The following is a 230,686-nucleotide window of genomic DNA, read 5'->3' on the forward strand; positions in this document are numbered from 1 at the left end:
TCTGGATCTGATTGTCAAATCTGACCAAAATACCCTGAATATTTCTGTTTCAGATACGGGGGTGGGCATAACTGAAGATCAAATCGCCGGGATCCTCAAGGGAGACAGCCATACTACCGCAGGGACAGGTGGGGAAAAAGGATATGGATTCGGCCTTTCACTTGTAAAACACCTGATTGAAAAACTCAACGGGCGATTGGAAATTCTCTCACAGATTGGCCAGGGAACTACTTTTAAAGTAGAGCTCCCTTTGAGTAATTTATAATTTATTATCTTTAGCGTATCACTCTAATGTAATGAATCATGCGCTTAAAATTTCATTTGCCCTTTATACTGCTATTTTTCTCTTTCCAATTCCTGCAGGCTCAGGATCAGAATATGAGTTCTGATGAATTGTTTGCCAGGGCCCGTAGCGCGGCATTTGATCAAAAGGACTACCCCAAGGCAATTTCGCTCAGTAAGCAGGCGCTTACAAAAAGCCCCGATTATGCGGATATCAGGATATTTCTTGGCAGAGTTTATACCTGGAGCAAACAACCCGATAGTGCCAGGCAGGCCTTTAGTCTGGTTTTAAATAAACAACCCGATAATGCGGATGCCTCACTGGCTTTTGCCAGCCTTGAATTTTGGGAAGGCAATTCTGAAAAGGCACTGGAATATGTAAACTCCGGGTTAAAGCATCATAGCGATGCCAGTAATCTGTTGCTGCTGAAGGCGAAGGTCTTAAATGACCTGAAAAGATGGCCTGAAGCCAATATTGAGATAGAGAAGGTAATCAAGGCCGATCCAAACATGACCGAAGCCAGAACACTTGCGGCCAGGATAAGTGAGAATTCCTCAAAAAACAAAATCGGGGTCAACTACGACTTTATCTATTTCGACAAACAATTTGATGATCCCTGGCACCTGGTAAGTGTGGACTATAGTCGTCAGACCAGTCTGGGCTCGATCATCGGCCGTATCAATTACGCCAACCGGTTCAAAAACAATGGGGTTCAGTTCGAGATTGATGCCTACCCCCGCATTTCCAATACCTTTCAGGCTTACATCAGCGGAGGATATTCCAATAATGTCGGGGTATTTCCCCGTTACAGGGCAGGATTTTCACTGTACGCCAATTTACCTGCCAGTTTTGAAGCAGAGGCCGGATTCAGGTACCTTACTTTTGGTGAATCTACCTGGATCTATACCGCCTCTGTTGGCAAATATTACAAAAGCTTCTGGTTCAATTTGCGGACTTTTCTCACCCCCTCAAATGATGAGGTTTCCCAGTCATTTGCCTTAACGAGCAGGTATTATTATGGCGGTGCGGATGATTACTTCAGTTTACGGCTGGGTACCGGCCTTTCTCCTGATGATCCGCAAAACAATGTGCTGATTGGCAGCACAAATTATAAGCTCAGGTCAAACAACATCACCCTGGGTTACAGACGCGCGTTCAAGTCCCTGAATATCCTGATTGTTAACCTGGGATTTGACAATCAGGAATATAAATTGGATACCAGGGGAACACAGATTGACCTTGGGCTTGGATACATCAGACGCTTTTAATGATGTCAAAAGGAAGAAAAACACTGATCCTGCTGGCTGTTATTGCCGCAATTCCCTTGCTGATGTGGCTGCTCTGGCTGTGCACACCTAAAACAAAAATGGTGGCCGCAATAATCGATAAAACGGTTCTGACTACCCAGGGCCAGGAACACATTTCCTTAACCTGGATACTGAATCACCAGAAATTTACCAAAACCAGTACCAAGCCATATCAGATTGCAAATGACTATTTCGGTTTTTTCCCTCTGGAAAAGGAGAACTTCCGCTTAAAGGGGCTGGAGCGATTTAATCCCGATCAACTCAGACAGCTGAGTGAGGATGCGGACATGGTATATTTTACAGATACCTATGGTATTTACAAAAATGAATGGTATAGCCAAAAAAACAATACTGAGCGCTCGGGCATGATTTACGGAGGTATGAGCAGCCAGGACATTGAACTGCTTAGGTTGATGAAAGCCAAGGGCAAACTGATCATTACTGAATTCAACAGCATTGGAAGTCCTACTCACCTGGATACCCGCCTGAGGTTCGAAAAGCTGTTTGGCATCCGCTGGACAGGCTGGACCGGACGCTTTTTTGAAAACCTTGACAGTGCAAAAAACAAGGAACTGCCAAAATGGTTAATCCGCAATTACAAAAGGGACAACAACAATCAGTGGCCATTCACAAAAGCAGGGGTTGCCTTTGTAAACGATAAAGATCAGGTAGTTATTCTCCAGGACAGCACTGAACTGGATGATCCCATACCCCACATTACCAGCAGTGCATACGGGCAGCAGAATTTTGGTCTGCCTGGCAAAATTAAGTATACGTTTTGGTTTGATGTGATCCAGCCCGATCTTGAGATCAATACCCAGGTTGCCAGCTTTACCCTGGATGTAAATGCGAAAGGCCGTGACCTCCTGGCCGCCCATCAGCTGCCGCGGGTTTTTCCGGCTGTTATCATGCATAAGGATGAAGATTACCGATTTTATTACTTCTCTGGTGATTTCTGCGACAACCCCATCACGATGGCTACCTCCTATTTTAAAGGCATCAGTTTGTTTAAATGGATGTTCTATAACACCAGCGATCCAATGGAACGTGCCAGTTTTTTCTGGAACTTTTACCGGCCCATGGTCAGCAGAATACTTAAGGAAGAAAAAAAGTTCAAAAAGTAATTAATGTCCAACTGGACTGTACCTGTTTAACACCGAATCCGGTAAAATGCCCGCGCGGCTGCCAATACCGGCATTTCTGCGTTTAAAATGATCAAAGGCATTCTTTAACTGTTTGTACATCGGCTGATCCTCTACCGGCTCCTCCTGCAGATCCGGACCCATCTTGTAAAGTGAGCTTCCATTGAGGTGGTACTCGCCCATGATGAAGTCGATAATATCCGTTTTGGTCTGGATAAGGGGATACTGATGAACGTTCCGGAAGTATCTTACCGTATCCAGGCCCTCTCCCATCCAGCTTGCCTGGGCCGGCACCTTAAGCTGATAACCGGCTTTAAGGAAGTTCAGCAAACTTGGGGCGATATCAAAATGTGTTGAAACGGATTCAAACTGCGCGCTGCGCTTTAATAACGGTGAATAAATGATTAGCGGGACATGATACCTGTCAATTTTGTTGCTCATAGGAATTTCGGGCATCCTGTGATCACCGGTAATGATAAAGATTGTATTTGCAAAATCTTTACGTTTTTTGTATCCCTGAAGAAAACCCCTGAGTGCATCGTCAGTATACATAATGGAAGAATATTGTAGCTTGTAATTCCTGTAGGTGTCTTTTTTGGGGTTCTCAAAACCAAGCTCATCCATCCGCTGTTCAAACTTTTTAACATATTCTGGCTGATCGTTGACCAGAAAAGGATTATGACTTGCTACAGTGAGGATCACACTGAGTTCCGGAGATTTTGATTCCCCATCTGCCCTGGTGGCAAAATAATGTCTGAAAAGCTCTTTGTCATTGTAGCCCCATGTGAATCCATTGGCAGCGGGCAGTTTCACATACCCTGGGGGAAAGGATTGAATGTCTCTGAGCTCATCAACATGATTCTTCTTTAAAAACAGAGACATGTTATCGAAAGCCGCATCGCCCCCATAATAAAACGAAGTAGTATAGCCGTTAAATTTTAGCAGGCTGTATAATGAGGCATGTGGCGGCATTTTATCTCCAAGTTCCAGAAAACCATTTTTCGAAAATGGCAGCGATCCCATTAAAGAGGGCAGCACAGCAAAGGTCCGCCCCCCTTCACTTAGGAAATTCTTCCAATACAAACTTTTGCCGGCCAGCGAATCCAGAAAGGGTGTAAAATTGCCCAGATAGGCCCCTTCATTAGTGAATGCCCTGCCTAGTCCCTCTACCAAAATGATGACAATATTGGGTCTGCTCGGAGAGAAATTAAAAAAGGGACCCAGCACATCCTGATCACCCACCTGGTGCAGGAAAGGGAATTCAGACCCCCCGGTATATTTAAACGATGTGCCGGCGGTCTTTATATCCTCATAATCCCCGATATAAGCATCTGCATAAATATCGGATTCCTCATCCGGCGGATAAAAATGCCGGTAAGAACTTACAAAAAAATAATCGATTTTATTGAGCCCCAGATTGTTGGCAAAATCAGATTGAAACATCCGTCCGTGCATCAGTTGCATGGCTCCGGTAACTAAAAAAAACAAGGATAATGCAGGGAACATCACTCCGGCCCATAAAGGTAGCTTTATTTTACCGGGCAGGAATTTTAAAGTCACCAGCACTAATGCCACCAGCAGGATAAAACTCACAACCAGCTGAATGCTTAGGCCTGAGGAGGCACCAACGGTCTGTTTGATGTCCGCAATTGTGTATCCATACAGATCTGCACCAAGAGGAACTAGTGCGGTGTTGAAGTATTGAACCAGGCCAATCTGAATGATGATCATCAGCAAAATAAAAATTTTGAACAGCACTTTTGATAACTTTGGGTACATCAGGGCAACCAGGGCAAAAATGATATATTCCAAAAAAAGCCATTTAAACCAAAATACCACATCTGCTACTAACGCCCAAAAAAGAAATACAGCTAAGCTTTGCGGAAATTCATGGCTAAAGCCATTTAACAAAACCTCAAAAAACCGTATCACAAACAGGGCAGCAAGCCAGACCAGAGCCAGCTGTATAAAAACCAATGTTGCTGTTTTCAGACGGTTGATCATTCTTTAATTAATTTGTTTTTTTTGTAAAACCCTGCCTGGTCATTTCGCCCCAGGAATTCTTCTTTCTCAGTAAGTCAATATTTCCCTTAATGGCCGACCATACGACAAAGGGATGAAAAATAAATGGCTCTAAAAATGCCGTAACGATTAACATCAGCAGATCTTTACTGCTTTTATACTGGTTATAGGTAAGTACTTCCATTAAGATAGCAAATACCGAGTATAGAAATCCGAAGCTGAATATAAACAGCAGTAGGCCAATAAAAAAGGACCAGTGGATCAAGCCCAGTAATACGAAGATCACAAAACTCAGCAGCCCGAGAAATTCCACGATCGGTGCTAAAAACTCAAAAAAGAACCAGTAGGGATAACTGATCATTCCCAGTCGCCCGTATTTGGGGTTAAAGAACATTACCTTATGGAGCTGCAGGGTCTCTATGGTCCCTCTTGTCCAGCGGTTTCTTTGCCTGCCAAGAATTTTAAAAGATGCCGGTGCCTCGGTCCAGCAAAGCGGATCAGGAATAAAACTTACCTTATAAGGTATTTTTTGCTCTTCCATATACCTGCGCATCCTTACCACAAGCTCCATATCCTCCCCAACCGTATTGTGGTTATATCCGCCGCATTTGATGACGATATCCCTATCAAACGCCCCGAAGGCACCTGAAATGAGTAGCAAGCCGTTTAACCGACTCCAGGCCATCCTGCCTAATAAAAAGGCCCTGATGTATTCCAGGGTTTGTACCCGGGGAAGAAACTGTTTGGGCAGGTTAACCTTTACCAGTCTCCCGTTTTCGACAATACAGCTGTTGGCGATCCGGATTACTCCACCGGTGGCGATCACCCTGATCCTGGAGTCCTCCAGGAAAGGTTTTGCCAGCTTCAGCAAGGCATCCTGCTCCAGGATACAATCCACGTCAATACAAACGATATAATCATTTTGGGAGATGTTGACTCCCACATTAAGGGCATCTGCCTTTCCTCCGTTTTGCTTATCTACAATGATCAGCTTCTTGTAAACCGCCTTTCTGCTTTTGTAAACACCTAGCACGTCTTTGGTGGGAATCCTTTTGTTTACAAAAAAATCCGTTTTATAAAGGTCATAGGCACTGATTAACTTCGACAGAGAATCATCTTTACTCCCGTCGTTAATGATAATTACCTCCAAATTGTTGTAATTGATAGACAACAAAGACCGTACATTCTCAATGATATTAGCACCTTCATTATAGGCCGGTGCAAGAATACTGATGCTTGGAGCCTGTGTCGAGCTAGCCAGCACCCGGTAGTCTGTAAAACTGTTTTTACGCAGATAAGTGCGGATTTCACCGATTGAATAAACGCCAATGAACATATAGCAGGAAAGGAGCAGTACGGAATAGAGTAGCAGTCCGTAAGTAAATAAATCAAGCACTATCGTTTGCCAGCTCATATTCTGATTTCACTTTTAACCTGAGTAATTATTTCGTTCAACGGATAGGACTGTGATTGCGGCTCGGCCATCAATAAGTCCATACCAGATTGACTGAGGTTTGCTATTGCCCGGACAACCGACAGTTTCATTTCAAAATCGTCTGTAGTTAAAAGGCTTTTTAATCTGGGCAGGTCAGCGTCATCACCGATTTTCTTTACAGCTTTCAAAATGGCGAGCTGGTTGTTATATTCTTCGGACTGGAACCTGTCCAATAACTTTTTCGATGTGTCTTCATTGAAAATCTCCGTCAGGGTATATATCGCCTGGATCCTTACCCTGGATTCGGGGTGCTCAAGGCAAGCGGCAATCTCCTGGTAAAGTTCAAAATGATGGTAGTTACGGGCAAGCTTCAACGCGAATACGACAACACTGGAATTCTCAGATTTAAGCCATTTGTCAATTCCGGTAAGTTTTACATGTTGGATAACAGACAACTCCCTTAGTAGTTTCATTTGCTGCCATTCGGAGATCTGGTAAGAGACAATATCCAGAAAACGAAGTCCTTCAAATCCGAAAAGGTTAAGCACTGCAAGCTGAGCCTCTGCCCGGACGAGTTCGTTTTTATTATTTGTAAATCTGTATACTTTAGTAAGATACTCCTTCAGCTCCATGGTGCCAATCTGCTGGATACCAACTGCCACCAGGTGCCATTTACCGGTTTCGATGAGCTTAATGGCATGGGTATCCAGATGAAGCTGCAGGTAGAGTTTTTTGATATTTTGTCCGGCCTGGCCGGACATATTTTTCTTTGCCGCAGTAATCTTCTTGGTCAGCTGGGTTCTAAACCTCCGATTCTCCAGATTCACCCTCAGGCGAGGAGTAACTGGTATCGGTTGTTTAGCGCTACTGTCGTTTTCATGAAAAAAGATTGCCTTTCTGAGCAGTAAATCAATCATACTGTCCCATTTGGCGTATTTTTTTCTCCATTTTTTCCTGATCAGCAGATAAACGGTCATGAAAAAAATCAGAAATATAGCCACCCCGAAAAAGAATAATAAAAGCGCCTGGAAAAATATCATCTGGAATGAACAAGCGTAAACCTCTTTATCCGAACAGACAACTCATTGGGACTAAAAGGCTTGGTAATAAAGTCGTCGGCACCCAGGCGGAATGCTTCAAGAACGATATCCTCCTGCCCCATAGCAGAAAGCATAATAATGGGCGTCTGATGTTTCTCTCTCAGTGCCGCCACGACCTCTAAGCCCGAAAGATAAGGCATCATAATATCTGTAATTACCAGTTCGGGCAGGAATTGATCTATTTTTTCTAAAGCTTCCCTACCATCTCTGGCAAGGATGAGCTGATGGCCATCTTTTTTTAAACGGAATTCTAAAGTCCTGAGCATAAGCTCATCGTCTTCAGCAATTAAAATCTTCATATATTAGCAGTAAGGGATAGTTAACTAATAATTTTAAAGCGCGTTATACTGCCTCTAAGTTAAGTCTTTTAGCAAAAAAAAGGCAAAAATGTTTTGGAAAATGATTAGAAGTACAGTACAATATTTTTCATCTGGTCAGTATTCGTCCGAATGGAATAAGATCAATCATAGTCCACTTTTAGAATATAATAATCGATATGGCTCGTAACATGTAATCTCCGCTCACTAACGGAGACGCCCCATGATTACGCACAATAAATAGAAAAAAATTATCTAAAGAATTTCCAGACCTTTAATTCTTTTAAAATGCTTTTTATTAAGTGTCAGAATAGGCAGTTCATAAACTAGGCAAGTAGCCGCAATAAAAATGTCTCTAAATTCAATCATTTTATTGGCTTTTCTTAATTCATGATAAATCTTAGCAGCCTTAATAGAAACAGAATCTGTAGATGGTAAAACTTCTAAATCTTCAGTTAAGAGCACAATATCATTTTCTTTTTCTTTAGTAGTAGCCCCCATATACAGCTCATACAATGAAACAGAAGAAATAATAGCTCCCTATTTTCGGGAATCAGATAAAGGGATGTCCTAAGTTTATCTTTTGCCCTAAGATGTTCAATAAAGATCCCTATATCAATTACCATTGCAGGGGACTCAGGTTTTCAAAAGATTTTCTACTGTCTTCGAAAGGCTTCAAATCTTCGGCGGCCCAAGTTGATACTTTAAGCAATTTTTTCCTGTAAGCAGACTCCTTAGTTTGACTATTTTCCTGAATGGTTACACCTAAACCTTTAAGTATTTGTTTTACCAAAGTACTTTTTTTGTCGGGAATATTTATAATTAGTGTTTCCATATAACAAATATACTGAACATTTGGCATTGATCCTTTTGTTCTTTGTTCGCAAATCGCGAACAAAGAACAAAATAAAGACAGCAACGGCAAAACAAAAAATCCCATAATCAGCGATTACAGGATTTCAGTATTCTAAATTTTTACTATGCGGACCGGACGGAATTTGAACCCAACCGTTAAATGGTCTATAAACAATATTTTCAGAGTAAAAAGACGAAAACTCACCTAATTACTCCCCGAATTCTTAATTTAAAATAGCTGCAAATGCTATGATGCTAATATAACAAAATTAACATCAAGATCATATTGGAGTGATAAATTTACCTGGGCGATTAGTCACTCAAAAGCCGCTTCAATAGCTTGCCGGTTGGCAGCAAACTGGCCGCATTAGCGGTTGCCAGGTGTTGTCAAAATCGTCTAGACTGAAGTATTTATCTAAAAATCAGATTTGTAATTCTAGATTGCTTATTAAATTATCAAGCAAGACAAAGCAGATAATCAAAAAAGTTCAGGAGCTTTAAAAAAAATTCCGTTATTTTAATGCCATATGGAAGAAATCATTGGTAAGATAAATGACTTAGTTTGGAGCAACGCACTTATTTTGCTTTGTATGGGCGCTGGCATTTATTTCTCGGTCATCACACGCTTTGTTCAGTTACGATACATCAAAGAAATGATTGCTCTTCTGTTTCGCGGGGAGAGCTCAGCCAAAGGCGTCAGCTCATTTCAAGCCTTTGCTATCGCCATTTCAGGCCGGATAGGTACCGGAAATATCGCTGGTGTTGCCACTGCCATTGCCATGGGAGGCCCCGGAGCTGTATTCTGGATGTGGCTCATTGCCTTTCTGGGCAGTGCTTCTGCCTTTATAGAAGCTACCTTAGGACAAATCTACAAACAAGTTAACAACGGACAATACCGCGGTGGACCAGCCTTTTACATCGAGAAAGGATTGGGCATGAAATGGTATGCCATCATATTTGCCATAGCTACAATACTCAGCACAGCACTTTTTTTACCCGGCGTACAGAGCAATAGTATTGCACTGAGCATGAATAATGCTTTTCAAATTCCTGTGGCGTACACAGGTGTGGCAGTTGCCACCTTGCTTGCACTGATCATTTTTGGTGGTGTAAAGCGGATTGGAAAAGTAGCGGAAATCGTTGTCCCATTTATGGCAGGCGCCTATATCCTGATGGCCATTATCATCATGATCATGCACGTCCATCAGATCCCGGCAGTGCTGCTGCTAATCGTCAAATCAGCCTTTAAACTAGAACCCGCATTCGCTGGTGTATTTGGCATGGCAGTAGCCTGGGGAGTGAAACGCGGAATTTATTCCAACGAGGCTGGTCAGGGGACAGCACCACACGCGGCTGCCGCTGCCGAGGTTAGTCATCCGGTAAAACAAGGACTTGTGCAAGCATTTTCTGTATACGTAGATACCTTATTTGTATGTACCGCAACTGCTTTTATGATCCTGTTTACCGGCCAGTATAATGTGATCGATCCTGAAGGCGGCTTTATTGTAGAAAACCTGCCTGGGGCAAAGATTGGTGCCGAATATACCCAATATGCCGTTAACTCGCATTTTCCAGCCTTGGGAGCCGGCTTTGTTGCTATTTCTCTATTATTCTTTGCTTTCACCACGATTATGGCCTATTATTATATTGCAGAAACCAATCTCAGCTACCTTGATAAAAAAGATAACAAATGGGCAATATGGACCTTGCGTTTATTGATCCTGTTCGCTACTTTTTACGGGTCGATAAAAACAGCTGAAGCTGCCTGGACCCTGGGAGATATTGGTGTAGGTGTAATGGCCTGGTTGAATGTCATTGCGATCTTGCTGCTCCGTAAGCCAGCACTAAAGGCTTTCAAAGATTACCAGCAGCAACGCAAAGCAGGAAAAGACCCTGTATTTGACGCTAAAGCTCTAGGTATTGAAAACACCCAGGAATGGTAAGAATCGATTTTAGTTCATTCAGTAACACTATTAAAGACCCCCCATGATATGATACAAAAGTCACCTATAGACAAGATTATTGCCCCAGTAAGCCGTTTTATTCATTTGGAGTATACCAGTGGCATTGTCTTACTGATTAGTGTGATCATTGCCATTGTCTGGGCAAATTCTGCCTATCATGATTTTTACGAACATCTCTGGCACATCAATTTTTCTATTGGGTTTGATGATTTCATCCTGAGTCACCCCCTGCACATTTGGATCAATGATGGCCTGATGGCCATATTCTTCTTTGTGATCGGATTGGAACTCAAAAGAGAGTTTATGGAGGGCGAACTTTCCTCGCTCAGCAAAGCAGCATTACCGATGTCTGCTGCCCTCGGCGGGATGATCGTTCCTGCATTGATTTATTACACCATCAATAAAGGTACCGAAGCGGATCATGGCTGGGGAATTCCTATGGCAACAGACATTGCATTCGCCCTGGCCTTACTTTCTATGGCTAGCAAACATATTCCCACTTCCGTAAAAGTCTTTCTATCGGCACTGGCTGTAGCTGACGATCTCGGTGCTGTACTGGTCATTGCGTTTTTTTATACCGAGCAAATCCATTACCTCCCATTGATTATTGCAGGCTGTTTTCTCGCCTTATTGATTATCGGCAACCTGATGGGAATTCGCGACAACACCTTTTATCTAGTCATAGGTTTCGGCGTCTGGGTAGGCTTCTTGTTGTCCGGTGTTCATGCAACCATCGCAGGGGTGCTTGTCGCATTTACCATACCCGCTGTGACCAAGATCAATGAGCAGATTTATTCTGACAATCTGCGTAAACTCTCTTATGATTTTGAGACGGATATTCCTGAAAAAGGCGCGTTAATTACCGATAAGCAAAATAAGACCCTTCAAGAGGTAAGGGCCTTAAGTATGGCCGCAGAAACGCCCCTGCAGACCATCGAGCATAGTTTGCACCCCTGGGTTGCCTTTGGAATCATGCCACTATTTGCCCTATCTAATGCCGGCATAGTCATTGGATCTGATTTTTTCAGTTCTATCATCAATCCAGTTTCGATCGGTGTAGCAGGCGGTTTACTGATTGGGAAATTCGTAGGCATCTTACTATTCTGCTGGATCATGATCAAACTCGGATGGGCTACACTACCGGAACAAGCAACTTGGAAACACCTTATTGGCGTAGCGTTGCTTGCAGGAATTGGCTTCACCATGTCACTCTTCATCAGTGGGCTGGCCTTTAAAAATCCTGATTTTATGGATCAGGCAAAATACGGGATCCTGGTTGCTTCATTAGTAGCAGGAATCCTTGGAACCTTAGTATTAAAAAAAGTATCCAAATCTTCCTGACCCGTAATTTACACCGACCATCTTCATCCTAAGATGAAGCTGCAACTTGTGGATTGACCAAAAGTGTTTGCGTAGGATAGGCGAATTCAATTCCCCGCTGTTCGAACGCCTCGAAAATATCAAGGTAAGCTGCCTGCTGGTTATCCATATATACCGTATAATCAGGGTCCAGCACATAATAAACCACCTCAAAATTCAGGCTAAAATCTCCATATCCTGAGAAATGTGCACGATCAAACTCAAGCTTTGATCTCTTACCAATAATTTCTTTTATCAGCACCGGAATTTGTGACAACTGTTCATGGCTAGTCTGGTACGTGACACCAAGAGAAAATACAATTCTCCGCTTCTGCATGCGTTTAAAATTATGCAATCTGGAATTAGTCAGGTCCGTATTAGAACATATCAACTGTTCCCCGCTTAATGTCCGTATCCGGGTCGTCTTGATGCCGATATATTCAATCACTCCATTTTTGTCCCCAACCACCACAAAATCGCCAATTTCAAACGGGCGGTCAAAAAAGATTACAAAATAGCTAAATAGGTCCCCTAAAACCGCTTGCGCAGCTAGGGCAATGGCGATACCACCTACCCCTAAACCTGCAATCAGGGTGGTAACATTATAGCCCAGATTATCCATCAGAAAAATAATCCCCAGGATCCAGATGATCACATTGGCAATAACAATTAATCCCCCCGCTTGCTTCTCCTTACTCTCACTGTTTTCCTCTCGCTGAATGAAAGAATACACAAATTTCCGAAAAGCAGAGCTAATAATCCTGAGTATAAAATAGCTAATAGCTACCAGATATGCTACATGAATGACCTTTTCTACTTTATCAGCAAAATTCAGGAAAGAGAATGCAAAATAAAAGGAAGTGATGTAAAGGAGGGGAATGATAGAATTTTCTACGATCGCAATTAAAAAATTATCCCAGGTTGTATTGGTATTCAGGGCCCAGACTTTGACCTTTTTGACCACAAAAAACTTAAGAAGCTTTATGATCAGAAAAAGACCTACGGCCATTCCTAAGGTTAGTATCCATTGATAAATCGTATTCCCCCAAAAGGAATGATCAAGAAAATTATTGGTGTCGATGAAGTTTGGATTTTTCATAATAAAGAGAACAGGACCTCCAAAAATGGAAATCAGGTAAAGTCATTAACAGCTCCTTTAGGCTGAGATAAGGGATAAACCCAATTAGAAAAAGGATCATCAATAGCTTACAGATAGAACTCTAAAAGTTCAGATAGCCTCAGGCAATGATCCTGATGAATTACCTCAAAAATACAAAAAAATAAGCATTGCACCAAAGCCATTGGGATTACGGCAACAGCAGTCTCAGCGAATCCGCCTTCAGCCGGCTACTGAGCCATGCAGACAACTTTAGTCTTTCGGCAGAGGTAAGTGGCTTTGAAAAATCAGCCACTACCATTGTCAACGTGTCGCTTGTAGGCTTATCCAACCGCTGGGTCACAACGTTTGTTGCTGTATAATTCCGCATCTCGGGATACAATACTTTAAGCTCCGACCGAATGTCGGGTAATGGCTTTTCCAACGGTGAAACCTGAGGGCTGACCACTTTTGCTGAGGAATCCTTTTTAAACACGTCTTCCAGAATACTGGCTTTAATCTGTGAGAAGTCAATTTCCTGCTTTGCGTTCAGACCCTGACGAATCCGCAGTGTGGTATTCTTCAACTTATAATCGATCAATTTCCTGCGGATCGTATCTATTTTGCTTTGTGAAAGTTCATAACCAATCAGCAGTAAATCAATTTCATTTCCCTTTGAGCTATTGTACTTTAGAGACTTACTAACCACCTGGGTATTCTTAAATTGGAACTGTTCGCTAATATACCGCTGTGCATTGTTCTCAAAAATACTCTTATCCACAATACCATAAGCCAGATATATACTTGGCAATACGGCGACAGAAACAATGATCATAATATATCGGCTGACTTTCTTTTCCGTTTCCAGGTTGTCAAAATGTTTCTTGCCAAATCGCAAGTAACGAACAATCAGAAACGTACTGATACAAATAAAAACACTATTAATGAAATACAGATAGATGGCACCCAGAAAATAATAGAAATTCCCCGAAGCCAGGCCAAAGCCCGCAGTACATAAGGGCGGCATCAGTGCCGTAGCAATGGCAACCCCAGGGATCACATTGCTTTTTTCTTTTCTCGTTCCTGCCACGATTCCGGCCAGTCCGCCAAAAAAAGCAATAAATACATCCCAGATCGAAGGTGTAGTCCTGGCCAGCAATTCACTTTGAGCATCGTGCAAAGGCGTTACCCAAAAATATAATGTAGAAACCGCTATACTAATTATAGTGGCAATCAACAAATTGCGAAGCCCCTTTTTTACCAACTCAAAATCATTCGTCCCCACCCCCAAACCAATCCCCATAATCGGCCCCATTAACGGGGAAATCAGCATTGCCCCTATCACGACAGCTGTTGAATTGACATTGAGTCCAATAGAAGCAATCAAAATGGCAAAGATCAATGTCCAGAGATTCGCCCCGATAAAATCGGAATTCTTTTTAATCGAGAGCACCACATCATCTTCATCCGCCTTATCCAGATGCAGATCGAAGCGTCTGGCAATAGAAAGCTTAACTAGCCGGAACAGTCTGCCTGTCCTTTTTTGTTGGGGTTCCGTCAAAATAAATGCGTTTTATGAAGTACCAAAAACCTAGCAAAAGCCAGTCCATTTTATTAATTCTGCTAAATTACCCTATTCTAGCATACCAAAAATTCAACTCAACCATGAATCTGCAGAAATCGCCTGTCAGCATCAACTACGCGAAGTCACTCTGCTTCTCCCTCCTTTTTTATGGTTTTTTAGCCATAAATAATGTGTTACCACTCGTTCAGGACTAAAGGGGCGCTGTATAATTTCACAAAGACCAGATTCTATTACGTTTCGTCTGACATCCTCGGTTAGCAGGACTGTCATTCCAACAAACGGAACTTTCTGGTAAGCATCCAATAACCGTATGGCACTTATGAGATTTTCTTTCTTATTGATAGAAAAAGGAATATCTACCAAAATAAGGTTATACTGTTTCTCCGAAATCATCGCTAAAGCAGTTTTACGGCTAGGGGTGAATTCCAATTGTACTCTGGATTTATTTAGGTTTACCCCGATGATATATTGATGGATCGGATCAGGCTCTATCACCAGAATTGAAAACAAGAATAACTTACGGGACATTCCAGTATGCCCTTTATCTTGTTTTCTTATTATTGACTTAATTGGAGAAATGTTCATGATGCCAATTTATGTTTTACAACAAAACCTGCAGATCAGATTAGTTACAATTTATACAGGAAATCGCACGATCTGCCAATTAGGAGATTTCCGAATTACTTATTGTTTTCTTGGCTGTCATGCCCATTCTTTCCTCTTCTTCCAGTTCCTTCATATACTGCACCTTTAAGTGATCATACATTGAATGTTTATCAATTAACACAGAAACCAGGCTAGCAACCATACCCGCCAAAATGAGATGAAAGATCACATTATTCCTGTTTGTCATTTCAAGTACAAGAATCGCAGAAGTAAATGGAGATCGGGTCACGCCCGTTAAAAACCCGACCATCCCCGAAAGGATCAACAGATTGGTATTTGTCTCCGAAAGGGCTAGCCATCCGGAAACGGCCGACCCTACACCAGCACCGGCAGATAAGGCAGGGGCAAATATTCCTCCGGAGGCACCCGTAGTAAACGACAGCATCGGTCCAATGACTCTTAGCAATGGGGTGTACCACGCCGAATATTTATCTGGCCCAAAAAGTACTTTTTCCATCAAATTCTTACCGGAGCCCAATACTTCATAATCCATGAAAACGGCGATAAGTGCTAGCATCAAAGCGCATCCGGTAATGTAGAGAACATGCTGCCGGGCAAGTTTTAATCGTGACTTCCACCTCAAAACCATCAAAATAAGTTTAGACATTCCACTACCCAAAAGGCCAGAAATCACCGCAACCAGAACTACACCTAAAAAAATAAGCCCGGAAAGACGGCCTATTTTGGGATAACCCAGATAAAGATAAGGTCCAAGAATCCCCTGGGCAGTTAAACCGGCAATAATGACTGAAGAAAAAATAGCGGTCTTAAAATAACTAAAATGAGTTTTGGTCAACTCTTCTATGGCAAAAACAATTCCCCCTAAAGGAGTATTAAAAGCTGCAGCCAGTCCAGCTGCAGCCCCAGTAATAATCATATTACTTTTGGCCACTTTCGGCCACCATTCCGGCAAGGTTTGATTGATCTTTCTAAAAATAGAAGCAGCAATCTGAATGGTAGGGCCTTCCCTTCCAATGGCTCCTCCACCTATAGCCAATACCAGACTTGAAACCACTTTAACCAACGCAATCCTTAAACTTAACAACTGATTAACCCTACGGTCTGTTACCGGGCTCGAAATAGAGATAGCAGCCATTACCTGGGGAATGCCACTTCCTTTGGAATACGGCGCAAAACGGACGACTAGCCACCAGGCAAAGAGAAAACAAAGCGGTGTAAGTAAAAAAAGTAACCAAACCGACTGATGGTAAATATATTTTGTTAACTCCTCCGCCAACAAAAAAAGCTTTGTATATACCACCGCAATCAATCCCGTAATAATGGAAGCAATCCAGAAGGGAATTGCCTGTAACATGTTATGTTTAAGTTTTTCGTTCTTGATGCGGTCAAACGATCGTTTTAAATTGATTCTCAGTTTATTGACAAAGGCATTTAAAAAGGAATAACTCATAGAATTATAAAAGTAACGTTTTAAATTAACTGAGACAAATGAGGTCTTTGAATAAGTATCGCACATGAAAGCAATGGTTAAACAACTGGATAGATAAGGAATTTAAAGTCCTCTAACCGCTTTTAGAGGACACCCTTTTATCAAAAAAGCTAAAGAATTACGTAACAAATAAATAGCTAATGATCCCAAAGCGCAGGAAAATTATATTTTTACCCAATAACCAATTGGCATATGAAAATAAAAATAGGCTTAATGGGTTTTGGAAAAACGGGAAAAGCCGTAGCGGCAGTAATCCTGCAAAACCAGGAATTCTCACTCGAATGGGTCCTAAGGAGAACTACCATACTGGAAAACAGATCTGTACCTGAATTTCTTGGCCTGGAAAGTGAAGAGCCGGGACTCATTTATTCAACCGAACATATTGGCATCGATGAATTGCTGGATAAGCATCCAGTAGATATTATAGTAGACTTTTCCGCCCAGGATGGAATTTATGTATATGGAGAAAGTGCGGTTAAGCGCCAAATAAAAATCATTTCCGCCATTTCTCACTATACCCAAAAAGAACTCGATCTGCTCACCATACTATCACAAACAGCAACCGTATTCTGGTCTCCAAATATTACTCTGGGCGTAAACTATCTGCTGTTTTCCGCTAAATTCTTACAAAAGATAGCACCGGGAGTCGATATTGAAATCATTGAAGAACATTTCAAACAAAAAGAGGGGATTTCCGGCACAGCAGTAAAAATTGCGCATGCGCTTGATCTGGATGTCAACAGCATCAATTCGGTAAGGGCTGGTGGGATTGTTGGCAAACATGAGCTTATATTTGGATTCCCCTATCAAACCGTAAGACTAATTCATGAATCTATTTCAAGAGAAGCTTTCGGAAATGGCGCTATATTCATTGCAAAAAATCTGACCAACTTAGGTAAAGGCCTGTATAATTTCGAGGACATTCTCAGGCCATATTTTAGGCTATAACCTAGACTTTAATTCCTAGCGAATTCATTCCCGGGAGGTCATCATTTTAAAAATTATCAAATCCCATTGGCAGCATTAAGGCATTTCTGTTTTCAGCATTTCTTACGTCTTCCATTTATCATCTCGATATTATCTAAAAGCATTTAGTGGAATAAAACAGGCAGACAAGCCTTCAACATCCTGATAACATTGCCCGATCATCCGCCCGAATTCCACGAGAGCAAATTAAATCACAACCCAGCAAACTCTCGGATATTTATACAAGTAACAACGATGCTGGGAATTAGATATTCATAATTTCTTCAAAAGAAGATCCAGTCAGATGACCCTTGGTCACTTCTAAAACATGAATGTCTTGCCCAGATCGGCTAAAAGTGGCCTGGTAATTGAGACTGTTCTCTAGAAGAAACCAGGGGATAAATGACGGTTTCTCGAAACCAAACCAAGTAAAAGATTAGCTATTTTAAGACTGGAAGATCCAACCCAGAGTTTCCCAGTAAATGATTTTAACAGCGAAGATTTCTAACCAACGGCTATGTATATTTTGACCAAGCAAACCGATTTTAATGAACTCGATCCAAATACCTATTACTGGACAGATGGCAAAACTGTCTTCTTCAGGTCTAATGAAATAGAAAACGCAGACATCGATTCTTTCCGATTTTATACTGGTCCTTTCGCAAAAGACAAGGCGCATTGTTACCTTGGAAATGAAGTATTGGAAGACGCGGATCCAGAGTCCTTCGAAGGCATCAATCTGTCTTTCGCCAAAGACAGAAACCTAGTATGGTCTGCTTCTGGCAAACTAGATCCGGTAGATCCTACAACTTTTGAAGTCTGTGATTCCGGGAAATTTGTACTACCCTTGCCATCAGAAATGCAAAAGCAACGCTCCCCTCAGGAACTTAAACTTGCTTACGGATATGCCAAAGACAAAGACAGGGTATATTATTTTAGTGTTCGCGATGGATTCAGCATCATTCATGCGGCTGATCCCTCCTCCTTTGTCTCCTTGAACGACGGCTACTTTGGTTATGATGACTACCATGTATTCTGTCAGGCTGCAGAGATTGCCGGAGCAGATCCAAGACACTGGCAAAGATATGGATCCGGAATTTTCTATTCCCGGGGGCTGGAACAGGTATACTATCTTCACAGAAAACTCCAGCGTGCTGATATCGAAACTTTTGAGGTCGTCTATCCCCAAAACAATGCCAAAAGAATCCTGCGTTTAGCTCAGGATCAATACCGTCATTACTGGAATGGCATGGAAATTACAACGGAAGAGTTTGAAGCGCTTAGAAGTTCCCAGCAATCAAAATAATGAATTAGTAAAAACGCATATTAAATCTTAATTCAATATTATATACTTTTAAGGGCAACAACACCTCCCATGAATACAAGCAAACTAGCAAAGAAAACAACGAAACAAGCAATCCTATTTTTTTTTGTATTCAAAGAATGGGAAATAAATTCGTTATAGATTTTTTCACTTTTCCCGTTTTTAATGAAATTTCTATGGAATACAAAAAATAAGGCCGCACTGTATCCAAATCCATAAATTCTTAAAGTATTTAGTGGTAAAGGCGAAAAAAAGAAATGCTCTAAAACAGCATACAATAAAGCGGTAATAAAAAAGACCGTTGCCACCACCACCATTATGCTTCCAAACCAAGAAGTCGAACCCTCACCCTTTTTTTTATAATGGTGAAGAAATGCGAAATAATAAAATCTAACTAACATCGCTTATCCATCTGGTTAAGGTTAAATCTACGGATTATAAAACTACTTGGCTAAACAAACGGTTATCAAATATTGTTATCTAACCAAATTATAATTAGCGTGAATCATACTTATACCATCTCAGAAGAGGGCGATAACCTCATTGAGAATCAAATTAAAAAGAGCCTTGAATCTTTAATTGTTACCAGTATCATCTTTACAATAATATGTGGTGTTCATTTTTATTCTAGCCTCCCGTATTTACACGCCAGACCATTTTAACCGCATAAGCACCCAAACAGCGAGAAGCCGGATAAATTGTCAAGGACGGGCAGCGGGTTGCACCAGAGCCGCGGGCTGCCCGTCCTTGACGTTTTATTCCGGTGAGGGCTACCTTTGCGAATGTGGTGAAGATGGAATGCCAAGTAAGTGCACACCCGCAATTAAATGGACAAACCCTGATTGCGATCCCGTCTTTTACCGAGGTTTTAGTCCTTATCAATTTGCACCCTGTTTTCCCTGACCAGTTCTGGTAGCAAAATAAAAAAGCATCCCTGACTACCCTGAGTACTGGCAGTCGCAGACTCCTTCTCTGCAAGGAGGGTCAGTTCCTGTTCTGTCAGCACCACACGATTTACCTTCTTCATCTTATTGCGATGACCAAAAAAGGGATCATACGCAATCCAGCAATTGGCCAGACAAATGCGTATGACCTTGCCCAGATTCTTCAGGTGTTTCACCGCTGCATTGTTGGCGCAGCTACACTCCGTTCTTAAGTAGAAATAGAGGAATTTTAACTATTGTGCAGGAAATTTTTAATGCCAATAAGAAATGATCTAAAGAATCTCCAAACCCTTTATTCTTTTAAAATGCTTCTTATTAAGCGTAAGGATAGGTAATTCATATACTAGGCAAGTAGCGGCAATAAAAATGTCTCTAAATTCAATCATTTTATTGCTTTTTCTTAGTTCATGATAAATCTGGGCAGCCTTAATAGAAACAGAATCTGTGAATGATAATATTTGTAGATCTTCTGTTAATAGTTGTATATCGTTTTCCTTTTCACTAGTAGTTGCTCCCATATATAACTCATATAAAGAAACAGAGGAGATAAATAGTTCTGTATTTTCTGGAATCAGATAAAGGGACGTTTTAAGCTTATCTTTTGCTCTTAGATGTTCAATAAAGATACCTGTATCAATTACCATTGTTGCGGACTCAGATTTTCAAAAGATTTTCTACTGTCTTCGAAATTCTTCAAATCCTCGGCTGCCCACGTTGATACTTTAAGTAATTTTTTTCTGTAAGCAGATTCTTTAGTTAGGCTATTTTCCTGAATGGTTACGCCTAAACCTTTAAGTATTTGTTTAACCAAAGTACTTTTTTTATCGGGAATATTTATAGTTAGGGTTTCCATATAGCAAATATACTGAACATTTATATAAATCAAACTGAATAAGACACAAAAAAATACCTGTAATCTTAATGACTACAGGTATTCTAAATTTTACTAAGCGGACCGGACGGGACTCGAACCCGCGACCTCCGCCGTGACAGGGCGGCATTCTAACCAGCTGAACTACCGGTCCGTTTTCCCTATTTTCGTTTCGTTGTTTCGTTTCGGGATTGCAAATATAGCGCCTTTATTTAACTTTGCAACATTTATTTTAAAATAGTTATAACTCCTTAATTCTCTGAGAATTATTTTTTAGATCACAGATCCTTCTTTCATTTTCTCTGCATTCTCAGCAAATTGTAAAGCATCAATTAGCTCCTGAACACCGCCATCCATCACTCCACTTAGGTTATAAAGCGTTAAGCCGATGCGGTGATCCGTCACCCTTCCCTGCGGATAGTTGTACGTTCTGATCTTCGCTGAGCGGTCACCAGTCGAAACCATAGTCTTACGTCTGGCAGCAATATCACCGTTCTTCTTCTGCAACTCAATATCGTATAACTTACTACGAAGCATCTCCATTGCAATAACTCTATTACCCAACTGAGAACGCTCCTGCTGACAAACTACGACAATACCAGAAGGTCTATGCGTTAACTGAACCTTAGTTTCAACCTTATTTACGTTCTGTCCACCTGCACCACCAGATCTGGAGGTTTGCAAATCAATATCTGCTGGATTAATGTAAAGATCTATCTCCTCAGCTTCAGGCAAGACAGCTACTGAGGCTGCAGAGGTATGAACACGTCCCTGAGTTTCTGTATCCGGTACACGTTGAACCCTGTGTACTCCAGACTCATACTTTAACTGTCCATAAACATCTTCCCCGCTTACTTTCAAGATCACCTCTTTGTATCCACCAGCAGTACCTTCGGTTACATCTACTGTTTCTACCTTCCATCCCTTTTGTTCAAAGAAACGGCTATACATTCTATATAAGTCGCCGGCAAACAAAGCAGCTTCATCACCGCCAGTACCACCTCTAATCTCAAACACGGCATTCTTTGCATCCTCAGGGTCAACAGGAATAAGCATCAAGCGAACTTTCTCTTCTAATTCTTCCTGTTGTACAAGTAACAAATCAAGCTCTTCTTTAGCCATCTCACGCATCTCAGGATCTTTCTCGGTACTCAAGATCGCTTTATTTGCGTCAATGTTGCTCATTACATTCTTGTAGATTTTATACTCTTCTACAATTTTACCTAAATCTTTATACTCCTTATTTAAAGCTGCAAAACGCTTCATATCCTGCATGGTATCAGGATTACTTAACTGCTCCTCAACATCTTCCCAACGCAGTTTAATTGCTTCTAATTTCTCTAACATATTCTTTTATTTCAGAAACTTTATAATTGTACCGCTAGCAACAAATAACACAACCTGTTTGTTAACAGCATCTTTTATCCAGATAACGATTTTTTATTCGGGCAGCAAAAATACGGCTTTTTCAGTTAACGACACTATAAATTTTATTAAGATCAGCACGTTACAGAAAATACTCTATTCTTTTTCAAAATATTTAAGACTCAACGCATCGCCCTCAAAAACAGCATATGAATTATAGTTAATCCATTCGCCCAGGTTCACATACTTTGTCCCAGCACCCAAATCTAAATCTAAAGGTAAGTGCCGATGTCCAAAAACAAAAAAATCATAATGCTGTTTTACCATTTGCTCTTTAGCATATATGGCCAGCCATTCATTTTCAATGCCTTCAAAAACTTCCACTTTACTACTGGCTGCCCTGCTGCTTCTAGACCAACCGTTTGCTATTCCCATTCCAATTCTTGGCGGAACCATTGAAAAGAGCCAGCGACACACCGGACTTCTAAAGATTTTTCGCAACATCTTATATTTTCGGTCGCCAGGTCCTAATCCGTCACCATGATGTAAAAAGAACCTTTTCCCATTTCTTTCAATTACAAGTTCGTCACTTATAATTTCAATCCCCATTTCCTTTGTGAAATAGTCGTTAACCCACATATCATGGTTGCCCTTAAAAAAATAGACCTTAATCCCTGCGTCTGTCATAGCAGCCAGTTTCCCCTGCAGGCGAATAAACCCTTTAGGTACGACAGTACTATATTCAAACCAGAAATCAAAAACATCTCCCATCAGGAAAAGTTCGCTACATGTGGGCTCAATGGCGTTTAACCAACGAAGAATGCGATCTTCCCGCTTACGACTTTCAATAAAATCCGGAGAGCCTAAATGAAAATCAGAGGCAAAGTATATGTTCTTATTCATCAATAAAACAAAGATAAGTAAAATATTAGCTCAGTTTGTTGTCATAAGTTCTACGGAGTATCTAGATTATTTATAAATAGCATCGATATTATAACAAAAGTTTGTAAATTCGCACAAATTTTAAACACATGATTTCTACTGATATAGCCATAATTGGCGCCGGACCCGTAGGTTTATTTGCAATTTTTGAAGCAGGACTATTAAAAATGCGCTGCCATTTAATTGATTATTTACCGCAGGTGGGTGGTCAATTGTCTGAAATATATCCTAAAAAACCTATATACGACATCCCGGGCTACCCAACAGTATTGGCTCAGGAGCTTATAGATAACCTAATGGAGCAGGGAAAACCTTTCCATCCTGGTTTCACTTTAGGCGAGCGTATAGAAGGCTTAGAGAAACGTGGAGAAGGTGATTTTGTGCTTACTACAAACATGGGAACGATTATAGAATCTAAAGTTGTGGTAATTGCAGGAGGTTTAGGTTGCTTTGAGCCTCGTAAACCAGCTGTATCTGGTTTAGAACAATTCGAAAACGGAAGAGGTGTTAACTACATGATTCTTGATCCGGAGCAATACCGCGGTCAGAAAATGGTGATTGCAGGTGGTGGTGACTCTGCCCTTGACTGGACTATATTTTTAGCCGACATCGTAGATGAATTAACTTTGGTGCACCGCAGCGAAAGCTTCCGTGGCGCACCAGATTCAGTAAACAAAGTAATGGCATTAGCCGAAAGCGGTCGTATTAACCTTGTTTTAAACAGCAATCTAAACTCAGTATCTGGAAACGGAAAACTGGAAACCGTGGAGCTTATTCACAATAAGAGCCTTGAAACTACCGCAGTAGCTGCAGATCATTTAATTCCTTTATTCGGTTTAAGCCCTAAATTAGGCCCAATTGAGCAATGGAACTTAAATATCAACAAAAGTGCTATAGAAGTTAATACCGACGATTATTCAACAAACGTACCCGGCATTTATGCTATTGGCGATATCAATACTTACACTAACAAATTAAAACTGATCCTTTGTGGATTCCACGAAGCTGCTTTAATGAGCCATAGTGCATACCAATACATGAACCCAGGTGTTAAATACACCATGAAATACACCACTGTAAACGGCGTATCAGAATTTTAAACATGGAAGACAATAACATTACCCTACACGTACAAAACCCTGATGGCAGCTTAACTACTCTTGAAGCCCCTGTAGATATGGGATTAAGCTTAATGGAGTACCTTAAAGCCTGCGAATATGATATTCTTGCAACCTGCGGTGGCATGGCCTTATGTGCTACCTGCTGTGTAGATGTACTTGAAGGAGAAGAAAAGCTGAATGAAATGACTGATGACGAGTATGCAATGCTTGATACTTTACCGGACGTACTTCCAAACTCAAGACTTGCCTGCCAGCTTCAACTAAACCCTGCTATGGATGGTTTAGTTGTTAAGCTACATCATGCTGAATAAAAAAGGTCTTTAGTTTTCTGCTGTTGTTATTGCCGCAATCGTTTTGGTGGGGCTGCCTATAGTTTTATATTCACCCTCACCTTTTAATATAGCTAACATTTTAGTAGAACTACCTAATAGCGCTTTAGCTGCCTGAAGCTCTTTATCGTATTGGAATGCCTGAATAACCTTACCCTTCTCATAATAATAACGACTCACAATCTGCGTCTCTAAAACACGTTTTATTTCGGCTTTATAAGTGATAAGATCGGTTTTCTTAGCCCCAAGCATCTTATCCTTTAAATCATCCAGATCCGCCTTAACAACGCCCAATTTATTCTCTTTTTCGGCCTCGTCTCGCAAATCAGACAACAAGCGTTCAGTGCGCGAGGCATACGAGTAATCTTTACCATCTAATGAGGCTACAAATTGACTGTAATCGTTATCTGTCAATTGAAAGTTAGCAGCAGGAGCAATAGTTTTATTCTTCTTTTTATAGTCATTAGCATAATCAAAAAACAGATTCTTGCTCATAATAGACATGGTAATGGGGCTTGGTCTGCTCGAGTTCACTACCACATCAGGATAAACTCCGTTTCCATCGTAAACGCTCCTGCCCGCTGTGGTATTAAACTTATGAGATAGCGAATCTGCAAACTTCAGTGTTTTTCCATTTGAATCTTTATGCGCATAATCAAGGGCCTGAATGCAGCGGCCAGATGGCGTATAATACTTAGCCACCGTAACCTTCACCAGGCTATTATAAGGCAAATTAAAGGTCTGTTGCACCAATCCCTTACCAAAGCTTCGCTGGCCGACAATAATCGCTCTGTCGAGATCCTGCAATGATCCTGCAACAATCTCTGATGCCGAGGCTGAAGAACCCCCCACAAGCACTACCAATGGCATATTCAACAGCAAAGGCTCAGTCATGGTTTTATAAACAATGGTTTTTTGCGGATTCCTGCCCTTTTGTGTTACAACCAACACATCTCTATTTACAAAGAGGTTAACTATCTTAACTGCTTCCTGTAAAATACCTCCGCCATTATATCTTAAATCAAGGATCATTCCCCTTGGCTGCTGTTTATTTAATGCAATTGCAGCATCCTTTACCTCCTGAGCAGAATTTTCAAGAAACTTATCTAAACGGATGTAAGCAATATTATCTTCGGTCATACCCGAATAGGGCACATTAGGTTGCTTAATCTCATCACGCACCAACTTCTTAGTGATCACAGAACCGTCTCTGATAATCAACATATCAACTGCAGATCCCTTTGGACCACGCAACAACTGACTTATCTGATTCCGATCTTTCCCCTTTACCTCATTGCCATTTATCTTCACCAGCTGATCTCCAGGCTTTACATCCTGTTTATCTGCGGGATATCCTTCAACCACTTCATTTACAAACAACTTACCTTCAATAGAAACAGTGCTTGCACCAATACCGCCGTATTGTGTGCTCACATATTTTAATTTATAATCTTCAATTTCAGATTCCGGGATGTATTCAGTGTAAGGATCGAGATTCTCCAACATAGCATCAATGCTATTTCGCATCAGATCAGACGGATTGGTCTCCTCCACATAGTTGATGTTAATCTCTTTATACAGGGAAGCGAAAATGTCCAGATTTTTAGAAACCTGAAACAAGTCTTCTTTAAAAGACCATGTTAAAGAAGCGAAAGCTATAAGTGCAAAAACGGCAGCTAGTTTATATTGTTTCATCGTTCACCAATCTGTTTAATGGTAAACTTACAAATAAAATCACGTCAAAAAAATCCAATATTGGTTTTTAAATACAATTCAAAGCGTGGGAGTGCCTCCCATAAAGAAATAAAAGAAAGTTAAAGCCTGTTCCCGTCAGGATCAGCCAGGGCCTTTTTTATGGTAAATTCAACATATTCTCTGTCTCTTTTAACCAAATCCATAAGCTGCCCGACAAGTTGATCTTCTTGTCCCGGAGCAAAAGAAAGATTTACTTGCGCCAAATCACGATATTTTCTTAAAAATTTAATTTTAACCTTTTGCCAGGTTTCAGGAGTAAGAGTAAAACTTGCCATAAATAAATACTTTAGCGCAAAAGTATGAAAATAAGAGATATCTAAGCAATAAAAAATCCCCGGTCATACAACCGGGGACTAACCAGAGATTACATTATTGGATTTTTAAAGTCAGTGTAGCTTTTTTAGTGAGGGTATTCTTATTAACTACCTCTACTTCCATAACCACAGAAGTTCCTTTTGCTAAATCACCAGGAACCTGATAGCCAAGCAATAAGGAATCTGTCCGGCTAACTGTAGAATACGCTTTTTGATAAGGAGTTGTCGAAACAAGCGCCTGAGCATTGGCACCTACAGTTGATCTTAAATTGATTTTATCAATTTGATCATCAGACCAATATCTCAGGTCCAGCTGTACGCTAGCTCCTGCCGCTACATTGGTGGTTTGCGGAGACTTAACCGTAAATCCTGCCACAACAGGCACCTTTCCAATAATCGTGATGTTATCTTTTAGCCATTGGTCCGGATCATTCTTCTTGCATGCCGAAAACACTATCATGGCAGTAAGAGCAGCTATAAAGAGTTTTGATATTTTATTTTTCATATTCTTCAATATTAATTAAACAACCATAATTTCACAGCTTGATTGGCCACCTGAGGAACATTCGGATTTCTCCCCGGCTCATTATCCGCATATTTTGCACGCTGCACGTAGCTTGTGCCCAACAAATTTTTAAATGGCGGAACTAAACCAGGATATATGGTATTACTATATTGATATCTCCTCATATCTGTCCATGTTTCCATTTGCAGGAATAGCGCAATGTACTTTTGCAACATTACATCCGTAAGCGTTAAATTCGCAGCACCTTTACTGATCAGCGGATCATTAACGTATTTATTAATATCATCTGTTCCTACCCCTAACTTCTGCATGTTACCTTTAATTCCGTTTAAATATGCAGTATATGCTCCCTCTTTGTTGGTAGCAAATAATGCTTCGGCTCTAATAAACTGAACCTCGGCATATGTCAATATAGGCACAGGCGAGGTTCTTGCTCCATAAAAGGTTTTTTCAGTGATATCGCTATTAGCCAAATTAGCCCCTTGCTGAGTACTCAAGGCACCAACTGGTCTGCCGATATAGGTGGCTGCGCCAGCATTATCAAACAGCTTCGGCAACCTTGGATCAATAACCGCATTAAAATACCCCGTTCCATTCATTAAATTAACCATAAAATAAGAAGGGCGGTGTTGCTTTGAGGCAATAGCAGGCTGACCAAGGTTGGTATACCAAGGGCTGGGCTTATCCTGAGTATATTTTACCTGCAAATCGGCTGCTCCGGTAACATCATCAATAGCCAGGGCTGCATCATCAGCCGCTTTAAGCGCATTAGACGGGTCTTTAGTTGATAAATTGATATAATACCTGGCTCTTGCACCATATGCTGCCTTTTTCCAGCTGGCAATTACACCCTTAAAAGCCAGATCAGTAGCACCAACCTGTAATGCTGTATTTGTTGGAACTGGTTTATTTAAATCGGCTATTGCTCCGTCTAAAAGCTCTTTTAATGATACGGTGTATATATCTTGTTGTTTATCATACGTGGGGCTAGGAACCGAAGGTCCTTTAAAAGCCTCTTTGTATGGCAAATCGCCCCATAGATCTGTACACTGCATTAAATTTAAAGCAAGCAATAGCTTTCCAATGCCGGCATATTGAGGAGCCCCAGATACTTCTGACCTTTGGATAAGGTCCTTTAAATTAGGCATTGCATCCCTATAGGCAGATTCCCATATGTTATCAAAACCATACGGATTATACGAATCTATATTTGCTTCGTATGCATTAAATCCGGCAAGGTATTGCGGATAGGCATTACCATATTGGCCCGCATTAAAAAACGAAGTTGCCGTAAATTGAATTGTTGAGGCCAGCAAGCCCGAAATGGTTGCCTGCCCTGGCGTCAACCTCGATGGATCATCATTAATGTCCAGCTGTTTCTTACATGCTCCAAATATTACAGAAGCAGTGAGTAGTGCAACAAAAATTTTAAAACTTATATTTTTCATAACCGAATCTTAGAAATTAACATTTAAACCAAGAAATATACTTCTGGTAGTTGGCACGCCAGTACCTACATATCCAACAGAATTTGAACCTGCTCCATAAGCACTTGCTTCAGGATCAAACCCAATAAAAGGAGTGCTTAACCACAGGTTATTTGCCGTTGCAGAAATTGATGCCGACTTAATAAAACTTTTGTTCAGCCAGCTTTTTGGCAATTCGTATGACAAAGACACGTTCTGCAGCCTAATCCAGGAAGCATCCTGGAATCCATTGTTCTCAGGCGCCAGTTTATAAGGGAAACTGTTCGCATAAAAAAGCTGATCGATAACCACTTGCTTATCATTTGGCGCATATATTGGAGCCTCTGGTGTTCCTATGTTTTTCACTCCTTTAAATATTACCTGTGTGTCTCTGATTTGCGTTTCGGCACCTATACCAGTAGAAAATCTTTGTGTTTTAGGAATATCAAAAACATCACCACCTCTTCTAAAATTAAACATAAATGAGAAGGTTATTCCTTTATACGCTAAAGTACTTCCTAAACCGCCAGTCCAGTCCGGATAAGCATTACCAATCAGGTAATTATTAGACAACGGCTGAGGAATAATCGGATATCCATCAGTACCAATAACCAGCTGTCCGTTATACTCACTATTCTGATCTGTAACACGGGTATATGGCCATCCGTACCAATCGCCTGGTCTTCCACCAGTTTTTATAATTTGTTTAACCCAGGGACTCTCTGGGTTGAACTGGATTTCATTTACTCCCGGAGGCATAGAAAGTACCCTTCCTTTTGTGCGCGACCAGTTAGCGTTTACATCCCACTTAAAGTCGTCACTTTTAACAACGGTTGCCGTTAACAAAAACTCTAAAGATTTATTTCTAATTTTTCCCGCATTGGTTACAAAAATATCGTAGCCTGATGCATAACTAATAGGAACAGGTACAATCTGATCAATACTATTCAGAATTGCATAGTTTGCATCTAAAGTTAATCGGCTTTTAAAGAAATGAAACTCACCCCCTACCTCTAACCCTTTTGTTCTTTCAGGGCGTAAAGATTCAGAACCAATTTTAATATCACGTCTTACACCACTCACACCATCAAATGCGGCCAATGTAGAGTAATACTCACCTATCTGATAAGGATCAGCGTCTTTACCTACCTCTGCATATGAAAGCCTTAATTTACCGAAGTTAAATATGTCGTTCTGTTGCAAACCCAAAGTCTCCGTAAATACATACGATAAACTGGTTGATGGATAAAAGAATGAGCGATTACTCTGCGGTAAGGTCGATGACCAGTCATTTCTTCCTGTTACACTTAAGAAAACAGTATTGTCGTAACTCACATTTAAATCACCAAAGATACCTATGATATTCTTTTTACCCGGATAAGTTAAAGTAGTGTATACGTTATAGTTATTAATACTCTCTACATTAGGAACAACCGCCTGAGCGCCATTAAGAGATAGGTTAGTCCTGTTAATATGGGTATATGAATGACCTAATAAGAAATTCACAAACCATTTCTCGCCAAACTGCTTGCTTGCCCTGGCATAGAAATTAGAGTTAACTTCGCTATAGCTAATCCTTTGCTCGGTCATAGATCCCAGTGTACTGATTAACAAGCCTTTTTCATTATAAATCTGTCTGAAATCGGTATAGTTGTCAATACCGGCTTTGTAGTTAAAGGTTAACCAGTCGTTTGCTTTAAACTCAGCTCCCAAATTTCCTATTACCCTGTTTACGTTATCCTTTAAAAAAGCATTTTCAGTAAAATAGAATGGATTTTGAATAGAGGCATTATATGTTTTTTCAGTTCCATCCGGATTTAGGTAATCTGCAGGGTCAACTGTATTGGTATGGCGCATCAAATAAAATATCGTACCCGAGGTGATACCAGTACGAGGATTTTTACCGCCAGAATTAATATAATTTGCAGATCCTTCAAATTTGAATTTTTCTGAGGCCTTTAATGTTCCCGAAAGTCTAATGGATGTTTTTCCATAATCAGAATTTGGCACAACTCCCTTTTGTTCTGAGTTCGAAATTGAAGTAAAATAAGTCGCATTATCATTTCCTCCGCTAAAAGTAAAGGAGTTCTGTGTTTGATGTCCCGTTTTAAAGAACACATCGTAAGGGTTATAAACAGGGACACCGCTTTCAATTTTAGGTCCCCAGCTGTTTACACTAGGCACATATGCTCCTCCGTTGCCATTACCATAGGTTGTTTGTATCGGAGGTGTTTTTGTGACCTGGTCAAAACTAACAGAACTTTTAAAACTAAAGCTGGGTTTACCAGACTTACCCGATTTAGTGGTAATGATGATGGCACCATTGGCAGCCCTTAAACCATACAATACAGAGGCAGCGGGGCCCTTAAGGATGGTCATTGTTTCAATATCCTCGGGATTTATATCGCCGGCACGGTTGGGATTTTGAAAGTTATCACTGTTTATACCAATTAAATCAGTACTGTTGGAAATGGGAATACCATCAACAACAAACAAGGGCTGATTATCGGCCGAAGGGTTCAAAGAGTTAATCCCCCTGATCTGAACTCTAGTGCCTGAACCTGCAGCACCACCTGCGCTTGTAATTTGAACGCCAGATGCTTTTCCTTTTAATGCATTTAGTACGTTAGACTGGTTGGTATTTGTAATATCCGCAGCGTCAATACCCTGAGTTGCATACCCTAAGGATCTTTTTTGTTGTTTAATACCCAGGGCGGTAACCACAACTTCGCTTAGTGCTTTTGAGTCTGGAGCCATAGCCACATCCAGTGTTGTGGTGTTGCCCACTGTTTTTTCCTGCGTGACCATACTCACATAAGAAAAAACCAGCACATCATTTGTGTTGGCTTTAATGCTGTACCCCCCGTTATTATCGGTTTGAACAACAGCAGACGTTCCTTTAATTTTTACGGAAACGCCAGGGATGGAAGATCCATCCTCAGTTGAGGTGACTTTACCTGTAATCGTTTTTTGCTGGGCAAATGTTTGGGAAATTAGCAAAAAACCAACTGTAATAAACAGAAGTAGTTTTTTTTTCATGAACGATAGTTTGGTTAATAAATTTTAGTTCTCGTTTGGCTATTTGCGGGGAAATACGGTTTTTCAAAACACGCAATTACACGCAAAAAATCAAAACCCTAGTAAATATCATAAATGTTTTTCACTTATTTACAAAATAAACAACTATTTCATTCTTGTTACACAAACCAATATTGCACAAACCTGCATAAACCCGCATTAAATTATTATTTGTTTTTTATTTACTTTAGCCAAAAATTAAACCGATGCTGAAAAAAGAAAGACATGATTTTGTGATGAAGCAAATCAATTTGCACAATCGCGTTCTTACCTCAGACCTTGTTCAGTTGTTGAATGTTTCTGAGGATACCATCAGGCGCGACCTCCAGGAATTGTCAGATAACAATAAGCTGTTCAAGGTTCACGGCGGCGCCCTGTCAAAATCTTATCAATCTTCGTTTGACGACAGTTCAGTATATGCTAAAGACGCAAAGATTAGCATTGCCAAAAAGGCCATCTCCCTGATAAAAGACGGAATGGTTATTTTAACCGGTGGTGGAACAACTATCATTGAAGTAGCCAAGCTCCTTCCAGAAAATCTGCATGCTACGTTTTTTACCATCAGTCCTTTTGTGGCCATAGAACTCGCCAAGTATGCAAGAGTTGAAGTAATTCTCATTGGAGGGTTATTCTCTAAGAATTCCCAGGTAACTTATGGTGGCCATGTCATCAATCAGCTTTCAGAAATCAATGCCGATCTTTGTCTTCTAGGCACTAGTGCCATACACCCTCAGGATGGACTGACGGATACCGACTGGGAAATTAACCAACTTAAAAAAGCCATGTTCAGTTCTTCAAAGCGAGCCGCAATTTTATGTATTTCAGAAAAACTGGACACCTCCCTGAGGTTAAAGGTCGCTTCATTGGAGAATATAGATTACCTCATCACTGAACTTGATTCCGGAGCACCGGAGCTCGATTCCTATAGGGTAAAAACCTTACAGATACTTTAATCTCAGAGCCTACAAAGAAAGCATACGCTAAACATAATCATTTTGAGCATTTTTATAATGGAGATCGCCTTTTGTCAAAAAAAATTGCGGTATCCAGGTTTCTGGATGCCGCAATTTTATCAACCCCTGTTAAGTTAAAACGTCGGATCTGTCGGGGTATTCGGATTATTATCCCTTTCGGTAAACGGATATGGGAAAAAGTTTCTTTTCCTGTCTGCATTTGGTAAACTAAACCTGCGCATATCCTCTAACTTCAGCCCTGACAAATACAATTCAATACTGCGGTGTTTATAGATCAATGGCAAAATCTGCGTCTGGGTCATTGGGCCGGCAATCGGAGGCAATGCTGCACCAACCCCAAAAGGATCACTGGCAGGTGTTTTTGTAACCACTTTATTCAATTCAGCCAAAGCATTCACCAGGTCTGGAACTTGTTGGCGGGCATAAACCTCCGCCTTGATCAGTATGATCTCACCTGGCAGATAAACCGGAATAGCAGTAGTACTCGTTAAGCCAAAGCCAGCTAAACGAGCGGTTGGTGCTGTAGCGTTAGGTACGGTATAAAATGCGAGTCGCTTATCTGCTGCATCTGGCGTATAGACGCCTGTTAATCCTAGATTTGCATTTGTTGGCTGGAATACGTTATTGGTGGAGGTTGCTATCTCAAATATGGGATTTAAGGTCTGAGCGTCAAAATTGAAAGTCGATTTCTTAGTCAGGTCAACATTGTTCGCTGCAACCAGAGCCAATGGGTAATTTCCGGCAAAAAGTGCATACCTCGCCTTTAGCGCATTTAGTGAATTCGGGATATCAATCCCTGCTGGCACTTTACTCATAAAATCCGTGCTGATGCCATTAGCCGAAATTACAGAAAGAGCATTATCTATTACCGTTATCGCCTTATTAAAGCCCTCTGTCCGGGTTACGAATGTAACATTCTGTCCAATTCCAGAGGGTACATTTTCCCAATATTGCGACAAATTACCTAACGCCAATGCTTTAAATATACTGGCATATGCGATAAGTCCGGAGGCATAATTCTTATCGCCTAAATTTGCGGCGTTGTTAATTACATTATCAGCATCATAAATGATCTTGTTACTGTATGTCCAAAGGTTTGTTAGGATGTTATTTGTTCCATCTACACTATTGCCGCCGGTAAACAGCTGTAATTCGGGTATATTCCCTGAATTCATCAGTATAATTTCATTAGTTACAAATCCAACACTAGACACTGAATTGAAATATACTCCGAGACGACCTACTGTATAGACCCTTTGCAGGCCGACACTTACCCCCGTTAATCCCTTGGCCGTTGTCAATACATCATCAGCATTTGCTCCTGCCGGGTTTCTATACTCTTTTTTACAAGAAGATATTATAATCAGAACCATTAAGGCACATGTTACTTTATTTATATAATTTTTCATCAGAATATGTTTTTGTCCTTAATTAAATTAAAATTTAGCTCGTACACCTAAACTGAAAGTTCTGGGAATCGGCACAGCGCCAAAATCAATATTTCGCAGAATTGTCGATTGTCCTCCCGAATTTAATTCAGGATCATATCCCTTGTAATTATCCCAGGAAATCAGGTTCCTTCCACTTAGATTGATCGTCAGATCCTGCACAAACTTTACCTTGCCCACATTATAGCTTAAAGATATCTCCCTTAGCTTCACATAAGAACCATCATCTATCCTCCATTCTTCTGTAGCGTATACTCCCGCTACATAGCCTCTTGGTAAAAGGCCCAGTTGTTCCTGCTCGGCAACCTTTCCATTACCCACGCCCTGACGTGTGCGCCAATCGGCATTCCATACGTCAGCACCCCGTGAAGCATCCAGCTGAATGTGTAGCCCAAGCTTTTTATAAGCAAAATCATTTACAAAGGATGCGGTAAAATCCGGATTCGGATCTCCGACTACTTTACGTAGAGTAGTTCCGGTAGGTAACCCATTTGCATCTCTTTGAGGGGTAAATGTTGTTGTAGAATTTTGAATACCACGCTCGAGCTGTGGAATTCCAGCAGCATTAGTTAACAGGCTTCCATCGGATTTTCGGGCAAAGAAAGTACCGTAGAATACACCGGTAGGTTGTCCGTCAATGATAGCAACCGGAGCACCTGGATTTGTTGAGATCAGCTGCAAAGCTCCCGTGCCTTCTGCCTTATTTCTATTTCTGTTAAAGATAAAGGAAGTATTCCATTTAAAATCCTTTCCCGCCACAGGCATGCCTGTTAGCATCACCTCTATACCTTTGTTTTTGAGTGTGCCATTGTTCTGCAATAAACTCGTGAAGCCCGTTGTGGGAGCAATAACAACGGGAAGCAAAAGGTCAGAAACTTTTTTAGTGTACCAGTTAAACACCAGGCCAAGTCTGTTTTTAAAGAAGGAAAGATCTGTACCTACTTCTATTTCTGTTTGTCTTTCAGGAGATATCGCCACATTAGCCAATTGGATTTTGGACGCAAGAGCTGTTTTACCTAAATAAGAAGAAGATAAATACTCATTAAAACGTGCATAAGGGAGAATCCCGGTTAAATTACCTGACTCACCATAAGCGGCTCTTACCTTAAAAGTATCCCACCAGTCAGAAACCCCAAGGCCACCCCAATACTCGGCAGATGAAAGCACATAACTTACGTTACCTTTTAAATAGGCTTTAGTTCTATTGCTTTCACCGAAAACAGTCGATTGATCAACCCGAATAGCACCAGTTAAAAACAGGTGGTCTTTGTACTTAAAGTTCTGTTGAAGATATGCTCCACTGATAGCCTGTTGCAATCGATCGTCGTTGCCTGGTAGAATGGTACTTGCTCCGTTCACACTTTCCACGAATGGCGCAAGCCCCCTTCCATTTGATAGCAAATAGTTGTTTTTTTCATATTGATAAGAACCCCCCAGTTGCGTAGTTGACAATAGCAAATCACTTAATTTTGCATCATAAGTAAAGTTCAACTCATGGTTGAACAACGTAGATGTTGCATTGGCTGCGCTCGCGTAACCATTCAGACTAGGATCCAGCGTAGGTCCACCTCCATAAAAACCAGTACTTACATTATACGCAAAAGGTGGAATAAAGGTCGTTCCGTTTTGTATGGTATTATCTACCCCAATTGTATAATCAACAGTGAGGTTCTTAACAGGATTCAATACCAACTTTGCATTTGCAATTACACGGTTAACTGTTTGACGTTGCTTAATGTCTTCAATTACCGATACCGGATTTACTCTTCCCCGCTCGCCTACTGCTTTTAAATTACCAAGCGCATCTCTGGTAAATAAATCGTGAAAGTTCCCGATAATGGTTACTGAGTTCATCGGTGAGAAAAATGAGTTGCCATCCGGTTTTTCGTTTGCATCACTGTGAATGTAATTGAATCCTGCGCTAACTTTTGCCCAGTCATTAATTTTCTGATCCAGATTTGCCCTCATATTATATCTTTTGAAGTCAGTATTTTTAATAATTCCCTGATTAGAAAAATAACCTACAGAGGTATAAAACTTGGTGTTATCGCTGCCCCCAGCAAGAGAAACTGTATTATCAGTACCAATAGCCGATTGAAAAATATAATCCTGATAATTATATCGTGTTACTGGTGTAGTATTTGTCAGCAATGCGGGGGGTGTACCCACCGTTTGAATCACGTCTTGTGTAAATGAGTCCACAGACCCGCCAAATTTAACCGGAGATTGATTGACTTCTACTTGTTTACGCAAATGACTGGTAGTAAAACTTGACGATAGGGTCACAACAGTTTTGCCGCTCACTCCCCTTTTTGTAAATATTTGGATAACCCCCGCATTTGCTCTTGAACCATAAATGGCAGCGGCTGCTGCCCCATTTAAGACTTCGATACGTTCGATATCATTAGGATTGATATCAACCATTCTGTTCTGACCAATTGCCCCGACAAAATTACCGTTGCCACCGACACCGCTGCCACCGCCATCATAGTTGGCCGAGGTATTGGTCACACGAGCGGTGGAATTATTTACAATAACCCCATCAACGATGTAAAGCGGGTCAGATCCGGAGCTGATAGAACTCACCCCTCTTAACCTAACCGACATCCCTCCTGCCGGATCGCCGGAATTCTGGCTGATCTGCGCTCCCGGAGTTTTGCCCTGCAAGGAAGAGAGCACATTTCCACTTGGAGATTTTAACAAATCATCCCCCTTCACTGAACTTACGTAACTGCCCATTTGCTTTCGTGTGGTACCCTGCGAGGTTCCGGTAACGATCACCTCGTCCAAACCAATATTGTCTGCAGTAAGCTCTCCATTAACAACTACCTGAGTGCTGGCACCCAGTTGCACCGTTTTGGTCTGGGTTTTAAAACCAATGGAAGAAAACACCACCTGATATGTCCCTGCATTTAAACTTGCAGGCAGGCTAAATTTTCCATCTCCATTAGTTGCGACCGCAAAATTTGTATTTTGCACTTTAACCACTACCCCGGGTATGCCTGCATCTGAAGGACCTTCTGTAACACGCCCGCTTAAAGTGTATTGTTTAGTCTGTGCATTTACAGTATTTGCAAGCATCAGAAATAAAAACGGCACCCATAAAACAAGCCTGTTTACTGGATGCCCAATAGCGTAAAGTATTCTCATATATTAAGGTTTAATTACCTAAATATACCTTTTAAGCAAACATAATCAAAAGGGTAGGCAGATCTTACCCATTGTTGTGGAAGGAACTCCCTCACGGCTGCCAAAATTTACAGAACCGCCCACTAGAGTTTCATTGGCCAGCAAAGCGAACAACACTGCTTCCTTAGCATCCGGATTTATTTGTAGGTCTGCTGTTGTATAAAACCTGGCATTGGGCAATCCGTCTTTAAGTTGCTTTACAAGCAATGGGTTATGCATACCACCCCCACTCATATATATTGATGGTTTTTTATTGTCGCCAAAGCACTTTTCAATGGCATGAACGATAACCTGAGCAGTAAAGCTGCATAAAGTTGCCATTACATCTTCATTATTAAGGCTACTTGTTTTTGATCGCTCCTGTGCAGCCTTTAAATACTTCAGATTAAACAATTCTGGTCCGGTTGTTTTGGGGAACTGCGCAGTTAAAAAATCTGACTGCATTAATTCCTTAAGCAATGCAGCACTTACCACACCCGCTGTAGCTATCGAACCATTTTGATCAAAATATAGTCCTTCGTAATGATTCTGAACAAATTGGTCCATTAAGGTATTCCCAGGGCCAACATCTGTAGAAAACACCTTCACCGCATCATTATCCGCTGGCAAATAAGTAAAATTGGCTATCCCTCCTATATTTAGCATCACCCGATCCTCGCCCTTTTCAGAAAACAGCAGATAATCGCCGTATACGGCAAGGGGTGCGCCTTCACCACCAGCGGCAATATGCTTTTGCCTAAAATCACATATGGTAACGATGCCTGTTTTTACGGCAATGTGATCCCCATCTCCTATTTGCAGCGTGCCATTCGGATAATTAGACAACTTATGCAAAGAAGCCGGCGCATGAAAAATGGTTTGCCCATGACTTGCGATTGCATCAACATCCTCAGGATTTAATCCCCATGATTTAATAGCCTGCAAAATCATCTCTGCATGGATCATTCCTATTTTTTCGTTCATTAAGCAAACCATTTGCAGGTCTGCATCTTTTCTGGAAAATATAGCTTTAACCTCTGCTTTGAAAGCATTAGAATAAGGAACCGTTTTAAAATTCTTAACCTTAACCTTAGTTGCGGCTCCATTTCCGCTAATACTGCAAAGGGCAATATCCAATCCATCAAGCGAAGTACCCGACATTAATCCGATTATTAATCTTTCTTTTTTCTCAATGGCATGAAAAAATCTGGTCCAGTTAGCATTCATAGTTAGAATTTTGTATCCGCAAGATATTAAATCCTCACATGATTCACACTCCATTCACAATTTCTTCACAAAAAGGCACCTGTTTGTGGGTTTGCGATGAACAAGCTCCGAGCAATCCTCGAAGAAACGCCAAATCAAATAAAAAAATATTTCAGGCTTGCTATTTTCAAAAACACCGTTTACTCAACATCTCAAACGATTGTGTAAAATACAATCCGTAATAGCAACCCGTTAACGACCTGAATTTAGCCTTTTTACCAAATTAAAATTCTTGTTATACTCAATAGAGTCGCTATATTTACTGCTCCGTACAAACTTTAAGAACAAAAATAAATGGCAAGATTAAATCTTCTGGAAGAAACGCGTTTTGAAAAATTACCCGTTTCTGTCTTTGAAAACCCTAAAGCCGCATCACTCAGCGTGGCTAAACGTATCGGGGATCTGATTAAAGAAAAACAAAAGAATAACACTCAGGCTGTTTTAGGTTTAGCTACTGGAGCTACACCTATTGCAGTGTATGCAGAATTAGTAAGAATGCATAAAGAAGAGGGTTTAAGCTTTAAAAACGTGATCACGTTTAACCTGGATGAGTATTATCCAATGCAGCCAGACGCTGCTCAAAGCTATGTTTCTTTTATGAACGAGCATTTGTTTGATCACATCGACATCGACAAAAACAATGTTAACATCCCTGATGGGACATTGAGTCTAGAAGAGATTCCTGCTTTTTGCCTTGCCTATGAAAAAAAGATTGGAGATCTGGGAGGATTAGACATCCAGATATTGGGTATTGGACGTACCGGTCACATTGGTTTCAATGAGCCGGGTTCTGCACCAAATTCTGGTACTCGTTTGGTAACCCTTGATGACCTTACAAGACGTGATGCTGCAAGAGATTTTGGTGGTAAATCTTTTGTACCTACAAAAGCAATTACCATGGGTATTGGCACCATATTCAAAGCCCGCGAAATTATTTTGATGGCATGGAACAGAAAAAAAGCTTCCATCATTAAAAAAGCTGTTGAAGGCGAAATTTCAAGTGATGTTCCTGCTACTTACCTACAGCTTTCTGAGCATGTTGAGTTCATTTTGGATCAGGACGCAGCTTCTTTACTAACCCGTTTTGATACGCCTTGGTTGGTAAAAGATTGCGTTTGGGATGAAAAACTAACCAGAAAAGCAGTAATCTGGCTGGCAAATCATTTAGGCAAACCTGTTCTTAAACTTACCGAAGATGACTACAATAACAATGGTATGGCTCAGTTGGCCATCGACAGAGGCCCTGTTTACAACATCAACATAGACATCTTTAACAAACTACAACATACCATTACCGGATGGCCAGGTGGTAAGCCTAATGCTGACGACTCGCAAAGACCGGAAAGAGCTGAACCTGCTAAAAAACGTTCAATTATTTTCTCTCCGCACCCTGATGATGACGTGATTTCAATGGGCGGTACCTTTATCCGTTTAGTAGATCAGAAACATGATGTACACGTAGCTTACCAAACTTCAGGCAATACTGCCGTATGGGATGATGATGCACTTCGTTTTGTTGAATTTAGCATAGACTTTTCTGAAAAAATGGGTCTTGGTAAAGACGAGTTAAAAGGATTGTACAACAACATGCGCGATTTTATGGAGAAAAAACAACCAAATCAGGTTGATACTCCAGAAATTCAAACGGTAAAAGGCTTGATCAGAAAAGGAGAGGCTATTGCAGGTGCACGTTACTGCGGGCTTGAAGATGACCATATCCATTTTATGGCGCTTCCTTTTTACGAAAGCGGAAAAAACAATAAAAACCCTGTTACCGATCTGGATGTTCAATTAACAATGGACCTTTTACAAAAGGTTAAACCAGAACAAGTATTTGCTGCCGGCGATTTTGAAGATCCACATGGAACCCATATTGTTTGTTTCAATATCATTTTAGAAGCATTAAAGCGTTTAGCAAAAACTGAAAGCTGGGTTAAAGATTGCTGGTTATGGATGTACCGTGGTGCATGGCAGGAATTTGAAACTCATGAAATTGAAATGGCTGTTCCGCTTAGTCCACAAGAAGTGGAAAGAAAAAAATTCGCCATTTTCAAACATCAGTCGCAAAAAGACAGAGCTGTTTTTCCTGGTGATGATGCCAGAGAATTCTGGAGAAGAGCTGAGGACAGAAACAGAGAAACTGCCCAGGCTTATGACAATTTAGGGCTAGCAAACTACGAGGCGATGGAGGCCTTTGTACGCTATAAATTTTAATTATATTTATAATCGCTATTGTGTTTAGGCAATAGCGATTATTTTGTAATTAATTCCCCATTCATGACTTCTATATCAGCCACTACTAACACTCCGGCAAGATTATTATCCCTTGATTTTTTTAGAGGCGCCACGGTAGCTGCCATGATACTTGTAAATAATCCCGGAGATTGGGGCAATATTTACGCTCCTCTTGAACACGCAGAATGGAATGGCTGCACTCCTACAGATCTAATTTTCCCTTTCTTTCTATTCATTGTAGGTGTTTCCATTGCATACGCGATGGGAAGCAAAAAAACAGACCCTGCAACACATCGCAAAACCATTTTAAAAGCACTTAAAAGAGCGCTAATCTTATTTGGCCTGGGATTATTCCTATCCTTATTCCCCAAGGTGTTTATTGATCCCATAGGTGCCTTTCAGCATGTGCGCATTCCCGGGGTACTCCAGCGGATTGCAGTAGTATTCTTTATTTCATCTATTATATTTCTTAAAAACTCCGAAAAAAACATCTTCAGGATATTAATTGCGTTATTGGCTGTATACTGGGCATTAATGACATTTGTACCTGTTCCCGGTGTTGGGTATGCTAATCTTGAAAAGGAGACTAATCTTGGTGCGTGGATAGACAGAAGCATACTAACTGAGGCCCATTTATGGAAATCGGCCAAGACCTGGGATCCCGAAGGCATCTTTAGTACCATTCCGGCAATTGCAACAGGCTTATTCGGAATCCTGGTTGGCGTTTACCTAAAACGTAAAGATGTTGATGCTGCTTCTAAAATAGCCTGGTTATTTACTACAGGTTGTGCGGCTGTAGCTTTAGGCTTGCTATGGGATTTACAATTTCCAATTAATAAATCGCTATGGACTAGTTCTTTTGTTTTGTACACTGGCGGTTTAGCAACCGTGATACTTGCACTTAGTTATTGGGTAATAGATGTTCACCAGTACAATCGTTTTACCAAGCCTTTTGTGGTGTATGGGGTAAATGCAATTACTGTATTTTTCTTATCGGGCTTAATACCAAGAATATTAGGCATGATCCATGTAAAAAACAGCGCCGGCACTGAAATAACCTTACAGGCCTGGCTTTATTCAGGTTTCTCATCTTATTTTTCTCCAATTAATGCATCACTGGCCTGGGCAGTTACCTTCATATTATTCTGGCTGATAATTCTTTGGGCGATGTATAATAAAAAAATTATTATAAAAGTTTAAATTTAGCTCATTAACTATTTTTCATGAAAAGAACAATCAACACTCTCGTATGTGGGCTTGCCGCTTTTGTGGCATTTAATACCCCCGCACTTGCGCAAAAAAAACCTTCAGCTGTAAAAAAGACGGTATCAGTAGCTGCAAAAAAAAACAATGATACTTTGATCCCCAACGACCCTAATGTTAAAATTGGGAAACTGGCGAATGGTTTAACTTACTACATCAGAAAGAATGTAGAACCTAAAAACAGGGCTGAATTATATTTGGCAACCCGAATAGGTTCGTTAATGGAAGAAGATGATCAGCAAGGATTAGCCCATTTTACGGAGCACATGGCCTTTAATGGCACAAAAGATTTCCCTAAAAACGACATTATCAATTACCTTCAAAAAGCTGGTGTTCGTTTTGGTGCCGATTTAAATGCTTACACAGGCTTTGAGCAAACGGTTTATCAATTACCTATTCCAACGGACAGCGCTCTGGTATTTAAAACAGGATTTAAGATCCTTGCCAACTGGGCAGGAAAAGTGGTTATGAATGGTGAAGAGATTGATAAAGAACGTGGTGTGATCATAGAAGAAGATCGCCAGCGCGGAAAAAATGCTCAGGAACGTATGAGCAAACAATTGCTTCCACTATTACTAAAAGGCTCCCGTTATGAAAACCGCCTTCCTATTGGAAAGATTGATATTTTAAAATCATTTTCTCACGACAGAATCAGAAGCTTTTACAAGGATTGGTACAGGCCAAATTTACAAGCTGTGATAGCTGTTGGTGATTTTGATGTAAATGAAGTTGAGCAGTTAATTAAGGCCAACTTCTCTGACCTAACTAATCCTGCAAATCCTAGGCCTCGCTTAAATTATGATTTGCCCGACAACAAAGAACCGCTTGTTAAAATAATTACAGATCCTGAGCAGCCTTATGATGTTGCCATCATCATGTATAAATTACGTGGAAATGTAACAAAAACAACTGCGGATTTTAAAAAGAGAATCATGTATTCCATGGTGAACAGCATGCTGGGTGCAAGATTTGAAGAGATTCTGCAAAAAGAGAATGCTCCTTTTATTTTTGGACAGAGCTCATTCGGACCATATCAAGGCGGCATGGTTTCGGGTATTAATGCTTTCCAAACTGTAGTTGCAGCTAAGTCGGGCGAGCAGTTGGAAAAAGCTTTTACTGGCGCACTTGCTGAAAATGAGCGGATGAGCAAATTCGGGTTTGTTCAATCGGAATTGGACGTTGCTAAGAAAAACATTCTTGCAGGCAATGAAAAACAATACAAGGAAAAGGATAAGACAGCATCCTCAAACTTTGTACAGCAGTACCTGAATAACTTCCTAAAAGGAAGCACCATTCCTTCTATTGACTATACTTACGCCGAAACCCAAAAAGCAGTTGCTAATATTACCCTTGAGGAGATAAATGCGTTGGTAAAAACGCTTACACCAAAAGAGAATCAGATTATTGTTGTTCAAGCTCCTGAAAAGGATAAGGCTATTCTGCCAACAGAGGCGCAATTGGTTGCCGCCATAAAAAATGCTGGTGCCGGTATTACCGCTTATGTAGACAACTCATTAAACAAGCCGCTGCTAGAGAAAAAACCTACTGCGGGTAAGGTTGTTAGCGAAAGGAAGATTGATGCCGTAGGCGTTACCGAACTAACATTGAGCAACGGAATTAAAGTGCTTTTAAAACCAACCGACTTTAAAAATGACCAGGTCATCTTCAGTTCATTCTCTAAAGGAGGAATGTCTGTGGTTAATGATGAGGATCTTGAATCGGCACAAATGGTAAGTCTGATTGCCCAAAGCGGGGTTGGCGAGTTTAATCCAACGCAATTATCAAAGTTGCTAGCCGGCAACACTGGCCGCGCTGGTGCCTATGTAGACGATCTCTATCAGGGCTTTAGCGGAAGTTCCTCTCCAAAAGATATTGAAACAGCTTTTCAAATGATTTATGCCTACGCTACCAATCCAAGAAAAGATCCTGAGATATTTAACAAGAACATCTCTGATTATAAAGTAGTATTGGGCAATAAAAATGCAAACCCTAACAGTGTTTTCAGTGATACCGTTCAGGCTGTATTATCGTCGTACAACAAGCGTGCTATGCCCACCAATCTACAAGATCTGGATAAAGTTTCGCTAGACAAGGCTTTTGACTTTTATAAGGATCGCTTTGCTGATGCCAGTGAACAAACGTTCATCATTGTGGGTGCATTTGACGTTAACACCATCAAGCCCTTTATTGAAACCTATATTGCCAGCTTACCTGCTCTGAATAAAAAACAGGATTTTATTGATCGCGGAGTTAGGGCACCTAAGGGTAAGATCAGTAAAACCGTTTATAAAGGTCTGGAAGATAAGGCCGCTGTTGAGCTATACATCCATGGAGATTATACCTTTAATGCAGACAACAACATTCAGTTAGATGCGCTAAAAGGTGCTTTAGAAATAAAGATATTAGAGCGTTTACGCGAAAAAGAAAGTGGTGTTTATAGCCCGCAGGTTGGCTTAAGTCTGGAAAAGTATTCTGCGGGGCATTATTACTTCAATATTTCATTTAGCTGTGCTCCTGCCAATGTAGAAAAGCTCATTGCTGCAGCACTTGATGAAGTAAACAAGATTAAAACTAACGGCGCTTCTGTAGATGATATAACCAAATTCAAATCAGAAGAACAGCGTCAGTTTGAGCTTAATTTGCGTAACAACAATTATTGGTTAAGTTACCTTAGCAGCCGTTTAAAAAACGGAGAAAATTTAGACCAGCTATTGGGTGAAAAGCAGAGATTAAATAGTGTTTCCGTCGAAAGCACAAAAACTACTGCTCAGAAATATTTAAATGAGGATAATTATATCCGCTTAGTTTTGTTACCGCAACAAAAATAGAGCTGATCATTGAAATAAAGAAGGGGGCGGCCGCCATCTCGACGATAGGAGAGATCTCTTGCCCCCCTTCTTTATTATATTACTAATTTGGCGCCAGGGCTTCTTTTGCCTGTATACCTACCGGTCCGCTAGGTTCACTTTCATTCTTTAACCGATCCAGTGCTGTAACCAGGTAATTATATCTTTTACCACTGTCTACATCAGTATCTATATAGGAAGTAAATTCTTCAAAACTTATTTTAAGAATATTTCTGGCATTTAATATCCCTATTTTCTCACCTTCTTCAAAACGGTAAATCACATATCCGGAGGCAGTTTCTCCATCTTCGGCCGGAAGAGGCTTTTCCCATTTTAGGTGCACACCATCATTCAAAGCATCTGCAATAAGTTGTTGTGGCTGGTTAGGCATTACATCATCAAGCCACGGCATTTGAGGTGGAAGTGCCGGATATTTATAAAAATCGTTTCTTAAGGAATCTCCAAATGCACGTGCTACCGTAGAGAATGACTTGGAACTAAAGTATACACTACCCTGTACCCGATTATTTTTTCTGATATACCTGATCTGATCAGGCATCTGCTTAGGTAACCGCCACGCGGCCTCCATTCTTTGGTTCACCAGGTAAGCCGCTTGTCCTATGTAAAGATGCCTGCCATAGGTATTGTTACTCCACCAGTCTACTAATGTAGCAAATGGTGCCACTCGGCGAGTAAAACTAAAATATATCTGAGGGTTAATGTAATCTACCCAACCTTCTTTAACCCATTTTCTGGAATCGGCAAAAAGCTCTGCATAATTAGACAATCCGCTGGTTTCAGACCCAAGTGTGTCTTCAGACTTGTTTCTCCAGATCCCGAATGGACTAACGCCGAATTTAACATACTTTTTGTAGTAATGAATGCTGTCATTCAATTGCTTAATAAGTACATCAACGTTGTTTCTTCTCCAATCATTTATATCTGTAAAACCATTAGCATATTTACGAAATGTTGCGGCATCATTTATCCGCTGCCCTTCAACTTTATATGGATAAAAGTAATCGTCGAAATGTATTCCATCCACATCGTATCCTTTTACAACATCCAGGATAACCTGCACAATGTATTCTCTAACCTCTGGTATTCCAGGATCAAATTGTTTTTTACCTGCATAAGTAAAGAAAAGCTCAGGTCGTTTTCTAGTCATATGACTTTCATGAACCACTGCATTAGGGCTCATTGTGGCTCTGTAAGGATTAAACCATGCATGAAGCTCCATCCCTCTTGAATGTGCTTCTTTAATGGCAAAGGCTAATGGATCATAACCTGGGCTTGGTGCAATACCTTGCCTACCCATTAACCATTGACTCCAGGGTTCTCTTGGGCTTGCATAAAATGCATCTGCAGCGGGCCTAACCTGGAGCAATATCGCATTCATACCATTCTCTTTGTGCTTCTCCAGGATACCTATAAGCTCCTGCTTTTGCTGGTCCACACTAAGACCGGGTTTAGACGGCCAGTCTATATTAGCAACGGTTGCTACCCAAACCCCTCTAAACTCTCTTTTTGGAGCAATTTTTGATGTGTCTTGCGCAAAAAGGGATAATGGTTGCACTATGGTTAATAATAGTGCATAAAAAGTGAGTTTAAACATCCTTTCTAATTTGTGATAGTATAAAATTTAGTTTCATTTGTTGTGGTCAGAATACAGTTCAGTTCCCTAATCCTAGCAAGTAAACGATTTTTTTCAAAGTCTCATACAAATAGAATGTTTTTTTTACCAATTGTTATATTTTTATTTATGTTCGCGCCTCAACCTAATTTAGTTAAGAATTGAAGTAATGTCAGATAAGAGTGATCCAGTAAATAAAGGCGACCGCAATAAAATCTACTTTTTAGTTGTTGTTATTGTTGCTTTATTAGGCACCAACGCCTACCTTTTTATCAAAGATAAAAAGGAAAATGAACGATTTGTTACCGTTAGCACAGAGAAAGATCGTTTAAGACTGGAGGTTGAGAAAATTGAAATTGAACTTGACAAGGTAAACGCTTTGAATCTTACTTTAAGTGAAAAATTAATTAAGGAACAGGAACTTGCCCGTGGAAAGATTGCTGAGCTTAAAGCAGCACTCCAAAATGGTGAGCTTACCCAGGAACAGCTTGTTGCAGCTCAAAAAGAAGTTCGTGAACTTCGGGAATTTGTGAAAGTCTATAATGAAGATATCCTTCGTTTAAAAAAAGAAAATTCCCTTCTTAAAAGCGAGAGAGATAGTCTGAAGGCTTCGGTCAATGTTGCCAGCGAGAAGGCCAATGAACTGGAAAAAAGAAATCAGGAACTCAGCGCAAAAGTCAAAACCAGTGCCGCTTTAAAGGCAGCGAATGTGCATATTATTGCCTACAGGGTAAAAAGCAGTGGTAAAAACATTGAGGTAACAAAGGCCAGTTCAGCAAAGAAATTAAGCGTAAAGTTTGACATTGCACCTAATCCGCTTGCTCAAAAAGATTATCATAAAATCTATCTTCGGGTATTTGATCCGGTAGGCAACCTTATCGCAAATGAGAACAACATGTTTCAGGCCGATGGACAAGAGATGCAGTTCAGTTCATCCACCTCTATCTCCTACAATGACGACAACACCAGTTTTAACATGGATTGGATTAATCCTAATGAGTTTATAAAAGGAGAATATTCGATCATTCTATATGCAGATGGCTACACAATGGGCCGGGCAGAAATTATTTTAAGATAAAGGGAAACTCAGATAAAAAGTAGTCCCCACCTCACCAAACGATTTAAATTCCACCGTTCCACCCGCATTCTCTACAGCTTGTTTGACAAAAGCTAATCCTAAGCCTGTCCCCGACGATTTTGTTGTGAAATTAGGCACAAATATTTTATCCTGTAAAGAAGAATCAATACCCTTTCCATTATCCTCTACCTCAATAAATACACGTTCCTGGTTATTGGAGATATTTACCTTTATAATACATACCGCATTAATATCAGCAGCCTCAATTGCATTTTTAAATAAGTTGTTAAAGGTACGCAGTACCTGATCTTTGTCACCAAGCACAACAACCTCTGTATTAGTATTATTAAGGATATAAATTTCCACATCCTGAGTATTTCTAAAAACGTCTCTGGCCTGTCCAATTATAGGTAACAACTGAAGCTTCTCAAGTTTTGTATCAGGCATTTTAGCAAAATTAGAGAACTCTGATGCGATGGTGGATAGACTGTCGATCTGCTCAATGAATGATTTGCTAAATCTTTCAAATTTATTTTGAAAATTAGGATCTTTTTCTTTCCACGATTTTTCGAGCAGTTGCACGCCAAGTTTTAAAGGTGTAAGTGGGTTCTTAATCTCATGGGCTACCTGTTTTGCCATTTCACGCCACGCACTTTCCCTTTCTGAGCGTGCAAGCTTAACGGCACTTTCTTCAAGCGCAGCAATCATCTTGTTGTATTCTTTTATCAGTGATCCAATTTCATCATGACGAGACCAACCGATAGGCTGATTCTTTTGCCCCAGTTTTGTCTTTTTAATGCTATCCTGAATAAATGTTAGCGGACTGGTAATTTGATTGGCCAGAAACACCGCAAGTATCCCTATTGCCACAAATACCAAGGCGTATATATTAATCAATGTGTTAATGAACACACCAATCCTGGTTTGATAGTCTGCTTCATTCGCATAATAAGGCATACCAATATAGGCTATGGTTTGATTCTGAGCATTTCTGATAGGCGCGTATGCTGCTGAGTAGGTAAAATTACTTATCCTCTCGGAGGGGTTAATATAATCCGACCCTTGTAATTGATTTAAATGGAGAAATGCCTTTGACGCCATTCTTCTACTCATAATACCAAGATCATACATTTTTGGCGTCGAGGTAAATATCAAAAATCCATTGATATCAAAAAGATTTAAATAGGCAGCATTTATGTCAGCAAACTGGTTGAATTCGTTTACTGCTCTATCTGTGGGAGCAGGCACCCCTGTTGCTAAAATCAGTTTTTCATAAGATTGCTGCACTTTTCTCACCTTCTCTTTGATGAAATCCTGTTGCTGCCTCCTGTATTCATTACGTATATAGAAATAGGTAATCCAACCAACAATAAGTAAGGTTGCTACTACCGACAAAACAATAGAAAATTGAATCCTGGTTTTGTAAAGAATTTTGTTTGCATTAATCATTAACGAACGGTTAATGTTAAACCAGCCGCTCCAGCTCTCATCAATATTTTTAAGTAACCAAATTAGCGTGTATAATGTTATGGAGAACAGTATGAACACAAGAAAGAAGAAAGATAATGTAGCAAGCTGTATGATAAACGATACATCTTCTTTGCTGATTACAATTAATTTTGAAGGTGTAGGATAATAAATCAGGTGCGAATAATTGAGGCTATCTTTAAAAAAAACCACAGTATTATTGCGTGTGGCAAACCCATCGCTCGAAAGCTTATAGGTATAATTACCCGATTGCCCCTCCAATCTGCCGTCTTTATAAAGTGCAATGGAGTATTTACTATAATTATCTTCGTTTTTAATGGACCTATCCATTAAAATTTCGGGTAGCTGACCTTTGTAATTATAAAGCTGGGATTTTAACTCAATAACCAGGGTTCCCAATATTTGATTTTCTTCATAGATCGGGATAATTCCAAAATAATTTTGATACCCAAAAGTATCATTCAAACGATAAAAATAATTTGATTCAGGAACTTTTACCGAACCGGCCTTTACCAGTTTTTTAAAATAACTAAGTGGTATTGCCTGTATTCCGGTAGCCGATGAATCAAGATGATTATACGCGTATAAATTGTATTCAAACCTTGGCAGATAGCGCTCTATGTATTCTTTCTCGACGCTTTTCTTGAGTTCTATTGGGCTGTTAGCATCCGGATCTTTAAAATAATTGAGTACAACCTTATTAGCCAGAATTGTTCTCTCGAGGTTTTCTATGGAACTAACAACTGTAAAATCATCTGAAGAGACCAGCTTCTGCGCCATGGCGAACCTGTTTACATGCTCCTTCTCGTCGATGAACCTTAAATATTTAACCGAAGAAATGAAAGCAAGGCAGAAGAATAACAACGCAAAAACCGCTATTGAAAATTTGTTATTCCTGATATAAAAATTCCACGAAATAATAAAAATAAATAGTGCATATGCTATGAAAAAGATACTAAACCCCGTGCCTAACTTATAAATAAGACAGGCAAAAAAGGCAGCCAGAAAAAGAATGACTCTTTCCCTATTGGTCACATTTAATTGCAGCGTCTGCTGCATGAAAATACTTGCAACAAGGTAAATATTAAACCAGACAAGACACAAAACAATAATACTAACCCAACTTACCCCATCAAGATTTATAATATTGGTGATGTCAAAATTTATTTTTGAATTAATGATTAACCCAAGGAACACCTTATCAAATAAAAATGCTAGTGCCCCAAAAATGAGCAACAGTATAAAGTGAAAGGACAGCCCTCCCAATTTACTTCGTGTTAGCCACCCTGGGAGCTTATACTTATCGTTATAGGTAAAAACAAACAATACCACCCAGGTAATCGCCATTACGTTAAGCAAGAAATCTCCAAGAGAAGGAAGAAAAAAGCTTTCAGCATATATTTTGGGGCTAAATATGGGCAAATTAAACTGCCTGTTAAACCATCCGTATTCTAAATCCGTAACCCTTATTGTTACAAAGAAAAGCAAGATCAGAACCGTCGCCGACACTAAATTGCCTCTTTTGGCTAACCAGCCACAAAAAGAATTAAAGAACAAGCAGAAGCTAAAAAGCCCCACTATCCACAGCCAAAGTTCTATGGTACCATAAATACTTCTGGAATAGGCTGACTTAAGTTTAACTTCGAATATGATTTTACCATCCAGATTACTGATACCCTGTACTTCAGGATCGATAAATGTGGCCAGGGAAAGAGAATTATTATTAGACAGGTAACGTGAAAAGTCATTCTCAAGATATTGATTCTGGATACTGAATTGATTTTTAACTTCTATCAAAAAGATCAGGGTATAATTACCCGTTGTTTTCTTAATAACTTCAAACCAACCATTTGCAAATTGAGAAAAAGACGATCCCTCTTTAATCACTTCCGGATCAGGAGGAACCAACGAATTATAACTCCAAAACTTAAGCTTATTATCCTGATAGGTAAGAATATTGATACCCTTATCGCGATATTTATTAATGAAATTTAATCCATATTGATCATTTAGATGATACTGCTTAGCCTTTTCAACCTGAGCAGCATCATTTAAAAAATCGTATACAAGTTTTTCATTTATGGAGAGATTCTTCTGAAGCTTTCCGGCTTCGTGGGCCAATAATTCCTTTTTTGTTATTGAATGCTTTAGCGATAATGCTGTAACAATACAGCAAGCACCTAATATCAATAAAAGAAATCTGATTTTACCCCCGATACTCACACTTAAATGTTATTTTAATAAAGGCAATATTACCTGGCTTAGATTGTAGTTGCAGAACTTGTTGGCATTGCTCTATTCACCTTTTTTACCAGGCCTTGTAATACATTTCCCGGGCCAACTTCTACAAATTCAGTTGCGCCATCGGCAATCATGCGCTCTATGGTCTGTGTCCACTTCACGGCACCTGTTAATTGGGTAATTAAATTTGACTTAATTTTTTGAGGATCTGTATTTGGTGTAGGGTCCACATTCTGATAAATAGGACACACCGGAGGCAATATGGTCACATTCTCAATAGCCTCTTTTAATTCTATTCTTGCAGGTTCCATCAATGGAGAGTGAAATGCACCACCTACATTCAGCTTTAGTGCACGCTTTGCCCCTGCTTCGGTTAGCTTCTGGCAAGCGATGTCTACACCTTCAATACTTCCGGAGATCACAATCTGTCCGGGGCAGTTGTAATTTGCAGCGACCACTACTTCATCAATATCATTGCAAATATTTTCAACTACCTCATCTGCTAAACCAAGTATGGCGGCCATAGTTGATGGTTGAAGTTCGCACGCTTTTTGCATTGCATTTGCCCGTGCAATAACCAGTTTCAAACCATCCTCAAATGATAAGGCCGATGCGGCAACAAGCGCCGAGAATTCGCCCAGCGAGTGTCCGGCAACCATATCTGGTTTAAATCCTTCGCCTAATGTTTTGGCTAAAATAACAGAATGTAAAAATATTGCAGGCTGTGTTACTTTAGTTTCCTTAAGCTCTTCGTCCGAACCAGAGAACATTATATCACTGATGCGGAACCCTATAATTTCATTTGCCTTTTCGAATAATGTTTTGGCCTGCTCATTTTCGTATAGTTCTTTTCCCATACCTGAAAATTGGGCACCTTGACCTGGAAATACATATGCTTTCATAAATACGTTGGTTCTTTTTTAATGTAAGTTGGCTGTTATTAATCTTAAGAATTCAGCTCTTGTTTTATCTTTTGCGAATTCCCCTGTAAACGCCGATGTGGTGGTAACAGAATTTTGTTTTTGTATTCCTCTCATTGCCATGCATAAGTGCTTGCACTCTATCACAACTGCAACTCCAGCGGGCTGAAGGGTTTCCTGAATACAATCTCTAATCTCGTTTGTTAATCGTTCCTGAACCTGTAATCGTCTGGCAAAAGCATCAACAATACGCGGTATTTTACTTAAACCAACAATATGTCCGTTAGGAATGTAAGCAACGTGTGCTTTACCAAAAAAAGGAAGCATGTGATGCTCACACATAGAAAAAACCTCTATATCTTTCACTACAACCATTTGACTATAGTCTTCCTTAAACATGGCTCCACGTAGTATCTCGGCCGGATTAAGGTCATAACCATGTGTTAAATACTGAAGGGCTTTAGCCACACGTTCAGGAGTTTTAATTAACCCTTCTCGTTCCGGATTTTCACCTAACTGACCTAAGATATCTTTATAATGATTCGCTACCGAGGTGATTTTTTCTTCGTTATAACGGTCAATTTTTATATACCCGTCCTCTGTCTCATCTAAATGATCTGTATGATTCATATCTGTGATTATTAACCGAAATACTCAACAAAATTATTCTCGGTTTCGTAAATTTTTATGCAATGCAATTGAGCTCCTGATTCGGCAATAAGCGCATATAATTCATCCCATATTGCTATCGCTAAATTCTCTGTTGAGGCAAGTTTTCCTTTCATAAAATCAACATCAAGATTTAGATTTTTATGATCAATCTTATCAACTACCTGGGTATTTGTAATGTCCTTTAACCATTTTAAGTCGACCAAAAACCCTGTTTCAGGATTGATCTCTCCCTTAACCGTTACATACAGCTGGTAATTATGTCCATGCCAGTTTGGATTAGCACATTTTCCATAAACTTCCGTATTTTTATCTTCAGTCCAGTCTGGCCTCGAAAGTTTATGCGCTGCGTTAAATGATGCTTTTCTTGTGATATATATCATTATAAAAGGTTATTGTTTGTAATTAACAAACAAATATACGCAGAAAGCTTAAAGTAGAAAGGTTTAACACTAACTTAGATGTTTATGAAGATTCTGCTAGTTGCCGCCACAAGGCCAGAAATCGGGTTATTAACCGAGCATTTTAAGCTTCCTGAAAAAGATTTTATGCAAACTCCCGAATTTGACATTCTAATTACGGGGGTGGGGATGACAGCAACAGCATTTGCTTTAGGCCAGCATCTATTATCAGCTAAATACAACCTTGTTTTAAACCTGGGCATCGCCGGATGCTTTGATCGCTCAATCCCCTTGGGTTCTGTACTAAATATAACTGTAGATGAATTTGCAGAGCTTGGAGCCGAAAACAAGGAACATTTTATCAGTATTGAGGAACTTGGATTCGGTAAAAGCAGCTATTCTGCATACAACAACCTGCTAAGCGAGTCGGTAACAAAGCTGAAAAAAGTAAAAGGGATAACCGTTAATCGCGTTCATGGAAATGAAGTAAGCATTTCGGCTGTTAAAACCCGCTTAAATCCCGTAACAGAAAGTATGGAGGGAGCTGCTGTATTATATGGATGTGAAAAAGCCGGCATCCCATGTCTGCAGATCCGCAGCATTTCCAATTATGTTGAGCCAAGAAACAAAGCCGCCTGGAATATCGGTCTTGCCATAAAAAACCTAAACGAGTGGACACTTGGATTTTTGACAAATACATAACTATTCAACTTTTCATACTCCTTATCTTTAGGCCATGAAACTAAGTCTTGGCTTTTCTCCGTGTCCAAATGATACATTTATTTTTGATGCCCTCATACACCATAAAATTGATACTGAAGGTTTAGACTTTGAAGTATTTTTCGACGATGTAGAGACCCTAAACCAAAAAGCTTTCAGAGGCGAGTTAGACATTACCAAGCTAAGTTTTCATGCTTTTGCCCATGTGTACAAGCAGTATGCACTATTGGACGCAGGAAGTGCCCTTGGATTTGGTGTAGGCCCTCTGCTGATCTGTAAAAATGAAAACCTTATTCATAACCCAGAGGATTTAACAGCAGATCTTAAAGTTGGGATTCCCGGAAAGTATACCACAGCAAATTTTCTATTGGGGATCGCCTTTCCCCATTTAGTAGACAAACAGGAAATGATTTTCTCTGAAATTGAGTCCGCTTTAATTAATAACAAGATTGATGTTGGCCTAATCATCCATGAGAATCGTTTTACATATTCTGACAAAGGACTTCATAAGATTGTTGACCTTGGAAGCTACTGGGAGCAATTAACAGGGTGCGCCATCCCGCTTGGGGGAATTGTAATTAACAGAAATCTTGACAGAGAAATACAGGAAAAAGTAAACAGACTATTGCGAAAGTCCGTTGAATTTGCTTTTGCTAACCCTAAATCAGGCATAGATTTCATTAAAGAGCATGCTCAGGAAATGAGTGAAGAGGTAATGTATAAGCACATTGAATTATATGTAAACAAATACTCTATTGATCTCGGTATTGAAGGAAGAAAAGCAATAGATGTACTGTTTAAACTGGCCATTGAAAAGGGATTAATTCAGCCTATTGAGCATGATTTATATTTAATCCCCTAAGCTCCCAATTAGTTACAAGGCCCGTCAGGTATTTCTTTAGTTATTTTAAGCACTTTGGTTACTACCATTGTAGAATCAAAATCTGCTGAGACAATTAAACTGTCAGATTTAATTAAGTGACATTCTACTTCAATATAAACGGGTTCGTATGGTTTTTCGAAGTTGAAGTTGCTATAAGCCAGTTCCAGTGTTTTTGCGCTATCTGCTACCCAATACTCCCGACCCTCATCACAGTCTGTAAATGACTTTATTTCGGGGCCATAGCTATACAATCCTTTCATTACTCTCGTAGTTCCTGCTGTCTCTTCAGCATCCTTCCTGTTACAGGCCATAATTACTCCTGTAAGCAACACTAATAAAACTACTGAATTCTTATTAAATCGATTCATATGTTAGAGATCTTGATTTAAGTGGTTTATCTTCTTCACACTTAAGTTAGATGACAAAGCTGATGCCACAAAAGAAAACACACTTACAGTTAAAAACACCAACAGAAAATCCTTCCATTTAAATGCCACTGGATACGCATTGGTGATCACCAAATTATCTTGTGACATTTTAATAAGTCCGAATTTTTGTTGTAATAAACAGAAGAGAAATCCAACTACCAAACCAACGATACAGCCGGTCATGGTAATCATCATTCCTTCAAATAGAAATATTCGTTTAATCAATTTTTTTCCAGCCCCCAAGCTGCTTAATACGGCTATATCTTTCAGTTTATCTATAACCAACATGGTTAAAGAACCGATTATATTAAAAATAGCGATAATTAAAATAAAAGTAAGAATAATATAAACTGCCCATTTCTCGCTCCCCAGGATGTTATAAAGCACTTTATTTTGCTGTATTCTGTCCTTCACTTCAAAATGCTTGCCTATATTTTCTTCAATATTCTTTTTAAAAGCATCTGCATTAATTCCAGGTTTCAGGTTGATCTCAATAGAAGTAATTTTTTGAGGCTCTCCCAATAAATTCCGGGCAAATTTTAAAGGAACAATAGCTACATTATCAAAATCCTGCTGAACTTCAAAAACTCCCGCCACTGGAATTGATAATACCGTAAAATCATCCGCCGGATTAATGGAACTCGTTTTACTCCCTTTTTTTGGAGAAAATATCTGCAATGGATTAAAGGGATCTGTAGTATTTACCATCAGGTAAGTTTGAATTGCCGACCCGATTACAGCATAATTGCCACTACTATTTTCAAGCAAAAACTTACCTTCAATAGTAATGCTGTCCAAACTTTTATTTTTCAGATAATCCGGGCTAACCCCTTTTATTAAACCAACGGACTGCTTATCATTATACCTTAACAAAGCATTTTCTGAAAGCACTTCGCTATAAGAATAGATACTCTTATTTTGCTTTAATTTATTGAAATAGGCCGTATTTGGGTCAAATGTTTTACCCTGAACAGGCGAAATAACAACCTGCGGAGTAATCGTATTAAACATTTTCAATACCACTTCCTCAAAACCATTAAATACAGATAAAATAATAATTAACGCCGCACTCCCTACAAAAACACCAACCACAGAAATTGTAGAAATGATGTTTATAGCGTTGGTAGATTTTTTCGCAAAAAGGTACCTGCGAGCTATGTAGAAAGGTGTATTCAATTATTTATTAATAAAAGTTACTGTAAAAAAGGATTATGTTGTTTCTCAAAGCCTATTGTTGTAGGTTGTCCATGCCCCGGGAAAACTTCACAATCATCAGGCAATATAAACAAGTTATTTTTGATACTGTTGATCAATTGCATGTGATTACCTCCCGGAAGATCCGTACGGCCAATACTCGAATAAAACAGCACATCACCTCCAATAAGAAAATTATCAGCAGCAGCATAAAAGCATAAATGTGCCGGTGAATGCCCTGGTGCAAAAATTAAATCAAGTTCGCTATTGCCAAATTTAACCTTACCGGTTTCGGGTAAGAAAACCTCAGGTTCCGGAGAAAGTTCATAACGCAAACCCATTTGAGGCAAATAGCCCGGTATTGCTTGAAGCACATATAATTCGCCTTTATGGAATTGTGGTTTTAACCCCCAATTATCATGAACAAACTTATTTCCAAATACATGATCATAATGACAATGGGTATTTAATAAGAGTACTGGCTTTAGGTTATGCTCTTTTATAAATTTAACCAGGGTGTTTTGCTCTTCTCCGTCATACATTCCAGGATCTATTATTACACATTCACCCGTTTCATCATATAAAACATAAGTGTTTTCCCTTATCGGGTTAAAAGTAAATCTTTGTATACTGATCATTTTAAATTCCTTATGTGCCCTTATTTATCCACTTAAATGTACTAATCATTCTGTCAATATCCTTTTTAATAAAGGAAACGACTGGTTGTATAGAATCGTACTGCGGTCGCTCGTTAAAATATAATGCCCCTCTAAAATAGTGTTTGGTGCTGTCTGTTAAAAAGAACTGAACGGATGACGCCGTATTTCCCTCTATTGCATAATACACTCCATAAACCTTCTTTTCCGGATAGTTAATCAATTTCTGGTCTATTGAGTTTGCTTTCACCGTATGCTTAAATGCAAAAGTCCTTGCATCTTCAACTAAACCTTCATACTCCTTTTTAGAAGAAATATCATAATATGTTAAATGCAACCGCGCATTAAATTGACTAAAAGAAAGGTTGTACCAACAAGGTCTGGTGTCCTTACTACTGTCTTTTAACATCTCGGCATACACCGGGTAATCAAATGAAAATGCACATCCCTTATTAAAGGTTGTATACACTTTTTTCGGCATTTCAATATTAAAATATCCTCTGGGCTTAGGGGAATAATCGCTCCCTGTGCAAGCATAAAGCAACATCATTAACATAGAAAGAGAAAAAAAAGTGACCTTCTTCATCTATTTATTCCAAATATACCAGGATCGCTCTGCCTGAAGATATAGCATTTCCAATCCGTTTTTGATACTCGCTCCATTGGCCTTGGATCTTGCAAGAAACGTTGTCTCTTCCGGATTATAAACCAGGTCGTAAGCCAAGTGATTCTCGGTGAATGCCTCATAAGGGATATCCGGGCAGGTTTCGGTATTTGGAGACATCCCTAAGGGTGTCGTATTTATCAAAACTGTATACTCCTGAAGTAGCTCTGCGGTTACCGCATCATAAAGAATACTATTCGAGGTTGGCGATCTTGTGATTACAATAAAAGGAATGTTTAGTTTATTTAAAACATACTTTACGGCTTTAGCAGCTCCACCATCTCCAAAAACCAGGGCTTTTTTATGGTGCTCATTTAGCATCGGCTTTAAAGACGCTTCAAAACCATAAGCATCAGTATTGTACCCTGTCAGTAATTCCTGTCCGTTGTTACGCTGAATAGAAATACAATTTACCGCACCTATTTGCTCAGCAGCCTCATCTACCTCATTTAAAAAAGGCAGTACTGCAAGCTTATAAGGAATGGTAACATTTAAGCCTTCCAGTTCAACATTTTTAGAAATAAGCTCAGGTAAAAGCTCAATATGTTCAATCGGAAAAAGCTCATATTCACAATCGGGAATATCTTCATTTAAAAATTTCTCAGTAAAGAATTTTTTTGAAAAGGAATGTGATAACGGAAATCCGATTAACCCAAATTTTCTCATTCTGATAAGTTATAATTAAAAGGTAATATTTATAAAATTACAACTTTGCCAAATCCAGGAAGTGATCAAACGTATCCCCCCTTAATCCTAAACGAATGGTTTCTAAAGGTATAACCTCGGCAGGCGCTATATTTCCAAGATTCACATTTGAGCCAAGCAGTTTAATAAACCATACTTGTTGTTCCTTTTGAGGAGCCTCCCAAATGATTGTTTCTTCTGGAATCTGGGTAAGGATCTCATCAACTAAGCCTTCTCTAACCTCTCCTGATCCCCTGTAAATACCTACGTTACCACCCTCTCTGGCTTCGGCTATCACTTTCCATGATCCAGCTTCTATTTCAGCCTGCATAAGTTTGATCCATTTATATGGGGCAAATATTTTAGCCGCATCTTTAGATCCTACTTCTGAGATTACTGTAACCTGCTTAGATAATTTTTGAATAAACTCACATTTCAAATCATGCTCAATGGTAATTGAGCCATCAGAAACTTCTACGTATTCCATATCGAACTGTTCCAGCACGCGACAATAATCGTCGAACTGATTTCTGATAATAAACGCTTCAAACAGGGTACCACCAAAATAGGTAGGAATACCTGCAGACTTATAAATAGCCAATTTCTCTTTCAGATTCGGAGTTACAAAAGAAGTAGCCCAGCCTAGCTTTACAATATCAGTATGTATTCCGGCAACGTCTATAAAATCTTCTGTTTGTCTTAAACTTAGCCCTTTATCCATAACCATCGTAATTCCTTTGTTCCTAGGTTTTACAGGTCGTTCGGGTATATTATTCAATGGGTAATTCATATTGTTCACAAAGGTGAAAAAAAATCGGACAGTTTTCATCAGCATAACTAATAAAAACTGTCCGATCTTTTATTTTAAATAACGATTGATTACTTCTAGTATTGAACCGTTCTCCTGTAATTGGGGCAAATATTCAAATAATATGTAGTGTTTATCCGGATCTGTGGCCAGTGCGGTCTCAAGATATAACAAAGCGTCGTTCTTTTCTCCTAGGGCAAACAAGTAAGCTACCATCCTATAATAGAGCTCTGCTGCATCAGGGTTGTTTTTTATAGCATCAGCGATGGTTTCTGAGGCTTCAAGCAATTTACCTTGTTCATATAGAACTGTCGAAAAATCCAACCAGGCTTCAACATCCACCGGATTATATTCAAGAACTTTATAATAAGCTTCAACAGATTGCTCTATCTGACCCAGTTTATAATAAGCGTCGGCCATTGCAAACCAGAAGTCAGGATTCTCATCATCAAGTTCAATTGCTTTTTTGTAAAAATGAAGTGACTCAAAGAAACGTTCTTCAAAATTTAGCGTTACTCCTATTCCAAACCAGGCATCGGCCATCTTTGGATCCATCTTTACAGATTTTTTATAATAGGATCTCGCTTCGTCCATACGTTCCAATTTCTCGTAACATTCCCCGATTGCACAATAGGTGTCAGCATTGGGTTTTTCGTATTCAAAAGTGTGCTTATAAACTTCTATAGCCTCTGCAAACCGATCAAGTTGAACCAAAGCGTTTCCTTTATTATAGTACGCAGACGCAAAATTATCCTTAATCAGGATGGCATAATCATAGGCATCAATTGCTTTCTCAAAAAGATCTAGCTTGTGATAAGAATTTGCAAGATTATACCATGCGGCGTAAGAATATGGATCATTATCTATATATTCCTGATAAAACTGGATACTTTCTTCTTGCTTATCTAATATATCATAACAGAAAGCGAGTTCGTACAATCCGTCCTTGTTTTCCATGTTCTGTTCCAAACTCTGCTTTATGTAAACAATAGCACTCTCGTAATCGAGCATGTTTTGATACACATAAGCAATTTGCAGCAAGATCTCATCGGTAGTTTCAGCAAATTCAAGTGCTTTCTGAAAATTATCCAATGCCTCTGAATACCGCTCAAGGCTGTTATAGATATTCCCCCTAAGGATATAGATTTCTGCTTCCGATGCTTCAAGCATTTCTGCTCTCTGGAGTGCCAAAAATGCACGCTCGGTTTGATCAGTAACAAATAACAGCTGAGCCTGCTTAACCAGGAATACCGCGGCATAAGGGTGCTGATTTAATGCATATTCTATTACCTGCAATGCCTTTACGGGGTCGTTCTTTTCAATGTAGTAATCAATAATATTTTCAAAGGCCTGGGCATCAAAAAAGTATTGGTCCTGATTACGTATCATCTCTTCGTAACGCTCTACTGAACGTTGCGCATCATCGCTAAAATCAAAATAAAATTCCTCTTCCATGTATCAAATAATTAAAGAACAGATCCCTGTGTTAAAAATACATTATAAGTTTACAACAATTATTAGTGTTACTCACCAAATAATTTTCAACATACACACACCCTTGCCCATAAACAACTGAAATAATAATAGTTAGCCTAAACATCTACCCTCAGAATGTTTAGCCAGATAGAGAATGAAACAAGGGTTCTGATCCTAATTCAATACAAAATAACGTAACTTTATTTTAAGACGGGTAATATTCCCGTCACGAAAACATCAACCCCTTATGCAACAATTCATAAAAATGAAAAAATGTAACTTTTTAATTATTGTTTTTCTTACAACGGTATTTAACGTCTCGGCCCAAATCCAGCAACATGAAGAAGACCTTGTTAAAGGCACGATAAACAAATTGTTTGACGGCATGAGAAATACCGATAGCGCGATGGTAAGTGCTGCCTTTGCAAGTAATGCAATCATGCAGACCATCCATAAATCCAAAGAAGGTGAATTTAAATTAAGTGATGGGAAGGTCGCCGATTTTATCAAATTTACAGGAACACCACACAAAGAAAAATTTGATGAACGAATTGTATTTACAAAAATTTTGATAGATGGGAACCTTGCCAGTGTGTGGACAGATTATAAGTTCTATATTGACAATAAATTTAGCCACTGCGGTGTCAATTCGTTTCAGTTGTTTAAAGATAAAACCACCTGGAAGATCATCTATATTGTTGATACACGGAGGAAAGAAAATTGCCTATAAACTATTTAGTTATGCAGAATAATATTAGCCAGGTTCTAAAAAACCTAAACATTCTGGATTTAAATCCGGCCTACAGTACAGGCAATCAATGGGGAGCTTCCTCAGATGCCAGAATACTTAACAGCGATTCCCCGGTTAATGGGAATAAGATAGCAAGCGTACAGGTTGCCAGTGCCCATAATTACGAAACAGTAATAAAAAAAGCAGAAGAGGCGTATTTATTCTGGCGCAGCTTACCAGCCCCAAAGCGTGGTGAGATTGTGCGGCAGTTTGGTGACGCGCTTCGTAAAAACAAGGAAGACCTGGGAACCCTGGTTTCTTATGAAATGGGTAAAAGTCTTCAGGAAGGATTTGGCGAGGTACAGGAAATGATAGATATCTGCGATTTTGCGGTGGGCTTGTCTCGTCAGCTCTATGGCTTAACAATGCATTCTGAGCGCCCCAGCCATCGCATGTATGAGCAATGGCATCCATTAGGAATTGTTGGTATCATCTCTGCCTTTAACTTCCCGGTAGCTGTTTGGAGCTGGAATGCCGCATTGGCCTTAGTTTGCGGCAATGTTTGCATCTGGAAGCCATCAGAAAAAACACCTGTCACAGCCATCGCGTGTCAGCATATTATTGCTAATGTTTTTAAAGCAAATGGCATTCCCGAAGGCGTTTGCAATCTAATTATTGGAGATAAGGAAGTGGGCGAGCTCATGACAAATGACAGTCGCGTACCCCTGATATCAGCCACAGGCTCTACCCGAATGGGAAAAGCAGTTGCAGTAGCAGTTGGTGCTCGCTTAGGAAAAAGCTTATTGGAGTTAGGCGGCAACAATGCCATTATTATCTCTGAACACGCAGACCTGGACATGAGCTTAATCGGCGCTGTTTTTGGAGCAGTAGGAACAGCTGGTCAGCGATGCACCTCTACCCGCAGGTTAATAATCCACGAAAGTGTTTACGATGCGTTTACGGTAAAACTGGTAAAGGCCTATGGTCAATTGCGCATAGGTGATCCCCTTGATCAGCACAATCACGTTGGCCCGTTAATCGACACCGACGCTGTTGCCAGCTACCTTGATTCCATTGAAAAATGCAAGGCCGAAGGTGGAAAATTCATAGTAGAAGGAGGTGTTTTAGAAGGCCCGGCTTATACCAGCGGATGTTATGTAAAACCGTGTATTGCTGAGGTAAAAAATGATTACAAGATCGTCCAGCACGAAACCTTTGCTCCAATTCTGTACCTGATAAAATACAAAACATTGGACGACGCTATCGCTTTACAGAATGGTGTACCTCAGGGATTATCCTCGGCAATAATGACGCTTAATTTACGGGAAGCAGAACAATTTTTATCTGCGCAGGGATCCGATTGTGGCATTGCCAATGTCAACATTGGCACCTCAGGTGCTGAGATAGGCGGAGCCTTTGGTGGTGAAAAAGAAACAGGCGGTGGTCGCGAGAGTGGTTCCGATGCATGGAAAGCTTACATGCGCAGACAAACCAATACGATAAACTACTCAAATACGCTTCCTCTGGCTCAGGGAATCAAATTTGATCTTTAAAGTAGTATCACAAAAAAGCAGCGGATATCCAATTCCAGCTGCTTTTTTTATACCGTAGAATTGTTTTTTAATTCTTTTTGTTGGCTGCAACCATTATCTGATTCAATGGAGTTGTTGTTGTTTTCAAAGCTACCAGGTGATCTGCGTCTAATTTAGAAACGTCGTCTTTTACTAAGTTGTGGTCTGTAGTTGTACCGCTTAACTTCAAATCAGCATGATCTTTTATATAAGTATACATACTTTCAGTATTTGCTTTCACGGTAGCCTTTGCATTATCTTTTAAGAATACCTGAAGATATTTAACATCAAACTTACCATCAGTTTTCACAATAGCCTTATCTGAGGCATCTATACGCTGTAAATCATTTACTGAAACCAAAACAGTTATGCGATTAGCTTCTGTTGAGTTAATAATTAAAGTATATCCAAGTCTTTTAATAGAGGTTTTGTTCGGATTATAATCTCCATTTATTACTTCGATGTGCTCTCTTTTACTTTGGACCAAAATAACTTTTACATTTCCACTCACTTTCACCTTATTAAAGGTCATCGGAGTAGCAGATTCAACTGGTTGTTTATCAATGCCGGTGGCGAATGTTGTCATCGCTGTTGAAGTTATAAAGATAACTGTCAAGGCTGAGGCGAATAATGTTTTTGCTAGAGTTTTCATATTTTTGAGTTTTAGGGTTTTTGTAGGCTTTTTTGTTATTAAGACCCTCATTTTCAGCAAACGTTTCAGCCAATTCCACTCTTTTATACCATCAGAAGTTAACTTACGACCAACGGTCTGATTCCCTCGACGAACTCATTTTAAAAATTTAGCCATATTATGAGATTCCATTTGAAAAGAACTTCAATTTGACGTATGTTTAGAGATTTTTAAATGCTTATCCTCCGATTATTTTAATCTTTAGTCAATGTTACGCGTAGATAGTACCAAACCCTGCAAAATTGTATACTCATTGTGTAAACACGCGTATTTCGGATATTTAATCGAACCTCACATGGTTCAGTTAAATCCGCAGGGCGATTTCTCTCTTACCTATCAGCGCTTGTTCTCACATACTGCTAAGGAGTTTGCGAAACATTTAACAGATAATGATTTTAAGCTTATCAAAATCCTTGATGAAACCGAACAGGACTTTATCATAAAAAAGTATCACAAGAAAGCAATAAGACCCGGAGAGTTCTTTAGCAAGTTTTTTAACGATAAGTTCTATGAAACTGTCCGCCCAAAAATTGAGAGGAAACTATCTGAAGTTCTGGAAGCCCTCAAAGCGGAAGGCTCATTGTATTTAATGGATAATGATGGCTGGCCTGCAGAGCGAAAAATAGATATTGCACTGGAGCCCTCTACGGTACTGTTCCATTTTAGGCGTAATAATATTGAAACGCGCTATTTCCCTACCATAAAATATCAGGGATTAAGAATCGATTTCATGTTCAAGGATGCTCAAATTATAAGTAATCAGCCAGCATGGCTGCTGCTTAACGATATGATCTATTTCTTTGAGCAAGATATTGAAGGAAAAAAATTGCTGCCTTTTTTAAACAAGCGCTACATTACCATACCAAAGACAACCGAGGAAACCTATTTTGAAAAATTTGTTTGCCCGCTTATTGAAAAATACCATGTTTACGCCGAGGGCTTTGATATTAAAACAGAAAAGCATGATCCAACGCCAACGCTAAAGGTCATTTATGTAGAATCGGGAGTTTCTCAGCTTCAGCTCTACTTTAAATACGGGGAATATGCCTTTGCCATGGGCAATGAAAAAAAGGTAACCGTTCGTCTCGCCAAAGAGGACGACAACTACATTTTTACCCGTATAAAAAGAGATACTATATTTGAGAAACAGAAATTTGATGCGCTGCTAAATCTTGGCTTAAAGAAAACCAGTGCTCTCTTTCACAACCTCGAAGTTTCGGGTAATCACGATGAAGATCAATCTTATGCCATCATCAATTGGGTAAACGAGCATATAGAAAGTTTAAAAAACCTTGGTTTTGAAATAGAACAACATAATGGAGCAAAAAAATTCTTATTTGCTGCCAATAAAATAGATTTTGAGATTAAAGAAGATAACGATTGGTTTGACATCAATGCCATAGTATACTTTGGTATCTTTCCGGTACCCTTTCTATCTCTTAAACAACACATACTTCACAAAAAGCGGGAATTTACACTTCCTGATGGCACAATTGCTATTATTCCCGAAAAGTGGTTTTCTCAATATAGCAGCCTTTTCAGCTTATCAGAAGGAGGCAAGTCACTCCACCTAAAGAAACATCACATAGGGCTCATCAATGAACTGGCAGAGGACAGCATCGCCAATATAACCCTAAGCCGTAAACTTGAAAGATTAAATGATTTCGAGAACATTGCCGACACCCAGATGCCGGTCCATTTCAAAGGCGACCTGCGTAGTTATCAAAAGGCCGGCTACAATTGGTTTAGCTTCCTGCGTGAGTATAATTTCGGTGGGTGTTTAGCCGATGATATGGGTTTGGGAAAAACCATCCAAACACTGGCAATGCTGCAAAAGCTTAAAGAAGAAAATGAGCAAAATTCAACTCATGGCACTTCCTTAATTGTTATGCCAACATCCCTAATTTACAACTGGTTAAATGAGGCTAAAAAGTTCACACCTAAGCTCAAAATACATCCACATACCGGAACTACAAGAGATAAAGACGTAAGTATATTTGCGAAGTATGATATCGTTATTACAACTTACGGGATTACCAGAGTGGATATAGATATTCTGAAAAACTTCTATTTCAGCTACATCATATTAGATGAAAGCCAGAATATAAAAAACCCTTCGTCAAAATCATTTAAAGCGGTTAAGGCGTTAAAATCTAAATACAGACTAATCCTGAGTGGTACTCCTGTCGAAAACTCTGTAAGCGACCTTTGGACCCAGCTTACCTTTTTAAACCCCGGTCTGCTGGGCACGCAGTCATTCTTTAACGAAGAATATGTTCAGGCTATCGAGAAAAGGAAGGATGAAGAAAAGGCCCGTAAGCTGCAAGCCATTATAAAGCCTTTTGTTTTACGCCGTACAAAAGAACAGGTAGCAGCAGAACTTCCTTCTAAAACCGAACAGGTGTTTTATTGCGATATGACTGAGGACCAGGCTGCATATTATGAAAAAACAAAATCTGCCTATCGTAACGACCTGCTAAGCAGTATGGATGATGGGACCTATGCAAAAAAACAAGTACAACTCTTACAGGGTCTAACGGCACTACGTCAACTGGCAAACCATCCGGTTATGATAGACGATACCTACGCTTCTGATTCCGGTAAATTCGAAAATGTAATCCATACACTCGACAATGTACTTAAAGGCGGGCATAAGGTTCTTATCTTTTCGCAGTTTGTAAAGCACCTGAATATCTTCAGGGCCTATTTCGAAAAAGAAAGTATCTCCTTTTCTTATCTTGATGGGTCAACCAAAAACCGCGGAGAAATCGTTGCTGAATTCCAGAAAAACACGGAATTAAAGGTATTCTTAATTTCTATTAAGGCAGGTGGTGTAGGTTTAAACTTAACCCAGGCAGATTACGTATTTATTCTTGATCCATGGTGGAACCCCGCGGTAGAACAGCAGGCAATAGATCGTACACACAGAATAGGCCAGGAGAAGAAAGTGTTTATCTATAAATTCATTGCAAAAGATACCGTAGAAGAAAAGATATTAGCACTACAAAACCGTAAAAAACGACTAGCCAGCTCTTTGATTACCACAGAAGAAAGTTTCTTCAAATCTTTAAGTAAAGAAGACATCAAAGAGATCCTGAATTAATCTTTCAGGAATTCATCATACTGCTCGCGCGAAATCATTTCTGCCCCTAAACTCATCAGATGATCATTGGGCAGCTGGCAGTCTATTAGCTTAAATCTATCAGTTTTGCACAACCATATTAGTGCCGTTTTTGAGGCATTACTTACCAAACTAAACATACTTTCACCGCAAAAAACATCACCCACTTCCACGCCATACAACCCTCCTACCAATACCTTATCTTTCCAGACCTCTACACTTTTAGCATATCCGCTTTCATGCAAACTAATGTAGGCATCCTGCATTTGCTGAGTAATCCATGTGCCCGGCTGATCTTTTCTTCCCACTTTAGCGCAGTTAACGATCACCTCCCGAAAGGCTTTGTTAAAGGTTACCACAAATGTGCCTGATTTAAGGACTTTAACCATGCTTTTACTCACCCTCACTTCTGCGGGATATATGACACAGCGCTCATGTGGCGAATACCAACAAATTGGATCATCATCACTAAACCACGGAAAAATTCCATTACGATAAGCCAAAAGCAATCTTTCAATGCTCAAATCTCCACCTACGGCAAGCAATCCATCGGGATCTGCCAAAGCCGGGTCAGGAAAAACAATCTCGTCTTCTGGTAGTCTAAAAACCATTTACAATAATAAAACAATAGGTTTAATGTAACTAATCTTGCTATATTTCATCATAATAAAAAGCGTAACATGAACTTAATAGGCAATATCATCTGGATCATTTTTGGTGGAATATTTATTTTTTTCGAATATATAATCGGTGGTCTTATCCTATGTCTTACTATTGTCGGAATTCCATTCGGACTACAATGCTTCAAGTTTGCTTTTGTTGGTCTTGCCCCTTTTGGTGTTAAAATTACCGATACCTCTTCCAATACTGGCTGCTTATCAACCGTAATGAATGTCATCTGGTTGATATTTGGGGGCTTCTGGATTGCCCTTACCCATCTTTTCTTTGGCCTCCTGTTCTGCATTACCATTATAGGTATTCCATTTGGCCGACAACATTTTAAATTAATGAATCTTGCCTTTTCTCCATTTGGAAAATCGATAAGCTAATCTGCAATCAGTCCTATCTTTTTAGAATGTTCAATTGCATCTACACTGTTTTCAAACAAACAGGTACGGATGTTTTGTGCCTCTATCCTTTTCAATAACGCTTTGGTTGGTTCTTCCATATCCTTGCGGATATTTCTGATGTAAACCGCTGCAATATTTTTAGGGTATTTCTCTGCAATAGCAGTATATATTTCCGGATCCTTCTGTGTATTGTCTCCAAAAAAGACAAACTTTTGATTTGGAAAAGCATCCAAAATTCTCATCACCCTCATCAACTTCCCTTCATGACCGGTCTTACCTGTTTTAACAAGATCCCTCCACTGTTTAATCTGATTCAATAAAAAGGCCCCATCCGGCAATTTATTATAGCTGAAAATCTCTACCAGATAATCATATAAATTCCATTCACTGCTAGATACATAGAAAAAGGGATTAGGCTGATCTGCCGTGGTATGTGAAATTGCCAGGGCACTATAATGCGTATAGGTACCTTTAAACGTTTTTCGTGTTCTTGGGTTTTTAATAAAAAGCTCTCTAAGTCTTCTTCTGATAGTTGCCGAATGCGACACCATTACCGTATCATCAATATCAGAAATAAAGGCAAACTGAGTAATGTGGGGTACAAACACCTGACCTAGCCCTATGGCTAATATTTTTCCATCCTTATCTAAAGCCTCAATCTTTACCCCATGCCATCCCGCATCTACGTTTTCATTGGCCGACCACTCAAATTTAAAAAAGCCATCGTATTCCGTTTTGCGGTATACTTCCTGACCATTAAAAGTGAGCCTTACTTGCACATGAGGATATGGCTTTAGTACAAACAACTTCAACAAATGAATAATGTTAACGAATAAATTATTACTAAAGCCCTGCATTGTTTTGGCCCTAAATTTAAATACATGACCGTATACCACAAGGTTATGCGTGTGTCCGTATCCATGGTATACCTTAACACTTACAGATTTATTCATTAATAATTAAAACAGAGCAATACTAAAGTTGTTTGTGATATTAAAGAAAATGTAATGGGAGAAAAATCTGTTCAATTGAAATTGCTGTTTATCGTTAATCCAGGATCAGGAAATGGTGAGCTCAATTTTGCTGATGCCATAAGCGCATATTTTGAAGCATCAGTACACACTGCCGAGATTTATGAGCTGCCCGTAGACTGTTCATTTGAAAAACTTAAAGAAATAATAGCCGGTTCAAATGCAGACCGCGTGATAGCTGTAGGCGGCGATGGAACCGTGAAATTGATTGCCGAGTGCTTACTCCAAACAGATACGCCTATGGGCATTATACCTGCCGGATCTGCAAATGGCATGGCCAAAGAATTGGGCATCCCAACAACCGTTAAGGAATCTTTGGATGTGACAGTAAACGGGCAGCCTAAAAAAATACATGTCATAACGGTAAACGGTGAGCTATGCATTCACCTTGCCGATATTGGGTTCAATGCCTATCTCGTTAAAAAATTCAATGACCTGCCGCAGCGCGGAATGTGGGGATACACTAAAGCCGCATGGAAAGCGCTATGGAGCCATCACAAAATGCAGGTACAGATTAAGGTAAAAGATAAAACTATCCGTTCTGAAGCAGCTATGGTGGTTATCGCAAATGCAACCATGTATGGCACAGGTGTTAAAATTAACCCTGATGGCAAACTGGACGATGATTTCTTTGAAGTAATTCTGGTAAAAGAGTACTCCGTGATGGAGATTTTAAAACTAAGGTTTACCAATATGGCTTTAAACCCCAAGAATATTGAATCCTTTCAAACCACTAGTCTTAACATAAAAACACGACATAAAGCGCATTTTCAGGTTGATGGCGAATATATGGGCAAGGTAAGCAGAATTGAAGCTAATATAGTTCCTGCAGCCGTTAGCGTTATTGTCTAATTGCAGTATTTAGCGATCTGCTCGTCCGCCAAATCATACCCCATATTCTTTACAAACATAAAATCTTCACATGCGCCTTGCTTATCCTTCTGTTTCAGTTTCTTCAAACCATCGTTTATCCTCATTTTCATATACTCTTCATCATAGCCAAGGCTTGCTTTCAGCGCTTCGATCCTTCGCTGCTCATCGGCAGTAAATTTACCTGTTGCCTTGTGCCTGTAAAAATTAAGCACAGCATCTGTCATACCTATATTGGTTTTATAGGTTTCTATGGCCTGCTTTATATCTTTCTGACTTTTATTCTGGCAGTCATCTCCAGACAGCTTAAAGTTTATTGGGACCACAACAGACACCGTAGTATCATGATCAGCAGGAACGATCCACTTACCGCTGCTTAGTCTGATCAACCTTAGTGCCTCGTCGTCAAGATCTGTTCCAATGCCTTTTTGAATCCTAGAGAAATAGACCTCTCCCACTTTATTCAATTTAAAGCTTATGGTAACGCTTCCGTCAATACAATTTTGTAATGAATACCGGGGATAAACCTTATTGTTCATCACAAAAGACTCTAATCCACCTTTTAGAGTTGGCTGAGCTTTAACATTTAGCCCCAACAAAAGAAATAATGCTAAAAGAATCTTTGACATATACCAATTTACGTATTTTAAACTAAAGCCGATTAAAATGTGTGCTTTAAAATTACTGCAGGATCGGGGCAATTCTTTAGATAAATATCTCTTTTAGTGTATTGGCATACGCCCGGATAATCACCTTTTAACCCCTGCATATTATATATCAGCTGAAAGTGTAAATGCGGAGGCCAGTAACCATTTTCTTCTTTTGTACCAAAAGCAGCAAATCGCCTCCCGGCAGGAATAAACATTCCCTCTTCCAGCCCTTGTAAGGATTCAACACTCAAATGTCCGTATAAGGCATGAATTACCACATCTCCCAAAACATATTTCAGAATAATGGTTCCACCATAGTCACCAAAGGTATTGTTGAATTTAAAGCTATGTACCACCGCATCATAAAAATTATAAATAGGTGTTCCTGCCGGCCCCCATATATCTACGCCTAAATGCAGCCTTCTGGGTTCTTCGGCGGTATCAAAATGAGCACTGCGCGCATAAATAGACCTGTGTTCATTATAGCCGCCAATGCCATATCTACAATTATTTAAACGCAGTTTTTCTTCAACCCAGGTAGTAAACAGGTCGGTATCATCTAAAATATCGTTTGTGAGCTCTTTATTTTCGGCGGTAAGATCAAGAGGATACAGCAAGTCATGAGCAGCATCAAAATCCACCACTTTACCAATTACGGCATCACTCCGGTTTAAGGCCGTTAAGATCAATCGGCTTGCTCATCCGTCTCCTTACGGTCTCTGGATATTTTATCGAATAACTTATCCATATGCTCTACATACTCATTAGTATCGTCTAAAAAGAAGGTAAGCGTAGGGATTACACGAGCCTGGTGACGAATACGTGCCCCCAGTTTATACCTGATTTCACTTGAATGTGAATTCACCTCAGCAACAGATAAGGTCGTATTGTTTGTATTTAAAAAGCTCAAATAAATTTTTGCTACCGCCAAATCCGGAGAAACGCGAACCTTTGTAATAGTAACCAGTGTGTTGGGTAAATATGCAGCGCCTTCGCGCTGAAAAATAGCAGCTAATTCCTCTTGTATCACCCCGGCAAATTTCTGTTGACGTTTACTTTCCATAATTTTTCTCTTTCTACTTTAACGGCATTAATTAATATAACAGCTTATCATAAGGATAGCGTTCGGTATGCAAAGCAACAACTTTATCGTATAATAATTGTTTAAATTCCTCTAAATTCTCTTTGTGCAGGGCAGATATAAATATAGAAGGGGCATTATGATTTGCCATCCAGCTACGCTTAAAATCATCAAGCGTAAGCACGGCTCTTTCTTCATCTTCATGATCAGGCTCTGGGCTCACATAAGCATCCATTTTATTAAACACCATAATCGTCTCTTTATCTCTTGCGCCAAGATCCTTCAGGGTCTCATTCACTACATTGATCTGGTCTTCAAAGTTAGCATGCGATACATCCACAACGTGGATCAGTACATCTGCTTCACGTACCTCATCCAATGTCGATTTAAAACATTCTACCAAATGGTGAGGCAACTTTCTGATGAACCCTACTGTATCTGATAATAAAAATGGTAAATTCTCAATAACCACCTTTCTTACTGTAGTATCCAATGTGGCAAATAGTTTGTTTTCGGCAAACACTTCAGATTTAGAAAGCATATTCATAATCGTTGATTTCCCTACGTTGGTATATCCAACAAGGGCAACCCTGATGAGTTGTCCGCGGTTCTTTCTTTGCGTTTCGTTTTGCCTATCAATCTGGCTCAGCCTGCTTTTTAAAAGGGCGATCTTTTCAAGGATCATCCTTCTATCACTCTCAATCTGCGTCTCACCCGGACCTCTCATGCCAATACCACCCTTTTGGCGCTCTAAGTGAGTCCATAAGCGGGTAAGTCGAGGTAATAAGTATTGTAATTGTGCAAGTTCAACCTGAGTTTTAGCTTGTGCTGTCTGTGCCCTGCTGGCAAAAATATCAAGGATCAGGTTACTCCTATCTAATATTTTAACCTGTAATTCCCGTTCAATATTTCTTAGTTGTGATGGAGAAAGCTCATCATCAAAAACAACCATATCTATCTCTTCAGACTTTACGTAAGCCTGTATTTCTTCAAGTTTCCCTGTCCCAACAAAAGTTCCACGGTCAGGTTTAAGCATCTTCTGCGTAAACTCATGTTCCACAACACCACCCGCCGTATCTACCAGAAAAGCAAGCTCATCCAGGTATTCCCTGGTTTCATCTGGCTTTTCACCAGGCCTGATTACTCCTACAAGTACCGCCCGTTCCGGCTTAAGTGCCGTATCGTAATATTTCTGTTTTCCCATGTAAAGTACAAAGATACAAAAGTTATACCGAGATCAATTCACTGACAAACTCTCTGATTGCAAGTCCCGGATCTTCAGTTTTCATGAAGTTTTCGCCAATCAAAAAGCCATTAAACCCCGCTTGTTTTAATAATTTAATTGTAGAAGTATCGCTGATGGCACTTTCAGATATCTTCATAAAATCATCAGGAATCTGATCCACAAGATCAAACGAAGTCTGAATGTTTACTGTAAAATCAGCAAGGTTTCTGTTGTTAACGCCAATGGCATCCAGATCCTTACAAATGCTCCTTTCAAGCTCCTGCTGGTTGTGCACTTCCAGCAGCACATTAAGCCCTAAACCCTTCGCTGTGCCCGCTAGGGTTACAATTTCCTGCGGAGTAAGGATCGCAGCAATTAATAAAATGATATCAGCACCCCAGGCTTTTGCCTCAAGGATCTGATATTCATCAATCATAAAATCCTTTCTCAGAATAGGAACCTTGTTCGCGGCTCTGGCCTCAATCAAATCTCGTTGATGACCTCCAAAGAAGTCGGTATCTGTTAGTACAGACAATGCCGAGGCTCCGGCAGAAGCATAAGCCGTAGTGACATCGGCAACTGTAACTTTGTCATTAATAACACCCTTAGACGGAGATTGGCGCTTAAACTCAGCAATAATACCGGTCCGGTCATCTGCTAATAAAAACTCCTTAAAAGAATACGGATTGCGATTAAAGTGCTGCGCAGCCTCCAGCTGTTTAACAGAAACATGCTGCTTAGCCAAGCCCACTTCTTCCTTCTTTCTCAGTACAATTTTATCTAAAATATTCATATTTAACTTTCTAACCAGTTCTGCATCATTTGTTTTCCATACTCAGTAAGCACACTTTCGGGATGGAATTGTACGCCACGAACATCAAGCGCTTTATGGCTCAAAGCCATGATCTCATCTGTTTCATCAGTTGCCGTAACCACAAAGCAATCAGGCAGCCCTTTATTACTAACCACCCATGAGTGATAGCGACCCACTTTAATTACCTCCGGGCAATCCTTAAATAAAAGTTCAGTCTTATCCAACACGGCAATTGGTGTGGCAATTCCATGCATAGGTTTACCTAAATTTAACAAACTTCCTCCAAATGCTTCAGCAATCGCTTGCTGACCCAAGCAAACACCAAAAATACTCTTGGTAGGTGCATAGGTTTTGATTACCTCAAGTAGTAAGCCCGCCTCTTCAGGTATCCCCGGTCCTGGCGAAAGCAAAATCTTATCGTACTGCTCAACATCGGCAAGTTCAAATTTGTCATTCCTCCACACCTCAACATCCCTGCCCAATTCATTTACTAAATGCACCAGGTTATAAGTAAACGAATCGTAATTATCTATAACCAAAACTTTCTTTTGCATGATCTTATTATTCTCCATCTTAAATTTGCGTAGCCATTTCTATTGCCCTGCGCAAAGCAGCAATTTTATTATTTACTTCATTCAGTTCATTTTCCGCAATAGAGTCGGCAACAATACCGGCACCTGCTCTGTAATGAAGCTGATTGTTTTTACTCATAAATGTCCTGATCATGATGCAGTGATTAAACTCATCATTAAAGCCCATATAGCCAAGTGCCCCGGCATAAAAGTTCCTTCCAAGGCCTTCATTCTCATCAATCAATTGCATAGCCCTGTATTTAGGTGCTCCGCTTAATGTTCCCGCCGGATAAGTATCAGCAACAACCTTAAATGCCGAAACCTTTTCCTGTAGGTTGCCACTCACTTTAGAAACCAGGTGAATCAGGTGAGAATAGTATTGAACTTCTTTAAAAGATTTCACGTGAACACCACTGCAATGCCTGCTAAGGTCATTCCTGGCCAAATCTACCAGCATTACATGCTCAGCACTTTCTTTAGGATCCTCTTCCAGTTTTTTCGCTTGTTCTGCATCCTCTATGTCATTTCCCGTGCGTTTAAACGTACCGGCAATAGGGAAAATATTAGCTACATTATTCTTTATGGTAATTTGAGCTTCGGGTGATGACCCAAAAAGCTTAAAGCTTCCGTAATCAAAATAAAACAGATATGGCGATGGATTTATTGATCTTAAGCATCTGTAAACATTAAACTCATCACCCAAAAAGCCTTGGTTATACGCTCTGGAAGGAACAATTTGAAAAACATCTCCACGCAATATGTGCTTCTTAAGTTTATCAACCATGTTCATGAAATCTTCGTTTGTCAGGTTGGAGTGCTCTTCACCACTCGTTTTAAAACTATACTCAGGATAGTTCTTGTTCTGAATAATGTATTCCATCTTTTCCAGATCCTCATTATCATCGCCATTAAACCTGTTTTTAAACAAGGTGATCTCATTACGAAAATGATCAATAGCAATAATATACCTGTAAATATGGTACTGCATTGTTGGAATCTCTTCGCCTTTCGGAGTTTCAGAAGAGAAGATAATATCTTCAAAATATTGTACCGCGTTCCATGTAAAATATCCAAACAAACCACTAGAAATATGTCTGTTGCCATCAATTACATCCGGTGTAAAAGCAGCTTTAAAAGCATCTATTTCTTCGGTTAGTACAAACTCCGTTTTTTCCTCTTTCCGTCCGTCAGGAAAGTAAGAAGAAAGCACACCATTTTGCAGTATAATACCCGCAACAGGTTCAGCACACACATAACTCATAGAGTTCTCACGACTATGGTAGTCGGAGCTTTCCAGTAAAATTGTATTTGGAAATACATCTCTCAATCTCAGGTAAATACTTACCGGAGTAGTGGTATCTGCAAGTCTCTTTTTATAAGCTGTGTTAATGGTATAATTATTCATAATAACATTTTTTTCAATTCATTTATTCAAATTGCCGGATCATAAAAAAACCCGGCGTGTGGTTACGTCGGGTTTTACAATGTGGTTTGGTTTAGGTTGATAAACTATAAGGTACACAAGGTTACGACGAAACTCTTTTCAGAATTACCACGCCACTGCCAAGTATGTATATTGTTAATCATGTGCAACAAAAATATAAATAAATCTTACTAAACAAAATTAAATTGTGAAATTTATGAAACTCCAAAAAAACTACGACTAGGATCAGCCATAGTCATCTGTATAATTGATGCGATAATCACGATTAGCCCTAATCCAAAATACAGCGCAATGGTGCGATGTTTGCCCGATGGATCATCTACTCTTTTCGATCTGGCATTGCCTACAGTAACTAAAATGGCAGCAAAAATCATCATTGCAATATGTTCCATTTTCCAATATCTTATTCCTGCTTCAACAAGCGGGCTCACAAAGTACAATACCAAACCAAATAAAATTTGGACATGTACAAATATTAAAGTAAACACATTCAATTTTCTATTTCCTTCTGTATATGGTTTTTTTCCAAGCCATCCTGCAATTGCAGTTACTATTGCCACTACCAATAAAATTAAGACGATATAACGCCATCCTGAGTGTGCACTCTTTAAAATGTGATAAAATTTCATAACGGTTTTTCTTTCAAACTTAAGTAATTACTTTATGCTTTATGTAATAGCGAATTACTAAATGATATTTAAAACGATTCTATTTTAGGCCTCAACTGCATCATAGACAACTACTTTTTCCCATAAATGGCTGTAGTTTTTTATAAATTCCAGGTGTATTGGATGTGTTTGATAGGTTGCCTGACCTTCAAGATCACTAAAGAACATCAATTCAGATACTCCCCAGCTGTTATCAATAACATCGCGTTTTTCAGTACTGGCTACAATACCCACATGTAGTTCTTTTACGGTCGGGATTTTCGAAAGTGCTTTCACACCTGCGGCTAATTTATCACGATCTTCTTTTGAATCTGGATTTTTCAACCAGAAAAACACATGGTGTACCACCGGATAATTTTTTTTCATATTTGATAACGGCATAGCGGTTGCGGCTGTCCCCACCGCAAGTACTGCAGCAGTTCCAATAAATTTTCTTCTGTTAGACTTATTCATAATGCATAAATCTATGAAAAAAATATTACTTCACTTCATATGTCCCAGCTATTGTTCCAAAAGACTTAACCAGCCTGTTCCATGAGTTTATTTGGGCAACTGCCAATGAAAGATTTGCAATCTCGGCATTAGAAAAATGCTTTTTAAGCTCATCATGCAAATCATCTGATTCCTTTTCTTCCTGAAGATTGGTTAATCTTTCCGCAAAAGCCAATACAGCTCTTTCTTTAGGTGTATAATAGTCCGTTTCTCTCCAAACCGACAGCGAAATAAGCCGTTGTAATGTTTCGCCTTTGTGTACCGCTTCCTTCGAGTGCATATCCAAACAATATGCACAGCCATTAATCTGCGAAACTCTCACATCCAATAAATCAATTAATAGTGGATCAATTCCTGAACTGCGGAGATAATCCTTTATCTGCCTCATTGCTTTAAATAACCCTTCCGGGATTTCATTCTGACTAATTCGTAACATAAAATATTCTTTTTCTCTTAAAGACAATCAACATATCTAAAGTGTGACAACTTATCTGGATTTCGAATAAAAAAGATATTCGCAATTTCATTTTGCTCAAACGCAAATATCTGACAGCTTACCATCACCCCATCTTCATAGTGAAACATTGCCGGTTGATGATTGATCCACGCATATTTAGAGGTTCTTTTGGAAAAGAATTTCGTTTGCAACCCCTTTAAAAACTTAATTACATTAGCCCTACCCAAAACAGGCCTTAAAGCAGCCAGCACTTGTCCTCCGCCATCAGACATCACAGAAATATCGACCTTAAGGATCAACTCCAGCTCCTGAACATCGCCCCTCTTTATTGCATTTACATATTTTAAGAGCAATTCTGTTTCCACACCATTTTTACCCGGCGTCTCTCCCTGCTGCAGGCGTTGTTTTGCCCGCTTCAAAATCTGCCGCGAGTGATCAATTGTTATTTCCAACACCTCAGCAATCTCAGCATGGCTATAATCAAAAACTGCCTTTAGAATAAAAACTGCCCTTTGTCGAGGCGTTAATTTTTCCAGAAGCACCATTAAGGAATAAGAAAGCACCTCTTTTTTACTCAAGGCAGAATCCGCCTCATTAGTATCAATAGGCTCTGGCAGCCATATTCCCGGATATTCATGCTGTAACCGCTCACTTTGCTTCTTATAATTAATAGCCAGATTAATTACCGAACGCACCAAATAAGCTTTCTCATTAATAACATTAGTGGTGTCTATCTGCAAGAATTTTAGAAAAGCATCTTGTACGATATCGAGTGAGGCCTCGTAGGATCCTGTAATATTGTATGCATATGTAGCCAGTAAGGGCCTTAAATGATTCATAGTCCTGTTTCAAACTTACAGAAAAAAAGAGATATTTACCTAACACTACAAACGCTCATGAGAACATCAACGCTACTGCCATTTATCCTTTTACTCTCCATATTTATTGGGTGTAAGCAATCTAAAGAGAAATTAATTCTTAACATCCCCGACCCTAAAACACTTAACGAATCATACGTAAGCAATCCGGACAAAATACTTGCAAACGAGACTGTTTCTTCATTAAATGAAAAACTCAGGGAATTAGACCAGTCAGGGAAAGCACATATTGACGTGGTATTTGTCAAGAGTATTGGAGATAATGTGCCCAAGGAAATTGCAACCATGCTATTCAACTCATGGAAAATTGGTGACAAGAAAACCAATAATGGCTTGCTTATATTTATAGTTGAAGACCAACACCGGATAGAATTTGAAACAGGCTATGGGTTAGAGGGAATATTGCCTGATGTAACATGTTACAAAATCCAGCAAGACTACATGATTCCCTATGCCAAACAAAACGACTACGACAATGCAGTAAAAAAAGGAGTGGATGCTGTTATTGAGCACATAACCAGCGAAAACAACGCAATATATCATGCACCAGACAGCACCTCGCTTGCACAAATTGATGAACCGCCAGTTATTATTGACCCTGGCACTTCACAACCTTACGATGTCGCCCCACAAGCCCTCACGGCACCGGTAAAACAAAGGGCAGCGCCCATTGTTGATTTCCTTTTACTCATCATCCTTGCCATTTATATGGTATTTTCTTCGCTGGTAGGTCAACGGTTAACAGCCCACAAAGGCATACCGCGAATAAAAAATCCTGTTATCTATTTTCTCTGGATAGCCCCTGTTACCCTGATTATTTTATTAAACATCTACCTGCCGTTTGAATGGCACAACATCAGAACAATTCTAATACTCTATTTCTTTTTATGGATGTACGTGAACCTGCACTTCTATTTTTTAGGCAGGAGGTTAATCACCACCCTAAAGGATAAAACACCACACCAACAGTATCTGGCATGGCAATCTACCCATTTACCATCCCAATACATCAGAAAAGCATTCCCTACAACATTTTTAAGATCCTACTGGAATAATTACACTGAACTTCTGCATACTTTACGATCAAGCCCAATGATATGCGAAAAATGCAGCAATAAGATGATTATACTAAATGAGGAAAAGGATGATCAATACCTGTTAAAAGGAAATATTATAGAAGAGCAAATTGACTCAATCGATTATGATGTATGGATGTGCAGGTCTTGCAAAACAGAACTGATACTCGATTATAAGAATCCTGAAGCTAAAGCCCAGGAATGCTCAAAATGCCATTTCTATACCTTTTTATATAAACGAAGGGCTATCCATAAAGCTTCAACCACAGAGAATGAGGGTTTCGGCTATAGTTATTATCTATGCGAATATTGCAAATACGAAGAGAAGATAAAGTTTATCATTCCAAAGATATCAACCTCAAGTGGATCTTCCCCTTCGGGTAGCAGCAGCTGGTCTTCTTCCAGTAGCAGTAGCAGTTCTTCAAGCAGCAGCGGAGGCTCATCAGGAGGAGGCGGGGCTGGCAGCAGTTGGTAAACTCACATTAACTAATTAATCATGAAACAAATTATACACTTAATCTTTATTATTTTACTTAGTACAGGTTCATTAAAAGCCCAGGAATCTTTTACGATAAGCGGCACTGTATTTAACGCAAAAGAGGAAATTATACAAGGTGCTACGGCGTTTATTGATGGCTCTGAAAAAGGTACAGCAACAAATGCAAAGGGCGAATTTAAATTCACCAATATAAAACCCGGCACCTATCAGGTCATTGTGAGCATGATTGGTTATGCTTCCACAAAACAAAATGTAATTATTCAAGACCAGTCTGCCTCATTAAATATTCATATTAAAGAAAAAGCAACCGTTCTGCGTGAAGTAGTAATTGGTAATGATTCCCAGCGTAAAGAAAACATAAAAATATTTCTGAAGAATTTCCTGGGTGAGTCTGTTAATGCAAAGAAATGCAAGATACTAAACCTCGAAATTCTTGATTTTTCGACCATCAAGACCATACTGGAGGCAACATCAGATGATTTCCTGATCATTGAAAACAAAAGCCTGGGCTACCGCATAAAATACCTGCTCAGGAACTTTCGGTACAACAAGGGAACGGGGGTTACAAGTTACGATGGAGAATCTGTATTCGAAAATTTAGCAGGCACTGAAGAAGAAAAAAGCACCTGGATTGAAAACAGGAAAAAAGCGTACCAGGGCTCCCTTATGCATTACTTACGATCGCTCTATAAAAACAATTTGAGGCAAGAGGGCTTTATTACTCTTGAAGTAAAGAACAACAGTCAGCCACTACAATTAGCTCCAAATCCGGTAAACATGGAGCAATATATCAATACTGTTGACAGCAATTTTATTCAGTTAAAATTCAAAACCCGGCTATATGTTGTTTTTGATAAAGAGAATACTTTAAAAGCGGATGAACAGGATCAAAAGGGTACAATCACAAAAATGATGGATAAGGATGGTTCTATTATGCGCTTGTTTTTGGATAATGCCATCATAGACAGCAAAGGTAGCTATGTGGATTACAGAAGCTTTTTCATACAGGGCTTTTGGGGTGGCAAAAGAATTGGCGATCAACTGCCATTCGAATATAATTAGATTCGTCTATCTTTATATTGATATCAAAAATAGAAACAAATGGAAAAGACTATTCCAACACTTTATCAATGGGCCGACGGCATGCCTGTTTTTGAGAAACTTATGAGTTCTTTTTATAAAAAAGTTCTGCTGGACGACACTCTTGAGCCTATTTTTAAACATATGTCTGCCGATCATCAGCTACATGTAGCCCATTTTATTGCCGAGGTTTTTGGTGGGCCTAAAATGTACAGTTCCCAGGAAGGTTCACACTTTAAAATGATTCAAAAACACCTTGGCAAACATTTAACTGAAACCCATAGAAAACGTTGGGTACAGCTTCTTATAGAAACCGCAGACGAGCTTACTTTACCTGATGATCCTGAGTTTCGTTCGGCATTTGTAGCTTACATTGAATGGGGAACCAGGATTGCTGTTTTGAATTCTTCGGAAATGGAAGTGGCGCTAAATCCGGAGGAACCCATGCCCAAATGGGGATGGGGAGAGCCCGGCGGTCCTTTTATCCCGTAAACACAATCGTTCAGCTTTTTAGCGTTCCGTCCCTATAGTTCATTCGTAAAAAGGTGCTTTTTCCCGGACAAGCTTAAAACAAGCGACGAACCAGCTTTAACCATGCTGTACAAAAAGGGTTATCAGAGACAACTTCACTCCCTGACAACCCTAATAAATTATAGTAATACTGAATAACCTCAGTATCCCTGATTCTGATGGAATGCCTTGGTTACATCTAAAGTTGATTGAGGTATTGGAAATATCCTTCTTGTAGGCTGAGACGTTGGCTTAGCACTAAAAGGAAGCTCATATTTTCCAAAACGGATCATTTGTGGTCTTCTGAACATTTCCCAATACGTTTCAAAACCAATCTCTTTATAAAGGGTAGCCTCGTCAAGCGATGTTATCGCTACACCCGGTGCATTTCCGTAAAGTGATTCTCTTTTTCTTGAAGTGCGTAAAATGTTGATGTCGTTTAATGCCAACGCAGTTTGTCCTTTACGGAAGTAAGCTTCTGCCCTCATGGTATAAATAACTCCCAAACGGAATAACGGAATGTCAACATTGCTGCTACCATTTCCTTCTTCAGGGTCAAACTCAAACTTAAATACCCGCGCGCCCCTGTTGATCTGGTTTTGAGCAAATACAGCTTGTGTAGGATTAGTGAAATTAAGCTCCGGAGTAAAATCCATGCGTGTACCGGTACTTTTTTCCATATAAAGCTCAGAAACTTTGATCCTTCCGTTGTCAGTCATCTCAAAACCGCCTGAAGCATTAAGTTTTGGACCATACTGAGGTCCAACCATGATCCCGCGATTGAAATGAAACCATGGCAGGTTATTGCTTTTAGGAACAATATCCGATGCAGGAACACTGCCCGCGGCATCGTTCATAAACCAGGTCCCATCACTATACTGATACTTTCTGGTAAACCTTGGATCGTCATGGTTACCATTCCAGGTAGCATAAAACTCTGGACTGATACATGCTGCATTAGTTCCCCTGTTTGCAGAAGATGGTTTTTGATTACGCTCTACCCCAACATAAGCAAAGGAATTAGAACCGTTTCTGATGTAATCTATTTTTTGTACCACCACAAAGATAAGTTCAGAACCGCCTGAATTTTTGATAGCAAAGTTGTCGAAATAGTTAGTTTCCAAACGGAATTTACCCGGGTTGATCAATAATGAGGTATAATAGATCACCTTATCCATATCGGTATCATTGCTGTTTACCGACTTCTCATTAAAATTAAAGGAAGCTGCATAGCGATCTTTATACACTGCACGGTTAAGGTACATGTTGGCCAATAATCCGTAGGCCGCTTCTTTGGTAAACCTTCCGTTATGGGTAGATTGTTCTCCGAGCGTGGCAAGACTTGGAATTAAACCCTCTACCTCTGTAATAAGTCCGTCTATTGCCGATGCCGCCTGTCTAATTTCCAGCGGGGCATTTTCATTAGCCGGATCACGGTAAGGTGCCTGCCCAAACAGATCAAGGGTGGTATAGGTATAGTAGGCCAATAAGCCTTTAGCTTCGGCAAGAAAAAGATCTTTTTGCGCGCCAGCGCCCGTGCTGTTTGCTTTTATAGCGGTTAATGACCTGGTGATGCCATTGGTAAGCATATTCCAGTTATCTGTTACAATAGGGTTATCTGCTGCCCAGGTAAACTCATGCATAGAACGCCATTTACCCCCATCGCCCCAGTCGCTTCCACGTGTAGGTAGCAGGGCCTCATCTGTTGTATATTCCTGTAATGAAAATACCGCCCCATGATCTACAAAGGTTCCGTCGCCCAACCTGTCGTAAGCTGCTGCTAAAGCACCCGCAGGATTGGAAGCATCTTCACCCAATACTTCATCAAGCACAACCTCGTTTAATTTCGTACAGTTGGTAAGAAACAAGGCTCCAAGTAGAAATATGATATTTCTTGCTCTAAATAGTTTGTTTGTTCTCATTTTTATAATTTTATAGTTGCGCCAAAAAGAAACGTTTTTGCAGTTGGATAACTAGAATAATCTATGCCCAATGATTGGTTTCCACCACTCGCTTTTGGACTGTTAATTAATGGGTCGTAACCACTGTATTTAGTGATTGTAAATAAATTTTGTCCGGTAACATAAATACCTAACCCGTTAAGCCAGGTCAGCTTGTTGAACTTAAAATTATAGCCCAAACGTGCTGAATTAAGTCTTAAGAAATCTGATTTCTCTAAGTAGAGTGTAGAAAGCTGAGGCGGATTTGCAGGATTGGCGCCCGATTTAAAATAACGGGAAGAAACATTTCTGTCTGAAGCCAGGTTATTGATGTTTAATGCATTCAATCCTGTATTATTTACTAAATAACCACCCGACTGTCCTATAATTGAAAAGGAGAAGTCGAAGCTTTTGTAATTCATCTGGCTGTTAAAACCATAAGTAAATTTGGGAATTGCACCTTGAATAATCACACGGTCATTGTTATTGATTACCCCATCGTTATTAACATCCTTAAAGATGTTAGCTCCTTTATCATCATATCCGATATGTTCCAATAAATAAAATGAGCCCGCAGCATAACCACTTTTATAAATATTGGCCGCTACTCCTGATTGTCCGGGACCTGATATGGTGCCTGAAAGGATTTCGGAAACCGGTAGGTTTTCAATTTTATTTTGGAGTGTAGCACCGTTGGCATCAATTGACCAGCTGAAATTACCATTGTCGATCAGCTTAGAACCCAACATAAACTCAAACCCTTTGTTTACAATTTTACCATCAATATTTACCCATACCGTGTTGGTTGGACTTAAAACCTGTGAGGGGATATTAAGAATCGCATCGGTTGTGGTTTTTTTGAAGTAATCTAATGTTCCGTATAATTTGCCTTTCCATAGTTCAAAATCCAATCCCACGTTGTATTGAGTGACCACTTCCCACTTTAAATCAGGATTTGGTGTTCTGGTTACAGAGATACCATTTACCAGTGCTAAATCATCATACAAGTAGTAACCATCGCCAGTAGATAAGGCGTAACTGGCTTTGGTGATTTTGTTTTCAACCTCCTGGTTACCGGTTTGGCCCCAGCTGGCTCTTAATTTCAGGTTATCAAGGAAAGAAACATCTTTCAGGAAATCTTCCTGCGACATGTTCCAGCCAAGTGCAAAGGAAGGAAAGTAACCGTATTTGTTGTTTTTTCCAAAACGGGTAGAACCATCGGCACGTATAGATGCTGTTAACAGGTATTTATTGGCATACGAGTAGTTAACCCTTGAGAAAAAAGACTGCAATTCATTTTCCTGTGCAAATCCGAATACTCCTGTTTGTTTACCTGCAAAGCCTGGGTTATTTTCAGGTAAAACACCTGAGCTTTCAGCAGCTATTCCATCAATACTAAAGCTATTTCCGCCCCGCTCAAACTTTTGATACGAGAATCCGCCAAGTACTTCCAGTTTGTGTTTGCCTTCTAACAGGTTATAGTTCAGGTAGTGCTCCATAAGCGTGCTTTTGGAGTTTAAGTTGTACTGTACGTATTTCCCTGTTGGGTTAATGTCTGTAAGGTTAGGGAATATAGTGGTATTCCTTTCTGCTACAGAACGATCTAAACCCAGGTTAAATTTGTATTCAAGGCCTTTTACTATTCTGAAAGAAAGGTCCATATTTCCAAGAACCCTTAACGTACGTGTCCTGTCGCGATAAACGCTAAGCAAATAAGCCGGGTTGTAATGCGCATTCATGTTGAAATTGGTGTATTTACCATTTTCATCAAATACCGGACGTGTTGGATTAGACATTAGGGTTTGGATGATCAGCTGTCCGTTAGAACCTCCATCATCACTGGTTGGAACGCCATCATCTTTTGTTTCACTTGCGGTAAGGTTTACCCCGATTTTTAAGCGCTGGTTGTCAAGAAAAGATTCGGAAGCGTTGATCCTACCGGATGTACGTCTGAAATCACTGTTTTTAACAATACCCTCCTGATCCATCTGCGCAGCAGATACATAGTAGTTTCCGGAATTTGTTTGTTTTGAAAACGATAATGAGCTGTTTCTGGTTTGGGCACGACGGTAAATCACATCCTGCCAATCGGTGTTGCCACCGTGATCAAAAGCCTTCTCGGTAATTGCATTACGATATTCATCTGCCGAAAGCAAATCAAGCTTATGCGCTACAGTAGATAGTCCAAGGTAAGAATCGGCGGTAAAAGTAGCTTCTCCCTTTTTCCCTTTTTTAGTGGTTACAATAACAACACCGTTGGAGCCGCGGGCTCCATAAATTGCTGCCGCAGAAGCATCTTTTAAAACAGAGATAGATTCGATGTCACTTGTATTTAAAAAGTTAAGCGGGTTCTTTGCTTTTGATGATCCGAATCCCACATTTTGCCCGGTCGGACTTACATCGTCGTTAGTTAGTGGTACTCCGTCTACTACAAAAAGCGGTGTGCTGCCACTTCTGATAGAGCCTACACCGCGGATGGTCACATCAACACCACCACCCGGCTCACCACTGCTGTTCACTACCCTTACACCGGCAACTTTACCCTGCAATAAGTTATCGGCAGATACGACAACTCCCTGTCTGAAGCTCTTTTCATCCAATTGGGTAACTGAACCGGTTACATCCTTTTTCGTTTGTTTTCCATAACCTACAACTAAAACTTCACCCAAACTGGATGCATCAGGTTCCAGTTTAATGGTAAGCACATCGGCATCAATCACAATCAGTTTACTTTTATATCCAATAAAAGATACTTCCAGGGTTTTTCCTTTGGTAGATCTGATTTCAAATTCCCCTTTAGTGCCTGTACTAACAGCATTTTTAGAATCTGTTTCTCTAACTGTCGCACCTATAAGTGGCAGGTCGTTTTCATCCAACACCTTACCCTTTATGATTTGTTGAACGGAAGACACTTTAGCAGGTATTTTATCTTTTTTATTCTTACTGATCAGTACCAGATTTTCAACAATGCTATAGCTAAAATCGGCTTTCTCTGACAGGTCTTTAAGCAGTTCTTTAAGTGGTTTGGAATAGGTTACCGGGTATGTCTTCTTATCGGCAATTACCGCCTCACTATAGCTAAACTTATAGCTGGTTTGCTTGCTCAATTGTAAAAAGATGTTTACCAAGGTCTCGTTGGATGCCTTAGCATTCTCATTGAAGTAACTGTTAACCAATGTTTTTGACTGTGCAGGTTGCATAAGCAGGAAACCCGCAGCCAGAAAACATATCTTTTTCAGGTTAAAAAAAGTATATTTATAATGCATATTTAAGTTATTAATTTATTTGATACTTAATAGTTAGCCGTAGTTGTTCTCAGCAACTGCGGTTTTTTTAATGACTTACGGTTACTGTATCTCCATATGGTTTGAATTTTAGGTGTGTAACATAATTTATTTGATCCAGGATATTTTGAAGGGACAAGCCGCCTTTGATATACAGCGTTATCCTTGTATTTAGTATTTCTTTGTCTTCAGGTTTAAAGTTTACCCCATGCTTGAAATTGAGGAGTGCAAATACTTTATGTAGGGTGACATTGTTTAAATCTATATCCTTCTTATACCAGCTGTAAAGCGACGTATCGCTTACTCTTTGTTTTTTAAGTCCTGATGTAGTAAAAACTGCTCTTTCATTAGGTTCCAGATAAGTAATCTGCTTATCTGACGACACGCGCACATGCCCTGTGATTACGGTAACGCTTGATCTGCCTTCATCAAGGCTGATATGGAATGAGGTCCCCAATACGCTTGTTTTTATATTGGCAGAGGTAATGATGAAAGGATGCTTTGGATCTTTTGTTACTTTAAAAAAAGCATTACCTTTTAGCAGGGTAACAGATCTGGTTTTGCTATTAAATTGTTCAGGGTATTTAAAAACCGAGTTTGCAGCAAGGTAAACCAATGTTCCATCATTAAGCTTTACAGAATCGGTAGCAGATTTGGTTGCTACCGTAATATCTTTAATATCAACCTTAGAGGTTAAAAACATTCCAATGCCCACCATCAAGACAATGCATGCGGCGACGGCATACTTATAATAGTGTGCGAAAGATTTTTTTACGGTACTATGGGTTTCTATCTTTTTAAAGATCTCTGCAGAAACAGTTTCCTTAGAACCCATTTTAGTGCTATCCCATTCAGCATTATCAAATTCTTTTTTTAGAAAATCTTCTAACAGATTTTTCTCTGCTTCAGAAATTTCATTTCTCTCGCTTTTCTCTGTCAGATGCCTGAGATAGTGTATCTTCTTTTTTGTCATAATACTTATAAATCAACTATAAGTACCAGCGATGGCAAAAAAGTACTATCCGGATTTGTTAAATTATCATTAAGATACCATTAAGATGAGTGGCAAGGTAAATTCCAATTGCATAGATGAACAAAGATGTTTCTCCGGCATGGAGTCTTAACTGCTTTAATGCGGAGGAAACCTGGTTTTTTACCGTTTGTTTAGAGAGATTTAATTTAGCTGCAATTTGCGCTATATCCATTTCCTCTAATTTATTCATAATCAGAATTTCTTTTCGTTTCTCAGGAAGATGTTCTAATAAGGAATAAAGTTTATCCAGCAGTTCAGGTTCCAGCGAAGAAGTGTTCTCAACCAGGTAGTTCTCAAATTTTTCCTCAATAACTACGGTATCAAAGCGCTTTTTTCTGTACTCTTTTAATACCTGATTTTTGGCGGCCCTAAATAAATAATGCTCTATGGATAAAATATGGACTTTATCTCTTCTGCCCCAAAGGTCGGCAAAGATATCCTGTACTATGTTTTGTGAAACATATTCATCACCCGTCATCTTAAAACAGAAGGCATATAACTTTTCCCAATGCTGGATATAGATATATTCAAAGCTTTTAAGGTCTTTCATTCGAGCTTGTCTGTTTGTGCGCTAAGTAACAAAACTTAAATAGCCTCAATTTTATTTAAAGGTTATATTTAAATTAACTCTTAGTATTTGGTTAGCTGAATATACCTATTTTAAACTACCAAGCAAAGACCAACGATTGCATTTCTAACCAAAATTCATTTGCAGGATATACACACCGGCGCGATTCAGGATATTCTTTCTACATTTTGATGCATATTATACACTACCCTTTTGGGGATAGCTGGCTAACAGCACTTTAAAGGGCTTTTTCTCGGCTGGCCTTGCTTTTGCATAACTATATATGTCCGGGGAGGACCTTTTAGGAAAGTGAGGGAGATACGCGCAGGAACCAGGGTGGGTGTTTAGGGTTCATTCGCCCTGCTTCTTGATTAAACAAGCTTTATTCCCAGATTACGGTAAGCATCCAATCTGCTATCGTCACTTGGGATATCCGTAATGAGCACATCTATTTCCTGCATATCGCATACTTTGAAACTATGCACACTATCCAATTTCTCTGTGTTACTCAATGCAATCTTTTTTATGGAGGCATTTAGCATTGCCTGTTTTACTTCACCATCTTCATTTATTGCAGCAGTAATTCCAAATTTGCTTTGCACAGCACATGTTCCCATAAGATATACGTCTGCTACATAGTGTTTAACCTCCTGGCAAGTTTTAACGCCGGTATTGGTTTGCGTATTACGGTTATAAACGCCACCAAGTACAATTATTTCAATTTCTTTAAACTTTGACAGTATTGGAATAAGCGCCTGATTATTAGTAACCACTCTAAAACCGGAATCCAGCGGCAAATGCGCGGCAATTGCACAGATAGTAGTTCCCCCATCCATAAACACGGTTTGCCCCTTTTTGATAAATTGCTGGGCCTTTAGGGCTATTATATCTTTTCCTTCGGTAAGATACGTCGTGCGATTCTGGAAACTTAATGGATTTCTTGAAGGTAAAATAGCGCCACCTCTTACCTTGGCTAATAACCCATTACTATGAAGTGTTTCAATGTCTCTTCTGATGGTATCTTCAGAAACATTTAGTTCGGTTGATAGTAAATCGTAAGCTACTTTGCCGTCACGCTTTAAAAGACTAATGATATGATCAAACCGCTCTTCTCTTAACATAACGCTAATGTTTAGGTTTCATATTATAGAAAACAGCCACCAGAATAAGCAAAAAACCGCTAAAGCCTAAGGCTATAGGCAATGAATAGTGATGAGCAATGAATCCAAGCATGGCTGGTCCTGCCAGTTGTCCCGCATAGCCGATGGTGGTAATTGCGGGAATGGATACCGAAGCAGAAACATTTTTTAACCGTCCACCTTCGCTAATGAACACAGGAACAATATTGGCTGCGCCTAAGCCCAATAAGATGAAACCTAGCAATGCAGTAACCAACCAAGGCGTAAGTATTACTAAAAAGATACCTGCGGCACCAATAAGGCTTCCACCAATAACAACTTTTGGCCCATCAAGATGAGAAACCAGTTTATCTCCAAGTAATCGCATAGTGGCCATTGCAATTGAAAACGCTGCATAACCAACACCAGCCAGTTCTTCGTCTATTTTTCTGTTTTCTGTTAAAAAGACTGCACTCCAGTCTAACATCGATCCTTCGGCCAGAAAAACAGCAAAACACATTGCTCCTAGAAAAAGAACCCCTCCGGTTAGCCAGGAGAACGAGCTGGAATTGCTATTCTGATCATGTGAAGAGAAATCTTTAATGGCATCTCTTTCGGTCTGCTGGTCAAATAATGAGCTGTATTTCCATGAAACAATAATGATCAGCAAAACAGCAATACTTACGGCGGCAGTTATTGGTTCCAGGCCAAGTTTCATCAGGAAACCCAAACCCAGGGAGCCCAAAAGCCCGCCAACACTAAAAAGTCCGTGAAGGGACGACATGATTGGTTTACCAAATCTGTTTTGCACATGTACGCCGTGAGAGTTCATTGCCACATCAACTGTACCAACCGCTGAACCGAATATGAACAGTACCACTCCCATCCAGATCACATTATCCATAATTAAAAGCAATGGAAGCGTTAGCGCCATAACCAAAGCAGAGCAAAGCATAACTATGCGGCTCCCATAGCGATTTGACAAAATACCACTTACGGGCATCATGCTGATTGCGCCGGTACCTAAAAGCAAAAGAAGCAAGCCTAAACTTGCATCGTTTAACTGAAGCCTTTCTTTAGCATAAGGAACCATTGGTGCCCAACTCGACACACCGAGTCCGCATACTAAGAATACTGCTTTGGTGGCTCGCCTTGCCCTTATCGTTTTTTCAATGATGTCCATAACGCATATTTATTGTGCAAATAAATGCAAATTTGCATAAATACGCAAGAACAATGTGATTTTAGATAAAAGATTGAATCGGATTAGCTGTAATAGCAGATATATGCTACGTCGTCGTTACATATAATGTCAAAAGAAGTACCCGCCGCTACATGGAAATTTTCCTGGCTTTTATACTCCTTGTAGCTTTCATCCGGAAGTTTTACATGCATAATACCAGACACTACTACCATTTCTTCTGGTGATGATGCAGAAAATGTATACGTACCCTTTTTCATTACGCCAACTGTAGCTTTGCCTTTTAGCGTTTCCAGGCCAAGGCTTTGTACTTTGCCTTCAAAATACACATTGTGAGATACTACGTCGTTAAGTTCAGAAGAGTTATCAGAATTACTCATGATTATAGTTTTTTATTCGGTTAAAGGTTGTTACTGAACGCAAATGTATTAATTAATAAATCTCAATTGTGAATTTTCATAAAGTTTAGTGCCTGGATTTCCAAGCCAAAATTGGTGCTTTTTATTGCCTTTTTTGTGTTGTCTAAGTTTCAGAAAAATCCTATTGTTTACAACAATGGATTACTTTAACGCTCTCGAAGCCTTGTTAAGGGCATATTGGTATATAGCTATACCCGTAAGTTTGATATTTATAATTCAAACTATTTTAACATTTATTGGTGCCTCCTAATCTGAAAGGTTCGGAGCCAACTGATGCACAAGATACTGCTCCTACTAAGAGTGAAATAAATAAGGCCGACGAAAGTCCAATGCTATAAAGCGAGCTGAAGTACGGTCATAAAAAAAGCCCGGCAATACCGGGCTTTCTCATGGATTAAGTGTTTTATTTTACTTTATTGCCGCTGTTTTATCAGCACTCATCATCACCCCTTCACTTAAATTCTCTGTTTTCAAACTGGCAAAATTATCAAATTTAACATTCTCCATATTGCTTGCGATCAAGGTATGCTCATCTGAACTACCACTCATCTTTAACACTGCATCCTCGCTGATCACTGTATATAAACTACCCACCCTAGAGTTAATTTTAGCTGTTGCACTTTGGCTTAAAAACAACTGAAGATATTTTACGTCAAAGCTGCCTTTGGTAACAACTACTGAGCCACCTGCAGCTTGTATTCTTTGCAGATCCTTTACAGAAACATTTATAGTAACCTGATTACTTTCTGTAGAGTTCACATACAAAGTTTGTCCATTTCTTAAAACGGATGTATGATTTGCATTGAAGTTTTCATCAACAAAAACTCCTTCCTTATCACTTTGGGTCAATACAATCTTCACATTTCCTGCAACCCAAATTCTGTTAATTCCCTTTGAAGTTGATTTTACCGAAGTAATTTCAATGTTATTGGCAGCTAAAGTTGTCATTGCCGAAGAGGTTAAAAAGATTGCTGCTAATGCTGTTCCGAATAATGCTTTTGTTAGAGTTTTCATGACTTTATGTTTTAGGATTTTTCTTATTGTTTTTATTAATAAGACGTCATTACTCCCCTTTCGTTTCAGCCAAAATCGGCGTATTATACCAGCATCGTGTAACTCACGACAAACTCCCCAAAAATTTCGACCAACGGCTGTAAATATTTTTTAGATATGCATTCAATCGACACTTAAGCCGAGTTGTTCCAGTTTTATCTTGGTGTCTTGGTAGTCTGTATGGCAGATTCCGGTTAGCCCCAGACCCTCTGCAATTTGTACAAAAAGCATCCTGTCATCTATATAAACACTTGTTTCAACATCACTTTGAGAAATGTCTATAGCAACCTTAAAGATATCTGCATCCGGCTTCCTGAAATGGACAAAACTTGAAGAGATGAAAAAATCAACAAATTCATTTAGTTTGAAAGTACTGATCCGATACTGATTAAGCTCTCTCCCTTCATTGCTGATCACTGCCACCTTTAAGTTATACTTCTTCTTTAGATCGCATATCAGTTTAATCATATCATGATATGGAAGAGATTTGCTGACCATAAATTCCTTGAAGTCTTCCCTGGAATAATCCCGGTCTTCATAAAACACAAGCCTATCCAAATACTCATCAAGCGTAATTTTTCCAACCTCGTAAGTATCAAAAGTGAGGTGATGTCTTTCTTCTACCTCTATAAGATCCAGATTAAATAGTTGTGCTGCTTCGGCTCTGGCCTTCCTGTCCCAGCCGTTAGTGAGTAATACCCCACCTATATCGGTAAAAAGTGTAGTGATTTTTTTGTTCTGAATCATCGTGAATTATTTATTTTACTACGGCAATAGCCATTCCGTCATATTCTTTAACACCAACTGTTTGAAGTATAGTGGCAGTAACATTTTTATTGGAAGCCAACATTTTATTGAAACGCTGCACACCTATAACCCTATCATCTGTACTATTCTCATCGAGCACTTTACCTTCCCTGATTACATTATCGCAAATGATTACCGTACCGGGATGAGAAAGGCCGAGAGCCATTTCAAAATACTCAGCATAAGGTGGTTTATCTGCATCAATAAATATAAGATCAAAAGGTTCTTCTTTAGCTTCTTTTATTTCCAGCATTAGGTCCATTGCCTTACCTACTCTTATGTCTACTTTATCCAAAAGTCCGGATTTTTTGATGTTCTGCTTTGCAACATTTGCATGACGGGGATCAAATTCGATTGTAACAATCTTACCATCTTCAGGAACTGATCTTGCCAGCCAGATCGTACTGTAGCCGCCAAGCGTTCCCAGCTCAAGCACTCTTTTTGCTTTACACATGAGCGTGATAACCTGCAAAAACTTGCCCTGATTTGCTGTAACGCTAATTTGAGGCATTTCTGCAGTGTCTAAAGATTTTATAGTTTCCTGAAGAACTTCGTCTTCTGGTGCCAACATCTGACTGATGTAATGGTCTACTTTACCAAATATTTCCTGATCCATATACAAATATAAAATTCGCAGCGGCATGTACAAGGACAAATCCGGGGGTAATCTTTTCGAAATTTATATATTTGGTAAACAACACAAATGTTTAAACTAAAATGAAACTCAGAATTAAAAACCTAAGCTTATTACTGGTCGTTCTGCTTGCATCGTCTAATGTAAGTAAGGCCCAGAAGACAAAAAGTTTTACCAAGTATGTAAATACATTTATTGGCACCGCACCACTTACCGATTCAGCGATCCTTGGCTATAACTTACCTAAAGGATGGAGATCGTGGGCAGGACTAACCTTTCCTGGCAGCTCGATGCCTAATGCCATGGTACAACTTAGCCCCATTACAGAGTACGGATCGGGCGCAGGATATGAATATGAAGACAATATGATTTATGGCTTTACCCATACCAATAAAGGCCACTGGAATCTTTGCAATATCCCTATTCTTCCTGTTTCCGGAAAATCAACAACTCCAGATCAGGATGGTAAATTTGGCTCCCGCTTTTCTCATAAAAAAGAAAGTTCAGCACCAGGATTTTATCAGGTATACCTGGAGGATTATGATGTTAACGTGAGTCTTACCTCTACATTAAGATCCGGCTATCATAAATATGAATATAAAAACAAAACCGGTCGCAAAATCCTGTTTGACCTTGGTAAAGCAAACAACAGAGTAGGAAACTGGAAAATTGAACAGGTAGGAAATACCGACCTGCAAGGGTTTCAAAACGTTGGCGAGGTAATTTATTTTTATGCCAAACTGAACAATAATATTGAAAAGCTGGAAAAGCAGGAAGAAGGTTCAAGAAAAGGTTTTGCCATGGTTCACTTGGCAGATGGTGGCAAAGAACCTGTTGAACTTAAAATCGGTTTGTCTTTTGTAAGTACTGAGAATGCTAAAGAAAACCTTGAAAAAGAAATTGGAACTAAATCGTTTAATCAAATCCGCAACGAAGGAAACCAAACATGGGAAACGATATTATCGGCTATACAGGTAAAAGGCGGTACTGAAAAGCAAAAACAAATGCTTTATTCTTCTTTGTACAGAGCTTTGCTATGGCCTGCATTACGGAGCGATGTAAATGGAGAATATACAGATGCAAAAAAGAAGGTAGGAAAAGCAGGTTTCAACTATTACACAGAACCATCCTTATGGGATACATATCGCAATAAAGATGTGCTTTTGGGACTCATTTCTCCTAAGGTTGCACTAGATGTGATCAAATCAATGAAGGATGTTGGCGATAAAACTGGATTTATCCCTACGTTTTTCCATGGAGATCATGGCGCTTCATCCATTGTTGGAGCATACCTGAGAGGCATTGACAATTTCGATGTACAAGGTACTTATAAGCTGCTTTTGAGAAACGCAAATGTATCGCCAGGTGCACGACCTCATTTGGATGAGTACATTCAAAAAGGCTACATCTCGGATCCTGACATCGCTAATCCGCATGTAGAAACTAAAGCCAATGCAGGCGTATCAAAAACCCTGGAATATTCATACGATGATTATTCCCTTGCACAAATGGCGAAGAAGCTTGGGGATACCACCAATTACAGGGTCTTAATGGCCAGATCAAAAAACTTTAAAAACATGTTTGATCCCTCTACACGTTTCATGAGGGGTAGATTGCCAAACGGCGATTGGATTAAGAATTTTAACCCTCAGTATCCATACTATGAGTATATGTACAGGGAGGCTAATGCCTGGCAGGTATCTTTCTTTGCTCCGCATGACATGCCAGGATTAATTGAATTGTATGGTGGGCCAGCGGGTTTTGAATCAAAACTTGATTCATTGTTTACGGTACCATGGAACCCTAAGTACATCGCCCGAAATGTAGAAACAATGATAGGTCAGTACTGCCATGGCAATCAGCCAGATCATGAAGCTCCTTTTGCTTATCACTTTATAGGCAAGCCGGAAAAGTCACAGAAAATCATCGACAAAATATTAAATGAGCTGTATGGAATCGGCCCTGAAGGGTTGGCCCTTTCTGGAATGGATGATGCCGGAGAAATGTCAGCATGGTATGTGTTAAGCTCATTAGGTTTGTACACATTTTCTGCAACAGACCCTGAATATCTTGTAACAGCCCCTCTTTTTGATGAAGTGGTTTGGAAAACAAACACTAACAAAACATTAACCATCAAAAAACCAGGAAAAGGACGAGGAATTACCGCTATAAAAGTTAATGGAGTAGAGAACAAAGGCTACTTTGTATCCCATGACCTGTTTAAGAACGGTGGCAACCTAGAAATCGTCACAAAATAATGAGCATTCTGGTAAGCTTTTGTAACAAATATACAAAAGCTTACCAGAATCTTTAATTTTTAGCCATATCCATAAGCGTTAAGGTTTTAATTCCGGCTTTTTTATAATAGATTTAGGGACTTAACTAAATTTTATGAAGAAAATTCTGCTTAGCCTGGCTCTGGTTTTCTCTGTTACGCTCCTGTTTGCCCAGCAAACTTATCCGGTTAACGGCTCATACGACATCAGACAAGGCACTTACGCTTTCACCAATGCTAATATTGTAGTTAGTGCAAATCAAATTATCCCTAATGGTACATTACTAATTAAAGGGCAAACCATTCAATCTGTAGGAACTGCCACTTCAATCCCTAAAGGTTATGTGGTGATCGATTTAAAGGGCAAATTCATATACCCTTCCCTTATAGATGCCTTTACCTCATACGGATTACCCGAAGCCACACGTACCTCTGGAGGCATGCGCCAATCTATATTTACCTCTACCAAAAAGGGTGCTTATGGCTGGAATGAGGCAATAAAACCGGAAACAAAAGCAAATACATTTTTTGCCGCAGATGGCAAGAAAGCTGATGATTTGCGTAAAGCAGGTTTTGGAGCGGTAAATGCAATTAACCGCGATGGTATTGCCCGCGGAACGTCTCTTGTAGTAACGCTAAGTGATGAAAAAGAGAACAGCACCATACTTAATCCACAATCGGCAGCAAACTACTCTTTCAGCAAAGGATCTTCGCAAAATGATTATCCAACTTCTTTAATGGGTGCAATAGCCTTGCTACGTCAAACTTATTACGATGCACAATGGTATGGCAAACAAAATGAAGAATACAATATCTCCTTAGAAGAGTTTAACAAGCAACAAAACATTCCTCAGATTTTTGAAGTAGAGGGATGGCAAAATATACTAAGGGCCAGCAAAATTGCACAGGAATTTGGCAAACAGTACATCATAAAATCTAATGGTGATGAATACCAAAGAATAGAGGCTGTTAAAGCAACCGGGGCAAGCCTTATTATCCCTATTAATTTCATTAAAGCCTATGATGTTGAGGATACTGTTGAAAACAGGAATATAACGCTGGCGCAAATGAAAGCGTGGGAAATGGCTCCTACCAATCCCGCAGCGTTGGAAAAAGCAGGAATTAAATTTTCACTTACTACCCAGGGTCTGGAAACACCAAAAGATTTATGGGCAAACGTACGTACCGCCCTTGAGAATGGGCTAACGCAAAAACAAGCGCTCTTATCACTTACTGAGATCCCCGCCGGAATGATTGGAATAGCGGATAAAGTAGGTACGCTTGAAAAAGGAAAACTGGCAAACTTTATCATTACATCAGACAGCCTCTTCAAAAAAGAAAATATAATTGAAGAAAATTGGGTGCAAGGCAAACGTTTTATTCTATTTAAAAAAGATGACGCTTTAAAAGACACGACAAACAAAGCGATTGCCAAAACCGATGAACCAAAGAAAAAAGACGCAGTAGGTTCTTTAATTTTTCCATTTACTGCCTTTGGTAATACAACACCATTAAAACAGGAAAGCGTTTTATTGAAAAATGCTACGGTATGGACCAATGAAAAAGAAGGCATTTTACAAAATGCCGATGTGCTTTTAGAAAATGGTAAAATCAAGGCTGTAGGCAAAAACCTAAATGCGGGAAATGCAAAAATAATTGACGCAACGGGTAAACATGTAACACCGGGGATTATAGATGAACACTCCCATATTGCAGGTACCGGAGGCATCAATGAAGGTGCACAATCTGTATCTTCGGAAGTACGTGTGGCAGATATTATTAATTCAGAAGATGTAAATATTTATCGTCAGTTAGCGGGAGGAGTGACTACTTCGCAGATTCTTCATGGCTCTGCAAACCCTATCGGTGGTCAATCACAATTGATTAAATTAAGATGGGGCAAGTTACCCGAAGAGTTAAAGTTCGCAGGAGCTGATGGCTTTATAAAATTTGCACTTGGAGAAAATGTAAAACAGAGCAACTTTGGCACAGGGGCACGATTCCCGGTTACCAGAATGGGCGTTGAACAGACCTTTGTAGATGAATTTACACGTGCAAAGGAATATAAATCAGCCCTGGCCAAAAAGGGCAACACTGTTCGCAAGGACTTGGAATTGGATGCCATAGTAGAGATTCTGGATAATAAGCGTTTCATTACCTGTCACTCTTATGTACAGTCTGAAATCAATATGCTCATGCATGTTGCAGATAGCTTAGGTTTTAAGATTAATACTTTTACTCACATTCTTGAGGGATATAAAGTAGCCGATAAAATGAAAGCCCGCGGCATCAGCGCTTCTACATTTTCTGATTGGTGGGCTTATAAAATGGAAGTTGCCGAAGCGATTCCCTATAATGGAAAAATCATGCATAATGTAGGCATAACAACTGCATTTAACTCTGATGATGCCGAAATGGCCCGCAGATTAAATCAAGAAGCAGGTAAAGCTGTTTTATATGGCGATGTACCTGAAGAGGATGCGTTTAAATTTGTAACGCTAAACCCTGCAAAAATGCTGCACATAGACAATAAGGTGGGTAGCCTTAAGGCAGGTAAAGATGCCGATGTGGTCGTTTGGTCTGATAATCCGTTATCTATTTATGCGAAGGCAGAGAAGACTTTTGTAGATGGTATTGCTTACTGGGATATAGATCGCGATAGCCAGATCAGAAAGGAACAACAATCGGAACGGGCGCGGTTAATTCAAAAAATGAAGGACAGCAAAGACAAAGGAAGTAAAACGCAACGCCCTAAGGCAGAGCAAAAGCACCTGTACGATTGCGAAACAATGGAAGATTATGCTCTTGAACTTAATGAAACGGAAAGGACTCATGACTATGAATAAATACATTTTAACGCTACTGATATCGGCCTTTGGATTTAGCTCCTTTGCGCAAGCGAACATTTCGCCGGCAAAACTACAGGATAAAAAAACCATTGTGATGGGTGCCAAACTTCATGTAGGTAATGGAAAGGTGATTGAAAACAGCTATCTCATTTTTGATAAAGGAAAAATTATAGGCGTTGGGGATGCAACAGTTGCCCGTATAGACATGACTGGCTCGACAGTAATCAATGCAAACGAAAAACACATTTATCCCGGTTTTATTGCCCCCACAACCAATCTTGGTTTAATCGAAATCAGCGCTGTTAAAGCTACGCTTGATTATAATGAGATTGGCGATTTTAATCCACACATCAGAGCTTTGGTGGCTTACAATACAGATTCTAAAGTGCCCGCAACCCTAAGAAGTAACGGTGTATTAATGGCCCAGATAACTCCACAGGGTGGCACAATATCTGGCAGCTCATCAGTAGTACAGCTCGATGCATGGAACTGGGAAGATGCTGTGATCAAAAAGGATGATGCCATGCATTTGAACTGGCCTGTAACGCCGAAATTCAGGAACACTGGTAACAGACCTGTTGTTTCTGCCGACGTACTTAAAGAACGTACACAAAACCTTATAAATGTCCTTGACCAGTTTTTTGCTGAGGCAAAAGCCTATGCCGAAACGGATAAACCTGCAGTAACAAATACAAGATTTGCAGCGATGAAACATTTGTTTGACGGCAGTCAGCGGTTGTTCGTTACCGCAACCGGCGAGAAAGACATCATTGCAGCAGTTAAGTTTGCCAAAAAATATGACATTACGCCCGTTATTGTAGGTGGGGATGAAGCTTATTTAATTACCCGTTTCTTAAAGGAAAACAACATTGCAATTATAGTAAATGAGCCCCATACCTTACCCGGTTCTGATGATAGTGATGTAAATATGCCCTATAAGAATGCAGGGATACTGGCCAATGCAGGGCTCGACGTAGTGATGGGAATGCACAGTTACTGGCAGCTAAGGAATCTTCCTTTTATGGCAGGTACTATTGCTGCCTGGGGTTTGGATAAAGAAAAAGCTTTGCAGACCATTACATTAAATACGGCAAAAGTACTGGGAATAGATAAAACGGCCGGAAGTTTGGAAATTGGTAAAGATGCAACGTTTTTTATCTCCGCTGGTGACGCCCTTGATATGAAAAGCAATAAAGTTGAGCAAGCGTTTATTCAAGGCAGAGACATTAATATGGATAACCTCCACAAGCAACTGGATAAAAAGTTTAGTGATAAATACAATGCAGGGAAGAAATAGGTTGTAGTAGAACGCGCCTGTCATCCCGAATGTATTTCACTGTTGTCCGGGACGAATTCACAAGAAACAGGGAGTATCATGATTTGATGATACTCCCTGTTTTTATTTCATAGCAGCACCAATATCAAAATCATTGCAGAATTTCTTAATATAAACCTATTTCTGAGCTAATATTACACGCTTAATTTCGTCAGCAAAAATCAACCTACTAACTCAGATGATGAAAAATTTACGATGTACAGCTCTCCTGCTTCTATTCTGTTGCTTCGCCCAAAATAAACTCTTGGCGCAAACAACACAGACTTCAATATCAGGCACTGTTACTGATGCTCAAAAAAAACCTGTTCCGGGCGTATCTGTCAGGGTCCGTAATGAATCTACAGGTTTTAATACCACCACCACAACGAACAACAACGGGGTATATACCTTCAAAGAACTTCCTCTTGGGAAACCCTACACCATTACTGCAACTTACGTTGGTTTTGGTGATCAAAAAATAACTGGCTACTCGTTAAACCAGGGAGACGCCCTGAAAATCAATATCACCATGCAGGATGCGGTAGAAAACCTTGCAGTAGTAGAGATTGTGGGATCAGGACTTAAAAACAAAACTGAAAACCTGGGTGCTGCAACCACCATTACAGCCAGAGACATTGAAAAACTTCCTGTAAACGGCCGGAATTTCACCAATCTTATGGACTTGTCTCCTTTAAGCCGCAACGGCACAATCTCTGGCCAGCTGGGCTCTTCAACTAATTACACCATCGATGGTATGACCGCTAAGAATCCAACTTCAGCGGGTTCTACCACCAGCCGAAGTGGCGCACCTTATTCTTTATCTATGGAAGCAGTCCGCGAATTTCAGGTGGTAACCAACCAGTATGATGTAACCTTTGGTAGAAGTGGCGGCGGTACCATTAGCGCAGTAACTAAATCGGGTACGAATACTTTCAGCGGAGGGGCATTTACTTACGGCCGGGCAGACTGGCTGGCAAGTCCTTATGCAATCAATGGCAACAAACGCCAATCTGACTTCTCCACCTATCAATACGGATTTTCATTAGGCGGTCCGATCATTAAAGATAAACTACATTTCTTTGCTGCATGGGACCATCAGCGTGATGCAAGGCCTTTGATGATTGCCAACCTGGAAACAGACGCCGATATCACTCGACTGAGGATTACCCCTGCCACGCTAAAAGAATTTGTGGACATAGCCCAGGATAAATACGGGGTGAAGGGGCGCCAAACGGGAGAATTTGATAAGTTACGCGGTTCTGATGCAGGTTTTGCAAGAATCGATTGGCAAATCAACGAGAAAAACCTATTGACAATCAGAGACAATTACACTAATGACCGCAACAATCAGGGTCTGGAAGACAATACCCCGATCAATTTGTACGAGTCTTATGGAAATGACAAGAATGTAGATAACAGCTTACTGGCTACTTTACGTTCATCCATCAATTCAAAACTAACCAATGAGCTAAAGGTACAGCATTTGTACACCTACCAATTAAGCAGTCCCGGTGATCAGTTGCCTGCCGCAAACATTCCAAGAGCCGTTGTAGAAAACGTAACGTCAAGTATCAATGGTGCCAAAGCAGCAACAAACATTCAGATAGGTGGTCACCGTTTTGCACAGGAAGGTTTTACCAATAATGTATTCCAGATTGTAAATAACGTTTATTACAACACAGACAAAATTAAATATACTTTTGGTGCAGACCTAATGTATACCCGTGCGCATTCTATTTACGGAAGTGAGCTGAACGGCAGGTTTTGGTTTAGAAATACCGCAGATCCGGCCAATCCGGCAAACGACAGAACTGCCTTGCAGAATTTCAATGACCTTAAACCATACAGATACACAAGAGAAGTGCCTTTAGTGGCAGACCCAAGTGTAACTCAAGGGATCTTCAATACCGCTCTTTATGGACAAATGCAAACTAAGCTTGCCACCGGTCTGGAGATGACTGCAGGTATTCGTGCCGACTACAGTTTCTACCCTGCCGCGCCTCTGAATCAGTTGGTTCTGGATGAGCTTGGTTTGCGCACAGACAACTCGCTGTCAACTTTTCAGATCCAGCCAAGGCTGCAGTTCACATGGGATGTGAATGAGGAGCACAGGGATTTTATCAGGCTTGGTGCTGGTATCTTCGGATCAGACATCAATAATTACATGACCATCAACAACAGGGTATTTGACGGAACGCGCATTGCCTCAGTTGACGTAAGAGCACCTAATGTACCTATGCCAAATTTCATAGATTACCGCAATAATCCTCAAAATGCACCCGGACTGGAATTGTTTGACCTCCCTAACGTTAACAAACTCCTGACGATCAACACTAACGCAAGCGATGCCCGCGTGCCTGTGGTTTACAAAGCAAATGCTTCTTATTCACACTTCATTACTGAGAAATTTAAAGTCACTATAACAGGTTTTGCCACGTTAGGACGCAACAATTACGTGTACGTAGATCGCAACATGGCAGTAAATCCATTCTTTAGATTGGAAAATGAAGGCGGCCGCGGTGTATATGTTCCGGCAGCAAGCATTGCCAATGCAGCACCAGATTGGCAACAAGGACGTATTAGTCAGAAGATCGGCCGGGTGTTGGAGATGAACAGCAAAGGACGTGTAAACCAGTTTGCAGCAGTACTGGATGCTACTTATCAATACTTTAAAGACGGAACAATCTCCTTCAGCTATACATTGAATGACACCAAAGACAATACCTCTTATAATGGAAACGTAGCGAATACCGCTACACTTGCCCTGCCAGTAAAAGATGATCCAAGAGACCTGAGTAAGATGAGTTATTCAGACAACCATTTCAGGCATAAGATTGTATTCTATGGCACACTACCTACCTTCTACGGGGTAAGTGTGGGTATTCGTTATTCTGGCATCGGCGGCACACGCTATTCTCTATTGTCGGGTGGTAATACAAACGGCGACTTTGTTTCCGGAACAAATGATCTTGCTTATATTTTCGACAGAAACAATGCTGCTGTACCAGCCAACATTCAAACCGGTTTAAAGGCCATCATGGATAATCCCAACACAAGTCAGAGCCTTAAAGACTACATCAATAAGTACAGTGGTCAGATCGCTGAGCGAAATGGTGGCATCAACGGGTTCTATGGTATTTTTGACCTTAGGATTAGCAAGAAATTTAAGGTTTATAAAACCCACAGCATTGAAATTTCTGGAGATCTTTTCAACGTAGCCAATCTTTTGAATAAGAAATGGGGCGTCAACGAATCGATGGGTAACCAGGCGCTATATTCAGTCAATTCGTTCAATAACACAACCAATCAGTTTGTTTATAACGTAAACAACTCTGGCATTGCCAATCCATCTGGCAATCCTTACCAAGGTCAGATCGGTATCCGCTACGGTTTCTAAACTTTCGATTGCATTAAATAAGATAATAACAAAAAAAAGAGTGGCCCTATCCGGGGTCACTCGTTTTTTAACTAACTTATTATTCATAAAAAAACTGGCTGTTGGGGAAGGAGTCGAACCTTCAAGGGGTAGTTAGCTACAGTTCAAAAATTAATTTGTGGTCAACCCATAAACTGCGTTTATCCATTTATCCCCACCACCGAGACAAGAAGGCGTGTCTGCCAATTTCACCACCCAACATTATATAAAGTACTAATTCTTAAGTAGCAGGTTTAGGTTGATTTAACTACTTAATAGCTGTAGGGGAAGGAGTCGAACCTTCAAGGAGTGGTTAGCCCTTACGGGTTTTCCAAATTCTCCACCACCGAGACAAGGAGGTGCGTCTGCCAATTTCACCACCCTACAGAGTATAAACAAGTTTTAAAGAACTATTTTTTATTACTTGCTTGATACAAATGTAACAACAACCTATATACGTTGCAAATATTTTAAACATTTTATTTTATTTTTACGATATTTCTAATTAACTTAGAATATTGTTACCAAATATCAAAACGATGCTTAAAAAAGAAACCCAAAATTTAGAAATTGATAACCTGGATATTGATATCTTGAAGCAACTGATGCATGATGCAACTAAGCCTTACACAGAAATTGCTAAAGATCTGATTGTTTCTGGTGGAACAATACATGTCCGCATGAAAAAACTTCAGGAAATGGGCATCATCAAAGGATCACATCTGATCATTGATCCGCAAAAGGCGGGCTACGACATTTGTGCCTTCCTTGGTATCTATCTTGAAAAGGGAATTCAGTATAAAGATGCTGTAGAGCAATTGAGTAAAATTAAAGAGGTTGTAGAGCTTCATTACACCACCGGTGCCTATAGCATGTTTGCCAAGATCATTTGTCGTGACACGAGTCACCTTAGACATGTATTAAATGAAGAAATCCAGGCTGTATCCGGCATACAACGCACAGAAACATTAATCTCTCTTGAAGAAAGCATCAAAAGACAGATTGAGTTGTAGTTCGCAAAGTGAACCCACCCACGTTATCCGATGGGTTGGGCTTCATAGGTCAGAGACTCACCTATTGGCAACGCCTCACTATATTTTTGTTTTGTGTCCGACTGCATCCCGCAACCAGACCATATATTTATAAACCAGAGCATAAAACCCATTCATCGGAACCTGGATGGGATGTAAGCGACAAACGCTAATTTGAGATAAGATTTACTATTTAAACATATTTTTCAATGCTTCAAGCTTCAATTGTAAATCCCCGTCCGGTAGCGGCTTATCTTTCTTTCCTCCGCTGTTATTAGTTTTAGGTTTTGACGGCTTTCTATGTTGATCCGGTTTACCGGCACTTACCGGTTTTTTAAAGTTATTAGGCTTTTGATCTGCCTTTTTAGCCTGAGGCTTTGGAGCAGTCGTCGCTGTTTTCATAGAAAGCGAAATACGCTTTCTTGCCACATCCACTTCAACCACCGTAACTTCTACCTTTTGATGAACTTTAACAACATCATTGGCATTTGTTACAAATTTATTGGAAAGCTGACTGGTATGCACCAAGCCATCCTGATGAACTCCTATATCTACAAAGGCTCCGAAATTGGTAATATTGGTAACGATGCCAGGCAATTTCATACCGATCTTTAGATCAGCTATTGCATTTACGCCATCAGTGAAGCTAAATATTTCGAATTGCTCACGGGGATCTCTTCCCGGTTTTGCAAGCTCACTCATAATGTCGTTTAAGGTTGGCAAACCAATTTCCTCACTTACATATTGCTGAAGCTTGATCTGTTTTCTTAACTCGGCATCTTTCATTAGCTGAGCTACACTGCAGTTCAGGTCTCTTGCCATTTTATTAACCAAGGCATAACGCTCCGGATGAACGGCACTCGTATCAAGCACATGCTCCGCATTTCTGATTCTTAAAAATCCAGCGGCCTGCTCAAAAGCCTTATCTCCTAAACGAGGTACCTTTTTAAGACTCTCTCGATTTTTAAAAGCACCATGCTCATTACGGTAACTTACTATGTTTTGAGCAAGCTGTGGACCAAGCCCTGAAACATACGCCAAAACCTGTTTCGACGCAGTGTTTAACTCAACCCCCACAGCGTTCACACAACTCATTACAGTGTCATCTAGAGAAGCCTGTAGTTTATTCTGATCTACGTCATGTTGGTACTGTCCCACACCTATAGACTTAGGATCTATTTTAACAAGTTCTGCCAATGGATCCATCAAGCGACGTCCAATCGAAACGGCACCACGAACGGTGATGTCCTGAGTTGGAAATTCTTCTCTGGCAACCTCAGAAGCCGAATAGATAGATGCACCATTTTCATTAACCATTACCACAATTACATCTGCTATAGCCAACCCACGGATAAATACTTCGGTCTCTCTGCCTGCAGTCCCATTTCCAATAGCGATCGCTTCAACATTGTGCTTAGCACATAGCTTTTTGATGGTTTCGGCAGCCTCAAGAACACCTCTTTGGCCATTATGCGGATAGATAGCCGTGTTTTCAAGTAATTTGCCTTGCATATCCAAACAAACAACCTTGCATCCTGTACGGAATCCAGGATCTATTGCCAGAACATTCTTTTGTCCCATTGGAGCAGCCAGCAGCAATTGCCTAGCATTCTCTGCAAATACACGGATGGCTTCTTCATCGGCCTTTTCTTTTGAAATATTGCGAACTTCTGTTTCCATTGCTGGTCCCAACAAACGCTTATAGCTATCCTGTATCGCTAATTTAACCTGTGCTGAGCTGCCATTGTTGCTTTTTACAAACTGCTTCTCCAGAATTTGAATTGCTCCATCTTCCTCAGGCATCGTTTCAAGCTTTAAAATATCCTCATTTTCTCCTCTGCGCATTGCAAGGATCCGATGAGAAGGGGCCGATTTAAGTGGCTCGTTCCAGTCAAAATAATCTTTGTATTTGATTCCCTCTTCTTCTTTACCCTTTACAAGGGTCGATTTAAAAATCGCATTGTTTTGAAAATATTTCCTCAATGATGTTCTTGCATCAATATTCTCATTTATAATCTCCGCAATAATATCTCTGGCTCCTGCAAGCGCTTCATCTGTTGATGACACCCCAAGTTCATCATTAAGAAACTTTACAGCTTCAATTTCCGGATCTTGCTTGCCTTGCTCCAGTATGGCAAGAGCAAGAGGCTCCAAACCTTTTTTACGGGCTTCTGATGCTCTGGTTTTACGTTTTGGTTTATATGGAAGGTAGATATCTTCAATGGTGGCAATATTTGTCGCCGCGTTTATTTTTGCTTCAAGCGCTGGCGTAAGTTTTTCAAGCGCAGCAAGTGCTTTTAAAATTGCTTCTCTGCGCTTATCGAGCTCACGAAGCTGCTGAAACCTGTCGCGGATGGCGGCAACCTGTACCTCATCCAAACTCCCTGTCATCTCCTTGCGGTAACGGGAAATAAAGGGAACAGTTGCTCCTTCATCCAATAATTCAATAGTAGCGATAACCTGCTTTTCCGCTACTGCGAGTTCAGCAGCGATTATTGTAGAGTGATTACTCATTTTGATCTCTATTTGATGTTGTAAAGTACAGTGGGGTCAAAAATAAAAAAAATCCCGCATAGGGTTTAACCAGCGGGATTATATTTCTTTTAAATAATTAGTCTTATTTTGCTACGTACATAACTTCTTTTACAGCTTTAACTACCTTTTCTGCATTAGGTAAGCTAGCTGCGATAAGAGTTGGTGCATAAGGCAACGGTACATCTGCACAAGTGATACGCAATACCGGAGCATCAAGATAATCGAAAGCATTTTTTTGGATATTAAATGCAATTTCAGAAGAGATAGAAGCCAACGGCCAAGCCTCTTCAACAATTACCAAACGATTAGTTTTCTTAACAGATTCAATGATAGTTGCATAATCAATAGGACGTACAGTACGTAGGTCAATTACTTCAACACTAACGCCTTCTTTAGTTAATTCTTCTACAGCTGGGTTTACAACACGAGTAAGCATTTTACCAAAAGTTACGATGGTTACATCAGTACCTTCTTTCACAACATTAGCCTTACCTAGAGGGATATAAAATTCACCTTCAGGAACTTCACCTTTATCACCGTACATCACCTCAGATTCCATGAAGATAACCGGATCCGGATCAATGATAGATTGTTTAAGTAAACCTTTGGCTTCATAAGGAGTAGATGGAACTACAACTTTCAAACCCGGGCAGTTTGCATACCAGTTCTCAAAGTTTTGAGAGTGCTGAGCACCTAACTGACCTGCATTTCCAGTTGGCCCGCGAAATACGATAGGCACAGAAAACTGTCCGCCACTCATAGATAGCATCTTTGCTGCACCATTAATGATCTGATCTATAGCAACCAGAGAGAAGTTAAAAGTCATGAACTCTATGATTGGAACCAATCCGTTCATTGCTGCGCCAATACCTATACCGGTAAAGCCCAACTCAGCTATAGGCGTGTCTATAATGCGTTTGTCGCCAAATTCATCCAACATTCCCTGACTAACTTTATATGCACCATTATATTGTGCAACTTCTTCGCCCATCAAAAAAATGTTCTCATTTTTGCGCATTTCTTCGCTTAAGGCCTCACGTAAAGCTTCTCTAAATTGAATCTCTCTCATTGTATATTCAAATGTTAATTGCGGCAAACTTAGATAAAATTGTTTTTATATGCAATTTATTCGCACACTGCCCGCCATTGAAAAGAAAGTTTTACACTTGAAGTATATCCGTGATGATTTAATTTCTTAACTATCTCTGACAAATGTCTTTATAAGGGCAATACGAGCAGTTTTCTTTATTCTCAGTTTGCAAAAACGGAATGTTTTCATCAAATAGTTCATTCAGCTTTTCATTTAATTTATCAGCAAACATAGATTTAAACGCTTCCAGGCTCTGATCCTGCAATACTAATCCTCCTTTTTGCTTTTCTTTAAATAAAGTACCCTCTTTAAAATCTCTAACAGTATAAAGATGTGGCTCTACATATTGCCGACCTTTAACCTGCTCATACACATAGGTATAGAATAATGTTTGTATAAGCGCCTTGTTATGATCCTTTGCCTGATCCTCGAAAAGAGAAGGGAAATCTTTGTACTTAAGCTGATCTTTACCTGTTTTATAATCAACAATCCTGATCTTTCCATCTTTTACATCAACGCGGTCAATGATACCGTATAGCCAGATATTACGATTCTTTCCTTCTTTACCAATTGGATAAAGCATCACATAATCGCTTTTATTTTCAAGTTCCTCTATTTTAAAAGGCGTAAGCTTTTCATCATTTCTTAAAATTTTAAGCGCATACTGCTCCAATACCTGTAACACAATTTGTTGCAAAGCCGGAGTCTGGGTTCCCGCTTTGGCCGCGTTAAGCTTAAGTTCTTTGGCCAGGGCAAATTCACAAATATCTGACAGCTTCTTTTCCCTTTCCTTAATAAAATCGGCTGTTATCTCAGCTCCTACACTAGGCTCATAAAAGACTTCCATTACGGTATGCAGTGCACTTCCGATTAAATTGGCTTCTATTCTATCCGGTAAATCTTTAGGTTCTTTTAAACCGGCAATATTTTTATAGAAAAATCTTAAGGAACAGGTATTATAATCTGTAAACGCAGTGGCAGATATCTTCTTGTCATACTTGGGGGTAGAATTTCTTTTGAAATATTTCTCTAGTCCTTTTAATACCTCTCCTTTTTTTTCTACAACAATTTTCAGGTTTCTGGGATTCTCAATTGATTGGTTCTGCTGCACCCTATGTGAAAACGTACAATTGGTTTCGAACTCCAGTTGTTTTACAAAGCGGCTTTTCTCTCCTGTACTTTTCTCGTCTGTAACACCATTATAAACCAGTGTAATCTTTTTTGCGACATGCAGTAGTCTATAAAACAGGTAAGCTGAAATTGCATTTTGATGTTCAAGTATAGGCAGACCAAAAGCACGCCTAATATTATCAGGAATAAATGATGGGTTATTATTGATTTTAGGAAGGATACCTTCATTTACTCCCAAAACGATAAGTTCATCAAAGTCCAGGCTCCTGCTTTCCAAAAGTCCCATTACCTGCAAACCGGCCAAAGGTTCCCCTTCAAAGGGCACGGTTAATCCTTGGAGTGCTCTTCTGATAAGCTTAAAAACAAACCTCGGATTCAAATCCTTTGCCCCCTCTGCTTTTAGCTCTTCAAAACTATCTGTAAGTGTATTAAGTGCTTTTACTGCTTCAGTAGACAACAAACTGTCCATTCTTTGCAACTTACTTTCTTCTGAAACGTACAATAATACACTTGCAAGATGCCTTATCGTTGTGAAAGAATCGGCAAAAGAGTTGAAAGTGATGGTTGCGATCTTGCCTATACGTAAGAGCTCTGTTCTATCAAAAGATACCTTTTTCTCATCAACAATCTTGTTATGCAACTCATTGCGTAAATCCGAATCAATAGGAATCAATGGATTAAAAAGGAAAGATAAAACATGTTTATAGTTAACCTCCGCATCAGACAACAGGGCTTCCTGGATACTGAGCCAAAGATCACATAAGCCATATAAGGCCGATTGCTCAAAGGGATAACCCATAGTAACATTCACACTATCGTCATCAATAGTTTGCAAAGCCGGGATTAGCAACTTCTCATCGGCTAGAATAATTGCTTTTCCGCCTGCTCTTCTAGCCCCATTTTCTGATAAAAGTTCCGAAAGCAACTTGCCTTGAGCAACATTACCCAACGCCTGCACAACAACAAATTCCTTTGCCGGATCGTTCAGTGTTGCCGGCGCTACTTTAAACTGGTTAACCAGTCCAACAGTATGTATATTTCTTCTGATAAAATGTCCGGCTTCCTGCAATGGATTTGAAAAATAATGCGCATCTACATCAAAATAGAAAGAACACCATCCTTTTTCCTGCCATTGCTTAAAAAACCGTTCTTCTGCTTTCGACAAAGCATTGAAACCAACAAATACAGTATGTTTAAATGCTTTTAAAAATTCAGGATCCGAGTTCTTACCTTCTGCAAGGTTACGGTACATCTTGGCATTGGTAACCAGATTTTCTTTAGCTAATCTTGAGTGAAAATTAACATAAAGTAAGGGCATTCTTTGCCATAGCTCTATAAACCTTTCTTGCATTTGGTTCTGCTTTTTTGCAGAAAAAGAGCCCCAGAATGTTCGCATAAACTGTAATTGCTCCTCATCAAAGTTTGGGAATTGCAGTTGCAATTCTGCGATATCTTCAATTAAGCCAAATATCTCTTTAGCATTTGCCAGATAATAATCTACCTGACTAAAATCGCCAAGAATAATTTCTGCCAATGGATAAAACTCATCAGGCGAAACATCTTCTTTGCCCTCTCTTGTTAATAGTTCATTATAACAGGTATATAAAACAAAGAATTGCTTAAGCTGACCTGCAGGGACAAGTGCTGTGCCTCGCGAAAGAAACTCCTGAATAGTGTACATCTGAGGGCTCCAAATTGGCCTACCACTCACTTCTGCAAGGTATTTCTTTAGGTATAGCTGGGGTCTTTTATTGTTAAAAACAATGGCTACATCCTGTAATTCATTACCAAAACGTTCTAAAAGATCGGCAGCAACTCTGTTCAAAAACTTTCCTTCATTCACACTTTCCATTACGATATTTTTAATAATTTTCCTGTTTCGGCATACCAGATGTAAGCGTCTATTTGTTTAAACTCATCCATTTTCAACAGGTTTTCCCTGTAATGGTTGATGTCGTCTATGTATTTACTGTGAGGGGCTCCAAACTTAAAATCGAGCAAAACAGCCTTATCCTCCATTACAAAAAGCTTATCCGGACGTTTCACTTCTCCCCCCTCCAAAATCATATCTCTTTCACTAATTATGCTTTTAGAATGCTTAAACCATTCCGCTATCTCCTGTTGATTGATCACATCTATAACTGCTTGCTTTACTTCATCGCGCTCACTGCGCCTAATCAGGCCCTCCTGCATTTTCACCGCGATCAATTTATCAAGATCCTTTAAATCTGTAATGGTTTCCAGAATACCATGTAACACTACTCCTTTTCGCTGTCGGGCATTAAACCAGCCATCATCATTATTCTTTTGGTAATTAAACTTAGAAGTCAGACGCTCATTCACGTAATAATTAGAGACCTTTATGGCGCTTTCATTAATTTCAGATACTTTTTTAACTGCAGGCCTTAATTCACCAAAAGACATCAGGTTTTCTTCAAGAACAAAACCTGATTCCTCTTCATTTTTAAAAAGGTTCAGTAATATATTCTGAAGCTCGTTTTTAACCGTGCTTTCCTTTTTCTTCTCCACAGTTGTTGTTTTAGGGCATACCAGATATAAATATTCCCTTGCTCTGGTGGTTGCTACATATAATGTATTTAGGGCATCCATATAGTTTAGCAGCATTTCTTCAAAGTACTCGCGTGCAAACACTGTAGACGCAAGTTTACTACTATAATCCACCGGCAAAGTACTAAAGCTTTCAAACCCAGCCTGTCCGGCATTTACCCATAGTATTTTCTTAATAAATCCACTTGGGGTATTTAATTTCCAGTTCAAAAATGGAATAATTACCGCCTTAAACTCTAATCCTTTCGATTTATGAATGGTCATAATTTGCACCGCATCCTGATCATCAGCATTAGGCAAAGCTTTATTTAGGCCTTCTTCATCCCACCATTCCAGGAACCTACCCAGCCCCTGATCACCTCCTCCAGCAAAAACACCTATCTGATCTCTAAGCGCCATAATAAAAGGAATATGATTTTCATTCCGGCCGGTCCCTAATCCAAAAAACTGCACCATTCTTTCCATTAAGCTGCTCATAGGCAATTGCCTGAAACTTTCAAAACCGTTGCAGAAATCCTCAGGAAAATAAGATGTAAGATTTTGAATAGGCTGGTTAGCAATATCCATCCAATCCTGAGCAGTTAAGGCTACTTTCCCTTCTATCCCTTCCGGGCTGTTTATCTGGCTATACAACCCTGCGCATGTAGCCCGATAAATAGCCTGCTCATCCTCTCTTGCCACCAACATTCTAAATATATTGATCAGCAACTGGACGGCAAGGTTAGACGATATCTTTAAAGCATCTCCGGAAATAACCTGAAACGTTTTGCCCGCAGCAGCCGATAAATCATCTTGGCTATCTAATAAGGCTGAAATCATTATTTCTGCCTCTCTATTGGTCTTTACCAACACACAAATATCTTTCATTAAAAAGCCATGAACAGATAGCAGTTCAATGATTTTGTTAACGGAATGTACTGCTGCAACAGGACTTTCATCCTCTGCCTCGGCATCATCTTCCTTGTTCAGAAATTGCATCTCGATTTTACCCCCCGTTAGCGTTTGAGGAGTAACGTTTTGAAAGCTCCCTTCATAAGCGCTATCAATAATCTGGTTGTACTCCTGATTCCAATAACTTAAAAGATCTTCTCTCTCGGTCTCTGCCAGGATTCCATTGAGTTGCCTTTGCAAAATAGATGGTAAATGGCTATATAGAAAATTGTTAAATGCAATCACATTAGTTGTACTTCTCCTATTAAACTCCAGGTTTTCCTCTACAACATTATGCGCCTGCACATCATGTCTTACATTGCTATGCAAAATGCGCCAGTCACCGCTACGCCACCGATATATAGACTGCTTTACATCACCTACAATGAGGTGCTCAGTAGTATTCCCCTCAAATTCTGATAGGGCATTTCTGATAAGTGGCAAAAAATTAAGCCACTGCATGGTGCTGGTATCCTGAAATTCATCAAATAAAAAATGCTTATACCTATTTCCTGTTTTTTCCCAGATAAAGGAAGGATTTTCCGCATCTGCTCCTGTTATGCCAACCAATAACTGTTGGGCATCACTAATAAGAAGCGCTTTATTTTCGGCTCTGTAATTCTTTAATTGTTGTGCCATTTCCTGCATCAACCGTAAATAAGAACTGTTTTTATGAATAGCCAGCCATGTTGAGTATTGTTCAGCACCTTCCTGATAAAAGTCAACCATTTTCTTTAAGCCCGGATTAAGGTCATCATACAACTGCCTCACTCCTGATGTATCCTTTAATGAGCTATGCGGCCACTGCTCAAAATCATCAACCATATTGGACAGGGCAGGAAAAACACTATAATCTTCATTCAATATCTTCTCCAGCTTTAACAAAGGATTAAGAGATTTACGTGCCAGTTCTTCGGGCAAAACACCAGAAAGATCAAATATGTATTTCAGGTCCGTAGCTTGATCAAACAAGGTTTTATTAAATGCTTTTATGCCAGAGGTTACGGTTTGTTTTAAAGTATTAAATTCTGCTGACCTATCCTCTCCCATAAGTAACATCGCTTCCTGAAAAGGATAGTACCGCTCTTTAAAAATCTCATTGGCCAGATCCTTTAAAGCACGCTGATAATTCCAGTCCTTGCCATCACTTATCCGATCTATGGCAAGCGCCGTTACCCATTCCAGCAATTCAGGATCAGCTTCCATCTGTAAATTCAGTGCTTTAACCAGTTCTTCCTTTACTTTGTCATGGTTCATTTCCAGCTTATATCCACTGTCCAGATTGAGTTCAAAAGCAAAACTTCGAATTACCTTTTGCACAAAACCATCAATTGTGCTTACAGAGAACCTACCAAAATCATGAAGTATATTGCTGTAAATTACCTGTGCTTTTGCTTTAATATCCTCATCAGAAAGTTCAGGATAGCTAGCCTTTAAGAGCGGCTTAAAATCTGAGGGGTCGCCTTTTGCTATCGCTTGTAAGGCCCCCAATATCCGCTCCTTCATTTCGGCTGTTGCCTTATTTGTAAAGGTAACTGCAAGAATTTCCCTGTATTTGCCCGGGCCGCTAAATAAAAGTGTAAGGTAATGCAGGGTTAGGCTAAAAGTCTTACCCGATCCGGCAGATGCTCTAAGCAATTTTAAAGGTTGTTGAGGCATTACGTAAAGCTATAACTTATTTAGAAAAATATGGCTACAAATAAAATCTACTATTTAACTAGAGAATATTAAACTGGTATTACAATTGATGTTAGCTATTCTATTAATTTTGCAATTAAATTATTGAACAATGAAAAGGATAGCCTTAATACTACTTATTGCCATAGCAACTGTAGGCGCAAGCTCTGCACAAGAGAAAAAAGAAGCGGTACATATATATGATCCACAGGCCAATGCCCGCGCAGATATTGATGGCGCTGTAGCTAAAGCTAAAAAAGAAGGGAAACATGTGTTTTTGCAAATTGGCGGTAACTGGTGCAGCTGGTGTATTGCTTTTCATAAAATGGTAGACAATACGCCTGAATTAAAACAATTCATTAACGATAACTACGAAGTTGTTTTGGTAAACTACAGTCCTGAAAATAAAAACGAGGCTGTGCTTGCCAGCCTTAATTACCCGCAACGTTTCGGATTCCCTGTTTTTGTAATACTTGACGGTAACGGAAAATTACTGCATACCCAAAACTCTGCTTACCTGGAAACCGAGGAGAAAGATGCAAATGGCAAAAAGAAAACCGGGCATAGCGTAAAAGCTGTTACCGACTTCTTGAAAAACTGGACGCCAAAAGCAGTTGACCCGGAAACTTACAAACAACAAAAAGCAAAGTAATTTAACAATTACTCTTTGTCGCCATACTTAAAGAAAGTATTCACAGTAACGGGCAGTCTACCTGTAGGAATCAGTTGATTCTTAATTACAGATGCAGCTGCCTTTTGCATGAAATCCTCTTTTTGATAGGCTACAATGAGCCCCTTGCTATTCTCAAGACCAGGCAATGCCGATAGGTTATACGGATTGGCAAACAAAGCAAAAATTGCATTACTTAACGACATATCCTTAATAAACATCTTTAAGTCGTTACTTAAAATCATCCCGTTTCCAGGCCTGATACGAGTATCATGAATGCCAATAATTACCTGATCAAAAACATTAATATATCTCAAAACCTTCGCAATAGCCGTAGCATTGGCGTTCCTATCCAGTGTATAGAATACTGAATTTTTATAGTAAGCACCTAAATCACGTTGAAACGCTGTAACTCCAGGTGTACCTAAACTGATGATTACCGTTCTTCTATCCCTAGACAATTGACTAATGTTTACCTTGCCCCTTAACCGGGTCATAGAGGCATCAGCCAGCTTTTGCAAAAGCACCTGACTTCCTGATCTGTTTACATCAGCGACCACATTCCTTTCATTTATAGAATCGCGAACATCTAAGCCCACCCAATATTTAGCCGTAAGAATCTTTTTAACACTTTCGTCAATTCTGTCCATGCTAATTCGGTCTTGTCTAACCGCTTTACGAACCAGTTTTATTGCTCTGTCGCTATTTTCGGAAAGCTCCAGAATGTCGTTGCCTGCAATTACACCCATTACATCAGCTTCTCCGTCCTTAAAATATTTAACCACCCCTTTCATACCCATAGCATCAGAAATAATCAGCCCTTTAAAACCCAATTCCTGCTTTAAAATACCAGTAACAATGGGCTTCGATAAAGTTGAAGGCATATTTGGTGTGTTATCTAATGCCGGAATATTCATGTGTGCAATCATTACACCTGCAGCACCCTGGCGGATCAATTCTCTAAACGGATAAATCTCCAAACTATCCAAACGTGCTTTAGAAAACTTAAGTTGAGGAAGATCATAATGAGAATCTACATCGGTATCGCCATGTCCGGGAAAATGTTTAATACTAACCAATACCCCCCCATCCTGCATTCCCCTCATATACTCACCAGCCTTTGTGGCCACGTTGTATTTATTTTCTCCAAAAGAACGATAGTTTATAACCGGATTTTTAGGGTTGTTATTCACATCAACATCAGGCGCAAGATTCATGTGCATGCCAATACGTTTATAATCTTTAGCCACTTCCAATCCCATTTTATAAAGCAGCTCTTTATCCTGGATAGCTCCTAAAGCCATTTGGTAAGGATAAGAGACCGTACTATCCAAACGCATCCCCAAGCCCCACTCTCCATCAGAAGTAATCAATAAGGGTACCCTTGATAAAGACTGGTACTGATTTGTTAAAATGGCTTGTCGGCCAGGTCCTCCCTGAAAAAACACCAATCCACCAACCTGTTCCTTCTTAATTACATTGGCAATAGAGTCTTCATAAGCCTTCCCCAAATTGGTATGCGCTCTTACAAAGAACATCTGGGCAATTTTCTGACGCCTATTCAATTTATTGAATACCGAATCAACCCAGTGATTCTTCTCTGTTAAAGTTTGTAGGTAAGATTTTTTTTGTGCCTTTGTTGACGACACTGAGATACATAAAAGGAAGGTAGCAATAAGCAGATGTTTAACGTTCATTACGGCAGTGGATTGTTTAAATTTCAAAGTTATAAAAAAAAGCACCCTATTCAGGATGCTTTTTAAGGTTAAATAGGAATATTATCCTCACACACAATTAGGGATTAATTTCTTTCCTGCTCTCGTTGGTTATCTTTTTGAAGTATGATAGGAAGGTAGGTGTTCTTTTCTTAACCTTTTAAAGGTACGTGCAATTTTTGATTATTCCTGCAAAGACCTCAACTAGTTTCACTTACACTTCAAAACTGCCCTACTTAAAAGGTATAACCTAATGATAATGCAAATCCTTTATTCTTAATCTTATCCTGATCAAAATCATCCTTAAGTGCCTTTTGGAAATCCATCATATATCGTGCGTTCACATTGATATTTGGTGTGATACTATATCCAAGACCAACAGCCCCGCCTGCCAAAGACTTACTAAAATTCTCTGTGTCTGTCGATTCTCCTTCAGTGTCATTATTAAATGCACCTGTTGATTTTTGTGAAAGAAGGAATGATACCTGCGGACCCGCAAAGACAGTTAACTCTGGAGTAGCCTTATATCCTATCAGTACAGGAATATCTATATAAGATACCTTGGTATCAAGATCCGCAGAACTTTCACTTAATTTCGCTCCCTTTTGAATGAACATCGCTTCTGGCAAGAAGGCAAACCGTCCACCCATAGGTAAATCGGCATAAATACCTGCCTGAAATCCAACCCTTGAGTCTGTTGAATAATCCTGACCAAGTGCCTGAATTTTTCCCATGTTCATCAAGTTGGCACCGGCTCTGATACCGAAGCTCATTTTGTCATTAGCAGCCGACTGTGAAGTCTGTGCATTTGCCTTAAATGCTAAACTGCTTACTGTTAATCCTAGTCCTATAATGAATAATTTTTTCATAATTTTCTATTTAAAATTCACATGGTATATTGTAATAACCATGCCAAAGACACCAAAATCAACAGTTTGAAGGAAAGCAAACAAACACACAAACAGCTTATTTACTGGCAATTACAAACAAAACGAAACACTAAGTATAGCCTAACAATCCAAGGATCTGTAAGTGTATCGGATTTGATACACTCTATTGAAATTACCATTAAACAAATGAGCCAGATCATTTGATGATCTGGCTCTTAATTAAAAATTGAGTAGCTAATTATCCAACCGAAACAATTAGAATTTCAATCCTAATCCTACAGAGAACACCTGGTTCTTATATTCAGGAGTTTCTTTTGATCCATTCTCGTTGTTCTTTTGGAAATCCAAAGCGTAACGGCCATGAAGGTCTATCTTATCTGTTACATCGTATCTGAATCCAATTACACCACCAAGCAGACTTTTCTTAAATCTATCTGATTTATCTTCAATGATTGTTTCTTCAGCAGTTCCAAATCCATTTTCAAATTTGTTATTAGTTGAAGTAAGGAAAGATACCTGCGGACCAACAACTAAATTCAATCCTGAACCACCAACATTAATACTCGCTAAAATTGGAATATCAATAAAATGAGTAGTTTGCGTAAAATCACCAAAAGCAGTTTCTGCTTTATACCCTTTTGTAGAATACAATAACTCCGGAGTAAATGCCAATCCCTTAATCAGATTGATATCCAAAGTAATCCCCGCATTGAAACCAGGATTAACTTTTGTTTTAAAATCATTATTACCGTCACCTTTAATAATGTTCGGTAAGTTTAAGCCTCCCTTAACACCCAATCTGATCGGGCTCTGTGCATTTGCTGCACCGGCTACAAATAGGCCTATGGCCAAAACAATTAATTTTTTCATTTTGTGTAGTTTTTTCAGATTCATCAGAAAGAAATGTGCCAATTTTAAAAACAACGTCATTATATCGCCTTTAAACACTGGTTACCACCCATTTAAAACTTGTTACAACATCAATTTTTGCTACTAAAGATTATCTTCCTATAAACGAGCTCCTTATTAAATTGTATCTAATTTGATACAAACAATTAAATGCAGACCTTCCCAAAACAATAGCGCATAAAAACAAAATAATTTCACATTACTTGCTTTTACTTTCGATAATGATTTCTTATACTTACGTTTTATTACACATTATTCCAAATATAAAGTATGAGCAAGTATATTCTATCCTTTGATCAGGGAACTACAAGTTCGAGAGCAATCGTTTTTGATAAAAAAGGGAGCATTATTTCAATTGCACAAAGAGAGTTTAAGCAAATATATCCTCAACCAGGATGGGTAGAGCATAATGCTACCGAAATTTGGTCTAGCCAGGTTGCTGTAGCAACAGAGGCTATCATAAAAGCCAGTATTACACCTAACGACATCGCTGCCATAGGCATTACCAATCAGCGAGAAACAACGGTATTATGGGACAGAAAAACCGGAGAACCATTACACAACGCCATTGTATGGCAAGACAGACGTACATCTGCCTACTGTGATGAATTAAAAACGCAGGGGCTGGCCAAAAGCGTACAGGAAAAAACAGGGCTTATTATAGATGCTTATTTCTCGGCCACAAAAATCAGATGGATACTGGAAAATGTTCCCGGAGCAAGAGAAAAAGCCGAGGCCGGAGACATCGCCTTTGGAACTATAGATTCATGGCTGATATGGAAACTGACTGATGGCAGGGTTCATGTTACCGATGTGACCAATGCATCAAGGACAATGATTTATAACATCCACACTCTTGACTGGGATCAGGAATTGCTTGACCTTTTTAATATCCCACGCAACATCCTTCCTGAAGTAAAATCATCAAGCGAAGTTTATGGAGAAACCACAGGCAATGTACTTGCAGCTAAAATACCTATTGCAGGGATCGCTGGTGACCAACAAGCCGCTCTTTTTGGTCAAATGTGTACAGAAGTTGGCATGGTTAAAAACACTTATGGAACCGGATGCTTTATGCTGATGAATATTGGAGATACGCCTATAGTATCGCAAAACAACCTGGTAACTACCATTGCCTGGAAAATAAACGGCAAAGTACAATACGCGTTAGAAGGAAGTATATTTATAGGAGGTGCAGTTGTACAATGGTTAAGGGACGGACTAGGTTTAATTGCCACATCTGCCGATGTAGAAGAACTGGCTTTAAGGGAAGCAGACACAGGTGGTGTATACCTTGTTCCGGCCTTCGCTGGTCTTGGGGCTCCACATTGGAATCAGGATGCCAGAGGTACTATTACCGGAATTACCAGAGGCACAAATGCATCTCACCTAGCCAGAGCAGCCATTGAAAGCATCGCTTTCCAAACAATGGAGGTTTTAAAGGCTATGGAAGCAGATTCAGGACTTAGAATTAAAGAGCTAAGAGTAGACGGAGGTGCAACTGCCAACGACATACTTATGCAATTTCAGGCTGACGTGCTTGAAACCACAGTAATCAGACCTCAGGTAACAGAGGTTACCGCCCTAGGAGCGGCATATCTGGCTGGCTTGGCTGTTGGCTACTGGAGCAGCATGGACGACATTAGTGGTCAGTGGAAAATAGATAAAAGCTTTAAAGCTGGAGAAGCGAAAAATATAGAAGAGCGTATTAAAGGGTGGAATAGGGCTGTAAAGGCTGCAAAAGCATACGCCGAAAATTAACCAAAATAATAACTTATTTAAATCTTATCTGTATGTCTGCATTTTCAGCCGAAATCCTCGGCACTATGTTTATGATTTTATTGGGCAACGGTGTTGTTGCCAATGTGGTTTTAACCGGAACTAAAGGAAACAATGGTGGCTGGATGGTAATCACCACAGCTTGGGCACTCGCCGTATTTGTAGGCGTTGTTATTGCCGGCCCATATAGTGGAGCTCACCTTAATCCAGCTGTAACAATTGGTTTGGCTATTGCAGGAAAGTTTAACTGGGCAGATGCCCCGTCCTATATTGCCGCTCAATTTATAGGCGCGATGCTGGGATCATTTTTGGTTTGGCTTTTATTTAAAGATTTCTATAAAGGAACCGAAGATAAAGGGGCAAAACAGGCTACCTTTTGCACCGCACCAGCTATACCAAATACCATCTCAAACCTGATTAGCGAAATAATAGGCACTTTTGTGCTAATTTTTGTGATATTTCATTTTACAGATGCGTCATTAGGCACCGATAAATCTCCAATTGGCCTGGGATCTGTTGGCGCCTTACCTGTAACCTTCCTGGTTTGGGTTATCGGACTATCTCTCGGTGGCACAACAGGATATGCCATTAATCCGGCACGGGACCTTGGCCCTCGAATTATGCACGCCATACTTCCAGTTGCGGGTAAAGGTGGAAATAACTGGAATTATGCCTGGATACCCGTAATAGGGCCTATTATAGGTTGTTCATTAGCCGCGTTGTTATATTTATGCATAAAAATTTAGTTTTGTGACCATAGAGGCACTGTTTAAATTGAGGTTAAAATATTACATTAAAGTAAATTTTTTTTGTGTTGACAAATTATAGATTTTTATACCTTTGTAATAGGGATAAGTCTATTCATTAGATAATAGCATACAGGTTGCCTTGAAGTTTGTATTGGCTATAATAATAACAGACGTACTAAACAAATATAAATTAACGCTCTATGGCCAAACACATACTATTATCGTATGAACCGGATCCAAGTACGGCTCATAATGCCGTTGGTATCATATATATATTAAAAATTCAACGTATAACCTGGTGGGGTTTAAGAAAACGTATCATCGAACACCATGCGCTAATCCCGTTTCATTCAGATTCTCAAAAATATTTTAATGCCTGGGATGCAGATATTGGCAAGGAGATCAAATAACTTAAACATAAAATAGCTTGGTTCACCACCGGGTTTTACTTGAGTGTAAAAGCCTAACTACTACTACTTTCCCGAATAATTCCTTTGATCTTATATTTCAGAAAACAAAAAGAGGGTGCAGTGTGTGAGACTGGCGGGGAATCTGGTTACCCACTGCAACATCTACAGGAACTTTTCAAAATTATCAGGGAAATTTATAAGAATAAGAAGCGAATGGATAAGGATCGGTAGATATTTGAGCCTGTTTTCTTTAGCCAAACAGTTTGCACAACCTAGAAATACTAATCTTGTCATATAGAAGTGCTATTTCCTGGAGTGCCTGGCGCCAGACTTTTTTCGGATCTCTATATTTAATTCACGTTCGGCGATCTCTACAAATTTTTTATATACAGCAAGTTGAAGTTCTGCTTCTTTGAGTTTCTTTTCAAGAACCTTATTTTCTTGCTTTAGTTCAGCCTCCAGTTCCTTGATATGCTGTTGTTGTTTATCGTTCATTGGTCTGCCTATACTTTTGTAAATTGGATAGACTAATTTACCATATTTTCTTAACCAATTTTGGATGCAGTGATTACCCCGGATATCATACTTACGCTGCAGCTGATCCTTGTTTAGACTCCCAAATTCATATTCGCTAACTACTAATTGTTTAAAGTTTTCACTGTAACGCCTGGGTGGACGTTGCTTTCTTTTAAAATTATCATTGACCATCTTTTTAAGATTTTGGTCAACCTTTTGCAGGACTCGACTATGCCTTAAAAAGCCTGCCATCATACGATTGCAGGCTTTTTGTTGGTTTTGATACCATATTTTCGGGGATCAAGGGAGTCCATTAGAGCACCTATCAGGAATTTTGAGATTAATTGGAGAGACTTATAAAGATGGGACTATTAAAGTGTAAGTAACTTTTCTGTATAATCGATCAAAAATAAAGGGAATTTAAGCATATAGCTTTACATATAAATCATATTTTTAAGGTTATATGCTTAAATTGTATTTCTTTTAATTATCTGCTATCAATGTTTAACTCTTTAAGATAAGTTATAACTAATTAAAAAGCAAACGATATTATCCAAATCGTTGACTTAGTTTTTAAATAAAAACAGACACCGGATTAGACAGATTGAGATAGGGAAATATGATTAATTTGGGGGTAGGCAGAAAAACAAAAACCCACTTAATGTTTATTTTAAGTGGGTTTTGTTGTTGTTTGCAACTAAAGCTGCGGAGAGTGAGAGATTCGAACTCTCGATACCCTTTTGAGGTATACACACTTTCCAGGCGTGCTCCTTCAACCACTCGGACAACTCTCCTTTTTTCAGGATTGCAAAAGTAGGATTTTTTTTCCTGTTACTGAATATTAATCAATAACAGTGATTTTTAACATATTTGTTTTGCCTTTCTGTTCCATTGGAATAGCAGCAGTGTTAATAATCACGTCTCCTTTTTTAACCATTTTGTATTCCTTAAGCAGGCTGTTTACGTCTTGAATGGTCTCATCAGTACTTTCAAATTTGTCGTAATAAAAACCTTGAACACCCCATAAAAGGCTCAAAGTATTTAATAGAGATCTGTTACTGGTGAAGATATAAGTTAAAGCCTTAGGTCTGTGGCTTGAAATTTCAAATGCAGTATATCCGCTCACAGTCATAGAAACAATACCAACTGCGTTTGTTTGCTTAGATAGGAAACAAGCAGTATCGCAAACTGCATCGCTTAAGAAGCTTTCAGATTTTGGTTTAAGGAATTTCTCAGGATGGAATGGATAGTTATTAGTTTCGATGTTCTGAATGATCTTCTGCATCGTCTCAATAACGATAAGCGGAAACTCACCTACTGAGGTCTCGCCACTTAGCATTACGGCATCAGCACCATCAAGAACAGAGTTCGCAACATCATTAACCTCTGCACGAGTTGGCCTAGGTGTAGTAATCATACTTTCCAGCATTTGGGTAGCAATAATTACCGGTTTCGAAGCAGCTCTACATTTTTGTACAATCATTTTTTGTAACAAGGGAACTTCTTCCATTGGCATTTCAACTCCCAGGTCACCACGGGCAACCATGATACCATCAGAAACAGCAATAATTTCATCAATATTAGCAATTGCCTCAGGTTTTTCGATTTTAGCGATTACACGAGCAGTTTTACCTCTTTGTTTGATGATGTCTTTTAATTCAATAATGTCTTCAGCATTACGAACAAACGAAAGCCCAATCCATTCTACATCGTTTTCGAGAACAAACTCAAGGTTTTTTCTGTCTTCAACTGTAAGAGAAGGAATAGAAACTTTTGTATTAGGTAAATTCACACCTTTTCTTGAGGTAAGAATACCACCGTGAACTATTTCGCAAAGAACTTCGTCTTTAAGGTTAGTTTCGATAACACGCATTTGCAGCTTACCATCATCTAAAAGGATGATTTCGCCAGCTTTTACATCTTTTGGAAAAGTATCGTAAGTGATGTAAATCCGTTCTTCATTTCCTATGCATTCTTGCGTAGTAATGATGGTACGGTTTCCATTAACTAAGTTAATACCACCATCCTTAACCATACCAATTCTAATTTTAGGCCCTTGTAAATCGGCAAGGATACCTACATTATAATTGTATTTTTCATTGATATTACGAATGGTATCCAATACTTCCTGATGATCTGCCTGAGAACCGTGAGAAAAATTTAAACGGCAAACGTCTAATCCGGCGTTAAACATACTGTATAAAACTTCCGGTTTAGCTGAAGCAGGGCCCAGGGTGGCCACAATTTTTGTTCTGGAATGAAATGGTTTCATTTAGTTACTTAAATTTATTATTGACGGGCAAATCGATGATTTTTCACATAAAAAACCCATGCCCGTCTGATTATTAATGTTATTTGTCTGATAATGTAAGTTCAAATATAGTGTATTTAATACACCTACAATATAAAATTTACATTATCAAATTTTCCCTCGACTTCAATTTGCGTGGATCTATCTGCGCAGCTACCTGAATATCAGGTAGTTTATTCAATCCATTGATTATAAAATTAAGATCTTCTTTGTCAATGTACTGATGAATAATCATAAAAAAATCTACTTTATTCATTTCAGGAATTAAAAACCCTTCGGCATTTCGGTTGTTAAGGATATAATATTCAATCTCACCTTGTTCAACGTAAAAATAATACTTTGAAAACGGTAATGGATCCTCATCAATATTAAAATAAACCTCATGATCCTCAACCTTTTCAAAATTAAAATTAAGGCTAGTATTTACTTTATGACAAAGCATATAATCCTTTAGCGATGCAGTAATGGCAATTAGTACAAAATCGAGGTCTAACGATAGTTTTAAATAAGTTTTGTTCAAAACGCAGTATATTTACGGGATTACGAAATTATAAAACTAATTTTACTTTAATGTTCGAAATAAAAACATTAAAATTGATAGAGAAATAAAAACATTTGAAATGTGTAAGAATTTATTTTTCTTTGCACTGAATTATTTAACCATTAAATTATAACATTATGTCTGATATTGCTTCAAGAGTTAAGGCTATTATCGTTGAAAAATTAGGTGTGGATGAAAGCGAAGTTACACCAGAGGCTTCTTTCACTAACGATTTAGGTGCGGATTCTTTAGATACAGTAGAACTTATTATGGAGTTTGAAAAAGAATTCAATGTAGCAATCCCTGATGATCAGGCTGAGACCATTGGTACAGTTGGTCAAGCAATTGCTTACTTAGAAAAAAACGTTAAGTAAAATACGGTCTCCGTATAATCCGTATAAATGGAAGTAAAAAGAGTAGTAGTTACAGGGTTGGGTGCGCTCACTCCTATTGGCAGTACCATCCCGGAATTCTGGGATGGCCTGTTAAATGGGGTGAGTGGCGCTGGCCCCATTACAGGTTTTGACACCTCAAAGTTCAAAACCAAATTTGCATGTGAGCTTAAAAACTTCAATCCAGAAGATTTTTTGGACAAAAAGGAAGCCCGCAAGCTAGATCCATTTGTTCAATATGCTTTAGTAGCCACAGATGAAGCGGTAAAGGATGGTAATTTCGATTTTTCACAAATCGATACCAACCGTGTTGGCGTGATTTGGGGCTCAGGCATTGGCGGCTTTAAAACATTTCAGGATGAAATGAAGAACTTCTTTTTGGGCGATGGTACACCACGCATGAATCCGTTCTTTATTCCGAAAGTAATAATTGACATTGTTCCGGGCCATATTTCTATAAAATATGGACTTAGGGGACCTAATTTTGCTACAGTTTCTGCATGTGCTTCATCTACAAATGCGATGATCGATGCGTACAATTATATTCGTTTGAATATGTGCGACATTGTGATTAGCGGTGGGTCTGAGGCAATCATTAACGAAGCAGGTATTGGTGGTTTTAATGCAATGCATGCTTTATCGACCAGAAATGATGATCCTCAAACAGCTTCAAGACCGTTTGATAAGGACCGAGATGGCTTTGTTGCCGGCGAAGGTGCAGGAACCATTATTTTGGAAGAACTGGAACATGCTAAGAAAAGAGGGGCTAAGATCTATGCCGAATTAGTTGGTGGTGGAATGAGCGCAGATGCTAACCATATTACAGCTCCACATCCGCAAGGATTAGGCGCAAAAATGGTAATGACAAACGCGCTTAAAGATGCCGGTTTAACTACTGCGGATATTGATTACATCAATGTTCATGGAACCTCAACTCCTTTGGGGGACATTTCTGAGACTAAAGCTATCGTTGATTTGTTTGGAGAGGATGCTTATAAATTAAACATCAGCTCTACAAAATCTATGACAGGACATTTATTAGGTGCTGCAGGTGCCATAGAAGCAATTGCATCTATCCTTGCAGTAAAAAATGATATAGTACCTCCTACTATTAATCATTTTACTGATGATCCTGCGTTTGATCCGAAATTAAATTTCACATTTAATGTGGCACAAAAGAGGCCTATTCGTGCTGCTTTAAGTAATACTTTTGGCTTCGGAGGTCACAATGCTTCAGTGATTTTTAAAAAATACGAAGAATAAAAAGCACTTTGTGGAGGCTATTGTTAGCCTCCTTTAATTTTGCAATAATTAATGCCATTATTTGACCTGTATAAGCTTTATCTATCATCTGATAAAGACTTTATAAAAAAGTTGAACAACATTTTAGGCTTTGTGCCTGGAAATACTGTTTTGTATAAAATGGCGTTCAGGCATAGGTCTGTGGCAAAAATCCTAAAAAACGGTAGTCGGAGCAGTAATGAACGTTTAGAATTTCTAGGCGATGCTATTCTAGGCTCTGTGATTGCCGAATTACTGTTTAAAAGCTATCCATATAAGGAAGAAGGCTTTTTAACAGAAATGCGTTCAAAAATTGTAAATCGTGCCAACCTTAATCAGCTTGCCAGAAAGATGGGCTTTGATCAATTGATCGTTTTTGATCAAAAAGCTGTAAATATCCAAACCAAACATCATTCTATGTTAGGAGATGCATTTGAAGCCCTTGTAGGCGCTGTGTATCTTGATAAAGGATATAATTTCACCAAAGATTTCCTACTTAAAAGAATAGTGAAACCGTACATCGATATTCACACACTGGAGCTTACTGAAACTAATTTTAAAAGTAAATTGATCGAATGGTGCCAGCGTCATGGAAAAGATATATCCTTTGACATGGTTCAAAATAGCGAAGGTGAAAGCACAAAATTATTTACGATACAGGCAGTTATTGAGGGTGAAAGCTTCGGGACGGGCAGGGATTACAATAAAAAGAATGCCGAAAAGCTTGCAGCAGAAAAGGCCTGTGAGGCGCTTTCTATTTAGAATTTTTTCTTATTTTTTTAACGTGTCTGTATATGATTTATAAGACTCTTTTATGTATTTGACAGCATCGTATTCTGTCCAATTTTTAGCTTTTTCGTATTCCGGCCTATAATCAAGCATGTATTTTTCCAGTGCTTCTCCTTTTAAATCGGTATTGTTCTGAATGATAACTTCATTAAAGAATCCATCTATTAAAGTCTGTTGCATCTCCGTTTCATAATAGCGCCCAAATCTTCTTGCATTTTTAGGGGTCCGGCCTAGCAATTCATAAACAGCGGTAAGCGGTTTAAAAAGAAATGACAAAAGTGGCGGCTTTCCTTGATAGAATGAGCCTTTATTTTTAAAATCCCTTTTTATATCGTTCAGTTCCTGTTTTTTTGTCTGTCCTGTAATGTTAACCTCTCTAAGCGTTCTACCCCTATCTAAGTAAACAATGAGGTCTTGACCTGCTGCCGGGACCACTACTTCGGCATCAGAATATTCAATTTTAATTACCAAAAGCGTATCGCCTGGTACCGCTCTGATCTGGAACAAACCAAAGTCGCTGCTTAAAACTGATAATCCTGTTCTTTTATTTATGATTTGTGCGGCAGCAACACGTGTAGAGGCTCCTTTTTCCATCACAGCTCCCTTAAGAATAAACTCCTGCTGAGCTGAAACAGAGGATATGGATGTCACAAAGAACAATAGGAATACTAAAATATTTAAATAACCAGGCCTTATCATCTAACGAATATTTTTTGTAAACTTAACCATTGTTTGCCAATGAACTAAGTTAAAAAAAGTTAAATGAGTTTGAAAAGGCAATAAATTATATCTTTGCACATGATAAAATCAATGACAGGGTATGGCCTGGCTTCTACTGATCACGAAAACATAAAGTTTGCAGTAGAGATAAAATCTTTAAACAGTAAGTTCCTGGAACTGAATTTAAAACTACCCAGAGCTTTCTCGGAAAAGGAATTATTGCTGCGCAATATCTGCAGTAAGGAAATTGAACGCGGAAAAGTAAGCGTTTCTATAAATATAGAACGCGGTGAAGAAAACTTAAAAGGTGCAACTATTAATGCTGCTCTATTGAGCAAATATTACAAGCAACTTGAAGAAATCAATATCCAGTTAGGGGCCAACTCTAATAATCTTTTACAGGCTGTTCTTAATTTTCCTGAGGTAATCAGTTATTCTGACGAAGATGTTAATGAAAATGACTGGGACATTTTAAACAATACGTTTATTAAGGCCCTTGAAAGTTTTAACCAGTTCAGACTTGCCGAGGGGGTTGTTTTAAAGACCGACCTTGAATTGAGGATTAAAAACATTCTTCAGTTATTTTCGGAGATTGAAGTTTTGGAACCGCTTAGGATTCCTCAGATCAGGAGCAGATTGAATCAGTTTCTTGAAGATAATGTAGGAAAGATAAACGTAGATCAGAACCGTTTAGAACAAGAATTAATCTATTATATTGATAAACTTGATATTACTGAAGAAAAGATTCGCCTAAAAAGTCATTGTGATTACTTTATTGAAACCTTAAAAAGCAAAGATGCCAATGGAAAAAAACTTGGCTTTATTTCTCAGGAAATAGGCAGAGAAATCAATACCATGGGTGCAAAAGCTAACGATGCGCAAATACAGCAGTTGGTTGTGGGTATGAAGGAAGAGCTCGAAAAAATTAAGGAACAACTATTAAATGTTTTGTAAGCCACTGGCTGAAAAACGACAACACAAAAATGAAACAAGGTAAACTTATCATATTTTCTGCACCATCTGGAGCCGGAAAAACAACAATTGTAAAACACTTACTTAAGAAATTTCCTTCACTTAGTTTTTCTATCTCTGCAACAACACGCCAGTTGCGTGGAGATGAAAAAAATGACAAGGATTATTACTTTATCTCTAAAGAAGATTTTCTGCACAAAGTTGCCCATCAGGAATTTGTAGAATTTGAAGAAGTTTATAACGGCACTTTTTATGGCACTTTAAGATCTGAAATTGAGCGCATCTGGAATGATGGCAAACACGTAATATTTGACATTGATGTAGAGGGGGGATTACGCTTAAAGCGTAAGTATGAGGAAGACGCACTAGCTATCTTTGTTCAACCGCCTTCTTTAGAAGTGCTAAAAGAACGTTTGAGCGGCCGGGGTACTGATAGTGCCGAAAAGCTACAGGAACGTTTTATAAAGGCTGAAAAAGAGCTTGGCTATGCAGATAAATTTGATGTTATCTTAAAAAACTACGAATTAGCTACAGCATGTGCTGAAGCTGAAAAACTTGTTGGAGATTTTATCAATAGCTAAATCATGAAAACAGGGTTATTCTTTGGTTCATTTAACCCCATACATACCGGACATCTGGTAATTGCTAATTATATGGCAAGTTTTACCGGGCTAAAGGAAGTTTGGTTAGTGGTTTCGCCTCACAACCCATTGAAGAATAAAAACGGTCTGACAAATATGTACGACCGACTGGAGATGGCCAAGCTAGCGGTCGAAAACTCAGAAAAAATTAGGGTTAGCGACATCGAATTTGGCCTTCCACAGCCTTCTTATACCATCGATACGTTGACTTATTTACAAGAAAAATACCCTGGGAAAGAATTTGTATTAATAATGGGAGCAGATAATTTGGCTTCCATTAAAAAATGGAAAAATTACGAGGTTCTTTTAAAGAATTATCAGATATATGTATATCCAAGACCCGGTATAGATATTGGTGAATGGGAAAATCACCCTTCAATTATTATTACTGAAACTCCACAGATGGATATTTCATCTACTTTTATTCGCAATGGGATTAAAGAGGGCAAAAATGTTCAGTATTTTACCCCCGACAATGTTCTTGCTTTTATAGAAAGCAAAAACATGTACCGTTAAACCTGACGGTACAGCAAAAAGATTGTGGGCTTTTTATGTAAATCTATTCGCTCTTTTCTCCACAATGCAACTGGCATTGTTTTAATGTACTCGTCATCTGACGTAATATTGCTGGCAACACTAAGTAATGTTTGAGGCTGGCAACTCTTTAATACATCTTCAAATAAATGATTATTCCTGAAAGGGGTCTCTATAAAAATCTGGGTTTGTTTATTTTTATCTGCTAATTGTTCCAGTTCCTTAATCTTCTTTCCCCTTTCTACTTTGTCAATAGGTAAATAGCCATGAAAAGTAAAGCTTTGTCCATTAAACCCAGAGGCCATTAATGCCAGTAAAATAGAACTTGGGCCAACAAGAGGAACTACTTTAATGCCCCTTTTATGTGCTTCTGCAACTATATCGGCTCCCGGATCTGCAACACCCGGACAACCGGCTTCGCTCATTAAACCAACGTCTTTCCCTGTCATTAGTTCCTTAAAATATGGAACAAAGGAGTCGTTGCGTTTATGTTTACCGTAATCATGAACTACAAGATCACTCTGAGGTACTTTTATTCCTGCTTCCTTCAAAAACTTACGCGCTGTTTTCTCATTTTCAACAATGTAGGTATTTATGGAATTGATGGTCTCTCCAAGAAAGCTTGTAAAAGATTTATGGGCTGCATTTTCTGCCAGAGGTACTGGAATAAGAAATAAGGTGCCTTTTGTCATAGATTATGTTTTGCTTACAAAAGAAGAAAATAATTTGCTGGAAAGCGCATTTGATGAATTAAATATTATAAGTAAAGGGTAATCTTCTATCTAAATATAGCCGCTTGCAAATTATTTTTCGTAATTTGTTTAAATGGAAGGCCGATTTTACATTGGCCTAAATAATACTTAAACCAATAAAATTACGTCATACCTCATAATCGTAATGTAATATTTCTTAAACAGATTAAACTTTTTAGATTATTTGGAACTCAAATTGATAGATAAAGATCGTTAGGTAAATTTAAACACACACACTATGAAAAACATCATCAAATTACCGGCTATTGTGCTGGGGCTTATGCTCCTCTTAACCGGGACCGCACAGCGGGTTGTGGCACAAGACGAGGATATCTCCTTGCAATCTTTTTACGACGAATTATCGCCTTATGGTACCTGGATTCAGGATTCTCAATATGGCTATGTTTGGCGACCAGATGTAGAACAAGCAGACTTCAGGCCATATTATTCAAATGGCCGATGGGCTATGACAGAATATGGTAACACATGGGTTTCTGATTACGACTGGGGATGGGCCCCTTTCCATTATGGAAGATGGGTTTATAACCGTTACTCCCAATGGGTGTGGATTCCCGATACTGTATGGGGTCCGGCATGGGTAAGCTGGAGAAGCGGCGGTGGCTACTATGGATGGGCACCAATGGGTCCTGGTATGAATATTAATGTCAACATCAATATTCCGGATCTTTGGTGGGTATTTGTTCCTCAAAGAAACATCTATTATAGCAATTTCCCCCGTTACTATTCACGTAGAAATGTAACTATCATTCACAATACAACTATCATCAACAATGTTTATTCAAGAAACAGCCGTAATTATTATACTGGTCCAAGGGCAGACGACATCAGACGCTCGACCAGACAGGCAGTTCCTGTTTATAACTTAGACAGAAGCAGCAGACCCGGCAGAAGTAGCATCAGTGGAAACAAAGTTGAGATCTACAGGCCAAGCGGCAGAAGTAGCAGAGAAACCAATGCCGGAAATGTAGCTCCAAGAAATCCTGTTCGTGGCGAAGGATATGCAAGTCCTAGAACTGACCGTAGTAGCACTGGCAGAAGTAACACTGATGGAAGGGTTTCTAATGGTAGGGTATCAAGAGATGGCAACCAGCCAACTGACAACAGAACAAATGATGGCACAAGAGCAAACAGCCGTCCTGAAAGAGTGCAGCAAGGAAATACTTCTCCATCTCAAAGGCCTGCTCGTGCTACAAGAGAAAATCAGGCTCAGCCGAGACAGGAGGTTCAACCTCAGCAACAAAGACAGGAGCAACAAAGACAAGAAAGGATTCAGTCGCAGCCTAGGGAACAAGCGCAACCTAGACAACAGCAGCCTCAACAAAGGCAAGAGCGGGTTCAACAGCCAAGGCAAGAAAGGGCTCAGCCACAGCCCAGACAACAGGCACAACCTAGGCAAGAACAAGCCAGGCCTCAACCTCAACCTCAAAGATCTGAAAGGATTGAGCAAAGCAGACCTTCCAGAGGATCTGAAAGCCGTGGAAATGGAGGCGGCGGAAGAGAAAATAATTCCTCTTCAAGATCATCCAGAAGCGGAAGAGGCTAGATAAAACTTATAAAGAAAAGCCGGCATAAATGTGCCGGCTTTTCCTTTTACACATTCCACACTTTTTTTTCCTTATCTTTGCAGCCTTTTATCAAGCACAACACGCTTAAACTCTTTATGATTAACCCGGAAATAGAAAAACGAAAAACATTTGCCATTATCAGTCACCCCGATGCAGGTAAAACTACATTAACAGAGAAATTTTTACTTTTTGGAGGGGCTATTAATACTGCCGGGGCAGTTAAACGGAATAAAGCAAATCAAAGCAATACCTCCGATTTCATGGAAATAGAAAAGCAACGTGGAATTTCAGTGGCTACTTCTGTAATGGGATTTGAGTATAGCAACAAGCGCATCAATATATTAGATACCCCTGGTCACAAAGACTTTGCTGAGGATACTTACCGCACCTTATCAGCCGTTGACAGTGTCATTCTGGTAGTGGATTGTGTAAAGGGTGTTGAAGAGCAAACTGAAAAGTTAATGGCTGTGTGCCGGATGCGTAATACTCCTGTGATCATCTTTATTAACAAGATGGACCGTGAGGGTAAGGATGCCTTTGATCTGCTTGATGAAATTGAGAATAAACTTAACATCAGCTTATGCCCTCTTTCCTGGCCTATTGGACAAGGACATACTTTTAAGGGGGTTTACAGCATATACAATAATCACCTGAATCTATTTGAACCAGATAAAACTAAGATTAGCGAGCCTGTTATTGAAGTAAGCGATCTGAATGATGAAAACCTGGGCAAGTTTTTAAAGCCAAAAGAGCTTGATGGCTTAAAAGGTGACTTAGAATTGGTAGATGGCGTTTATGGTAAGCTTGATAAAAGCATGTACACCGAAGGATTGCTTGCTCCGGTATTCTTTGGAAGTGCTATTAACAACTTTGGTATAAAAGAGCTTTTAGACACTTTTGTTCAGATTGCCCCAAGTCCTAGAAGCCGCGAAGCTGAACAGCGTGAAGTTCTGGTTAATGAAAAGAACTTTTCAGGCTTTGTTTTTAAGATCCATGCTAACCTGGATCCTAAACATCGTGACCGTATTGCCTTTTTAAGAATATGCTCTGGAAAATTTGAGCGTAATAAATTCTACTTCCATACCAGACAAGGTAAAAAACTAAAATTCTCTAACCCAATGGACTTTATGGCCAATGAGAAGAGCATTGTAGAGGAGGCGTGGCCAGGTGATGTTGTAGGTTTATACGATAGTGGTAATTTCAAAATTGGGGATACCCTTACAGAAGGAGAACAATTGCAATTTAAGGGCATTCCTAGCTTCTCTCCTGAAATATTTAAGGAAGTAGAGAATAGAGATCCCCTACGCACTAAACAGCTGGAAAAAGGCATACAACAGCTTACCGAAGAAGGCGTTGCTCAGCTATTTATACAACAGCCTGGAAATAGAAAAATAATAGGCGCTGTTGGAGAACTTCAATTTGAAGTTATTGCTTTCAGACTTGAGCATGAATATGGTGCTAAAGCGTATTTCAGAACCTTAAGCTATGGCAGATCAAACTGGGTAACATCTAAAGACAAGAAGAAATTAGAGGAGTTCCTAAAACGTAAGCAACAGCATATTGGTCAAGATAAAGATGGCAATCCTGTTTTCCTTGCAGATAATGAATTCATGATCAATATGACCATGAGGGATTATCCGGATATCGAATTTCACAAAACTTCGGAATTTAAATAGCTTTTATTTTAACTTTCCTAACGCAGCTTTAATTCTCGGCAACATATCTTTAATATCCTGCAAAGAGCATCCACCAACGGAAGCTCTAAACCAGGCCATTGATTCGTCGTTTCCAAAAGCTGAAAAAGGGACCAGCGCCGCCTGAGCTTCCTTAATTAAGTAGAAATTTACGTCTGCACTGTTTTTAATCAAGTCTCCGGATGGTGTTGTTTTACCTATATAATCGATTTTAAGCGTCAAATAAATCGCTCCCATAGGGATTACTGAATCTACGTTAAACCCTTCTGATTTTAATTGCTGAAAGCCATTATGAAGCTCATCCAAACTTATTTGAACTTGCTTTTTAAACGAGCCCAGGAAACCATCAACAAGATTGTTGTTTTTAAAGTACTTAGCTACCGCTACCTGCTCCGCCTTAGGTGCCCATGCGCCAATATGACCAAGCAATGCCTTCATTTTACTGATTATAACTTCCGGACCAAAGGCCCACCCTACCCTAACACCTGTGGCAGAAAGACATTTAGAAATTCCATCTATATAGATTACATATTCTTTTAGTTCCGGGCGTAAACTTACCGGATTAACATGTGTGCGGCCAAAGGTTAGTAAAGAGTAGATCTGGTCGTATAGGATATATAGGGGCTTCTCGTCTGCTCTTCTTGATTTGTTTTCTTCAATTACCACTTCACAGATCTCTTCCAGCTGCTCCTGAGTAAACATTGTACCTGTAGGATTTAATGGAGAACAAAGCGCAAGTAACGTTGCGCCCTTTAAATGTGGCCTTAATTGATCTGCAGTGGGCATAAAGTTATTCTCCACTGTAGTTACTACAGCTATGCCTTTTGCAGATGAAAGGTGACAATAATGATTATTATTCCATGATGGTGCAAGATAAATCACCTTATCACCTGGATCAATTAAAGCCAGGTAAGTGGCGTAAATCAATGGCCTGGAACCTCCTGCAATTAAAATATCCGACACAGCATAGTTCAATGAATACCTGTCCTTTAAAATATCAACTACCGTTTCCCGAAGTGGTAAAATGCCATCGGCAGGCGGATAATTGGTATGATTATGATGGTAAGCATCAATAATCTCATCTTTAAGTTCAGCAGGAATTGGAAAAATCGACGGATCAAAGTCTCCAATGGTCAGGTTTGCAATCTGCGCTCCTTTTCGCTTCATATCATTAACCTCGTTACCAATTTTAATGATTTCAGACCCTATAAGGGTGTTTGCTAATACTGATACATTCATTTCTTCTGCTTTATTTATAGTTAAGATAGCAATTGCTGAATTGCTTCTTTGGTTTTCTCAAATTTAAACTGAGACAGGATCTCGTCCATCATATCTTCAATATCACTATTGCATAGGTTGCCAATACTTCCCTCATGTGTATGGTGTATTTCAGTGCCAGGTGTAAATGTTCCGTTCTCTATTGACTCACCCACGATTTTATAAGCCTCTCTGAAAGGAGTCCCTTTTAATGCAAGTTCATTTACCACTTCTACACTAAACAAGTATGCATACTTTTTATCAGCCAATATGTTGTCTTTAACGGTGATGTTTTGCAACATGAAAGTAGTCATCTCCAAACACTCATTTAATGAGGTGATCGCAGGAAATAGATTTTCCTTTAATAATTGAAGGTCTCTGTGGTATCCCGAAGGAAGGTTGGTGATCATCATCGCAATTTCGTTTGGCAAAGCTTGTATCTTATTGCAGCGAGAGCGAATCAATTCAAACACATCAGGATTTTTCTTATGGGGCATGATACTGGATCCGGTGGTTAGTTCATCAGGGAAGCTAATGAAACCAAAGTTCTGGTTAATAAATAAGCAAACATCCATAGCCATTTTAGCTAATGATGCTGCTACAGATGACATGGCCTGTGCCAGAATGCGCTCTGTTTTCCCTCTACCCATTTGAGCGTATACTACATTATAATTTAGCCTTTCGAAGCCTAATAATTCAGTAGTCATTGTTCTGTTTAATGGGAAAGAGGAACCATATCCTGCTGCAGACCCTAAAGGGTTTTTATTGCAGATCTTCCATGCCGCAAGCATTAATTCCATATCATCAACCAAGCTCTCAGCATATGCGCCAAACCACAATCCAAAAGAAGACGGCATTGCTATCTGCAAGTGTGTATAGCCTGGTAAAAGTTTATCTTTATGCGTGTTGCTTAATTCCAGTAGCTGGCCAAATAAAACGGAAGTGTTGCCAACCATTTCTTCGATGCAGCTTCTAAAGAAAAGTTTAAGATCAACTAAGACCTGGTCATTACGAGATCTGCCACTATGGATCTTTTTTCCTGCATCTCCAATTCGTTGGGTAAGCAACCATTCTACCTGAGAATGCACATCTTCCACCGTATCATCAATCGTAAATTTACCGGTTTCAATATCGGCATAGATATTTTTAAGTTCTTTTTGAATGGCGTTAAGCTCATCTGCAGTAAGTAAGCCTATACTTTCAAGCATTTCAACATGTGCAAGGGAACCAAGCACATCAAAAGCAGCCATTTGCAAATCCAATTCCCTGTCTTTACCCACAGTAAAGGTTTCAATATCTTTATTTACGTTTACGTTTTTTTGCCAGATCTTCATTATAATCTATTCTAGACACCTGCATTCTCCAGGTAAGGTTTTGTTCAAAAATACAATTATTTGCCCTTTATTACCGGCTTAAGCATGTCAATATAAAGTTCAATCCCTTCGGCAATCTCGTTTACATAAACATATTCATCAGCCATATGAGAACGTGCCGAATCGCCAGGGCCAACCTTCAGGGATGGGATACTCAACAAAGCCTGATCAGAAGTTGTTGGAGAACCATAAGTAGTTCTTCCAAGAGCAATGCCCGACTGAACCAACGGATGTTCTTTATCTATTGATGATGGTTTTAACCTTATAGATCTTGGGGTCACCTCGCAATCCACATTGGTACGGATAATTTTTAACACCTCTTCATTGGTATAAGCATCAGTCACACGCACATCTACAGTAAAAGTACATGTGGCCGGAACAACATTATGCTGAGAGCCAGCATTGATAATGGTAACCGACATTTTTAACGGACCAAATACCTCAGAGATTTTAGAAAAGCGATAATTTCTGAACCATTCAATATCTTTAAGTGCTTTATAAATTGCATTGTCTCCCTCTTCACGTGCAGCATGTCCTGCTTTTCCCGTTGAAGTGCAGTCTAACACTAACAAACCACGTTCAGCAATTGCAAGGTTCATTTGTGTAGGCTCTCCTACTATCGCAAATTCCAGTTCACCTAAATCAGGAAGTACACATTCCAAACCGTTGTTGCCCGAAATTTCTTCTTCGGCCGTTGTTGCCAAACAAATGTTATAGCTCAATTCTTCCTGATTATAAAAGTACAGAAATGTTGCTATAAGCGATACCAGGCATCCTCCTGCATCATTACTTCCCAACCCGTATAATTTACCGTCTTCAACTGCGGCATCATAAGGATTGCGCGTATAGCCTGAATTTGGCTTTACGGTGTCATGATGAGAATTTAAAAGCAAGGTAGGTTTGCTCTTATCAAAGTGCTTATTGTAAGCCCAAATGTTATTAAGCTTCCGATAAGTCTTTATATCACGTTGCTGCAAAAATTGTTCAATCGCATCAGCTGTCTTATCTTCTTCTTTACTAAAAGACTGAATGCCTATTAGTTCTTTTAACAATTCTAAACTATCTTTTTGCAGTTGTTCTATCATAAGTAATTATTCTTTAGTGTATAAAGCCCCGGCTTTGATTGCCGATAACTTAATACCTTTAATTAAAGATGAGCTGAAGCCATTATGTTCCATCTCGTTTAATCCTGCTATTGTACATCCTTTGGGTGAAGTAACTTTATCGATTTCCTGTTCAGGATGTGACTGCATTTGCAATAGCAGATCTGCAGCACCTTTTGCCGTTTGAACAGCCATTTTTAATGCTTCATCTGCATGGAAGCCAATTTCTACTCCACCTTGTGAAGCTGCTCTTATTGCACGTAAGAAAAAGGCAATTCCACAAGCGCATAATGCAGTTGCAGAAGTCATTAGGTCCTCGTTAATTTTAACCACAGCCCCAACAGTTTCAAACATTCTAACCACTTCATCTACATTCTCTTTTGACGCATTATCTGTGGCTACACAAGTCATCGACTGACCTATAGCTATGGCTGTATTTGGCATTGCCCTAACAACCTGTACTGCATCTCCCAGTTTATTTCTGATATCAATACAGCTTACACCTGATGCAACAGAAATGAAAACCTGTTTCTTTGGATCAACAGCAGGGCGTATTTGTTCTAATAACTGATTCAGTTGCTGTGGCAAAACTGCCAGAACAATAATGTCTGCGGCTGCAACAACAGCAGCATTTTCGCCACTAACCATAAATCCCTGATCAGAAAATGCAGTTAAATTAGAAACATTGCGCCTTGTCAAAGTAATCTGACCTGGTTCTGCATAACTCGCCTTAACTAGCCCTTTGGCTAAAGAGACACCAATATTTCCGCTTCCTAAAATGGCAATGCTGCCTTTAAACTGGTTCATAATTATCTGATTAATCGGGTTCCGAAATTCTGTTGATCTATTTGTGGCAATTCATCTGCTTTGCCTATATATACTGCATTAACTCCGCTTTTTATGGCTTCAAAAGCATTATGTAATTTAGGGATCATTCCTCCCGAAACTACGCCTTCATTTTTCAGGGTTTCAAATTCACCCATTCTAATCACGGGCACTAAAGACTGGTCATCATCAATATCTCTCATTACTCCGCGCTTTTCGAAACAGTAAATTAAAGAGGTATCATAAAGCGACGACATGGCCACAGCAACCGCAGATGCAATTGTATCTGCATTCGTATTTAGCAATTGCGACGCGCCATCATGGGTTATCGCACACAATACCGGAACCAGGCCGGCCTTTAACAAACTGTCTAAAGTATCTGAGGAAACCGAAGTTTCATCAAGATCTCCAACAAAGCCATAGTCAATATCCTTTACAGGTCTTTTAACGGCCTGTATTATGTTTCCGTCTGCACCTGTTAAGCCAATAGCATTACTGCCTTTGGCCTGTAACTGAGCTACCATGTTTTTATTAATCAATCCGGCATAAACCATGGTAACTATCCGAAGCGTTTCTATATCAGTTATACGTCTTCCTTCTACCATTTTGGCTTCTACCCCTAATGAAACACCCAGTTCAGTTGCAATTTTACCACCGCCGTGAATTAAAATCTTATCCCCGGGAAGCGCTGTAAAATCAAGCAAAAACTGATGTAGTTTTTCTGAATTATCTATAACATTCCCGCCAATTTTAATTACACTGAGTTTCTTCATATGGTTACCAGATTATAATAATTTTTCTAACATTTGTTTCAATACTGCCTGTGCCGCCCATAAACGATTTCCTGCTTCGTGGATAACCAAAGAGTTAGGGCCATCCAATATTTCAGAGGATAGTTCAAGATCTCTGCGAACAGGCAGGCAATGCATCACTTTTGCATTATTTGTGCCTACTAGTTTCTCATTATTAAGCATCCATCCCTCCGGATAGGGAAGTACTTTTCCATACTCCTTAAAGCTAGACCAATTTTTAACATAAATATAATCTGCCCCTTTTAACGCTTCATCTAAGTTATGCGCAATGGTTGCACCAGGAGTAAAATCTTCGCTTAGTTCATATCCTTTTGGCTGAGCAATGGTAAAATCAAGCATTCCATCCGCTTGAGCCTTACACATCCATTCTGCAAATGAGTTAGGAACAGCCTGAGGCAAGGCCTTAATATGAGGTGCCCATGCTAGTACCACTTTTGGTTTAGCTGAGCCACTCCAGGTTTCTTTAATTGTAACGAGATCAGCCAAACTTTGTAAAGGATGGCGGGTAGCGCTTTCTAAACTGACTACAGGAACATTACAATATTTAATGAACTTATTAAAAAAGTCCTCATTATAATCTTCATCTCTGTTTATCAGCTTAGGAAAAGAACGCAAGCCTAAAATGTCGCAATATTGCCCCATTACGGCCGCAGCCTCACGAATGTGCTCAACAGTAGTTCCGTTCATTACCACACCATCTTGTGTTTCTAATGCCCAGCCCTCCTTATCCATATTCATCACCATCACATTCATACCAAGGTTTAGTGCAGCCTTTTGAGTACTCAAACGTGTTCGCAAACTTGGATTTAGAAAAACCAGACCAAGTGTCTTATTCTTTCCTAAATGCTGATGCGAATAAGGGTTTTCCTTTAGTGCCAATGCGTCTTTAACCAATTGGCCGATGTCTTGTACATCATTTACTGAGGTGAATTGGTTCATCCTTTTAAAGCAATTTTAAATTCTTTCAAAAATTGATCTGCTTGATCCTTAGTTAAATTTAATGCAGGCAAAAGTCTAATTACGTTAGGCTTAGCTTCACCTGTAAATATTTTATGTTTAAATAGAAGCTCTTTTTTTACATGTGAAAGGCTTTCAGGAAGGTCTATACCTATCATCAAGCCACGTCCACGTACTTCTTTTACTTCTTCCATTTTCTTTAATTCGGCGATCAGGTAGCTCCCTATTTTTTCGGCATTTTTCAACAAGTTATCTTGTTCAATAATCTCAAGAACAGCTAAAGCTGCCGCACAAGCAAGATGATTACCGCCAAAAGTAGTTCCTAGCATACCATGCCAAGGCTTAAATTTTGGTGCAATAGAAATTCCGGCTACAGGGAAACCATTGCCCATTCCTTTTGCCATCGTATAAACGTCTGCGTTAACACCGGCATAATCATGAGAATAGAACATTCCTGTTCTGCCATAGCCACACTGAACACTATCTGCTATGTAAACTGAATTATACTGATCACAAAGGAAACGGATCTTTTGTAAAAAGCTCACCGAAGCTTCTTTTATACCTCCAACACCTTGAATCCCTTCAATAATTACCGCTGCAACATCATTTCCAAATTCAGCAAATGCCTGCTCTAGGGCAGCTTCATCATTGTGAGGAAGAAAAACAATATTATCAGTTTCATTTACAGGCGCAATAATCTTAGGGTTATCAGTAGCCGAAACGGCTAAAGATGTTCTACCATGAAATGCGCCTTTAAAGGCAATTACTTTTTTTCTGCCATTGTAAAAAGAAGCTAATTTTAAGGCATTTTCATTGGCCTCTGCACCAGAGTTACATAAAAACAATTGATAGTCTGTTTTTCCTGAAACCTTCCCTAATTGTTCAGCTAACTGCACTTGTAAAGGAATCTTAACAGAATTGGAGTAGAAACCAACCTTATTAAGTTGGTCAGTTAAACGTTGCACATAGTGCGGATGGGTATGGCCTATTGAAATAACGGCATGCCCGCCATAAAGGTCCAGATATTCTTGTCCTTCGGCATCCCAAACGGTACTGCCTTGTGCTTTTACTATTTCTATATTATTTAATGGATATACGTCGAATAAGTTCATTTTTTTAGATTTTTTGGGTTGTATCAAACTAGACTCTTTTGTGTATTAGGCTTCGTCATCTCCCCTATCGTCAAGATGACGGGTGAAACTGCACCGGCGTTTAAGATGCCAGTTTTAAAATGCAGTTGCTTTTAGCCGGAGTCCTGTCCCTTCTTCTAATCCAAATATCAAATTCATATTTTGCACCGCCTGACCACTTGCTCCTTTTAGCAAATTATCTATTATACTTACAATAAAGAGTTTATTGCCATGTTTTTCTACATGCACCAGCCCTTTATTTGTATTTACCACCTGTTTTAAATCAATATTTCTTTTACTTACATGAGTAAAAGGATGTGACGCATAAAAATCTTCATAGATGCGCTGTGCCTCCTCTGCTGTCAAATCACTTTCAAGATACATTGCTGCCAAAATACCTCTTGTAAAATCACCGCGTTGCGGAATAAAGTTTAAACCTTCATTAAAGCCCGGCTCAAGCTGCTTTAAACTTTCTCCTATCTCATTAAGATGTTGATGTTCAAAAGCTTTGTATACTGACAGGTTGTTATTACGCCAGCTAAAATGAGAGGTTGAAGCCAAGCTTTGTCCGGCTCCGGTGGATCCTGTTGTTGCGTTGATATGTACTTCGCTTTTCAACAAACCTTTTGATGCCAAAGGCAGTAGTCCCAACTGAATACAAGTTGCAAAACAACCCGGATTAGCAATATAGCTTGCCTTCTGTATAGCTTCACGATTTAATTCCGGCAAGCCATATACCCATTTATTTCCTGCATTAACTTTTAGTCTGAAATCCTGACTCAAGTCAATTATCTTAATGCTGCTATCAATAACGTTTGCCGCTAAAAATTTCTTCGCATCACCATGTCCTACACAAAGAAACAAAACGTCAATATCCGTCGATAATTCATCTGTAAAACGCAAGTCAGTATCGCCAAATAAATCTGTATGCACATCCGAAATAAGGTTCCCGGCATTACTGTTACTATTTACAAATACAATATCTACAAATGGGTGGTTCACAAGAACACGAAGCATCTCGCCACCTGTATACCCTGCTCCGCCAACTATACCTGCTCTAATCTTCATGACTGTTCACTTTATGCCAGATCATTACCTGGTTACCAAAAATCTTTGAGAAACCTTTAACATCTTCGCCACTCCATGCGTTGTTCATTTCGCCATAGCTGCCGAATTTATTGCTCATCAAATCGTGTTCTGATTCAATTCCGATGATATTGAAACGGTAAGGTAACAACTCAACAAACACATTTCCGCTAACTGTTTTCTGTGTATCAATTAAAAAAGCCTCAATGTTTCGCATAATAGGGTCATGGAATTGACCTTCATGTAACCAGTTACCATAGAAAGACGACAGTTGCTCCTTCCATGAAAGCTGCCATTTTGTTAAAGTATGCTTTTCTAGCGTGTGGTGAGCTTTAATGATCACCATTGGAGCTGCAGCTTCAAAACCCACACGGCCTTTAATTCCTATAATTGTATCACCTACATGGATATCTCTGCCAATACCATAAGGCTGGGCTATTGCCTGTAATTTCTGAATTGCTCTAACCGGTTCAAAGGTTTCACCATCAATAGCTACCAATTCACCTTTAGTAAAAGTTAAAGTTAACTTGCGAGGTGTAGTTACCGAAACTTGAGTTGGCCATGCTTCTTCTGGCAACGTCTCGTTAGAGGTTAAAGTTTCCTTTCCTCCTACCGAAGTTCCCCATAAACCTTTATTGATAGAATATCTTGCTTTTTCAGCGCTATAATGAACACCATGATTGCTTAAATACTCTATTTCTGCTTCGCGTGATAGCTTTAAATCTCTGATAGGAGTAATGATCTCTACATTCGGGATGATGATATTAAAAATCATATCAAAACGAACCTGGTCATTACCTGCACCTGTACTTCCGTGAGCAACATAATCAGCACCTATTTTCTTAACATAATTTGCAATTGCAGTAGCCTGACTTACACGTTCCGCACTTACTGACAAAGGATAAGTTGCATTTTTTAATACATTCCCAAAAACCAAGTATTTAATACAGCTGTCGTAATAGTTTGTCGTTTCATCAACCACAGCATGAGAAGCTACACCTAAAGCATAAGCACGTTTTTCTATTTCCTCTAATTCTTCATCAGAAAAACCGCCAGTATTTACAATAACAGAATGCACTTCTAATCCGCGATCCTGGGCTAAATAAATACAGCAAAATGAGGTATCCAAACCTCCGCTAAACGCTAAAACAACTTTCTTCTTCATCTTTATAACAGCTATTTAAATAAAACGGTAAACATTAAAAACAGAGATTTTAAACCTCCTTTATTCTCGGGTTTTGAACTAAGCACCAATCGTTGTTTAATACGCATAAAACGCTCATAAAGCTTAGGCTTTTTGTGCAATTCTTCTGCGAATTTCTTAGCAACATCATGTTTTTGTTCCACAGGATCATATAACATTGCAGTACACATGCAATTTTTGCGTTCCTTCATTTTTAGAATTTCGAAGTTCACACAACTTTGACAGCCTTTCCAAAATTCTTCATCCTGAGTAAGCTCTGAATAAGTTACAGGCTCATAACCAAGATCCGAATTGATTTTCATCACAGCCAATCCTGTAGTTAAACCAAAAATCTTTGCTTTAGGATATTTTTGTCTCGAAAGCGCAAAAATCTTCTCTTTAATAGCATGAGCAAGTCCTGCTTTTCTGTATTTAGGACTAACTATTAAACCTGAATTGGCTACAAATTGTCCATGTGTCCAGGTTTCTATATAGCAAAACCCAGCCCATGAGCCATCCTTATGGAAAGCAATTACAGACTTCCCGTCTAAAATTTTATTTGCTACGTACTCCGGAGAGCGTTTAGCGATACCTGTACCTCGAGCTTTTGCCGATTCTGCCATTTCTTCGCAAATTTCTTCTGCAAAGACACGATGTTCAGGAAGTGCAACTTGCACTATAAAATCGTTTATATTCATTAATATGATAACGAAAAAAAATAAATGTTCTGATTAATTGTTTTTTGAGAGGCAATCCTCTGGGAAAATGCGTAGAAACATTACGCAGAGATTTACTCAAATCCGCGGCGTATAATTTTGCCGGTTAGTCGTTACAAAAAAAACGGGTCGCAAACGTTCAATAAACAAACTTCTGGAAGCAATATTTTTTGCTTCTACAATAGAAAGTTTATGGGTCGCGTGCTTAATCATTTTCTGTGTATAATAATTCTTTGAATGAGTTGAGGCGCAAAGGTTTAAATAAATATCGAGTTGTGCAATACGTTTTTAATTTTTTTACATTTTTATAATGAAAATCTGCACTTAATTTAACGTCCAAATCTGAAGAAATGAGACAGAATATTTGGCCTTCCCTCCATTATCTCAATAATCATATCCATTCCCATTACGGAAAAAGTAATCCCATTACCCCCAAAACCGAGCAAAAAGTGGCTTTTAGGGTATTTAGGGTGCATCCCTATATATGGCAAACCATCTTTGGTTTCCCCAAAAGTACCTGCCCAGCAAAAGTCCTCAATGAATGAACTATCCGGCAAGTATTTTTTTAACGTTTTTTCCAATCTCTCCTTTTTTCTGTTCAAAAGAAGATCTCTTCGAATTGCATTTTTAAAATTTTCATCTTCACCGCCAACCAGAAATCTTCCATCAGCCGTTGTTCGCATGTATAAATATGGAGAATCGGTATTCCAAAACAAGGTTTTTTCGTAAACCTCAGGATGCAAATCCTGTTTCTCACTAACCATTGCATAGGTACTTTTCAATTGCACAACCGTATCAGAAAGCATATTTTGAGTTTCATATCCTGTGCAATAAATAATATGCTTCGCAGATATTTCAGCTCCGGTATTTAGCTGAACCTTTACAACATCCTTTTCATATTTTACTTTTTTCAATTCAGTTTTATCAAACACCATTAATCCTCTCTTTGAATTATAGTGCAGCAAATCGTGGGTCAAACAAAAAGCATCCACACTACCCCCATCTGCAGAAAGAATCGCTCCTTCGGCAACAATACCATAAATAGCCTTTATTTCTTTTTTATCAAGCCAGCTCACATCAATACCCGCCATTTTGCGTGCTTCGTACTCCTGCTTTAGCCATTTGACATCTTTACTTTTCCCTGCAAAATAAAGGGATTCCTTTTTTTCAAATCCGCATGATGAATCGATCTCTTTCACCAGATTCTCCAGTTTATAAATAGAATCTCTGCAAGCAAGATAGCTGGCAATAGCACCATGCTCACCTATCAATTCCTTTAATTTATATAGTGGCACATCAATTTCATATTGAAGCATAGAGGTAGTTGCCGAAGTACTGCCATTTGCGACCTCTCTTTTATCAATCAATATCGTTTCATAACCCTTAGCTATGCAGGCATGCGCCATTAAAGCCCCGGTAATCCCTCCCCCAACAATCAGCACATCACAGTTCGCCTCTGTCCTTAAAGAGGGATAGGATTGCATTATTCCATTTTTTACCAGCCAAAACGGCTCATTTGAGCGAACATCCATAAGTTTCAATTAATCAAACTATAACAATCTTGTTTGATATGTGTTTTACGTTCACAAAATTTAAACTTTATGTAAGTTTAACCCTATATTGAATTTTCCTTTGGGGTCATCATGAAAAAGTATTTCTTAATATTATTTCTTTTTATTGCAGGGCCTGCACTATCGCAGGATATCCACCATGCCCGCAAAATGGTAAAGGAGCTTAGCTCAAAAGAGCTGTGGGGCAGGGGGTATACCAATAACGGAATGGAGAAGGCGGCAGATTTGATATGCTCAGCTTTTAAAGATTACGGGCTTAGCCCGATGAACGGAACGGATTTTAAGCAGGCATTCTCTTTTCCTGTAAATACCTTTCCAGGAAAAATGCAGGTTACCGTTAATGGCAAAAAACTTAGCCCAGGTAAAGATTTTATTGTAATGCCCCAAAGCATTGGGAAAACAGCCAAAGGAACGTTTGAACAAAAAGACAGCGTTACTTTTGCTGATACAAACCAGCAGGTAATTGCCATACTTAAGGATAAACTCACCTGGTCTGTTGCTTCTGAGCAAGGCGATTTCACTGGCATAGAAATAAAAAAAAATGCGATCAAAGGCCTTCCGCTTAACTTTCAAATCAACATTGAAAATTCGTTTATCCCTGAATTTAAAACGGCCAATATCTGTGGAGTAGTAAAAGGGACTACAAAACCGGATTCCATATTGGTTATAACTGCACATTACGATCATTTAGGTGGCATGGGCAACAAAATCTATTTCCCCGGGGCCAACGACAATGCCAGTGGGATTTCTTTTTTACTATCTCTGGCAAAATACTACGCCGCCAATCCACAACCTTACACAATAGCGTTTATTTGCTTTGCTGGAGAAGAGGCGGGATTACTTGGATCCAAATACTTTACTGATCATCCATTGCTTGCACTCCAAAAAATTAGGTTTCTAATTAATGTAGATATGGTAGGAACAGGAGACACAGGGATTACTGTAGTAAATGCAACCATCCACCAAAAGGAATTTTCATTATTAAATCAGCTCAACGATAAAAACAAATACCTTAAAAAAATCAATTCAAGAGGTAAGGCCGCCAACAGCGATCACTACTTTTTCACAGAGAAAGATGTTCCTGCCTTCTTTATTTACACCACCGGAGGCATTAATGCATACCATGATATTTACGATCGCTATAAAACCCTTCCATTAACAGAATATCGGGATTTATTTAAGCTCTTTGTCGACTTCAATGCGGCATTAATGAATAAATAACCCATGTTTTTCATTTTATTGGCTTTACTTTAAACCAAATTCCTTTAATTTCGTTTTATAATGAAAACAACAACTTATGTTTGACAAATTAATGGCAGCTCAGCAGAAGGCTGACGAAATAAAAAAAAGATTAGATACCATCTCTGTTTTTGGAGAAGTTGAAGGTGGTGCAATACGTGTTACTGCAACGGCAAACAAAGCGATCACAGCAGTTGAGATCAGCGAAGAATTTCATAAGCAGGCAGACAGAGAAGAACTTGAAGAATTACTATTAACAGCTATTAATAAAGCCTTAACACAAGCTGATCAGGTTAGTGCTACAGAAATGCAGGCAGCTACTAAAGATATGTTAGGTGGATTAGGCGGAATCTTTGGACAATAATGAAATACACATATTATGGCCAATCCTGCTTCCTGCTAGAAGCCGATGGCAAAAAGTTTCTTTTCGATCCTTTTATCACGCACAATCCACTTGCTAAACATATAGATACTAAAAGTATAACGGCTGATTATATCCTGGTAAGTCATGGTCATGGTGATCATGTTGCTGATCTTGTAGAAATTGCAAACCAAACCAATGCACTTGTTATTGCAATAGCAGAAGTTGCTGATTGGGCCGAAAAGCAAGGGATAAAAAATGTTCATGGAATGAACTTTGGAACGCAAAACTTTGATTTCGGCAAATTACGAATGGTATGGGCAACACATTCTGCGGCTCTTCCCGACGGGACCTGCGGTGGAAATCCAGCAGGTTACGTGCTGGAACTTGAAAATAAAACCATTTATTTTGCCGGAGATACTGCACTCACTATGGAAATGAAACTCCTTGCCGAGCTTTATAACCTAAATTATGCAATCCTGCCAATTGGAGGCAACTACACAATGGATGTTGATGATGCCATTATAGCTACAAAATATATTGATTGCGACACCGTAATTGGCGTGCACTACAATACCTTCCCTGTAATAGAAATTGATACGGAAGAAGCTTTAGCTAAATTTAAAAGAGAAAATAAAGTTCTGTTGTTGCCGGCAATTGGTGAAACCATTGAGCTTTAAAATAAAAAAAGCCTCGTTTTGATAACGAGGCTTTTTTATCGGCTTAAATTAATGCGCCGCTAACCAGTTATCACCCTCACCAATTTCCACTTCAATTGGAACGGATGTTTTAATCGCCGTTTTCATTCTATAGGAAATGATCTGTTTCATTGCTTCCACTTCAGATCTAAGCACATCAAAAACCAACTCATCATGCACCTGCATCGTCATTTTTGATTGAAGTTTTTGATCCTGAATATCCTTATGAATATTGATCATCGCTACCTTAATCATATCTGCCGCAGAGCCCTGTATTGGAGCATTTATGGCATTTCGCTCTGCAAAACCACGTACAGTCTGGTTGGCAGAGTTAATGTCTCTTAAATATCTTCTTCTGCCTAAAATGGTTTCCACAAATCCATTTTCTCTGGCAAAATTCATCGTGTCCGACATGTATTTTTTAATCCCCGGATATTGCTCAAAATACTGATCAATAATGGCGGCCGCCTCTTTGCGTGGAATGCCCAGATTTTGCGACAAGCCAAAAGCAGATTGGCCATAGATAATCCCAAAGTTTACGGCTTTTGCATTCCTTCTCTGAGTAGAATCAACCTCTTCAATTGAAATGCCATATACCTTTGCTGCTGTTGCAGTATGAATATCGATGCCCTTACTAAAGGCATCCAGCATATTTTCTTCTTTGCTGATCTCAGCAATAATACGGAGTTCTATCTGAGAATAATCCGCAGAAAGCAGCACATGATCAGCATCTCTTGCAATAAATGCTTTGCGCACCTCCCTTCCCCTTGCCGTACGGATTGGAATATTCTGTAGGTTCGGGTTATTAGAACTTAACCTTCCGGTTGCAGCAACTGCCTGATTATATGAAGTGTGAACGCGACCAGTTCTTGGATTAACTAACAATGGCAATGCATCAACATAAGTAGACTTTAATTTCTGCAGCTGTCTGAAATCTAAAATATCCTGAACGATATCACTTTTATGAGCAAGGGCCAATAACACATCCTCACCGGTCTGGTACTGACCTGTCTTTGTTTTTTTTGCTTTAGGATCTAACTGTAATTTATCGAAAAGAACCTCTCCCAGTTGCTTTGGCGAGGCCAGATTAAACTTAATACCACACTTATCATAAACATTCTGCTCAAACTTTCTGATGTCCAGTTCAAGCTCTTTAGAATAGTTAATCAGGGTGTCCATATCTATTCTAACCCCCTCTTTTTCAATATCAGCAAGCACATAGATCAAAGGATTTTCAACATCACTGGCAAGCTGCTCTGCATTAAGCTGTTTAAGCATTGGCTTAAACACATTGGCAAGCTGCAAGGTTATATCTGCATCTTCAGCGGCATAATCTACTACTTGCTCAACAGGCACATCACGCATATTCCCCTGCCCCTTTCCTTTGGCACCAATAAGTTTAGTTATTGAAATGGGCGAATAGCTCAAATAATTTTCGGCCAGCACATCCATATTATGTCGTGTATCCGGATCAATCAAATAATGCGCAAGCATGGTATCAAATAGCTTTCCTTTTACAGATACACCATACCATTTAAATACAAGCATATCATATTTAATATTCTGCCCTATTTTGGCTATATTTTCATTTTCAAGAACAGGCCTAAACTCGTCTACAATTACCTGAGCATCGGCTCTTTCGGCCGGTACAGGAATATAATATCCTTCCCCTGGTGTTATACTAAACGAGATTCCTACCAGATCTGCAAGATTGGCATCCGTTCCTGTTGTTTCTGTATCAAATGAGATGCTTTCCTGCTTTAAAAGCAATTCCACAAGCTCCTTACGCAGTTCCGGAGTATCTATTAATTTATAATCATGTTCCGTATTTTCAATAGTCTTAGCGGCGACGGCTTGTTCAAATACTTCCGAAATAACTATCGTAGTTTTAGTTTTGACCTCAACCTGATCTACCGCATTACCAAAAAGATCTATTTGTTGTGATCCGCCTGTTTTACCTTCGGTTACATTAAACCCATCACCAAAAACACGTTTACCAATTGTTCTGAACTCCAACTCCGCAAACAATGGCTCTAATAATTCTCTGCTAGGTTCTTCAAGCTCCAAGGCCTTTTCATCAAAGGGAACGGGAACATTAAGTATAATGGTGGCTAATTTTTTAGAGATCATCCCCTGTTCAGCGAAGGTCTCCACATTTTCACGCTGCTTTCCTTTAAGTTCATGTGAATTTGCAATAATGTTCTCTACCGAGCCATATTGTTTAATCAATAATTTCGCAGTTTTTTCTCCAATACCCGGGATTCCTGGAATATTATCAACGGCATCGCCCCATAAACCAAGAATATCTATTACCTGTTCAACATTTTCAATCTCCCATTTAGCCAGTACTTCTTTTACACCTAAAATCTCCATCTCATTCCCCATTCTGGCAGGTTTATAGATAAAGATGTTTTCAGACACCAACTGAGCAAAGTCTTTATCAGGCGTCATACAATACACCTGAAAACCGGCTTTCTCAGCCTCTTTTGCTAAAGTTCCAATAATATCATCTGCTTCAAATCCATCCTTTGTAATTACCGGAATATTAAAACCTTCTATCAGCTTAAAAATATAAGGAAGTGCAGCCGACAAGTCCTCTGGCATTGTTTCTCTGTGTGCCTTATAGGCTTCAAAATCGGTATGCCTTTCAGTAGGGGCTTCTGTATCAAATACAACCGCGATATGTGTTGGCTTTTCCTTTTTAAGTACTTCCAGTAAAGTATTTGTAAAGCCCATAACTGCCGAGGTGTTCACTCCTGTAGAAGTAAACCTTGGGTTTTTACTCAGTGCAAAATGAGCCCGGTAAATAAGCGCCATGCCATCAAGAAGGAAAAGTTTTTTCATTGTATCTGATTCGTTTAATGATCGTAAAAGTTACTACTTTCAACATATCTCAAAGTTAATAATAGAGATCGGATTAGATAACAAACACAAAAGAAATTCCGTTATTTGAATAATTATGAAAAGAGCACTTAAAACCTTCGCTTTATTAACAATGCTTTTGGCAATCGCATTGCGCTCATCAGCACAAGATGCAGTGGTTATTGCTTCTGGAGATTTTGTAAGAGGAACCATACAGGGCACCAATTTTTCGACAGTTATTCTTAAAAATGACGACGAAACCATTGTTCAGTATAAAGCCAGCGACATTAAAGAGTTTTTATGGAATGGCGAAACCTATGTTAGCAAGCCCATTGTAATCAAAAAGAAAATGGAGCATAGGTTTTTCAAAATTATAGAGCAGGGTGCTGTAAATTTATATGCAATTGGTGGTACTACAAGTATTGAACAACCTCAACCAAAAAGAGCACGAATCAGGCCATCTGTGGGCGTTGGAGCAGGAACTGGGGGTTTTGGAGGAGTAGGTGGCGGTGTGGGTATTTCATTTGGAGGGGGCAGAAGAAACGATGCTGAGCAAACTAAACGCAACCTTCCGACAGCCTATTTTATTGAAAAGTTCGGGACAGGACCAATGCAGGAAATACCTGCCGATGGCGGGAACTCATCTGGCAAAACGGAACTGATTAAAAGCATTTTGCTTCAAAAACTTACTAACGATGAGGATCTTGCTGAACGTATAAAAGCAACAGAGACTTTTGATGCTAAACTCATAAAAGCTTTTGTTGCAGCATATAACGACATGCAGAAAAAATAACCTGCAAATTACCGGCTTATGCAGCCTTCAACATGGTCATTTACCATACCGGTAGCCTGCATATGGGCATAACAGATTGTGGTTCCAAAAAATTTAAACCCTCTCTTCTTCATGTCCTTGCTAATCAAATCTGATATCTCAGTTCTTGGAGGTACATCTCCTAAAGACTTAACCCTATTTAGAATGGGTTTTTTATTTGGTAAAAAGCCCCACATATAGTCGGCGAATGACCCAAATTCCTTTTGTATCCCCATGAAAAGCTTTGCATTGATTATTGCTGCATTAACTTTCAATCTGTTTCTAATAATACCGGCATCATTCATTAGTCTTTCCACATCGGCATCTGTAAAGGCGGCAACTTTTGCTACATCAAAATTAGCAAAGGCTTGTCGGTACCCCTCTCTTCTTCTTAAAATAGTGATCCAGCTTAATCCAGCCTGCGCGCCTTCAAGAATTAGAAATTCGAATAATGTTTTATCATCATAAACCGGCTTTCCCCATTCTTCATCATGATATTTTACATACAAAGGATCGGTTCCACACCAACCACATCTAACTATTTCTGCCATTATTTAAAGACTAAGTTCATCCCAATATTCAACTGCCCGCCTGTAATGAGGAATTACAATAGATCCCCCAACCAGATTGGCGATCATAAATACTTCATTGATCTCCTCATTGGTTACTCCTTCATCGTAACATTTTTCCAGGTGGTATTTAATGCAATCATCACAACGCAAAACCATAGACGCCACAAGACCAAGCATCTCTTTAGTTTTTACATTTAATGCTCCCTCTGCATATGTGGTGGTATCTAAAGCAAAAAACCGCTTTATGTTTGTATTTGCGGTTTCCATTATCCTATCGTTCATTTTAGAACGATAGTCGTTAAACTCTTCTACTAATTGTCCCATTATATTAAAATTAATTCAGCGTGCCTTTGGTCAAAGTTTTTATTGTAACGCTACAATTCAACCAGGGGATCCCAGAAATGCTGTTTAAAATTCTGGATTTTATCATTTTTAACTATCACTCCTTCTTTCTCCAGCATTTCCTGCATCAGATCGGGCTCAGAGAAATGGAATTTACCCGTTAGTAACCCACTACTGTTAACCACCCGGTGAGCAGGTATTGTTGGATAGGCCAAATGTGCATTGCTCATTGCGTAGCCTACCATTCGGGCCGAACCGCCTGCGCCAAGACTTTTAGCTATGGCGCCATAAGAGGTTACCCTTCCTTTAGGTATTAACCTCACTAACTCAAAAACCTGGTCATAAAATGATTGTTCCATCTAATCAATTTATATTCAGTTCTAAATTAATCAAAAGAGAACTGGATGTAATTTATATTCTTATCATGTTTCAGATAAATCCTTTCGTAATGCGTTTTGATAGCTAAAACAGCATCTGCAAACTCCGATTTATACAATTGATCTGTGTTTTTATGACAAACCAACCCTAGCTCCTGAACTTTCTCGACAGTATAAAGATACAAACCGTCGTTGTCAGTTTTCAAGTTTATTTTACCTCCTGGTTTTAAAAAAGTTCTGTACTTATCCAAAAACCCTGGAAAGGTCAAGCGTTTTTTCTCACGACTATCCTGCGGTTGCGGATCAGGGAAAGTTATCCATATTTCGTCTACTTCATGTTCATCAAAGAACTCCACAATATCTTCAATCTGAATCCTTAAAAAAGCAAGATTTGTTATTCCTTCGTCCATACCAGTACGTGCACCGCGCCAAATCCTGTTTCCCTTAAGGTCAACCCCAATAAAATTTTTCTCAGGAAACATCTTTGCCAATCCAACAGAGTATTCACCCTTACCGCATGCAAGTTCTAAAACAACAGGATTGCTATTTTTAAAATGCCGAGACGCCCATTTACCTTTTAATTCTTTACCAGCATCAAGCTGATAAACATTAGGAAAGGTGTCTATTTCTGCAAATTTTCTTAACTTATCTTTACCCACTACTAAAATTATTTTTATGCAAACTTAAACAAATAGTTATTTCATACAATGACAGATTGTTTAAAGCTCTCGTCATCTCGACGATAGGAGGGACCAACTAAAGCGGGAGGAACTCCATACCTCCCCTAACGATGCCAACAGGATTTTGTACTTTTGTAATAATCATTAAAAGCAAATTGGAAAAGAACGCAAAAATATATGTAGCTGGTCACCGTGGTATGGTTGGCTCAGCAATTTATCGTAAACTGATCAAAGAAGGTTTCACAAACCTGATCACCAGAACTTCAAAAGAGTTAGACTTGCGCAATCAGCAAGCTGTAACCGATTTTTTTGAATCAGAAAAACCTGAGTATGTATTTCTGGCAGCTGCCAAAGTAGGCGGCATTATTGCCAACAATACTTACCGGGCAGATTTCCTTTACGAAAATCTTTGTATCCAAAATAACGTTATCCACCAATCCTATAAAACAGGTGTAAAGAAGCTGATGTTTTTAGGTTCAAGTTGCATTTACCCTAAACTTGCACCACAACCATTAAAAGAAAACTACCTGCTTACAGGATTACTAGAAGAAACCAACGAACCTTATGCTATTGCTAAAATAGCAGGTATAAAAATGGCCGATGCTTACCGCTCACAATATGGGTGCGATTTTATTTCGGTAATGCCGACCAATTTGTACGGGTATAACGACAACTATCATCCACAAAATTCACATGTGCTCCCTGCCTTAATTCGCAAATTTCACGAAGCAAAAATTAACGGTACACCAGAGGTTATCATCTGGGGATCCGGATCTCCAATGCGAGAATTTTTATTTGCGGATGATCTGGCCAATGCCTGTTATTTCCTAATGCAGGAATACGACGAACCTGGTTTTATAAATGTTGGAACCGGAAAAGACCTCACCATAAAAGACCTTGCACTATTAATTAAACGCATCGTTGGGTTCGATGGAGAACTAACCTTCGATAGCAGCAAACCAGACGGAACCCCTCGCAAATTAATGGATGTATCTAAATTACATTCACTCGGATGGAAGCATGAAATAGACCTTGAAGAAGGAATTAAACTAGCTTATCAGGATTTTTTAGCTAAGCATAGTTAAAATTGATATATTTGCTAAAGAGAATAAACTTTAGCTATATGACCTTAGTTCAACTAGAATACATCGTAGCGGTAGATACTTACAGAAGTTTTGTAGGCGCTGCCGAAAAGTGTTTTGTTACCCAGCCTACCCTCAGTATGCAGGTACAAAAGCTTGAAGAAATGCTAAATGTAAAAATCTTTGATCGAAGTAAACAACCGATAATTCCAACAGAAATAGGTGCACAGATTATTGAGCAGGCTCGCCTCGTTCTTCAGGAAAGCCACAAAATTAAAGAGATTATTAGTAGCCAGCAGCAAGATGTTGTTGGCGAACTTAAAGTAGGTATTATACCCACAGTAGCCCCTTATCTGTTACCAAGAGTAATCGCTGCAATGATGGAAAAATATCCCGATCTAAAACTTCTGATATGGGAATACACTACTGAAGATATTATTCATCACTTAAAAACAGGAATACTGGATTGCGGAATATTGGCCACTCCACTTGGAGACAGCGCAGTAGAAGAAGCTCCATTGTATTACGAGAACTTTGTTACTTACATCAGCAAAAACAGCAAACTTTATAAAAAGAAAACGATAGATGCCGATGATCTGGAGGGTGAAAATATCTGGTTATTAAACGAGGGTCATTGTATGCGGTCGCAGGTTTTAAACATCTGCAGATCAACCAAGCAAAATCGTCTGCAAGGGCTTACCTATAATACAGGAAGTGTCGAAACGCTTATCCGCATGGTAGATATGAATAATGGCGCCACCCTGTTGCCGGAGCTTGCACTAGAAGAGTTAAGCAACAAACAACTAAGCAAGGTAAGATATTTTAAATCTCCTGAGCCTGTCCGTGAGATCAGCCTTGTTACCCATAAAAATTTCATAAAAAAAAGAATGCTTAATGCGTTGAGAGAAGAGATTTTGGCCGTTATACCAAAAACAATGCGCCATAAAAAGAAAAAGGACATTGTAGGGATATAATTTATATCCCTATTTCCCCAACATACACCTTTTATTTTTCTGCGTGAAGTCCGATTTTGTTTCCTTCTGTGTCAATAATAATTGCAATATATCCGGCGGGAATTAGTGTCTTAGGAGCAATAATTTTTCCTCCTGCCTGTTCAACTTTGCCAAGAACAGTTTGAATGCTTGGACTCGCGTTAATGTAAACTACTGTCCCGTTGCCAGATGGGCTGTTTCTCTCAGTTTTTGACAATACTCCCGTAACCCTTCCTGATGTTGCCTGAACAACATTAGGATCAAACGGAAAGAAAACGGCTTCGTCGTTCCCATCTGCTCTTTTAACCATTTCAATATCCAAAATGGTTTCATAAAAAGTCTTTGCCCTTTCAATATCTGCTACAGGGATTTCAAACCAAGTTAAAACATTGGTGTTTTTGTCAATTTTCTTAAGTAATTCCATGGTTTTTTTTTATAAAAGCCTATTTCTACAAAATTGAAAAATGAAACGGCTAATGACCTGTGACAATCGTCACAAAATCACGAAAGCGTTCTCCTTTTACGTATTCTGCTTAAGGTTTCCCTTGAAACACCAAGAAATGAAGCTAATTGAGAGAGTGAGACCCTTTGCAGGATTTCAGGATGTTTGGTTTCTATATATTCCAGCCGCTCCTGAGCCGAATAGATCTTAAATAGGTTTGAAAATTCTTCCTGTTTAGAGGCAAACAAGCGGATACAATTACGTCCCAAAGTTTCTATTTCAACTGATTGTTTTGCTGCTTGAAACAATTTATTCTTATCAAAAACAACAACTGTCAGCGGCTCACAAGCGATGATATTAAATTCGGACTTCAGCTCCTTGCCAAAACTGTTGATGTTTGTTGCGATGTCATTTTCAAAGAAAAATCCTGTGTTTTTTACAACTCCATCAATTTCGTAATAGCTTTTACAATAGCCATCATCTATGTAAAACAGTGAATTACAGATTTGTCCTTCTTCTAACAGGAACTCATTTTTCTTCAACTCTTTTTTGGTTAATGCAGGTTGAAGCAATTCCCAGCTTTTATCGGAAAACGCCGTTAGCGAATGAATATATTTTAATAAATTGTTCATTGTTCAAGTAACGCAAATCAAAAAAGGCCCCTATGATTCGCATCGGGGCCTTTTATATAATCTCCGTCTGACGGAAGTTTAAATAAATTATGCTTTTTTGAAACGTTCTGCAACAGCATCCCAGTTAACTACATTCCAGAAAGCGGCAATATAATCAGGACGTTTGTTTTGATATTTTAAGTAGTATGCGTGTTCCCAAACATCCATACCTAGAATTGGTGAACCTTTTACTTCAGCGATATCCATTAATGGATTATCTTGATTAGGAGTAGAAGAAACTACTAATTTTTTATCAGCACCAACGCTCAACCAAGCCCATCCTGAACCAAAACGGGTTGCACCTGCTTCAGCAAATTTAGTTTTGAAATCAGCGAAAGAGCCAAAAGCTGCATTGATTGCTTCAGCTAATTCACCCTTAGGCTCGCCACCTTTATTTGGGCCAATAACTTCCCAGAATAAAGAGTGGTTATAATGACCACCGCCATTGTTTCTAACAGCAGCAGGAAATTTAGAAATGTTTTTAACGATTTCTTCGATGCTTTGGCTAGCTTCTGGCTTGCCTTCTAAAGCTTTATTTAAGTTGGTAACGTAAGCTTGGTGATGTTTTCCATGGTGAATTTCCATAGTTTGTTTATCGATATGCGGTTCTAATGCATCTGTTGCGTATGGTAACGCAGGTAATTCAAAAGCCATATTATTTATGATTTAAGTTTAAAAAATATTTTCGAACAATCTTGGTTCAATTGTGTTTCAAAAGTTCAGGATTAAACACCAGAAACAACCAAAAAACAATTCAACTGAGCAAATATAACATTCGGAGGTTAAGTTTTGTTCAATTATTTGTCAATATTAACCCCTTTTATTTATAAAAAACCGTTTCATCAGATTCCCACACTGCAGGGCCAAAACATTTCCTTGTAGAATTGTTTTTGGATGCAATAAAGATGCTCCCTTGGTAGTAAATCCTCTTTTTGGTTCAGGGGCCCCGTAAACGATGCGACCGATCTGTGTCCAATAGCTTGCGCCTGCGCACATTACACAAGGCTCAACGGTTACATACAGGGTGCAATCTTTTAAATATTTACCACCAAGAGTTTGCGAAGCTGCTGTAAATGCTTGCATTTCGGCATGGGCAGTTACGTCATTTAGCTGTTCGGTTAAATTATGTCCGCGACCTACTATCCTGCCCTTACATACCACTATTGCTCCAATTGGGATCTCTTCTGCGTCAAATGCTTTTTGAGCCTCCTGAAGTGCTAAAAGCATATAATGCTCATCTTCTGCGGCCGGATTCTCGTCTTCTGAAAAATTATAATAACTCATTTAACACAATTTACTGCCGTTAGGTACTTTACCATTTAGGGCTGTTAATACAATATCTCCATTCTCGTCAGCAAAGCCTGTTACCAAAAACTCTGACATAAATTTCCCTATTTGTTTTTTAGGAAAATTAACTACTCCTACTATTTGTTTACCCACCAACTCTTCTTTGGTATAATGTGCTGTAATCTGCGCACTACTCATCCTGATTCCAAGCTCACCAAAATCTACCGTTACTTTATAAGCTGGCTTCCTCGCCTCCGGAAAATCAAAGACTTCAAGAATCGTTCCTGCCCGAAGTTCTACTTTTTCAAAATCATTCCAGGTTATTTCCTCCATGCGATAAAATTACAACTTCTCGGCAATACTGCCTATCATATCTCTGCTCTTCTGCATATATTTGTAACCTAAGAACCTTAACATACCAATTCCTACCCAATGATACCGCTTAAAGAGATATCCTATTTTGCCCTGGCTGCGTTGATCCTGGTGATCAGCCCCGGTCCAAATATGATCTATTTAATATCCCGTTCCATTACTCAGGGACAGCGATCGGGGTTAATTTCATTGGCAGGAATCATATCCGGCTTTCTCTTTCACATTGTTATGGTTTCTGCAGGCCTAACAGCGGTACTCTTTACCGTCCCTTTTGTATACACTACTATTAAAACACTGGGTGTACTATATCTGTCGTACCTGGCCTATCAGACAATTAAGCCAAACGGAAAAAGTCTTTTTGAAGTCAGAGAAGACCTGGCTAATGACAACCCAGTCAAATTGTTCAAGATCGGGGTACTAACCACCGTATTGAATCCTAAAGTTGCTGTATTCTATTTATCTTTTTTTCCTTACTTTATAAAGCAGGAATATGGCTCTGTATTCATACAAAGCCTGCAACTCGGCATTACCCAGGTAAGCATCAGCTTTACGATTAACTTTATCATCGTACTAACTGCCTCAAAAGTAGCGCTGTTCTTTTCAAAAAGCCCGGGCTGGGTAAGAATCCAGAAATGGTTTATGGCAAGTGTTTTGGCTTCGTTAGCCATAAAAATGGCATTAAGCAAAGAAAAGTAGTTGCTAGCCCCCCTTTTTTTTATCTTTGTACCATGATCGATGTAATACTCAAAAAAGGTAAAGAAAAAGCTGCCGTACTTCGCCACCCCTGGATTTTTTCTGGTGCGCTTGATAAAGTTAAAGGCAAGCCTTTAAATGGCGAGATCGTATCTGTATGGTCGGCAGAGAAAGAGTTTCTGGCTTATGCATATTACAACGACCAATCCAGAGTGGCATTGCGCCTGCTAGAATGGGATCAAAACACTGAAGTAAACAAAGCCTGGTATCAGCAAAAGCTTAAAAGTGCAATTGCATCACGCAAACATGTATTAAGTGAAAACACCAATACCTGCAGGCTTGTATTTAGCGAGGCTGATTTTTTACCCGGCTTAATTGTAGACAAATATGCGGATTTCCTTTCCTTGCAGATTTTAAGTGCGGGTATCGAAACCGTGAAAGATGATATCATCGATATTTTGAGGGAAGAGTTAAATCCTACCGGAATATTTGATAAAAGTGACGCCGGAGCGCGTAAACACGAAAACCTGGAAGCCACCCAAGGGTTGTTATGGGGAGAGGCTCCACCTGAATTTATTGAAGTAAAAGAGAACGGAGTTGTTTACCACATCAATATTGCAGATGGACAAAAATCAGGCTTCTATTGTGATCAACGAGACAACAGATTAATTCTTGCGGAATATACTAAGGACAAAACGGTATTAGATTGTTTCTGTTACAGTGGTGGTTTTTCATTAAACAGCTTAAAACAAGGTGCATCTCATGTAACCAGTGTAGACAGCTCTGCGCTTGCCATAGAAACCCTCCAGCACAATCTTACGCTTAACGGACTTTCGCAGGATAAACAAACCAGCATCCAATCTGACGTAAACAAACAACTGCGTGCATTTAAAGAGGATGGTAAGAAATTTGATGTTTTAGTCCTTGATCCACCAAAATATGCACCATCACGTTCTGCATTAGACAGAGCTGCACGTGCCTATAAAGACTTAAACAGACTTGGTATGCTTCTGCTTGAAAGGGGTGGTATTCTTGCTACTTTCTCTTGCTCTGGTGCGGTAGATCTTGAAACTTTTAAACAGATTATCGCATGGGCGGCATTAGATGCAGGTAAGGAAGTTCAAATCATTAAGCAGTTTAGTCAACCCGAAGATCATCCCGTTCGCATTTCTTTTCCAGAAGGGGAGTATTTAAAAGGCTTGCTTTTAAGGGTATTGTAAATACCAATTGCAGTTATCCGTTTCCCGTCCCCTTTGGTTAACCAAAGGAGATGATGACGACCGCATTAAAAGCGCTGCCTTAATCTTCCGGCAGCTTATCATATTCCCCTTTTAGCGCATAGTAGCCAAAAACAACAAGGCCTGCGCTTATGGGGATAAAAATAAACAGGATAATACCCCACTGTAAAGCTGTGTTTGTTTTTGCCACTCCTTCTGGGGCAAGGCCTACTTTTTCAATAGCCTGTATAAACATAAATATGATAGATGCAGGACCTAGTAAGATCCAGAATATTCCTAATGCTTTTTTTAATCCGTTCATCGTAATTTCTCTTTTAATTGATTAATGATCTGCCTCGCCATGGTCCGGCTTTTTATTCGATAAATAAATCGCGCCTATAACAAAACTTAATGCGGCTATTCCAATAGGATACCACAAGCCAGATAATGGCGTAGAACCTGAGAAACTAGCGATAAGCGTTGCAATAAAAGGCACCAAGCCTCCAAATACGCCATTACCCACATGGTAGGGTAGCGACATAGAGGTATATCTTATTTTGGTTGGGAATAACTCTACTAAAAATGCGGCAATAGGGCCATATACCATCGTTACCAGCAAAATCTGAAAGAAAATAAGGAACACAAATTTCCAAAAAATAGGAGTAGAAAGCTTTTTATCCTTAAAAGCATCCGGCGAAATACTTACAGGTTTGCCTAAATCAGCATATTTGGTATGTGCCTGTATCTTTGTAAACGACGCTCCGCTTAATAAAATAACCTGAGATGTAGTGGTAATTAAACTATCTGAAGTATTCTCTATCAAGGTTTTTGTAACGACAGGATTGGAAACTTCTTTAATATCTTTCTGCTCTATCTTGGTTACATCGGTATCATCTAGAAAGATCTGATATATTGGCCGGTAAAAAATAATCCCCAGCAACATCCCTGCCAGCATAATCCACTTACGGCCCACCTTATCGCTCCATGAACCGAATATTACAAAGAAAGGCGTTGCAAAGGCTATACCCCACAAAAGAATGTATCTGGAGTCGTTAAAATCGACCTTACACGTATTTTCAATAAACGATTGCGCATAAAACTGACCAGTGTACCAAATAACCCCTTGCCCCATGGTTGCACCAAAAAGAGCCAGCAGCACCATTTTAAAGTTTGCTTTATGACTGAAGCTTTCTTTCAATGGATTCTTAGAGATATTGCCTTCTGTTTTTAATTTAGTAAACATTGGCGACTCATGCATTTTCATTCTGATGTAAATGGAAACGCCCACCAGCAAAATGGATAACAGGAAGGGAACCCTCCAACCCCAGGCAGCAAAATCTTCGGCACCCAGCAGGTTTTTAGTTAATACAATTATCCCTAATGAAAGGAATAATCCTCCGGTTGCTGTAGTTTGAATCCAGCTGGTAAAAAAACCACGTTTATTTGCAGGGGCATGTTCAGCTACATAAGTGGCTGCTCCACCATATTCACCCCCCAGAGCAAGGCCTTGTATCAATCGTAAAATCAACACCAAAATTGGCGCAGCATAACCAATACTGGAATAGGATGGGATAAGCCCAATAAGAAAGGTTGATCCACCCATGAGAACCAGGGTTAACAGAAAAGTATATTTTCGCCCAATAAGATCGCCCAAACGACCAAACACCAAAGCACCAAAAGGGCGCACAATAAACCCTGCAGCAAATATTGCAAGGGTATTTATTAATGCTGAAGCTCCGGCATCTGCAGGAAAAAGTTGTGATCCGATAATGGTGGCCAGACTACCGAAAATGTAGAAATCATACCATTCGATTAGTGTACCCAGGGACGACGCCCCGATTACTTTGAAAATGCTGTTCTTTTTTGGTTCTACGTTCATATTATAGTTTAGGATATTTGGCTTACCACTAAACTACAATTATTTATTAATTACCGACAAACATTTTAACTATAATGCCAAAGCTAACTATTCTTCCTCTCTGAAATAAACCTTATAGTAATTCATAGATTTATCATCGTCGAAACCTTTTTCTATCAGCTCTTTATCTCCGTGGATATAAATATGAAAGTTCTTATCCAGTTTAAGCACACTTTTAAAAACACGGGCCTGTTTCTTTACCGCAGCGCCTGAAATATCAAAACTATCTGGAATAGGTGCATCAAATTCTTCTTCGTAATTTTTCTTATAGTTTTTAAAGGCCTCAATCCCTTCTGAATTGCCAATAACTTCATTTGAGAACTCATCAATATCAAAGCTTTCTTTCTCTTTAAAATATTTCATAGACTTGTTTAACAAATCTATTTTATCGGCCTTAGAGATATCAAATTCCTGATCCAGTTTCTCGGTAACAAAGTTTTTGTAGACGCCCAATACATTGTTTGTCTGGTTGAAATTATCATTTCTGGTTTTCAATTTCAGAAACTCATCTTTCCAGTAAACAGCCTCTGCACTACGGTTGGTTTGGTCTATCACAGCTACTCTGTAGCCTTCTTCTTTATCGGTATTAAAGATAAGACAGCCTTTATCAAGCTTATTGATGTTAATTGCGTCTTGTTCGTAGCTTAGGCCAAATCCGCTATTCTCTGGATATACTTTTAAGTAAGTTTCTTTAGTTTCCGATTTAAAGATCCCAATGGCATCATGAAGCTCTCCTTCTATCTGCACATTTTCGAAATAAGCAAGGTAAAGCTCCCCCGATTTTATTTTCGGATGCCCTGATACATCGTACAGGTATTTAGCAAGTTCTTTACTATTTTCGTGAAAGGTTTCGCCCTTTTCAAATATTTCTGACGCAAAATGATACACTTCATTTAAGTTCAGATCTGAGTTGGGATGAAAGAAACGATAAATCTCGTTTACCTTTTCGTACGGACCAAGAAAATACTGCTGCAATAGGTTGCTCAACATATTGTCTTGTATTGCTACAGACTGCTCAGACAACACGTAAAATTCATCTTGCGATTTATTTCCAATTCTGTGTATGGAAAGCTCAGCAAGGGAGGCTTCAAAAAAAGAAATCATTAATGGTATTAGTTTTTAGTTTCCTCTTCGCGAGGGGTATTTCTCAACTCAATAGGTTTTTTCGCATTTTTCTTCATTTTCAAATTCAGCATCTCTACTAAAATTGAAAAAGCCATGGCGAAATAAATATATCCTTTAGGAATATGCTGATCCAGGCCTTCAGCTAACAGGGAAACGCCAATTAACAGCAGGAACGATAGCGCAAGCATTTTTACAGTAGGGTGGTTATTTACGAAATTACTGATCGCACTTGCCGAGAACATCATTATAATCACCGCAATAACAACCGCAGCAATCATTATTTCAACGTGTTCTGCCATCCCTACGGCAGTAATAACAGAGTCTAAAGAAAATACAATATCCAAAAGTAAGATTTGAATGATTACACCAGCAAAGGAGTGAACCTTCCCTTTTATTTCTTTTTCCTCTTCACTTTCCAGTTTATCATGTATTTCATGAGTACTCTTATAAATTAAAAAGAGCCCCCCTACAATAAGGATTAGATCACGACCGGATATCGAAAGTTTCTCTAACCATTCTGCATTAGAAACGCCTATTAAATTCCCAAGATTAAACAATTCGGATGTTAAAGTCATCACCCAGGTAAGTGATAATAATAAAAGAACCCGGGTAATCATTGCAAGAGCCAAGCCCAATTGTCTGCCTTTTTTTTGCTGATCAGCTGGTAATTTGCCCGACAGGATAGAAATAAAGATGATGTTATCTATGCCCAAGACGATCTCTAAAACGGTCAGGGTCAGTAGTGATATCCAAGCTTCCGGGCTGCTCAAAAATTCCATAGTTTTTAAATTATATTTTGAAGCTAAGATATAAAAAAAGCTTGCTGAATTATCAACAAGCTTTAGTAGTGTTTGGTTTATAATTTTATTTAAATGATACTGACCCGTAATCGGAATTGATCTTTACTCTGGCGCCACCTCCATTACCTATTTTACCGGTATAGTTTTTAGTTGTCGACCCTCTGTCTCCTCCATCAGTAATTCTGGCAGAAACCCTGTCTCCGTAATTAAAAGAAGCATAACTGGTATGAACATCAAAATCTGCGTTAAAGGAATTGTTAAAATTAATAGAGATGCCAAGATATCCTCCATCAACAGTCAGCGATTTACAACCATTGGTTACTTCATCAATGTTCAGTTTATTGTATTGCATATCAAACTTCCCATCGCCTCTTAAAGTTCCAATACTTGCGCTTGTATATTGGGCATTCAAATCCAGATTTCCCACAGATGAAATGCTGATATTGTTGTATTGCTGTCTGATTTTGGCATTTCCTTTAATGGTATTTACATTAACATTAGCATATTGAACATCAAGATCAAGGTTTTCTACAGAGCCAACCGTAAGACCAGAACCATATTGTTGCTTAATAATTGCGTTTCCTTTAATGTTAGCCACATTAACTCCGGTATATTGTGCGTCGATGTCAAGTGTAGTAGCCGAACCAATGGTTAATCCTGATCCATACTGCTGTTTAACAATGGCTTTGTTTACTGCCTGAACATTGGTTTTCCCGTACTGAACAGAAATGTAGTTATTGGTACTATTTAAATTCCGGGCCGTAAAATTACCGTATTGTACTTTTACATAAAGAGGCCCATTCAGGTCGCCCATATTTACATCACCGTAATTTTGCGACATTGTTAGCGCATTTGATGCAGGCATGTAAACAACATAATTAATCTTCACTTCTCTGCGCCACCTTCGGCCATTTCGACTCCCATTACCCCAATTGCCATTCTTTTGCTCCATCTTGGTTTTAAAAACAATCTGGTCTCCAGATTTTCCGGCTTCTATGGTAGTATTATCCAATAATTTCTGGGCTTCTGCATCATTGCTGCTGTAAGCTTTAATGTCAACATCTACTTTTACTTCTTTTCGGTCCCATACTTTAATCAGTATTGATCCATATTGGTTGCTCAGTACAATTTTATCAGAATTGTCGGCAGCAAAGGTTTTACTAAACGTTTTTGACCGCATTGGATCATCATCTCCGTCACTTGCGTTCTGTGTAAAACCGGCAGGTTCAACTAATTCTTCAATGTTAGTTTTCTGTGAAACGTTAACGGCCACTTCTCCATTTATTGCGCTTTCAATGTTTACAGATTGTGCATTGGTGATGCTTGATACAAGTATCAGGGCTGCAATGATTCCCGTTAAATTTTTCATATTTTATTTTCCCTTTTATACTGACTGACCTCGTTAATAATAGATAACTGCTGATTAATTACCTGTAGCTGGAGTTCAAGATTCTTTACCATCGCTCTCACAACTAACTTCTGATTAGGGCTGCTCTCCAGCTGTTTCTTTAAGTTCTCATAGTCGGCGCCCAGTTTCTGTAAATCGGCACTAAATTCACTATATAGCTTTGGGTTTTCCTGTGCGTAAACCATCAGGCTATCTTTTTTCTGTTCAATAAGGCTGGCAAATTTCAGCTCTTTCTGCGCATACCCCGGATTTACATCCGCTATGTCTACTCCTTTTTCCTTGTTACGATAAGTATATATAAAAGTAATTGTCATCACCACGATCAGGGATGCAGCTATACCGAACCACAACGGCACCCTCAAAGGCTTTTTTACTTTTTCTTTGTCTAATGCTGTTTCAATTTTAGCCCACAACTGATCTGATGGTGTTCCAACATCAAAAGACTTTTTATGTTCCCTGATATACTCTTCTAACTTTTTGCTCATTTTATGCTCCTCTCTTTTCTAATAAGCCGTTCAACTTCATTTTGGCTCTCATATACTGTGTACGTGATGTATTTTCTGATATTTTTAGGATATGTGATATTTCTTCATGGTCATATCCTTCAAATAAGTACAGCGTTAGCACCACTCTATATCCATCAGGAAGCCTGGCCACGGCCTCTCTGATTTCATTTACTTTAAATTCTAGCTCTTCTTCATCCTCTGCATCGGTATCCGCAACATCTACTTCATCAATATTTATAAATTCTGCTTTTCGTTTCCTCAGCTGATTAATAGATTTATTAATGATGATCTGCTTTAACCATAATCCGAAAGTAGTTTCGCCTCTAAAGGTTTCTATTCTTGTAAAGGCATCTAAAAACCCCTCCTGTAAAACATCTTCCGCCTCGGCCCCATGATTAACTATCCTCAGCGCCACATTATACATAGCTTTAGCGTACAATTTGTAAATTTCAAATTGTGCTTTCCGATTACCTTGTCGGCAATCGGAAACTAAGTCTACGTGTTTATCTATGTATACTGTTTCCAATGTTTTTCTGATTCGTTTAATATGACAACTGTTTTTTTAAAACGTTGCATGTGGTTTTAAAAAAATTCGTTTTCTTGATTTTAGAGGCCCGCCATCTCAACCTCTCTCCCCGCACAATCATGACTTTTTTTCTTAATTCAAACAGATAATCAATTAAATATAGCAAGTAAAATCGCCAGCATTTAAAATATGTGGTTCAAAATGAATATTTTTGCCGCTTAATAATTTTAATAATGTTAAGAACAACTACTTGCGGCGCTTTAACCATTCAGAACTTAGGAGAAAATGTAATCCTTTGCGGTTGGGTACAGAAATCAAGAGATTTAGGAGGCATGACCTTCATAGATATCCGTGACAGATACGGGATTACCCAATTGGTTTTCAATATGGATGATAATCGTGAATTATGTGAAGCTGCCCGTGGTTTAGGAAGAGAGTTCGTGATTAAAGCCAGCGGATTGGTAGTAGAACGCTCTAACAAAAACCTTAAAATGCCAACAGGCGAGGTTGAGATAAAAATCACTGCCTTGGAAATATTAAATGCGGCTAAACTCCCTCCCTTTTTAATAGATGATGAAACTGACGGGGGTGATGATCTACGAATGAAATACCGCTACCTGGATTTGCGTAGAAATCCGGTTCGTAATAACATGATATTACGCCATAAAATGGCACAGGCGGTACGCCGTTATTTAGATGGGTTAGATTTTATTGAAGTTGAAACACCTGTACTTATTAAATCTACACCTGAAGGTGCAAGGGACTTTGTTGTTCCAAGCCGTATGAATGCAGGTGAGTTCTATGCACTTCCTCAATCTCCGCAAACCTTTAAACAATTGTTAATGGTATCGGGCTTTGATAGATACTTCCAAATTGTGAAATGTTTTAGAGACGAGGATTTACGTGCTGACAGGCAACCTGAATTTACCCAGATAGACTGTGAAATGTCCTTCATTGAGCAAGAAGATATATTAAATACTTTTGAAGGCCTGATTCGTACCTTATTCAAAGAGGTTAAAGACTTTGATTTACCGGAAGTACCAAGGATGCAATATGCAGATGCAATGCGCTTTTATGGCTCTGATAAGCCTGACACTCGCTTTGACATGCAGTTTATTGAAATTACTGACCTTGTAAAAGGCAAAGACTTCCCTGTTTTTGACAATGCAGAACTGGTTGTTGGTATTAATGCAAAAGGTTGCGCAACCTATACCCGTAAACAAGTTGATGAGCTTACAGATTTCATTAAACGCCCCCAAATTGGCGCAACAGGACTGATTTACTTAAGACACAATGAAGATGGTTCGTTAAAATCATCCGTAGATAAGTTTTACAATGAAGACGAGCTAAAGAAATGGTCAGCAGCGTTTAATACCCAGCCAGGCGATTTGGTGTTAGTTATGGCGGGCATTCAAGACAAAGTACGCAAACAACTAAGCGAACTACGTTTAGAGATGGGTAATCGTTTAGGTTTACGCGATAAAAATAAATTCAGTGCTTTATGGGTACTTGACTTCCCCCTGTTGGAGTGGGATGAAGAGACTGAAAGATACCATGCAATGCACCATCCATTCACCTCTCCCAAGCCTGAAGACATTGATCTTCTAGACTCTAAACCAGGAGAAGTAAGAGCAAATGCTTATGATATGGTAGTAAATGGAACTGAAATAGGTGGTGGTTCAATTCGTATCCACGACAGGGCATTACAAGCCTTAATGTTTAAACATTTAGGCTTTTCGGCCGAAGAAGCACAAAAGCAATTTGGATTCTTAATGGACGCGTTTGAGTTTGGCGCTCCTCCACATGGCGGTATTGCATTTGGATTCGATAGGTTATGCTCTATTTTTGCTGGTCTTGATACCATCCGTGATGTAATTGCTTTCCCTAAAAACAATTCCGGCAGGGATGTTATGATTGATAGCCCTTCTACAATTGATGAAAAGCAATTAAAGGAATTGAAGATAAAGACAACGGTTTAGTTCTTTGTCATTACCGTTCTTCGTCCGTCGAGAAGGCGAAGAGTCAAATAAAAAAGGGAGTTTTGACTCCCTTTTTTATTTTCAATACGTTTCACTGTCAGGTGGGATGCCATAATCAACATCCGCGCCTTCTTTCTTTTTCTTAGAACCAGTAAACCACGATTTAATAGAATTAAAAATAGCTGACAAATGTTCCGCATCTAAGGTTTTTCCAACTTTATTCGATGCCAGTCCAACAAGGGTTTTAGTAAGAAACCCCGATCCTCTGAACAAAGTAGTATTCATAATAAAAGGCAAGATATAAGACATCACACTACTACTCAGATTCAGTTTATCGTCCATCTTAAGAAAAGCCGAAGGAGTTGCGTATTTTTTAATAAATCCTCCTAAAGTAAACTGTCTGAAGTATACTTTGGTATCATTAAACAATACATCTTCCTGCATTTTATATTCAACCTTTAGGCTAGCTACTGTTGCGTGCAGGTCTTCCAGGTTCCGAATATTATATTTTCTTATCTTCTTCATCCTTATCCGCCAATTTGTTAAAGTAATTTCTGATAGTAAAGTTAATTATCGCCTTCTCGATGTATTTTTCTTTAGTGTAATAAACGATCAGTGCCAAAAAGACATAGATTAAGGCCACACAACCAAACCCCCTTGTATAGCTGCCAAGTAGGTCTGATAAGAATAGGGCTAAAGTAAAAGTACCAAACAAGAAAGCCAGCATAAAGCATATAGCCACTACGGCATTGGTTACCAAATCCGCAAATATCTTCGAGATTTTCTCTACAAGATATAAACGGGTGTACTCAACCCTAGTATCTAAATAACTCTTCGCATCTTCATATAAGTCCTCAATGCCCTTTTCTTTATTTTCGTGATTTTCCTCCATGCTGCTGGTTTAAAACTTTATTAAGCGTGTTCTACATCGTCAACAAATTCCTCTTCAGATTGACGAAGCTTGCTTTTAACAGAACCTACAACCTTATCTTTCAAACTGGCCAGGTGATTTATTTCATCTGCGGCTTTATCTCTGATAGAATCTCCAAGATCTTTTAATGATTGACTTAATTTATCTCTGGTATCACTTCCTTTTTCAGGTGCTAAAAGTAATCCCAACGCTGCACCCGCAGCCAAACCGGCTAAAAGCCCTATTAATACTTTTGAATTATCACTCATGACATTTTATTTTATGTTTAACATTTATATTCTATTTCCGCTTTCCGTATTATTATAACTCACCATGCTCTGAAATTGTTTTAATTCTCTCCAATCTTTCAGATGCCATAGCACTTGTTTCATATATTTTTATCAATAATACAAAATAAGATATCAATAATGGGCCAAATACCAGTCCCAGTATCCCGAATAAAGGTATACCAATAACTACGCCAATTACAGTGGTTATAGGATGAATATTTCCAATCCGTTTTGCAATCATAAAACGAATTACATTATCGATGTTAATGATCACCACAAATCCAAATATCAGCATTGCCCAGCCCGAAAAATTGTTGCCCTCTGCAATTTGCAATAATGCTGCAGGCACAAAAATGACTGGTGGACCAAGTATTGGCACAAACGATATAAAGGCCGTTATTACGCCCCAAAATACCGGATCTGTATAGCCTAAAACAGAAAAGGCAAGCCCTAAAAGAGATCCCTGCACCAAAGCAATAAACCCCTGGCCTACAACATTTGCATAAGTTGTATTTCGCATTTCTTCGGCAAATCGTTGTGCATTTTGCTCTCTAAAGGGCGCATATTTTACCAGAGCAGATTCAAATGTTTCTCGCTCTACGAGCATAAAGTAGAGTAAGAAATACATTAAAAGTAAGCCCAAAATAATGTTAAACGCTCCGGTAATAAGTGAAGGGAATAATTCCGTGGCCCAGACCCCTGCTTTTTTCACTCCTTCTTCAACGAGATTTTGAAGATCTCCATCTATTGGGATCAGGTGCTTTAATTTAAAAATGACATTCTTAAAATATGATGGATCACTCTGCAATTCCGCAATCTTGTTAATCATCATACTGCTTAATGCATAAAAAGGGAGGATGATAACAATTACCGAGATGAAAAGCAATAAAATGGCCGAAAAACGTCTGTTCATCCCCTTCTCGTCAACAAAATAAATAAAGGCGGGTCGCAATAAGGTGTACAACACAAGTGTGCTTAATATAGATCCAAAAATACCTTGTAAAGAAAATGCAATTAAACAGCCTAAGGCGATTATAATGACAAGATTGATATTATTTCTTTGCTTATATGTAAATATTGACATAATCCTTTAGGTTAAAACCAGAGCGTTCCCTCGTGATATATTGGAATGCGAATCAGGAATAAACTCCCTTGTGCAAGCTGCTTAAGTTTAATGGAACCATTGTGAGTAGTTAATACGCGCTGAGCGTGGGTAAGCCCTAATCCACTGGCGCGTTTCTTTGTTGTAAAAAATGGTTCAAAAATCTTTTCCCGATTTTTTAGGTCTACCCCCGTGCCATTATCCTCTATGGCAATTTCATACATTCCCCTATCAGCTGTGCTTGTTATATGAATTATTTTAGGGTAACTCTGCATGGCGTCAACCGCATTCTTTATAACACTAACTAACGCATTTTTTATTTTAGGTTTATCGAGTAATACCTTTTGCTCCGACTGATGAAATTGTGTTACTAGCTTTATATTGTGCCCAACGATTAAATCTTCCACATCAGAAATAGCTTCCTCAATTACCGTTAAAATATTATGTCGCTGAAGATTTAAGGTTTTTGTTTCAGTACTGGAAATGAAGTTTTGCATCAACTGATTCACCCTATCACAATTACTTTTTATGATTTCCAGGTAAGACTGAATTGTTTCATTACAAGCAATTGCAGGATCAGCTGCCAGCTCATCTAATGCAAGATTGACCGTGCTTAAAGGATCTCTGATCTCTTCACCCAATCCCTTGGCAATATGTTCCGAGATTGACATTTTACCCAGGTTAACAGATCTTTCTTCTATGTCCTTTCTATGCCTCAGATCATGAATAATGGTATGATAAACCTCTTCTACATTCACCATATCTGTTTGAATAAACGAAGACAAACTACAACAGCAAACCTCTGATTTACTTGAAATCAATTCGCATTCAAAATCGCTTAGAGAGCCGTTACTTTCCATTAATTCTCTAAATCTTTCTCCATCTTCTGCTTTGTTAAAAATAGCACTTGTATTTAGCTGGAGGATGGCTGATCGTTCGTAATCGAGGAACTTTAATCCTGCACTATTGATATCGTAAATTCTTCCTGTGTAATCAGACACAAGAATTGGATCTTTAGCTTGTTCAAAAATAGCCCTGTATTTCCGTTCACTATCTTTCAAAGCCTTTGTTGCGCTTGCTTCTTTAATTGAATACCGAATACTTCGATCTAATGACGAGGAGTCTATCTCATCTTTAACCAAATAATCAGCAGCGCCAATATTCATCGCTTGTTCATCAATAACCAAATCGCCTTTACCTGTAAGTATGATTATCGGCTCTTCACAGCCAGAATTAATTGCTTCATTTAGTAAGTCTATTCCGGTTCCCTTTCCTAACCTGTAATCAACGAGGTAAACATCAAACTGCTTCTTTAAAATGGCGTAAATTCCCTTCTCATAACTATTCACCCATGATAGTTCATACGAAGCCGAAATCTGATCAAAAACTTCCCTGGTGAGGATGTAATCATCTTCATCATCATCAATCAATAAAACTCTTACCTGCTTCATTATCAGATTGTTTTTATTTATTTTGTTTTTTAGGAAGAGTTACTACAAAAGTAGCTCCTTCCCCAGGTTTGCTTTCTGCAAAAATAAAACCAGAATGGTTATCCGTTATCCTCTTACATATAGCCAGCCCAATACCTGTTCCTTCGTAGTCAACTCTTGAGTGCAGGCGATGAAAAATATCAAATATTTTCAAAGCATCTTCGGTTTCAAAACCAATTCCATTGTCCTTTACTTCTACAACACAATATAACTGGTTTTTGTTGATCTCAGATATATTCATTTCATGTCCATATTTGGTGGTGCAGGATATTGCAATACCTGGAACCTCATTTTGATTTGTGAACTTTAAAGAATTTCCTATCAAATTTTGAAAAAGTTGCATTAACTGACTTTCAACACCCTCTATTTCATCCTTTTCAAAATCGATGGTAATTAGGGCTTTCTTAAGCTCTATTGTAAAATCAAGATCGCTTAATGTTTTTCTTACAATATCGCCAAGTTTAAGTTTGGAAAAGCTTTTATTGCCCCTTGTAAGCTTAGAAAATGCAAGCAGATCGTCAATTAATGCGCGCATTCTGTCTGAGGCGCTCCTCATCCTGCTGATATAATCCTGAGCTTCCGCATTCATCTGCTCTCCATACTTATCCTTCAAACGGTCTCCAAAAGCTTGTATCTTTCTTAAGGGCTCCTGCAAATCGTGCGAAGCAACATAAGCAAATTGTTCTAAATCCTGGTTGGAGCGATTCAGTTCAACTACCTTTTCTTCCAACTGTACCTGAGCCTCTCTTAGTTGGGTTACGTCCTGTGTATTCCCAATGTAAGCGTAGTTATCATTTAACCCAATTCGTTTATGCTCTGCAGTGGTTAGCACGTGCCGGATCTCTCCTGAAGGCAACACGATTCTATAGTTTATCTTAAAAGATATTTTATCTTTTTTGGCCTTATAAAAATTATCCATAAAAAGTTGAAGATCATCCTCATGAACAAGCCCTTTATAAAATGAAAAATTAACGAAGACCGAATGAGGAAGAAACCCGTGGATGTTATACATCTCATCAGACCAAAGAATAAACTCCTTACCATCAATCCATTCCCAGCTTCCGCTGTGCGAAACCATCTCTGCTTCTCTTAATAAAGACTCGTTTATCCTGAGCTTTAAAACCGCTTCTTTTAACTCGGTAATATCTTGGATAGTACCAACAAGCTTATCTTCGCCCTCGACATAAAATCCTTGCCCAAGCACATACTTTCTTGCTCCCGAAGGCTGTACAATTTGATATTCAACCGCAAAAGATGTTTTATTAGCAATTGCAGATTTCAGTTCTTTAGATACCTTCTCCCTATACTCGGGCGCTACAACTTGTTCATTGATATGAGTATCAGGCAAGAAATCATCGTTTTTAAACCCATATACTTTATAAAGCTCTTCAGACCACTTAACCTGTCCGCCTTCTACAAAAATCTCCCAGCTTCCAAGATGGGTAATTCGCTCCGCAAGATTGAGAACCTCTACCCGTTCCAAAAGATACTTATTCTGATTTTGTAGCGCTGCAACTTCATCTCTTAGCCCACGAACTACCGACATACTCCGAAAAAGGAAATATCCCAGGGTCAACAACCCGATAACGATGACAGTAACTACCAATAACACTTTACGTATCCAAATTAATCGCTCTCATTTTGTTATACAACGTTTTCCGATCGATATTTAGAATTTTTGCTGCTTTTGTTTTATTAAAGTTTACTTCTCTTAAAACTTTTAAAATAGCATCATACTCTGCTTCCAGAGCTGCATTTTTTAAATCCCTTGGTTTTTCGATACGAGAAATTGAACTTTCAATAGCAGATGCCTTGGCATAGGTAGAGATTTCAAGCGGAAGTGCCTTTAATTGTATTTCCTGACTCTCAGTAAGCAGGGTAGCTCTTCTCACTACGTTTTTAAGCTCCCTTACATTACCTGGCCAGTTGTAGGTCAGGAAACAATCTACAACCTCTTCAGAAAATCCTTGTACATTCCTCGATAACTCCTGATTTGCTACATCCAAAAACGTATACGCAAAAACCATAATATCTTCGCCCCTTTGACTTAAAGGCGGCAAGCCAATAGAAAACTCATTGAACCGATGATAAAGATCTTCTCTAAATTTCCCTTTCTGAATGGCATTGGAAAGATTTTCATTCGTTGCAACAATTATCCTTACATCCAAATCGATCTCTTTGGTGCTACCTATTCTTTTAATCTTTCTCTCTTGAACAGTTCGCAATAAAGCAGCCTGGATATCGTAAGAAAGGTTTCCAACCTCATCCAGAAAAAGCGTACCCCCATTAGCCATTTCAAAATGACCAATTTTAGTATAAAGGGCTCCGGTAAATGATCCCTTTTCATGACCGAAAAATTCGCTCCCGGCCAATTCTTTAGTAAGAGACCCGCAATCCATTGCTACAAACGGGCGGTCTTTTCTTGGACTGTTTAAATGGATTGCTTTAGCAACAGACTCTTTTCCTGTACCGCTTTCGCCTGTTAAAATTACACTATAAGAAGTTGGTGCAACCAATTGTATCTGCTTCAATAACTCTTTTGAAGCAGGGCTTTGGCCGGCAACAAAATTATCTACCTGTTTATAGGCCTGTTTTGCAGCCTTTTGCTTAGTCGTCTCAGAAGATGTTTCAGATTGATTCGTATTTAATGCAATCTGAGTTTCAATTGCCTTATTAATTGTATTTAAAATTTCATCTGGGTATAGTGGCTTGGTAATATAATCATACGCTCCTAATTTAATCAGCTCTACAGCAAGCTTAATATCCGAATAGCCTGTGATAATAATAACTCCTGTACTGGGATAGCTTTCCTTTATCTTGATCAGCATTTCTCTCCCATCTGTATCATCAAGCCTGTAATCACATAAAACAAGATCATAAGCTTCTTTAGCCAGATAGTCCATTGCAGCTACACCACTAGTAGCTGTTGATACACTAAATGAATTTCTGGTTAAAAATTTGGATAATAGCACACCGATGTTTACCTCATCGTCAACAATTAATATTTTTCTCATATTACCTAAAAAATTAGAGCGCATTTTATGAAATAAATATAACTAGTTTTTTTTAACTGGGAAATATTTTCTACAGTTTTATAAAAAAAGTATACATTTTTTTTCTCACTTCGCAGCAAAGCCTCAATAAATCTCTAAAAACCCTAATGAGGCTCAGCCAATTGAGGACTTTATTTCCCAAAAAACACAGGCTTTCTTTTCTCAAGAAAAGCCGTTGTTCCTTCTTTAAAATCCAAAGTACCAAAGCATTTCCCAAATTCCTTTATCTCGGTGTCAAACCCATCAACATCATGTAACAGCGATGCATTTACAGCCTTTATTGCACTAGCAATTGCTAGTGGGGCTCTAAGTTTTATTTTATTTAATATCTCTTCGGCTTTAGCGATAAGCTCGCTCTGCGAAACCACATAATTCACTAACCCTATTTTTTCTGCCTCAGTAGCCGTAATCATATCGGCTGTTGTAATTATCTCTATTGCCTTTCCTTTACCTACTAACTGAGTTAACCTTTGCGTTCCCCCATATCCGGGAATTAAACCAAGACTAACCTCAGGCAAGCCAAGTTTTGCATTTTCAGAAGCAATACGCATGTGACAAGCCATTGCTAACTCTAATCCTCCTCCTAAAGCAAATCCATTTATTGCTGCAATCACGGGCTTAGGGCAATTCTCGATGGCATCAAACACCGTATGCTGTCCCACTCGCGCAAGGGCTTCTCCTTCGGCAATGTTGTAGTTAGAAAACTCTGAAATATCCGCCCCTGCAACAAAAGCCTTCTCTCCGGCACCAGTAATTAAAACGCCTCTTATCTCATCATTACTTGCTGCTAGTGAAATTGCTTCAGCCAATTCGGCCAGTGTTTCCTTATTTAAGGCATTTAATTTATGTTCACGGTTTATGGTAACATACAGGATGTTATCTGTTATTTCCAGCAAAATGTTCTGATAAGTCATAATCTAAAAATTTCTGTTTTCAGCAACCCAATTTTTAATATAATCTACTATGGTAACCATTGTGGTTCCTGGCGCAAATAACTCTCCTACACCTATCTCTTTAAGTTTTTTCATGTCATTTTCAGGAATAATACCTCCACCTGTCAGCAAAACATCGGTTAATTGTTTTTGTTTCATGATCTCTACAATTTTTGGAAAAACAGTCATATGAGCCCCGGATAAGATGGAAATACCAATAGCATCAACATCTTCCTGCAATGCAGTATTCACCACCATTTCAGGAGTCTGACGCAATCCGGTATAGATCACTTCCATACCCGCATCCCTGAGGGAAGTTGCGATAACTTTTGCACCTCTGTCATGCCCATCGAGCCCAACCTTTGCGACTAAAACCCGTATTGGCCTGTTTAATGTTTTGCTCATAATTTATACTAATAGTAGGTGGTAAATGTAAGTAAATTAGCGCTTTTATGTTAACTTTGGCGCTAAATTTACAGTTTTTATGAGTGAAGAAAGATCATTGAACTTTATTGAAGAAATCATTGAGAACGATTTAAATAGCGGAAAATACGAAACACTAATCACACGTTTTCCTCCAGAACCGAACGGATATTTGCATATAGGCCACGCAAAAGCCATATGCTTAAACTTTGGACTAACAAAGAAATATGGCGGGTACACAAACTTAAGGTTTGATGATACTAACCCGGTTACTGAAAAAACCGAATATGTAGACAGTCAACAAGCAGATATTAAATGGCTAGGCTTTGAGTGGAAAAACGAATTATATACTTCTGATTATTTCGATTCACTTTATGAATTTGCCGTAACCCTTATCAAAAAAGGTTTGGCTTATGTGGATGACAGTACTGCAGAAGAAATTGCTGAACTAAAAGGAACACCTACGGAAGCTGGTAAAGACAGCCCATACAGAACCCGTAGCATTGAAGAGAATCTTGATCTCTTTACCCGAATGAAGGGCGGCGAATTTCCAGACGGCACCTGCACACTTCGTGCTAAAATAGACATGGCTAGCCCTAATATGATCATGAGGGATCCGGTGATCTACAGGATTAAACATGCTGAACACCACAGAACAGGGAATAAATGGTGCATCTACCCAATGTATGATTTTGCACATGGGCAAAGTGACAGCATTGAAACCATTACACATTCTATTTGTACACTTGAGTATGTGGCACATCGCGAATTGTATGATTGGCTAATCGAGAAACTTGAAATATTTCCATCCAAACAATACGAATTTGCCCGCTTAAACCTGTCATATACGGTTATGAGTAAGCGTAAGCTGCTTCAATTGGTAAATGAGGGTGTGGTAAGTGGGTGGGATGACCCCCGCATGCCAACAATAAGCGGACTAAGAAGGCGTGGTTATACTCCGGAAAGCATCAGAGAGTTTTGTGATAGAATTGGCATTGCCAAAAGAGAAAACCTTATAGAATTAGGCCTTTTAGAATTCTGCGTACGCGAGCATTTAAATAAAACGGCTAACAGAGTTATGGCTGTGCTTGACCCTATTAAATTAATCATTACCAACTACCCGGAAGGACAGAATGAGATACTAATTGGAGAAAACAACCCTGAAGCAGAAGATAAAGGCGGAATAAGAGAAATCCCTTTCAGCAATGAATTGTGGATTGAGCGAGAAGATTTTATGGAAGAACCTGCTAAAAAATGGTTCAGACTTGCACCAGGGGCAACCGTAAGACTTAAACATGCTTATATTGTAAAATGTGAAGACTTCAAGAAAGATGCGAATGGCAATGTGACTGAAATATATTGCACTTATATTCCGGAATCTAAAAGCGGGGAAGATACCAGTGGTATCAATGTAAAAGGTACTATCCACTGGGTTAGCAGTAAACATGCAAAAAGCGCTGAGATTAGAATGTATGATCGTCTGTTTACCTCCGAATCTCCGGATTCAGAAGAGGGTGATTTCAAAGACTACCTTAATCCGAACAGCATTGAAATTATAAAACAAGCGTATATTGAGCCTTATCTTGCAAATGCGGATAAAGATGCACGTTATCAGTTTATCAGAAAAGGGTATTATTGCGTAGATAAAGATTCTACTCCTGAAAACCTGATATTTAACCGTACTGTTTCCTTAAAGGACGCTTGGGCAAAAGCGAATAAATAGCCAGCATAAGACGCCGGCGTCTTATGCTGGCTATGCTATGTCCATAGGGGCCCAAAGCTACGCCCGTCCTTCTCGATTAAAGGAGAGCACTCTCTTTTAATCGAGAAGGACAAATGCCTTACACGTTCTTCTTGTACAGCTTACATATACTTCCTATATAAGTTAAACAGAATTAATTTAACTGCCGGGGTTAGCTCAGGCGTTACATCTGTTTGCACAAAGTGAATCTTAAACGCCACAATTGCTGCAGGCAAATTGCTCACATCATACCCAATTATCTTTAGGGCAAGAGTTGCATCAAAATTATCTGGTGGCATTACAAGCACGCTGTCGTACCATAATCCATAGCCTTTTTCGGCAAACCTCTTCCAGGGGAAATTAGCAGGATCAACTTTTCTCCGTGGTGCCACATCTGAATGACCTATAAAATTTGCCGTTGGAATTTTATACCTGTTTTTTAAGGTAGACAGCAAAGTCATCAGACTTTGTAACTGCACCTCAGAATAAGGCTCAGCCCCCGAATTATCAATCTCTATTCCGATAGAAGACGAGTTTAAATCTGTATCGTTACCCCATCTGCCCACACCTGCATGATTAGCTCTTAAATAGTCATTTACCATCTGAATGACCTTTCCGTCCCTCCCAACTACATAATGAGCACTCACCTCTGTTTTAGCAATGGTAAAAGTTTTTATTGTCTGATCGGAAGATTTCTGAGCAGTATGATGAAGAATTACAAAGTTTGGTCTTCGTATACCAAAATTCACAGACCCAACCCAGGATTGAAGCGCCGGATCGGAAAGGACAACTCCTTGCCCTATCGGCGGCATTGATTTTATTGTTTCTGCAAACTCACCCGCCTTTTTCTTATACACTTTATTTGTAGCCGCATACTTACCTGTAGAGCATGATGCGAGTATAAGCATTGCTAAAATGTAGGGATAGCCTTTTTTTAATTTGATCTGATATACCATAATGAAAAGATAGAAAGTGTGAAATTACTATTTTTTACTATTTTAGTCGCAATTAAATCTGTGCTATCAAAACCTGCTTTGCCCAATGCAGGCCATGTAGTCATAAAAGTACTAATATATTCATCTATGAAAAACATTAGCAAAGCAAGCCTTTTTATTGCTGGATGCTCAATAATTGCAGGAATTGCTTCATGTGGTAACCCGCAAGATAAAAACACAAAAAAAACAGAAAAGAAAACATCAGCAAACGATAGTTTACAGAGTTATGTAAATGAGCGTATTGATATTTATGAAAAGGTAAAACTAACCACCAATCTAAATGACCTGACTATTAATGAGCGTAAAATACTTCCGCTATTAATACAATCTGCTCAAATAATGGATGAGCTATTTTGGAAACAGGCCTACCCTCAGAGAGATAGTTTACTAAACACGATAAAGGATGAAAAAACAAAATCTTTCATCTGGATTAACTATGGTCCATGGGACAGGCTTAATGGCGACAAACCCTTTGTTGCCGGCATTGGCCCTAAACCGGATGCAGCAAGCTTTTATCCAGCCGGAATGACTAAAGAGGACCTCAAAAAATCTGATGCAAAAGATAAATATGGCCAGTACTCTGTTATAAAAAAGGATAGCACAGGAAAACTAAATTCAATTCCTTACCATGTTCTTTTTGCTGCAGAACTACAAAAAGCTTCAAATCTTTTAAAACAAGCAGCATTGCTTGCAGAAGACCCGGGGCTTAAAAAATACCTGAATCTACGTGCCGATGCGTTAGTAACAGATAACTATACTGCCAGCGACTATGCGTGGTTAGACATGAAAACCAATAACCTTGATATCATTATTGGACCTATTGAAAATTATGAAGATAAACTATTCAATGCCCGGGCGTCTTACGAGGCTTATGTATTGATAAAAGATAAGGTTTGGAGCAAGCGCCTGGCCAAGTATGTAAGCATGCTTCCTCAGTTACAGCAAGGCCTGCCTGTTGATGCTAAATACAAGAAAGAAAAGCCAGGTACAGACTCTGAGTTAAATGCTTACGATGTGATCTACTATGCGGGTGATTGTAATGCTGGCTCAAAAACAATTGCAGTAAATCTTCCGAATGATGAAGTTATTCAGCAAAAGAAGGGAACAAGACGCTCACAGCTAAAAAATGCAATGAAAGCCAAGTTTGATAAAATTCTAATTCCTATCGCCCAAGAACTTATCGACAAAGATCAGCAACAGTATATCAATTTTGATGCTTTCTTTGCCAACGTAATGTTTCACGAGGTTGCTCACGGCTTAGGAATCAAAAAAACAATTACAGGTAAAGGATTTGTTAAAGAAGCTTTACAAGAGCAATATTCATGGCTTGAAGAAGGTAAGGCGGATGTTTTAGGGCTTTACATGGTAACCGGATTACTTAAAAAGGGAGAATTGGAAGGCGACATTAAGCAGTTTTACACCACCTATATGGCGGGCATACTTCGCTCAGTAAGATTTGGAGCTGCAAGTGCACATGGTAAAGCTAACATGCAATGTTTCAATTTCTTTAAAGAAAATGGGGCTTTCATCAGAAATGAAAACGGAACCTACAAGGTCGACTTTGCTAAATTTGAAACCGCTATGAATAAATTAAGCCGCTTAATTATAACCCTTCAAGGAAACGGGGATAAAGCTGCTGTAGAAAAAACTCAAAAAGAAAATGCTGTTATTTCGGCAGAGCTTCAAACCGATCTTGATAAATTAACCAAAAAGGGAATCCCAGTTGATATCATTTTTGAACAAGGGGTAGATGTTTTGGGTGTGAAATAACCTAAGGACTAAGGCGCCTGCATTATTAATTTGATGCAGGCGTTTTTTTATATAGAAAGGTGTTTGTGAATGATATCCTCCAATTCCTGAATATCAAACGGCTTAGACAGATAACCATCTGCTCCGGCCTCTGCCGCAAGCGCCTTTACGTCGTTATTAGCAGAGAAATAAATTACCGGTATACCTTTCAATGCCTCATGACCTTTAAGCTCCCTTGTAGCGTCAATTCCCCCTACATCGGGCAGCCAATTGTCCATAAAAATAATATCAGGTATATAAGCCAGCACCTGAGCTATAATATTATTAGAGGTCGAAGATGTCTTAATATCGTAACCTGCATCTTCCAGAATAATTGTACATAATTCTAAAATTTCTGCATTATCATCAAATACAAATACTCTTTTATTCTTCTCCATTTGTGGGTATGGTTAACTACAAAGTTTAGGACAACAAATTTATGAATTCTGCTATATCTTCTACGCTTAAAACACGATCTATTTTTACGTTAGCTTGTGCCTGGGCTGGCATATATGCTACTTGAGCACTATTTGGATCCTGAATTAAGGTTATCCCGCCCCAAAGCTTAACACTTTTTAGCCCATTTACACCATCAGCGTTCGATCCTGATAGCAAAAGACACGCTAATTTATCCTTATAAACCTCTGCTGCAGTTTGAAATGTGGCGTCAATTGCCGGTCTGGAATAGTTTATTTTTTCAGAATAATCCAAAGAAAATGAACGATCCTGCTCTATCAGCAAATGATAATCTGAAGGGGCTATATAAATAGTACCCGCAGTTAACGGCTCTTTCTCATCTACCTCTTTAACCTTAAGTTTAGTTCTGGTTGACAACAATTCAGGCAATAAAGAATCTGCACCATGCTTACGATGGATAACAATAACAATTGGAAATTTTATTGCTGCATTAATTAATGGAAGTACTTTTAAAAGCACATCTAAACTCCCTGCGGAGCCTCCAATAATAAATGCTTCACATTGTTTTATCATTGTATTTTCCTCCAGATCTTCTCTGAATCCAATCGTTTATACTTGTCCGAAATGTTTGAAAAATTAATCGTTTCCTTAGTCCCAAGTGCTAAATACCCCAATTCTTCAAGGCTCTCATCAAAAAGGTTCAGCACCTTCTGTTGTAGTTCTCTATCAAAATAGATTAATACGTTTCTACATAAAATAAGCTGGAACTCATTAAAGGAGTAATCAGAAACCAGATTATGTGTAGAAAATATAATCTTGCTTTTTAGCTCGTCGTCAAATTTTGCCAGCGAATAATTTGCTGTATAATAACTTGAAAAATCCTTTAGACCTCCTGATAAAATATAGTTCTCAGAATATTGTTTCATGCTATTCATGCCAAACATCCCTTGTGCAGCCTTTTCCAGCACAATTGGATTTAAATCTGTTGCATAGATTAAAGATTTATGCAGCAGGTTAAGTTCCTTTAAAATAATTGAGATCGAATACGCCTCTTCTCCTGTTGAGCAGCCCGCTAGCCAAATCCTGATAAATGGGTATGTACCCAATTTTGGCAATACTACGCCTCTTAATGTTTTAAAGAAAGCGGGATCTCTAAACATTTCCGTTACATTAACTGTAATTTGTTCTACAAACCGCTTAAAGTATAAACTATCGTTATTTATCTTATATCTGAACTCTGCAAAACTCACAGCTCTATCCAAACTGTACAACCGTATAATTCTTCTCTTTAAGGACGCTCTGGAATACCCCGTAAAATCATACCCATACTTTTCCAGAAGGTCTGAGAGTAAGATCTCAACATGATCATCGTTAATTACAGAGCGTTCCAATTAAATATATTTTATGAGTAAGCTTGTTAACTCTTCAACATTAATAGGTTTAGAGACATAGCCGGCCGCCCCTGCATTAATACAACGTTCTCTATCACCGACCATAGCCTGAGCGGTAACCGCTATAACAGGAATATGTTTAATTTCAGGACTTTCATCTATTTTGGCAATCGCTTCATATCCATCCATTCCTGGCATCATCATATCCATCAATACCACTGCAATCTCTTTATGCTCTTTAAGCAGGTCTATCCCTTCTTCTCCACCAGTTGCGGTTAAACATTGGTAGCCTTTTGCTTTTAAAACAGCCGATAACGCAAAAATGTTCCTGTTATCGTCATCAATTATCAAAATCTTTTTCGCCATATAGTTACACTTTGTTGTAAAGCCAAACACGCAATAACGAGATTAGCTGATCAATATCTACAGGTTTCGAGATGTAATCAGATGCCCCTGCGGCGATACATTTTTCCCTATCCCCCATCATTGCTTTGGCAGTAACAGCCAAAACCGGTAATTGTTTATACGCAGGGATTTTTCTGATCTCTTTAGTGCTCTCATATCCGTCCATCTCAGGCATCATCATATCCATTAGCACAATATCTATCAATGGGTTCTCTTTAAGCATCTGTAATGCTTCTTTGCCATCTGTAGCTGCTAAAACTTTCATTTTATGTTGTTCCAACGCTTTTGTTAATGAGAATATATTTCTGACATCATCATCAGCAATCAGAACTGTTTTGTTGTGTAGCACTTCGTATAAACCTCCAAGCTTATCAGATGCCTGCTTTTTATGCTTTCCATCCGATTCTTTCTCCTCTATAAGGTGTAAAAAGAGTCCGGCCTCATCTAATATCCTTTGATAAGAATGGGCTGTCTTAACCACAATTGAGTCGGCATATTGTTTAATTCTACTCTCTTCACCCTTAGATAAGTTTTTCCCCGTAAAGATGATAATAGGCAAATTCTCCAGTCCTTCACTTTTCTTGATGGTTTCAAGCGTTTCATATGCATTTTTATCTGGTATACCCATATCCAAAATCACACAATCCACTTCTTTTTCCTGTAATGCGCCAATCCCTTCCTTAACATTATTGGCAACCTGCGTGTTGATGTTATAGTTGCTTAAAAAATAGCTTAAAGCTTGGGCATGCTGCTTGTTTTCTTCAACAATAAGCACCTTTTTGGGTCCTTTAGTTAAGGCCTCCTCAAGCTTTTGGAATATCTGTGCCATGTGCTCAAGGGCAACAGGCTTGTTTATAAAATCAACTGCCCCCTTTAATAAACTTTCCTTTTTAACCTCAAGCGACGACATAATATGAACAGGGATATGTCGGGTTTTAGGATTTGACTTTAGTTCTTCCATTACTTGCCATCCATCTTTAACAGGAAGTTGAATGTCCAATAGAATAGCCAGCGGCTTGTAGTGATTGGCCAGTTCAATTCCAACATCACCTCTAACGGCTACAATCCCTTTATAATTTCTCTTTCGGGTAAATTTCAAAAGGGTTTTCGCAAATGCAGTATCATCTTCTACAATTAGAATTACTTTATCGTCATCCTTAATGTCGTTCCTGTCGTCCTCAACCTCTTGTGGAATATGGTCAACAGTAAACCTTTCCAGGACAACCTCTTTTTGCTTTTCAACAGGAGCAAAAGTATCCTTCTCCTCCACTTCTTCTTTTTTAACTGCCGTCAACCTATCTATGGGTAAAGAGAAGGTAAACTCGCTACCTATATTTTCTTTGCTGGTAAGCTCAATTTCTCCCCCTAAAAGTTTCGCTAATTCCCTGCTTATGGAAAGCCCTAATCCGGTGCCCCCAAACCTTCTTCTGGTCGAACCATCAGCCTGTTGAAATGCTTCAAATATAAGCCCGAGTTTATCTCCCGGAATACCAATACCGGTATCCGTGACTTTAAACAAGGTAAACTTATTTGTTTCGTCCCTTTTTACTGTTAATGATACCTTGCCGTGATTTGTAAATTTGATAGCATTAGACAGCAAATTCTTTAAAATCTGCTCCAGTCGCATTTTATCGGTATTAATGATACCCGCGCGCTCCTCCACATCAAGAACCAACTCAAGCCCTTTATTCTTTGCCAACGGCTCAAATAAAGACCGCATATCAGTTACTACCTCATTAACACTAATATCATCGAACTCCAGTTTCATTTTCCCTGCCTCTATTTTAGAGAGGTCCAGTATTTCATCAATGAGCCCCAACAATCCTTGTCCTGAGCTCTGAATCACGTCCGCATACTCCACATATTCCTTATCGAGCTCTTTATTCTCCGACATTAGCTTAGACAACAGTAATATTGAGTTTAAAGGCGTGCGCAACTCGTGCGACATATTAGCAAGGAACTCAGATTTATACTTGGTACTTTGCTCCAATTGCTCTGCTTTCTGTTGTATATCCAGATTTCGCTCCTGTATGAGTTGATTTTTTTCTTCCAATAAGCTGGTTCTTTCCTCAAGTTCCTGATTACTTTGTAATAATTCCTCCTGTTGCACCCTCAGCTCTTCCTCGGAAGTTTGTATTTTTTGTGTCTGGGCTTCCAATTCGGCATTAAGTCCTTCCAATTCACTATGCTGAGCCTGCAACTCTTCGGCCTGAGCCTGGGTTTCCTCTAAAAGATGTTGTAATTTCTTGCGGTTCTGGGCTACATGAATTGCAATACCGATGTTATGCGAAATACTGTTAAAGAACTCCAGTTGCAGGGGTGTGTATGTGCCCAATGAGCCAAGCTCCATTACCCCAATAGTCTCATTATGCCTAATCACAGGAAAAGCAACAATATTTCGTGGTTTGGTGGTGCCTGTAGCATAGCTAATGGTCATTTCGCCTTCGGGGATATCATTGATTAAAATTTGTTTCCCCAATTTAAATACTTGCCCGGCAACACCCTCTCCCGCCCTCAGCCTGTTCTTTTCGCTGTCTGTTATCAGCGAATAGCTTCCTGCAAGATATAATTCCGAATCATCTCCTGCCAGGTAAAAAGCTGCAACGGCGCTATTAGTATGATCAATAATGTTCTCAAGAATATCATTAGCAAGTTCCTCTATACTTTTTTCTCCAACCATTTTATCGTTAAGAGAAGCGATGCCCGATTGGAGCCATTCTTTATCTGCCAAAAGGGCAAACGAATACTGAAGTGATTCGGCCATTGAGTTTAATGACCCCGCTAAACTACCCAGGCCATCTTTTTGTTCGGCGTTCATACGGATCTGGTAATCGCCATTAGAAATTTGAGCAGCAATCCCTTGAATAACCTCAATCCTATTGTCTATCTCCTCATTCTTTTCCTCCAGCTCTTTTTGCAATTGCCTTCTGGTATTAAAATCTGAGGAAACTCTTTTGTAGAAAATCACGGTAATTAAAATGGCAAAAAAAGCAGCTATAAGAATTAAAATTGGAGTATAGCCCGCCATTTTATTCATATTAGCAGTCCGCTCGTCAAGCAATCTCTTTTCTTCAGCCTGCATCCTCTTGATAACGGCTCTCGACTTATCCATGTAAACCTTTCCGTCGAGTAGTTGGACAGTACTTACGCTTTCGCCTTTACTTTTTAATTCAATGGTTTTATCAATAATATCTAATCGCCCCTCAATAATCCCCTGTAACTCCTTCACATTTTGCTGCTGAAAAGGATAGTCTTTCGTATCTGAGCCTATCTTGCTTAAAAGATCAATTGCAGATTGCCTTGCACCGTTATACGGCTCTAAAAAAACCTTATCACCAGTCAACAAGTATCCTCTTTGCCCTGTTTCGGCATCTTTTAATGTCGATATTACACCATCAAGATTCGTCATAACCTCATTGCTATGCGAAACCAGATCTGCGTTTTGAATCAGGTTCTTTATACTAATAAAGGAAGCAAGTGATGAAATAAAAAGGATCAATAGCGATAGTCCTAAGCCAATTCGTAGATTATTTCTTAAAGATTTTTCTTTCATAAATTATTGTCTTTTAATCCGTTTCGGTGCCCGAATTTACAGGTAAAATGAAATAAAATTCAGACCCCTCGCCAAGCGTACTTTTAACCCCAACTTCTCCACCATGTCGTTTTATAATTTCGGCAGAGATGAACAGCCCAATACCCAGTCCTTGAAAGTGTATAGAGGTTTCTTCAACTCTATAAAATTTATCGAACACAGATTTTTGCTGGTCCGGGGCAATCCCGATCCCAAAATCCCTTACTCCCACGTAAATCTTATCAGCAATTACATCGACATGAATGTGAATTTCATTCGTTCCTGGAGAGTATTTAATGGCATTGGTTAAAAAATTAATAATTACCTGTTCAATCCTCATTTCATCGGCATAGACTTCAATGCCCACTTTTCCTTTCCTAATGATGTTAAACTCAGGATTAGCCTGCCGTATAATGTCGATTACACTATCCAGTAGATCATCAATTGCAAAATCTTTTTTGTTAAACTTAAGCTTCCCACTTTCGATTTTTGATATATCTAATAAGTCGGCAATCAGTTCATGAAGCTTTTCTAACTGTACTTGTGCTTTCTCAAGATGTTTTTTAACCGTTGGGATGTCTCCCTTTTCTACGCTTCTTCCAAGCAATTGCATGTACCCTTTAACACTTGTTAAAGGCGTTTTTAATTCATGACTGGCGATACTGATAAATTCATCCTTTTTACGCTCGGCCTGCTTTCTATATTCTATTTCATCCAGCAATGCGTTTTGAATTTCAATCAGCTTCCTGCTTTGTTCATAGATGCGGTAAAACGTTTTTACCTTTAAAAGCAAAATATCCATATCAACGGGCTTGGTAATATAATCGAGCCCGCCAGAAGAATAACCCCTGGTAATAAATTTTAGTTCTTTATTTACAGCAGATAAAAATATTATAGCCGTTTCTTTGGCCTTACTGTAGCCAGAAATAGCCTCTGCTACCTCAAAGCCATCCATCCCAGGCATTTGCACATCCAAAATAATCAGGACATATTCATTCTTAAGAACTTTTTTTAAAGCTTCTTCACCTGAGGACGCAGTATCAACTTCAAAATTATGCCTTTCAAGAACCCTTTTTAAAGAGATAAGGTTCTCTGGCGTATCATCTACAATCAATATCATTATTAAAGGGGAATAAGCTTCTAAATAGCATTAGCAAAAATAATTTGTATAATAGTTTTGTTCTAAAGTTATACAACTCTGGAGAATATTAAGCGTTTAAACTTATATATATATCAAAAAAATTGCAAAACCACAGGCTTATTTATAGTTGTTTTGAACTAAACGTATCCCCTTGATTAATATCTCCAGTCTCAAACCCTTTTTTAAACCAATACATTCTTTGCGCAGATGTACCATGAGTAAATGCATCCGGAACAACCTCTCCCTGAGCTTGTTTCTGCAATTTATCATCACCTATTGCATTCGCTGCGTTTAAAGCTTCGTCAATATCTCCCTCCTCTAATTTAAAGTCTTTTAAGTTTTGAGCATGGTGTGCCCACAAGCCGGCAAGAAAATCTGCCTGTAATTCCAGTTTAACAGACAACCGGTTGTACTCAACCTCACTTACCTGACCTCTGGCTCGCTGCAATTTATCAGAGATGCCCAATAAATTCTGAACGTGATGGCCTACCTCGTGAGCAATTACATAGGCTTGTGCAAAATCACCCGCGGCGCCAAATCGATCTTTTAAATCCTGATAAAAGGACAGGTCAATATATACTTTATGATCTCCCGGGCAATAGAACGGTCCAACCGCCGAACTTGCATTTCCACAGGCCGACTGTACCATATTGGTAAACAATACCATTCTTGGCTTCTCGTATTCCTGTCCCAGGCTTTGAAATTGCTGCTCCCAGACTTGGTTTGTCGACTCAAGAACGCCATCCACAAACTTACCTTCTGCATCAGTCGGGTCTCCTTGTTTGCCCTCAGATTGTGTAACATTATTTACAGGCAACTGACTTACCAGACCTGTTAAATCTTTTCCGAAGAGAAGACCTAAAACTACAATGATAATACCAACGCCACCACCAATGGTGCCGCCACTCATACCCCTTCTATCGTCGATATTACCACTTCCTTTTCCGAACCACTGCATATAATTATTTTTTAATTTGATAAGACAAGAATCCGAGACAATTGTCATACCAAATTACAAAATAATTAGCTAAACACAGTTAATGCATTCTTTATTCTCTGTACAGTTTCCGCTGCACCTAAAGCAAGGGCTATATCAAATACTCCGGGACCGAATTTGCCGCCAACAAGCATTATTCTAAACGGCAGCATTAGCTCCCCTGGTTTAAATTGATGCGCTCCTGCTAATTCTTTAAATTTCTCTTCTAACTCTAAGGCAGTAGTATTGTCTGTAACCAATAAAGCAAAAGCATCAAAAAATGCCGCTTTTTCTACCGTCCACTTTGGTTTTACCGCAGCCAGGTCATATTCAGCAGGGGCAACAAAAAAGTAAGTAGCCTGAGTAACAAAGTCACTCAACAAATTACATCTGTCTTTAATCAAATTAATCACTTTCAGCAAGTAAGCATCGTCTTCAAGTACAATCCCTTGATCCGCAAATGCAGCTTTTACTGTTGGTAACAATTTTTGGGCATCAGCATTTTTAATCCATTCATGATTATACCATTTGGCTTTTTCGAAATCAAATTTTGCTCCGGCCTTGCTTATACGCTCAACCGAGAACTTATCAATTAATTCCGCTAAAGAAAACAATTCCTGATCTGTACCATCATTCCAACCCAACATGGCCAATAAATTCACAAAAGCTTCGGGCATAAACCCAAGTTCTTTAAACCCTTTGGTTAAATCACCAGTTTTGGGATCAGTCCAGTTTTGTGCATAAACCGGGAAACCTAACCTGTCTCCATCGCGCTTACTTAGTTTGCCATTCCCATCTGGTTTTAATATCAATGGCAAATGAATCCATTGAGGCATTATATCTTCCCATCCCAGGTAGCGCCACAATAAAATATGTATTGGAGCAGACGGGAGCCATTCTTCGCCTCTAAAGATATGACTGATCTCCATTGCCTTATCATCCGCCACAACAGCTAAGTGATAAGTAGGCATCCCATCGGCCTTTAATAAAACTTTATCGTCAACTAAATTTGTATCAAAACTTACATGCCCCCTAATCAGATCTGTAAAAGAAATCAATTCATCTTTAGGCATTTTAATACGCACAACATGCGGAGTGTTATTGGCTAAAAGTTCCGTTACTTCATTTTCGCTAAGCGTAAGTGAATTGCGCATTCCTTCGCGTGTAGTTAATCCGTAAGTAAAATTAGGAATCTCCTTACGTTTTGCATCCAGTTCTTCCGGGGTATCAAAAGCATAATAAGCATAACCATCAGCAATTAACTGATCTGCATACTGTTTGTAGGTTGCTTTTCGCTCACTTTGACGATAGGGACCAAATTCTCCACCTTTTTGTGGGCTCTCGTCGGGCGACATTCCACACCATTCCAAACAAGAAACAATGTATTCTTCTGCTCCTTCAACAAAACGCGTCTGATCGGTATCTTCAACACGCAAAACAAACGTCCCGTTGTGTTTTTTAGCAAACAGATAATTAAACAAAGCGGTACGTACACCACCTAAATGCAGCCCTCCTGTCGGACTAGGGGCAAATCTTACTCTTACTTTCTTTTCCATAATAACACTACAAAGATATATTTTTGTAATTTGCCTTTTTCATAATCTATGAATCCTTACGAGAAAAAACGACGATGGAAGTTCTTTTTGCTGTTCTTTGCCATTATTATTGGAGCAGCATCTGTGTTTTATAGCGACTTCTTTGTTAAAAAAATGGAGCGGGAGGAACAATTACAACTTCAGCTTTATGTAAAAGTCACAGAGCAGTCACTGGTTATGTACGATGATGATCGCTACACCAGTTTGATAGAACTCATCAGAACCAATACAAAGCTTCCGGTTATCATGACGGATTCTACAAAGATGGAAATCCTTAGTTTTCAGGGGCTGGATTCGACTAAAACAAATTACGATCTCGAAAAAAAGGCAAACGTAACCTACGATCCTTCCTATTTCGCACGTGAATTAAGAACGATGAAAAAACAGCATCCACCCACTCCAATTACCGGGCTGGATGGCACCCGGTGGTGGATTTTCTATAAAGATTCGCCTACCCTAACACAACTTCGCTACTTTCCTTATATACAATTAGGTGTAATTGCCCTCTTCTTGCTTACAGCATATGTCGCTTTCAGTTCTGCTCGTAAGGCAGAGCAAGATCAGGTATGGGTAGGTATGGCTAAGGAAACCGCACATCAGCTGGGCACCCCTATATCGTCTCTCATGGCCTGGGTTGAGCTGATAAAATCGAGATTCGATGCTGAAGACGACCCGCTCATTGCCGAAATGGAAAACGACATTAAACGTCTCGAAGTAATTACTGACCGTTTTTCAAAAATAGGCTCTAAACCAGTAGTAGAGGACCATGTGGTATACACTGTTATCTATAATTTTGTAGAATATTTTAAATTGCGCACATCTGACAAGATCATCTTTACCATTAGCGGCGATGAGCAGGTACGGGCATTATTGAACGTTCCATTATTTGATTGGGTAATAGAAAATTTACTTAAAAATGCTGCCAATGCCATCGAAAACGAAGGCACAATTACCATAAATATCATTGAAAATCTGACCAAAGAAGAGGTCTTTATTGATGTAACCGATACCGGAAAAGGAATTGCAAGATCTAAATTTGATGCAGTTTTCCAACCCGGCTATACCACCCGGAAACGGGGATGGGGCTTAGGGCTATCTCTAACCAAACGTATTATCGAGAACTATCATAGTGGACAAATATTCGTTAAAGAATCAGAACTTGGCAAAGGCACAACATTTCGTATCGTTTTAAAAAGCAGTATAACTTATGAACCGACCTCAAACACATGAGTACCCCGCCTGGGCTGAAACATATATTAAGCTCGTAGGCGAAGATGTAATTGAATTACTGGAAAAACAAGCTACTGAATTTCCAGATTTTGTGAACTCGTTAATAGAAAAAGCAGATTATGCCTATGCGCCCGGAAAATGGACCATCAAAGAATTGATTGGCCATATTATTGATGCTGAGCGCGTATTTGTATATCGGCTAATGTGCTTTGCCCGCGGAGAACAACATGCACTTCCCGGTTTTGAAGAAGATGACTATGTTGCAAACGCTCATTTTTCAGATAGAAGCTTATTGAGCCTTTCTGAAGAATTTGCGCATTTACGTAGGTCTAATCTTTACTTAATTAAATCGCTTACAGAAAAAGAGCTTAACAGAAGTGGAACTGCTTCTGAAAGACAAATCACGGTAAGAGCAATCCTGTTTGTGATGGCGGGCCATATTATGCATCATGTTGGTATTATTAAAGAAAGGTACTTATGATCTGGTTTACAGAATTTTCCCCGGCAAAGCTAAATAACCAGCCAAAAAATCACATGGGAGGCTTTTTGGATATACAGTTCACCGAAGTGGGTGAAGACTTTTTAACCGCAACCATGCCGGTTGATGAGCGCACACACCAACCTGCAGGAATTTTACATGGCGGGGCTTCTGTTGTGCTGGCTGAAACCCTGGGCAGCGTTGCCTCCTATATGTGTATTGATCCGGAAAAGTATGTGGCCGTGGGGTTAGAGATAAATGCAAATCACTTACGTCCGGTAAAAAGCGGACTCGTAACAGGGATTTGCAAGGCCCTGCATATTGGTGCAAAAACCCACGTATGGGAAATCAGGATTTATAGCGACAAAGGCAAAATGAATTGTGTAAGCAGGCTTACTGTAGCAATCATCAATAAGCCTTAATTTTACACTCCTCCGTAATTCTATTCTGAGATCCAAACCATTTGTAATTTGTATTATCTAACCAATCACAGATAAATTATACACAGATAAAATAAATCAATATCTTTGCGGCCTAAGTATTTTAACAATGACTGAACAAGAAAACAACAACAGTTTTGACTGGGTTTACTACATTTTAGGTATGTTTTTTGGAATTTTAACTGCCTTTATTATTACCGGAAGTTTTGGGTATGCAATTCTTGGCGGTATCGTCGGCTTTATTTTTGGTGCCATTTTCTTAAACGGAATCGTTAAAGGCCGCGAATATTAAACTACCGTTTTCTTTACTACACTTTCTCCCTATGAAGAAAATAATGCTTTTTGCTCTGTTTGCAATATTTGCCGGCAATACAATGGCGCAGGATGTAAAATTCCCGGCTATTGATTCGAGCCCTGCCGACATTGCTTATTTCCCTTTAAGTGTTGCGAAAGCAAAAGACGATTCTAAGCCGCTGATCAAGGTTATCTATTCTCGCCCCTCAAAAAAAGGACGGGAAATTTTTGGTGTGCTTGAGCAATTTGGCAAAGTATGGCGTGTAGGCGCAAATGAGTCAACAGAAATTAAATTCTATAAGCCCGTAGTTATTGCCGGCAAGAAGATAAAAGCTGGTTCTTATAGCTTATTTGCCATTCCAAATAAAGATAACTGGACACTTATCATCAATAAACAGACGGATAAATGGGGCCTTACCTATAACCAGGAAAAAGACGTGTTAAGGACTGATGTACCTGCAAAAGGCTTAACCAACACGATTGAATCGCTGTGTATTACTTTTACACCGCAGGAAAAGGGCGCCAATTTAATTATTGCCTGGGATAAGACCTTTGTTGAGCTTCCAATTGAGATAAAATAGTTTTACTGAAGGCCTTTGGCCCTTTTTCTTCTCAGGATACTGTCGAAATAGATTAATGCTATAACAACATCTATAAACAGGAAAGCAGTTAAAAACCCGGGAGTTAAGGTTTTGTTAACCGCTCCAGTGAGGTCGATTTTAAGTTTAGGCAATTCGTATGTAACAGTGCTATTGGCTATTGCATATATAAAAACGCCGGCAATGAATGCCCCAAAAATGGCCGCTATGCCGTAAATAATTCGATTATCTACCCGTGTTTTTAATGCTACAGGTTGCTTTTCAAGCTTAATCTGCTCCATAACATTTCGAGTAAAAGACATCGACGGCTCTTCCATCTCCATGCCTTTCAGTAACCTGGTTAATTCTTCGTCTTTTAGTTCCATAACAGTTCCTTTACCTCGTCTTTTAATAAAAATTCTAACCGTTCCTTTAGTCGCGCCCTTGCTCTGTGCAGCCTGATTTTAACTGTATTTGCCGGCATATTTAGTGCTGTCGCAATTTCCTCTAAACTTTGTTCGCCCTTATAAAACAACGTAACTATCGCGATATCATCATTAGGCAGCGTAGAAATTGCCTCATCAAGGTATCTGTTTGTCGATTTTCTTTCGGCCAGGTTATCACTCAAATCAGATTTATGCCCCTCTAGCTCCAGTTCGTTTTCATTTCCGTGTATCGACTGCGTATCAATTCTTTTTTTGCGCAAAAAAGACATCGCCGTAGTATAAGTAATGGTATACAACCATGTCGAAAATTTAGACGTTTGCTTAAATGTACCTAAGGCCTTGTATGCCTTTACAAAGCAATCTTGGGCTATTTCTTCTGCATCTTCCCTATTTTTAGCAAAACGCACAGCAAGCGTAAATACAAAGCGCTGATGGCGTTTTACCAATTCCGAATAAGCGGAGGTATTACCCATCAGGACTTCTGCAATTAAGTCTTGATCTGTTTGCTGTTGCTGCATATACAGCTATGACGTCGGGTCATGCCCGCTGGTTACAACAAATGTTTCCTCATACTAATTTATTTGGTTCGCAGCTTCTTGGAGTTCAGCATGATGAGGTATTTTAAAGCACCTGCGAAGTGTTCATTTAAAGCGCTCGTCATCTCTCCTTTCGTCGACAGGACTGACAGAGGGCAGCAGTGGGCGCCATATTATAACCGAAGCCCCCTAAAACTAATGCCCGCCAGCAAAGAATTTTAACCCCAGAATTGAGCCAATTAATGTTGCAATAAAAAAGATGCGCCAGAAATTAGCAGGCTCCTGAAAATATAATATCCCAACAATTACAGTTCCTACCGCTCCTATACCGGTCCATACAGCGTATGCCGTTCCCATTGGTAAAGTTTGGGTGGCTTTATTTAAGAAGTAAAAACTTAACGAAATACAAACAGCAAAGGCCAAACTCCATTTAAAGTTGGTAAAGTTATTGGATAGCTTTAAACAGGTGGTAAATCCCACCTCAAACAATCCGGCAATTATTAAAATAATCCAGCTCATAATTTTTTTTCTGCAAAATTAGGGCGAATTAACAGGCCATTTTTTTACAAATGTTAAAAAATGAGTTTGCTATTTTATTTCTGCACGGATCCGGCTAAGCGTAACCTGGGTAACGCCAAGATATGAAGCGATGTATCCCAGCTGGATTCTTTGGATTAAATTGGGTGAGTTTTTTAGCAATTCGGCATAACATTCTGACGCCGATTTAAATAATCTGGATATATAGCGTTCTTCGAGCTTAATCAGCTCAAGCTCTGCCAATTTCCTGCCCCAGTTTGCAAGGTCTATATTTCCTAAAAAAAGGCGTTGTAACACTTCATCTTTAATTTCATAAAGAATACTGTTCTCTAATAATTCTATGTTCTCGTAGCCCGGTTGCCCATTTATGTAGCTGTTATAGGAAAACACAAAATCGCCTTCCAAACCAAACCAAAAGGTAATTTGGTTATCCTTTCCCTCACAATAAGCACGGGCAATGCCTTTCTTGATAAAGTAAGCCGAGCGGCCTATTTGTCCCGCTTCAACTAAAACCTTGTTTTTGGGCAACTCTATCCTACGCATTTCATCGAGCAAAAGCTTAAGGCTATCTGGCTTTAGAGGATAAATGCTGTTTATTTTTTTTATAAGCTCATCCAATGTATTTCAAAATTTAGATAAAGATAAAATAACAGGAACAAACATTTTTTTTAAATCTGTGTAACCTGAAATATTTTGATGTAGTCATAACACACAGATTCAAAACAACAGAACATTTAAAATATAAAGTAGAATAACATGGGACCAGAATTAGTATTTATATCGCTTTTTGTTTGTACAACAGCAATGGTATTTGGCATAAGATACATGTCTAATAAAGAAAAAATGGCAATGATAGAGCGTGGAATAGACCCGGGAATTGCCCGATCAAGACAAAGTGCCCCTACTCCTTTTTTGAGTTTAAAATTTGGATTGCTAATGGTTGGTTTAGGGCTGGGCATACTAACCGCACTATTTTGCGTGCTGCAAACAGGAATAGATGATGAAGAAGCTGTAGCAGTTTATTTCGGGTCAATCTTCATTTTTGGAGGTCTGGGACTAATTGTATCTTATGTTGTAGAGAAAAAATGGCTCGATCAACAGGGCAGTTAAGTTAAATAAGACCGTTTCAAGAGCCTGCTAAAATATGAGCAGGCTTTTTTTTGGCCAAATCCTTTTAGCCTCTTGGCCACGACCTTCCTCCTAGTACAATCCTCGAGATGACGGGAAAAGAGACCATCACCGATGGTAAACGCTGACTTTTGTCAACCCAAAGTCAACAAATATTGTCTCTATAAAATTAGACACAAATTAATCAATCGATTGATTAATTTTGCCTCACAATTTGATTCCATGGAAAAAGTAGATAAGAGATCGAGTATTCTGGAAGCAGCTTCAAAGCTGTTTGCTGAATTAGGATATGAAGGAGCCTCAACCCGTCAGATTGCGAAAGAGGCCGGCGCAAATATGGCTATGATTAACTATTATTTTGGGTCAAAAGAAGGCGTATTCGTTGAAATGATGAATAGCCGGATACAGGGATTCAAAGATGAATTGAACAGCATTAGCAAAGACCGCCTGTCGGGAATGGAAAAACTGTTAAAAGTGGTTGATGGTTATGCCACACGCATACTTTGCAATCACACTTTTCATAAAATGATGCATAGAGAACTGTCTTTATCTCAAAGACCTGAAATGTTTATCACGATCAAAAATGCAATGGCCGAAAACCTTTTGGTTATACAACACATTATTGAAGATGGAATTGAAGACGGAAGCTTCAGAAAAGTGGATGTAAAAATGCTTATCGCCACTATAATGGGAACCATAAGCTATGTAGCCATCTCCCCTTCTAAAATAACATCAGGAACTACGCTAGACATCAACAACAAAGAAGACCGAAAAATCATCACAGATCGTTTAATTATCCATTTAAAGGATCTCATCACTATTTATCTAACACCCCAACAATGATACGCAACACAATTAAACTAAGCCTTGTCGCTTTTCTGCTCCCTGGAATGCTATATGCCCAAAACATAAAAAAGCTAAGCCTGCAGGAAGCGATTGAGTTAGGCATAAGTAACAGCAAGAATTTAAAACTATCACAAAGTAAAATTGATGAAGCTGTTTCTAAACTCGCATCAGTTAAAGACAATGCACTGCCTACCGCCAGTGCTTCATTTTTATACAACCATGCCGAGATTCCCACTAATAAATTAAGCATAGGTGGGGCAGATCCAATTAATTTGCCTAACAGGGCAGATGCATTTATAGGTACTGCCGCAGTGGAACAATTAGTATATGGGGGAGGCAAATTGAAGTATGCCGAAGCATCAACAAAATTGCTTACTGATGTTGCCCGTCTGGATGCTGATAAAAACAAAGAAGAAGTTAGCTACGCGGTAATAAACACTTACTACTCGTTATATAAAGTTTTACAAAGCAAAAAAGTGGTTGCCCAGAATCTGGAATCTATTGCCGGACAATTAAAGCAATCGCAGCGCTTTTTTGAGCAGGGAATAGTAACGAAAAACGATGTTTTAAGGTTTCAATTACAACAGGCCAATGTATCGCTAACCGAAATGGAGATTGAAAACAACAGGAAGGTAATTAACTACAACCTGGATATTTTATTGGGCCTGGATGAAAACACGGATATAGAAATTGCTGATCCAGACAATGCTTTAAAACCAGTTTCGCCATTAACCTCCTATATCGATTTGGCCCTATCTAACCGTCAGGAACTAAAGCAGGCAGATTTGCAGAATAAGGTTGCCGATATTAACATCAAATCTATTCAGGCAAATACAATACCTACAGTTGGTGTTGGTGCAAACTTGTATTACATTAATCCAAGTGGCAAATTTATCCCTCCAACCAACCAATACATTGTACCAATGACGTTTGGAGCCAATATTTCTTGGAATATAGGGAGCTTATGGACCAATAAAAACAAAGTAACCGAGGCCAGGATCCAACAGAAAAATGTAGGCATCCAAAAAGATATTTTATCTGATCAGGTGAAAACTGAGATCAACAAAAATTATCAGGATTATCAGCTGACTTTAAGTAAAATAAAAGTGCTTGAAACTTCTATTGCTCAGGCCACAGAAAACGACAACTTACTGGCTTCGAAATACAAAAACAATGTTGCCTCTGCCATCGACCGTATCGATGCAGAAACATTGCTTTACCAGGCAAAAATCAATCTAGAATTAGCTAAAGCAGATGCCGGACTTGCCTACTACACGCTATTAAAATCCACAGGAAAAATCGCCCAATAACTACCATAACAAATTACAGCAATGACAACTGAAAAGAAAAAGAAAAACAAAGTTATACCAATCATATTAGGGGTATTAATTGTAATTGGAGCCATATTTGGCACCAAAGAGTATATTTACTATAGCAAACACGTAGATACGGATGACGCACAGATTGACGGAGACATTAGCCCTGTTGTTGCACGTGTTGGAGGATATGTAAAAGAAATTAAATTTGAAGAAAACACTCCTGTAAAAGAAGGCGATGTTCTGGTTAAGCTTGATGATAGTGATTACAAAGTAAAGCTTGAGCAGGCCATGGCAGGACAAAAAGGCGCCAGTGCTGGTGTAGGTGTTTCTGAATCGCAAATTGCGGCTACTGCTGCCAATACAAGTACCGCAAGGGCTAATATTGAGGAGGCAAGAGTTAAATTAGCTTTAGCGCAAAAAGATTACGATCGCTATGCAAACCTGATTAAAGATGGCTCTATTACCCAACAGCAATTTGACCAGGCTAAGGCGCAAAAAGAATCGGCCCAGGCTGCATTTACTGCCGCTAAAGATCAATATACCGCAGCAGTTAAGCAGGTTGGCACTACTCAGTCGCAGTTAGCGGTAAGCAATACCGGCGTTAGCCAGCAGCAGTCGGAAGTTGATTTTGCTAAATTACAGCTGTCATATACAGACATTAAAGCCCCGGCAACAGGAATTGTTTCTAAAAAGAATGTTCAAAAAGGACAGCTGGTACAAGCCGGCCAGTCTTTGTTTTCTGTTGTAAATGAAAACAGCATTTACGTTACGGCAAACTTTAAAGAAACCCAACTTGAAGAAATCAATCCTGGACTGAAAGTTAAGGTAGAGGTTGACGCTTATCCTGATGCTGATGTCCAGGGTGAGGTTTATAATTTTGCGCCTATTACTGGCGCAAAAGGCTCTTTGTTACCTCCTGACAATGCTACAGGTAACTTTGTAAAAGTAGTACAACGTGTACCCGTAAAAATAAAAATCACTAAAGCACCTAAAGAGATCATGGCAAAATTACGCCCTGGTATGAGTGTTAAGGTTTCTGTTTCCATAAAAGACTAAAAATGGCCGAGAAAGGTTTAAAAAAGTGGATAATAACCTTTACAGTGATCACGGCTTCATTACTGGAGCTGATTGATACCACTATTGTAAACGTTGCTATACCCCAAATACAAGGTAACCTTGGTGCCACCCTCGAGGATGTTGCCTGGTTATCTACCGGCTACGCCGTAGCCAACGTAATCGTACTCCCCATGTCTGGATGGCTGGGTAGTCGTTTTGGCCGAAAAAACTATTTCCTGTTCTCTATCATACTTTTTACTATCGCATCTTTCCTTTGTGGAAATGCAACCAACCTCGAAGAGCTGATCCTATTTCGCATATTGCAGGGACTTGCCGGTGGGGGCTTAATTTCTACCGCTCAGGCGATATTAATTGAAACCTGGCCACGAGAGGACGTTGGTATTGCCACAGCTTTGTTTGGACTGGGCGCAGTTGTAGGGCCTACTGTAGGGCCAACAATTGGTGGTTATTTGCTAGAGATCAGTTCATGGCCGTTGATTTTTTATGTAAACATTCCCGTCGGTATCCTGGCAGCCTATTGTACCTATATGTTTGTTCGGGAGACGCCTAAGGATGGAAAAGGGATGCCTGTAGATTGGTGGGGCATTGCATTACTTGCAATTGCAGTTGGAAGTTTACAGACTGTATTGGAAAAAGGCGAAAGCGAAGACTGGTTTGCCACCCCTTATATTACAGCACTTGCAGTTACATCTGCCCTAGGCTTATTGCTGTTCATTTGGAGGGAGTTAACTACCGACCACCCTATTGTGAACTTTAAGATTATGCGCCACAGAAGCTTTTCTGTGGGTATGGTTACCTCGTTTATCCTGGGTTTCGGACTATACGGATCCGTTTTCGTGTTCCCTGTATTTTGCCAGAATTTACTGGGCTTTTCGCCTCTGCAAACGGGAGAATTGCTGTTTCCGGGTGGTTTATGTACCATCGTAATGATGCCCTTTATTGGGATTTTCCTTAAAAAAGGCATCCCGGCTCAGTTTATGGCAACCATCGGGATGTTTCTCTTCTTCGTATTTTGTTCTATGCTCAGTAAATCTACCCTGCAATCAGGAACCAACGATTTCTTTCTTCCTTTGATGATAAGAGGCGTTGGTATGGCTTTATTGTTTGTTCCGTTAACGACTTTAGCCATTCAGGATCTTAAAGGTGCTGAGATTGGACAAGGCTCTGGTTTGAACAACATGATGAGACAACTTGGTGGTTCATTTGGTATCGCTGCATTAACTACTTTGATACATGTTCGCCAGGGTTTTCACCGCAACAATTTACTTGTAAATATTAACGAATATAACCCTGCATTTACCGATCGTTTTAATGGCTTTATAAAGAATTTTATGGCCAAGGGATATAACTATTTAGATGCAAAATCTTTGGCTGTAAAAGCCATCGAAGGCACGGTTACAAAACAGTCATTACTGCTCACTTATAGCGATGCATATTGGGTGGCCGGGCTGATACTTTTATGTTCAATTCCGCTGTTGTATCTTCAAAAATTCAAAAAGAATGTTGAAGTTCCGGCAGACTTACACTAAACAAAACAGCCGTTAAGAAAATCTTAACGGCTGTTTTACCCCAAAAAATTAACAATTAAATTGCCTCATTTATTGCGTTTCCGCCCTCAAATCAGCACATAAGTTTAAAAGGATTTGTTTAACCTCTATGGTACTAAGTTAGTTTTTTTTGCAAAAAAACCAAAATTAAATTAATAGTACTTTGAGGTCTTTTTTTTGAATCATTTTTGGTAGCTTAAGCGCGAAAAAATACCCTTTAAATATGATGCAGAAACAACGCGCAAAAGGTCAGAGAGAATCAGTATTTAACAACGAAGTAGTATCCAGATTTGAACTCTATAACAGCCTTTTCCTTACCCTTCCTTTTTACAAGATTAAAGATACCGGCACACTGTTGCCGTTGTTTATAAAATACTGTGAAGATGGTGTAAATAACCATGAGACTCCGGCAGAAATTATTAATGCTTTTTTCAAGAAGTATACGCAAAATAACGGGGCTAAGGACGTGATTGATCTTCTGTTCAGATTTATCCAATACATTGAGCGCCAGGTGGTGTTATTTGATGCTGTTGAGGATGCTTCTTTTAACAAACTGAATGCTTCTGATGAGCATAATGCATTGCTGTCTTATCTAAAAAAAGGAATTGATGACAGCTCTTTAAATCAGAAAATAGAAAAACTGATTGAAGAATTCTCTTTAAGACTTGTTTTAACCGCACACCCCACTCAATTTTACCCTGGAAGCGTATTGTCTATCATCACAGACCTTACCGCTGCCATTAAAATTAACGACATTACCAGTATCCACCTTTTGCTTCAGCAACTAGGTAAAACGCCATTTTTCAATAAGAAATCACCAACCCCGGTTGATGAGGCGCTAAGTTTAGCCTGGTACCTCGAAAACGTGTTTTATTTTGCAGCAGCAAACATTCAATCAGAAATAGACAAAAGCCTGAACGATTACAGCCTGGACTCTAAAAAGATTATAGAACTAGGTTTTTGGCCAGGTGGTGATAGAGACGGTAACCCGAATGTACATACCGAATCTACCGTACAGGTTTCAAAAATGCTTCGCCAGATCTTGTTCAGATGCTATTACCGCGATTTTAGAAACCTGAAAAGGCGTATCACCTTTAGAGGAGTTGATGAGCCTATCGCTATAGTTCATGATGTATTGTACAAAAATGCCTTTGATCCGAATATTGAAATGGAAAACATTTCTGACTTTCTGATCGAACACCTGAATAAAATTAAAAATACTCTGGTAGATAGCCACGACGGCCTGTTTGCTGATATTGTTTCTGACCTGATCCGTAAAGTTGAGCTTTATGGCAGCCACTTTGCCTCGCTTGATATCAGACAGGACAGCAGAGTTCTAAGAGACGTTCATGCCTATTGCCGACAAAGCAAGCCGATCAATTCTATGTTCCCAGAGAACTATGAAAGCTTGTCGGAAGAAGAAAAAATCAAGACCCTATCCTTTAAAAGTGCAAGAGTATCGCATAGCGACAAAGCAGATTCATTGGTTCAGGATACACTTCAAACCATTACTGAAGTGAAGCAAATACAGCAAAGCAATGGAGAACTTGCCTGCCACCGATTCATTATCAGTAATTGTCAGCAAGCGAGTGATATTTTGCAATTAATAGAGCTTTTCTTATGGAACGGATGGGAAGAAAATGATCTTTCTATTGATTTCGTTCCCTTATTTGAAACAGTTCATGACCTTGCTGATGCGGCTACAATTATGGAAACATTGTATGCTCATCCGTTTTACAAAAAACATTTGAAGAAAAGAGGGAACAAACAAGACATTATGCTTGGCTTCTCTGACAGCACGAAAGATGGCGGTTATTTAATGGCAAACTGGTCCATTTTTAATGCCAAGGTTGCTTTAACAGAAACGGCAAACAAACACAATATTCAACTTGCTTTTTTTGATGGTCGCGGTGGCCCGCCATCAAGAGGCGGAGGTAAAACGCATCGTTTCTATGCCTCTATGGGTAAAGAGATTGCCAATAAAAATATTCAGCTTACCATTCAGGGACAAACAATCAGTTCTCAGTATGGCTCTATTGACAGTGCCGAATTTAACATTGAACAATTAATAAACGCAGGTATTTCTGCGGGTATTAAGGAAAGACATAATATTTTATTAGATCCGGTTCATAAAAATCTTTTGGATATAATGGCGCAGGAAAGCTATGAATCATTTGTAGCATTGCGTAAGCATCCATTGTTTTTAAGTTATCTGGAGAAATTCTCGCCGCTTACTTTGTTATCGAAAATTACCATCAGCAGCAGGCCGGTAAAAAGAAATTCTGGAGGTGCATTAAAACTGGAAGATCTAAGGGCGATAAGCTTTGTTACCGCATGGAGCCAGCTTAAACAGAATATTCCAGGATTTTATGGCATGGGCACGGCATTGAAGAGCCAGGAAAAAGCAGGAAACTGGGATAAGGTTGTTAAGACCTATCAGGAATCTGGCTACTTTAAAACCATCATAGACAACTGTATGATGTCTATGAGCAAGTCTGACTTTGCTGTTACGGCTCACTTTATAAACGACAAAGAATACGGTGCTTTCTGGAAGATTCTTTTTGATGAATTTACGCTTTCTAAGGAAATGCTTTTAAAGCTAGCTGGTCATGAGACACTAATGGAGAATTACCCTGTAGAGAAGCGCTCTATTGCCGTTAGAGAAAAGATCGTACTGCCTTTGGTGCTTATCCAGCATTACGCTTTAGAACAGCTACAGAACGAAATAACAGAGGAAGAAAAACAATCTTATGAGAAGCTTGCCATCAGAACCGTATACGGCATTGTAAATGCCGGGCGTAACCTGGCGTAAGAACATAAAAAAAGGGGATATTGACATCCCCTTTTTTATTATGTTGCTAAATTAATGCCTGTCAATTGACCCCATTACTTTTTGACCAAATGCGTTTAGCGCATCTTTTTCAACTGCTCCTGCTTTTACGTTCTCATGAACTTCAAGCGCTCCGCAGATATTGGTGATCATCTCTCCTGCTACATCAATTTCTTCCTCACTTACCCCTCTGAATTCACAAAAAGCTTCTAAAACAGATAAAGTTGCCTCAAGATTTTCTGGAGTAGTATTTTGGAATAGCTGTCTTATAACCGGAATTTTCATTATTTTATTTTATTAAATAATTCGCTTAATACTTCTGCTTTGTTCGTTTGAACCTGATCTACCAAAGTGCCGCCTTCAAAGGCTGCAAAAGTTGGTAAATTGTCAACCGTTGCCAGTTTACGTGAAGCCGGAAGTTTTTCGGCATCCACAATTAAGAAAGCAACATCTTCGTTTTCAGCAGCTAGTTTCTTAAACTTCGGCTTCATGATTCGGCAATTCCCGCACCACGATGCAGCATACTGAACCATTACTTTCTTGTTTTCAGCAACATATTGTTGAAGATTATCTTCTGTTAATTCTAAAAACATAATTTTTAATTAATTGATTAGTTAGCGCTTAAATATTCAGCAACGCCAGTTCTATTTGCGTTCATTGCTTCTTTTCCTTCTTCCCAGTTTGCAGGGCAAACTTCGCCATGTTTCTGAACGTGAGCATAAGCGTCAATTAAACGTAAATATTCTTTAACGTTTCTACCTACTGGCATATCGTTAACGCTTTCATGGAAAACTTTACCGGTTTCGTCAATTAGGTAAGTTGCTCTGAATGTAACGTTTGATCCAGAGAAGATTTCGTTTCCTTCTTCATCATATTCAACCTCTTGCTCAACAATACCTAAAATGTTAGATAATTGTCTGTGCGTATCTGCTAAAATCGGATAAGTAACACCTTCAATACCGCCGTTATCTTTTGGAGTGTTCAACCATGCAAAGTGAACTTCGTTTGTATCGCATGATGCACCAATTACAATTGTATTTCTTTTTTCAAAGTCAGGTAAAGCTGCTTGAAAAGCGTGCAATTCTGTTGGACAAACAAAAGTAAAATCCTTTGGATACCAGAATAATAAAACTTTTTTCCCCTTGCTCACTGCTTCTTCAAATACATTGATCTTTAAATCGTCACCCATTTCTGACATCGCATCGATACTAACACTTGGGAATTTTTTTCCTACTATAGCCATAATTATATTTTGTGTTTTATTGTTGTTTTTTGATGGTGCAAAGGTAAGCGTATCCGTACTCAAAAACAACCATATTCAAGATATAACAGATACTTAATCTTGATAGGCACATAGACGAAAACTATAACACAGAAAAACAAATTAGTTTCTATCTATTTATGTTTTACCTCAGTATTCTTCCTGTTTTATCTGTATTAACACGAAATGGGTTTAGATATTCATTTACCAGAACGGCAAATTCTCTTCTTGTAATATTGCGCTTAAGATCATATTCTGTTTTAAATTTATATACGGTTTTCCAGTTCTTCTTAATCTCCTCTTCCGTATTCTTTGGCGATTTTCCACCCACATAACAAACAAGGTTTAGCGTTGCGCCGATAGTCATTTCGGACTCCTTATGTTCATCAAACCAGATCTGTGCTTTATAATAATACTCCTTAATCGGTTCCTTTATTTCTGCTGTTGATACCGTCCGCTCCGGTTCAAAATTAGCCACTCCGTTAGCTATATCTGCTTTTAAAAATCCCGAAAGACCCAGAAACTGAATAGATTTCCAGTTGGTGTCAGTAGGCATAATATCTGCAAATGGCATTAGAGACAACTGGTACTTCATTAGCTCTCCCTGTATCTCCTTTAAAGAAGCCTGAGAGGTTTTGGTTTTGAAAAAAGCAGCATAAGCAGCCACAGCTCCTGCTGCCTGTCCTGCAGCAATGCTTTCAATTCCTGAATTTAGCACCACAAGATTATCCTGTTCAGGAATAAGCAGATCGCTTAGAAAAAGTAAATTCGCAGATGTATTTTCAACCTGCTGCCCCGAGGCAATGCTTGTTCTGTAAAGATTGTTGTTGTAAGTAAGCAAATGCCACGACTTATTTACACTTTGCAAGGGAATAGCCGCATTGACCTTTCCTGTTCTGTCCGCGTTCACCATCGCAATAGCCTTTACTGTTCTGCCGTCGCTTAGCTGCACACTCCAGCCGCTTCCAGATCTTTTTAATTTTATCCAGTTCGCATTTTTTATGACTGTCAGATTCTTAAGCGTATCTGTCCATGATTTTATGGCAGAGTTGATTTGAGCTTTATCTCGAGTCTTTAAACCCTTAATTAGGTTCGCTTCTATTCCGGAAGATAAGTTCCCGGAGCTGGGTGAAGCTTCAAACCCTCCTCCCGGTAATAATAGAACTGTTTTAGCACCAGAAACACTTGATTGAATGCTTGCTGCCAGTGCACCACTCCCGTTACCAATAACCAAAACTCCCGTTTTAATGGTTTGGGCATTCCCCAACTGGAGAAATAATATAGTGGCTAGTACAGTAAAAAATCCCCTTTTCATTTTGTATATTTATTTTACATGTGCAATATCCCTTAAATCAATCTATTTTCAATACAATAGCAATTAAGGATAATTAATTTAACCTATTTTAACAATTTTAGGCCTATTTGGCAAGCTAACATGACGCGACCTATTAACTCTGTTTTTAATGCTCAGCAAGCGCATAAATATACGCTTAGGACTAGTAATGCCGAACAAAGAATTAATAAATTAAAGGCATTAAAGCGCGGTATAGAAAAGCACGAGGCCGAGATATATGCTGCTTTACAGCAGGATCTTCGCAAAAGCCAGTTTGAAGCTGCCGTGACCGAACTGATATTTACTTATGCTGAAATTGATTTTGCGATTAAGAACGTCAAAAATTGGATGAGGCCTAAATACATTGGCAAAACAATAACCAACCTTTTTGCAAAAAACAGACTTTATTATGAACCAAAAGGCGTTTGTTTGATCATTTCGCCGTGGAACTATCCTTTTCAATTGTTGATGGCGCCTTTAATCTCTGCCATTGCAGCAGGGAATTGCTCCATGTTAAAACCTTCAGAGGTTAGCCCCGCAACCAGTTCAATTATTGCACGGATTATTACCGAATGTTTTGAGGAACAGGAAATCTGCTGCTTTGAGGGCGACGCCTCTGTATCAACAGCTTTGCTTGAACTGCCATTCGATCATATTTTCTTTACTGGAAGCACCACCATTGGAAAAGTAGTGATGGAAGCCGCTGCAAAAAACCTTACTTCGGTAACATTGGAGTTGGGAGGAAAATCGCCTACTGTAATTGATGCAACGGCCAACTTAAAGAACACAGCGGAAAAGATTGCCTGGGGGAAATTGATGAATGCCGGACAAACTTGTATTGCACCTGATTATGTTTTTATTCCGGAAGAAAAACAAGCTGAATTTATTGGGCATTACAAAGAATCGGTAAACAAAATGTTCTGCAATGGAAACAATACCGTTGACCACTCCGTTTACGCTAAAATTATAAACAACAGCCATTTTAAAAGATTAACAGGACTGATTACTGACGCGACAAATAAAGGCGCCAACGTTGCCTTTGGTGGCGAAACAGACGAGGAAAATAATACCATTAGCCCTACGGTTCTTACACGGCTCAGCGACGATTCGAACGTCATGAACGAAGAAATTTTTGGTCCGCTATTGCCAATCATCACCTATAAAAGTTTAGATGAAGTAATTAGCCGTATCAACAAAAAAGGCAAACCGCTGGCGTTATATATTTTTAGCGATAGCAAAGAGAACATCCGCCGAATTATAGCAAATACCAGCGCAGGCGGCACCTGTGTTAATGATGTACTGATTCATATCTCAAATCCGAAATTACCTTTTGGGGGCGTAAACGGAAGTGGTATGGGAAGTTGCCATGGAAAATTCGGCTTCAAGTCGTTCAGCCACGAAAGGGCTGTTGTTTTTCAGTCTAAGTTAGATATGACCGGGATGATTTACCCCCCTTATCACGGCAAAGACTGGGTGTTAAAGTTGCTGAAAAAACTAATGTAATTACCCCACTTTAACAGAAGTCATGGTTAATGAGCCACCGACAGCCCTATCGTTAAATAACGAAACTTCCTCATTATCATATTTCAGACCGAGGGTATACATTAAGGGTAGATAATGCTCCGGGGTAGGGATGGCCAGCATAGCCTCTTTACCAAGCGATTGATAGTTCATCAACAGATTGTGTTCATTGCTTAAAATCAGGCTTTTAAACTTATCGTTCATTTGTAAAGCCCAGTCATATCCTCCACCGTTTATCATTTCCCAGCTCATCATTCTAAGGTTGTGAACCATATTTCCGCTCCCAAGAATTAGAACCCCTTTCTTTCTTAAAAGTTGTAATTCCTTGGCCAGCTCATAATGATAGCGCGCATCCTTGGTATAGTCGATACTCAATTGCAATACAGGGATGTTCGCCTCTGGGTACATGTGCCTTACAACAGTCCATGCACCATGGTCAAGCCCCCAGTCATGATCCAGACCAACATGCGTATGTTGTATAAGTCCTGCCGTTTCAGCAGCAAGCGCCGGATTTCCGGGTGCGGGATAAACTACATCAAAAAGTGCCTGTGGAAACCCGCCAAAATCATGTATGGTTTTAGGAAAATCCATAGCAGTAATGTGTGTCCCTTTGGTAAACCAATGTGCAGAAACCACCAGTACTGCTGTTGGAACTGGCATATTTTGAGCCATAGAGGCCCATTTGTCGCTAAACTCATTATCCTCAATCCCATTCATTGGAGATCCGTGACCCACAAATAGAACAGGCGTAAGGTTTTCCTGAATTGGCAACCCACTTGTGAATGTTTTGAATTGAGCTGAGTTAGTCATAATGAGTAGAAATCAAAACAGGCCATCTTATCCAGACGGCCTGTAAAATCAATTATTTTGCCTGAACAAATTCCAAGTTCAAGGCGATTTTAACGTCTTTACCTACACCCATTCCGGTTGGATCATATTTGATATTATAATCTAAACGATTGATGGTTGTGTTAGCTGAGAAACCTGCTTTGGTATTTCCTTGCTGATCTTTAGCTGTTCCGCCGAATACTACATTGAATTTAACATCTTTCGTTACATCACGAATTGTCAATTTTCCACTCAATTCATAGTTATTCCCTTTCAATTTTTTAAATGAAGTACTTTCGAAAGTCATGTACGGATAAGTTTCAGCATTAAAAAAATCGTCAGATTTTAAGTGCTTATCGCGAGGTTCAACACTTGTAGAAATGCTGTTTACATCAACAGAAAAGCTGATTTTTGCATCAGTTAAATCCTCTTTAGCTGCAGTAACTGCACCATCAAACTTTTTAAATGATCCATCTACAAATGAGATTCCCATGTGTTTCACTGAGAAATTTATAAATGAGTGCATTGGATCAACTGTCCACTTTGTTTGCGCGAAAGACGCAACACTGATTGAAATTGCAACCAGGAATAAAAATACCTTTTTCATAATTTTTTTTAGTTTTAATTTTACAAAAGTACACCTCTGGGTTTTAGCGGGCCTTGATGTATGGTAAGAAAGATAATCAATAAAATTGAAGCATCCCGCATTTCAATAAAGCCATTTTTAACTTACCTTAGCTCCAAAGTAATATCAATGAACAGAATTCTAGCCTTACTACTGTGTCTGGGTGTTTTCTCTGCTTTCGCCGCAAAGCCAAAACATCAATACGTTAAAATTAAAACGGATATGGGCGAATGTATAATCATGCTTTACAATGAAACCCCTCAGCACCGGGATAACTTTGTGTCCCTGATTAAAAAGGGCGTTTATGAGGGAACTTTATTTCATCGGGTTATCAAAAACTTCATGATTCAGGGGGGCGATCCGGATTCAAAAGTTGCAAAACAAGGCGAATTGCTGGGAAATGGAACTGTAGGCTATACCATCCCCGCTGAATTTGAAGACAGTTTATTTCATAAAAAAGGCGTGCTGGGGGCTGCGAGAGACGACAATCCGGAAAAAGCATCAAGCGGGTCTCAGTTCTACATTGTTCAGGGTAAAAAATTTACAGATCGGGGATTAGATTCATTAGAAACGAATCGTCTGCATTTCAAAATACCGGTTTGGCAGAGAGAAATCTATAAAAATTTAGGTGGCGCACCGCATCTGGACAGGAACTATACTGTTTTTGGAGAGGTGGTTAAGGGCCTAGATATGGTTGATAAAATCGCCGCCATTTCTAAGGATTCAAACGATCGGCCTGACGCCGACGTAAAGATGTCTGTTTCAGTTTTGAAAAGACGCGCGGCAAAAAAATTAGAAAAATTATATAATTTATGAAGATCATCTCTTACAATGTTAACGGCATTCGCTCTGCATCAACAAAAAACTTTTTTGGCTGGCTACAGTCAACCGATGCCGATATGGTTTGCTTGCAGGAAGTGAAGGCCCTGCCTTCTCAAATTCCGGAGATACTTGCCCTAATTGAGCAATTAGGATATCATCACTACTGGTTTCCGGCCGAGAAAAAAGGATATAGCGGAGTGGCCGTCCTTACCAGAATAAAACCAAATCATGTGGAGTACGGCTGCGGAGAAGAATGGATAGATAAAGAAGGGCGCATTTTAAGAGCCGATTTTGACGACTTCTCTTTAATGAGCCTCTACATGCCCTCAGGATCAAGCGGAGACGACAGACAGGTTAAGAAGTACGAATTCATGCGCTTCTTTGACACATATATTGGAGAACTGCGCAAGGAGTATTCTAATTTGATTATTTCAGGCGATTACAATATTTGCCATACCGCCATTGACATACACAACCCAAAATCAAATGCAAATTCTTCAGGTTTCTTACCGGAAGAGCGTGAATGGATGGAATTGTTTTTAAACAATGGGTTCATAGATACTTTCAGGCACTTTAATAAAGATCCGCACCACTACACCTGGTGGAGTTTTAGAGCAAATTCAAGAGCTAAAAACCTTGGGTGGCGCATTGATTACCATTTAGCAACCCAGCCTCTTTTAAATAAGCTGAAACACGTTTCAATACTTCCCGACGCAATTCATTCAGATCATTGCCCGGTTCTATTAGAGCTAAACCCCTAAACCATGTCGGCCCTCCTTATAACAGACATCGGCACGCTTGTAGGCACTCATCCTAAAAACATTTCTGTTTTAAAGGGCGGCGCTATGAGTACTTTGCCTGTTATAAACAATGCCTGGATATTATGTGAAAATGGATTAATATCTGGCTTTGGCAATATGGACAACCTACCTGCTGATCTGCCTACATCATTAACCTCCATTTCTGCTAACAGAGGTTATGTTTTTCCATCATGGTGCGACTCTCATACACACATTGTGTTTGCTGCTTCCAGAGAAGAAGAGTTTGTAATGAAAATTCAAGGAAAAGGCTACGAAGAAATAGCAGCTGCAGGAGGGGGTATTTTGAACTCGGCCCGCAAACTTCAACACGAGTCTGAGGATCATCTGTTTGAAAGTGCCTCCATCAGGCTAAACGATATGATTAAGCAGGGAACCGGAGCTGTCGAAATTAAGAGCGGCTACGGCTTAAGCGTTGATAGCGAACTAAAAATGCTTAGGGTAATCAGGCGACTTAAAGACGCTTTTAAAATTCCTGTTAAGGCATCGTTCCTTGCTGCTCATACTTTTCCTGAACACTATAAAAATGATCATAATGGATATGTTCAACTTATTATAGAGCAAATGCTCCCTGGAATAGCAGATGAAGGCCTGGCAGATTATATGGATGTTTTTTGCGAAAAAGGCTTTTTTTCTGTGGAAGAAGCGGATAAACTTTTAGAGGCCGGCGCGAAATATGGATTACCGCCTAAAATTCATGCAAACCAATTGTCTGTATCAGGCGGCGTTCAGGTTGGGATAAAACATAATGCGATTTCCGTAGACCACCTTGAAGCTACAGATGACGATGTAATTAACTGTTTAAGCAGGAGTAATACAATTGCAACCCTTCTTCCATCTTGTTCTTTGTACCTTGATATTCCATTTGCTAATGCACGCGGCCTAATTAATGCCGATATTCCTGTTGCCTTAGCCTCTGATTTTAATCCCGGCTCTACTCCTTCAGGGAATATGAATTTTGTGATTTCATTAGGTTGCATTAAATTAAAGATGCTCCCTGAAGAAGCAATTAACGCCGCGACTTTAAACGGAGCCGCCGCAATGCGGTTATCGGATGTTGCAGGAAGCATTGCAATAGGAAAAAAAGCAAACCTATTCATTACCCGTCCCATGAGTTCAATAGCTTATCTGCCTTATAGTTTTGGGCAGTCGCAAATAGAAAAAATCATTTTAAACGGAGAAATAAACTAATGGATGGGCTTAGAATTTATTCGAGTAAGGATATTCTTAAATTAGTCAATATCCGCAGCGGAGAAACAAAATTAGGTGAACGTGTTGAGGTTATTTCTAATTTAGGAGACCTGAACACTTCGGAGGCCCGTTTTGTATTACTGGGAATTCCTGAAGATATCGGGGTAAGGGCCAATTACGGTCTGTCGGGCGCATCTACAGCATGGGATCCCGCACTTAAAGCCCTTCTTAATACCCAAAGCAACGACTTTTTAGATGGATCAGAATTAATAGCTCTAGGTCATTTTGAGTTTACTGAACCCCAAAATAATACGATTGAAGCATTACAGAAAAAGGTATCAGAAATAGATAACCAAGTTTACGAATGTGTTCTTAAAATTATAGCTGCCGGTAAAACACCCATTATTGTTGGCGGAGGGCACAATAATGCCTATCCTATCATTAAAGCGCTGGCCTCAGTCCATAAGAAGGCCGTTGACATCCTCAATATAGACGCTCATGCCGACTTAAGAGAGCCAAAAGGCAGACATAGTGGCAATAGCTTCAGTTATGCCTTAAAAGATGGTTATTTGGCCAAATACGGGGTCTTTGGATTGCACCAGAATTACAACAATGAAGCAATTCTAAAACAAATAGAAGAGAATGAAAAAATACAAGCTGTTTTCTTTGATGATATCTTATTGTCGGACTCTATAGGAACCCTTTGGACCCAATTCATCACTGACTTTAAAAATCCTGGCTTAGAAATCGATCTTGATAGTATAGAGAATATATTATCAAGCGCCGCTACACCATCGGGTTTCAGCTTAAATGAGATCAGAAAGCTCATTCTTGGGTCATCAAAACAATTTGCCTATTTGCACATCTGCGAAGGCGCAAGCGAAATGGCGGACGGAAGAACCAGTTCCTTTACTGGCAAAAGTATTGCCTACCTGATCACTGATTTCCTGAAGTCGTACACCTTATGAGGTGTAATACATAAATCCATTTGGATATCATGTTCATTTACATCCTCTATATCAACTCCTGATTCGAAAAAAGAAACACCCACCTTAATTGTGGCCAGGCCTTGTAGAAACCTGTCATAAAACCCTTTCCCGTAGCCAACCCTATATCCTCTTTCATCAAAAGCCAATAACGGAATGACCACCATTTCCACATCTCCACTGTGCAGTTCCCCTTTTTGAGGCTCCAGAATATCATATAAGTTCTTTTCTAAACCATCCCTCCCTGAATAAACATAGTTGCTCATTAAGGACGTTTCAAAATCTGCTTTTGGGACAATAATTTTTATATCAGTATGGTTATTTCTAAGCCAATCGATAAAAAGAAATGTATCTGGTTCGTTTTTTTCCGCAATGGGTAAGAAGATATGGATTGTCTTTATTTCTGAAAAATCAAGCTTAGAAAAGTGCCCTAATAATTGGTTGCTAAGTGCAGGTATTGCCGAGGGGGAGAGTAATTTTCTCTGGTTCAGTGCTAATTTCCTAAGTTCTGCCTTTTTCATTTAAACAAATATAAAAAAAGATGGCTTCGGGAACCACTCCGAAGCCACAATCAACCTAAACCTAAAACTAAACTATGAAAATTCTTATTTTACTCTTTCTACGTAATCGCCAGTGCGTGTATCTATCTTAACTTTATCGCCTTGATTGATAAACATTGGTACTTTTATTTCGACTCCGGTCTCTACTGTTGCATATTTTAATGCGTTTGTAGATGTATCGCCTTTAACTGCAGGCTCAGAGTACGTTATCTCTAATTCAACATGTGAAGGCGTCTGTGCCATAATTGGCTCGTCACTTTCAAATGCGATAATTACATTCATTCCTTCTTTCAAAAAGCGAAGACTTTTACCAAACAACAACTTTGGTATGTTAAATTGCTCGTAAGTAGTATTATCCATTACTACAAGCGCTTCACCATCTTCATACAAGTATTGGTAATCGTTGGTTTCAACACGGCAAATCTCAACATCTTCATCAACACGGAACCTATATTCTACAAGTTTCCCTGTTTTTACGTTCCTCATTCTTGCTTGATAAAAAGCGCGTAAGTTACCTGGTGTACGGTGTAGAAACTCTTCTACTTGCACTAATTCTCCGTTAAAACGAAGGATATTACCATTTTTTACTTCTGATGCTTTTGCCATTTTATTCTGAAATTTTGCCTAAACCACCGGCTCTTTTTCGTGCCGCAAAGGTATAAACTATTTATTAATTCTACAATAGTAATTTGAAAATATTTTTTTATCGTTCTTTAATGCCTAAATCACCCACTTTTGCACTTATCACAAATATAATTTTTGTTATTTATAATCCGTTATTTGAACGAAATGGTTACAAAACGAATACTCAGCTTCCTGATTTGAGCCAACTATTACAAGTCTGTCTGCTGTAAAACGCGCAATCAACTCATGATACCATACTACGCCTTGCTTATCTAAGTTTGAGGTCGGCTCATCCAATAAAAGTATGGGCGTATCTGTACAGCATGCCAGCGCAAGCTTGGTTCGCTGCTTCATTCCAGACGAGAAGTGTTTTAGTGCCTTGTCTTGCGATTTCTTTAGCCCAAGAAGCTCCAAAACCATCTCTTCATCAAAACCCTTCTGCAGCGCTTTAAACTTGAAATGAAAATCGATGGTCTCCTGCAGTGTAAATTCTTCAATCAGATCTAAATACGGTGCCGCAAAACTAATAGATTCATAGATTCGCTCTACAGGTATGTTCTTCTGATTATTATAGGTTATAATACCCTCCGATGGAGATAAATTTCCCAGTACAATACTCAAAAGCGTCGATTTTCCAGAACCATTTGGGCCTAAGATTGCGTATTTACCGCCAGAATTAAATTGATAATTTATTCCTTTAAAAATCCACTCCTGGTTAAATCTTCGCCCAATGTCCTCTAAAGTAATTGTCATTGATTGATCAGTTAGCTTCCAGAACCAAAGCCTTTCATCACACCCCTATTTGAGTTTCTAATAAAATCAACTATTTCATCACGAATTTCTGTTGGTTTAAATTCTGCTTCGATCATATCCAACGCTTTAGTAACGTTATTATGTTTCACAAATAAAACCCTATAAATCTCCTGTATCTCGTTAATCTTTTCAGAAGAAAAGCCTCTTCTTCTCAAACCTACTGAGTTAATTCCTGCATACGAAAGGGGCTCTCTTGCTGCTTTAACATAAGGCGGAACATCTTTCCTTACCAAGGAACCTCCGGTAACAAAGGCATGGGCACCAACTTTTACAAATTGATGGATAGCCACTAGTCCTGCCAGTACGACATAATTACCAATGGTAATGTGGCCTGCCAAGGTAGTACTATTTGAAAAAATACAGTAATCTCCAACTTCACAGTCATGAGCGATGTGAGAATATGCCTGTATAAGACAATTACTACCTATTACGGTCTTCCATTTGTCTTTTGTTCCTCTGTTTATAGTTACACACTCTCTGATGGTGGTATTGTCTCCGATCTCAGCCGTGGTTACCTCACCGGCAAACTTTAAATCCTGAGGCACACCAGAAATTACGGAGCCCGGAAAAACCCGGCAGTTCTTTCCAATACGCGCTCCATCCATGATGACTACGTTAGAACCTATCCAGGTTCCCTCACCAATCTCTACGTCCTTATGTATCACGGCAAAAGGCTCTATTACCACGTTATCGGCAATTTTTGCCTGAGGGTGTATATACGCTAGGGGTTGTATCATGCTACTGGTTCGCTATCTTTTACTTTTACAATTTGTGCCATCATCTCTGCTTCCACAACTACCTTGCCTCCAACCATTCCGACACCTTTCATCTGGGCAATTCCCCTTCTGATTGGTTCCATCAAATCGCATCTGAAAACAATAGTATCGCCAGGCGATACTTGAGCCCTAAAGCGTACATTATCTATTTTTAAGAACAAGGTAAGGTAATTTCTTGGATCGGGAACTGTGCTCAAAACCAAAATACCTCCGGTCTGCGCCATTGCCTCAATTTGAATTACTCCTGGGAACACTGGTGCTCCAGGGAAATGACCCTTAAAAAACTCTTCATTCATGGTAACATTCTTAACGCCAACAACGTGTGTTTTAGAAAGTTCCAATATTTTATCAATAAACAGGAAAGGTTGTCTGTGAGGTAAAATATCCATGATTTGAACCACGTCGTAAAGTGGTTTTACCGAGGGGTCATAAACGTGCTGTACCTTTTTGTTTTTTTCTTTTTTGATTGCTGCTTTAATCTTTTTCGCAAAGGCAACATTTGCTGCATGGCCCGGGCGGGCAGCCATAATATGGCCCTTTAAATGTACCCCAACAAGCGCCAGATCACCAATCATATCCAATAACTTATGTCGGGCAGGCTCATTTTGATACCTTAATTCCATGTTATTCAAGATTCCCTGTGGCGCAACTTCTATTGCCTTTCTATTAAAAATAGTGGCTAAATGGTCAAGTTCCTCTTTAGTAACCTCTTTATCAACAATAACTATGGCGTTATTTAAATCGCCTCCTTTAATCAGGTTATTTTGTAGTTGATATTCAAGTTCGTGCAAAAAGCAAAAAGTTCTACACGATGCGATTTCTTTTCTGAATTCAGCAATACTTGAAATGCCTGCATGCTGACTTCCCAAAACAGGTGAATTATAGTCTATCATACAGGTAAACCTATAGTCGTCAAGCGGCATTGCGACAATCTCAACTTTTCTATCCGGTTCTGTATAAGTTATATTGTGCGGTATTTGAAAATACTCACGATCAATCTCTTGTTGCTGTATTCCGGCCGCTTCCAGTGCTTCTAAAAATAGAATTGCACTGCCGTCCATAATTGGCGTTTCCGGACCATCCACTTTCATAAGCACATTATCCAGATCCATACCTACAAGCGACGCCATTACATGCTCAACGGTACTTACACTTGCGCCATTCTGAGAAATAGTAGTTCCTCTGGCAGTATCAGTAACATTATCACAATCTGCATCAACTATTGGCGCTCCTGGTAAATCTACTCTTTGGAATTTAAATCCATGATTTTCAGGTGCGGGACAAAAAGTTAATGTAACATTTGCTCCGGTATGCAGGCCTACCCCTTTTACGGAAACTTCGCTCTTAATGGTCTTTTGCTTAACGTTCATTATTTATCTTGTATTGTACTGTTTTGTTCAATTAACGCTTTTAATTGGGCGATAGTTGTTTCTAAGGCTGCTATTCTTTTTTCAACAGCAGGTAATTGTTTAAATATTACAGATGCACGCATCCAATCTCTTAGTGGCTGAGCAGGGCTGCCATGCCATTGTTTATTTTCTTCTGTTGTACTAAAGTTAATGCCGGCCTGTGCGCCAATCTGTGTTCCCTTGGCTAATGACAGGTGACCTGCAATACCAACTTGTCCTCCAACAACGGATTTTTCACCCAGTTTGGTACTTCCCGAAATTCCGGTTTGTGCGGCAACAACACTGTGTTCACCAACATCAACATTGTGGGCAATTTGGATCAGGTTATCCAATTTAACCCCTTTTCTAATGAAAGTGGATCCCATTGTAGCCCTATCGATCGTAGTATTCGCCCCAATCTCAACATCATCTTCAATAACCACATTGCCAATTTGTGCAATTTTTGAATAGGTTCCGTCGGCCTGTGGCGCAAAACCAAAACCATCGCTTCCTATTACAGTGTTTGCATGTATAAAAACCCTATCCCCGATAACTGATCGGTTATAAATTTTTACTCCTGGAAAAAGTGTGCATCCCGCTCCAATTTTGGTATCAGGGCCCACGTAAACCTGAGCAAGTATTTTCGAGTTATCTCCTATTTCTACGTTTTCTGCGATATAAGAAAAGGCCGCGATAAAGACATTCTTGCCCAATTTTGCGGTTGGATGAACAAAGGATGGCTGTTCAATTCCTGATGAGTCATTAACTTGACTAATCACTTCATTGTACCGGTCTAACAACACAGAGAATGCACTGTAAGGATCTGCAACCTTAATTAAGGTGCTTTTTACAGCCTGTGCAGGCAAAAAATCTTGACTAACAATAACTACAGAGGCATTGGTAGAATATAAATAGTTCTCGTATTTCGGATTGGACAAAAAGCATAAAGATCCCGGCTTGCCATCTTCTATTTTAGAAAGCTCTTCGACTTTTACATTTTCGTCGCCCTCAATGGTGCCATTTATAAATTCGCTTATCTGCTTGGCAGTAAATTGCATTTTACAAAGTTATATGTTAAATTGATATGAACAAATAAACCTATTTAGGTTATTATAATTCCATCTTAGATTAAGAAACTAAAAACGGGATTAAAAATTAATTATTTTGTTAAAATATGCTAAATAATTCTTGGGTAGCAAAGTATGTGCTTTTTCACTGTTTTGTCTAAAGATTCTAAGTTAGATAAATCTGATGCTTTTGCAATATCAATTATGATATTGTTTTTTAATAGGATATTAATATTGCTGTTGCCGGCATCATATGCCCTGTTTCTTATTACATCGGTAAAAACAAAATAGGACACTTCATCATTATTAAGTTTTAGGAATTCTGCTGTGTTCTCCTTAAGCACATCTACTCTGTTCTGATCTGGAGCATCATTTGTAATTTCAACTTTATAAAGATTCCTGTTAGTAAGCATTTTACACAACTGGGCTAATATCCTATCCGGATGGTCACGCCAAACTTTAATGGAAGCAAAAATGTCCTGATCATCAAGTTGGGCGAACATAGATAAATGAATCTCCTCAGAAAAAAAACTTGTCTCGGTAACGTCATTTATTAAAAAATGTTGAAGCGCGGGCGTGGCAAAAAGAGTTTCTCCCCGAACTGCAAGTTCCTTCGCGCGTTTCAAAATTTTCACCAGCACCATTTCTCCGGCAATAACCGTTTTATGCAAATAAACCTGCCAATACATCAGTCTCCTCGAAATCAAAAAGTTCTCTATCGAATAAATCCCCTTTTCTTCAATTACCAGGTTATCATCCAACACGTTAAACATCTTAATGATACGATCAAAACTAATTACACCTTCGCTTACTCCGGTAAAAAAGCTATCCCGGTTCAGGTAGTCCATTCTGTCCAGATCCAGCTGACCAGAAACGAGTTGAGCCAGAAAGTTCTTGTGGTATTTGCCTTTAAAAATATCAATTGCCGGAGTTAATCTTCCGCCAAACTCTGCATTAAGCTTCTCCATAATGAGCATGGAAATGTCTTCATGCTTTATTCCGTTAACCAACGAGTATTCAAGCGCATGCGAAAAAGGTCCATGGCCTATGTCATGTAGTAAGATGGCAATTGTGGCAGCCTCCTCTTCCTCCTTATTAATCTCATGCCCTTTGCTTCTTAAAATTTCAATAGCCAACCCCATCAGATGCATTGCGCCTAAAGCATGGTGAAACCGGGTATGCAATGCTCCCGGATATACCAAATGGGTCATTCCCAATTGCTTTATATACCTCAACCTTTGAAAATAAGGATGAGAGATGAGGTCAAATACTATTTCTGAAGGAATATTTATGAAACCATAAACAGGATCATTTATTATTTTCTTTTTGTTCAATCCTAAAAAATAAATTATACGGTACAAAAATTGCTATTTTTATCCATAGTAAGAAAGACGCAGTCTCTTTTTGACAAATTAATTCACATTATATAAATACAATAATGCAGGAAACCAAGATTCTATGGGCCGACGATGAGATAAACTTATTAAAACCACATATATTACTGTTAAACGAAAAAGGATACCATGTTACCACATACACAAATGGTAACGATGCCCTTGAAGCATTTGGCAAAGAGCACTTTGACCTGGTTTTTCTTGATGAAAACATGCCCGGCATGAGTGGTCTGGAAACACTTACCGCAATAAAAAACATTAGAAATGATGTCCCGGTTGTACTAATTACCAAAAGTGAAGAAGAAAACCTGATGGAAGATGCCATTGGGTCTAAAATAGATGATTACCTTATTAAGCCCGTTAACCCGAAGCAGGTTTTGTTAACCATAAAGAAAATAATAGACAATAAACGCCTTGTAAGCGAAAGAACTTCTATGGCCTACCAACAGGACTTCAGGCGCTTGGGAATGACTTTGAATGATAAGTTAAGCTATGAAGAGTGGGTAGATGTTTATAAAAAATTGGTCTTCTGGGAACTTGAACTGGAGAAGCTTGATGATCCGCAAATGCACGAGATTCTGACAATGCAAAAGTCAGAGGCAAATATGCAGTTCTCAAAATTCATTGAAGACCACTACTTAGGCTGGGTCAATGGCAAAGGCAAAGCGCCCTTGCTTTCAAACGAGTTATTAAAGAAAAAAGCATTCCCTTTAATTAACAACAACGTTCCTGTCTTTTTTATTCTTATTGATAATTTAAGGTACGATCAATGGAGGATTATTAATCCCCTGATTACTGAACATTTCCGTTTGGACGAGGAAGATACCTATTCAAGTATTTTACCCACTGCAACCCAATATGCGCGTAATTCAATATTTTCCGGATTAATGCCTCTGGAGATGGAAAAACGCTTTCCAGGATTATGGCAAAACGACGATGATGAGGGGGGGAAAAACATGCACGAAGGCGCCTTTTTGGCAGATCAGATTAAGCGCAGCTTGCGTAAAGATTGTAAATTCAGCTACAACAAAATATTAACCTACGACGATGGGAAGGCCCTTAATGAGCAAGTGAACAATTTGCTGCAAAACGAGTTTAACGCTATTGTATATAACTTTGTCGACATGCTATCGCATGCCAGAACAGACATGCAGATGATTCGTGAGCTGGCTAACGATGATGCCGCCTACCGTTCACTAACCCTCTCCTGGTTTGAGCATTCTCCATTGATGGATCTTTTGAAAAAAATATCTCAGAAGAATGTTAAGCTGATCATTACTACAGACCACGGAACAATAAGGGTAAAACATCCAAGCAAAGTTATTGGCGATAGAAATACCAACACAAATCTTCGATACAAGCAAGGGCGTAACCTTAATTTTAATGCAAAAGAGGTTTTCCTTATTAAAAACCCTCATGAGGCCCAATTGCCAAAAATCAATATTAGCTCCAATTATATCTTTGCAAAAGAGGACCGTTATTTTGTTTACCAGAACAACTATAACCAATTCGTGAATTATTACAATGAAACCTTCCAACATGGCGGTATTTCATTAGAAGAGATGATTATACCAATTGCCACATACAGTTCAAGATAGTAATGAATATTAATGTAAACAGCTTATCTGATTTAGATCAAGCCGCTATTGCCCTGTTAGATTTTGCCGGAACTGAAAAAATATTTGTTTTTGAAGGAGACATGGGGGCTGGAAAAACAACTTTTATTAAAGTCATAGCGAAGGCGCTTGGCGTAAAAGAACTGGTTTCCAGTCCAACCTTCTCCATTGTAAACGAATACGAGGGAAAAGGCAATACCTTTTATCATTTTGATTTCTATCGTATTAAAAACCTCCAGGAGGCATACGATATTGGCTACGAGGAGTATTTTTTTTCAGGAAACACCTGCTTTATCGAATGGCCCGAAAAAGTTGAAGAACTTTTACCGGAGCACTATATTAAAGTTGAGATCAAAATGTTAGGTGAAAATGAGAGGGGACTGTCCATCAATAAAATATAAAATGGCAAACCCTTATTTTTAGGTTATTTTTCTTAATTTCAAGCTAAAATATCACATAAACAAATATGGCTACAGGATTACGCGAAGGTATGGCCTCAATTGCTCAAAAAGGGCTTTTACAACCCAAGGAGACAATGTCAGAAACCAGTCAGAAAAGCAATAGTTTGTACATTGGCATTCCAAAAGAAATCTCATTCCAGGAAAACCGAATTGCCCTGACTCCTTTATCTGTTGCCCTCTTGGTTAACAATGGGCATAAAGTTATAATTGAAACCGGTGCGGGGGTGGGTTCAAATTTTTCCGATAACGACTATAGCGAACAGGGTGCGATCATCTCTTTTAATAAAAAAGATGTATTTAATGCGGATATATTGGTTAAAATAGCCCCCCCAACGTTAGAAGAAGTTGCCCTCATGCACAAAGGGCAAACTTTAATATCGGCGCTTCAAATGGGCGGACTAAAAGAAACCTATCTCAAAGCACTTCTTAATAAGAAAATCAATGCCATCTGCTTTGAGAACCTTAGAGATGAAGGAAATATTCTAAGCGTAGTACGTGCAATGAGTGAAATTGTTGGGGCGACCTCTATTTTTATCGCTGCAGAATACCTCAGCAATGTAACAGGAGGAAAAGGACTGATGCTTGGGGGCTTTACAGGCGTTCCGCCAACCGAGATTGTAATTCTTGGCGCGGGAACCGTTGGAGAATATGCGGCGCGTACAGCCCTGGCGCTAGGCGCGGAGGTAAAAGTATTCGACAGCTCTATTTATCGACTAAGACGCCTTCAAAATAACCTTGGAAGCCGGGTATTCACCTCTGTCATGCAGCCTATAGTCCTTGGTAAAGCAATTACTACCTGCGACGTTGTCATTGGTGCCATCAGAGCAACTCACGGAAGAAGCCCATGCATTGTAATGGAGGAAACCGTAACCCGAATGAAACCCAATTCTGTTGTAATCGATGTAAGCATAGACCAGGGCGGTTGTTTCGAAACCTCCGAAGTCACCAATCATAAGGATCCCGTGTTTAGGAAACATGATGTAATCCATTATTGCGTACCTAATATTGCTTCAAGGGTACCTCGTACAGCATCTTATGCCCTCACAAATATATTTACACCAATTCTTGTAGATATAGGTGATATGGGAGGCCTGATGAATGTGGTTTGGAGCAAGCCCGGCATTAGAGAGGCGCTATACATTTATCAGGGTCATTTAACGAACAAAGACCTTGCTAACATGTATAACCTTCCATACAAGGACATTGAGCTGCTTGTAGTCTCAAATCAATAGTTCTGAGCATGAAAAAATACCTGTACCTGCTCCTGCTTTTCATTTTTCCGTTACTTGTAGAAGCGCAAAAACTCAAGGCCAATCCTTACGGTTTACAGGTCATCAATTCATATGAAGATTATCGCTCATCTTACACTAAAGACCCAAAGAATAAACTGATAGAAATCAAAAAAGCAATTCCGAACATTCAGCTCGACATCCGGTACGCCACCAAGAACAACTTCATGAATCAGGTGATGTACAAGGAGGCTCGGGCTTTTGCCAGGAAACCTGTTGTTGAACAGCTAAAAAGAATACAATTGGCCCTTAACAAAAAAGGCTATGGCTTAAAAATCTTTGATGCATATCGGCCATATGCCATTACACTTGCTTTCTACCAAAAAGCTAAAGACAAAAATTTTGTCGCTAACCCTAAAAAAGGATCTAAACACAACAGGGGCTGTGCCATAGATTTAACACTTATCGATTTAAAAACGGGAAAAGAACTTCAAATGCCAACACCGTACGACAGTTTTGCCGCACAAGCCGCGCCATCCTATTCAAACCTGCCGGCCTCAGTAATAAAGAACAGAACATTATTGATAACAACAATGCAAGCCTATGGATTCCGTGTATTAACAAACGAATGGTGGCATTTTGATTTCGTCGGATGGAAAAAATATCCGCTCATGGATATTCCATTTGAAAAGCTATAACCCTAAAAGTTTTCGTGCACGTAGGTTATAATTCTGCCCATCTCATTTCTCACTCCGGTTGTAGACGAAACAAAATTATTGTTCATAAAAGAGAACAGGTATACCTTGTTTTTCTTGGTCACAACATAACCACTCTGGCAGTGAACATTCGATAGCGTTCCTGTTTTGCCAAAAACAAAGGGATCATTGGTTTTGGGGTAGGCATTTTTTAAGGTTCCGCTCTTCCCTCCAGCCGGGAGCATCGCAAATAGTCGCTTCTGATCATTCACTTGCTTGTAAATAAGCTCCAGAAGCTTGATAATATCCCTTGGAGTGAATAAATTATACCTTGACAAGCCAGAACCATCAATCCATACGGGCTTGTCCTGGAGCTCCTTTAAATAGTTTTTTTCGATGTGCTGAATTGCCATCTCTGCACTCAAATTCTCGCCAATCTGATTGGAATATACCAGAAGCAATTGTTCAGCAATAAAATTGTCGCTTGGAACCATCATCTCTTTAAAAACAGAATCCGATTTTAAAGAATACAAAGTTGATGCATTGGCAGGCATATTCATGTTAACTACCTCAACCTTTTTTCCAAGCGTATCCGACAATAGGGCTAATGTTGTTTGCAAACTAACTTTATAAGGCACGGACTGCTTATATCCCACAGGCACAGCTACTGGCGGATAGTTAAATCTATTTTCATTGAAATCCCTCTTTACAAGAAAAGCAGTGTCTTTTATTGAAGAATCCTGGGCTACACAATCAGCAAACAACATAGGCGAAACCTTCAGTTTGCCTTTCTCTTCGTTAATTTCAACCAGGTTCCCCATAATCGGGAACTCATTTATCTCTGCCTGATAATAATCATTATAATCATCCCATTGCCAACCCTTCCCATAAAAACCCCCCTTATACCTTCCATACGCAAAGAAGAGTTTCTTATTCGTAGCGCTCAGAAAATTGAAAGCCCTGGTTCCTATCAACTGTGCCTGTAAAAAAGAGGGGTCTCCTGTCCCCCAAAATATAAGGGAGTCTCCACGCTCAATATACCTCAAGGCGGGAATTGAATCCGGGGTCATTTTTAGTCCCCCATAAAAAGTAAATAATTTAGTGTTTGATGCTGGAGTAAAATATTTATCAGCGTTATTTTCAAACACCATTTTATCTGCAGACATATCGTATAAAGCAAACCCAACGTAGTGTTTTTTTAGCCCCTCAGACTGTTTAAAAAGACTATTCACCTTTCTGGACATACGGCGATCAATAGAGCACCCGCTTAAAAAAAAACCTCCACAGACAACCAATAAAAGAAACAAGCTTTTAATTTTAAATTCAGATCTACACATACTGGTTACTAATTTATTAAATTAGTTCAATGAATTAGCTTATGCGCACTGTTAATTTCTTTTTCTTAAAAGTTATTCTGATTTCCATAATAATTGGAATTTGCTGTGCATATGCCTTAAAAGCCCAGCAATTTAGCTTCAATGGCTCTCGTACAAAAGCCGCGGTCAATTTTACCCTTATCCGAAACCTAATTATTATTCCTTTGTATATTAACAACAAAGGACCCTATAACTTCATTCTTGATACAGGTGTAGGACCATTAGTGATCACAGATACGACAATTGTGAAAGATTTAAACCTTAAAGATCTCAGGCCCATTAAAATAACGGGCCTAGGAAAAGGAATGGAGATAGACGCATTTCTTTCCAATGAAGTCTCCGCCAAAGTAGGTAAAGCAAGTATCGATTACATCCCCACCGCAATATTAAAGACAGATATTTTGGGCCTCTCAAACTATATGGGCATCAGAATATATGGCCTTTTGGGCTACTATTTCTTTAATAGCTTTACGGTCGAGATTAACTACTCTTCTAAAAGAGTAATCTTTAACCTTCCGGGAACTAAAAAGAAAATAAAGGGCGACATTGTTCCGCTGCAAATAATCAATAATAAGCCCTATATCAACATAGAGCTAGACATTATAGAACTTGGTGTTATAAATGCTAAAGTTGTGGTTGATAATGGCGCCAGTCATGCCATTTCACTCGAAACCCTAAATGAAAAACCTTTCCCCGTGCCCGCGAATTCTATCCCCGCAAACCTGGGAATTGGATTGAGCGGACCAATTAGTGGAAATGTTGGCCGGGTGCCTAAAATAAGGATCGGGAACTTCGAATTAAAGGACGTCATCTCCTCCTATCCAATCTATGATGATGTAGCCGCAAAAACCCTCATTTTAAGTCGGAATGGGAATCTTGGAGCCGATATCCTAAGCCGGTTCAATATTACTTTTGATTATGCAAACGAAATCATGTACCTCAAACGGAATCAATACTTTAAACGGCCGTTTGAACACGATATGTCGGGCATTGAAGTCTATGTTGAAGAAGAGCCGGATAAGCGTTACTTCGTTAGTCGGATTGAACCCAATTCTCCTGCTGAATTTGCAGGAATACACGAAGGAGATGAAATTATATCTATCAATTTCATCAACACTAAAACACTAAACCTTAATGACATCACTAAAACATTACGCTCAGGAAACGATCGCGTCATTTTTCTCTCTATAAACAGAAACGGAGAGCTGCTTATCAGACTTATAAAATTGAAGAAACGGATATAAATATTTATTTTTACAAATATGACGAAGATATCCCGTTTTAAAATACTATTCAGCTTAATCATACTCACTACATCCTATGCCTGCAACAATCCTAAAGAAGAGAAAAAAATCGTAAAAAAGCTTTCATTTGATTCAATCATTGGAATTAGATATCAGGAAGTAAAGCGCAGATTTAGCAATGGCCTTTCTTTCAATGAAATGGGATTCCAGCAGGAACCATCATGGATCATCCGATTCAAATCAAACGACACGGTGATGGCTTACAGCCCACAAAAGAAAAAGATGCAGCCCTTTTTTCTCATGTTTGATCATGGCGATGTATATAATTTTGCAAATGAATATTTCCGAATAAAAAAAGTCAACAAAGATAGCCTTGTGTTTCAAAGGCTTCATCTTCAAAAAAAGGAAATCTCGAAAGACATCAGGTCTGATGTTAACATAACTTACTATTCCGATAATTATATAAAAAATGTACTAAAAACAACTGCAGAGGCACTGCAAAAACCCTCCAAAGCCGATACACTGTATGTTCAATGGCTCTCTGCAAGATCAAATCGTAACCCACAAAATTTAGATAGTGCTTTTGCAGGCCGGCAGCCGGTAGAGTTTACCCCGGTAAGCAAGCTCATTAAGGTTAAAAAAACCACAACAGTTGATCCTTTTATGGGTAGAACACAATCCTACGACTATTTATTCCCAAATTATCGCATCGACATTGATAAGGCTTACAAGGACTTTGCGTACGAATTTAACGTGCTTGTAAACGCTAATGGCAAAATGCATTTAACATCATTTAGAAACGATATGCCTGAATATAAAGAGGCCCGAAAAAAGTCATTAGAAGCAATTATCAACGTCTACCTCCAAAATCTACTGAAGGTTACACCGGGAAAAACACTAGGAATACCCCACTCAAGCGAAATTAAATTGGTTGTTCAGGGAAAAAAAGACAATAAATGATGCTTTTCACATTTTATATTAATCAAAATATAAAGCACTTGCATTTTAATAAAAAAATAATATGTACATTGCACACTTAATTTTTAATAAATAATACAATGCAAGAAGGAACAGTAAAATTTTTTAATGTAACTAAAGGTTTCGGATTCATCATTCCAGCAAACGGAGATAGCGAAATTTTTGTACATTCAACAGGCCTTATCGATGAAATTCGTGAAAACGACAAAGTTGAATACGATGTTGAAAGCGGTAAAAAAGGGTTGAATGCGATTAATGTTAAAGTAATCTAGATTATTAAAAACATAAATTGTACAGCATCGCAGATAACCTGCGATGCTTTTTTTGTTTTATCGCCTTTTATTTATTCTCTGTCTGCGCTGCCTTGATGGTCTCAAAAACCAATTCGGGTTCATTTGTAGTTATAAACTCCACCTTATTCTTAAGCAGCCATTTCATATCCTCAGCATTGTTAACTGTCCAGGCATTAATAGTTAAACCCAGCTCTTTAGCCTTAGCAAACCACTCTCCTTTTTGGTAAACGCTATAGTGATAATCTGCACCATAAAATCCATCGGCTTTAAGTTTATCTAAAGACGCGTCTCCATTCAAATAAGCCACCTTAGCTTTAGGATCCAATTCCAAAACTCGCTTCAGAACACCATAGCTAAAACTAATGTAATCAACCCATTCTTTCGCTTTCAATTTCTTAACCATTGCGACTGCTCGGTCAGTTAATTTCTGGTCTCTTTCCGGGTCCGCTTTCGATGGTTTTATCTCCAGAATTAGCTTCATTTTCTTCTGCTTTATTCCCTCTTTTAAATACGCTTCCAAAGTAGGAATATTTTCGCCATTTGGATGTTTTTTAGTCAGAAGCTCCTTATACGTTACTTGTGCAATAGGGAGCCCATAAAAATCAGGATCATGGTTAATAACCAAAACGCTATCCGAAGTCATATGAACATCGAATTCAGAACCATAACATCCTAATCTTATCGCTTCTTTTAAAGAGGCAATAGAGTTTTCAGGTAAATTATTCTTTTTCCATGCCCCGCGATGCGCAATAACAGGATTATTATTCCATGAACTTCCCTTAACAATTGGTTTAGGCTGAGGATCAAAACTTTTCGTAAATACAGCCATAAGGGTCATGACTAAAATTGATGATTTCATAAGTATACTTTTTCTAAAAATACTCGTTAAATGTTTATCTAAACGTTTTCTTAAAGTTATTTTTTAACTTTATTACCCATTCCACTGTTTTAATGAATAACAATTACGCCATTTTAATAGCTAAAGTTAATGAGTTTACGCAAAAGTTTTATCTAAATAAACTGTTGCGGGGATCCATTTATGCGGCAGCCTTGCTTCTCCTGGGCTATCTTTTCCTCTTTCTGTTTGTTTATTATACAAACCCTGGTGTAGGCACTAAAACCGTCCTTTTTTTCTCGTTTATAGCGTTTTCTGCAGCGGTAATATCATTTCTCATTATAAAACCCGCTCTTTCTTACTTCAAACTCAGCAAGAATCTAAGTATCGAAGAAGCGGCTACATTAATTGGAGATCATTTTTTTAATGTAAAAGATAAGTTACTAAATACCCTTCAGCTTCAGGCGCTTGCCAATCAACACCCAAACAACAATCAATTAATCTTAGCCGGGATTGATCAGAAAATAATGGAACTCAGACCCGTTCCTTTTGCAAGCGCAATCAAACTAAAAGACAACAAAAAGTACATTAAATACTTCCTCATACCCCTCTCCGTTATCTTGCTAATTGGCATAATTGCTCCAGCCATCTTAAAAGAAGGGACGAGCAGCTTTGTTCAGTACAATAAAGAAATTCTGCCTAAAGCTCCTTTTGATTTTGTAATGTTAAACAAAACCTTAATGGTTCCCCAGGGTGATGACTTTACGCTTAAACTCAAAACCATAGGAAACGAACTCCCTCAGGAAGTATATGTTTCAGATGGAGCGAATACCTATAAATTAGAGAAAGAAGGCAACAACCGCTTTACCTATATATTCAAAAACCTGCAAAAGAATAAAAATATTCAGTTCTCCGCTGGGGGCTTTAACTCTATTTCTCACACAATTGAGGTTAAACCCCGTCCTTCCGTACTCAATAGTACCGTTAAACTCCAATACCCTGCTTATCTAAACAAAAAAGAAGAAACCATCCAAAATGCCGGTGATTTATTAATCCCTGAAGGAACAGTAGTAACCTGGTTGTTAAATACAGAGAACAGTAGTGCACTTAACTTTATCATTGGAGGCAAACAGTACGCTTTAAATTCTAACAGCAATACCTTTAGCTTCACCAAAAAGCTGCAAGAAAATACAGGATATCAAATCACACCTAAAAACAGCTTTATAAACAGTAAAGACTCTCTCTCTCATCAAATAGCCGTTATTAAGGATGAATTCCCTAACATCTCAATTGTAGAAACTCCAGATTCTGTAAGTAGCAAGGCCTTATATTTTTCCGGCAATATATCAGACGATCATGGATTTAGTTCCCTCAAATTTCAATACAATATCAAAGAAAATGGTGTGCTAAAAAGCACTGTCACAAAATCCATTTCAATAAAGAAGAATCAACAGGAAGACGCATTTTTCTACCTATGGAATCTAAACGAAACCC

213 protein-coding genes and 4 tRNA genes (2 of these 217 only partly in view) are annotated in these 230,686 nt (G+C 39.2%); 76 read left to right on the forward strand and 141 right to left on the reverse strand.

The features are described from left to right. The 3 genes in view from AC6CH7_RS16790 to AC6CH7_RS16800 are tightly spaced (at most 38 nt apart) and all read left to right on the forward strand, a layout consistent with a single transcriptional unit that may run on beyond the window. Positions 1-265, forward strand: the 3' end of a protein-coding gene (locus tag AC6CH7_RS16790) for a GAF domain-containing sensor histidine kinase (protein WP_498263848.1). It extends 944 nt beyond the left edge of the window; the window shows 265 of its 1,209 coding nt (coding positions 945-1,209); its start codon lies beyond the left edge, outside the window; the stop codon is at positions 263-265. A 38-nt stretch (positions 266-303) separates the two neighbouring features. Further along, positions 304-1,551 (forward strand): YaiO family outer membrane beta-barrel protein, encoded by a 1,248-nt coding sequence (locus tag AC6CH7_RS16795; RefSeq protein ID WP_498263849.1) that lies wholly within the window; start codon positions 304-306, stop codon positions 1,549-1,551. Then, the gene (locus AC6CH7_RS16800) at positions 1,551-2,714 is read left to right on the forward strand and encodes a hypothetical protein (protein WP_498263850.1); all 1,164 of its coding nucleotides are present in this window, start codon (positions 1,551-1,553) and stop codon (positions 2,712-2,714) included. Before AC6CH7_RS16795 ends, AC6CH7_RS16800 begins: the two co-directional genes overlap by 1 nt. On the opposite strand, the gene AC6CH7_RS16805 is transcribed toward AC6CH7_RS16800, so the two are convergent. From AC6CH7_RS16805 to AC6CH7_RS16830, 6 genes are all read right to left on the reverse strand, one after another. Beyond that, positions 2,715-4,736 (reverse strand): LTA synthase family protein, encoded by a 2,022-nt coding sequence (locus tag AC6CH7_RS16805; protein ID WP_498263851.1) that lies wholly within the window; start codon positions 4,734-4,736, stop codon positions 2,715-2,717. Positions 4,737-4,743: 7 nt separating this feature from the next. Further along, the gene (locus AC6CH7_RS16810) at positions 4,744-6,168 is read right to left on the reverse strand and encodes a glycosyltransferase family 2 protein (RefSeq protein WP_498263852.1); all 1,425 of its coding nucleotides are present in this window, start codon (positions 6,166-6,168) and stop codon (positions 4,744-4,746) included. After that, on the reverse strand, positions 6,165-7,229 hold the full coding sequence (locus AC6CH7_RS16815; RefSeq protein ID WP_498263853.1) for a HEAT repeat domain-containing protein: 1,065 nt from the start codon (positions 7,227-7,229) through the stop codon (positions 6,165-6,167). Before AC6CH7_RS16815 ends, AC6CH7_RS16810 begins: the two co-directional genes overlap by 4 nt. Next, positions 7,226-7,588 (reverse strand): response regulator transcription factor, encoded by a 363-nt coding sequence (locus tag AC6CH7_RS16820; protein ID WP_498263854.1) that lies wholly within the window; start codon positions 7,586-7,588, stop codon positions 7,226-7,228. The genes AC6CH7_RS16815 and AC6CH7_RS16820 overlap by 4 nt, the downstream gene beginning before the upstream one ends. Positions 7,589-7,861: 273 nt before the next feature. Then, positions 7,862-8,140 (reverse strand): type II toxin-antitoxin system VapC family toxin, encoded by a 279-nt coding sequence (locus AC6CH7_RS16825; protein ID WP_498264042.1) that lies wholly within the window; start codon positions 8,138-8,140, stop codon positions 7,862-7,864. An 85-nt stretch (positions 8,141-8,225) separates the two neighbouring features. Then, positions 8,226-8,441 carry a hypothetical protein gene (locus AC6CH7_RS16830; protein WP_498263855.1) on the reverse strand — a complete coding sequence of 72 codons (216 nt, stop codon included), beginning with the start codon at positions 8,439-8,441 and terminating at the stop codon, positions 8,226-8,228. 547 nt (positions 8,442-8,988) lie between these two features. On the opposite strand from AC6CH7_RS16830, the gene AC6CH7_RS16835 reads away from it, so the two are divergent. Both AC6CH7_RS16835 and nhaA read left to right on the forward strand, forming a co-directional pair. After that, positions 8,989-10,404 carry an alanine/glycine:cation symporter family protein gene (locus AC6CH7_RS16835; protein WP_498263856.1) on the forward strand — a complete coding sequence of 472 codons (1,416 nt, stop codon included), beginning with the start codon at positions 8,989-8,991 and terminating at the stop codon, positions 10,402-10,404. 48 nt (positions 10,405-10,452) lie between these two features. Next, positions 10,453-11,766, forward strand: a complete 1,314-nt coding sequence (nhaA, locus tag AC6CH7_RS16840) for a Na+/H+ antiporter NhaA (RefSeq protein WP_498263857.1) — start codon at positions 10,453-10,455, stop codon at positions 11,764-11,766. Between the two features lie 28 nt (positions 11,767-11,794). Here nhaA and AC6CH7_RS16845 read toward each other — a convergent pair whose 3' ends face one another. The 4 genes from AC6CH7_RS16845 to AC6CH7_RS16860 form a co-directional block, all read right to left on the reverse strand. Beyond that, positions 11,795-12,883 carry a mechanosensitive ion channel family protein gene (locus AC6CH7_RS16845; protein WP_498263858.1) on the reverse strand — a complete coding sequence of 363 codons (1,089 nt, stop codon included), beginning with the start codon at positions 12,881-12,883 and terminating at the stop codon, positions 11,795-11,797. 208 nt (positions 12,884-13,091) lie between these two features. Further along, positions 13,092-14,441, reverse strand: coding sequence for a TIGR00341 family protein (locus AC6CH7_RS16850; RefSeq protein WP_498263859.1), 1,350 nt, complete (start codon positions 14,439-14,441; stop codon positions 13,092-13,094). A gap of 132 nt (positions 14,442-14,573) precedes the next feature. Continuing rightward, positions 14,574-15,050, reverse strand: a complete 477-nt coding sequence (locus tag AC6CH7_RS16855; RefSeq protein ID WP_498263860.1) for a response regulator — start codon at positions 15,048-15,050, stop codon at positions 14,574-14,576. A 79-nt stretch (positions 15,051-15,129) separates the two neighbouring features. Continuing rightward, positions 15,130-16,542 carry a chloride channel protein gene (locus AC6CH7_RS16860; protein ID WP_498263861.1) on the reverse strand — a complete coding sequence of 471 codons (1,413 nt, stop codon included), beginning with the start codon at positions 16,540-16,542 and terminating at the stop codon, positions 15,130-15,132. A 231-nt stretch (positions 16,543-16,773) separates the two neighbouring features. Here AC6CH7_RS16860 and AC6CH7_RS16865 point away from each other — a divergent pair, with 231 nt between their 5' ends. Beyond that, positions 16,774-17,529, forward strand: a complete 756-nt coding sequence (locus tag AC6CH7_RS16865; RefSeq protein ID WP_498263862.1) for a 4-hydroxy-tetrahydrodipicolinate reductase — start codon at positions 16,774-16,776, stop codon at positions 17,527-17,529. 535 nt (positions 17,530-18,064) lie between these two features. Then, on the forward strand, positions 18,065-18,853 hold the full coding sequence (locus tag AC6CH7_RS16870; RefSeq protein WP_498263863.1) for a DKNYY domain-containing protein: 789 nt from the start codon (positions 18,065-18,067) through the stop codon (positions 18,851-18,853). 38 nt (positions 18,854-18,891) lie between these two features. On the opposite strand, the gene AC6CH7_RS16875 is transcribed toward AC6CH7_RS16870, so the two are convergent. The 7 genes from AC6CH7_RS16875 to AC6CH7_RS16905 all read right to left on the reverse strand — a co-directional run bounded on the left by AC6CH7_RS16875 (position 18,892) and on the right by AC6CH7_RS16905 (position 22,954). Next, a complete protein-coding gene (locus AC6CH7_RS16875; protein ID WP_498263864.1) occupies positions 18,892-19,272 on the reverse strand; it encodes a hypothetical protein in 381 nt (126 codons plus the stop codon). A 467-nt stretch (positions 19,273-19,739) separates the two neighbouring features. Next, positions 19,740-19,991: a hypothetical protein gene (locus AC6CH7_RS16880; protein WP_498263865.1), complete on the reverse strand. Its 252-nt coding sequence runs from the start codon at positions 19,989-19,991 to the stop codon at positions 19,740-19,742. A gap of 96 nt (positions 19,992-20,087) precedes the next feature. Next, complete coding sequence (locus AC6CH7_RS16885; RefSeq protein WP_498263866.1) at positions 20,088-20,459, reverse strand: type II toxin-antitoxin system VapC family toxin; 372 nt, start codon at positions 20,457-20,459, stop codon at positions 20,088-20,090. Continuing rightward, positions 20,453-20,668: a hypothetical protein gene (locus AC6CH7_RS16890; RefSeq protein ID WP_498263867.1), complete on the reverse strand. Its 216-nt coding sequence runs from the start codon at positions 20,666-20,668 to the stop codon at positions 20,453-20,455. Before AC6CH7_RS16890 ends, AC6CH7_RS16885 begins: the two co-directional genes overlap by 7 nt. A 98-nt stretch (positions 20,669-20,766) precedes the next feature. Then, positions 20,767-20,840 (reverse strand) — tRNA-Asp (locus AC6CH7_RS16895). 119 nt (positions 20,841-20,959) lie between these two features. After that, positions 20,960-22,033 carry a peptide chain release factor 1 gene (gene prfA, locus AC6CH7_RS16900; RefSeq protein WP_498263868.1) on the reverse strand — a complete coding sequence of 358 codons (1,074 nt, stop codon included), beginning with the start codon at positions 22,031-22,033 and terminating at the stop codon, positions 20,960-20,962. Positions 22,034-22,207: 174 nt separating this feature from the next. Next, complete coding sequence (locus tag AC6CH7_RS16905) at positions 22,208-22,954, reverse strand: UDP-2,3-diacylglucosamine diphosphatase (RefSeq protein ID WP_498263869.1); 747 nt, start codon at positions 22,952-22,954, stop codon at positions 22,208-22,210. 128 nt (positions 22,955-23,082) lie between these two features. On the opposite strand from AC6CH7_RS16905, the gene AC6CH7_RS16910 reads away from it, so the two are divergent. Next, positions 23,083-24,093 carry an NAD(P)/FAD-dependent oxidoreductase gene (locus AC6CH7_RS16910; protein WP_048908305.1) on the forward strand — a complete coding sequence of 337 codons (1,011 nt, stop codon included), beginning with the start codon at positions 23,083-23,085 and terminating at the stop codon, positions 24,091-24,093. 2 nt (positions 24,094-24,095) lie between these two features. Continuing rightward, positions 24,096-24,425, forward strand: a complete 330-nt coding sequence (locus AC6CH7_RS16915; RefSeq protein ID WP_068889978.1) for a 2Fe-2S iron-sulfur cluster-binding protein — start codon at positions 24,096-24,098, stop codon at positions 24,423-24,425. Between the two features lie 9 nt (positions 24,426-24,434). On the opposite strand, the gene AC6CH7_RS16920 is transcribed toward AC6CH7_RS16915, so the two are convergent. The 5 genes from AC6CH7_RS16920 to AC6CH7_RS16940 form a co-directional block, all read right to left on the reverse strand. Beyond that, complete coding sequence (locus AC6CH7_RS16920; protein ID WP_498263870.1) at positions 24,435-26,138, reverse strand: S41 family peptidase; 1,704 nt, start codon at positions 26,136-26,138, stop codon at positions 24,435-24,437. Positions 26,139-26,257: 119 nt separating this feature from the next. Continuing rightward, positions 26,258-26,473 carry a hypothetical protein gene (locus AC6CH7_RS16925; RefSeq protein WP_498263871.1) on the reverse strand — a complete coding sequence of 72 codons (216 nt, stop codon included), beginning with the start codon at positions 26,471-26,473 and terminating at the stop codon, positions 26,258-26,260. 94 nt (positions 26,474-26,567) lie between these two features. Continuing rightward, positions 26,568-27,017, reverse strand: coding sequence for a hypothetical protein (locus AC6CH7_RS16930; RefSeq protein ID WP_498263872.1), 450 nt, complete (start codon positions 27,015-27,017; stop codon positions 26,568-26,570). 11 nt (positions 27,018-27,028) lie between these two features. Then, positions 27,029-28,486: a SusD/RagB family nutrient-binding outer membrane lipoprotein gene (locus AC6CH7_RS16935; protein WP_498263873.1), complete on the reverse strand. Its 1,458-nt coding sequence runs from the start codon at positions 28,484-28,486 to the stop codon at positions 27,029-27,031. A 9-nt stretch (positions 28,487-28,495) separates the two neighbouring features. Beyond that, on the reverse strand, positions 28,496-31,543 hold the full coding sequence (locus AC6CH7_RS16940; protein WP_498263874.1) for a SusC/RagA family TonB-linked outer membrane protein: 3,048 nt from the start codon (positions 31,541-31,543) through the stop codon (positions 28,496-28,498). Between the two features lie 245 nt (positions 31,544-31,788). Between AC6CH7_RS16940 and AC6CH7_RS16945 the strand changes: the two genes are divergently transcribed. After that, positions 31,789-32,535: a DeoR/GlpR family DNA-binding transcription regulator gene (locus AC6CH7_RS16945; RefSeq protein WP_498263875.1), complete on the forward strand. Its 747-nt coding sequence runs from the start codon at positions 31,789-31,791 to the stop codon at positions 32,533-32,535. Positions 32,536-32,669: 134 nt separating this feature from the next. Here AC6CH7_RS16945 and AC6CH7_RS16950 read toward each other — a convergent pair whose 3' ends face one another. The 3 genes from AC6CH7_RS16950 to AC6CH7_RS16960 are packed head-to-tail and all read right to left on the reverse strand — an operon-like array spanning position 32,670 to position 38,399. After that, complete coding sequence (locus AC6CH7_RS16950; RefSeq protein WP_498263876.1) at positions 32,670-33,965, reverse strand: RagB/SusD family nutrient uptake outer membrane protein; 1,296 nt, start codon at positions 33,963-33,965, stop codon at positions 32,670-32,672. A 27-nt stretch (positions 33,966-33,992) separates the two neighbouring features. Then, on the reverse strand, positions 33,993-37,154 hold the full coding sequence (locus tag AC6CH7_RS16955; protein WP_498263877.1) for a SusC/RagA family TonB-linked outer membrane protein: 3,162 nt from the start codon (positions 37,152-37,154) through the stop codon (positions 33,993-33,995). Between the two features lie 45 nt (positions 37,155-37,199). Further along, positions 37,200-38,399 carry an anhydro-N-acetylmuramic acid kinase gene (locus tag AC6CH7_RS16960; RefSeq protein WP_498263878.1) on the reverse strand — a complete coding sequence of 400 codons (1,200 nt, stop codon included), beginning with the start codon at positions 38,397-38,399 and terminating at the stop codon, positions 37,200-37,202. A gap of 333 nt (positions 38,400-38,732) precedes the next feature. On the opposite strand from AC6CH7_RS16960, the gene nagB reads away from it, so the two are divergent. The 3 genes from nagB (at position 38,733) to AC6CH7_RS16975 (ending at position 44,764) form a co-directional block, all read left to right on the forward strand. After that, positions 38,733-40,652 carry a glucosamine-6-phosphate deaminase gene (nagB, locus tag AC6CH7_RS16965; RefSeq protein WP_498263879.1) on the forward strand — a complete coding sequence of 640 codons (1,920 nt, stop codon included), beginning with the start codon at positions 38,733-38,735 and terminating at the stop codon, positions 40,650-40,652. 63 nt (positions 40,653-40,715) lie between these two features. After that, positions 40,716-41,873, forward strand: coding sequence for an acyltransferase family protein (locus tag AC6CH7_RS16970; protein WP_498263880.1), 1,158 nt, complete (start codon positions 40,716-40,718; stop codon positions 41,871-41,873). A gap of 23 nt (positions 41,874-41,896) precedes the next feature. Further along, complete coding sequence (locus tag AC6CH7_RS16975) at positions 41,897-44,764, forward strand: M16 family metallopeptidase (RefSeq protein WP_498263881.1); 2,868 nt, start codon at positions 41,897-41,899, stop codon at positions 44,762-44,764. Between the two features lie 82 nt (positions 44,765-44,846). Here AC6CH7_RS16975 and AC6CH7_RS16980 read toward each other — a convergent pair whose 3' ends face one another. Further along, positions 44,847-46,397, reverse strand: coding sequence for a glycoside hydrolase family 10-like protein (locus AC6CH7_RS16980; RefSeq protein WP_498263882.1), 1,551 nt, complete (start codon positions 46,395-46,397; stop codon positions 44,847-44,849). A gap of 187 nt (positions 46,398-46,584) precedes the next feature. On the opposite strand from AC6CH7_RS16980, the gene AC6CH7_RS16985 reads away from it, so the two are divergent. After that, the gene (locus tag AC6CH7_RS16985; RefSeq protein ID WP_498263883.1) at positions 46,585-47,493 is read left to right on the forward strand and encodes a DUF8428 domain-containing protein; all 909 of its coding nucleotides are present in this window, start codon (positions 46,585-46,587) and stop codon (positions 47,491-47,493) included. Here AC6CH7_RS16985 and AC6CH7_RS16990 read toward each other — a convergent pair. From AC6CH7_RS16990 to AC6CH7_RS17005, 4 genes are all read right to left on the reverse strand, one after another. Beyond that, positions 47,485-51,102 carry an ATP-binding protein gene (locus tag AC6CH7_RS16990; RefSeq protein ID WP_498263884.1) on the reverse strand — a complete coding sequence of 1,206 codons (3,618 nt, stop codon included), beginning with the start codon at positions 51,100-51,102 and terminating at the stop codon, positions 47,485-47,487. The genes AC6CH7_RS16985 and AC6CH7_RS16990 overlap by 9 nt on opposite strands. 140 nt (positions 51,103-51,242) lie before the next feature. Next, positions 51,243-52,124, reverse strand: coding sequence for an ACP S-malonyltransferase (gene fabD, locus AC6CH7_RS16995; RefSeq protein ID WP_288883358.1), 882 nt, complete (start codon positions 52,122-52,124; stop codon positions 51,243-51,245). Between the two features lie 18 nt (positions 52,125-52,142). Then, positions 52,143-52,772, reverse strand: a complete 630-nt coding sequence (folE, locus tag AC6CH7_RS17000) for a GTP cyclohydrolase I FolE (protein ID WP_498263885.1) — start codon at positions 52,770-52,772, stop codon at positions 52,143-52,145. Positions 52,773-52,783: 11 nt separating this feature from the next. Then, positions 52,784-53,194: a 6-pyruvoyl trahydropterin synthase family protein gene (locus tag AC6CH7_RS17005; RefSeq protein WP_048908287.1), complete on the reverse strand. Its 411-nt coding sequence runs from the start codon at positions 53,192-53,194 to the stop codon at positions 52,784-52,786. A gap of 84 nt (positions 53,195-53,278) precedes the next feature. Here AC6CH7_RS17005 and mqnB point away from each other — a divergent pair, with 84 nt between their 5' ends. Beyond that, on the forward strand, positions 53,279-53,914 hold the full coding sequence (gene mqnB / locus AC6CH7_RS17010; RefSeq protein ID WP_498263886.1) for a futalosine hydrolase: 636 nt from the start codon (positions 53,279-53,281) through the stop codon (positions 53,912-53,914). A gap of 34 nt (positions 53,915-53,948) precedes the next feature. After that, positions 53,949-54,794: a menaquinone biosynthesis family protein gene (locus AC6CH7_RS17015; protein ID WP_498263887.1), complete on the forward strand. Its 846-nt coding sequence runs from the start codon at positions 53,949-53,951 to the stop codon at positions 54,792-54,794. Positions 54,795-54,802: 8 nt separating this feature from the next. On the opposite strand, the gene AC6CH7_RS17020 is transcribed toward AC6CH7_RS17015, so the two are convergent. The 7 genes from AC6CH7_RS17020 to AC6CH7_RS17050 all read right to left on the reverse strand — a co-directional run bounded on the left by AC6CH7_RS17020 (position 54,803) and on the right by AC6CH7_RS17050 (position 60,704). Then, positions 54,803-55,183, reverse strand: a complete 381-nt coding sequence (locus AC6CH7_RS17020; RefSeq protein ID WP_498263888.1) for a hypothetical protein — start codon at positions 55,181-55,183, stop codon at positions 54,803-54,805. A gap of 3 nt (positions 55,184-55,186) precedes the next feature. Beyond that, positions 55,187-56,419, reverse strand: a complete 1,233-nt coding sequence (locus tag AC6CH7_RS17025) for an ABC transporter permease (RefSeq protein ID WP_498263889.1) — start codon at positions 56,417-56,419, stop codon at positions 55,187-55,189. A gap of 17 nt (positions 56,420-56,436) precedes the next feature. Then, a complete protein-coding gene (locus AC6CH7_RS17030; RefSeq protein WP_498263890.1) occupies positions 56,437-57,075 on the reverse strand; it encodes an MBL fold metallo-hydrolase in 639 nt (212 codons plus the stop codon). 10 nt (positions 57,076-57,085) lie between these two features. Then, positions 57,086-57,679: a gliding motility lipoprotein GldD gene (gene gldD / locus AC6CH7_RS17035; RefSeq protein WP_498263891.1), complete on the reverse strand. Its 594-nt coding sequence runs from the start codon at positions 57,677-57,679 to the stop codon at positions 57,086-57,088. Continuing rightward, complete coding sequence (locus tag AC6CH7_RS17040) at positions 57,680-58,423, reverse strand: shikimate dehydrogenase family protein (protein WP_498263892.1); 744 nt, start codon at positions 58,421-58,423, stop codon at positions 57,680-57,682. A 37-nt stretch (positions 58,424-58,460) separates the two neighbouring features. Continuing rightward, the gene (locus tag AC6CH7_RS17045; protein WP_498263893.1) at positions 58,461-59,231 is read right to left on the reverse strand and encodes a phosphosulfolactate synthase; all 771 of its coding nucleotides are present in this window, start codon (positions 59,229-59,231) and stop codon (positions 58,461-58,463) included. Between the two features lie 69 nt (positions 59,232-59,300). Continuing rightward, complete coding sequence (locus AC6CH7_RS17050) at positions 59,301-60,704, reverse strand: tetratricopeptide repeat protein (RefSeq protein WP_498263894.1); 1,404 nt, start codon at positions 60,702-60,704, stop codon at positions 59,301-59,303. A 286-nt stretch (positions 60,705-60,990) separates the two neighbouring features. Between AC6CH7_RS17050 and AC6CH7_RS17055 the strand changes: the two genes are divergently transcribed. Then, positions 60,991-61,455, forward strand: coding sequence for a nuclear transport factor 2 family protein (locus AC6CH7_RS17055; protein WP_498263895.1), 465 nt, complete (start codon positions 60,991-60,993; stop codon positions 61,453-61,455). An 11-nt stretch (positions 61,456-61,466) separates the two neighbouring features. Continuing rightward, positions 61,467-63,008, forward strand: a complete 1,542-nt coding sequence (gene amaB, locus AC6CH7_RS17060) for an L-piperidine-6-carboxylate dehydrogenase (RefSeq protein WP_498263896.1) — start codon at positions 61,467-61,469, stop codon at positions 63,006-63,008. Between the two features lie 67 nt (positions 63,009-63,075). Here amaB and AC6CH7_RS17065 read toward each other — a convergent pair whose 3' ends face one another. Further along, complete coding sequence (locus AC6CH7_RS17065; protein ID WP_498263897.1) at positions 63,076-63,678, reverse strand: GIN domain-containing protein; 603 nt, start codon at positions 63,676-63,678, stop codon at positions 63,076-63,078. A gap of 247 nt (positions 63,679-63,925) precedes the next feature. Between AC6CH7_RS17065 and AC6CH7_RS17070 the strand changes: the two genes are divergently transcribed. Next, positions 63,926-66,820, forward strand: a complete 2,895-nt coding sequence (locus AC6CH7_RS17070; RefSeq protein ID WP_498263898.1) for a DEAD/DEAH box helicase — start codon at positions 63,926-63,928, stop codon at positions 66,818-66,820. Here the strand turns inward: AC6CH7_RS17070 and aat are convergent. Further along, positions 66,817-67,449: a leucyl/phenylalanyl-tRNA--protein transferase gene (gene aat, locus AC6CH7_RS17075; protein ID WP_498263899.1), complete on the reverse strand. Its 633-nt coding sequence runs from the start codon at positions 67,447-67,449 to the stop codon at positions 66,817-66,819. The genes AC6CH7_RS17070 and aat overlap by 4 nt on opposite strands. A gap of 69 nt (positions 67,450-67,518) precedes the next feature. On the opposite strand from aat, the gene AC6CH7_RS17080 reads away from it, so the two are divergent. Then, positions 67,519-67,887, forward strand: coding sequence for a YccF domain-containing protein (locus AC6CH7_RS17080; protein ID WP_498263900.1), 369 nt, complete (start codon positions 67,519-67,521; stop codon positions 67,885-67,887). On the opposite strand, the gene AC6CH7_RS17085 is transcribed toward AC6CH7_RS17080, so the two are convergent. After that, complete coding sequence (locus tag AC6CH7_RS17085) at positions 67,884-68,861, reverse strand: App1 family protein phosphatidate phosphatase (protein WP_498263901.1); 978 nt, start codon at positions 68,859-68,861, stop codon at positions 67,884-67,886. The two genes, AC6CH7_RS17080 and AC6CH7_RS17085, sit on opposite strands and share 4 nt — an antisense overlap. Positions 68,862-68,915: 54 nt before the next feature. Here AC6CH7_RS17085 and AC6CH7_RS17090 point away from each other — a divergent pair, with 54 nt between their 5' ends. Continuing rightward, on the forward strand, positions 68,916-69,791 hold the full coding sequence (locus AC6CH7_RS17090; RefSeq protein WP_498263902.1) for a diacylglycerol/lipid kinase family protein: 876 nt from the start codon (positions 68,916-68,918) through the stop codon (positions 69,789-69,791). Here the strand turns inward: AC6CH7_RS17090 and AC6CH7_RS17095 are convergent. The 11 genes from AC6CH7_RS17095 to AC6CH7_RS17145 all read right to left on the reverse strand — a co-directional run bounded on the left by AC6CH7_RS17095 (position 69,788) and on the right by AC6CH7_RS17145 (position 78,051). Continuing rightward, positions 69,788-70,438 carry a TonB family protein gene (locus AC6CH7_RS17095; protein ID WP_498263903.1) on the reverse strand — a complete coding sequence of 217 codons (651 nt, stop codon included), beginning with the start codon at positions 70,436-70,438 and terminating at the stop codon, positions 69,788-69,790. The two genes, AC6CH7_RS17090 and AC6CH7_RS17095, sit on opposite strands and share 4 nt — an antisense overlap. Positions 70,439-70,470: 32 nt before the next feature. After that, positions 70,471-71,148: a peptidoglycan DD-metalloendopeptidase family protein gene (locus AC6CH7_RS17100; protein ID WP_498263904.1), complete on the reverse strand. Its 678-nt coding sequence runs from the start codon at positions 71,146-71,148 to the stop codon at positions 70,471-70,473. Next, positions 71,145-71,522, reverse strand: coding sequence for a 30S ribosome-binding factor RbfA (gene rbfA / locus AC6CH7_RS17105; RefSeq protein WP_498263905.1), 378 nt, complete (start codon positions 71,520-71,522; stop codon positions 71,145-71,147). The genes AC6CH7_RS17100 and rbfA overlap by 4 nt, the downstream gene beginning before the upstream one ends. A 31-nt stretch (positions 71,523-71,553) precedes the next feature. Continuing rightward, positions 71,554-72,744: a GTPase HflX gene (gene hflX / locus AC6CH7_RS17110; protein WP_172662208.1), complete on the reverse strand. Its 1,191-nt coding sequence runs from the start codon at positions 72,742-72,744 to the stop codon at positions 71,554-71,556. A 22-nt stretch (positions 72,745-72,766) separates the two neighbouring features. Continuing rightward, on the reverse strand, positions 72,767-73,558 hold the full coding sequence (gene trpC / locus AC6CH7_RS17115) for an indole-3-glycerol phosphate synthase TrpC (RefSeq protein WP_498263906.1): 792 nt from the start codon (positions 73,556-73,558) through the stop codon (positions 72,767-72,769). Positions 73,559-73,560: 2 nt separating this feature from the next. Continuing rightward, a complete protein-coding gene (locus tag AC6CH7_RS17120) occupies positions 73,561-74,133 on the reverse strand; it encodes an anthranilate synthase component II (protein ID WP_498263907.1) in 573 nt (190 codons plus the stop codon). 19 nt (positions 74,134-74,152) lie between these two features. Further along, positions 74,153-75,556 carry an anthranilate synthase component I family protein gene (locus AC6CH7_RS17125; RefSeq protein ID WP_498263908.1) on the reverse strand — a complete coding sequence of 468 codons (1,404 nt, stop codon included), beginning with the start codon at positions 75,554-75,556 and terminating at the stop codon, positions 74,153-74,155. A 233-nt stretch (positions 75,557-75,789) separates the two neighbouring features. Continuing rightward, positions 75,790-76,224, reverse strand: a complete 435-nt coding sequence (locus tag AC6CH7_RS17130; protein ID WP_498263909.1) for a cytochrome B — start codon at positions 76,222-76,224, stop codon at positions 75,790-75,792. An 84-nt stretch (positions 76,225-76,308) separates the two neighbouring features. Further along, entirely contained in the window at positions 76,309-76,716 is a 408-nt protein-coding gene (locus AC6CH7_RS17135) for a Dabb family protein (RefSeq protein ID WP_498263910.1), read from the reverse strand. A gap of 25 nt (positions 76,717-76,741) precedes the next feature. Next, positions 76,742-77,191 carry a carboxymuconolactone decarboxylase family protein gene (locus AC6CH7_RS17140; RefSeq protein WP_498263911.1) on the reverse strand — a complete coding sequence of 150 codons (450 nt, stop codon included), beginning with the start codon at positions 77,189-77,191 and terminating at the stop codon, positions 76,742-76,744. Between the two features lie 17 nt (positions 77,192-77,208). Next, positions 77,209-78,051 carry a sigma-70 family RNA polymerase sigma factor gene (locus AC6CH7_RS17145; RefSeq protein ID WP_498263912.1) on the reverse strand — a complete coding sequence of 281 codons (843 nt, stop codon included), beginning with the start codon at positions 78,049-78,051 and terminating at the stop codon, positions 77,209-77,211. 57 nt (positions 78,052-78,108) lie between these two features. On the opposite strand from AC6CH7_RS17145, the gene AC6CH7_RS17150 reads away from it, so the two are divergent. The 3 genes from AC6CH7_RS17150 to AC6CH7_RS17160 are packed head-to-tail and all read left to right on the forward strand — an operon-like array spanning position 78,109 to position 81,237. Then, entirely contained in the window at positions 78,109-79,641 is a 1,533-nt protein-coding gene (locus AC6CH7_RS17150; protein WP_498263913.1) for a TPM domain-containing protein, read from the forward strand. 21 nt (positions 79,642-79,662) lie between these two features. Next, positions 79,663-80,727 carry a carboxypeptidase-like regulatory domain-containing protein gene (locus tag AC6CH7_RS17155; RefSeq protein WP_498263914.1) on the forward strand — a complete coding sequence of 355 codons (1,065 nt, stop codon included), beginning with the start codon at positions 79,663-79,665 and terminating at the stop codon, positions 80,725-80,727. 39 nt (positions 80,728-80,766) lie between these two features. After that, complete coding sequence (locus AC6CH7_RS17160) at positions 80,767-81,237, forward strand: group II truncated hemoglobin (protein WP_498263915.1); 471 nt, start codon at positions 80,767-80,769, stop codon at positions 81,235-81,237. A 179-nt stretch (positions 81,238-81,416) separates the two neighbouring features. On the opposite strand, the gene AC6CH7_RS17165 is transcribed toward AC6CH7_RS17160, so the two are convergent. The 10 genes from AC6CH7_RS17165 to AC6CH7_RS17210 form a co-directional block, all read right to left on the reverse strand. Further along, on the reverse strand, positions 81,417-83,177 hold the full coding sequence (locus tag AC6CH7_RS17165) for a RagB/SusD family nutrient uptake outer membrane protein (protein ID WP_498263916.1): 1,761 nt from the start codon (positions 83,175-83,177) through the stop codon (positions 81,417-81,419). 2 nt (positions 83,178-83,179) lie between these two features. Further along, a complete protein-coding gene (locus AC6CH7_RS17170; RefSeq protein ID WP_498263917.1) occupies positions 83,180-86,461 on the reverse strand; it encodes a SusC/RagA family TonB-linked outer membrane protein in 3,282 nt (1,093 codons plus the stop codon). Positions 86,462-86,528: 67 nt separating this feature from the next. Then, a complete protein-coding gene (locus AC6CH7_RS17175; protein ID WP_498263918.1) occupies positions 86,529-87,452 on the reverse strand; it encodes a FecR family protein in 924 nt (307 codons plus the stop codon). Positions 87,453-87,510: 58 nt separating this feature from the next. Then, entirely contained in the window at positions 87,511-88,062 is a 552-nt protein-coding gene (locus AC6CH7_RS17180) for an RNA polymerase sigma factor (protein WP_498263919.1), read from the reverse strand. Between the two features lie 389 nt (positions 88,063-88,451). Then, on the reverse strand, positions 88,452-89,201 hold the full coding sequence (locus tag AC6CH7_RS17185; RefSeq protein WP_498263920.1) for a DeoR/GlpR family DNA-binding transcription regulator: 750 nt from the start codon (positions 89,199-89,201) through the stop codon (positions 88,452-88,454). 4 nt (positions 89,202-89,205) lie between these two features. Continuing rightward, complete coding sequence (locus AC6CH7_RS17190; RefSeq protein ID WP_498263921.1) at positions 89,206-90,381, reverse strand: MFS transporter; 1,176 nt, start codon at positions 90,379-90,381, stop codon at positions 89,206-89,208. An 83-nt stretch (positions 90,382-90,464) separates the two neighbouring features. Next, positions 90,465-90,779 (reverse strand): pyrimidine/purine nucleoside phosphorylase, encoded by a 315-nt coding sequence (gene ppnP / locus AC6CH7_RS17195; protein ID WP_498263922.1) that lies wholly within the window; start codon positions 90,777-90,779, stop codon positions 90,465-90,467. A gap of 447 nt (positions 90,780-91,226) precedes the next feature. Next, positions 91,227-91,832, reverse strand: a complete 606-nt coding sequence (locus AC6CH7_RS17200; protein ID WP_498263923.1) for a GIN domain-containing protein — start codon at positions 91,830-91,832, stop codon at positions 91,227-91,229. Positions 91,833-91,994: 162 nt separating this feature from the next. After that, a complete protein-coding gene (locus AC6CH7_RS17205) occupies positions 91,995-92,618 on the reverse strand; it encodes an HAD family hydrolase (protein ID WP_498263924.1) in 624 nt (207 codons plus the stop codon). A 10-nt stretch (positions 92,619-92,628) separates the two neighbouring features. After that, positions 92,629-93,294, reverse strand: a complete 666-nt coding sequence (locus AC6CH7_RS17210) for an O-methyltransferase (RefSeq protein WP_498263925.1) — start codon at positions 93,292-93,294, stop codon at positions 92,629-92,631. Between the two features lie 101 nt (positions 93,295-93,395). Here AC6CH7_RS17210 and AC6CH7_RS17215 point away from each other — a divergent pair, with 101 nt between their 5' ends. From AC6CH7_RS17215 to AC6CH7_RS17230, 4 genes are all read left to right on the forward strand, one after another. Beyond that, a complete protein-coding gene (locus AC6CH7_RS17215) occupies positions 93,396-95,570 on the forward strand; it encodes a GH92 family glycosyl hydrolase (protein WP_498263926.1) in 2,175 nt (724 codons plus the stop codon). A 133-nt stretch (positions 95,571-95,703) separates the two neighbouring features. Then, a complete protein-coding gene (locus AC6CH7_RS17220; protein ID WP_498263927.1) occupies positions 95,704-98,433 on the forward strand; it encodes an amidohydrolase family protein in 2,730 nt (909 codons plus the stop codon). Then, entirely contained in the window at positions 98,426-99,733 is a 1,308-nt protein-coding gene (locus AC6CH7_RS17225) for an amidohydrolase family protein (RefSeq protein ID WP_498263928.1), read from the forward strand. The genes AC6CH7_RS17220 and AC6CH7_RS17225 overlap by 8 nt, the downstream gene beginning before the upstream one ends. Positions 99,734-100,016: 283 nt before the next feature. Next, positions 100,017-103,148, forward strand: a complete 3,132-nt coding sequence (locus AC6CH7_RS17230) for a TonB-dependent receptor (protein WP_498263929.1) — start codon at positions 100,017-100,019, stop codon at positions 103,146-103,148. A 95-nt stretch (positions 103,149-103,243) separates the two neighbouring features. Here the strand turns inward: AC6CH7_RS17230 and AC6CH7_RS17235 are convergent. Beyond that, positions 103,244-103,388: transfer RNA gene (locus AC6CH7_RS17235), tRNA-Asp, on the reverse strand. 57 nt (positions 103,389-103,445) lie between these two features. After that, positions 103,446-103,553: transfer RNA gene (locus AC6CH7_RS17240), tRNA-Asp, on the reverse strand. 152 nt (positions 103,554-103,705) lie between these two features. Between AC6CH7_RS17240 and AC6CH7_RS17245 the strand changes: the two genes are divergently transcribed. Beyond that, entirely contained in the window at positions 103,706-104,179 is a 474-nt protein-coding gene (locus tag AC6CH7_RS17245; protein WP_048908245.1) for an Lrp/AsnC ligand binding domain-containing protein, read from the forward strand. Positions 104,180-104,386: 207 nt separating this feature from the next. Here the strand turns inward: AC6CH7_RS17245 and AC6CH7_RS17250 are convergent, their stop codons facing one another. The 4 genes from AC6CH7_RS17250 to AC6CH7_RS17265 form a co-directional block, all read right to left on the reverse strand. Continuing rightward, positions 104,387-106,711, reverse strand: coding sequence for a Tex family protein (locus AC6CH7_RS17250; RefSeq protein WP_498263930.1), 2,325 nt, complete (start codon positions 106,709-106,711; stop codon positions 104,387-104,389). Positions 106,712-106,814: 103 nt separating this feature from the next. Continuing rightward, complete coding sequence (locus AC6CH7_RS17255; RefSeq protein WP_048908243.1) at positions 106,815-107,801, reverse strand: pyruvate dehydrogenase complex E1 component subunit beta; 987 nt, start codon at positions 107,799-107,801, stop codon at positions 106,815-106,817. A 130-nt stretch (positions 107,802-107,931) separates the two neighbouring features. Beyond that, positions 107,932-110,805, reverse strand: coding sequence for a PD-(D/E)XK nuclease family protein (locus tag AC6CH7_RS17260; RefSeq protein ID WP_498263931.1), 2,874 nt, complete (start codon positions 110,803-110,805; stop codon positions 107,932-107,934). Further along, on the reverse strand, positions 110,805-114,110 hold the full coding sequence (locus AC6CH7_RS17265) for a UvrD-helicase domain-containing protein (protein ID WP_498263932.1): 3,306 nt from the start codon (positions 114,108-114,110) through the stop codon (positions 110,805-110,807). The genes AC6CH7_RS17260 and AC6CH7_RS17265 overlap by 1 nt, the downstream gene beginning before the upstream one ends. Before the next feature lie 130 nt (positions 114,111-114,240). Between AC6CH7_RS17265 and AC6CH7_RS17270 the strand changes: the two genes are divergently transcribed. Then, on the forward strand, positions 114,241-114,780 hold the full coding sequence (locus tag AC6CH7_RS17270; protein WP_498263933.1) for a thioredoxin family protein: 540 nt from the start codon (positions 114,241-114,243) through the stop codon (positions 114,778-114,780). A gap of 8 nt (positions 114,781-114,788) precedes the next feature. Here AC6CH7_RS17270 and AC6CH7_RS17275 read toward each other — a convergent pair whose 3' ends face one another. From AC6CH7_RS17275 to AC6CH7_RS17285, 3 genes are all read right to left on the reverse strand, one after another. Further along, on the reverse strand, positions 114,789-116,495 hold the full coding sequence (locus tag AC6CH7_RS17275; protein ID WP_498263934.1) for a glycoside hydrolase family 3 protein: 1,707 nt from the start codon (positions 116,493-116,495) through the stop codon (positions 114,789-114,791). A 254-nt stretch (positions 116,496-116,749) separates the two neighbouring features. Next, positions 116,750-117,382 (reverse strand): porin family protein, encoded by a 633-nt coding sequence (locus AC6CH7_RS17280; protein WP_498263935.1) that lies wholly within the window; start codon positions 117,380-117,382, stop codon positions 116,750-116,752. Positions 117,383-117,658: 276 nt separating this feature from the next. After that, positions 117,659-118,273 (reverse strand): porin family protein, encoded by a 615-nt coding sequence (locus AC6CH7_RS17285; RefSeq protein ID WP_498263936.1) that lies wholly within the window; start codon positions 118,271-118,273, stop codon positions 117,659-117,661. A gap of 309 nt (positions 118,274-118,582) precedes the next feature. On the opposite strand from AC6CH7_RS17285, the gene glpK reads away from it, so the two are divergent. The 3 genes from glpK to AC6CH7_RS17300 all read left to right on the forward strand — a co-directional run bounded on the left by glpK (position 118,583) and on the right by AC6CH7_RS17300 (position 121,250). Beyond that, positions 118,583-120,073 carry a glycerol kinase GlpK gene (glpK, locus tag AC6CH7_RS17290; RefSeq protein WP_498263937.1) on the forward strand — a complete coding sequence of 497 codons (1,491 nt, stop codon included), beginning with the start codon at positions 118,583-118,585 and terminating at the stop codon, positions 120,071-120,073. 32 nt (positions 120,074-120,105) lie between these two features. After that, positions 120,106-120,837: an MIP/aquaporin family protein gene (locus AC6CH7_RS17295; protein WP_498263938.1), complete on the forward strand. Its 732-nt coding sequence runs from the start codon at positions 120,106-120,108 to the stop codon at positions 120,835-120,837. 203 nt (positions 120,838-121,040) lie between these two features. Further along, positions 121,041-121,250, forward strand: coding sequence for a hypothetical protein (locus tag AC6CH7_RS17300; protein WP_498263939.1), 210 nt, complete (start codon positions 121,041-121,043; stop codon positions 121,248-121,250). Between the two features lie 303 nt (positions 121,251-121,553). Here AC6CH7_RS17300 and AC6CH7_RS17305 read toward each other — a convergent pair whose 3' ends face one another. The 4 genes from AC6CH7_RS17305 to AC6CH7_RS17320 form a co-directional block, all read right to left on the reverse strand. Next, positions 121,554-121,958: a transposase gene (locus AC6CH7_RS17305; RefSeq protein ID WP_498263940.1), complete on the reverse strand. Its 405-nt coding sequence runs from the start codon at positions 121,956-121,958 to the stop codon at positions 121,554-121,556. 514 nt (positions 121,959-122,472) lie between these two features. Continuing rightward, positions 122,473-122,560 (reverse strand) — tRNA-Ser (locus AC6CH7_RS17310). 47 nt (positions 122,561-122,607) lie between these two features. Next, on the reverse strand, positions 122,608-124,038 hold the full coding sequence (pyk, locus tag AC6CH7_RS17315) for a pyruvate kinase (protein WP_172662243.1): 1,431 nt from the start codon (positions 124,036-124,038) through the stop codon (positions 122,608-122,610). A 139-nt stretch (positions 124,039-124,177) separates the two neighbouring features. Then, positions 124,178-124,597 carry an IPExxxVDY family protein gene (locus tag AC6CH7_RS17320; protein WP_048908234.1) on the reverse strand — a complete coding sequence of 140 codons (420 nt, stop codon included), beginning with the start codon at positions 124,595-124,597 and terminating at the stop codon, positions 124,178-124,180. Positions 124,598-124,755: 158 nt separating this feature from the next. On the opposite strand from AC6CH7_RS17320, the gene AC6CH7_RS17325 reads away from it, so the two are divergent. The 3 genes from AC6CH7_RS17325 to rnc are packed head-to-tail and all read left to right on the forward strand — an operon-like array spanning position 124,756 to position 127,053. After that, positions 124,756-124,992 (forward strand): acyl carrier protein, encoded by a 237-nt coding sequence (locus AC6CH7_RS17325; RefSeq protein ID WP_008508386.1) that lies wholly within the window; start codon positions 124,756-124,758, stop codon positions 124,990-124,992. A 27-nt stretch (positions 124,993-125,019) separates the two neighbouring features. Beyond that, positions 125,020-126,273: a beta-ketoacyl-ACP synthase II gene (fabF, locus tag AC6CH7_RS17330; protein ID WP_048908233.1), complete on the forward strand. Its 1,254-nt coding sequence runs from the start codon at positions 125,020-125,022 to the stop codon at positions 126,271-126,273. A 51-nt stretch (positions 126,274-126,324) separates the two neighbouring features. After that, complete coding sequence (rnc, locus tag AC6CH7_RS17335) at positions 126,325-127,053, forward strand: ribonuclease III (protein WP_172662244.1); 729 nt, start codon at positions 126,325-126,327, stop codon at positions 127,051-127,053. A gap of 9 nt (positions 127,054-127,062) precedes the next feature. Here rnc and AC6CH7_RS17340 read toward each other — a convergent pair whose 3' ends face one another. Further along, positions 127,063-127,779 carry a hypothetical protein gene (locus tag AC6CH7_RS17340; RefSeq protein WP_498263941.1) on the reverse strand — a complete coding sequence of 239 codons (717 nt, stop codon included), beginning with the start codon at positions 127,777-127,779 and terminating at the stop codon, positions 127,063-127,065. A gap of 111 nt (positions 127,780-127,890) precedes the next feature. Here AC6CH7_RS17340 and AC6CH7_RS17345 point away from each other — a divergent pair, with 111 nt between their 5' ends. Genes AC6CH7_RS17345 through nadD form a run of 3 tightly spaced genes read left to right on the forward strand, consistent with a single transcriptional unit; the run spans position 127,891 to position 129,929 of the window. Then, complete coding sequence (locus AC6CH7_RS17345; RefSeq protein WP_498264043.1) at positions 127,891-128,754, forward strand: YicC/YloC family endoribonuclease; 864 nt, start codon at positions 127,891-127,893, stop codon at positions 128,752-128,754. A 29-nt stretch (positions 128,755-128,783) separates the two neighbouring features. Continuing rightward, positions 128,784-129,353 carry a guanylate kinase gene (gene gmk / locus AC6CH7_RS17350; protein WP_498263942.1) on the forward strand — a complete coding sequence of 190 codons (570 nt, stop codon included), beginning with the start codon at positions 128,784-128,786 and terminating at the stop codon, positions 129,351-129,353. A 3-nt stretch (positions 129,354-129,356) separates the two neighbouring features. Next, positions 129,357-129,929, forward strand: coding sequence for a nicotinate (nicotinamide) nucleotide adenylyltransferase (gene nadD / locus AC6CH7_RS17355; RefSeq protein WP_498263943.1), 573 nt, complete (start codon positions 129,357-129,359; stop codon positions 129,927-129,929). On the opposite strand, the gene AC6CH7_RS17360 is transcribed toward nadD, so the two are convergent. After that, positions 129,926-130,639 carry an SAM-dependent methyltransferase gene (locus AC6CH7_RS17360; protein ID WP_498263944.1) on the reverse strand — a complete coding sequence of 238 codons (714 nt, stop codon included), beginning with the start codon at positions 130,637-130,639 and terminating at the stop codon, positions 129,926-129,928. The genes nadD and AC6CH7_RS17360 overlap by 4 nt on opposite strands. A gap of 298 nt (positions 130,640-130,937) precedes the next feature. Here AC6CH7_RS17360 and AC6CH7_RS17365 point away from each other — a divergent pair, with 298 nt between their 5' ends. Both AC6CH7_RS17365 and AC6CH7_RS17370 read left to right on the forward strand, forming a co-directional pair. Beyond that, positions 130,938-132,263, forward strand: coding sequence for a DUF6600 domain-containing protein (locus AC6CH7_RS17365; protein ID WP_498263945.1), 1,326 nt, complete (start codon positions 130,938-130,940; stop codon positions 132,261-132,263). 117 nt (positions 132,264-132,380) lie between these two features. Further along, on the forward strand, positions 132,381-133,961 hold the full coding sequence (locus AC6CH7_RS17370; RefSeq protein WP_068889885.1) for a peptide chain release factor 3: 1,581 nt from the start codon (positions 132,381-132,383) through the stop codon (positions 133,959-133,961). A 3-nt stretch (positions 133,962-133,964) separates the two neighbouring features. On the opposite strand, the gene AC6CH7_RS17375 is transcribed toward AC6CH7_RS17370, so the two are convergent. The 11 genes from AC6CH7_RS17375 to AC6CH7_RS17425 all read right to left on the reverse strand — a co-directional run bounded on the left by AC6CH7_RS17375 (position 133,965) and on the right by AC6CH7_RS17425 (position 145,953). Then, positions 133,965-135,218 carry a pyridoxal phosphate-dependent aminotransferase gene (locus AC6CH7_RS17375; protein WP_498263946.1) on the reverse strand — a complete coding sequence of 418 codons (1,254 nt, stop codon included), beginning with the start codon at positions 135,216-135,218 and terminating at the stop codon, positions 133,965-133,967. 20 nt (positions 135,219-135,238) lie between these two features. Further along, on the reverse strand, positions 135,239-136,570 hold the full coding sequence (argH, locus tag AC6CH7_RS17380; RefSeq protein ID WP_498263947.1) for an argininosuccinate lyase: 1,332 nt from the start codon (positions 136,568-136,570) through the stop codon (positions 135,239-135,241). Between the two features lie 56 nt (positions 136,571-136,626). Further along, positions 136,627-137,694 carry a M20 family metallo-hydrolase gene (locus AC6CH7_RS17385; RefSeq protein ID WP_498263948.1) on the reverse strand — a complete coding sequence of 356 codons (1,068 nt, stop codon included), beginning with the start codon at positions 137,692-137,694 and terminating at the stop codon, positions 136,627-136,629. Positions 137,695-137,700: 6 nt separating this feature from the next. Then, positions 137,701-138,519 (reverse strand): pyrroline-5-carboxylate reductase, encoded by an 819-nt coding sequence (gene proC, locus AC6CH7_RS17390; protein ID WP_498263949.1) that lies wholly within the window; start codon positions 138,517-138,519, stop codon positions 137,701-137,703. A 2-nt stretch (positions 138,520-138,521) separates the two neighbouring features. Further along, on the reverse strand, positions 138,522-139,310 hold the full coding sequence (argB, locus tag AC6CH7_RS17395) for an acetylglutamate kinase (RefSeq protein ID WP_498263950.1): 789 nt from the start codon (positions 139,308-139,310) through the stop codon (positions 138,522-138,524). 12 nt (positions 139,311-139,322) lie between these two features. Continuing rightward, entirely contained in the window at positions 139,323-140,288 is a 966-nt protein-coding gene (locus AC6CH7_RS17400) for a Rossmann-fold NAD(P)-binding domain-containing protein (protein WP_498263951.1), read from the reverse strand. After that, on the reverse strand, positions 140,285-141,418 hold the full coding sequence (locus AC6CH7_RS17405) for an aspartate aminotransferase family protein (RefSeq protein ID WP_498263952.1): 1,134 nt from the start codon (positions 141,416-141,418) through the stop codon (positions 140,285-140,287). The genes AC6CH7_RS17400 and AC6CH7_RS17405 overlap by 4 nt, the downstream gene beginning before the upstream one ends. Before the next feature lie 114 nt (positions 141,419-141,532). Beyond that, positions 141,533-142,504, reverse strand: coding sequence for an N-acetyl-gamma-glutamyl-phosphate reductase (gene argC / locus AC6CH7_RS17410; RefSeq protein ID WP_498263953.1), 972 nt, complete (start codon positions 142,502-142,504; stop codon positions 141,533-141,535). Continuing rightward, positions 142,494-143,687 carry an argininosuccinate synthase gene (gene argG, locus AC6CH7_RS17415; protein ID WP_498263954.1) on the reverse strand — a complete coding sequence of 398 codons (1,194 nt, stop codon included), beginning with the start codon at positions 143,685-143,687 and terminating at the stop codon, positions 142,494-142,496. The genes argC and argG overlap by 11 nt, the downstream gene beginning before the upstream one ends. An 11-nt stretch (positions 143,688-143,698) precedes the next feature. Continuing rightward, entirely contained in the window at positions 143,699-144,403 is a 705-nt protein-coding gene (locus tag AC6CH7_RS17420) for an N-acetyltransferase (RefSeq protein ID WP_048908219.1), read from the reverse strand. 347 nt (positions 144,404-144,750) lie between these two features. After that, positions 144,751-145,953: an NAD(P)/FAD-dependent oxidoreductase gene (locus AC6CH7_RS17425; RefSeq protein ID WP_498263955.1), complete on the reverse strand. Its 1,203-nt coding sequence runs from the start codon at positions 145,951-145,953 to the stop codon at positions 144,751-144,753. A 111-nt stretch (positions 145,954-146,064) separates the two neighbouring features. Here AC6CH7_RS17425 and AC6CH7_RS17430 point away from each other — a divergent pair, with 111 nt between their 5' ends. The 3 genes from AC6CH7_RS17430 to AC6CH7_RS17440 all read left to right on the forward strand — a co-directional run bounded on the left by AC6CH7_RS17430 (position 146,065) and on the right by AC6CH7_RS17440 (position 148,272). Then, entirely contained in the window at positions 146,065-147,213 is a 1,149-nt protein-coding gene (locus tag AC6CH7_RS17430) for a M28 family metallopeptidase (protein WP_498263956.1), read from the forward strand. 76 nt (positions 147,214-147,289) lie between these two features. Beyond that, positions 147,290-147,595 (forward strand): YbaB/EbfC family nucleoid-associated protein, encoded by a 306-nt coding sequence (locus tag AC6CH7_RS17435; protein ID WP_498263957.1) that lies wholly within the window; start codon positions 147,290-147,292, stop codon positions 147,593-147,595. Continuing rightward, positions 147,595-148,272: a metal-dependent hydrolase gene (locus AC6CH7_RS17440; RefSeq protein WP_498263958.1), complete on the forward strand. Its 678-nt coding sequence runs from the start codon at positions 147,595-147,597 to the stop codon at positions 148,270-148,272. The genes AC6CH7_RS17435 and AC6CH7_RS17440 overlap by 1 nt, the downstream gene beginning before the upstream one ends. Before the next feature lie 48 nt (positions 148,273-148,320). Here the strand turns inward: AC6CH7_RS17440 and polA are convergent, their stop codons facing one another. Next, positions 148,321-151,134: a DNA polymerase I gene (gene polA / locus AC6CH7_RS17445; protein WP_498263959.1), complete on the reverse strand. Its 2,814-nt coding sequence runs from the start codon at positions 151,132-151,134 to the stop codon at positions 148,321-148,323. 115 nt (positions 151,135-151,249) lie between these two features. Between polA and AC6CH7_RS17450 the strand changes: the two genes are divergently transcribed. Next, the gene (locus tag AC6CH7_RS17450; protein ID WP_498263960.1) at positions 151,250-151,945 is read left to right on the forward strand and encodes a hypothetical protein; all 696 of its coding nucleotides are present in this window, start codon (positions 151,250-151,252) and stop codon (positions 151,943-151,945) included. An 8-nt stretch (positions 151,946-151,953) separates the two neighbouring features. Here AC6CH7_RS17450 and AC6CH7_RS17455 read toward each other — a convergent pair whose 3' ends face one another. Genes AC6CH7_RS17455 through trmB form a run of 4 tightly spaced genes read right to left on the reverse strand, consistent with a single transcriptional unit; the run spans position 151,954 to position 153,913 of the window. After that, a complete protein-coding gene (locus tag AC6CH7_RS17455) occupies positions 151,954-152,514 on the reverse strand; it encodes a DNA-3-methyladenine glycosylase I (RefSeq protein WP_498263961.1) in 561 nt (186 codons plus the stop codon). A 3-nt stretch (positions 152,515-152,517) separates the two neighbouring features. Then, a complete protein-coding gene (locus AC6CH7_RS17460; protein ID WP_172662265.1) occupies positions 152,518-152,859 on the reverse strand; it encodes a carboxymuconolactone decarboxylase family protein in 342 nt (113 codons plus the stop codon). A gap of 50 nt (positions 152,860-152,909) precedes the next feature. Then, the gene (locus AC6CH7_RS17465; RefSeq protein ID WP_498263962.1) at positions 152,910-153,236 is read right to left on the reverse strand and encodes an MGMT family protein; all 327 of its coding nucleotides are present in this window, start codon (positions 153,234-153,236) and stop codon (positions 152,910-152,912) included. Between the two features lie 26 nt (positions 153,237-153,262). Continuing rightward, entirely contained in the window at positions 153,263-153,913 is a 651-nt protein-coding gene (gene trmB, locus AC6CH7_RS17470; protein ID WP_498263963.1) for a tRNA (guanosine(46)-N7)-methyltransferase TrmB, read from the reverse strand. Between the two features lie 176 nt (positions 153,914-154,089). Between trmB and fcl the strand changes: the two genes are divergently transcribed. Together fcl and AC6CH7_RS17480 are read left to right on the forward strand one after the other, a co-directional pair. Continuing rightward, on the forward strand, positions 154,090-155,019 hold the full coding sequence (gene fcl / locus AC6CH7_RS17475) for a GDP-L-fucose synthase (protein WP_498263964.1): 930 nt from the start codon (positions 154,090-154,092) through the stop codon (positions 155,017-155,019). 38 nt (positions 155,020-155,057) lie between these two features. Continuing rightward, positions 155,058-155,990 carry a hydrogen peroxide-inducible genes activator gene (locus tag AC6CH7_RS17480; protein WP_498263965.1) on the forward strand — a complete coding sequence of 311 codons (933 nt, stop codon included), beginning with the start codon at positions 155,058-155,060 and terminating at the stop codon, positions 155,988-155,990. Between the two features lie 31 nt (positions 155,991-156,021). On the opposite strand, the gene AC6CH7_RS17485 is transcribed toward AC6CH7_RS17480, so the two are convergent. The 5 genes from AC6CH7_RS17485 to AC6CH7_RS17505 all read right to left on the reverse strand — a co-directional run bounded on the left by AC6CH7_RS17485 (position 156,022) and on the right by AC6CH7_RS17505 (position 158,741). Continuing rightward, positions 156,022-156,432: a VOC family protein gene (locus AC6CH7_RS17485; protein ID WP_498263966.1), complete on the reverse strand. Its 411-nt coding sequence runs from the start codon at positions 156,430-156,432 to the stop codon at positions 156,022-156,024. Positions 156,433-156,509: 77 nt separating this feature from the next. Next, positions 156,510-157,082, reverse strand: a complete 573-nt coding sequence (locus AC6CH7_RS17490) for a Crp/Fnr family transcriptional regulator (RefSeq protein ID WP_498263967.1) — start codon at positions 157,080-157,082, stop codon at positions 156,510-156,512. A gap of 87 nt (positions 157,083-157,169) precedes the next feature. After that, a complete protein-coding gene (locus AC6CH7_RS17495; RefSeq protein ID WP_498263968.1) occupies positions 157,170-157,775 on the reverse strand; it encodes a superoxide dismutase in 606 nt (201 codons plus the stop codon). Between the two features lie 156 nt (positions 157,776-157,931). Beyond that, positions 157,932-158,405 (reverse strand): nucleoside deaminase, encoded by a 474-nt coding sequence (locus tag AC6CH7_RS17500; protein ID WP_498263969.1) that lies wholly within the window; start codon positions 158,403-158,405, stop codon positions 157,932-157,934. Further along, positions 158,406-158,741 (reverse strand): tRNA-binding protein, encoded by a 336-nt coding sequence (locus AC6CH7_RS17505; protein WP_498263970.1) that lies wholly within the window; start codon positions 158,739-158,741, stop codon positions 158,406-158,408. Positions 158,742-158,840: 99 nt separating this feature from the next. On the opposite strand from AC6CH7_RS17505, the gene AC6CH7_RS17510 reads away from it, so the two are divergent. After that, positions 158,841-159,476, forward strand: coding sequence for a LysE family translocator (locus tag AC6CH7_RS17510; RefSeq protein WP_498263971.1), 636 nt, complete (start codon positions 158,841-158,843; stop codon positions 159,474-159,476). A gap of 32 nt (positions 159,477-159,508) precedes the next feature. Continuing rightward, the gene (locus AC6CH7_RS17515; RefSeq protein WP_498263972.1) at positions 159,509-160,693 is read left to right on the forward strand and encodes a class I SAM-dependent rRNA methyltransferase; all 1,185 of its coding nucleotides are present in this window, start codon (positions 159,509-159,511) and stop codon (positions 160,691-160,693) included. 79 nt (positions 160,694-160,772) lie between these two features. Here the strand turns inward: AC6CH7_RS17515 and AC6CH7_RS17520 are convergent, their stop codons facing one another. The 7 genes from AC6CH7_RS17520 to AC6CH7_RS17550 all read right to left on the reverse strand — a co-directional run bounded on the left by AC6CH7_RS17520 (position 160,773) and on the right by AC6CH7_RS17550 (position 166,973). Next, complete coding sequence (locus AC6CH7_RS17520) at positions 160,773-161,012, reverse strand: DUF6814 family protein (protein WP_048908201.1); 240 nt, start codon at positions 161,010-161,012, stop codon at positions 160,773-160,775. Positions 161,013-161,033: 21 nt separating this feature from the next. Continuing rightward, on the reverse strand, positions 161,034-162,569 hold the full coding sequence (locus AC6CH7_RS17525) for an MFS transporter (protein WP_498263973.1): 1,536 nt from the start codon (positions 162,567-162,569) through the stop codon (positions 161,034-161,036). A gap of 87 nt (positions 162,570-162,656) precedes the next feature. Next, entirely contained in the window at positions 162,657-163,712 is a 1,056-nt protein-coding gene (locus tag AC6CH7_RS17530; RefSeq protein WP_048908199.1) for a nucleoid-associated protein, read from the reverse strand. A gap of 8 nt (positions 163,713-163,720) precedes the next feature. After that, positions 163,721-164,512 carry a TerC family protein gene (locus AC6CH7_RS17535; protein ID WP_498263974.1) on the reverse strand — a complete coding sequence of 264 codons (792 nt, stop codon included), beginning with the start codon at positions 164,510-164,512 and terminating at the stop codon, positions 163,721-163,723. A gap of 85 nt (positions 164,513-164,597) precedes the next feature. Continuing rightward, positions 164,598-165,902 (reverse strand): hypothetical protein, encoded by a 1,305-nt coding sequence (locus AC6CH7_RS17540; protein ID WP_498263975.1) that lies wholly within the window; start codon positions 165,900-165,902, stop codon positions 164,598-164,600. Next, positions 165,899-166,426 carry a hypothetical protein gene (locus AC6CH7_RS17545; RefSeq protein WP_498263976.1) on the reverse strand — a complete coding sequence of 176 codons (528 nt, stop codon included), beginning with the start codon at positions 166,424-166,426 and terminating at the stop codon, positions 165,899-165,901. The genes AC6CH7_RS17540 and AC6CH7_RS17545 overlap by 4 nt, the downstream gene beginning before the upstream one ends. 1 nt (position 166,427) lies before the next feature. Further along, positions 166,428-166,973, reverse strand: coding sequence for an RNA polymerase sigma factor (locus AC6CH7_RS17550; protein WP_498263977.1), 546 nt, complete (start codon positions 166,971-166,973; stop codon positions 166,428-166,430). A 233-nt stretch (positions 166,974-167,206) separates the two neighbouring features. Here AC6CH7_RS17550 and aspS point away from each other — a divergent pair, with 233 nt between their 5' ends. Next, positions 167,207-168,952, forward strand: a complete 1,746-nt coding sequence (gene aspS, locus AC6CH7_RS17555) for an aspartate--tRNA ligase (protein WP_498263978.1) — start codon at positions 167,207-167,209, stop codon at positions 168,950-168,952. Between the two features lie 81 nt (positions 168,953-169,033). Here the strand turns inward: aspS and AC6CH7_RS17560 are convergent, their stop codons facing one another. From AC6CH7_RS17560 to AC6CH7_RS17600, 9 genes are all read right to left on the reverse strand, one after another. After that, positions 169,034-169,477 (reverse strand): hypothetical protein, encoded by a 444-nt coding sequence (locus AC6CH7_RS17560; RefSeq protein WP_498263979.1) that lies wholly within the window; start codon positions 169,475-169,477, stop codon positions 169,034-169,036. After that, entirely contained in the window at positions 169,455-169,844 is a 390-nt protein-coding gene (locus AC6CH7_RS17565) for a phage holin family protein (RefSeq protein WP_214227317.1), read from the reverse strand. Before AC6CH7_RS17565 ends, AC6CH7_RS17560 begins: the two co-directional genes overlap by 23 nt. Positions 169,845-169,864: 20 nt before the next feature. Then, complete coding sequence (locus AC6CH7_RS17570) at positions 169,865-170,131, reverse strand: YtxH domain-containing protein (RefSeq protein WP_048908192.1); 267 nt, start codon at positions 170,129-170,131, stop codon at positions 169,865-169,867. A 52-nt stretch (positions 170,132-170,183) separates the two neighbouring features. Next, positions 170,184-171,236, reverse strand: coding sequence for an AI-2E family transporter (locus AC6CH7_RS17575; protein ID WP_498263980.1), 1,053 nt, complete (start codon positions 171,234-171,236; stop codon positions 170,184-170,186). Positions 171,237-171,247: 11 nt separating this feature from the next. Next, on the reverse strand, positions 171,248-172,705 hold the full coding sequence (locus AC6CH7_RS17580; RefSeq protein ID WP_498263981.1) for a two-component system sensor histidine kinase NtrB: 1,458 nt from the start codon (positions 172,703-172,705) through the stop codon (positions 171,248-171,250). A 13-nt stretch (positions 172,706-172,718) separates the two neighbouring features. Next, entirely contained in the window at positions 172,719-174,290 is a 1,572-nt protein-coding gene (locus AC6CH7_RS17585) for a sensor histidine kinase (RefSeq protein ID WP_498263982.1), read from the reverse strand. Positions 174,291-174,357: 67 nt separating this feature from the next. Beyond that, positions 174,358-175,758 carry a sigma-54-dependent transcriptional regulator gene (locus AC6CH7_RS17590; RefSeq protein ID WP_498263983.1) on the reverse strand — a complete coding sequence of 467 codons (1,401 nt, stop codon included), beginning with the start codon at positions 175,756-175,758 and terminating at the stop codon, positions 174,358-174,360. Between the two features lie 170 nt (positions 175,759-175,928). Next, entirely contained in the window at positions 175,929-176,711 is a 783-nt protein-coding gene (locus AC6CH7_RS17595; RefSeq protein ID WP_498263984.1) for an enoyl-CoA hydratase/isomerase family protein, read from the reverse strand. 3 nt (positions 176,712-176,714) lie between these two features. Further along, positions 176,715-177,134 carry a cobalamin B12-binding domain-containing protein gene (locus AC6CH7_RS17600; RefSeq protein ID WP_498263985.1) on the reverse strand — a complete coding sequence of 140 codons (420 nt, stop codon included), beginning with the start codon at positions 177,132-177,134 and terminating at the stop codon, positions 176,715-176,717. A gap of 79 nt (positions 177,135-177,213) precedes the next feature. Between AC6CH7_RS17600 and AC6CH7_RS17605 the strand changes: the two genes are divergently transcribed. After that, positions 177,214-178,875, forward strand: coding sequence for a glutamine--tRNA ligase/YqeY domain fusion protein (locus tag AC6CH7_RS17605; RefSeq protein ID WP_498263986.1), 1,662 nt, complete (start codon positions 177,214-177,216; stop codon positions 178,873-178,875). 140 nt (positions 178,876-179,015) lie between these two features. Here the strand turns inward: AC6CH7_RS17605 and AC6CH7_RS17610 are convergent, their stop codons facing one another. After that, entirely contained in the window at positions 179,016-179,849 is an 834-nt protein-coding gene (locus tag AC6CH7_RS17610) for an N-acetylmuramoyl-L-alanine amidase (protein WP_498263987.1), read from the reverse strand. 126 nt (positions 179,850-179,975) lie between these two features. On the opposite strand from AC6CH7_RS17610, the gene AC6CH7_RS17615 reads away from it, so the two are divergent. Next, a complete protein-coding gene (locus tag AC6CH7_RS17615; RefSeq protein WP_498263988.1) occupies positions 179,976-181,658 on the forward strand; it encodes a DUF8614 domain-containing protein in 1,683 nt (560 codons plus the stop codon). A 47-nt stretch (positions 181,659-181,705) separates the two neighbouring features. Here the strand turns inward: AC6CH7_RS17615 and AC6CH7_RS17620 are convergent, their stop codons facing one another. The 8 genes from AC6CH7_RS17620 to gltX form a co-directional block, all read right to left on the reverse strand. Continuing rightward, positions 181,706-182,074 (reverse strand): response regulator, encoded by a 369-nt coding sequence (locus AC6CH7_RS17620; RefSeq protein WP_498263989.1) that lies wholly within the window; start codon positions 182,072-182,074, stop codon positions 181,706-181,708. Between the two features lie 25 nt (positions 182,075-182,099). Then, a complete protein-coding gene (locus AC6CH7_RS17625; RefSeq protein WP_498263990.1) occupies positions 182,100-182,666 on the reverse strand; it encodes a chemotaxis protein CheB in 567 nt (188 codons plus the stop codon). Beyond that, the gene (locus AC6CH7_RS17630; protein WP_498263991.1) at positions 182,663-183,484 is read right to left on the reverse strand and encodes a CheR family methyltransferase; all 822 of its coding nucleotides are present in this window, start codon (positions 183,482-183,484) and stop codon (positions 182,663-182,665) included. The genes AC6CH7_RS17625 and AC6CH7_RS17630 overlap by 4 nt, the downstream gene beginning before the upstream one ends. Beyond that, entirely contained in the window at positions 183,485-183,850 is a 366-nt protein-coding gene (locus AC6CH7_RS17635) for a response regulator (protein ID WP_498263992.1), read from the reverse strand. 4 nt (positions 183,851-183,854) lie between these two features. Next, positions 183,855-187,442: a response regulator gene (locus AC6CH7_RS17640; RefSeq protein ID WP_498263993.1), complete on the reverse strand. Its 3,588-nt coding sequence runs from the start codon at positions 187,440-187,442 to the stop codon at positions 183,855-183,857. 13 nt (positions 187,443-187,455) lie between these two features. Next, positions 187,456-188,580 (reverse strand): hybrid sensor histidine kinase/response regulator, encoded by a 1,125-nt coding sequence (locus AC6CH7_RS17645; protein ID WP_498263994.1) that lies wholly within the window; start codon positions 188,578-188,580, stop codon positions 187,456-187,458. 142 nt (positions 188,581-188,722) lie between these two features. After that, positions 188,723-189,559, reverse strand: coding sequence for a KPN_02809 family neutral zinc metallopeptidase (gene ypfJ, locus AC6CH7_RS17650; protein WP_498263995.1), 837 nt, complete (start codon positions 189,557-189,559; stop codon positions 188,723-188,725). Positions 189,560-189,624: 65 nt separating this feature from the next. After that, the gene (gltX, locus tag AC6CH7_RS17655; protein ID WP_498263996.1) at positions 189,625-191,133 is read right to left on the reverse strand and encodes a glutamate--tRNA ligase; all 1,509 of its coding nucleotides are present in this window, start codon (positions 191,131-191,133) and stop codon (positions 189,625-189,627) included. Between the two features lie 48 nt (positions 191,134-191,181). Between gltX and AC6CH7_RS17660 the strand changes: the two genes are divergently transcribed. The 5 genes from AC6CH7_RS17660 to AC6CH7_RS17680 all read left to right on the forward strand — a co-directional run bounded on the left by AC6CH7_RS17660 (position 191,182) and on the right by AC6CH7_RS17680 (position 194,195). After that, positions 191,182-192,402: a sensor histidine kinase gene (locus AC6CH7_RS17660; RefSeq protein WP_498263997.1), complete on the forward strand. Its 1,221-nt coding sequence runs from the start codon at positions 191,182-191,184 to the stop codon at positions 192,400-192,402. Next, positions 192,380-192,883 (forward strand): DinB family protein, encoded by a 504-nt coding sequence (locus AC6CH7_RS17665; RefSeq protein WP_498263998.1) that lies wholly within the window; start codon positions 192,380-192,382, stop codon positions 192,881-192,883. The genes AC6CH7_RS17660 and AC6CH7_RS17665 overlap by 23 nt, the downstream gene beginning before the upstream one ends. Continuing rightward, positions 192,880-193,302, forward strand: coding sequence for a hotdog fold thioesterase (locus AC6CH7_RS17670; protein ID WP_498263999.1), 423 nt, complete (start codon positions 192,880-192,882; stop codon positions 193,300-193,302). The genes AC6CH7_RS17665 and AC6CH7_RS17670 overlap by 4 nt, the downstream gene beginning before the upstream one ends. Before the next feature lie 127 nt (positions 193,303-193,429). After that, positions 193,430-193,612: a hypothetical protein gene (locus AC6CH7_RS17675; protein WP_498264000.1), complete on the forward strand. Its 183-nt coding sequence runs from the start codon at positions 193,430-193,432 to the stop codon at positions 193,610-193,612. Positions 193,613-193,643: 31 nt separating this feature from the next. Continuing rightward, the gene (locus tag AC6CH7_RS17680; protein WP_498264001.1) at positions 193,644-194,195 is read left to right on the forward strand and encodes a DUF2911 domain-containing protein; all 552 of its coding nucleotides are present in this window, start codon (positions 193,644-193,646) and stop codon (positions 194,193-194,195) included. Between the two features lie 2 nt (positions 194,196-194,197). Here AC6CH7_RS17680 and AC6CH7_RS17685 read toward each other — a convergent pair whose 3' ends face one another. The 4 genes from AC6CH7_RS17685 to AC6CH7_RS17700 all read right to left on the reverse strand — a co-directional run bounded on the left by AC6CH7_RS17685 (position 194,198) and on the right by AC6CH7_RS17700 (position 196,329). Then, on the reverse strand, positions 194,198-194,578 hold the full coding sequence (locus AC6CH7_RS17685; protein ID WP_498264002.1) for a hypothetical protein: 381 nt from the start codon (positions 194,576-194,578) through the stop codon (positions 194,198-194,200). Beyond that, the gene (locus AC6CH7_RS17690; RefSeq protein WP_498264003.1) at positions 194,569-195,156 is read right to left on the reverse strand and encodes an RNA polymerase sigma factor; all 588 of its coding nucleotides are present in this window, start codon (positions 195,154-195,156) and stop codon (positions 194,569-194,571) included. Before AC6CH7_RS17690 ends, AC6CH7_RS17685 begins: the two co-directional genes overlap by 10 nt. A gap of 213 nt (positions 195,157-195,369) precedes the next feature. Continuing rightward, positions 195,370-195,693: a DMT family transporter gene (locus AC6CH7_RS17695; protein ID WP_498264004.1), complete on the reverse strand. Its 324-nt coding sequence runs from the start codon at positions 195,691-195,693 to the stop codon at positions 195,370-195,372. 69 nt (positions 195,694-195,762) lie between these two features. Next, positions 195,763-196,329, reverse strand: coding sequence for a Crp/Fnr family transcriptional regulator (locus AC6CH7_RS17700; protein ID WP_498264005.1), 567 nt, complete (start codon positions 196,327-196,329; stop codon positions 195,763-195,765). A 138-nt stretch (positions 196,330-196,467) separates the two neighbouring features. Here AC6CH7_RS17700 and AC6CH7_RS17705 point away from each other — a divergent pair, with 138 nt between their 5' ends. The 6 genes from AC6CH7_RS17705 (at position 196,468) to AC6CH7_RS17730 (ending at position 204,440) form a co-directional block, all read left to right on the forward strand. Beyond that, the gene (locus tag AC6CH7_RS17705; RefSeq protein WP_498264006.1) at positions 196,468-196,821 is read left to right on the forward strand and encodes a DUF6249 domain-containing protein; all 354 of its coding nucleotides are present in this window, start codon (positions 196,468-196,470) and stop codon (positions 196,819-196,821) included. 240 nt (positions 196,822-197,061) lie between these two features. Continuing rightward, on the forward strand, positions 197,062-197,682 hold the full coding sequence (locus AC6CH7_RS17710) for a TetR/AcrR family transcriptional regulator (protein WP_498264007.1): 621 nt from the start codon (positions 197,062-197,064) through the stop codon (positions 197,680-197,682). Further along, complete coding sequence (locus tag AC6CH7_RS17715) at positions 197,679-198,995, forward strand: TolC family protein (RefSeq protein ID WP_498264008.1); 1,317 nt, start codon at positions 197,679-197,681, stop codon at positions 198,993-198,995. Before AC6CH7_RS17710 ends, AC6CH7_RS17715 begins: the two co-directional genes overlap by 4 nt. A 21-nt stretch (positions 198,996-199,016) precedes the next feature. Next, positions 199,017-200,060, forward strand: coding sequence for an HlyD family secretion protein (locus AC6CH7_RS17720; protein WP_498264009.1), 1,044 nt, complete (start codon positions 199,017-199,019; stop codon positions 200,058-200,060). Between the two features lie 2 nt (positions 200,061-200,062). Continuing rightward, on the forward strand, positions 200,063-201,610 hold the full coding sequence (locus tag AC6CH7_RS17725) for a DHA2 family efflux MFS transporter permease subunit (protein ID WP_498264010.1): 1,548 nt from the start codon (positions 200,063-200,065) through the stop codon (positions 201,608-201,610). 241 nt (positions 201,611-201,851) lie between these two features. Then, a complete protein-coding gene (locus AC6CH7_RS17730; protein ID WP_498264011.1) occupies positions 201,852-204,440 on the forward strand; it encodes a phosphoenolpyruvate carboxylase in 2,589 nt (862 codons plus the stop codon). 51 nt (positions 204,441-204,491) lie between these two features. Here the strand turns inward: AC6CH7_RS17730 and AC6CH7_RS17735 are convergent, their stop codons facing one another. The 4 genes from AC6CH7_RS17735 to AC6CH7_RS17750 form a co-directional block, all read right to left on the reverse strand. Then, complete coding sequence (locus AC6CH7_RS17735) at positions 204,492-204,743, reverse strand: DUF6952 family protein (RefSeq protein ID WP_048908165.1); 252 nt, start codon at positions 204,741-204,743, stop codon at positions 204,492-204,494. Further along, the gene (locus tag AC6CH7_RS17740) at positions 204,743-205,051 is read right to left on the reverse strand and encodes a thioredoxin family protein (protein WP_498264012.1); all 309 of its coding nucleotides are present in this window, start codon (positions 205,049-205,051) and stop codon (positions 204,743-204,745) included. The genes AC6CH7_RS17735 and AC6CH7_RS17740 overlap by 1 nt, the downstream gene beginning before the upstream one ends. A gap of 17 nt (positions 205,052-205,068) precedes the next feature. After that, positions 205,069-205,764, reverse strand: a complete 696-nt coding sequence (locus AC6CH7_RS17745) for a peroxiredoxin (RefSeq protein WP_498264013.1) — start codon at positions 205,762-205,764, stop codon at positions 205,069-205,071. A 100-nt stretch (positions 205,765-205,864) separates the two neighbouring features. Beyond that, a complete protein-coding gene (locus AC6CH7_RS17750) occupies positions 205,865-207,034 on the reverse strand; it encodes a hypothetical protein (RefSeq protein WP_498264014.1) in 1,170 nt (389 codons plus the stop codon). Between the two features lie 120 nt (positions 207,035-207,154). Here AC6CH7_RS17750 and AC6CH7_RS17755 point away from each other — a divergent pair, with 120 nt between their 5' ends. Then, positions 207,155-208,555 carry an aldehyde dehydrogenase family protein gene (locus AC6CH7_RS17755; RefSeq protein WP_498264015.1) on the forward strand — a complete coding sequence of 467 codons (1,401 nt, stop codon included), beginning with the start codon at positions 207,155-207,157 and terminating at the stop codon, positions 208,553-208,555. On the opposite strand, the gene ygiD is transcribed toward AC6CH7_RS17755, so the two are convergent. Continuing rightward, on the reverse strand, positions 208,556-209,383 hold the full coding sequence (ygiD, locus tag AC6CH7_RS17760; protein ID WP_498264016.1) for a 4,5-DOPA-extradiol-dioxygenase: 828 nt from the start codon (positions 209,381-209,383) through the stop codon (positions 208,556-208,558). Positions 209,384-209,435: 52 nt separating this feature from the next. Then, the gene (locus AC6CH7_RS17765) at positions 209,436-210,008 is read right to left on the reverse strand and encodes a YceI family protein (RefSeq protein WP_498264017.1); all 573 of its coding nucleotides are present in this window, start codon (positions 210,006-210,008) and stop codon (positions 209,436-209,438) included. 147 nt (positions 210,009-210,155) lie between these two features. Between AC6CH7_RS17765 and AC6CH7_RS17770 the strand changes: the two genes are divergently transcribed. The 4 genes from AC6CH7_RS17770 to AC6CH7_RS17785 are packed head-to-tail and all read left to right on the forward strand — an operon-like array spanning position 210,156 to position 213,825. Continuing rightward, positions 210,156-210,842: a peptidylprolyl isomerase gene (locus AC6CH7_RS17770; protein WP_498264018.1), complete on the forward strand. Its 687-nt coding sequence runs from the start codon at positions 210,156-210,158 to the stop codon at positions 210,840-210,842. Next, complete coding sequence (locus AC6CH7_RS17775) at positions 210,839-211,609, forward strand: exodeoxyribonuclease III (RefSeq protein WP_498264019.1); 771 nt, start codon at positions 210,839-210,841, stop codon at positions 211,607-211,609. Before AC6CH7_RS17770 ends, AC6CH7_RS17775 begins: the two co-directional genes overlap by 4 nt. 3 nt (positions 211,610-211,612) lie before the next feature. Further along, a complete protein-coding gene (gene hutI, locus AC6CH7_RS17780; RefSeq protein WP_498264020.1) occupies positions 211,613-212,857 on the forward strand; it encodes an imidazolonepropionase in 1,245 nt (414 codons plus the stop codon). Further along, positions 212,857-213,825, forward strand: coding sequence for a formimidoylglutamase (locus AC6CH7_RS17785; protein WP_498264021.1), 969 nt, complete (start codon positions 212,857-212,859; stop codon positions 213,823-213,825). Before hutI ends, AC6CH7_RS17785 begins: the two co-directional genes overlap by 1 nt. Here the strand turns inward: AC6CH7_RS17785 and AC6CH7_RS17790 are convergent. The 7 genes from AC6CH7_RS17790 to AC6CH7_RS17820 all read right to left on the reverse strand — a co-directional run bounded on the left by AC6CH7_RS17790 (position 213,786) and on the right by AC6CH7_RS17820 (position 220,405). Then, on the reverse strand, positions 213,786-214,364 hold the full coding sequence (locus AC6CH7_RS17790; protein WP_498264022.1) for a 5-formyltetrahydrofolate cyclo-ligase: 579 nt from the start codon (positions 214,362-214,364) through the stop codon (positions 213,786-213,788). The genes AC6CH7_RS17785 and AC6CH7_RS17790 overlap by 40 nt on opposite strands. 84 nt (positions 214,365-214,448) lie before the next feature. Then, a complete protein-coding gene (efp, locus tag AC6CH7_RS17795) occupies positions 214,449-215,009 on the reverse strand; it encodes an elongation factor P (protein WP_068889711.1) in 561 nt (186 codons plus the stop codon). A 156-nt stretch (positions 215,010-215,165) separates the two neighbouring features. Then, entirely contained in the window at positions 215,166-215,780 is a 615-nt protein-coding gene (locus tag AC6CH7_RS17800) for an ABC transporter ATP-binding protein (protein WP_498264023.1), read from the reverse strand. 11 nt (positions 215,781-215,791) lie between these two features. Continuing rightward, positions 215,792-216,577 carry an acyl-ACP--UDP-N-acetylglucosamine O-acyltransferase gene (gene lpxA, locus AC6CH7_RS17805; RefSeq protein WP_048908154.1) on the reverse strand — a complete coding sequence of 262 codons (786 nt, stop codon included), beginning with the start codon at positions 216,575-216,577 and terminating at the stop codon, positions 215,792-215,794. Further along, positions 216,574-217,986, reverse strand: a complete 1,413-nt coding sequence (locus AC6CH7_RS17810; RefSeq protein WP_498264024.1) for a bifunctional UDP-3-O-[3-hydroxymyristoyl] N-acetylglucosamine deacetylase/3-hydroxyacyl-ACP dehydratase — start codon at positions 217,984-217,986, stop codon at positions 216,574-216,576. Before AC6CH7_RS17810 ends, lpxA begins: the two co-directional genes overlap by 4 nt. Beyond that, on the reverse strand, positions 217,986-219,062 hold the full coding sequence (gene lpxD, locus AC6CH7_RS17815; protein ID WP_498264025.1) for a UDP-3-O-(3-hydroxymyristoyl)glucosamine N-acyltransferase: 1,077 nt from the start codon (positions 219,060-219,062) through the stop codon (positions 217,986-217,988). The genes AC6CH7_RS17810 and lpxD overlap by 1 nt, the downstream gene beginning before the upstream one ends. Positions 219,063-219,181: 119 nt before the next feature. Then, a complete protein-coding gene (locus AC6CH7_RS17820) occupies positions 219,182-220,405 on the reverse strand; it encodes an HD domain-containing protein (protein ID WP_498264044.1) in 1,224 nt (407 codons plus the stop codon). Positions 220,406-220,509: 104 nt separating this feature from the next. Here AC6CH7_RS17820 and porX point away from each other — a divergent pair, with 104 nt between their 5' ends. The 4 genes from porX to AC6CH7_RS17840 all read left to right on the forward strand — a co-directional run bounded on the left by porX (position 220,510) and on the right by AC6CH7_RS17840 (position 224,469). After that, a complete protein-coding gene (gene porX, locus AC6CH7_RS17825; RefSeq protein WP_172662329.1) occupies positions 220,510-222,063 on the forward strand; it encodes a T9SS response regulator signal transducer PorX in 1,554 nt (517 codons plus the stop codon). Between the two features lie 2 nt (positions 222,064-222,065). After that, positions 222,066-222,482: a tRNA (adenosine(37)-N6)-threonylcarbamoyltransferase complex ATPase subunit type 1 TsaE gene (tsaE, locus tag AC6CH7_RS17830; RefSeq protein WP_498264026.1), complete on the forward strand. Its 417-nt coding sequence runs from the start codon at positions 222,066-222,068 to the stop codon at positions 222,480-222,482. Positions 222,483-222,547: 65 nt separating this feature from the next. After that, entirely contained in the window at positions 222,548-223,774 is a 1,227-nt protein-coding gene (locus tag AC6CH7_RS17835; protein WP_048908148.1) for an alanine dehydrogenase, read from the forward strand. Between the two features lie 8 nt (positions 223,775-223,782). Beyond that, a complete protein-coding gene (locus tag AC6CH7_RS17840; RefSeq protein WP_498264027.1) occupies positions 223,783-224,469 on the forward strand; it encodes a M15 family metallopeptidase in 687 nt (228 codons plus the stop codon). A gap of 2 nt (positions 224,470-224,471) precedes the next feature. Here AC6CH7_RS17840 and AC6CH7_RS17845 read toward each other — a convergent pair whose 3' ends face one another. After that, complete coding sequence (locus AC6CH7_RS17845; protein ID WP_498264028.1) at positions 224,472-225,710, reverse strand: D-alanyl-D-alanine carboxypeptidase; 1,239 nt, start codon at positions 225,708-225,710, stop codon at positions 224,472-224,474. Between the two features lie 134 nt (positions 225,711-225,844). On the opposite strand from AC6CH7_RS17845, the gene AC6CH7_RS17850 reads away from it, so the two are divergent. From AC6CH7_RS17850 to AC6CH7_RS17860, 3 genes are all read left to right on the forward strand, one after another. Beyond that, on the forward strand, positions 225,845-227,086 hold the full coding sequence (locus tag AC6CH7_RS17850) for a pepsin/retropepsin-like aspartic protease family protein (protein WP_498264029.1): 1,242 nt from the start codon (positions 225,845-225,847) through the stop codon (positions 227,084-227,086). 18 nt (positions 227,087-227,104) lie between these two features. Beyond that, positions 227,105-228,046 (forward strand): hypothetical protein, encoded by a 942-nt coding sequence (locus AC6CH7_RS17855; RefSeq protein ID WP_498264030.1) that lies wholly within the window; start codon positions 227,105-227,107, stop codon positions 228,044-228,046. Positions 228,047-228,144: 98 nt separating this feature from the next. Beyond that, positions 228,145-228,336 carry a cold-shock protein gene (locus tag AC6CH7_RS17860; protein WP_008241764.1) on the forward strand — a complete coding sequence of 64 codons (192 nt, stop codon included), beginning with the start codon at positions 228,145-228,147 and terminating at the stop codon, positions 228,334-228,336. Between the two features lie 67 nt (positions 228,337-228,403). Here AC6CH7_RS17860 and AC6CH7_RS17865 read toward each other — a convergent pair whose 3' ends face one another. Continuing rightward, on the reverse strand, positions 228,404-229,216 hold the full coding sequence (locus AC6CH7_RS17865; RefSeq protein ID WP_498264031.1) for a glycerophosphodiester phosphodiesterase: 813 nt from the start codon (positions 229,214-229,216) through the stop codon (positions 228,404-228,406). 92 nt (positions 229,217-229,308) lie between these two features. Here AC6CH7_RS17865 and AC6CH7_RS17870 point away from each other — a divergent pair, with 92 nt between their 5' ends. Then, on the forward strand, positions 229,309-230,686 hold the 5' end (the start) of the coding sequence (locus AC6CH7_RS17870) for a DUF4175 family protein (protein ID WP_498264032.1). 1,940 nt of this gene lie beyond the right edge of the window; 1,378 of the gene's 3,318 nt are visible here — the first part of the coding sequence; it begins with the start codon at positions 229,309-229,311; its stop codon lies off the right edge, out of view.

The organism is Pedobacter sp. GQ55, from assembly GCF_059758925.1.

Bases quoted from the DNA above. Each gene is read 5' to 3' on its own strand.
- AC6CH7_RS16795 (WP_498263849.1), top strand. From the start codon at position 304: ATGCGCTTAAAATTTCATTTGCCCTTTATACTGCTATTTTTCTCTTTC.
- AC6CH7_RS16800 (WP_498263850.1), top strand. From the start codon at position 1,551: ATGATGTCAAAAGGAAGAAAAACACTGATCCTGCTGGCTGTTATTGCC.
- AC6CH7_RS16805 (WP_498263851.1), bottom strand. From the start codon at position 4,736: ATGATCAACCGTCTGAAAACAGCAACATTGGTTTTTATACAGCTGGCT.
- AC6CH7_RS16810 (WP_498263852.1), bottom strand. From the start codon at position 6,168: ATGAGCTGGCAAACGATAGTGCTTGATTTATTTACTTACGGACTGCTA.
- AC6CH7_RS16815 (WP_498263853.1), bottom strand. From the start codon at position 7,229: ATGATATTTTTCCAGGCGCTTTTATTATTCTTTTTCGGGGTGGCTATA.
- AC6CH7_RS16820 (WP_498263854.1), bottom strand. From the start codon at position 7,588: ATGAAGATTTTAATTGCTGAAGACGATGAGCTTATGCTCAGGACTTTA.
- AC6CH7_RS16830 (WP_498263855.1), bottom strand. From the start codon at position 8,441: ATGGAAACACTAATTATAAATATTCCCGACAAAAAAAGTACTTTGGTA.
- AC6CH7_RS16835 (WP_498263856.1), top strand. From the start codon at position 8,989: ATGGAAGAAATCATTGGTAAGATAAATGACTTAGTTTGGAGCAACGCA.
- nhaA (WP_498263857.1), top strand. From the start codon at position 10,453: ATGATACAAAAGTCACCTATAGACAAGATTATTGCCCCAGTAAGCCGT.
- AC6CH7_RS16845 (WP_498263858.1), bottom strand. From the start codon at position 12,883: ATGAAAAATCCAAACTTCATCGACACCAATAATTTTCTTGATCATTCC.
- AC6CH7_RS16855 (WP_498263860.1), bottom strand. From the start codon at position 15,050: ATGAACATTTCTCCAATTAAGTCAATAATAAGAAAACAAGATAAAGGG.
- AC6CH7_RS16860 (WP_498263861.1), bottom strand. From the start codon at position 16,542: ATGAGTTATTCCTTTTTAAATGCCTTTGTCAATAAACTGAGAATCAAT.
- AC6CH7_RS16865 (WP_498263862.1), top strand. From the start codon at position 16,774: ATGAAAATAAAAATAGGCTTAATGGGTTTTGGAAAAACGGGAAAAGCC.
- AC6CH7_RS16870 (WP_498263863.1), top strand. From the start codon at position 18,065: ATGTATATTTTGACCAAGCAAACCGATTTTAATGAACTCGATCCAAAT.
- AC6CH7_RS16875 (WP_498263864.1), bottom strand. From the start codon at position 19,272: ATGTTAGTTAGATTTTATTATTTCGCATTTCTTCACCATTATAAAAAA.
- AC6CH7_RS16885 (WP_498263866.1), bottom strand. From the start codon at position 20,459: ATGGTAATTGATACAGGTATCTTTATTGAACATCTAAGAGCAAAAGAT.
- AC6CH7_RS16890 (WP_498263867.1), bottom strand. From the start codon at position 20,668: ATGGAAACCCTAACTATAAATATTCCCGATAAAAAAAGTACTTTGGTT.
- prfA (WP_498263868.1), bottom strand. From the start codon at position 22,033: ATGTTAGAGAAATTAGAAGCAATTAAACTGCGTTGGGAAGATGTTGAG.
- AC6CH7_RS16905 (WP_498263869.1), bottom strand. From the start codon at position 22,954: ATGAATAAGAACATATACTTTGCCTCTGATTTTCATTTAGGCTCTCCG.
- AC6CH7_RS16910 (WP_048908305.1), top strand. From the start codon at position 23,083: ATGATTTCTACTGATATAGCCATAATTGGCGCCGGACCCGTAGGTTTA.
- AC6CH7_RS16915 (WP_068889978.1), top strand. From the start codon at position 24,096: ATGGAAGACAATAACATTACCCTACACGTACAAAACCCTGATGGCAGC.
- AC6CH7_RS16920 (WP_498263870.1), bottom strand. From the start codon at position 26,138: ATGAAACAATATAAACTAGCTGCCGTTTTTGCACTTATAGCTTTCGCT.
- AC6CH7_RS16925 (WP_498263871.1), bottom strand. From the start codon at position 26,473: ATGGCAAGTTTTACTCTTACTCCTGAAACCTGGCAAAAGGTTAAAATT.
- AC6CH7_RS16930 (WP_498263872.1), bottom strand. From the start codon at position 27,017: ATGAAAAATAAAATATCAAAACTCTTTATAGCTGCTCTTACTGCCATG.
- AC6CH7_RS16935 (WP_498263873.1), bottom strand. From the start codon at position 28,486: ATGAAAAATATAAGTTTTAAAATTTTTGTTGCACTACTCACTGCTTCT.
- AC6CH7_RS16940 (WP_498263874.1), bottom strand. From the start codon at position 31,543: ATGAAAAAAAAACTACTTCTGTTTATTACAGTTGGTTTTTTGCTAATT.
- AC6CH7_RS16945 (WP_498263875.1), top strand. From the start codon at position 31,789: ATGCTGAAAAAAGAAAGACATGATTTTGTGATGAAGCAAATCAATTTG.
- AC6CH7_RS16950 (WP_498263876.1), bottom strand. From the start codon at position 33,965: ATGAAAAATTATATAAATAAAGTAACATGTGCCTTAATGGTTCTGATT.
- AC6CH7_RS16955 (WP_498263877.1), bottom strand. From the start codon at position 37,154: ATGAGAATACTTTACGCTATTGGGCATCCAGTAAACAGGCTTGTTTTA.
- AC6CH7_RS16960 (WP_498263878.1), bottom strand. From the start codon at position 38,399: ATGAATGCTAACTGGACCAGATTTTTTCATGCCATTGAGAAAAAAGAA.
- nagB (WP_498263879.1), top strand. From the start codon at position 38,733: ATGGCAAGATTAAATCTTCTGGAAGAAACGCGTTTTGAAAAATTACCC.
- AC6CH7_RS16970 (WP_498263880.1), top strand. From the start codon at position 40,716: ATGACTTCTATATCAGCCACTACTAACACTCCGGCAAGATTATTATCC.
- AC6CH7_RS16975 (WP_498263881.1), top strand. From the start codon at position 41,897: ATGAAAAGAACAATCAACACTCTCGTATGTGGGCTTGCCGCTTTTGTG.
- AC6CH7_RS16980 (WP_498263882.1), bottom strand. From the start codon at position 46,397: ATGTTTAAACTCACTTTTTATGCACTATTATTAACCATAGTGCAACCA.
- AC6CH7_RS16985 (WP_498263883.1), top strand. From the start codon at position 46,585: ATGTCAGATAAGAGTGATCCAGTAAATAAAGGCGACCGCAATAAAATC.
- fabD (WP_288883358.1), bottom strand. From the start codon at position 52,124: ATGAAAGCATATGTATTTCCAGGTCAAGGTGCCCAATTTTCAGGTATG.
- folE (WP_498263885.1), bottom strand. From the start codon at position 52,772: ATGAATCATACAGATCATTTAGATGAGACAGAGGACGGGTATATAAAA.
- AC6CH7_RS17005 (WP_048908287.1), bottom strand. From the start codon at position 53,194: ATGATATATATCACAAGAAAAGCATCATTTAACGCAGCGCATAAACTT.
- mqnB (WP_498263886.1), top strand. From the start codon at position 53,279: ATGAAGATTCTGCTAGTTGCCGCCACAAGGCCAGAAATCGGGTTATTA.
- AC6CH7_RS17015 (WP_498263887.1), top strand. From the start codon at position 53,949: ATGAAACTAAGTCTTGGCTTTTCTCCGTGTCCAAATGATACATTTATT.
- AC6CH7_RS17020 (WP_498263888.1), bottom strand. From the start codon at position 55,183: ATGAATCGATTTAATAAGAATTCAGTAGTTTTATTAGTGTTGCTTACA.
- AC6CH7_RS17030 (WP_498263890.1), bottom strand. From the start codon at position 57,075: ATGATCAGTATACAAAGATTTACTTTTAACCCGATAAGGGAAAACACT.
- gldD (WP_498263891.1), bottom strand. From the start codon at position 57,679: ATGAAGAAGGTCACTTTTTTTTCTCTTTCTATGTTAATGATGTTGCTT.
- AC6CH7_RS17040 (WP_498263892.1), bottom strand. From the start codon at position 58,423: ATGAGAAAATTTGGGTTAATCGGATTTCCGTTATCACATTCCTTTTCA.
- AC6CH7_RS17045 (WP_498263893.1), bottom strand. From the start codon at position 59,231: ATGAATTACCCATTGAATAATATACCCGAACGACCTGTAAAACCTAGG.
- AC6CH7_RS17050 (WP_498263894.1), bottom strand. From the start codon at position 60,704: ATGGAAGAGGAATTTTATTTTGATTTTAGCGATGATGCGCAACGTTCA.
- AC6CH7_RS17055 (WP_498263895.1), top strand. From the start codon at position 60,991: ATGAAAAAATGTAACTTTTTAATTATTGTTTTTCTTACAACGGTATTT.
- amaB (WP_498263896.1), top strand. From the start codon at position 61,467: ATGCAGAATAATATTAGCCAGGTTCTAAAAAACCTAAACATTCTGGAT.
- AC6CH7_RS17065 (WP_498263897.1), bottom strand. From the start codon at position 63,678: ATGAAAACTCTAGCAAAAACATTATTCGCCTCAGCCTTGACAGTTATC.
- AC6CH7_RS17070 (WP_498263898.1), top strand. From the start codon at position 63,926: ATGTTACGCGTAGATAGTACCAAACCCTGCAAAATTGTATACTCATTG.
- aat (WP_498263899.1), bottom strand. From the start codon at position 67,449: ATGGTTTTTAGACTACCAGAAGACGAGATTGTTTTTCCTGACCCGGCT.
- AC6CH7_RS17080 (WP_498263900.1), top strand. From the start codon at position 67,519: ATGAACTTAATAGGCAATATCATCTGGATCATTTTTGGTGGAATATTT.
- AC6CH7_RS17085 (WP_498263901.1), bottom strand. From the start codon at position 68,861: ATGAATAAATCTGTAAGTGTTAAGGTATACCATGGATACGGACACACG.
- AC6CH7_RS17090 (WP_498263902.1), top strand. From the start codon at position 68,916: ATGGGAGAAAAATCTGTTCAATTGAAATTGCTGTTTATCGTTAATCCA.
- AC6CH7_RS17095 (WP_498263903.1), bottom strand. From the start codon at position 70,438: ATGTCAAAGATTCTTTTAGCATTATTTCTTTTGTTGGGGCTAAATGTT.
- rbfA (WP_498263905.1), bottom strand. From the start codon at position 71,522: ATGGAAAGTAAACGTCAACAGAAATTTGCCGGGGTGATACAAGAGGAA.
- hflX (WP_172662208.1), bottom strand. From the start codon at position 72,744: ATGGGAAAACAGAAATATTACGATACGGCACTTAAGCCGGAACGGGCG.
- trpC (WP_498263906.1), bottom strand. From the start codon at position 73,558: ATGAATATTTTAGATAAAATTGTACTGAGAAAGAAGGAAGAAGTGGGC.
- AC6CH7_RS17120 (WP_498263907.1), bottom strand. From the start codon at position 74,133: ATGCAAAAGAAAGTTTTGGTTATAGATAATTACGATTCGTTTACTTAT.
- AC6CH7_RS17125 (WP_498263908.1), bottom strand. From the start codon at position 75,556: ATGAATAATTATACCATTAACACAGCTTATAAAAAGAGACTTGCAGAT.
- AC6CH7_RS17130 (WP_498263909.1), bottom strand. From the start codon at position 76,224: ATGAAATTTTATCACATTTTAAAGAGTGCACACTCAGGATGGCGTTAT.
- AC6CH7_RS17135 (WP_498263910.1), bottom strand. From the start codon at position 76,716: ATGAATAAGTCTAACAGAAGAAAATTTATTGGAACTGCTGCAGTACTT.
- AC6CH7_RS17140 (WP_498263911.1), bottom strand. From the start codon at position 77,191: ATGTTACGAATTAGTCAGAATGAAATCCCGGAAGGGTTATTTAAAGCA.
- AC6CH7_RS17145 (WP_498263912.1), bottom strand. From the start codon at position 78,051: ATGAATCATTTAAGGCCCTTACTGGCTACATATGCATACAATATTACA.
- AC6CH7_RS17150 (WP_498263913.1), top strand. From the start codon at position 78,109: ATGAGAACATCAACGCTACTGCCATTTATCCTTTTACTCTCCATATTT.
- AC6CH7_RS17155 (WP_498263914.1), top strand. From the start codon at position 79,663: ATGAAACAAATTATACACTTAATCTTTATTATTTTACTTAGTACAGGT.
- AC6CH7_RS17160 (WP_498263915.1), top strand. From the start codon at position 80,767: ATGGAAAAGACTATTCCAACACTTTATCAATGGGCCGACGGCATGCCT.
- AC6CH7_RS17165 (WP_498263916.1), bottom strand. From the start codon at position 83,177: ATGAGAACAAACAAACTATTTAGAGCAAGAAATATCATATTTCTACTT.
- AC6CH7_RS17170 (WP_498263917.1), bottom strand. From the start codon at position 86,461: ATGCATTATAAATATACTTTTTTTAACCTGAAAAAGATATGTTTTCTG.
- AC6CH7_RS17175 (WP_498263918.1), bottom strand. From the start codon at position 87,452: ATGACAAAAAAGAAGATACACTATCTCAGGCATCTGACAGAGAAAAGC.
- AC6CH7_RS17180 (WP_498263919.1), bottom strand. From the start codon at position 88,062: ATGAAAGACCTTAAAAGCTTTGAATATATCTATATCCAGCATTGGGAA.
- AC6CH7_RS17185 (WP_498263920.1), bottom strand. From the start codon at position 89,201: ATGTTAAGAGAAGAGCGGTTTGATCATATCATTAGTCTTTTAAAGCGT.
- AC6CH7_RS17190 (WP_498263921.1), bottom strand. From the start codon at position 90,381: ATGGACATCATTGAAAAAACGATAAGGGCAAGGCGAGCCACCAAAGCA.
- ppnP (WP_498263922.1), bottom strand. From the start codon at position 90,779: ATGAGTAATTCTGATAACTCTTCTGAACTTAACGACGTAGTATCTCAC.
- AC6CH7_RS17200 (WP_498263923.1), bottom strand. From the start codon at position 91,832: ATGAAAACTCTAACAAAAGCATTATTCGGAACAGCATTAGCAGCAATC.
- AC6CH7_RS17205 (WP_498263924.1), bottom strand. From the start codon at position 92,618: ATGATTCAGAACAAAAAAATCACTACACTTTTTACCGATATAGGTGGG.
- AC6CH7_RS17210 (WP_498263925.1), bottom strand. From the start codon at position 93,294: ATGGATCAGGAAATATTTGGTAAAGTAGACCATTACATCAGTCAGATG.
- AC6CH7_RS17215 (WP_498263926.1), top strand. From the start codon at position 93,396: ATGAAACTCAGAATTAAAAACCTAAGCTTATTACTGGTCGTTCTGCTT.
- AC6CH7_RS17220 (WP_498263927.1), top strand. From the start codon at position 95,704: ATGAAGAAAATTCTGCTTAGCCTGGCTCTGGTTTTCTCTGTTACGCTC.
- AC6CH7_RS17225 (WP_498263928.1), top strand. From the start codon at position 98,426: ATGAATAAATACATTTTAACGCTACTGATATCGGCCTTTGGATTTAGC.
- AC6CH7_RS17245 (WP_048908245.1), top strand. From the start codon at position 103,706: ATGCTTAAAAAAGAAACCCAAAATTTAGAAATTGATAACCTGGATATT.
- AC6CH7_RS17250 (WP_498263930.1), bottom strand. From the start codon at position 106,711: ATGAGTAATCACTCTACAATAATCGCTGCTGAACTCGCAGTAGCGGAA.
- AC6CH7_RS17255 (WP_048908243.1), bottom strand. From the start codon at position 107,801: ATGAGAGAGATTCAATTTAGAGAAGCTTTACGTGAGGCCTTAAGCGAA.
- AC6CH7_RS17260 (WP_498263931.1), bottom strand. From the start codon at position 110,805: ATGGAAAGTGTGAATGAAGGAAAGTTTTTGAACAGAGTTGCTGCCGAT.
- AC6CH7_RS17265 (WP_498263932.1), bottom strand. From the start codon at position 114,110: ATGCCTCAACAACCTTTAAAATTGCTTAGAGCATCTGCCGGATCGGGT.
- AC6CH7_RS17270 (WP_498263933.1), top strand. From the start codon at position 114,241: ATGAAAAGGATAGCCTTAATACTACTTATTGCCATAGCAACTGTAGGC.
- AC6CH7_RS17275 (WP_498263934.1), bottom strand. From the start codon at position 116,495: ATGAACGTTAAACATCTGCTTATTGCTACCTTCCTTTTATGTATCTCA.
- AC6CH7_RS17280 (WP_498263935.1), bottom strand. From the start codon at position 117,382: ATGAAAAAATTATTCATTATAGGACTAGGATTAACAGTAAGCAGTTTA.
- AC6CH7_RS17285 (WP_498263936.1), bottom strand. From the start codon at position 118,273: ATGAAAAAATTAATTGTTTTGGCCATAGGCCTATTTGTAGCCGGTGCA.
- glpK (WP_498263937.1), top strand. From the start codon at position 118,583: ATGAGCAAGTATATTCTATCCTTTGATCAGGGAACTACAAGTTCGAGA.
- AC6CH7_RS17295 (WP_498263938.1), top strand. From the start codon at position 120,106: ATGTCTGCATTTTCAGCCGAAATCCTCGGCACTATGTTTATGATTTTA.
- AC6CH7_RS17300 (WP_498263939.1), top strand. From the start codon at position 121,041: ATGGCCAAACACATACTATTATCGTATGAACCGGATCCAAGTACGGCT.
- AC6CH7_RS17305 (WP_498263940.1), bottom strand. From the start codon at position 121,958: ATGGTCAATGATAATTTTAAAAGAAAGCAACGTCCACCCAGGCGTTAC.
- pyk (WP_172662243.1), bottom strand. From the start codon at position 124,038: ATGAAACCATTTCATTCCAGAACAAAAATTGTGGCCACCCTGGGCCCT.
- AC6CH7_RS17325 (WP_008508386.1), top strand. From the start codon at position 124,756: ATGTCTGATATTGCTTCAAGAGTTAAGGCTATTATCGTTGAAAAATTA.
- fabF (WP_048908233.1), top strand. From the start codon at position 125,020: ATGGAAGTAAAAAGAGTAGTAGTTACAGGGTTGGGTGCGCTCACTCCT.
- rnc (WP_172662244.1), top strand. From the start codon at position 126,325: ATGCCATTATTTGACCTGTATAAGCTTTATCTATCATCTGATAAAGAC.
- AC6CH7_RS17340 (WP_498263941.1), bottom strand. From the start codon at position 127,779: ATGATAAGGCCTGGTTATTTAAATATTTTAGTATTCCTATTGTTCTTT.
- AC6CH7_RS17345 (WP_498264043.1), top strand. From the start codon at position 127,891: ATGACAGGGTATGGCCTGGCTTCTACTGATCACGAAAACATAAAGTTT.
- gmk (WP_498263942.1), top strand. From the start codon at position 128,784: ATGAAACAAGGTAAACTTATCATATTTTCTGCACCATCTGGAGCCGGA.
- nadD (WP_498263943.1), top strand. From the start codon at position 129,357: ATGAAAACAGGGTTATTCTTTGGTTCATTTAACCCCATACATACCGGA.
- AC6CH7_RS17360 (WP_498263944.1), bottom strand. From the start codon at position 130,639: ATGACAAAAGGCACCTTATTTCTTATTCCAGTACCTCTGGCAGAAAAT.
- AC6CH7_RS17365 (WP_498263945.1), top strand. From the start codon at position 130,938: ATGAAAAACATCATCAAATTACCGGCTATTGTGCTGGGGCTTATGCTC.
- AC6CH7_RS17370 (WP_068889885.1), top strand. From the start codon at position 132,381: ATGATTAACCCGGAAATAGAAAAACGAAAAACATTTGCCATTATCAGT.
- AC6CH7_RS17375 (WP_498263946.1), bottom strand. From the start codon at position 135,218: ATGAATGTATCAGTATTAGCAAACACCCTTATAGGGTCTGAAATCATT.
- argH (WP_498263947.1), bottom strand. From the start codon at position 136,570: ATGAAGATCTGGCAAAAAAACGTAAACGTAAATAAAGATATTGAAACC.
- AC6CH7_RS17385 (WP_498263948.1), bottom strand. From the start codon at position 137,694: ATGATAGAACAACTGCAAAAAGATAGTTTAGAATTGTTAAAAGAACTA.
- proC (WP_498263949.1), bottom strand. From the start codon at position 138,519: ATGAACCAGTTTAAAGGCAGCATTGCCATTTTAGGAAGCGGAAATATT.
- argB (WP_498263950.1), bottom strand. From the start codon at position 139,310: ATGAAGAAACTCAGTGTAATTAAAATTGGCGGGAATGTTATAGATAAT.
- AC6CH7_RS17400 (WP_498263951.1), bottom strand. From the start codon at position 140,288: ATGAACCAATTCACCTCAGTAAATGATGTACAAGACATCGGCCAATTG.
- AC6CH7_RS17405 (WP_498263952.1), bottom strand. From the start codon at position 141,418: ATGAACTTATTCGACGTATATCCATTAAATAATATAGAAATAGTAAAA.
- argC (WP_498263953.1), bottom strand. From the start codon at position 142,504: ATGAAGATTAGAGCAGGTATAGTTGGCGGAGCAGGGTATACAGGTGGC.
- argG (WP_498263954.1), bottom strand. From the start codon at position 143,687: ATGAAGAAGAAAGTTGTTTTAGCGTTTAGCGGAGGTTTGGATACCTCA.
- AC6CH7_RS17420 (WP_048908219.1), bottom strand. From the start codon at position 144,403: ATGAATATAAACGATTTTATAGTGCAAGTTGCACTTCCTGAACATCGT.
- AC6CH7_RS17425 (WP_498263955.1), bottom strand. From the start codon at position 145,953: ATGGATGTTCGCTCAAATGAGCCGTTTTGGCTGGTAAAAAATGGAATA.
- AC6CH7_RS17430 (WP_498263956.1), top strand. From the start codon at position 146,065: ATGAAAAAGTATTTCTTAATATTATTTCTTTTTATTGCAGGGCCTGCA.
- AC6CH7_RS17435 (WP_498263957.1), top strand. From the start codon at position 147,290: ATGTTTGACAAATTAATGGCAGCTCAGCAGAAGGCTGACGAAATAAAA.
- AC6CH7_RS17440 (WP_498263958.1), top strand. From the start codon at position 147,595: ATGAAATACACATATTATGGCCAATCCTGCTTCCTGCTAGAAGCCGAT.
- polA (WP_498263959.1), bottom strand. From the start codon at position 151,134: ATGAAAAAACTTTTCCTTCTTGATGGCATGGCGCTTATTTACCGGGCT.
- AC6CH7_RS17450 (WP_498263960.1), top strand. From the start codon at position 151,250: ATGAAAAGAGCACTTAAAACCTTCGCTTTATTAACAATGCTTTTGGCA.
- AC6CH7_RS17455 (WP_498263961.1), bottom strand. From the start codon at position 152,514: ATGGCAGAAATAGTTAGATGTGGTTGGTGTGGAACCGATCCTTTGTAT.
- AC6CH7_RS17460 (WP_172662265.1), bottom strand. From the start codon at position 152,859: ATGGGACAATTAGTAGAAGAGTTTAACGACTATCGTTCTAAAATGAAC.
- AC6CH7_RS17465 (WP_498263962.1), bottom strand. From the start codon at position 153,236: ATGGAACAATCATTTTATGACCAGGTTTTTGAGTTAGTGAGGTTAATA.
- AC6CH7_RS17480 (WP_498263965.1), top strand. From the start codon at position 155,058: ATGACCTTAGTTCAACTAGAATACATCGTAGCGGTAGATACTTACAGA.
- AC6CH7_RS17485 (WP_498263966.1), bottom strand. From the start codon at position 156,432: ATGGAATTACTTAAGAAAATTGACAAAAACACCAATGTTTTAACTTGG.
- AC6CH7_RS17490 (WP_498263967.1), bottom strand. From the start codon at position 157,082: ATGAACAATTTATTAAAATATATTCATTCGCTAACGGCGTTTTCCGAT.
- AC6CH7_RS17495 (WP_498263968.1), bottom strand. From the start codon at position 157,775: ATGGCTTTTGAATTACCTGCGTTACCATACGCAACAGATGCATTAGAA.
- AC6CH7_RS17500 (WP_498263969.1), bottom strand. From the start codon at position 158,405: ATGAGTTATTATAATTTTTCAGAAGACGAGAATCCGGCCGCAGAAGAT.
- AC6CH7_RS17505 (WP_498263970.1), bottom strand. From the start codon at position 158,741: ATGGAGGAAATAACCTGGAATGATTTTGAAAAAGTAGAACTTCGGGCA.
- AC6CH7_RS17510 (WP_498263971.1), top strand. From the start codon at position 158,841: ATGATACCGCTTAAAGAGATATCCTATTTTGCCCTGGCTGCGTTGATC.
- AC6CH7_RS17515 (WP_498263972.1), top strand. From the start codon at position 159,509: ATGATCGATGTAATACTCAAAAAAGGTAAAGAAAAAGCTGCCGTACTT.
- AC6CH7_RS17520 (WP_048908201.1), bottom strand. From the start codon at position 161,012: ATGAACGGATTAAAAAAAGCATTAGGAATATTCTGGATCTTACTAGGT.
- AC6CH7_RS17525 (WP_498263973.1), bottom strand. From the start codon at position 162,569: ATGAACGTAGAACCAAAAAAGAACAGCATTTTCAAAGTAATCGGGGCG.
- AC6CH7_RS17530 (WP_048908199.1), bottom strand. From the start codon at position 163,712: ATGATTTCTTTTTTTGAAGCCTCCCTTGCTGAGCTTTCCATACACAGA.
- AC6CH7_RS17535 (WP_498263974.1), bottom strand. From the start codon at position 164,512: ATGGAATTTTTGAGCAGCCCGGAAGCTTGGATATCACTACTGACCCTG.
- AC6CH7_RS17540 (WP_498263975.1), bottom strand. From the start codon at position 165,902: ATGAAAAATTTAACGGGAATCATTGCAGCCCTGATACTTGTATCAAGC.
- AC6CH7_RS17545 (WP_498263976.1), bottom strand. From the start codon at position 166,426: ATGAGCAAAAAGTTAGAAGAGTATATCAGGGAACATAAAAAGTCTTTT.
- aspS (WP_498263978.1), top strand. From the start codon at position 167,207: ATGTTAAGAACAACTACTTGCGGCGCTTTAACCATTCAGAACTTAGGA.
- AC6CH7_RS17560 (WP_498263979.1), bottom strand. From the start codon at position 169,477: ATGAAGAAGATAAGAAAATATAATATTCGGAACCTGGAAGACCTGCAC.
- AC6CH7_RS17565 (WP_214227317.1), bottom strand. From the start codon at position 169,844: ATGGAGGAAAATCACGAAAATAAAGAAAAGGGCATTGAGGACTTATAT.
- AC6CH7_RS17570 (WP_048908192.1), bottom strand. From the start codon at position 170,131: ATGAGTGATAATTCAAAAGTATTAATAGGGCTTTTAGCCGGTTTGGCT.
- AC6CH7_RS17575 (WP_498263980.1), bottom strand. From the start codon at position 171,236: ATGTCAATATTTACATATAAGCAAAGAAATAATATCAATCTTGTCATT.
- AC6CH7_RS17580 (WP_498263981.1), bottom strand. From the start codon at position 172,705: ATGAAGCAGGTAAGAGTTTTATTGATTGATGATGATGAAGATGATTAC.
- AC6CH7_RS17585 (WP_498263982.1), bottom strand. From the start codon at position 174,290: ATGTCGGTAGTTCGTGGGCTAAGAGATGAAGTTGCAGCGCTACAAAAT.
- AC6CH7_RS17590 (WP_498263983.1), bottom strand. From the start codon at position 175,758: ATGAGAAAAATATTAATTGTTGACGATGAGGTAAACATCGGTGTGCTA.
- AC6CH7_RS17595 (WP_498263984.1), bottom strand. From the start codon at position 176,711: ATGACTTATCAGAACATTTTGCTGGAAATAACAGATAACATCCTGTAT.
- AC6CH7_RS17600 (WP_498263985.1), bottom strand. From the start codon at position 177,134: ATGAGCAAAACATTAAACAGGCCAATACGGGTTTTAGTCGCAAAGGTT.
- AC6CH7_RS17605 (WP_498263986.1), top strand. From the start codon at position 177,214: ATGAGTGAAGAAAGATCATTGAACTTTATTGAAGAAATCATTGAGAAC.
- AC6CH7_RS17610 (WP_498263987.1), bottom strand. From the start codon at position 179,849: ATGGTATATCAGATCAAATTAAAAAAAGGCTATCCCTACATTTTAGCA.
- AC6CH7_RS17615 (WP_498263988.1), top strand. From the start codon at position 179,976: ATGAAAAACATTAGCAAAGCAAGCCTTTTTATTGCTGGATGCTCAATA.
- AC6CH7_RS17620 (WP_498263989.1), bottom strand. From the start codon at position 182,074: ATGGAGAAGAATAAAAGAGTATTTGTATTTGATGATAATGCAGAAATT.
- AC6CH7_RS17625 (WP_498263990.1), bottom strand. From the start codon at position 182,666: ATGATAAAACAATGTGAAGCATTTATTATTGGAGGCTCCGCAGGGAGT.
- AC6CH7_RS17635 (WP_498263992.1), bottom strand. From the start codon at position 183,850: ATGGCGAAAAAGATTTTGATAATTGATGACGATAACAGGAACATTTTT.
- AC6CH7_RS17640 (WP_498263993.1), bottom strand. From the start codon at position 187,442: ATGAAAGAAAAATCTTTAAGAAATAATCTACGAATTGGCTTAGGACTA.
- AC6CH7_RS17645 (WP_498263994.1), bottom strand. From the start codon at position 188,580: ATGATATTGATTGTAGATGATACGCCAGAGAACCTTATCTCTTTAAAA.
- ypfJ (WP_498263995.1), bottom strand. From the start codon at position 189,559: ATGCAGTGGTTCGGAAAAGGAAGTGGTAATATCGACGATAGAAGGGGT.
- gltX (WP_498263996.1), bottom strand. From the start codon at position 191,133: ATGGAAAAGAAAGTAAGAGTAAGATTTGCCCCTAGTCCGACAGGAGGG.
- AC6CH7_RS17660 (WP_498263997.1), top strand. From the start codon at position 191,182: ATGAATCCTTACGAGAAAAAACGACGATGGAAGTTCTTTTTGCTGTTC.
- AC6CH7_RS17665 (WP_498263998.1), top strand. From the start codon at position 192,380: ATGAACCGACCTCAAACACATGAGTACCCCGCCTGGGCTGAAACATAT.
- AC6CH7_RS17670 (WP_498263999.1), top strand. From the start codon at position 192,880: ATGATCTGGTTTACAGAATTTTCCCCGGCAAAGCTAAATAACCAGCCA.
- AC6CH7_RS17675 (WP_498264000.1), top strand. From the start codon at position 193,430: ATGACTGAACAAGAAAACAACAACAGTTTTGACTGGGTTTACTACATT.
- AC6CH7_RS17680 (WP_498264001.1), top strand. From the start codon at position 193,644: ATGAAGAAAATAATGCTTTTTGCTCTGTTTGCAATATTTGCCGGCAAT.
- AC6CH7_RS17685 (WP_498264002.1), bottom strand. From the start codon at position 194,578: ATGGAACTAAAAGACGAAGAATTAACCAGGTTACTGAAAGGCATGGAG.
- AC6CH7_RS17690 (WP_498264003.1), bottom strand. From the start codon at position 195,156: ATGCAGCAACAGCAAACAGATCAAGACTTAATTGCAGAAGTCCTGATG.
- AC6CH7_RS17695 (WP_498264004.1), bottom strand. From the start codon at position 195,693: ATGAGCTGGATTATTTTAATAATTGCCGGATTGTTTGAGGTGGGATTT.
- AC6CH7_RS17705 (WP_498264006.1), top strand. From the start codon at position 196,468: ATGGGACCAGAATTAGTATTTATATCGCTTTTTGTTTGTACAACAGCA.
- AC6CH7_RS17710 (WP_498264007.1), top strand. From the start codon at position 197,062: ATGGAAAAAGTAGATAAGAGATCGAGTATTCTGGAAGCAGCTTCAAAG.
- AC6CH7_RS17715 (WP_498264008.1), top strand. From the start codon at position 197,679: ATGATACGCAACACAATTAAACTAAGCCTTGTCGCTTTTCTGCTCCCT.
- AC6CH7_RS17720 (WP_498264009.1), top strand. From the start codon at position 199,017: ATGACAACTGAAAAGAAAAAGAAAAACAAAGTTATACCAATCATATTA.
- AC6CH7_RS17725 (WP_498264010.1), top strand. From the start codon at position 200,063: ATGGCCGAGAAAGGTTTAAAAAAGTGGATAATAACCTTTACAGTGATC.
- AC6CH7_RS17730 (WP_498264011.1), top strand. From the start codon at position 201,852: ATGATGCAGAAACAACGCGCAAAAGGTCAGAGAGAATCAGTATTTAAC.
- AC6CH7_RS17735 (WP_048908165.1), bottom strand. From the start codon at position 204,743: ATGAAAATTCCGGTTATAAGACAGCTATTCCAAAATACTACTCCAGAA.
- AC6CH7_RS17740 (WP_498264012.1), bottom strand. From the start codon at position 205,051: ATGTTTTTAGAATTAACAGAAGATAATCTTCAACAATATGTTGCTGAA.
- AC6CH7_RS17750 (WP_498264014.1), bottom strand. From the start codon at position 207,034: ATGAAAAGGGGATTTTTTACTGTACTAGCCACTATATTATTTCTCCAG.
- AC6CH7_RS17755 (WP_498264015.1), top strand. From the start codon at position 207,155: ATGACGCGACCTATTAACTCTGTTTTTAATGCTCAGCAAGCGCATAAA.
- ygiD (WP_498264016.1), bottom strand. From the start codon at position 209,383: ATGACTAACTCAGCTCAATTCAAAACATTCACAAGTGGGTTGCCAATT.
- AC6CH7_RS17765 (WP_498264017.1), bottom strand. From the start codon at position 210,008: ATGAAAAAGGTATTTTTATTCCTGGTTGCAATTTCAATCAGTGTTGCG.
- AC6CH7_RS17770 (WP_498264018.1), top strand. From the start codon at position 210,156: ATGAACAGAATTCTAGCCTTACTACTGTGTCTGGGTGTTTTCTCTGCT.
- AC6CH7_RS17775 (WP_498264019.1), top strand. From the start codon at position 210,839: ATGAAGATCATCTCTTACAATGTTAACGGCATTCGCTCTGCATCAACA.
- hutI (WP_498264020.1), top strand. From the start codon at position 211,613: ATGTCGGCCCTCCTTATAACAGACATCGGCACGCTTGTAGGCACTCAT.
- AC6CH7_RS17785 (WP_498264021.1), top strand. From the start codon at position 212,857: ATGGATGGGCTTAGAATTTATTCGAGTAAGGATATTCTTAAATTAGTC.
- AC6CH7_RS17790 (WP_498264022.1), bottom strand. From the start codon at position 214,364: ATGAAAAAGGCAGAACTTAGGAAATTAGCACTGAACCAGAGAAAATTA.
- efp (WP_068889711.1), bottom strand. From the start codon at position 215,009: ATGGCAAAAGCATCAGAAGTAAAAAATGGTAATATCCTTCGTTTTAAC.
- AC6CH7_RS17800 (WP_498264023.1), bottom strand. From the start codon at position 215,780: ATGACAATTACTTTAGAGGACATTGGGCGAAGATTTAACCAGGAGTGG.
- lpxA (WP_048908154.1), bottom strand. From the start codon at position 216,577: ATGATACAACCCCTAGCGTATATACACCCTCAGGCAAAAATTGCCGAT.
- AC6CH7_RS17810 (WP_498264024.1), bottom strand. From the start codon at position 217,986: ATGAACGTTAAGCAAAAGACCATTAAGAGCGAAGTTTCCGTAAAAGGG.
- lpxD (WP_498264025.1), bottom strand. From the start codon at position 219,062: ATGCAATTTACTGCCAAGCAGATAAGCGAATTTATAAATGGCACCATT.
- porX (WP_172662329.1), top strand. From the start codon at position 220,510: ATGCAGGAAACCAAGATTCTATGGGCCGACGATGAGATAAACTTATTA.
- tsaE (WP_498264026.1), top strand. From the start codon at position 222,066: ATGAATATTAATGTAAACAGCTTATCTGATTTAGATCAAGCCGCTATT.
- AC6CH7_RS17835 (WP_048908148.1), top strand. From the start codon at position 222,548: ATGGCTACAGGATTACGCGAAGGTATGGCCTCAATTGCTCAAAAAGGG.
- AC6CH7_RS17840 (WP_498264027.1), top strand. From the start codon at position 223,783: ATGAAAAAATACCTGTACCTGCTCCTGCTTTTCATTTTTCCGTTACTT.
- AC6CH7_RS17845 (WP_498264028.1), bottom strand. From the start codon at position 225,710: ATGTCCAGAAAGGTGAATAGTCTTTTTAAACAGTCTGAGGGGCTAAAA.
- AC6CH7_RS17850 (WP_498264029.1), top strand. From the start codon at position 225,845: ATGCGCACTGTTAATTTCTTTTTCTTAAAAGTTATTCTGATTTCCATA.
- AC6CH7_RS17855 (WP_498264030.1), top strand. From the start codon at position 227,105: ATGACGAAGATATCCCGTTTTAAAATACTATTCAGCTTAATCATACTC.
- AC6CH7_RS17860 (WP_008241764.1), top strand. From the start codon at position 228,145: ATGCAAGAAGGAACAGTAAAATTTTTTAATGTAACTAAAGGTTTCGGA.
- AC6CH7_RS17865 (WP_498264031.1), bottom strand. From the start codon at position 229,216: ATGAAATCATCAATTTTAGTCATGACCCTTATGGCTGTATTTACGAAA.